Source organism: Nocardiopsis ansamitocini (genome assembly GCF_030268225.1).
GTDB lineage: Bacteria > Actinomycetota > Actinomycetes > Streptosporangiales > Streptosporangiaceae > Nocardiopsis_D > Nocardiopsis_D ansamitocini.
Genome location: NZ_BSQG01000001.1, coordinates 1,054,961 through 1,285,646, shown reverse-complemented (window position 1 = coordinate 1,285,646; position 230,686 = coordinate 1,054,961). Strand labels below are relative to the sequence as shown.

The 230,686-nt window shown below is 67.8% G+C and carries 197 protein-coding genes, 6 tRNA genes and 1 riboswitch (1 of these 204 only partly in view); of the genes, 122 read left to right on the top strand and 81 right to left on the bottom strand.

Annotated elements, in window-relative coordinates; genetic code table 11:
• The 8 genes from QSJ59_RS05785 to QSJ59_RS05750 form a co-directional block, all read left to right on the top strand.
• Positions 1–1,233 carry the 3' portion of a TcpE family conjugal transfer membrane protein gene (locus QSJ59_RS05785; protein WP_285757630.1) on the top strand. The gene continues 2,091 nt to the left of window position 1, outside the view, so the window shows 1,233 of its 3,324 coding nt (coding positions 2,092–3,324); its start codon lies off the left edge, out of view; its stop codon occupies positions 1,231–1,233.
• Positions 1,234–1,333: 100 nt separating this feature from the next.
• Complete coding sequence (locus QSJ59_RS05780; RefSeq protein WP_285757629.1) at positions 1,334–3,817, top strand: ATP-binding protein; 2,484 nt, start codon at positions 1,334–1,336, stop codon at positions 3,815–3,817.
• Positions 3,814–6,171: a type IV secretion system protein gene (locus QSJ59_RS05775; RefSeq protein ID WP_285757628.1), complete on the top strand. Its 2,358-nt coding sequence runs from the start codon at positions 3,814–3,816 to the stop codon at positions 6,169–6,171. Before QSJ59_RS05780 ends, QSJ59_RS05775 begins: the two co-directional genes overlap by 4 nt.
• A 126-nt stretch (positions 6,172–6,297) precedes the next feature.
• Complete coding sequence (locus tag QSJ59_RS05770) at positions 6,298–6,927, top strand: hypothetical protein (RefSeq protein ID WP_285757627.1); 630 nt, start codon at positions 6,298–6,300, stop codon at positions 6,925–6,927.
• A 1-nt stretch (position 6,928) separates the two neighbouring features.
• On the top strand, positions 6,929–8,098 hold the full coding sequence (locus QSJ59_RS05765) for a C40 family peptidase (protein ID WP_285757626.1): 1,170 nt from the start codon (positions 6,929–6,931) through the stop codon (positions 8,096–8,098).
• 2 nt (positions 8,099–8,100) lie between these two features.
• The gene (locus tag QSJ59_RS05760; RefSeq protein WP_285757625.1) at positions 8,101–8,850 is read left to right on the top strand and encodes a hypothetical protein; all 750 of its coding nucleotides are present in this window, start codon (positions 8,101–8,103) and stop codon (positions 8,848–8,850) included.
• Positions 8,851–9,243: 393 nt separating this feature from the next.
• On the top strand, positions 9,244–9,432 hold the full coding sequence (locus QSJ59_RS05755; protein WP_285757624.1) for a CsbD family protein: 189 nt from the start codon (positions 9,244–9,246) through the stop codon (positions 9,430–9,432).
• A 126-nt stretch (positions 9,433–9,558) separates the two neighbouring features.
• A complete protein-coding gene (locus QSJ59_RS05750) occupies positions 9,559–9,774 on the top strand; it encodes a CsbD family protein (protein ID WP_285757623.1) in 216 nt (71 codons plus the stop codon).
• A gap of 63 nt (positions 9,775–9,837) precedes the next feature.
• Here the strand turns inward: QSJ59_RS05750 and QSJ59_RS05745 are convergent, their stop codons facing one another.
• From QSJ59_RS05745 to QSJ59_RS05730, 4 genes are all read right to left on the bottom strand, one after another.
• Complete coding sequence (locus tag QSJ59_RS05745; protein WP_285757622.1) at positions 9,838–10,203, bottom strand: DUF3054 domain-containing protein; 366 nt, start codon at positions 10,201–10,203, stop codon at positions 9,838–9,840.
• Positions 10,204–10,521: 318 nt separating this feature from the next.
• Positions 10,522–11,688 (bottom strand): S1 family peptidase, encoded by a 1,167-nt coding sequence (locus tag QSJ59_RS05740; RefSeq protein ID WP_285757621.1) that lies wholly within the window; start codon positions 11,686–11,688, stop codon positions 10,522–10,524.
• 535 nt (positions 11,689–12,223) lie between these two features.
• Positions 12,224–13,345 (bottom strand): S1 family peptidase, encoded by a 1,122-nt coding sequence (locus QSJ59_RS05735; protein WP_285757620.1) that lies wholly within the window; start codon positions 13,343–13,345, stop codon positions 12,224–12,226.
• Positions 13,346–13,827: 482 nt separating this feature from the next.
• Entirely contained in the window at positions 13,828–15,996 is a 2,169-nt protein-coding gene (locus tag QSJ59_RS05730) for a S9 family peptidase (protein ID WP_285757619.1), read from the bottom strand.
• 110 nt (positions 15,997–16,106) lie between these two features.
• Between QSJ59_RS05730 and mshB the strand changes: the two genes are divergently transcribed.
• Both mshB and QSJ59_RS05720 read left to right on the top strand, forming a co-directional pair.
• The gene (gene mshB, locus QSJ59_RS05725) at positions 16,107–16,967 is read left to right on the top strand and encodes an N-acetyl-1-D-myo-inositol-2-amino-2-deoxy-alpha-D-glucopyranoside deacetylase (protein WP_285757618.1); all 861 of its coding nucleotides are present in this window, start codon (positions 16,107–16,109) and stop codon (positions 16,965–16,967) included.
• A gap of 54 nt (positions 16,968–17,021) precedes the next feature.
• A complete protein-coding gene (locus QSJ59_RS05720) occupies positions 17,022–17,504 on the top strand; it encodes a hypothetical protein (RefSeq protein WP_285757617.1) in 483 nt (160 codons plus the stop codon).
• Here QSJ59_RS05720 and QSJ59_RS05715 read toward each other — a convergent pair.
• From QSJ59_RS05715 to QSJ59_RS05705, 3 genes are all read right to left on the bottom strand, one after another.
• A complete protein-coding gene (locus tag QSJ59_RS05715; protein ID WP_285757616.1) occupies positions 17,462–18,337 on the bottom strand; it encodes a site-2 protease family protein in 876 nt (291 codons plus the stop codon). The genes QSJ59_RS05720 and QSJ59_RS05715 overlap by 43 nt on opposite strands.
• A 110-nt stretch (positions 18,338–18,447) precedes the next feature.
• The gene (locus tag QSJ59_RS05710; RefSeq protein ID WP_285757615.1) at positions 18,448–19,782 is read right to left on the bottom strand and encodes a hypothetical protein; all 1,335 of its coding nucleotides are present in this window, start codon (positions 19,780–19,782) and stop codon (positions 18,448–18,450) included.
• Between the two features lie 101 nt (positions 19,783–19,883).
• Positions 19,884–20,105, bottom strand: coding sequence for a putative acetyltransferase (locus QSJ59_RS05705; protein WP_285757614.1), 222 nt, complete (start codon positions 20,103–20,105; stop codon positions 19,884–19,886).
• A gap of 272 nt (positions 20,106–20,377) precedes the next feature.
• Between QSJ59_RS05705 and fdxA the strand changes: the two genes are divergently transcribed.
• Positions 20,378–20,701 (top strand): ferredoxin, encoded by a 324-nt coding sequence (gene fdxA / locus QSJ59_RS05700; protein WP_285757926.1) that lies wholly within the window; start codon positions 20,378–20,380, stop codon positions 20,699–20,701.
• A 128-nt stretch (positions 20,702–20,829) separates the two neighbouring features.
• Positions 20,830–21,945 carry a succinyldiaminopimelate transaminase gene (dapC, locus tag QSJ59_RS05695; RefSeq protein WP_285757613.1) on the top strand — a complete coding sequence of 372 codons (1,116 nt, stop codon included), beginning with the start codon at positions 20,830–20,832 and terminating at the stop codon, positions 21,943–21,945.
• Between the two features lie 47 nt (positions 21,946–21,992).
• On the opposite strand, the gene QSJ59_RS05690 is transcribed toward dapC, so the two are convergent.
• Positions 21,993–22,847, bottom strand: a complete 855-nt coding sequence (locus tag QSJ59_RS05690) for a hypothetical protein (RefSeq protein ID WP_285757612.1) — start codon at positions 22,845–22,847, stop codon at positions 21,993–21,995.
• A gap of 300 nt (positions 22,848–23,147) precedes the next feature.
• On the opposite strand from QSJ59_RS05690, the gene QSJ59_RS05685 reads away from it, so the two are divergent.
• From QSJ59_RS05685 to QSJ59_RS05675, 3 genes are all read left to right on the top strand, one after another.
• Complete coding sequence (locus QSJ59_RS05685; RefSeq protein WP_285757611.1) at positions 23,148–23,984, top strand: 2,3,4,5-tetrahydropyridine-2,6-dicarboxylate N-succinyltransferase; 837 nt, start codon at positions 23,148–23,150, stop codon at positions 23,982–23,984.
• A gap of 151 nt (positions 23,985–24,135) precedes the next feature.
• Positions 24,136–25,200 carry a succinyl-diaminopimelate desuccinylase gene (dapE, locus tag QSJ59_RS05680; RefSeq protein ID WP_285757610.1) on the top strand — a complete coding sequence of 355 codons (1,065 nt, stop codon included), beginning with the start codon at positions 24,136–24,138 and terminating at the stop codon, positions 25,198–25,200.
• 83 nt (positions 25,201–25,283) lie between these two features.
• Entirely contained in the window at positions 25,284–26,102 is an 819-nt protein-coding gene (locus tag QSJ59_RS05675; RefSeq protein WP_285757609.1) for an LOG family protein, read from the top strand.
• A 33-nt stretch (positions 26,103–26,135) separates the two neighbouring features.
• Here the strand turns inward: QSJ59_RS05675 and QSJ59_RS05670 are convergent, their stop codons facing one another.
• The gene (locus QSJ59_RS05670; protein WP_285757608.1) at positions 26,136–26,453 is read right to left on the bottom strand and encodes a hypothetical protein; all 318 of its coding nucleotides are present in this window, start codon (positions 26,451–26,453) and stop codon (positions 26,136–26,138) included.
• Positions 26,454–26,531: 78 nt separating this feature from the next.
• On the opposite strand from QSJ59_RS05670, the gene QSJ59_RS05665 reads away from it, so the two are divergent.
• From QSJ59_RS05665 to QSJ59_RS05650, 4 genes are all read left to right on the top strand, one after another.
• A complete protein-coding gene (locus tag QSJ59_RS05665; protein ID WP_285757607.1) occupies positions 26,532–26,981 on the top strand; it encodes a DivIVA domain-containing protein in 450 nt (149 codons plus the stop codon).
• Positions 26,978–27,436 carry an SRPBCC family protein gene (locus QSJ59_RS05660; protein WP_285757606.1) on the top strand — a complete coding sequence of 153 codons (459 nt, stop codon included), beginning with the start codon at positions 26,978–26,980 and terminating at the stop codon, positions 27,434–27,436. The genes QSJ59_RS05665 and QSJ59_RS05660 overlap by 4 nt, the downstream gene beginning before the upstream one ends.
• Before the next feature lie 488 nt (positions 27,437–27,924).
• Entirely contained in the window at positions 27,925–28,431 is a 507-nt protein-coding gene (locus tag QSJ59_RS05655; protein WP_285757605.1) for a hypothetical protein, read from the top strand.
• A gap of 136 nt (positions 28,432–28,567) precedes the next feature.
• Positions 28,568–29,899, top strand: coding sequence for a serine/threonine-protein kinase (locus tag QSJ59_RS05650; RefSeq protein WP_285757604.1), 1,332 nt, complete (start codon positions 28,568–28,570; stop codon positions 29,897–29,899).
• A gap of 63 nt (positions 29,900–29,962) precedes the next feature.
• Here QSJ59_RS05650 and QSJ59_RS05645 read toward each other — a convergent pair whose 3' ends face one another.
• Positions 29,963–30,754 carry an enoyl-CoA hydratase-related protein gene (locus QSJ59_RS05645; protein ID WP_285757603.1) on the bottom strand — a complete coding sequence of 264 codons (792 nt, stop codon included), beginning with the start codon at positions 30,752–30,754 and terminating at the stop codon, positions 29,963–29,965.
• Positions 30,755–31,092: 338 nt separating this feature from the next.
• Here QSJ59_RS05645 and QSJ59_RS05640 point away from each other — a divergent pair, with 338 nt between their 5' ends.
• On the top strand, positions 31,093–31,260 hold the full coding sequence (locus QSJ59_RS05640; protein WP_285757602.1) for a DUF3117 domain-containing protein: 168 nt from the start codon (positions 31,093–31,095) through the stop codon (positions 31,258–31,260).
• A gap of 149 nt (positions 31,261–31,409) precedes the next feature.
• Positions 31,410–32,906: a leucyl aminopeptidase gene (locus tag QSJ59_RS05635; RefSeq protein ID WP_285757601.1), complete on the top strand. Its 1,497-nt coding sequence runs from the start codon at positions 31,410–31,412 to the stop codon at positions 32,904–32,906.
• A gap of 100 nt (positions 32,907–33,006) precedes the next feature.
• On the opposite strand, the gene QSJ59_RS05630 is transcribed toward QSJ59_RS05635, so the two are convergent.
• Positions 33,007–33,615, bottom strand: coding sequence for an O-methyltransferase (locus QSJ59_RS05630; RefSeq protein WP_285757924.1), 609 nt, complete (start codon positions 33,613–33,615; stop codon positions 33,007–33,009).
• A gap of 293 nt (positions 33,616–33,908) precedes the next feature.
• Between QSJ59_RS05630 and sigE the strand changes: the two genes are divergently transcribed.
• From sigE to QSJ59_RS05610, 4 genes are all read left to right on the top strand, one after another.
• The gene (gene sigE / locus QSJ59_RS05625) at positions 33,909–34,481 is read left to right on the top strand and encodes an RNA polymerase sigma factor SigE (RefSeq protein ID WP_285757600.1); all 573 of its coding nucleotides are present in this window, start codon (positions 33,909–33,911) and stop codon (positions 34,479–34,481) included.
• Positions 34,478–35,131: an anti-sigma factor family protein gene (locus tag QSJ59_RS05620; protein ID WP_285757599.1), complete on the top strand. Its 654-nt coding sequence runs from the start codon at positions 34,478–34,480 to the stop codon at positions 35,129–35,131. Before sigE ends, QSJ59_RS05620 begins: the two co-directional genes overlap by 4 nt.
• Before the next feature lie 197 nt (positions 35,132–35,328).
• Entirely contained in the window at positions 35,329–36,183 is an 855-nt protein-coding gene (locus QSJ59_RS05615; protein ID WP_285757598.1) for a sigma-E factor regulatory protein RseB domain-containing protein, read from the top strand.
• Between the two features lie 570 nt (positions 36,184–36,753).
• Positions 36,754–37,899: a S1C family serine protease gene (locus QSJ59_RS05610; protein ID WP_285757597.1), complete on the top strand. Its 1,146-nt coding sequence runs from the start codon at positions 36,754–36,756 to the stop codon at positions 37,897–37,899.
• Between the two features lie 37 nt (positions 37,900–37,936).
• On the opposite strand, the gene QSJ59_RS05605 is transcribed toward QSJ59_RS05610, so the two are convergent.
• Positions 37,937–38,398, bottom strand: coding sequence for a nucleoside deaminase (locus QSJ59_RS05605; RefSeq protein WP_285757596.1), 462 nt, complete (start codon positions 38,396–38,398; stop codon positions 37,937–37,939).
• A gap of 2 nt (positions 38,399–38,400) precedes the next feature.
• Positions 38,401–39,540 (bottom strand): Mrp/NBP35 family ATP-binding protein, encoded by a 1,140-nt coding sequence (locus QSJ59_RS05600; protein ID WP_285757595.1) that lies wholly within the window; start codon positions 39,538–39,540, stop codon positions 38,401–38,403.
• A 281-nt stretch (positions 39,541–39,821) separates the two neighbouring features.
• Here QSJ59_RS05600 and QSJ59_RS05595 point away from each other — a divergent pair, with 281 nt between their 5' ends.
• The 4 genes from QSJ59_RS05595 to QSJ59_RS05580 all read left to right on the top strand — a co-directional run bounded on the left by QSJ59_RS05595 (position 39,822) and on the right by QSJ59_RS05580 (position 43,687).
• Positions 39,822–40,946: a CPBP family intramembrane glutamic endopeptidase gene (locus QSJ59_RS05595; protein WP_285757594.1), complete on the top strand. Its 1,125-nt coding sequence runs from the start codon at positions 39,822–39,824 to the stop codon at positions 40,944–40,946.
• A gap of 50 nt (positions 40,947–40,996) precedes the next feature.
• On the top strand, positions 40,997–41,662 hold the full coding sequence (locus QSJ59_RS05590) for a DUF6758 family protein (RefSeq protein ID WP_285757593.1): 666 nt from the start codon (positions 40,997–40,999) through the stop codon (positions 41,660–41,662).
• Positions 41,663–41,764: 102 nt separating this feature from the next.
• Positions 41,765–42,628: a PHP domain-containing protein gene (locus QSJ59_RS05585; protein ID WP_285757592.1), complete on the top strand. Its 864-nt coding sequence runs from the start codon at positions 41,765–41,767 to the stop codon at positions 42,626–42,628.
• Between the two features lie 261 nt (positions 42,629–42,889).
• Positions 42,890–43,687, top strand: a complete 798-nt coding sequence (locus QSJ59_RS05580; protein WP_285757591.1) for an MBL fold metallo-hydrolase — start codon at positions 42,890–42,892, stop codon at positions 43,685–43,687.
• Between the two features lie 45 nt (positions 43,688–43,732).
• Here QSJ59_RS05580 and QSJ59_RS05575 read toward each other — a convergent pair whose 3' ends face one another.
• Both QSJ59_RS05575 and QSJ59_RS05570 read right to left on the bottom strand, forming a co-directional pair.
• Positions 43,733–44,614 carry an alpha/beta fold hydrolase gene (locus QSJ59_RS05575; protein ID WP_285757590.1) on the bottom strand — a complete coding sequence of 294 codons (882 nt, stop codon included), beginning with the start codon at positions 44,612–44,614 and terminating at the stop codon, positions 43,733–43,735.
• Between the two features lie 259 nt (positions 44,615–44,873).
• Positions 44,874–46,322 carry a DEAD/DEAH box helicase gene (locus QSJ59_RS05570; protein ID WP_285757923.1) on the bottom strand — a complete coding sequence of 483 codons (1,449 nt, stop codon included), beginning with the start codon at positions 46,320–46,322 and terminating at the stop codon, positions 44,874–44,876.
• Between the two features lie 665 nt (positions 46,323–46,987).
• On the opposite strand from QSJ59_RS05570, the gene QSJ59_RS05565 reads away from it, so the two are divergent.
• The 3 genes from QSJ59_RS05565 (at position 46,988) to QSJ59_RS05555 (ending at position 48,650) form a co-directional block, all read left to right on the top strand.
• The gene (locus QSJ59_RS05565) at positions 46,988–47,698 is read left to right on the top strand and encodes a ferritin-like fold-containing protein (RefSeq protein ID WP_285757589.1); all 711 of its coding nucleotides are present in this window, start codon (positions 46,988–46,990) and stop codon (positions 47,696–47,698) included.
• Positions 47,699–47,839: 141 nt separating this feature from the next.
• Positions 47,840–48,151, top strand: coding sequence for a DUF6401 family natural product biosynthesis protein (locus QSJ59_RS05560; protein ID WP_285757588.1), 312 nt, complete (start codon positions 47,840–47,842; stop codon positions 48,149–48,151).
• Positions 48,152–48,407: 256 nt separating this feature from the next.
• A complete protein-coding gene (locus QSJ59_RS05555) occupies positions 48,408–48,650 on the top strand; it encodes a hypothetical protein (protein ID WP_285757587.1) in 243 nt (80 codons plus the stop codon).
• A 66-nt stretch (positions 48,651–48,716) separates the two neighbouring features.
• Here the strand turns inward: QSJ59_RS05555 and QSJ59_RS05550 are convergent, their stop codons facing one another.
• The 3 genes from QSJ59_RS05550 to QSJ59_RS05540 all read right to left on the bottom strand — a co-directional run bounded on the left by QSJ59_RS05550 (position 48,717) and on the right by QSJ59_RS05540 (position 50,842).
• Entirely contained in the window at positions 48,717–49,532 is an 816-nt protein-coding gene (locus QSJ59_RS05550) for a mechanosensitive ion channel family protein (RefSeq protein ID WP_285757586.1), read from the bottom strand.
• Positions 49,533–49,823: 291 nt separating this feature from the next.
• A complete protein-coding gene (locus QSJ59_RS05545; RefSeq protein WP_285757585.1) occupies positions 49,824–50,447 on the bottom strand; it encodes a TetR/AcrR family transcriptional regulator in 624 nt (207 codons plus the stop codon).
• Positions 50,448–50,605: 158 nt separating this feature from the next.
• Positions 50,606–50,842, bottom strand: coding sequence for an Rv3202a family protein (locus tag QSJ59_RS05540; protein WP_285757584.1), 237 nt, complete (start codon positions 50,840–50,842; stop codon positions 50,606–50,608).
• Positions 50,843–51,127: 285 nt separating this feature from the next.
• Between QSJ59_RS05540 and moeZ the strand changes: the two genes are divergently transcribed.
• From moeZ to nudC, 6 genes are all read left to right on the top strand, one after another.
• On the top strand, positions 51,128–52,288 hold the full coding sequence (gene moeZ, locus QSJ59_RS05535; protein ID WP_285757583.1) for an adenylyltransferase/sulfurtransferase MoeZ: 1,161 nt from the start codon (positions 51,128–51,130) through the stop codon (positions 52,286–52,288).
• A gap of 95 nt (positions 52,289–52,383) precedes the next feature.
• Positions 52,384–52,704: an MGMT family protein gene (locus QSJ59_RS05530; RefSeq protein ID WP_285757582.1), complete on the top strand. Its 321-nt coding sequence runs from the start codon at positions 52,384–52,386 to the stop codon at positions 52,702–52,704.
• A 153-nt stretch (positions 52,705–52,857) separates the two neighbouring features.
• The gene (locus QSJ59_RS05525; RefSeq protein ID WP_285757581.1) at positions 52,858–55,992 is read left to right on the top strand and encodes an ATP-dependent helicase; all 3,135 of its coding nucleotides are present in this window, start codon (positions 52,858–52,860) and stop codon (positions 55,990–55,992) included.
• 131 nt (positions 55,993–56,123) lie between these two features.
• Entirely contained in the window at positions 56,124–59,447 is a 3,324-nt protein-coding gene (locus QSJ59_RS05520) for an ATP-dependent helicase (protein ID WP_285757580.1), read from the top strand.
• 148 nt (positions 59,448–59,595) lie between these two features.
• Entirely contained in the window at positions 59,596–60,978 is a 1,383-nt protein-coding gene (locus QSJ59_RS05515; RefSeq protein ID WP_285757579.1) for a dipeptidase, read from the top strand.
• An 82-nt stretch (positions 60,979–61,060) separates the two neighbouring features.
• Entirely contained in the window at positions 61,061–62,032 is a 972-nt protein-coding gene (nudC, locus tag QSJ59_RS05510) for an NAD(+) diphosphatase (RefSeq protein WP_285757578.1), read from the top strand.
• Between the two features lie 8 nt (positions 62,033–62,040).
• Here nudC and QSJ59_RS05505 read toward each other — a convergent pair whose 3' ends face one another.
• Together QSJ59_RS05505 and QSJ59_RS05500 are read right to left on the bottom strand one after the other, a co-directional pair.
• The gene (locus tag QSJ59_RS05505; RefSeq protein WP_285757577.1) at positions 62,041–62,538 is read right to left on the bottom strand and encodes an ANTAR domain-containing protein; all 498 of its coding nucleotides are present in this window, start codon (positions 62,536–62,538) and stop codon (positions 62,041–62,043) included.
• A gap of 62 nt (positions 62,539–62,600) precedes the next feature.
• Positions 62,601–62,861 carry a mycoredoxin gene (locus tag QSJ59_RS05500; RefSeq protein WP_285757576.1) on the bottom strand — a complete coding sequence of 87 codons (261 nt, stop codon included), beginning with the start codon at positions 62,859–62,861 and terminating at the stop codon, positions 62,601–62,603.
• 382 nt (positions 62,862–63,243) lie between these two features.
• Between QSJ59_RS05500 and QSJ59_RS05495 the strand changes: the two genes are divergently transcribed.
• The 4 genes from QSJ59_RS05495 (at position 63,244) to QSJ59_RS05480 (ending at position 67,358) form a co-directional block, all read left to right on the top strand.
• On the top strand, positions 63,244–65,355 hold the full coding sequence (locus QSJ59_RS05495; RefSeq protein ID WP_285757922.1) for an ATP-dependent DNA helicase UvrD2: 2,112 nt from the start codon (positions 63,244–63,246) through the stop codon (positions 65,353–65,355).
• Positions 65,352–66,260, top strand: coding sequence for an acyl-CoA thioesterase II (gene tesB, locus QSJ59_RS05490; RefSeq protein ID WP_285757575.1), 909 nt, complete (start codon positions 65,352–65,354; stop codon positions 66,258–66,260). Before QSJ59_RS05495 ends, tesB begins: the two co-directional genes overlap by 4 nt.
• A 582-nt stretch (positions 66,261–66,842) precedes the next feature.
• A complete protein-coding gene (locus tag QSJ59_RS05485) occupies positions 66,843–67,121 on the top strand; it encodes a WhiB family transcriptional regulator (RefSeq protein ID WP_285757574.1) in 279 nt (92 codons plus the stop codon).
• Between the two features lie 75 nt (positions 67,122–67,196).
• Positions 67,197–67,358, top strand: coding sequence for a hypothetical protein (locus QSJ59_RS05480; RefSeq protein WP_285757944.1), 162 nt, complete (start codon positions 67,197–67,199; stop codon positions 67,356–67,358).
• Between the two features lie 74 nt (positions 67,359–67,432).
• Here QSJ59_RS05480 and QSJ59_RS05475 read toward each other — a convergent pair whose 3' ends face one another.
• Positions 67,433–68,734 carry an ABC1 kinase family protein gene (locus tag QSJ59_RS05475; RefSeq protein WP_285757573.1) on the bottom strand — a complete coding sequence of 434 codons (1,302 nt, stop codon included), beginning with the start codon at positions 68,732–68,734 and terminating at the stop codon, positions 67,433–67,435.
• 252 nt (positions 68,735–68,986) lie between these two features.
• Here QSJ59_RS05475 and QSJ59_RS05470 point away from each other — a divergent pair, with 252 nt between their 5' ends.
• Complete coding sequence (locus tag QSJ59_RS05470; protein WP_285757572.1) at positions 68,987–69,529, top strand: M48 metallopeptidase family protein; 543 nt, start codon at positions 68,987–68,989, stop codon at positions 69,527–69,529.
• A 70-nt stretch (positions 69,530–69,599) separates the two neighbouring features.
• On the opposite strand, the gene QSJ59_RS05465 is transcribed toward QSJ59_RS05470, so the two are convergent.
• Positions 69,600–70,913: a cryptochrome/photolyase family protein gene (locus QSJ59_RS05465; RefSeq protein WP_285757571.1), complete on the bottom strand. Its 1,314-nt coding sequence runs from the start codon at positions 70,911–70,913 to the stop codon at positions 69,600–69,602.
• Positions 70,914–71,076: 163 nt separating this feature from the next.
• On the opposite strand from QSJ59_RS05465, the gene QSJ59_RS05460 reads away from it, so the two are divergent.
• The gene (locus QSJ59_RS05460) at positions 71,077–72,057 is read left to right on the top strand and encodes a YbgA family protein (RefSeq protein WP_285757570.1); all 981 of its coding nucleotides are present in this window, start codon (positions 71,077–71,079) and stop codon (positions 72,055–72,057) included.
• Here QSJ59_RS05460 and QSJ59_RS05455 read toward each other — a convergent pair.
• The gene (locus QSJ59_RS05455; RefSeq protein ID WP_285757569.1) at positions 72,054–72,617 is read right to left on the bottom strand and encodes an NUDIX hydrolase; all 564 of its coding nucleotides are present in this window, start codon (positions 72,615–72,617) and stop codon (positions 72,054–72,056) included. The two genes, QSJ59_RS05460 and QSJ59_RS05455, sit on opposite strands and share 4 nt — an antisense overlap.
• Positions 72,614–74,020 carry a zinc-dependent metalloprotease gene (locus QSJ59_RS05450; protein ID WP_285757568.1) on the bottom strand — a complete coding sequence of 469 codons (1,407 nt, stop codon included), beginning with the start codon at positions 74,018–74,020 and terminating at the stop codon, positions 72,614–72,616. The genes QSJ59_RS05455 and QSJ59_RS05450 overlap by 4 nt, the downstream gene beginning before the upstream one ends.
• 61 nt (positions 74,021–74,081) lie before the next feature.
• Here QSJ59_RS05450 and QSJ59_RS05445 point away from each other — a divergent pair, with 61 nt between their 5' ends.
• From QSJ59_RS05445 to QSJ59_RS05435, 3 genes are read left to right on the top strand one after another with little or no spacing between them, the layout of a single operon-like run.
• A complete protein-coding gene (locus QSJ59_RS05445) occupies positions 74,082–75,206 on the top strand; it encodes an NAD-dependent epimerase/dehydratase family protein (RefSeq protein ID WP_285757567.1) in 1,125 nt (374 codons plus the stop codon).
• Positions 75,207–75,231: 25 nt separating this feature from the next.
• Positions 75,232–75,669, top strand: coding sequence for a molybdenum cofactor biosynthesis protein MoaE (locus tag QSJ59_RS05440; protein ID WP_285757566.1), 438 nt, complete (start codon positions 75,232–75,234; stop codon positions 75,667–75,669).
• Positions 75,670–75,720: 51 nt separating this feature from the next.
• A complete protein-coding gene (locus tag QSJ59_RS05435) occupies positions 75,721–76,767 on the top strand; it encodes a YlbL family protein (RefSeq protein ID WP_285757565.1) in 1,047 nt (348 codons plus the stop codon).
• A 75-nt stretch (positions 76,768–76,842) separates the two neighbouring features.
• On the opposite strand, the gene QSJ59_RS05430 is transcribed toward QSJ59_RS05435, so the two are convergent.
• Positions 76,843–77,364 carry a PPA1309 family protein gene (locus QSJ59_RS05430; protein ID WP_285757564.1) on the bottom strand — a complete coding sequence of 174 codons (522 nt, stop codon included), beginning with the start codon at positions 77,362–77,364 and terminating at the stop codon, positions 76,843–76,845.
• Between the two features lie 399 nt (positions 77,365–77,763).
• Here QSJ59_RS05430 and QSJ59_RS05425 point away from each other — a divergent pair, with 399 nt between their 5' ends.
• From QSJ59_RS05425 to QSJ59_RS05410, 4 genes are all read left to right on the top strand, one after another.
• On the top strand, positions 77,764–80,799 hold the full coding sequence (locus tag QSJ59_RS05425; RefSeq protein WP_285757563.1) for a UPF0182 family membrane protein: 3,036 nt from the start codon (positions 77,764–77,766) through the stop codon (positions 80,797–80,799).
• A gap of 97 nt (positions 80,800–80,896) precedes the next feature.
• A tRNA-Met gene (locus QSJ59_RS05420) sits at positions 80,897–80,973 on the top strand.
• A 169-nt stretch (positions 80,974–81,142) separates the two neighbouring features.
• Positions 81,143–81,219: transfer RNA gene (locus QSJ59_RS05415), tRNA-Met, on the top strand.
• A gap of 169 nt (positions 81,220–81,388) precedes the next feature.
• Positions 81,389–81,465, top strand: a tRNA-Met gene (locus QSJ59_RS05410).
• Between the two features lie 37 nt (positions 81,466–81,502).
• Here the strand turns inward: QSJ59_RS05410 and QSJ59_RS05405 are convergent.
• From QSJ59_RS05405 to aroA, 5 genes are all read right to left on the bottom strand, one after another.
• Positions 81,503–81,742 (bottom strand): hypothetical protein, encoded by a 240-nt coding sequence (locus tag QSJ59_RS05405; RefSeq protein WP_285757562.1) that lies wholly within the window; start codon positions 81,740–81,742, stop codon positions 81,503–81,505.
• A 380-nt stretch (positions 81,743–82,122) separates the two neighbouring features.
• The gene (locus QSJ59_RS05400; RefSeq protein ID WP_285757561.1) at positions 82,123–82,665 is read right to left on the bottom strand and encodes a hypothetical protein; all 543 of its coding nucleotides are present in this window, start codon (positions 82,663–82,665) and stop codon (positions 82,123–82,125) included.
• Positions 82,666–82,711: 46 nt separating this feature from the next.
• On the bottom strand, positions 82,712–83,518 hold the full coding sequence (hisN, locus tag QSJ59_RS05395) for a histidinol-phosphatase (protein WP_285757560.1): 807 nt from the start codon (positions 83,516–83,518) through the stop codon (positions 82,712–82,714).
• Between the two features lie 202 nt (positions 83,519–83,720).
• A complete protein-coding gene (rsgA, locus tag QSJ59_RS05390) occupies positions 83,721–84,812 on the bottom strand; it encodes a ribosome small subunit-dependent GTPase A (protein ID WP_285757559.1) in 1,092 nt (363 codons plus the stop codon).
• On the bottom strand, positions 84,809–86,086 hold the full coding sequence (aroA, locus tag QSJ59_RS05385; protein WP_285757558.1) for a 3-phosphoshikimate 1-carboxyvinyltransferase: 1,278 nt from the start codon (positions 86,084–86,086) through the stop codon (positions 84,809–84,811). The genes rsgA and aroA overlap by 4 nt, the downstream gene beginning before the upstream one ends.
• A gap of 55 nt (positions 86,087–86,141) precedes the next feature.
• Between aroA and QSJ59_RS05380 the strand changes: the two genes are divergently transcribed.
• Complete coding sequence (locus QSJ59_RS05380) at positions 86,142–86,660, top strand: OsmC family protein (protein WP_285757557.1); 519 nt, start codon at positions 86,142–86,144, stop codon at positions 86,658–86,660.
• 127 nt (positions 86,661–86,787) lie between these two features.
• On the opposite strand, the gene QSJ59_RS05375 is transcribed toward QSJ59_RS05380, so the two are convergent.
• Together QSJ59_RS05375 and QSJ59_RS05370 are read right to left on the bottom strand one after the other, a co-directional pair.
• Complete coding sequence (locus QSJ59_RS05375; RefSeq protein ID WP_285757556.1) at positions 86,788–87,495, bottom strand: TetR/AcrR family transcriptional regulator; 708 nt, start codon at positions 87,493–87,495, stop codon at positions 86,788–86,790.
• A 175-nt stretch (positions 87,496–87,670) separates the two neighbouring features.
• Positions 87,671–88,186: a DoxX family membrane protein gene (locus QSJ59_RS05370; protein ID WP_285757555.1), complete on the bottom strand. Its 516-nt coding sequence runs from the start codon at positions 88,184–88,186 to the stop codon at positions 87,671–87,673.
• 90 nt (positions 88,187–88,276) lie between these two features.
• Here QSJ59_RS05370 and QSJ59_RS05365 point away from each other — a divergent pair, with 90 nt between their 5' ends.
• Complete coding sequence (locus QSJ59_RS05365; RefSeq protein WP_285757554.1) at positions 88,277–89,137, top strand: SOS response-associated peptidase; 861 nt, start codon at positions 88,277–88,279, stop codon at positions 89,135–89,137.
• 79 nt (positions 89,138–89,216) lie between these two features.
• On the opposite strand, the gene QSJ59_RS05360 is transcribed toward QSJ59_RS05365, so the two are convergent.
• Positions 89,217–90,047, bottom strand: coding sequence for a methyltransferase domain-containing protein (locus QSJ59_RS05360; RefSeq protein WP_285757920.1), 831 nt, complete (start codon positions 90,045–90,047; stop codon positions 89,217–89,219).
• 520 nt (positions 90,048–90,567) lie between these two features.
• Between QSJ59_RS05360 and QSJ59_RS05355 the strand changes: the two genes are divergently transcribed.
• The 5 genes from QSJ59_RS05355 (at position 90,568) to QSJ59_RS05335 (ending at position 95,138) form a co-directional block, all read left to right on the top strand.
• Positions 90,568–91,206 carry a sigma-70 family RNA polymerase sigma factor gene (locus QSJ59_RS05355; RefSeq protein ID WP_285757553.1) on the top strand — a complete coding sequence of 213 codons (639 nt, stop codon included), beginning with the start codon at positions 90,568–90,570 and terminating at the stop codon, positions 91,204–91,206.
• Complete coding sequence (gene rsrA / locus QSJ59_RS05350) at positions 91,203–91,487, top strand: mycothiol system anti-sigma-R factor (RefSeq protein WP_285757552.1); 285 nt, start codon at positions 91,203–91,205, stop codon at positions 91,485–91,487. Before QSJ59_RS05355 ends, rsrA begins: the two co-directional genes overlap by 4 nt.
• 791 nt (positions 91,488–92,278) lie before the next feature.
• A complete protein-coding gene (locus QSJ59_RS05345) occupies positions 92,279–93,559 on the top strand; it encodes an HD-GYP domain-containing protein (RefSeq protein ID WP_349497184.1) in 1,281 nt (426 codons plus the stop codon).
• On the top strand, positions 93,556–94,854 hold the full coding sequence (locus QSJ59_RS05340; RefSeq protein ID WP_285757550.1) for an HD-GYP domain-containing protein: 1,299 nt from the start codon (positions 93,556–93,558) through the stop codon (positions 94,852–94,854). Before QSJ59_RS05345 ends, QSJ59_RS05340 begins: the two co-directional genes overlap by 4 nt.
• A 71-nt stretch (positions 94,855–94,925) precedes the next feature.
• Positions 94,926–95,138, top strand: coding sequence for a biotin/lipoyl-binding carrier protein (locus QSJ59_RS05335; RefSeq protein ID WP_285757919.1), 213 nt, complete (start codon positions 94,926–94,928; stop codon positions 95,136–95,138).
• Positions 95,139–95,235: 97 nt separating this feature from the next.
• Here QSJ59_RS05335 and QSJ59_RS05330 read toward each other — a convergent pair whose 3' ends face one another.
• Entirely contained in the window at positions 95,236–95,976 is a 741-nt protein-coding gene (locus QSJ59_RS05330; RefSeq protein ID WP_285757549.1) for a GntR family transcriptional regulator, read from the bottom strand.
• A gap of 164 nt (positions 95,977–96,140) precedes the next feature.
• Here QSJ59_RS05330 and QSJ59_RS05325 point away from each other — a divergent pair, with 164 nt between their 5' ends.
• A complete protein-coding gene (locus QSJ59_RS05325; RefSeq protein WP_285757548.1) occupies positions 96,141–97,700 on the top strand; it encodes a sensor histidine kinase in 1,560 nt (519 codons plus the stop codon).
• A 145-nt stretch (positions 97,701–97,845) separates the two neighbouring features.
• Here the strand turns inward: QSJ59_RS05325 and QSJ59_RS05320 are convergent, their stop codons facing one another.
• The gene (locus QSJ59_RS05320; RefSeq protein WP_285757547.1) at positions 97,846–98,109 is read right to left on the bottom strand and encodes a WhiB family transcriptional regulator; all 264 of its coding nucleotides are present in this window, start codon (positions 98,107–98,109) and stop codon (positions 97,846–97,848) included.
• 345 nt (positions 98,110–98,454) lie between these two features.
• Positions 98,455–99,393 (bottom strand): diacylglycerol/lipid kinase family protein, encoded by a 939-nt coding sequence (locus QSJ59_RS05315; protein WP_285757546.1) that lies wholly within the window; start codon positions 99,391–99,393, stop codon positions 98,455–98,457.
• A 68-nt stretch (positions 99,394–99,461) separates the two neighbouring features.
• Between QSJ59_RS05315 and QSJ59_RS05310 the strand changes: the two genes are divergently transcribed.
• Entirely contained in the window at positions 99,462–99,875 is a 414-nt protein-coding gene (locus tag QSJ59_RS05310; RefSeq protein ID WP_285757545.1) for a hypothetical protein, read from the top strand.
• A 66-nt stretch (positions 99,876–99,941) separates the two neighbouring features.
• Here QSJ59_RS05310 and QSJ59_RS05305 read toward each other — a convergent pair whose 3' ends face one another.
• From QSJ59_RS05305 to QSJ59_RS05280, 6 genes are all read right to left on the bottom strand, one after another.
• The gene (locus QSJ59_RS05305; RefSeq protein WP_285757544.1) at positions 99,942–100,745 is read right to left on the bottom strand and encodes an RNA polymerase sigma factor SigF; all 804 of its coding nucleotides are present in this window, start codon (positions 100,743–100,745) and stop codon (positions 99,942–99,944) included.
• Positions 100,742–101,167, bottom strand: coding sequence for an ATP-binding protein (locus tag QSJ59_RS05300; protein WP_285757543.1), 426 nt, complete (start codon positions 101,165–101,167; stop codon positions 100,742–100,744). Before QSJ59_RS05300 ends, QSJ59_RS05305 begins: the two co-directional genes overlap by 4 nt.
• A 338-nt stretch (positions 101,168–101,505) precedes the next feature.
• Positions 101,506–101,997, bottom strand: a complete 492-nt coding sequence (locus QSJ59_RS05295; RefSeq protein WP_285757542.1) for a GNAT family N-acetyltransferase — start codon at positions 101,995–101,997, stop codon at positions 101,506–101,508.
• Between the two features lie 158 nt (positions 101,998–102,155).
• Positions 102,156–102,908 carry an amino acid ABC transporter ATP-binding protein gene (locus tag QSJ59_RS05290; protein WP_285757918.1) on the bottom strand — a complete coding sequence of 251 codons (753 nt, stop codon included), beginning with the start codon at positions 102,906–102,908 and terminating at the stop codon, positions 102,156–102,158.
• 51 nt (positions 102,909–102,959) lie between these two features.
• Complete coding sequence (locus QSJ59_RS05285) at positions 102,960–103,871, bottom strand: amino acid ABC transporter permease (protein ID WP_285757541.1); 912 nt, start codon at positions 103,869–103,871, stop codon at positions 102,960–102,962.
• A gap of 60 nt (positions 103,872–103,931) precedes the next feature.
• A complete protein-coding gene (locus QSJ59_RS05280; RefSeq protein WP_285757917.1) occupies positions 103,932–104,774 on the bottom strand; it encodes an ABC transporter substrate-binding protein in 843 nt (280 codons plus the stop codon).
• 468 nt (positions 104,775–105,242) lie between these two features.
• On the opposite strand from QSJ59_RS05280, the gene QSJ59_RS05275 reads away from it, so the two are divergent.
• The gene (locus QSJ59_RS05275; RefSeq protein WP_285757540.1) at positions 105,243–106,421 is read left to right on the top strand and encodes an NAD(P)-dependent malic enzyme; all 1,179 of its coding nucleotides are present in this window, start codon (positions 105,243–105,245) and stop codon (positions 106,419–106,421) included.
• Positions 106,422–106,571: 150 nt separating this feature from the next.
• Here the strand turns inward: QSJ59_RS05275 and QSJ59_RS05270 are convergent, their stop codons facing one another.
• Together QSJ59_RS05270 and QSJ59_RS05265 are read right to left on the bottom strand one after the other, a co-directional pair.
• Positions 106,572–106,772, bottom strand: coding sequence for a DUF397 domain-containing protein (locus QSJ59_RS05270; protein WP_285757539.1), 201 nt, complete (start codon positions 106,770–106,772; stop codon positions 106,572–106,574).
• 15 nt (positions 106,773–106,787) lie between these two features.
• Positions 106,788–107,687, bottom strand: coding sequence for a helix-turn-helix domain-containing protein (locus QSJ59_RS05265; protein WP_285757538.1), 900 nt, complete (start codon positions 107,685–107,687; stop codon positions 106,788–106,790).
• A gap of 197 nt (positions 107,688–107,884) precedes the next feature.
• Here QSJ59_RS05265 and QSJ59_RS05260 point away from each other — a divergent pair, with 197 nt between their 5' ends.
• Entirely contained in the window at positions 107,885–108,337 is a 453-nt protein-coding gene (locus QSJ59_RS05260) for an ATP-binding protein (RefSeq protein WP_285757537.1), read from the top strand.
• A gap of 238 nt (positions 108,338–108,575) precedes the next feature.
• Here the strand turns inward: QSJ59_RS05260 and QSJ59_RS05255 are convergent, their stop codons facing one another.
• From QSJ59_RS05255 to QSJ59_RS05240, 4 genes are all read right to left on the bottom strand, one after another.
• Positions 108,576–109,661: a PadR family transcriptional regulator gene (locus QSJ59_RS05255; protein WP_285757536.1), complete on the bottom strand. Its 1,086-nt coding sequence runs from the start codon at positions 109,659–109,661 to the stop codon at positions 108,576–108,578.
• Positions 109,658–110,515, bottom strand: coding sequence for a DUF4097 family beta strand repeat-containing protein (locus tag QSJ59_RS05250; protein ID WP_285757535.1), 858 nt, complete (start codon positions 110,513–110,515; stop codon positions 109,658–109,660). The genes QSJ59_RS05255 and QSJ59_RS05250 overlap by 4 nt, the downstream gene beginning before the upstream one ends.
• 323 nt (positions 110,516–110,838) lie before the next feature.
• Positions 110,839–114,540, bottom strand: a complete 3,702-nt coding sequence (locus tag QSJ59_RS05245; protein ID WP_285757534.1) for a multifunctional oxoglutarate decarboxylase/oxoglutarate dehydrogenase thiamine pyrophosphate-binding subunit/dihydrolipoyllysine-residue succinyltransferase subunit — start codon at positions 114,538–114,540, stop codon at positions 110,839–110,841.
• A 549-nt stretch (positions 114,541–115,089) separates the two neighbouring features.
• On the bottom strand, positions 115,090–116,136 hold the full coding sequence (locus tag QSJ59_RS05240; protein ID WP_285757533.1) for an NAD(P)H-dependent amine dehydrogenase family protein: 1,047 nt from the start codon (positions 116,134–116,136) through the stop codon (positions 115,090–115,092).
• 287 nt (positions 116,137–116,423) lie between these two features.
• On the opposite strand from QSJ59_RS05240, the gene QSJ59_RS05235 reads away from it, so the two are divergent.
• The 5 genes from QSJ59_RS05235 to QSJ59_RS05215 all read left to right on the top strand — a co-directional run bounded on the left by QSJ59_RS05235 (position 116,424) and on the right by QSJ59_RS05215 (position 123,826).
• Positions 116,424–117,329 carry an SDR family oxidoreductase gene (locus QSJ59_RS05235; protein ID WP_285757532.1) on the top strand — a complete coding sequence of 302 codons (906 nt, stop codon included), beginning with the start codon at positions 116,424–116,426 and terminating at the stop codon, positions 117,327–117,329.
• A 192-nt stretch (positions 117,330–117,521) separates the two neighbouring features.
• Entirely contained in the window at positions 117,522–117,902 is a 381-nt protein-coding gene (locus QSJ59_RS05230) for a BlaI/MecI/CopY family transcriptional regulator (protein ID WP_285757531.1), read from the top strand.
• Between the two features lie 88 nt (positions 117,903–117,990).
• Positions 117,991–119,181, top strand: coding sequence for a pyridoxal phosphate-dependent aminotransferase (locus tag QSJ59_RS05225; protein WP_285757530.1), 1,191 nt, complete (start codon positions 117,991–117,993; stop codon positions 119,179–119,181).
• A 142-nt stretch (positions 119,182–119,323) separates the two neighbouring features.
• Complete coding sequence (locus tag QSJ59_RS05220; protein ID WP_432707437.1) at positions 119,324–119,944, top strand: class I SAM-dependent methyltransferase; 621 nt, start codon at positions 119,324–119,326, stop codon at positions 119,942–119,944.
• A gap of 378 nt (positions 119,945–120,322) precedes the next feature.
• The gene (locus QSJ59_RS05215; protein ID WP_285757528.1) at positions 120,323–123,826 is read left to right on the top strand and encodes a transglycosylase domain-containing protein; all 3,504 of its coding nucleotides are present in this window, start codon (positions 120,323–120,325) and stop codon (positions 123,824–123,826) included.
• Positions 123,827–123,894: 68 nt separating this feature from the next.
• On the opposite strand, the gene QSJ59_RS05210 is transcribed toward QSJ59_RS05215, so the two are convergent.
• The 3 genes from QSJ59_RS05210 to QSJ59_RS05200 are packed head-to-tail and all read right to left on the bottom strand — an operon-like array spanning position 123,895 to position 127,032.
• Entirely contained in the window at positions 123,895–124,971 is a 1,077-nt protein-coding gene (locus tag QSJ59_RS05210) for a glucosidase family protein (protein ID WP_285757527.1), read from the bottom strand.
• Positions 124,968–125,696, bottom strand: coding sequence for a class I SAM-dependent methyltransferase (locus QSJ59_RS05205; protein WP_285757915.1), 729 nt, complete (start codon positions 125,694–125,696; stop codon positions 124,968–124,970). Before QSJ59_RS05205 ends, QSJ59_RS05210 begins: the two co-directional genes overlap by 4 nt.
• 58 nt (positions 125,697–125,754) lie before the next feature.
• Entirely contained in the window at positions 125,755–127,032 is a 1,278-nt protein-coding gene (locus tag QSJ59_RS05200; protein ID WP_285757526.1) for a glycosyltransferase family 4 protein, read from the bottom strand.
• A gap of 487 nt (positions 127,033–127,519) precedes the next feature.
• Between QSJ59_RS05200 and QSJ59_RS05195 the strand changes: the two genes are divergently transcribed.
• The gene (locus QSJ59_RS05195; RefSeq protein ID WP_285757525.1) at positions 127,520–128,374 is read left to right on the top strand and encodes a hypothetical protein; all 855 of its coding nucleotides are present in this window, start codon (positions 127,520–127,522) and stop codon (positions 128,372–128,374) included.
• Positions 128,375–128,398: 24 nt separating this feature from the next.
• On the opposite strand, the gene QSJ59_RS05190 is transcribed toward QSJ59_RS05195, so the two are convergent.
• On the bottom strand, positions 128,399–129,844 hold the full coding sequence (locus tag QSJ59_RS05190) for an RNA polymerase sigma factor (protein WP_285757524.1): 1,446 nt from the start codon (positions 129,842–129,844) through the stop codon (positions 128,399–128,401).
• A gap of 192 nt (positions 129,845–130,036) precedes the next feature.
• Complete coding sequence (gene nadA / locus QSJ59_RS05185) at positions 130,037–131,035, bottom strand: quinolinate synthase NadA (RefSeq protein ID WP_285757523.1); 999 nt, start codon at positions 131,033–131,035, stop codon at positions 130,037–130,039.
• Between the two features lie 146 nt (positions 131,036–131,181).
• On the opposite strand from nadA, the gene QSJ59_RS05180 reads away from it, so the two are divergent.
• The 6 genes from QSJ59_RS05180 to QSJ59_RS05155 all read left to right on the top strand — a co-directional run bounded on the left by QSJ59_RS05180 (position 131,182) and on the right by QSJ59_RS05155 (position 136,379).
• Positions 131,182–131,919 (top strand): NUDIX hydrolase, encoded by a 738-nt coding sequence (locus QSJ59_RS05180; protein ID WP_285757522.1) that lies wholly within the window; start codon positions 131,182–131,184, stop codon positions 131,917–131,919.
• A gap of 55 nt (positions 131,920–131,974) precedes the next feature.
• Positions 131,975–132,652: an HAD family hydrolase gene (locus QSJ59_RS05175; RefSeq protein WP_285757914.1), complete on the top strand. Its 678-nt coding sequence runs from the start codon at positions 131,975–131,977 to the stop codon at positions 132,650–132,652.
• A gap of 204 nt (positions 132,653–132,856) precedes the next feature.
• On the top strand, positions 132,857–134,011 hold the full coding sequence (locus QSJ59_RS05170; RefSeq protein ID WP_285757521.1) for an ATP-binding cassette domain-containing protein: 1,155 nt from the start codon (positions 132,857–132,859) through the stop codon (positions 134,009–134,011).
• Positions 134,004–134,759, top strand: coding sequence for an ABC transporter permease (locus QSJ59_RS05165; protein ID WP_285757520.1), 756 nt, complete (start codon positions 134,004–134,006; stop codon positions 134,757–134,759). Before QSJ59_RS05170 ends, QSJ59_RS05165 begins: the two co-directional genes overlap by 8 nt.
• Positions 134,756–135,430 (top strand): ABC transporter permease, encoded by a 675-nt coding sequence (locus tag QSJ59_RS05160; protein WP_285757519.1) that lies wholly within the window; start codon positions 134,756–134,758, stop codon positions 135,428–135,430. Before QSJ59_RS05165 ends, QSJ59_RS05160 begins: the two co-directional genes overlap by 4 nt.
• 40 nt (positions 135,431–135,470) lie before the next feature.
• Positions 135,471–136,379 carry an ABC transporter substrate-binding protein gene (locus QSJ59_RS05155; protein WP_285757518.1) on the top strand — a complete coding sequence of 303 codons (909 nt, stop codon included), beginning with the start codon at positions 135,471–135,473 and terminating at the stop codon, positions 136,377–136,379.
• 281 nt (positions 136,380–136,660) lie between these two features.
• Here QSJ59_RS05155 and QSJ59_RS05150 read toward each other — a convergent pair whose 3' ends face one another.
• The 3 genes from QSJ59_RS05150 to QSJ59_RS05140 all read right to left on the bottom strand — a co-directional run bounded on the left by QSJ59_RS05150 (position 136,661) and on the right by QSJ59_RS05140 (position 140,175).
• Positions 136,661–137,128 (bottom strand): flavin reductase family protein, encoded by a 468-nt coding sequence (locus QSJ59_RS05150; RefSeq protein WP_285757913.1) that lies wholly within the window; start codon positions 137,126–137,128, stop codon positions 136,661–136,663.
• Positions 137,129–137,172: 44 nt separating this feature from the next.
• Positions 137,173–138,885: a signal peptide peptidase SppA gene (gene sppA, locus QSJ59_RS05145; RefSeq protein WP_285757517.1), complete on the bottom strand. Its 1,713-nt coding sequence runs from the start codon at positions 138,883–138,885 to the stop codon at positions 137,173–137,175.
• 90 nt (positions 138,886–138,975) lie between these two features.
• A complete protein-coding gene (locus QSJ59_RS05140; protein WP_285757516.1) occupies positions 138,976–140,175 on the bottom strand; it encodes a glycoside hydrolase family 18 protein in 1,200 nt (399 codons plus the stop codon).
• Positions 140,176–140,288: 113 nt separating this feature from the next.
• Here QSJ59_RS05140 and QSJ59_RS05135 point away from each other — a divergent pair, with 113 nt between their 5' ends.
• Positions 140,289–140,996, top strand: a complete 708-nt coding sequence (locus tag QSJ59_RS05135; protein ID WP_285757515.1) for a hypothetical protein — start codon at positions 140,289–140,291, stop codon at positions 140,994–140,996.
• A 6-nt stretch (positions 140,997–141,002) separates the two neighbouring features.
• Here QSJ59_RS05135 and QSJ59_RS05130 read toward each other — a convergent pair whose 3' ends face one another.
• The 7 genes from QSJ59_RS05130 to QSJ59_RS05100 form a co-directional block, all read right to left on the bottom strand.
• A complete protein-coding gene (locus QSJ59_RS05130) occupies positions 141,003–141,212 on the bottom strand; it encodes a DUF397 domain-containing protein (RefSeq protein ID WP_285757514.1) in 210 nt (69 codons plus the stop codon).
• Between the two features lie 13 nt (positions 141,213–141,225).
• Positions 141,226–142,077, bottom strand: coding sequence for a helix-turn-helix domain-containing protein (locus QSJ59_RS05125; protein ID WP_285757513.1), 852 nt, complete (start codon positions 142,075–142,077; stop codon positions 141,226–141,228).
• 285 nt (positions 142,078–142,362) lie between these two features.
• Entirely contained in the window at positions 142,363–143,421 is a 1,059-nt protein-coding gene (locus tag QSJ59_RS05120) for a DUF418 domain-containing protein (RefSeq protein ID WP_285757512.1), read from the bottom strand.
• Positions 143,422–143,522: 101 nt separating this feature from the next.
• The gene (glgB, locus tag QSJ59_RS05115) at positions 143,523–145,694 is read right to left on the bottom strand and encodes a 1,4-alpha-glucan branching protein GlgB (protein ID WP_285757511.1); all 2,172 of its coding nucleotides are present in this window, start codon (positions 145,692–145,694) and stop codon (positions 143,523–143,525) included.
• A 223-nt stretch (positions 145,695–145,917) separates the two neighbouring features.
• Positions 145,918–147,333, bottom strand: a complete 1,416-nt coding sequence (locus tag QSJ59_RS05110) for a maltokinase N-terminal cap-like domain-containing protein (protein WP_285757510.1) — start codon at positions 147,331–147,333, stop codon at positions 145,918–145,920.
• Positions 147,334–147,354: 21 nt separating this feature from the next.
• Complete coding sequence (gene treS / locus QSJ59_RS05105) at positions 147,355–149,169, bottom strand: maltose alpha-D-glucosyltransferase (RefSeq protein ID WP_285757911.1); 1,815 nt, start codon at positions 149,167–149,169, stop codon at positions 147,355–147,357.
• Positions 149,170–149,276: 107 nt separating this feature from the next.
• A complete protein-coding gene (locus tag QSJ59_RS05100; protein WP_285757509.1) occupies positions 149,277–151,259 on the bottom strand; it encodes an alpha-1,4-glucan--maltose-1-phosphate maltosyltransferase in 1,983 nt (660 codons plus the stop codon).
• A 538-nt stretch (positions 151,260–151,797) separates the two neighbouring features.
• Here QSJ59_RS05100 and glgP point away from each other — a divergent pair.
• From glgP to QSJ59_RS05045, 11 genes are all read left to right on the top strand, one after another.
• On the top strand, positions 151,798–154,419 hold the full coding sequence (gene glgP, locus QSJ59_RS05095) for an alpha-glucan family phosphorylase (RefSeq protein ID WP_285757508.1): 2,622 nt from the start codon (positions 151,798–151,800) through the stop codon (positions 154,417–154,419).
• 121 nt (positions 154,420–154,540) lie between these two features.
• Positions 154,541–154,649: riboswitch (TPP riboswitch) on the top strand.
• A 109-nt stretch (positions 154,650–154,758) separates the two neighbouring features.
• On the top strand, positions 154,759–155,358 hold the full coding sequence (locus tag QSJ59_RS05090) for an ECF transporter S component (protein WP_285757507.1): 600 nt from the start codon (positions 154,759–154,761) through the stop codon (positions 155,356–155,358).
• Between the two features lie 61 nt (positions 155,359–155,419).
• A complete protein-coding gene (locus QSJ59_RS05085) occupies positions 155,420–156,913 on the top strand; it encodes an ABC transporter ATP-binding protein (protein ID WP_285757909.1) in 1,494 nt (497 codons plus the stop codon).
• Entirely contained in the window at positions 156,910–157,713 is an 804-nt protein-coding gene (locus QSJ59_RS05080; RefSeq protein ID WP_285757506.1) for an energy-coupling factor transporter transmembrane component T family protein, read from the top strand. Before QSJ59_RS05085 ends, QSJ59_RS05080 begins: the two co-directional genes overlap by 4 nt.
• A gap of 223 nt (positions 157,714–157,936) precedes the next feature.
• On the top strand, positions 157,937–159,760 hold the full coding sequence (locus tag QSJ59_RS05075; RefSeq protein WP_285757505.1) for a hypothetical protein: 1,824 nt from the start codon (positions 157,937–157,939) through the stop codon (positions 159,758–159,760).
• A gap of 122 nt (positions 159,761–159,882) precedes the next feature.
• Positions 159,883–160,671, top strand: a complete 789-nt coding sequence (locus QSJ59_RS05070; protein ID WP_285757504.1) for an enoyl-CoA hydratase/isomerase family protein — start codon at positions 159,883–159,885, stop codon at positions 160,669–160,671.
• Positions 160,672–160,683: 12 nt separating this feature from the next.
• Positions 160,684–161,226, top strand: a complete 543-nt coding sequence (locus QSJ59_RS05065; RefSeq protein WP_285757503.1) for a YbaK/EbsC family protein — start codon at positions 160,684–160,686, stop codon at positions 161,224–161,226.
• A 342-nt stretch (positions 161,227–161,568) separates the two neighbouring features.
• A complete protein-coding gene (locus tag QSJ59_RS05060; protein WP_285757502.1) occupies positions 161,569–163,380 on the top strand; it encodes a serine/threonine-protein kinase in 1,812 nt (603 codons plus the stop codon).
• A gap of 250 nt (positions 163,381–163,630) precedes the next feature.
• Positions 163,631–164,410 carry an electron transfer flavoprotein subunit beta/FixA family protein gene (locus QSJ59_RS05055; protein WP_285757501.1) on the top strand — a complete coding sequence of 260 codons (780 nt, stop codon included), beginning with the start codon at positions 163,631–163,633 and terminating at the stop codon, positions 164,408–164,410.
• A gap of 29 nt (positions 164,411–164,439) precedes the next feature.
• The gene (locus QSJ59_RS05050) at positions 164,440–165,384 is read left to right on the top strand and encodes an electron transfer flavoprotein subunit alpha/FixB family protein (protein WP_285757500.1); all 945 of its coding nucleotides are present in this window, start codon (positions 164,440–164,442) and stop codon (positions 165,382–165,384) included.
• A 124-nt stretch (positions 165,385–165,508) separates the two neighbouring features.
• Positions 165,509–166,678, top strand: coding sequence for a cysteine desulfurase family protein (locus QSJ59_RS05045; protein ID WP_285757499.1), 1,170 nt, complete (start codon positions 165,509–165,511; stop codon positions 166,676–166,678).
• Between the two features lie 127 nt (positions 166,679–166,805).
• Here the strand turns inward: QSJ59_RS05045 and QSJ59_RS05040 are convergent, their stop codons facing one another.
• The gene (locus QSJ59_RS05040; protein ID WP_285757498.1) at positions 166,806–167,960 is read right to left on the bottom strand and encodes a DUF695 domain-containing protein; all 1,155 of its coding nucleotides are present in this window, start codon (positions 167,958–167,960) and stop codon (positions 166,806–166,808) included.
• A gap of 106 nt (positions 167,961–168,066) precedes the next feature.
• On the opposite strand from QSJ59_RS05040, the gene mnmA reads away from it, so the two are divergent.
• The 7 genes from mnmA (at position 168,067) to gatA (ending at position 177,561) form a co-directional block, all read left to right on the top strand.
• Positions 168,067–169,152: a tRNA 2-thiouridine(34) synthase MnmA gene (gene mnmA / locus QSJ59_RS05035; protein WP_285757497.1), complete on the top strand. Its 1,086-nt coding sequence runs from the start codon at positions 168,067–168,069 to the stop codon at positions 169,150–169,152.
• Between the two features lie 133 nt (positions 169,153–169,285).
• Positions 169,286–169,804, top strand: a complete 519-nt coding sequence (locus tag QSJ59_RS05030) for a DedA family protein (RefSeq protein WP_285757496.1) — start codon at positions 169,286–169,288, stop codon at positions 169,802–169,804.
• 39 nt (positions 169,805–169,843) lie between these two features.
• Complete coding sequence (locus QSJ59_RS05025; protein ID WP_285757495.1) at positions 169,844–170,866, top strand: methionine synthase; 1,023 nt, start codon at positions 169,844–169,846, stop codon at positions 170,864–170,866.
• A gap of 23 nt (positions 170,867–170,889) precedes the next feature.
• Positions 170,890–173,085: an NAD-dependent DNA ligase LigA gene (gene ligA, locus QSJ59_RS05020; RefSeq protein WP_285757494.1), complete on the top strand. Its 2,196-nt coding sequence runs from the start codon at positions 170,890–170,892 to the stop codon at positions 173,083–173,085.
• Positions 173,086–173,427: 342 nt separating this feature from the next.
• A complete protein-coding gene (locus QSJ59_RS05015) occupies positions 173,428–175,488 on the top strand; it encodes a putative bifunctional diguanylate cyclase/phosphodiesterase (RefSeq protein ID WP_285757907.1) in 2,061 nt (686 codons plus the stop codon).
• A 280-nt stretch (positions 175,489–175,768) separates the two neighbouring features.
• Positions 175,769–176,068, top strand: a complete 300-nt coding sequence (gene gatC, locus QSJ59_RS05010; protein ID WP_285757493.1) for an Asp-tRNA(Asn)/Glu-tRNA(Gln) amidotransferase subunit GatC — start codon at positions 175,769–175,771, stop codon at positions 176,066–176,068.
• Positions 176,065–177,561: an Asp-tRNA(Asn)/Glu-tRNA(Gln) amidotransferase subunit GatA gene (gatA, locus tag QSJ59_RS05005; protein ID WP_285757492.1), complete on the top strand. Its 1,497-nt coding sequence runs from the start codon at positions 176,065–176,067 to the stop codon at positions 177,559–177,561. Before gatC ends, gatA begins: the two co-directional genes overlap by 4 nt.
• 227 nt (positions 177,562–177,788) lie before the next feature.
• Here gatA and QSJ59_RS05000 read toward each other — a convergent pair whose 3' ends face one another.
• Both QSJ59_RS05000 and QSJ59_RS04995 read right to left on the bottom strand, forming a co-directional pair.
• Positions 177,789–179,045 carry a thioester domain-containing protein gene (locus QSJ59_RS05000; RefSeq protein ID WP_285757491.1) on the bottom strand — a complete coding sequence of 419 codons (1,257 nt, stop codon included), beginning with the start codon at positions 179,043–179,045 and terminating at the stop codon, positions 177,789–177,791.
• Between the two features lie 612 nt (positions 179,046–179,657).
• Positions 179,658–180,071: a hypothetical protein gene (locus QSJ59_RS04995; RefSeq protein WP_285757490.1), complete on the bottom strand. Its 414-nt coding sequence runs from the start codon at positions 180,069–180,071 to the stop codon at positions 179,658–179,660.
• Between the two features lie 398 nt (positions 180,072–180,469).
• Between QSJ59_RS04995 and gatB the strand changes: the two genes are divergently transcribed.
• The 10 genes from gatB to cimA all read left to right on the top strand — a co-directional run bounded on the left by gatB (position 180,470) and on the right by cimA (position 197,079).
• A complete protein-coding gene (gene gatB / locus QSJ59_RS04990; RefSeq protein WP_285757489.1) occupies positions 180,470–182,020 on the top strand; it encodes an Asp-tRNA(Asn)/Glu-tRNA(Gln) amidotransferase subunit GatB in 1,551 nt (516 codons plus the stop codon).
• 436 nt (positions 182,021–182,456) lie between these two features.
• Positions 182,457–185,168: a putative bifunctional diguanylate cyclase/phosphodiesterase gene (locus tag QSJ59_RS04985; protein ID WP_285757488.1), complete on the top strand. Its 2,712-nt coding sequence runs from the start codon at positions 182,457–182,459 to the stop codon at positions 185,166–185,168.
• 579 nt (positions 185,169–185,747) lie between these two features.
• The gene (locus QSJ59_RS04980) at positions 185,748–187,520 is read left to right on the top strand and encodes an acetolactate synthase large subunit (protein ID WP_285757487.1); all 1,773 of its coding nucleotides are present in this window, start codon (positions 185,748–185,750) and stop codon (positions 187,518–187,520) included.
• A gap of 11 nt (positions 187,521–187,531) precedes the next feature.
• Positions 187,532–188,056, top strand: a complete 525-nt coding sequence (gene ilvN, locus QSJ59_RS04975; RefSeq protein WP_285757486.1) for an acetolactate synthase small subunit — start codon at positions 187,532–187,534, stop codon at positions 188,054–188,056.
• 71 nt (positions 188,057–188,127) lie between these two features.
• Positions 188,128–189,123 carry a ketol-acid reductoisomerase gene (gene ilvC / locus QSJ59_RS04970; protein ID WP_285757485.1) on the top strand — a complete coding sequence of 332 codons (996 nt, stop codon included), beginning with the start codon at positions 188,128–188,130 and terminating at the stop codon, positions 189,121–189,123.
• Between the two features lie 256 nt (positions 189,124–189,379).
• On the top strand, positions 189,380–190,966 hold the full coding sequence (gene serA, locus QSJ59_RS04965; protein WP_285757484.1) for a phosphoglycerate dehydrogenase: 1,587 nt from the start codon (positions 189,380–189,382) through the stop codon (positions 190,964–190,966).
• A 699-nt stretch (positions 190,967–191,665) separates the two neighbouring features.
• Positions 191,666–192,730: a 3-isopropylmalate dehydrogenase gene (locus QSJ59_RS04960; RefSeq protein WP_285757483.1), complete on the top strand. Its 1,065-nt coding sequence runs from the start codon at positions 191,666–191,668 to the stop codon at positions 192,728–192,730.
• A 212-nt stretch (positions 192,731–192,942) separates the two neighbouring features.
• Complete coding sequence (locus QSJ59_RS04955; RefSeq protein ID WP_285757482.1) at positions 192,943–194,061, top strand: branched-chain amino acid aminotransferase; 1,119 nt, start codon at positions 192,943–192,945, stop codon at positions 194,059–194,061.
• A 161-nt stretch (positions 194,062–194,222) separates the two neighbouring features.
• Positions 194,223–195,095 carry a hypothetical protein gene (locus QSJ59_RS04950; protein WP_285757481.1) on the top strand — a complete coding sequence of 291 codons (873 nt, stop codon included), beginning with the start codon at positions 194,223–194,225 and terminating at the stop codon, positions 195,093–195,095.
• 394 nt (positions 195,096–195,489) lie between these two features.
• Positions 195,490–197,079, top strand: a complete 1,590-nt coding sequence (gene cimA, locus QSJ59_RS04945; protein ID WP_285757480.1) for a citramalate synthase — start codon at positions 195,490–195,492, stop codon at positions 197,077–197,079.
• Positions 197,080–197,160: 81 nt separating this feature from the next.
• On the opposite strand, the gene QSJ59_RS04940 is transcribed toward cimA, so the two are convergent.
• The 4 genes from QSJ59_RS04940 to QSJ59_RS04925 form a co-directional block, all read right to left on the bottom strand.
• Positions 197,161–197,619, bottom strand: a complete 459-nt coding sequence (locus QSJ59_RS04940; RefSeq protein ID WP_285757479.1) for a Rieske (2Fe-2S) protein — start codon at positions 197,617–197,619, stop codon at positions 197,161–197,163.
• Between the two features lie 213 nt (positions 197,620–197,832).
• A complete protein-coding gene (locus QSJ59_RS04935; RefSeq protein ID WP_432707436.1) occupies positions 197,833–198,555 on the bottom strand; it encodes a DUF3152 domain-containing protein in 723 nt (240 codons plus the stop codon).
• A gap of 181 nt (positions 198,556–198,736) precedes the next feature.
• The gene (locus QSJ59_RS04930) at positions 198,737–199,075 is read right to left on the bottom strand and encodes an antibiotic biosynthesis monooxygenase family protein (protein WP_285757477.1); all 339 of its coding nucleotides are present in this window, start codon (positions 199,073–199,075) and stop codon (positions 198,737–198,739) included.
• Between the two features lie 133 nt (positions 199,076–199,208).
• Positions 199,209–201,008 (bottom strand): glycoside hydrolase family 6 protein, encoded by a 1,800-nt coding sequence (locus QSJ59_RS04925; protein ID WP_285757476.1) that lies wholly within the window; start codon positions 201,006–201,008, stop codon positions 199,209–199,211.
• 515 nt (positions 201,009–201,523) lie between these two features.
• On the opposite strand from QSJ59_RS04925, the gene QSJ59_RS04920 reads away from it, so the two are divergent.
• From QSJ59_RS04920 to QSJ59_RS04895, 6 genes are all read left to right on the top strand, one after another.
• Positions 201,524–202,330 carry a fumarylacetoacetate hydrolase family protein gene (locus tag QSJ59_RS04920; RefSeq protein ID WP_285757475.1) on the top strand — a complete coding sequence of 269 codons (807 nt, stop codon included), beginning with the start codon at positions 201,524–201,526 and terminating at the stop codon, positions 202,328–202,330.
• Between the two features lie 1,222 nt (positions 202,331–203,552).
• On the top strand, positions 203,553–204,932 hold the full coding sequence (gene gltX / locus QSJ59_RS04915) for a glutamate--tRNA ligase (RefSeq protein ID WP_432707435.1): 1,380 nt from the start codon (positions 203,553–203,555) through the stop codon (positions 204,930–204,932).
• A 144-nt stretch (positions 204,933–205,076) separates the two neighbouring features.
• A tRNA-Gln gene (locus QSJ59_RS04910) sits at positions 205,077–205,148 on the top strand.
• 68 nt (positions 205,149–205,216) lie between these two features.
• Positions 205,217–205,292: transfer RNA gene (locus QSJ59_RS04905), tRNA-Glu, on the top strand.
• Positions 205,293–205,412: 120 nt separating this feature from the next.
• A tRNA-Glu gene (locus tag QSJ59_RS04900) sits at positions 205,413–205,488 on the top strand.
• 212 nt (positions 205,489–205,700) lie between these two features.
• The gene (locus QSJ59_RS04895; RefSeq protein ID WP_285757473.1) at positions 205,701–206,801 is read left to right on the top strand and encodes a PQQ-dependent sugar dehydrogenase; all 1,101 of its coding nucleotides are present in this window, start codon (positions 205,701–205,703) and stop codon (positions 206,799–206,801) included.
• Positions 206,802–206,844: 43 nt separating this feature from the next.
• Here QSJ59_RS04895 and QSJ59_RS04890 read toward each other — a convergent pair whose 3' ends face one another.
• Positions 206,845–207,531: an IclR family transcriptional regulator gene (locus QSJ59_RS04890; protein WP_285757905.1), complete on the bottom strand. Its 687-nt coding sequence runs from the start codon at positions 207,529–207,531 to the stop codon at positions 206,845–206,847.
• Between the two features lie 200 nt (positions 207,532–207,731).
• Here QSJ59_RS04890 and leuC point away from each other — a divergent pair, with 200 nt between their 5' ends.
• The 4 genes from leuC (at position 207,732) to QSJ59_RS04875 (ending at position 210,353) form a co-directional block, all read left to right on the top strand.
• Positions 207,732–209,129: a 3-isopropylmalate dehydratase large subunit gene (gene leuC, locus QSJ59_RS04885; RefSeq protein ID WP_285757472.1), complete on the top strand. Its 1,398-nt coding sequence runs from the start codon at positions 207,732–207,734 to the stop codon at positions 209,127–209,129.
• A gap of 29 nt (positions 209,130–209,158) precedes the next feature.
• The gene (gene leuD / locus QSJ59_RS04880) at positions 209,159–209,749 is read left to right on the top strand and encodes a 3-isopropylmalate dehydratase small subunit (protein ID WP_285757471.1); all 591 of its coding nucleotides are present in this window, start codon (positions 209,159–209,161) and stop codon (positions 209,747–209,749) included.
• On the top strand, positions 209,728–209,997 hold the full coding sequence (locus QSJ59_RS24420) for an SCO5555 family protein (protein ID WP_475471090.1): 270 nt from the start codon (positions 209,728–209,730) through the stop codon (positions 209,995–209,997). Before leuD ends, QSJ59_RS24420 begins: the two co-directional genes overlap by 22 nt.
• 77 nt (positions 209,998–210,074) lie before the next feature.
• Complete coding sequence (locus tag QSJ59_RS04875; RefSeq protein WP_285757470.1) at positions 210,075–210,353, top strand: HU family DNA-binding protein; 279 nt, start codon at positions 210,075–210,077, stop codon at positions 210,351–210,353.
• Positions 210,354–210,434: 81 nt separating this feature from the next.
• Here QSJ59_RS04875 and cofC read toward each other — a convergent pair whose 3' ends face one another.
• Positions 210,435–211,049 carry a 2-phospho-L-lactate guanylyltransferase gene (cofC, locus tag QSJ59_RS04870; RefSeq protein ID WP_285757904.1) on the bottom strand — a complete coding sequence of 205 codons (615 nt, stop codon included), beginning with the start codon at positions 211,047–211,049 and terminating at the stop codon, positions 210,435–210,437.
• A gap of 229 nt (positions 211,050–211,278) precedes the next feature.
• Between cofC and QSJ59_RS04865 the strand changes: the two genes are divergently transcribed.
• From QSJ59_RS04865 to QSJ59_RS04850, 4 genes are all read left to right on the top strand, one after another.
• A complete protein-coding gene (locus QSJ59_RS04865) occupies positions 211,279–212,043 on the top strand; it encodes a lysophospholipid acyltransferase family protein (RefSeq protein WP_285757469.1) in 765 nt (254 codons plus the stop codon).
• The gene (locus tag QSJ59_RS04860; RefSeq protein ID WP_285757468.1) at positions 212,040–213,050 is read left to right on the top strand and encodes an NAD(P)H-dependent glycerol-3-phosphate dehydrogenase; all 1,011 of its coding nucleotides are present in this window, start codon (positions 212,040–212,042) and stop codon (positions 213,048–213,050) included. Before QSJ59_RS04865 ends, QSJ59_RS04860 begins: the two co-directional genes overlap by 4 nt.
• 46 nt (positions 213,051–213,096) lie before the next feature.
• Positions 213,097–214,314, top strand: coding sequence for a trans-sulfuration enzyme family protein (locus tag QSJ59_RS04855; RefSeq protein WP_285757467.1), 1,218 nt, complete (start codon positions 213,097–213,099; stop codon positions 214,312–214,314).
• A 103-nt stretch (positions 214,315–214,417) separates the two neighbouring features.
• Entirely contained in the window at positions 214,418–215,533 is a 1,116-nt protein-coding gene (locus QSJ59_RS04850) for a D-alanine--D-alanine ligase family protein (RefSeq protein WP_285757466.1), read from the top strand.
• A gap of 46 nt (positions 215,534–215,579) precedes the next feature.
• Here the strand turns inward: QSJ59_RS04850 and QSJ59_RS04845 are convergent, their stop codons facing one another.
• From QSJ59_RS04845 to QSJ59_RS04820, 6 genes are all read right to left on the bottom strand, one after another.
• Entirely contained in the window at positions 215,580–216,365 is a 786-nt protein-coding gene (locus QSJ59_RS04845; RefSeq protein WP_285757465.1) for an EI24 domain-containing protein, read from the bottom strand.
• Positions 216,366–216,534: 169 nt separating this feature from the next.
• Positions 216,535–218,268, bottom strand: coding sequence for a thiol reductant ABC exporter subunit CydC (cydC, locus tag QSJ59_RS04840; protein ID WP_285757464.1), 1,734 nt, complete (start codon positions 218,266–218,268; stop codon positions 216,535–216,537).
• Complete coding sequence (gene cydD / locus QSJ59_RS04835; RefSeq protein ID WP_285757463.1) at positions 218,265–220,037, bottom strand: thiol reductant ABC exporter subunit CydD; 1,773 nt, start codon at positions 220,035–220,037, stop codon at positions 218,265–218,267. Before cydD ends, cydC begins: the two co-directional genes overlap by 4 nt.
• Before the next feature lie 15 nt (positions 220,038–220,052).
• Positions 220,053–221,084 carry a cytochrome d ubiquinol oxidase subunit II gene (gene cydB / locus QSJ59_RS04830; RefSeq protein WP_285757462.1) on the bottom strand — a complete coding sequence of 344 codons (1,032 nt, stop codon included), beginning with the start codon at positions 221,082–221,084 and terminating at the stop codon, positions 220,053–220,055.
• Positions 221,085–221,094: 10 nt separating this feature from the next.
• Entirely contained in the window at positions 221,095–222,525 is a 1,431-nt protein-coding gene (locus QSJ59_RS04825; protein ID WP_285757461.1) for a cytochrome ubiquinol oxidase subunit I, read from the bottom strand.
• 246 nt (positions 222,526–222,771) lie between these two features.
• Positions 222,772–223,443 carry a DUF305 domain-containing protein gene (locus QSJ59_RS04820; protein WP_432707421.1) on the bottom strand — a complete coding sequence of 224 codons (672 nt, stop codon included), beginning with the start codon at positions 223,441–223,443 and terminating at the stop codon, positions 222,772–222,774.
• A gap of 86 nt (positions 223,444–223,529) precedes the next feature.
• Between QSJ59_RS04820 and QSJ59_RS04815 the strand changes: the two genes are divergently transcribed.
• On the top strand, positions 223,530–224,240 hold the full coding sequence (locus QSJ59_RS04815; protein WP_285757459.1) for a thioredoxin-like domain-containing protein: 711 nt from the start codon (positions 223,530–223,532) through the stop codon (positions 224,238–224,240).
• Between the two features lie 30 nt (positions 224,241–224,270).
• Here the strand turns inward: QSJ59_RS04815 and QSJ59_RS04810 are convergent, their stop codons facing one another.
• Positions 224,271–224,753 (bottom strand): DUF3515 domain-containing protein, encoded by a 483-nt coding sequence (locus tag QSJ59_RS04810; protein ID WP_285757458.1) that lies wholly within the window; start codon positions 224,751–224,753, stop codon positions 224,271–224,273.
• Positions 224,754–224,771: 18 nt separating this feature from the next.
• A complete protein-coding gene (locus tag QSJ59_RS04805) occupies positions 224,772–225,005 on the bottom strand; it encodes an Lrp/AsnC family transcriptional regulator (protein ID WP_285757457.1) in 234 nt (77 codons plus the stop codon).
• 148 nt (positions 225,006–225,153) lie between these two features.
• On the opposite strand from QSJ59_RS04805, the gene QSJ59_RS04800 reads away from it, so the two are divergent.
• Both QSJ59_RS04800 and QSJ59_RS04795 read left to right on the top strand, forming a co-directional pair.
• Entirely contained in the window at positions 225,154–226,125 is a 972-nt protein-coding gene (locus QSJ59_RS04800; RefSeq protein WP_285757456.1) for a thiamine-phosphate kinase, read from the top strand.
• A 151-nt stretch (positions 226,126–226,276) separates the two neighbouring features.
• Positions 226,277–227,026 (top strand): cellulose binding domain-containing protein, encoded by a 750-nt coding sequence (locus QSJ59_RS04795; protein ID WP_285757455.1) that lies wholly within the window; start codon positions 226,277–226,279, stop codon positions 227,024–227,026.
• A gap of 195 nt (positions 227,027–227,221) precedes the next feature.
• On the opposite strand, the gene rpmB is transcribed toward QSJ59_RS04795, so the two are convergent.
• On the bottom strand, positions 227,222–227,407 hold the full coding sequence (gene rpmB / locus QSJ59_RS04790) for a 50S ribosomal protein L28 (protein ID WP_285757454.1): 186 nt from the start codon (positions 227,405–227,407) through the stop codon (positions 227,222–227,224).
• 391 nt (positions 227,408–227,798) lie between these two features.
• Here rpmB and recG point away from each other — a divergent pair, with 391 nt between their 5' ends.
• Positions 227,799–229,988 carry an ATP-dependent DNA helicase RecG gene (recG, locus tag QSJ59_RS04785; protein ID WP_285757453.1) on the top strand — a complete coding sequence of 730 codons (2,190 nt, stop codon included), beginning with the start codon at positions 227,799–227,801 and terminating at the stop codon, positions 229,986–229,988.
• A gap of 116 nt (positions 229,989–230,104) precedes the next feature.
• Complete coding sequence (gene rsmD, locus QSJ59_RS04780) at positions 230,105–230,686, top strand: 16S rRNA (guanine(966)-N(2))-methyltransferase RsmD (protein ID WP_285757452.1); 582 nt, start codon at positions 230,105–230,107, stop codon at positions 230,684–230,686.

The window sequence follows — 230,686 nt, the reverse complement described above, 5'->3', positions numbered from 1 at the left end:
CAGGGCGATCAGGCGGAACCAGCCGACGACAAAGGCGTTTTCACCCGGATCGCTTACAACGCGCGCAAGGTCGGTGAACTCCTCACCCCTGCCCGGGGCACGCAGGCATCCCGGGAAACCTCTCCTGACAACGCTGCGGAAAAGCCCGACCTGCAGCTCGATCACGGGACCGGGGAGCAGCAGCTGCTCTCGGGAACACCCAACATGCGCATCCTCGGAGGGGCGGACGACAGCGGTGTGCAGGGCGACGCCTCCACCGGGTCCGCCACTCGCGCTCCCGCCGTTCCGACCGAACATCACGAGGCGGGCCCACAGGTGTCCCTCGTGCGTGCCGACGACTCCTCGTCCAGCGGCGGGACCCGAGGGTGGCGCAGACTCGCCCGCGTGGTCACGGGAGGCAACACCCCCGTCCCCAAGACCGACCTTCCCACAGCCGACGTCAACCGGTTGCGCACACCGCTCGACAGTCCGCGCCGGATCGTCGTCCTGGGCTGTACCGGAGGGGCGGGGCAGACCATCACCACGCTGATGCTCGGGCACACCCTCGCTGCTCATCGCGACGACCGGGTGGTCGCCGTGGACGTCAACCCCGGGCCCAACGGCCTTTCCCGCCGTATCCGCACCGAAAGCCCCGAGACCGTCACTTCGTTGCTGGCCAACGCCGACAGCATCCACGGTTACCTCGGGCTGCGCGACTACACGTCGCAGTCACCCAGCGGGCTGGAGGTCGTCTGCACCCTCGACGACCCCTACGTACAGACCCTCGACGACCGCGACTACGCCAACCTGGCCGGAATGCTGGAGCGCTACTACCCGCTCACCCTCCTCGACCCGGCCGCCACCGGTGTCGCCCGCGCGCTGCCCATCGTGGACGGTCTGGTGCTGGTGGCCCCGGCCAGCTCCGACGCGGCCAGGGCGGTCGCGCTCACCTTCGAATGGCTCGACGGGCACGGCTACGCCGACCTGCGCGCCAAAGCAGTGGTCGTCATCAACGGTGTCAGCAAGCGCAGCCTCGCCGACGTCGACGCGGCCGAGCAGGTGGCCAGGGGCGGATGCCGCGCGATCGTGCGCATCCCCTGGGACGACCACGTCGCCTCGGCCCGCGGCACCATCGACGTCGAAGCGCTGCGCGCTACCACCCGCCGCGCCCACGCCGCGCTCGGCGGTGTCGTCATGGCCGGACTCGGCACTGCCACGGGCAGCCCCCGGCCCAGGACCGAGGCGAACCGGTGAGCGACGCACAGCACCGGCCCGATATCCGGCCCGATCTCCGGCCGGACAGGTCCTGGACGACGCACCCGAACCACCACCGCACTCCGCAGGAGGACACCCGATGAACGGCAGCAGGGGCTCCAGCCGGCTGGCGGTCCGTTACTTCGACGATCGTGTACTGCTCAGCGACACCGAAGCGTGGGCCTACTTCCGGCTGCCTACGGTGTCGTACGAGTTCTCCACGCCGGAGGAGCGCGAGGCCCTCGCCATCAACATCACGATCGCGCTCGCCGCGATCCGGATGAACGACGCCGAGGTCCACCTGAGGGTCGCCCACCGCACCTACCCGGCAGCTGACTGGGCCACCAAACTCGACCGCACCTCCGACTCCGGGCCCGGCTGGTACGACTACCTCGACGAGATGTACCGGCACGTGTGGGCCAAGGACTTCTGGAGCAAGGAGGTCTACCTCGGCGTCCGGCTGGGACAGCGCGGTGTGCGCGCCCAGCTGTCCCAGGGGATGTTCTCCCAGCTCTTCGGGGTCTACCAGCGGACCGAGCAGGTGCTGGGACTGGAGGACGACTCGATCGACGCGCGCGAGATCGCCCGTTGGACCGAGCAGGCCGAACGGTTGGGGCGGGCCCTTGCGGCGAGCTCGCTGCACGCCCGCCACGCCCGATCCACCGAACTCGCATGGCTGATCCGGCACGCCGTCACCAGCACCATCGAGGAGCCGCGCCCGTCCGCGGCCGCGCGGCGGCGATGGGGGCAGGGCGAGATCGAGGCGCTCGTGGACGGGACCCTGCACAACGGGCGCTCATTCCTGCGGTTGGAGCAGCCCGTCGGCGAAGCGTACGTCTCCTACCTTTCCTTCTCCCGTTTCCCCGACCTGATGGCTTTCCCCGACGGTGAGCCGTGGCTGCACTACTCCGACGCGCTGCCCTTCCCCGTCGAGGTGTCTCTGCGGATGAAGCTGGTGCCGCCGGCCAAGGCCAGCAAGGACGTCTCCCGCAAGCTCGCCCACGCCCGGGACATGGACGCCCACATGCGCGAGGCCGGCGCGGAGCCCTCCCTGGCCCTCGCCGAGCAGATCGACGCCGCACGCATGCTGGAGCACGGCATCACCAAGGAGCGGCTGCCCTTCGTCTACGGCTGGCACCGGCTGATGGTGTCCGCTCCCACCGAGGACCTGCTGGTGCAGCGCGTCGAAGCGGTGGTGGAGCACTACCGCGACATGGGCATCGACATCACGCAGTCCACCGGGGACCAGTTCTCGCTGTTCTGCGAGTCGCTGCCGGGGGACCGCCTGCGACTCAACGCCTACGCGCAGCGCCAGCCGCTGCGCACTGTTGCCGGAGGAATGCCCACCGCGACGGTCGACCTGGGCGACCGGACCGACGCGGGCGGTGCGGGATGGGTCGGCCCCTACATCGGCGAGACGTTGGGACGGGCCCGCGCCATCGTGCATTTCGACCCGATGGTCGCCGCGGCCCGAAACCGGCCCACCGCAATCGCCATCACCGGGGAGCCCGGCGGAGGAAAGACCACGCTCGCGCTGCTGCTCATCTACCAGCTCGCACTGCGCGGGGTCACGGTCGCGGCCATCGACCCGAAGGGTGACGCGGAGTCACTGGTGCGGCTGCTCCAGCGGAGGGGGCGCAAAGCCCGGATCATGTCGCTGGAATCAGCCGAGTCCGGACTGCTCGACCCGTTCGGGTTCGGTGACGACCTTCCTGCTAAGAAGACGATGGCCACCGAGACACTGCGTCTCCTGCTGCCCCGGATGAGCGAGGAACGCGAATCCGCGATGATCCAGGCGGTGGCGGCGGTGGCCAACCAGCCCCGTCCCAGCCTGGACAAGGTCGTCGCCTACCTCGAGGCGTCGCACGACCCTGCCTCCCGCAACCTCGGCGCGGTGCTGCGCTCCATGTCGGAGATGCGGTTGGCCAGCCTGTGCTTCGACCCCCAGGGCGACCACCAGATCGACTCCGAGGGATGGACCACCGTCTTCACCCTCGGTGGACTCACCCTGCCCGACTCCACCATCCAGCGCGACGACTACAGCTACGAGCAGCGGCTGAGCGTTGCGCTGCTGTACCTGGTCAGCCAGTTCGCCCGCCGTCTCATGAACGGGCTCGACCGTCGCCTGCCCAAGGCGATCTTCCTCGACGAGGCATGGGCGGTGACCTCCACGCCGGAGGGCGCCAAGCTCGTCCCTGAGGTGTCGAGAATGGGGCGCTCCCGCAACACCGCTCTGATCCTGGTCAGCCAGAACGCCGGTGACCTGCTCAACGAACAGGTCACCAACTGCCTGTCCAGCGTGTTCGCCTTCCGCTCCACTGAGCGGGTCGAGGTCGGTGACGTTATGGCACTCCTCGGGGTCGAATCCTCCGAGGAACACATGGCCGCACTCCGCAACCTCGGCAACGGCGAGTGCATCTTTCGAGACCTCGACGGCCGTGCCGGACGCATCGCCGTTGATCTCGTGTCGGACGAGCTGCTGAGGTGGCTCGACACCAACCCGACACGACAAAGGCCCGACGTTGAGGAGGACGGCGCTTTGGTCGGTACCACTGGGTTGGACGCGCGGGAGCCGCTGCGATGATTTCGACCCCACCCGCACGGCGGACCGGATGGCGTCGCATCGCCTTCCTCGCCGTCCTCATGTGCGCGTTCTTCCTCGTCCCTGTGGGGTCGGTGCAGGCGGCCGTCCCCGGCTGCGAGGGAGAGCCCGCCCCACAGCCGGAAGCGGCCGGTTCGGGCGCTGACGGTCTCCTGGTGCCGCCGCAGTCACAGGCGGCCATCGATCGTTCGCCGGACGGGCTACCGCCGGACGCCAGTCTCTACGGCCAGTACGGAACCTCCGGACAGCAGTGGCACGTCATTCGCGAGTCCTGTGTCGACAAGCTCGGTTCGAGCGCCGTGGCCACGCTCAGCAACACGGCGTGGGACCTCTCCAAGACCATCAACCAGTCCACGATCACCGTCTACCAGGCCGCCACCTCCGACGGTCTGCTCGCCAGTTTCAACCAGCTGGTCGAGAGCGTCGTGGTCGAACTCCGTGAGGGGATCTGGCGTCCCCTCCTGCCAACGGTCGTGATCCTCGGTGCGGTCTGGCTCGGCTGGTACGGACTCATCCGTAAACGGGTCACATTGACCATCGAGAGCGCGGTGTGGATGGTCCTTGCGACCGCGCTTGGCATCTGGATCCTGGTGAACCCCGCGCAGATCATGGGCTATGCAAGCACTTTGGTCAACTCCGGTGGGCAATTGGTCAACTCTGCGGTTTCCCGCGTGTCCATCTCAGGTAGCGCCAGTTCGTGCCCCACCGGCGCACCGGAAATCGAGAAGGCTGCCTGGGAGAGTGAAAATGATTTTGCTGTCAGAAGTAATTCTCAAATGCTCTGGTCCGGCCTGGTGTGCAGGCCGTGGATTGCTGGAGAATTTGGCACCGGCCCTACTGCTGATATTGCTGCGGAGCAACATGGGGTCGCGCTTCTGCAGGCGCAGGGAATTAGTAAGATTGAGCAGCAGCAAATCAATCGGGGCGAAGTCGATGCCAATGAATTGATTGAGGAGAAGCAGGGGCAGTACCAGGAGATTGCGGAGAGCGTTCAGTCGACCTATCCTGGAATCTACCCTCTCTTCGAGGGTAATCAACAGGGCGGTAGGCTTGGCGTCTCCACGCTGGCCTTGTTTGCTTCTATATTCGCTGGCGGTTTGATACTTGCGGGCTCTGTTGCGCTTATCGTCTTGAAGATCGGCTTCCTTCTTCTTCTGCTTCTTTCTCCGATATTTCTGTTGATTGGCATTCACCCCGGTTATGGGAGAATGGTTCTCATCAGGTGGATGGAGATGCTTCTCGGTATGCTTTTGAAGCAGATATTTGTTGTTCTTCTGATTTCCCTCCTGGTCATGTCCTACGGTCTGGTGATGTCCTCCACGCTTGGATGGGGGCTTCAGATGATCCTGCTGGCGCTCTTTACTCTGGCCTTGTTCATCTACCGAAAGCCGTTCGCCCACCTTTTCGCCTCGGTGAACGCCAACACCTTCACATCGAGGATGGTCAGCGACGCGATGAACAGCAGGGTGCTCGCCAACAGCGCCAACGTCCTCCCGCCGGTCGCCTACATGCGCGCCCAGAAGTGGGGGCTCAGGAACGCTCCCCAGTTGGCCGCGGCTGCGTCGGCGGTCCCGGCAGGCGGAGCTCCGCCCGTAGGAGGGATCCCCGGGGACGGGACCGAGCAGACCCGTGGAGCAGCGGCCGGCGCAGACGCCGGAGCCGGAGACGGTTCGCCCGTTCGCGGTGAGCAGACCCGGGCGCGCGGTGCTGCCGCCTACGGACGTGCCCACAACGCGGGGGCCGCTCCACCGTTGCACCTGGGGGAGCAGCCGGCCGGCGGCGCCGACGGGGGCAAGTCGACCACAGCCGCGCCCAGACGCACCTCCGACCAGGCGCCGCGACTCAGCGGTACCGCAGCGGCCGGCGGTTCCGCGGAGCCGCGCGGACCGATCCCGCCCCGGCCCTCCGGCGGGTACACCGGAACCGGTGACACGGGGTGGGGTTCGGTCTTCGGCACCGGTGGATCGTCCGGGAACGCCCAGAGGGCGCCCTCCGCCGCAGCGTCGAACGCCGCTGACGCCCCCCGCGCGGCAGCCCCCGACTCCGGGACCGGCCAAGGGGTCTTCGGCAGGCGGGCCGATGCGCCCCATCAGGACGGTGCTGCGCCGAGGGCCTCACGCTGGGCGGGCCTGGGCGCACGTGACCCGAAACGGACTCCGCCGCCCCGGCCGACCGGTCCCGCGCCGCTTCCCCGTGACAGCGGAAAGAGCGACAACTGGCTGAAAGGCTCGGGAAAGGACAAGGACGCTCCCACCAGTCCGTTCTGGACGGGGGACGCCGCCCGCCGCCGAGATGCCAAGCGCGACATCCCCTTCTGGCTGGACAACGATGACTAGCCAGCGCTTCCCGAGTGGTGGTGCGGCCCTTGAAAAAGGCGCGCACCACCACCGTGAACAGCACGTCCTCGAGACATAACCGACCGCTCCTTCGGCCAACCCGTTCCACGAGTCAGAAAGCCCCCCATGCCCAAGCCTCTCTCCGACGGTGCGCAGCGTCTGGTGTTCGGCCTTCTCGTCGTGGTCCTGGTGGCCTTCGGCATCTACTGGAGTGTGGGCGGCTTCTCCGACGGGGGCGAGAACGCCCCGTCCCAGGAGCAGGCGGAGGCCCCCGACAGCTCGCAGCAGCCTGTCGCCCCGATCCCCACGACGGCTGCCGAGGAGGTCGAGCTGTTCGACCTGTTCCCCTTCACCGAAGAGGAGCTCACGGCGGCGGCCGTCTCCGCGCAGAGCTTCGCCGAGGCATACGGAACCATCGACTACTCCGAGTCCCCTGAGACCTATTACGGCCGTATGGAGCAACTCGCCACCGAGGAGTACGCCGAGACCCTCGCGCAGAGCTCCGGAGCCGGCGCCATGTGGGGCGAGCGCGCAGAGAGCGAGGCCGTCTCCCAAGGACTGGCCGACCTGCGCTCCATCCGCGGTTTCGACAACAAGTCCATCGTCTTCGTCCTCAAGGTGCAGTCGATCACCGAGGACAACGACGGGGCGACCCAGAACCTCGGTGATTTCGCAGTGACGGTCGTCCGGGAGGGAGGCGCCTGGCAGGTGTTCGACTTCCAGCCGGCCGACCTGGGAAACCTCGGTGAGGGTTGAGATGCTCAAACCATTCGTCCGCACGGTTCCGTCCGACAGCGGGAGCTGCGCCACCCAGCTCGCGATCGGCCTCGGAATAGTCCTGACCGGGGTCGTCGTCCTCGCGATCCTCGTCATTCCCATGGCGTCCATCAACACGGGGCTCGGTGCGCTGACCGCGGGCGGTTTGAGCTGCACGAGCCAGACCGAGCAGGTGGAGGCGTCGGGTTACGCCGAGGACTCCATTCCGGAGAACTATCTGGCCATCTACAAGAGGGTCGGCAAGGAGAAAGGTGTTCCGTGGAACGTTCTCGCCGGCATCGGCCAGGTCGAGAGCCATCACGGACGTTGGGAGGGGCCGGGGATCACCGAGGGCCACAACGATTGGGGGGCCGCGGGACCCATGCAGTTCGGTTCCCTGGATGGATCCGCCGCCGGGAACAGCTGGGGCGGAGAGCCCGTCATGCCGGCCGATGACCGCCCTGAGCAGGGATACGGTCAGGACGGCAACGACGACGGGGTGGTCAGCGTCTACGACCCGGAGGACGCGATCCCGGCCTCTGCCGACTACCTGATCGCGCACGGAGCCGAGACCGACCTGCGCAAGGCGATCTTCGGATACAACCACGCCTGGTGGTACGTGGACGATGTCCTCGGGTGGGCGGACCAGTACGCCGACGGCGACTACTCGACCGGCGCCTCGATCCAGACCGCCGTGGACTGCACGCTCACCGCGGAGGGCGGCCCTATCGGCGTCGCCCCGGACGAGCTGTCCCAGGCAGTCGTGGATTGGGCGATGGCCAAACGCGGCCTTCCCTACGTGTGGGGAGGTACGGGGCCCGGCGGTTTCGACTGCTCGGGTCTGGTGATGCGGGCCTACGAGGACGTCGGGGTGACCATTCCCCGTGTCTCCCAAGACCAGTGGAACTACGGGCCGCGCATCGAGAAGGGGGACGAGCAGCCAGGCGACCTCGTGTTCTTCGACGTGCAGCGGGCAGGTGAACCGCCCGGTCCCGGTCACGTCGGAATGGTCATCGGCGACGGACTGATGGTCGAGGCGTGGTGCACCAACTGCGGACCGATTGCCACCCGGGAGTACGACAGCCCCAACCGTTCAGCCATCCTGGGCTTCACCCGGCCGCTGGAGGCGCCAGAGGCCAAGGCCCAACTGGAAAGGCTGGGGAAGCTTTGAGCTTGGAAGAACGTCCGGTGAGGAAGCAGGGAGTTCGTGGCTGGCGAGCACTTCTGATCGTGTTGAGCTCAGGGACCCTTGCAGGGTTGCTGGTTGTCGCTGTGCTCGCTGGTGTAGTGCGTACTTTTACATCCGTAGTAAGTGGCGGAGCTTCGGAGGCGGGAGAGCCCCAAAAACCCGTGGTGACATCTGCCCCCCCCGTTGAGGGGCTCGACCTGTGTAAGTCCGTTGAAAGCGAAGCTCTCGGAAGTGACTCGCCCAGTAGGTTGGATAATGCTGAAGGAGTTCTCGACACTTTCAGTGAAAATCCTGATGGTCCCACTCGGATGCTTTCCGATGAATGTTCCTGGAGTCTTTTTCCTGCAGGGAAAGAAGGTGAATGGAGACTTCTCGTAGAATATGAAGCCATGGTTTCTGCGCCTGATGATGTCTCAAAGACTGAATGGGCTTCGGTTGAATTCAAGCGACTAAAGGAAAAGACCGGTGGTCGGCTCGCTTCGGTTGTTGAAGAAGGTCAAGCCGGTTATGTCGACTATGATTCGTATTTCTTCTACGGGGAGTCGAAAGAAAATCCAGGGAGGCCAGAGTATAGGCTGGTCGGTGTTGCAAAAAGCGGTGTGGCCACTGTGAGCATAGTGGATCTTGGGGGAGGGGAAGTCGGTGATCCGCGGCTTGAGGGGGACTTTCGAGAGAAAATAAGTCAGATCGCCCCTCGAATTTTTGGTCGCTTCGTATTGAGGATACCTGACTGACTCGGATTATTGCTTTCTTTTTCGCAGCCAGTGGCTCATTTGGATCATTTTCCGGTTGTGGGAATCCTCTGGCCGGCTCAAAGTGCAATGGCTGCGGTCTGTGATGTGCCCCAATCGTAGATTTTTTGACGCGGTACCGTTTGTGGTCGATGACTTTTACTGCGCGGATTTCTGTGCGGAGAGTCAGCGTGGCCGAGTCGATCCTCCAGTAGGCGTTCGACGGTTGGTGGAGCACGGCTATTTCCGTCCCGACCCTCTTCTGGCCCTCGGCTGCTTCCTGGCCTTGACCAGGCGAATGCTTGAAGCGTTCAGAATCGGTTATTGAGGGAGCACCGGAGTCGCGCGGGACGAATCCCCGGGCCTGCGTGCGGACTCCTACCAACGGAGGTTCGGATGAGCGTCGCCAAGAAGGCTGCTGCCAAGGGTCAGCAGGTCAAGGGCAAGATTGAGCAGGCGGTCGGTGATGCCGTGGGTAACGAGGACCTCAAGGGCAAGGGGCACCGGGACGTTCTGGAGGGTCGGCTCCGCGAGACCGGGGCCGAGATCGGCATCGAGGTCGCCAAGGCGCGCAAGAAGCTCTGAGCACCTCCTGACGACTTCATCCGCATCTTCATGCATGAACGTCTTCTGTCGAGGCAGTAGGAGCGTATGGCGCTGATCCGATGAAGTGAAGCGTCACACGTTCTCGACACGGATATGGAGACTGACATGGCTGCCGGTGAAAAGGGTCAGAGCAAGGGCGAGCAGATCAAGGGCAAGCTCAAGGAAGGTGCCGGCAAGGTCACCGGAAACGAGCGGCTCAAGGCCGAAGGCCGTGCGGAACAGGCCAAGGGCAACGCGCGCGAAGCCAAGGAAGACCTCAAGGACGGTGTCCGCGGGACCGTTGACGGCCTCGGTGGTGACAAGCACCGCCCCACCCGCTAGTCGAGTGGGATCAGCATCGTTTCGTGGCCCGGGGGAGACCCCGGGCCACTGCTGTGTGCGGGGCTAAGGAGTGGTTGCGTTCCGGCGCCGCAACCAGGTCGCGATCCCTCGCCACCCCAGTAGGGTCGCGCCGAGGAACAGTGAGGTCACGACGATGAACGCCGGTTCTGTGCCCTCCCCGCTGAGAGTGCGCAACAGCATCGCACCGGCAACGGTCACCGCCCACACCCCCAGTCCGGTTCGGAGCGGGGCGGCAGGCGCGCGCCACGCCAGGGTCACCAGCCATCCTGCCGAGAGGGCTGCCGCGAATGGCCAAAATGTTGTTCCCAGGCCCGACAGGTCGGTGAGAGAACCGTGACTGGCCCGCCCGACCACGGTGAACGCCAGGACGGAAGCGGTGTCGAGGGCTGCGGCCCGGAGAAAGCGCATGGTCGAAGCCTAGGCCGTCACTGCTCCCGCGGCCGAACGGTTTGCCCGGCGCCCGGTCGCGACCGGCCGGGAAAGAAGAGGCGATCCCCCTGCCGGCGATGGACCTTCGTGGCGCCCGCATGTGGTTCGAGAGCTTCGTCCTCGGCGGAGCGCCGGCGGGCCCTGTGGCGCACCTCCGGGCGGTGAAGGTTCGGGTGGCGACGGCGAACCGGCCGACACCGGGGACGGAGTGGGTGCCGACCGGTTCCCACCACCGGATTGCCTGACAAGAAGGTTGCCCCGACCCTGGTGCGGGCCGGGGCAACCGTCGTGAGGGAGTTAGCCGGTGATGAGGGTGAGGTTGTTGTCGGAGAGGATCTCGTTGACCGGCTGGAAGTAGGTGGTGCCTCCGGTGGTGCAGTTACCGGAACCGCCGGAGGTCACACCCTGGGCCTCGGTGCCCGCCACCCAGGAGCCGCCGGAATCCCCGCCCTCGGCGCAGGCCGTGGTGCGGGTCAGGCCGGAAACGGAGCCTTCGGGGTAGTTGACGGTGGAGTTCTTGGACTCGATGGTCCCGCAGTGCCATCCGGTGGTCTGACCGGAGCGGCACACCGACGCGCCGATCCCGGCCTCGTCGGAACCGGTGACGGTGATGTCAGCGTTGTCGTAGCCGTTGACCGTGCCGGTCGGGGTGTGCTCGGAGCCAGTGGACACCCAGGCCTTGTCGCTGCCGGGGAACGTGGACGACTCGACGGTGCCCAGTGTCTGGGACAGGCCGGAGTTGAGGTAGGTGGTCGAGCCGGTCTCGCCGCAGTGGCCGGCCGTTACGTACCCTCCGACCACGCCGAAGCCGACGGAGCAGACGTAGGCCTGTCCGCCCTGGGAGAAGTAGTAGGGGTTGCCGCCGACGACGTCGGCCAGCGTGGTGGGCTGTTCGGCGCTCTCCCGCACGGTGACGGCCTCGGCCTCCACCCCGGCCTCGGCCACCAGCTCCTCGGCGGCCTTTTCCTGGCCTTCGAGAACGGTGATGACGACGGAATCGTCGGCGGCGTCCACGTACCACCCGGTCACGCCGTCCTCGGCGTCGCTGCCGGCGGTGTTGAGGTCGGAGACGACGTTGTCCAGCGCCTGCTCGCCGTAGGTGACGACCTCGGCCCGAGCGCCGGCCTCCTCCACGGTGGGCACGGCCGCCTCGTCGGTCACGGACACGGTGAGGGTGCCGTCGGCGACGTCGAAGACCGCGCCGCCGAAGTCGCTGCCAAGGGTGTCGCGCAGCTCGGCCTCCAGGGTGCGGGCCTTGCCTTCCTTCGCCATGAGATCGGTCGCGTCGGCCGAACTAAGACCCAGGTCGCGCTTGAGGGCCTCGAACTGACCGGGGGAGCTGACCAGGGGGTCGGGGGTGTCCGCTGCGGTGGCATCGGCCCAGGCCACTGGTGCGGCCGACGCTGCGAGGCCCAGTGCCAGGACCGTGCCGCCGAACGCGCGTGCCACGGATGCTCTCTTCATACCCTGCCCTTCGGGTTCGTGTGCCTGTGTGGAGGGGCGCGTTCAGGAACGGGGGCTCAACGCGCCTCTCCCGGCCGGCGACATCTTTACCTAGATGACCGCAGACCGCTGCTTACCGCACATTCGGTAAACAGTTGGCAACCATAAGTCATATCTGACTATTCGCGACAGGGTAGTTACTCAGCGGTAGGGATGGAGGGCACTGCTCGATGGCGCGCTTTCCCGGGTGTCGCGTGGGGGCGATCGGGCGAATTGCGACGTGGCAGAGCTGTCGCCATGGGCCTCTAACGTGCCGAAATCATGCAAGTGGCAAAAAGCAAGTAATCGATGTGGCCGGATTGGGCCATTTTGCGGAACGTAGTACTACTCTGTGTGATTGCTTGAATCGAATCCGCTGCTGGGTTGTGACCTGCCTTCCGGCAGCAAAAAACCGGTCGGAGCCCGGGGGATCGGGCGCCGACCGGCCGGCATCGGGAGGGGTGTCCTTCCCGTCCCCGGCGGGGAGGGGAGGACACCGTTGATCGGTCCTGGGTTTTTAGGTCAGGAGGCTGAGGCCGTACTGGCTGAGGATGGGGTTGATCGGCTGGAAGAAGGTGGTTCCGCCGATGGTGCAGTTGCCGGAGCCACCGGAGGTGACACCCTGGGCCTGCGTGCCGGAGAGCCAGCTGCCGCCGGAGTCACCGGGCTGGGCGCAGGCGCTGGTGCGGGTCATGTAGTAGACCGGGCCCTGGGCGTAGTTCACGGTCTGGTTCTTGGCCTGGATGGTTCCGCAGCGCCAGCCGGTGGTGGAGCCGGAGCGGCAGACCGACGCGCCGATGGCGGCTTCGGTCGAGCCGGTGACGGTGATGTTGGTGCCGTTGTAGCGGTTCACCCACGGGCGCGGGGTGTGGCTCGGGGTGCGGACCCATCCCATGTCACGATTCGGGAAGATCGAGCCCTGGATCGTGCCGTAGGTGGTGGACTGCCCGGCGCTGCCGCAGTGGCCGGCGGTGACGAAGCCGCCCACGACGCTGAACCCGATGGAGCAGCGGCCGCTGCCGATGTAGTAGGCGTTGCCGCCGATGATGTCGGCGAAGGTCTCGGGAACCTGCGTGGTCTCCTCGATGCGCACCGCCTTCTCGTTCACCGACGCGTCGGCGATCAGTGCCTCGGCGGTGGCCGTCTGGCCTTCCAGGACCGTGACGACCACGGAGTCGTCGGCGCTGTCGACGTACCATCCGGTGACGCTGGGCGCGGCACCGGTGTCGTTGAGGTCCTCGACGATTGCGTCCAGGGTGGACTCGCCGTAGGTCACGACCTCTGCGGTCGCGCCGGCGGCCTCCACGGCAGGGACGGCTGACGCGTCGGTGACCTTGACCGCCAGGTTCAGGGTCTCTGCGTCGAAGACGGCTCCCCCGAAGTCGTCGCCCAGGGTCTCTCGCAGTTCTGCTTCAAGCGTGCTGGCTTCGGCCTCGGCGAGTTGAAGCTCGGCGATCTCGGCCTTGCTCAGCCCGAGGTCGCGCTCCAGGGCACTGGACTGGGTTGCTGCGGCCGTAGTGGCCGTGCCGGAAGACGTCGTCTCGGCGGGAGCCGCCACGGCGTAGGGTGCCGCTGCGACCACCAGGCCGAAAGCGAGCGCAGTGCCGGTGAAGGCACGGAAGACGGGGGATTTCTGCATTGACCCTGCCCTTTCTGGGTGAGTGAACCAGGGCGGGACCGCGCGCTAACGAGCGGGGACTCAGCGCGTTCCCAGAGGCGGCGGCCACCCTTGTGAGAATTGGTCGCCGGCTCGCGTTTACCGGAGTTCAGTAAACGATTTGAAACGATAAGTCATCGGCCACAGTTCGCAATAGGGCGATTACGGAGTGATAAACCGTCGTCCCTGAATTTGATCTTGAAATGCGTCGAGTCTGGGTGTCGGCCGTTTGTTGCGATCGGGATAAACCGCAAAGTGGCGGCCCTGTCGAACCCCCTCTTGTCCGGCGCGGAACATGCTCACGATGGGAAAACAATGTTTTCCGGTGGCCGGATCAGGCCATGTTCGTGGGGAATTTAACTACGTTGCGTGTTCACTTGGCTGGGTCCGGTAGTCGACCTGGTTTCGAATAGCGAACGGGCGGCCTCCCCAGGAGGCCGCCCGTTCGTCTTCGGTAATCGTCGCTATTCGGCGTCGAGGTCAAGGGATTCGCGTAGGAAACGCACCTGAAGCAGGAGCAAATTCTCCGAAACTACTTCATCGGTTGGCATATGTGTGGCTCCTGACAAAGGCAGCACGGTGTGGGGTCGGCCAGCTGCCAGTAGGGCGGAGGAAAGCCGCTGTGAATGCGCGAAGACGACGTTGTCGTCGGCGAGTCCGTGGACCAACATCAGCGGCCGCCGGAGCCCGGAGGCGTCGCCCAGCAGTGAAGCCCGTTCGTAGGCCAACGGGTCGCTGTCGGGGAATCCCAGGTACCGCTCCGTGTAGTGGGTGTCGTACAGGCGCCAGTCGGTGACCGGCGCCCCCGCGATCGCGGCGTGGAACACGTCGGGCCGGCGCAGGACCGCCAGCGCCGCCAGGTATCCGCCGAACGACCAGCCGCGAATCGCGACCCGGTCCAGGTCCAGCTCGACCCCGAACTCCTCGGAGGCGCCGCGCAGCGCCTCCGCCTGATCGGCGAGGACCACCTCCGACACGTCCTTGTGGATGGCGTGCTCCCACTCCAGGCCGACACCCGGAGTGCCTCTCCCGTCGGCGATGAGTACGGCGAATCCCTGGTCGGCGAACCACTGCGAGGTCAGGTAGGCGCCCTGGGCACCGAGCACCCGCTGGGCGTGCGGGCCTCCGTAGGGGTCCATCAGCACGGGAAGAGGCTCCGATCCGACCTCGTACCAGCACGGAAGCACCAGTGCTGCGGGGATTCGGCGTTCACCCACCGAGGCGATTCGTACGTTCACCCCGGGAAGGTCCGGGCGCTCCGCGAAACTTGCGATCTCCGCCACCCGCTGTCGGGTCTCGGTGCTCGCCTCCCGGACCACAGCCGTGCGCACTCCCGGAGCGGACAGGTCACGCCGCTGCACCACCAGGGTGTCGCCCCTCAGACGTCCACTGTGGACTCCCGGGCCCTGCGCCCCAGGGAACTCCACCTCGGTGCACGATCCCTGCTTCAGATCGTGCAGCCACAACCCCACATGGTGGGGTACACCCGGCTCCGAAGCCGAATAGAGCACCCGCTCACCGTCGACGTCGGCCAGCGCCCGCACGTACTGCCCAGGCATGCTGATCGGCTCCTCCCCGGCGTAGAGCACGCGTTCGGTCGCCCCGGAGCGGACCCCGAGCCACAGCAGCCGACCGCTTCCGGTGAACGCCGGAATCCCCGGCATGTTCTCCACCCACGTCTTCGAACGCTCGGTCAGCAATTCGAAGGACAGCCCGGTGACCGGGTCGGCACTGAACACCGTTAGCACGTCCTGGGCGCGGCTCTGCGCGCTGAACACCGCAGTGGGGTTGCCTTCGGGGCCGGTGGTCCATCCGGCGGACACCAGGTAGGGAAGCGCCTCGCGGTCCCAGTCCAGCCAGGCGGGGCGCGGCGGCGCGCTCGCCTCGGAGCCCGATACCGCCAGCACGGCGAGGCGCACCTCGGCGTTGTCGGTGCCCGCGGCGGGATAGGCCATCACCTGCGGTGCCGCCTCGGGGTTTCCGGGGTCGGAGATGTGCCACCGCCGCACCGCTGAGTCGTCGACCCGGGCGGCCAACAAGGAAGCACCGTCGGGGGACCACCACATACCGCGGTAGCGGCTCATCTCCTCGGCGGCCAGGAACTCGGCCAGCCCCCAGGTGACGTCGGGGCCGTCGGGCTCGGCGATCACCCGGTCGGATCCGTCACCGATTCCGATCACGTGGATCGCCCCACCGCTGACGTAGGCCACCGACTCGCCCTTGGGATCGAGAACCGGGTCGATGACCGGCCCCACCGCGGGGAGCTCCAGTGGCGTGGCGTTGTCGCCGACCAGTTCCACGTAGTAGAGCCGACCCGAGAGCGTGAAAGCGGCCCGGGTGAAGGAGGCGTCGACACTGTAGGAGACGATCCCGCCGCCGGACTCGCGTAGCCGCTCCCGGCGGGCACGCTCCTCGGGCGGCAGGTCCTCATCGGCCGACCCGATCGCGCGCGGGTCGGCCACGACCCACTCGTCTCCGCTCACGCACTCCAGTACCCACAGACAGGCGGCCGGATCGGTCCCGTGTCGGCCGCGCAAAAACGCGACACGTCGTCCGTCCGGGGAGATCGAGAACGATCGTGGAACGCCGAGCATGAATCGCCTGGTGCGGGCGTATTGACGTGCAAAAGTCATGCGTTGATTGTGGCAGCCCGAGCGGCTTTCGGGAGGGCGGCACCCGGCACCGGCGAGGCGCAGAGGGTCCATCGGCGCGCCTTCGATTCCGCCAGGTATCGTCCCCGAGTATGAGAGAGCGTCACTTGCTGCTGGTTCACGCCCATCCCGATGACGAGTCCATCGTGACGGGGGCGACAATGGCCGCTTATGCGGCCCAGGGCGTCGAGGTGACTCTGGTGACCTGCACCCTCGGTGAGGAGGGGGAGGTCATCCCGGCCGACCTCGCCCACCTGGCCGCAGACCGCGAGGGCGGCCTCGGCGAGTATCGGGCCGGGGAGCTTGCCAAGGCGTGCGTCGCGCTGGGCGTGCGCGACCACCGCTTCCTCGGCGGGCGCGGCCACTACCGCGACTCCGGGATGATGGGCGCGGACACCAATGATCATCCGGCTTCTTTCTGGCGTGCTGACGTGGAGGAAGCCGCGCACCGGCTCGCCGCGATCATCCGCGAGGTGCGTCCGGATGTCGTCGTCAGCTACGACGAAAACGGCGGTTACGGCCATCCCGACCACATCCAGGCGCACCGTGTCACCAAGCGCGCCTTCAGCAAGGCGGCGGAACGCACGCTGCCGGGCCCGCCGTGGCAGACCCGCAAGCTCTATGCGATCGCCCATCCCCGCTCGGTACTGGAGAAGTCCGTTGCACGGTTGCAGGGAGAACCGGGATCGTTCACGCCGCCGTCCTCCATCGAGGACATCGCCCCCGGTACCTCCGACGAGCTGGTCACCACCAGGGTCGACGGCTCCCGGTACTGGGCGGCCAAGGCGCTGGCGATGCGTGCGCACAGCACCCAGATCACCGTTGAAGGCGAGCGGTTCGCGCTGTCCAACGACATCGCCCAGGAGATCAGCGCGACCGAGTACTTCACGCTCCTGCGCGGTCCGGCGCCCCGCCGCGTCACCGACGGATACGAGACGGACCTGTTCGCCTGATCAGTGCACGACTCGCCGCTCCCGCAGCCGGGGGCTGGCGCTACGCTGCTGAACGTGAGCACTTCCTCGTCGCACACCCCGCAGAGCGGTTACGCCCACAAGGACGTATCCGCACTGGAGAACACCCTGAACACCGCCTTGGGTGTGCTGTGCCCGGTCTTCCTCGCGGCGCTCGGTCTGGTCGGCGGAATCGTGACGGGGTTCTCGGTCAGTTGGCTGTCCTGGCTCTGGCTCACTGGTGCGGCGGGCCAGGCGCTGGCCGCTCTCACCGTGGTACTTCTCCTCGTCGCGGTGTTTTTGGCCTGCCGGGTCGCGGGCTGGGCGGTCGGATCCGTGGTCGGTGGTGCGTCCTTGGCCCTTGGCTGGGTGCTCGCCAGCCTCGCCCTGATCGCGCCGTCGGGCTCGGGTGACGTCCTGATGACGTCCACCCCGGTCAACTACGTGTTCCTCTACGGTGGGGTCCTCGCTGCGGTGCTGGGCACGCTGATGAACACTCAGCCCCAGATGAAGAAGAGCGTGGCACCGCCGAGGACGTAGTTCCCGGAGAGCCCGGTCACCACCTCGAAGACCGCCCCCATCAGCTCCAGAATCCCTGCTCGCAGCGGGGGCAGCGACAGCACCGCGAAGATCGCCACCGAGCCGAAGATGCCCAGGGCCCTGGCGTTGTCCCTGACCCACGTTCCGGGGATGTGGGGAGCGATCGCCGCGAAGACGTCGGTTCCCGGCACCGGTAGCAGGTTCAGCACCAGCGCGGTGATGTTGAGGAAGCACAGGAACACCAGGGCGTCGAGCACCCAGTTGTTGGTGATGGCTCCACCGGGGACCAGCGTTTTGAGTACCACCGTCAGCACCAGTACCAACACCGCGTTGGCTGCCGGACCGCTCAGCGCGATCACCGTCCTCTTGGCGCGGCCGGGAACCGCGTCGGGGTCGAGGTAGACCGGTGGGCCGGTCATTCCCACCCGCGCCAGGAACAGGAAGACCAGGGGCAGGATCAGGCCGGCGAACAATTCCTTGAACTTCAGCGGGTTGAGCCGGAGGTAGGCGCTGGAGCGCAGTGACCGGTCGCCGAGCAGGTAGGCGGCCAGTCCGTGCGCGAACTCGTGCAGTGCCAGGCAGATCACCCAGCCGATCAGGATCAGTGCGAAAGCCGCGTAGCTGGTCTGGCCGTCCAGGTACTCCCCCTCCAACCGTGTCCAGGACAGCCATCCGGCGGCTGCGGCCAGCAACAGCAGGGAAGCGAAGACCGGACTCGGGACGAAGTCGAACCGGGACGGAGGCGAGAGGGAGACCGTCCCGGCTCGCGCGGGCTGGCCCGCGGGGCCCTGCTCGTCGGGCTCCCGCGGCTGGTCCGGTTCCGGCGTGGACATGGTGCTCCCGCTGTTGGCGATCCTGGTGGGCTGTTGCCGCGGACGTGGAGGCAACCGCGGTACCAGCCAGGTTATGGGGTGCCGACACGACACCCGATCGGGGGAGCGGTCTAGAGCGAAGCCCGTGGAGTCGTCGCGGACAGGTGGATGGCGGTCAGTGCGAACGCCCGTCCGACCTTGGTGAGCCGTTTGGAGCGCCCCTCGCCCAGAAGGTCACGGCCCACGATGCATCCAAGCGTCTCCAGTAGCCAGGTCACGGTGATCAGTACCGAGCGCACCTGCTGGGTCTCCGGGCTGTCGCCGGTGTTGTCGTGCTCCCACCCGGCCTTGGCCAGCACCAGGCGGGCCTCTTCAGCGATGTCCACGTTCTCGTCACGACTGGGACTGCCGGCCGAACGCGGCGAACGCAGCAGGAGCAGGCCCAGCAGCGTCTCCGTGGCGGCCTGTTCGAAACCGTCGGTGACGAGAACGCTCTCGGTCACCGCCCGCCACAGTTCGTCGGTGTTGTCGTGCAACTGCCGCCCACGCCGGGTCAGGATCAGCCGTCGGCCCGAGCGGCGTACCGCGCGCATGTTGCGCAGCAGTTTGTGAAGGGCGATCAACTGCATGGCGTCGGTCTCGCTGCGCGGGGGCGCGGGAGTGGTGGTCCAGTCGAACTCGGTACACAGTTCCCGCACGACGGTCGGTGAGATGTAACCGATCTGGGTCAGTCCGATGCCCTCGTCGGCGTAGTCCAGCAGACGCTGTACCGGTGCCAGTGCCTTGGGCGCGTCGTGTGGGATCTCCGCGCCCGAAGCGATCTGCCCGCCCAGTGGGAGCAGGTGTTTGCGGTGCGGATGAAAGGGCGACGAGAGCCATTCCTGGACGCGTTCACGGCGGATCTTGTCGAGCCTGCTGCGTCCCTGGGCGTCGGGCTGGATGAGGAACGCGCGTGCCCGCTCCTCCTGCGCCGTGCGCCAACCGCGCGCTCCCGGGCGCACGTCGCCCGCCGCTATCGCCAGTTCCAGGGCGGCCGAAGTGGCGTGCTGGGCCTCGATCTCGGCGCTGCCGAGGGCCGTTCCCCAGGTCAGTTCGGACAGATCCGGGGGCAGGATCCCGGAGGAGCGCATGTGCTTCTCGTACGCCGCTACCCCGTTCTCGTGCGACACCGAGTAGGCGGTCAGGATCTCGTGGGTGCGGTCGCAGGCGCAGATCTCGGCGTAGCGGGGAAGGTCTAGGAGATGGAACAGGGAGCCCAGCGAGTCGGTGATGAAACGCCATTCGGCAGGGTCGGAGGCGAACCGGGCCGGTAGCACGTGCCAGCAGAACTCCTGCACAGCCCGCTGGCTGAGGCCCTCCAAGCCGCGCCCGGCAATCAGAGTGTCAAGGGCGCTCTCGGCGGTCGTGGCCGCGGCAGGGTCGATACGCGCGAGTTGGGCGAGAGCGGACGCGACGGTCTCCTGCATGGCGTGACTTCGCCACCTCCTGTCGAACCGCGATCGCTTGAGGCGCCACGGATCTGGTCTCGTTGAACGCCCTGGCCTGAAGTACTTCCCCGGTGGAGCGACTATGAACCCGGCGCGGCCCTGCGCCGCGGCGGTGGCTGTTGGGGCACGATCCGGCTCGCGACCACGTCGGCCTCGTCGACCCGTGCCGCGGAACCGTCGCGCCGCCGCACGCCGATCACGCCGGCGTCCCACCACTCCAGTACCCCGACGATATCCCGGAACCGTCCGTCAGGGAGCTTGATGCGCAGAGTAGCGCGCCGACCGAGGTCTGCGGACGACACCGAATGTTCCAAACGTCCGCCGTAGGCCACCCCGACACACCCCCGATTGCGTTTCACGGTCCCGACAACGCAATACTAGGTACAGCGAAACGTATGTCACCTGGACGCTCGAACCCACCACCGCGACGATGCTGATCCTTAACCGCGCGCAACCGTCGTCTGATGGCGGGGTCAGGGCACCGTTTCCGGCTCGGGTGCCGACTCGGTCAGACTGGTGGCATAGCGGAACCACATACGCGGTCAACGTGGCGAAGACCGAAGAGGAGTACGACGTGACCTACGTCATCGCGCAGCCGTGCGTCGATGTGCTCGACAAGGCATGCATCGAGGAGTGCCCCGTCGACTGCATCTACGAGGGCGAGCGCATGCTCTACATCCACCCGGACGAGTGCGTCGACTGCGGCGCCTGCGAGCCGGTGTGCCCCGTAGAGGCCATCTACTACGAGGACGACCTGCCCGGCGAATGGTCCGGCTACTACAAGGCGAACGTCGACTTCTTCGACGACCTCGGCTCGCCCGGTGGCGCCTCCAAACTCGGCAAGGTCGAGAAGGACCACCCGCTGATCGCGGCGCTACCGCCGCAGGGCGAGGGATAGCAAGGACGTCCGGTCGCGTCAGCGCGGCCGGTGTCCCAGCCCGCACCATCCCGCCGCGCCGCCCCACCGGGCGGCGCGGCGGCTTTCACCACGCCCGAGTAAACCGCGACGAGGGGATGCGATCACCGATGGCCCAGCGACGTCCTGTGGTCGACCGCCTGCCGATTTTCCCGTGGGATCGGCTGCTCCCGTACAAGGAGACCGCGGCGCGTCACTTTGACGGCATCGTCGACCTGTCCGTGGGGACCCCGGTCGACCCGGTGCCCGAGTCCCTGCGTGCTGCCCTGGCCGCGGCCGCCGATTCGCCGGGTTACCCGACCACTCATGGCAAAGCCGCTCTGCGTGCGTCGGCCGCCGGCTGGCTGGCCCGTCGACACGGTGTGACCGTCGATCCCTCCGCGATTCTGCCGACCGTCGGTTCCAAGGAACTCGTTGCCTGGCTGCCGACGTTGCTGGGCCTGGGCGCCGAGCACACGGTCGTGCATCCGGAGCTCGCCTATCCGACCTATGACGTCGGAAGCCGGATCGCCGGAGCACGGCCGGTAGCCTCCGACGGATTCACCCGTCTGGGGCCCGAGACCCCGGGCCTGGTCTGGATCAACTCCCCGGCCAACCCCACCGGTCGGATCCTCGGCCGCGACCACCTGCGCAAAGTCGTGTCCTGGGCGCGCGAGCGCGGTGTGGTCGTGGCTTCGGACGAGTGCTATCTGGACCTGGGCTGGGACGGCGCCACCCCGCTGTCGATCCTGCACCCCGACATTTGCGGCGGTTCGCACGAGGGACTGCTGGCCGTCCACTCGCTCTCCAAGCGTTCCAACCTCGCCGGGTACCGTGCGGCGTTCGTGACCGGGGACCCGGCACTGGTCGCGGAGTTGCTGGCGGTACGCAAGCACGCGGGAATGATCGTGCCCGCTCCTGTGCAGGCGGCCATGACGGCCGCGCTGGACGATGACGCCCACGCGGCCGTGCAGAAGGAGCGCTACGGAGCGCGTCGCGCGCTGCTGCGCGGGGCGCTGGAGCGCGCCGGCTGGGTCATCACGCACTCGGAGGCCGGACTCTACCTGTGGGCCGCCCATCCCGAACACGATGGCTGGGGGGCGGTGCGGCTCCTCGCCGAACAGGGGATCCTGGTGGCCCCCGGAGAGTTCTACGGCGCAGCCGGTTCCGGGCACGTCAGGGTGGCGTTCACCGCGACCGACGAACGTGTAGCAGCAGCGGTCAAGCGTCTCGACGGTTTGGCCTGACGCCTGCCGGGGCCGCCCGCGGGCGGCCCCGGCAGGATCCGATCCGATCAGCCCAGGACGACCTCGTTCTCGGGTGTGGGGTCGGCGGACTCCCCCCACCCCTGGGCCCCGGAGGCCATCGTCCAGCGCCGGTCGGCGTAACTCACCGAGTTCAGCCCATAGGTATGGGCGTGGGCCACCGCCCATTGGGCCATCGCCCAGCCCATCTCGCCGGTCTGGCGGTCCTTCGCCTTGTCGAGCTGGTCGGGTCGGATGCCAAACACCCGCTCCATCTCCGTGGCAGCCCCTTCCACGTCGGTGACGACCGCGTTGTCGGTGTCGAACCAGCAGTGCACGGCCGGCCCCTCGGCGCCGGTGAAGGCATTGGTCATCGCCTGCGACCGCGGTTCGTGCTGGTCGTAGGCGAAACCGTCGGCGCTGCGCTGCACGGCCTGTGCGGCCTCGTGCACCGGCATGTCGGTGTACCCGTCGATCGTGACCAGTTCGTCGTAGAACGCCGCACTGGAGTAGACGGGGTCGGTGATCTGTTCAGGAGTGCCCCAGGCCATGGAGGGCCGCTGCTGGAACAGGCCCTGCGAGTCCCGGTCCCCGTGCCGGATGTTGTAGAACTTCGACTCCTGCCACACGGTCGCGTAGGCGATGACGACGGCTTGCGGAGGAAGCGTTCTGGAGAAGGCCACTCCCGCTACCGTCGATGCGTTGGCAGCCTGTTCGACCTCCAGGTTGTTGGTGTCCTCCTCGGTCGTCGCGACACAGCCCTCCGACGGCGGCGGGGGAGAGATATCGATGGGTTGGACCGACCGCATCACGTAGAACCCGACGGCGACGAGAACGCCGCAGGACAGGGTCAACGCGATGAGGATCTTGAAGAACGCGGAAATTCTTCGACGCTTCTTGGGCACGGGCAGACCATATAGATATTGGGGGAAATCGCGCTATGGCGCGATAAACCGCCTCGTCTGACAGGGTGGACCGGACGGTGCGACCCGAAAGGGCGAACACCGGACGGGACAGCGGGAGAACGAGGTGGGGGACGCCCTCCCCATGCATAGTAAAGGGTTGTCGCACGGACCTCTCGGGTACGCGATGGAGACCGACCATGCAAGCAGCCCCGCGCCGTGCGTCCCAAGGGCGGGCAGACCGTCCCGCACAGGGGATTGCGTTTCGGTCGCCCCCCGTCGGGACCGGTAGGCTCCACAGCCATGACCACCTCGTTCACCAGTCCGCTTCCTGCCACCATCGACCAACTCTGGGAGCGCCGCGCCGAGCTGACCCCCGATGACACCGAAGCCCGCGACGCCATTGTCGGCGCCGTCGACGAACTCGACGCCGGAAAGGCCCGCGTCGCGTTCGTGGACCCCGCCACCGACGAGGTCGTCGTGGACGAACGCGCCAAGCGCTCCATCCTGCTCAGCTTCAAGGTCCTGGGGATGGAGGAGTCCAAGGTGGGGGACTTCTACCACCACGACCGGATCCCCCTCAAGACCCGGTTCGACGGCGTGCGTGTCGTGCCCGGCGCGATCGCCCGCTGGGGTGCCTATCTCGCGCCCGGTGTGGTCCTGATGCCTTCCTTCACCAATTTCGGCGCCTACGTGGGCTCGGGCACGATGGTTGACACCTGGGCCACTGTGGGTTCCTGCGCGCAGGTCGGTGAGAACGTGCACCTGTCGGGCGGGGTCGGCATCGGCGGTGTCCTGGAGCCCCCGCAGGCCGCACCGGTCATCGTCGAGGACGACGCCTTCCTCGGTTCGCGCAGCATGGTGGTCGAAGGGGCCCGGGTGCGCCGAGGCGCCAAGCTCGGCGCGGGAACCCTCCTGACCTCCTCCACCCGGGTCTTCGACGCCCAGACCGGTGAAGAGCTCAAGCGCGGGGAGGCGCCCGCGTGGTCGGTGTGCGTCACCGCCAACCGGGTCAAGAGCTTCCCCGGTGGTGACTTCGGCATGCCGTGCCTGCTCGTGCTCAAGCGGTTGGAAGAAGGCCAGGAGCACGACAAGCTCGCCCTGAACGAGCTGCTGCGCGAGCACGGCGTCAACGCCTGACCAATGGCCGCCCGCATGCAATCGCGGGCGGGGCAAGTCCGGGCGGATGCCACCGTGCCCGGCTTGCCGGTCGTTTCCCGCTGTGCCGCCCGGACCCGGGCGGCACAGCGCCCTGTCCGATCATCCGGATCACCACGAAAGCGCCTTCTCCATGTTGGACCTCAGTTCCGATGTCCGTGATCTCACCGCAGCCATCGTCGATATCGAGTCGGTCAGCGGGGACGAACGGACGCTCGCCGACGCCGTCGAGGCGGCACTGCGCGGCTGCTCGCACCTCACCGTCGAGCGCGACGGGGATTCGGTCGTGGCGCGCACCGACCTCGGCCGTTCCCGGCGCGTCGTCATCGCCGGACACCTGGACACCGTCCCCGTCGCCGGGAACCTCCCCTCGCGGATCGAACAGGGACGGTTGTACGGCTGTGGGACCTCCGACATGAAGAGCGGTGTCGCTGTCCAGCTCAAGCTCGCCGCCACTGTCACCGAGCCGGTGCACGACGTCACGTATGTCTTCTACGACTGCGAGGAGATCGACGCCGAGCGCAACGGTCTTCGGCGCCTGGCCGCACACAACCCCCAGTGGTTGACCGGCGACTTCGCGGTGCTAATGGAGCCCACGGGCGGCCAGATCGAGGGTGGCTGCCAAGGCACCATGCGCGTTGAGGTGACCGTCCGCGGCGAACGTGCGCACAGTGCACGCTCGTGGATGGGACGCAACGCCATCCACGATGCCGGTCGGGTCCTCGACGTCCTCCGCTCCTATGAGCCCCGCCGCCCCGTGGTCGAAGGACTTGAGTACCACGAAGGGCTCAACGCCGTGTTCGTGCGTGGAGGGGTCGCCGGCAACGTCATCCCCGACGAGTGCGTGGTCACCGTCAACTACCGGTTCGCCCCCGACCGTTCGGTCGCCGCAGCGGAGGCCCACCTCCGAGAGGTCTTTGCGGGCTTCGAGGTCCAGGTCACCGATGCCGCCGCCCCGGCACGCCCCGGCCTCGACCATCCGGCGGCCGAGGCGTTCGTACGCGCGGTCGGCGAAGGACACGCGCGCGCCAAACTCGGTTGGACCGATGTGGCACGGATGTCGGAGCTGGGGGTGCCCGCCGTCAACTACGGCCCGGGGGACCCCACCCTGGCCCACACCAAGGACGAGTACGTCACCCTGACGGAGATCGTGCGTGCTGAGCAGCGGATGACCGTATGGCTGACCGGCAACGGGTAGCATCCCCATCCCGACAACTAACGGTCCCCGCCACGTTCGCAGCCCTTCAACGGTTGGGCATGATGACTGGGTAGCGTTGCGCTATGACGCGATCTGAATCTGACGTGCGACGGGCGGGCCCCCTGACCTATCGAGGTAAGGCCATTCCCGACACCACCACTGACCAGCGCCTGCTCGACCGCCGTGGCCCTGCCGACTGGGTGCACACCGACCCCTGGCGGGTCCTTCGCATCCAGTCGGAATTCGTCGAGGGCTTCGGCCTTCTCGCCGACACGGGCAAGGCGGTCTGTGTTTTCGGCTCGGCCAGGATCAAGCCGGAGAGTCCCTACTACGCGCTAGGCGAGACGATCGGTTCCAAGATCGTCAAGGAGGGCTACAGCGTCATCACCGGCGGTGGCCCCGGAATGATGGAAGCCGCGAACAAGGGTGCCCAGGAGGGCGGCGGCACGTCGATCGGACTGGGGATCGAGCTGCCCTTCGAGCAGTCGCTCAACCCCCATGTCGACGTCGGCGTGACCTTCCGGTACTTCTTCGTCCGCAAGACGATGTTCTTGAAGTACTCGCAGGCGTTCGTGGTGCTCCCAGGTGGCTTCGGCACCCTGGACGAACTGTTCGAGGCCATCACCCTGGTGCAGACCGGCAAGGTGACCCGGTTCCCGGTGATCCTGGTCGGTACCCGGTTCTGGGGCGGCCTGGTGGACTGGATCCGCGACACCCTGCTCTCCGAGGGCGTCATCTCACCGGACGACCCCGACCTCATCCATCTCACCGACGACCCCGACGAGGTCGTGGACATCATCCGCACCGCACACGCCGAGATCATCGGACACCGCACCGCGACCGAGCAGGCGTCGGTGGACGAGGGAGCCGAGGCCGTACAGCAGGCAGCGGACGCCGGCTGAACCGACTGCCCCGCGGCTGCGGGACAGGGGGAGTCAGGCCAGCCCTCTGCGCGCTGCCGCAGGGGGCCGGGCACCCTGGACGGACGCGACCAGGTCCAGGGCCTGGCGCACCTCAAGCGGATGCCCCGTGGCGAAGAACCGCACTCCGAGCCACGCGTAAACCGAGACCAGGGCCAGGGTCTGGGCAAGGTCCTCTGGCGCGTCGGGTCCGGGGCGGCAGCGCACCAGTACCGGGCGGGAGCCTGCGGTAAGGGTACGAACCAGGTCCACCGTCGGCCGGTACCCCGCATCGCAGGCGTCCGTTGCGCCTACGTCGGGCGGAAACACGCTGAAAACCTCGTCGGTCGGCACGTGATCGAGTCTCCCACGCCACCTCGCCGGGCAGCGGACAGCCTGAGGGACCGGAATCGGTATGGCACGATCGAATGCGTGATTCCCATCCTGATCCTGACCGCGCTCGCAGCCCTCGCCGTTCTCGCCGCCGTGGCCGTCGTGGTCATGGGGCACGGTGGCCAGTTGGCACGTTTCGAGGCCGACCACCCCCCGCTCGAACTGCCGCTGGACCGTCCTGTGGCCGGCGAGGACGTCGCCAGAGTCCGCCTGCCGCTCGCCCTGTGGGGCTATCACGTGCGTGCCGTCGACGAGGTGCTCGACCGGGTGGCCTCCGCACTCAGTACCCGGGACGCCCGCATTGCCGAGTTGGAGTCCCGCTTGGGAGAGCAGAGCACCGTCGCGCAGCGTGTCTGGTACCCACGGCCCCCCGAGGAGGTCGAGGCCGGTGCCGTGGGGCAGGAGATCACGGAGCGGGCCGGGGGAGAGGTCCCTGCTCTGGCCAGCCGCACCGAGCAGGGCTCCGTCGAGGAAGGTCGTGAGGCATGAGCGACCCCCAGAAGGAGATCCGCGTCCAGGTCGTCCATGAGTGTCCTGCTCCGGCCGAGCGCGTCTGGGCGACCCTGGTCGACTGGGAACAACACGACCGCTGGATGACGTTGACCCGTGCCCACGGCGGAGCAGGCACGGGTGCGCGCGTACTCGCCTTCACCGGTGTCGGCCCCGTCGGCTTCCACGACCCGATGGAGATCACCGGTTGGCAGCCGCCGGCCGACGGCGAACCCGGGTACTGCGAAGTCGCGCACCACGGCCGTATCGTCCGCGGTCGCGGACGCTTCGACATCGTCCCGCTGACCGATGGAAGGTCGAAGATCACCTGGACGGAGTGGGTGCTCCCGCCGTTGGGGGGACTGGGCCGGGCGGGGTGGCCGCTGGCCGAGCCGGCTCTCACCTTTTTCTTCGCCCGCTCCCTGCGCGCGCTCGGCGAGCGCGCGCGCGGCTAGTGCGGCGGTCGCGAAGCGCGTGCGGTGCGGGACCGGAGTGGCGCAAGGGCCGGCCTCGGTTTCAGGGCGTTCGGGATTGCCTGCCCGAACGGTCCCATTCGCCTGGCGATGCACGAAGGCACGGCTTCCGTTTTGTGGGCAAAGGTGCTGTCGAGGCGGCGTTTTCAATGAAAGAAGCGGCTTCCAGTCGTTTCAACGACTGCCGGCCCGCCGAAGTCGCCGACTATTCGGCCTTTTGATTGCGCCTCGATCTCGTTTTGCTGTGTCGTTCGTCACGTAGCAGGTATTCATGGGCAGGGTTCGGGTGGCTTATTCTCATTCGCTGTACCCGCGAACGAGCCCATGCGCTCGCTCGCATTGGAGGAAGCGATGATCTACGCGCACCATCTCGCCCCGCGCCTGCCCATAAGCGAGGGCCCGCGGTGAACGAGGTTCCCACCCGCCCAGCCCCTAACCGGGAGCCGGGTTCTGCATCGCCGGTCACGCAGATGTCCCTGTGGCCGCCGCCCAGGTCCACCCGGCACAGCAACCGCCGGCCCAAGATCCTTCTCGGTGCGGCCGCGGGCCTCGTCGTGCTGCTCGCCGCGGCCGGCGTCACCACCTGGGCGCTGCTGCCAGGGGAGGAAGCGGCGGCTCCGCTCCGGGAAGCCATTCCCGATCCCTACACCGGGAGCTGGAGCGGGGAGATGTCCCAGCGTGACGCGGAGGGGGCGCTCGTCATCGACTGGGGGGCCAAGCTCAAGCTCGATGCCGGCACCAACCGGGGAAGCGCCGACTGGTTCACCCTCGGTTGTCGGGGCAGCGTCACCCTTACCGAGAACACGGGGGACTCCCTGGTCTTCGACTATGTCGAGACCTACGATCCCGACAACCGCTGTGTCGACGAAAGTGTCCTGACCCTCACCCTCGGGTCCGCGCCCGACACCCTGGAAGCCCAGTGGGTCGCGGTCTCGCACGGAGGGACCCAGATGACCTCCGAGGGAACCCTCAAGTAGTCGCAGCGCTGTTCACAGCGGGCTAGGGTCCTTCTTGCAGGGAGGCCAACGCGTGGCGTCCGATCCGCTTCCACGTGCGCAGACCCCCGTATCCACGCCGCGATCCGCGCCGGCAGGCCATGCACCGGGAGCCCCAATGACGGTCCAACTGAGCCCCCTGACCGCCACCGATCCCACCCAGGTCGGTGAATACGCTCTGACCGCGAGGCTGGGCAAGGGCGGTCAGGGAGTCGTCTACCTCGGTCGAAGCCATGACGGTGGCCAGGTGGCGGTCAAGATGCTGCATGCCGACGCCCTCGACGTCGCCGGCCTGCGGGCCCAGCTCGCAGAAGAGGTGGAACTGGCACGTCGTGTCGCGCGCTTCTGCACCGCCCAGGTGTTGGCGGCCGACATCGACGCCGATCCGCCCTACGTCGTCAGCGAGTACGTGGACGGCCCTTCCCTGCAGGCGGTGCTCCGAGGGGACGGGCCACTACGCGGTGCTGCCCTGGAGCGGCTCGCCGTCGGCACGATCACTGCGTTGGCAGCCATCCACCAGGCCGGAATCGTGCACCGGGACTTCAAGCCCGGCAATGTTCTGATGGCGCCGGGAGGCCCGCGGGTCATCGATTTCGGTATCGCCCGCGCGCTTGAGGGCACCGCGATCCTCACCAGCCGCATCGCGGGGACTCCCGCCTACATGGCACCCGAGCAGATCACCGGAGGCCCGTTGGGTCCGGCCGTCGACCTGTTCGCCTGGGCTGCAACCCTCGTCTACGCGGCCACCGGGTCAGGGCCTTTCGGGCATGATTCGCTGCGGGCAGTGGTGCATCGGGTCGTCAACGAGGAACCCGACCTCGGCGAGCTGAGCGGCCCCCTGCGCGGCCTCGCACTGCGCTGCCTCGACAAGGACCCGGCCGCCCGGCCGACAGCGGCCCAGGCCCTGTTGAGCGTCCTGGGGGTCGAGGCCGACACGGGGTCGGCGGAGAAAGAGCAGCCGTTGCCGCAGCAGACCCTTGTCGCGGGCGCGATCGCGGCCGCCGACACCGGCGCCCAGGAAAGCGCCACCGCTGAGATCTACCGCTCCTATCCGCCGCTGGCACCGGCTGCCGAGACGCCCCGACCGCGGTCATGGCAGCCTCCCCACCCGCCGCCCCCCACGGGGCCACAGCCGTACCCCAGCCCTTTCGGTTACCACTACCCCACCGGGCCCTATCCGGCCCAGCAGAATCGTCCTTCCGTTTTCCCGTCGCAACAGCCGATGCCCAACTGGGCGCAGCAGATCCCACCGGCCAACCCGGCGCCGTTCGCACGACCGGGGCCGCAGCCGATCTCGTACCCGCCGCAGTACCCCGCCCAAGAGGCACCTCCGGCCACGGGCGGGGTCAACGTCGGCCTGCTCGTCGGCGTGCTCGTGGTCGTGGGTGTTCTCGGACTGGTACTGCTGTGGATCGTGATCGCGTTTCTTCGCAGCGTCAACGTCGTCTGAACCAGCCGGGTCCAGACGACTCGTGGACCTCGGCGCACGGGGGCGCGGTGCGGCCGGCGCTCGTCAGCGGCCTTCGAAGGTGGGTTCCTGCTTCTCCAGGAAAGCCAAGGTCGCGTTGAGGTGGTCGGCGGTGTCGGCGCACTGGTCCTGCAACGCGGCCTCCATCTCCAGTGCCCGCTTCAGGTCCAGCGCCGAGCCGAAGGCGACCTCCGCTTTGATCGCGGAGTAGGCGATCGTGGGCCCCGCAGCCAACCGAACGGCCAACTCGTGGGTTGCCTCCACCAACCGGTCGTGTTCCACGACCCGGTTGACGAGCCCGATCTCCAGCGCCCGCTCGGCCTTCACCGGTTCGGCCAGCAACAGCATCTCCAAGGCGCGGGACTGTCCGATCAGCCGCGGCAGCGTCCACGACGCGCCCGAATCGGAGCCCAGTCCAACTTTGGCGAAGGCCATCATGAAAGACGCCCGATCCGAGGCGATGCGCAGGTCGCAGGCGAGGGCCAACGACGCCCCCGCTCCGGCTGCCGCGCCGTTGACCGAGGCCAGAACAGGTTTGGGCAGCTGGGTGAGTGCCAGCACGATCGGGTTGTAGTGCTTGCGCACGGTGTCGTTGAGACCCTCGTTGTTGCCCAGCGCCGCCGCGTGCTCACCCAGGTCCTGTCCCGCGCAAAACGCCTTGCCGGACCCGGTCAGCACCACTGCACGGGCTGCGGTGTCGGTGCGGGCCTGCTCCAAAGCGCTCAGCAGCGACTCCTTCGCCTCCGTCGTCAGCGAGTTCATCGTCTCGGGGCGGTTCAGTGTGATGGTGGCGACGCCGTCGGTCAGGTCGTAGCGAACACTGTCTGTCTCGGGCACGAAAACCCCTATTCAAGTCGGCCGGAACAAGGTGTGAGCAGCCTCTGGGCGAATCGCTCGTCCACCGGCGAAGGCACTGGTGCGGGCGCGGCCGGGGGCACCCTGAGGCCATGCGGCTATAACCTTAACTGTTCGCATTCTTGGGATCCGGTGTCTCCAAGGGCGTTCGATCGTTCCCAACCGGCTCTCGAAACCGAGATAATGACAGAACAGTGATTCGTTCGCCGAGTCACGCGGATCCGAATCAATCCTCGCTCCGGATTCGCTCCGGCGGTCCGGCGAGCCGGTGGACCGAACCATCGAACGAAGCGAGAGTTTCCCAGGAAAGGGGATACGGCATGGCGGCGATGAAGCCGAGGACCGGAGATGGACCTATGGAGGTCACCAAGGAGGGTCGCGGCATCATCATGCGGGTCCCGCTCGAAGGCGGCGGCCGACTCGTGGTCGAGCTGACGCCGGCTGAGGCTGGCGAGCTCGCCGATGCCCTCAACGGAGTGGTCGGCTGACGCCGGCTCCTCACATTCCGTTCCATTTGCTGTACGGACGCGCCACCGGGTGTTTGAACCTGACCTCGAACACAACTCCCCACACCGTCGAGTCAGCGCAGCCCCACTCTGGTACGCACCGAATACGCACGTAAAGATTGTGAGCATCCGTGCCTTTCGCTACGGAGATTCACCCGGTCGCGGGAACCCTTGTCGACTCCTCCGCCGACCTCGTCTGCATCGTCGTCCGGGCCGGAGGGGAGGGGCCGGAGGCAATCATTCCGGGTGTCGGTCTGTCCTCTTTTGACCTCGACGAGAGACTTCCGGCCCCGCTGGGACGGCTGCTCGACGCCTACGATTTCACCGGAAAGTCCGGCCAGACCCTCGAATTCCCGGTCGACCTCGGCCGGGGCCTGGTCCGGCTGCTGCTGCTCGGCGCGGGCACAGCCGGGGCAAAGGATCTGCGGCTGGCGGGCGCGGCATTGGCAAGGGCGGTCAGAGGCCGTTCGCACGTGGCGGTCACCGTCGCTTCCCTGGAGGAGGACCCCGCCGCGCTGACCGCCTTCACCGAGGGGGCGCTGCTGGCTTCCTACACCTTCACCCTTGCCAGCGAACCCAAGGGGGCCAAGCCTGTCCCGGTCATCGATCTCGTCGGTGTCGATCCGGCGGCAGCCGATGAGCAGGTCCGGCGCGGGACCGTGCTGGCCCGTGCCACGCTGTTGGCCCGTGACCTCATCAATACGCCCTCGGCCGAGAAAGATCCGGCCTGGTTGGCTGCGCGGGCCGAGGAGGTTGCGGCCCAGGCGGGTCTCGGGGTCAGGATCTGGGACCAGGACGACCTCAGGCGGGACGGGTTCGGTGCCATTCTCGCGGTGGGCCAGGGATCGGCGAGGCCGCCCCGCCTGGTCGAGTTGAGCTACACACCGGAGGAGCCCACCGCACACGTCGTGCTCGTGGGCAAGGGCATCACCTTCGACACCGGTGGACTGTCGTTGAAGTCGACCGACACCATGAAGCTCATGAAGACCGACATGAGCGGTGCAGGCATCGTGCTGGCCGTTCTCTCGGCACTGGCCGAACTCGGTTCCCGAGTACGGGTCACCGGACTGCTGGCCCTCGCCGAGAACGCGTTCTCCGGTTCGGCCACCCGGCCCAGCGACGTCTTGACCACCTACAGCGGCCGTACGGTCGAAGTCCTCAACACCGACGCGGAGGGACGCCTGGTCCTGGCCGACGCCATGGGCTACGCCGTGGCCGAACTCGCTCCCGACACGCTGGTGGACGTGGCAACTCTGACCGGTGCCGCCAAAGTGGCACTGGGGACCGGAACGGGTGCGCTCTACGCCACCGACGACGCCCTTGCCACGGCACTCATCGGTTCGGGGGACGACTCCGGCGAGCCGCTGTGGCGGATGCCGTTGCAGGAGGAGTACCGCGACGCGTTGGACTCGCGCGTCGCCGACCTCGCCAACATCAGCACCAAACGCGATTACGGCAGTCCTGGCGCAACCGAGGCGGCCCTGTTCCTCCGGGAATTCGCCGGAGACGTCCCCTGGGCACACGTGGACATCGCCGGCCCGGGGCGTTCGATGTCGGAGGACGGTGTGCTGAGCAAGGGGGGGACCGCTTTCGGTACCCGTCTGCTGTTGCGCTGGTTGAGCGCCTGATCCAGGGGCGGGGCCGTGCAACCGGTGGCGGCCCCGCGATCCGGCCGAAGGCTGACCGGACCCAGGGGCGGCCCGCAGGACGGGCCCGGCGTGCACCCCGTCAACCGTTGGCGATGGCGGCCAGCAGCCCGTCCCCGATGGGAAGCAGTAACGGCACCAGCCGTTCGTCTTCACGGACGAGCCGTCCCACCTCGCGGATCGCCATCGCGTTGGCATCGGGTACCCGCAGTGGGCCGTCGTCGGTGTTCCCGGCCTCCAACGCGTTGTTGAAGACCACGATTCCGCCACGCCGCAACAGCCGCAGCGCCTCGGCGAGGTAGGCCGGGTACTCGGCTCTCACCGCGTCGATGAACACCATGTCGTAGGCGGTGTCGCGCAGCCGTGGCAGGACCTCCAGCGCTCGCCCCGAGATGAGACGTGCCCGATTGGCGGTGAAGCCGGCCTGGTGATAGGCATCGCGGGCGAATTCCTGGTACTCGGGTTCCAGGTCGACACTGGTCAAAATGCCGTCGGAGCGCATCCCGCGCAGCAGCCAGATCCCGGAGCTACCGCACCCCGTCCCGATCTCCACGACCGAGCGCGCGTCGATCGCTGCTGCGAGGAAGCGCAGCGCCGCACCGCTCGCAGCGCTCACCGGATGGGTCTCCGTACGTTGTCCCAGTGCGCGGGTGGACACCAGGGCGTCGTCCTCGGTGACGTACTGCTCTATGTAGGCCAAAGTGTCGTCTCGGCTGGCGATGACGGCCTCCCCGCACGTGTGCCGGATCCAAGCGTGATGTTCGCGGTACAGGCGACCGCGGAGCGTCACACACGGTGTCGTCTCCATCACGGTTGGGCCATGTCCCCTGCCACAGACTAACCCGCATGGAGCTCAACCGCGCCGTTCGGGAACTTAATGGGCCGTCCCGTGTGTTACTTCCTTTTACAAGGGTCCATGAGTTCTACCGGCCGCCGGCCTCCGAGAACCGGCGAGCGCGCATGCCAGACGTGAGGAGAGCGCCAGTGGCAGGCACCGATGCCGCCGTTGACTTCGACCAGTGGGAGCCGCCCAGCTGGGACGAGGTCGTGCGCAACCACTCGGCCCGTGTCTATCGCCTCGCCTATCGGCTGACCGGCAACCAGCACGACGCGGAGGACCTCACCCAGGAGGTCTTCATCCGGGTGTTTCGCTCGCTGGCGAATTACACCCCGGGAACCTTCGAGGGCTGGCTGCACCGCATCACCACCAACCTCTTCCTCGATCTTGCGCGCCGCCGCGCCCGGATCCGCTTCGAGGGGCTTCCCGACACCGCCGACGACCGGTTGGAGGGCCGCGAGCCGTCCCCGGCCCAGGCGTACGACGACCGTCACTTCGACGCAGACGTACAGGCGGCGCTGGACGCGCTGGCACCCGAGTTCCGTGCCCCCGTCGTACTGTGCGACATCGAGGGCCTGTCCTATGAGGAGATCGCCGCCACCCTCGGGGTGAAGCTCGGTACGGTGCGCAGCCGTATCCACCGTGGCCGTGCCCAACTGCGCGCAGCCCTCGACCACCGACGTCGCGTTGCGGCCGAGCAGACCAGGGAGGGCGCATGAGTCATCTGGGAGAGCGGCTGTCCGCGCTCGTCGACGGTGAGCTCGGCAACGCCGACCGTGAGCGGGTACTCGGTCACCTGGCCCGCTGCCAGAACTGTCGCTTCGAGGCCGACATGTTGCGCGCGGTCAAGCGCCGGCTGCGCGACCTCGGCCCTGCTGAGCCCTCCGCGGACTTCCTGGGGCGACTCAGCGCCATGACCGCCCCCGGGACCGGACCCATCGACCCACCCGCTTCGGGTGGGTTCGGTTCCTCTCCGCCCTTGGGCTCCAGCCGTCCGGTCGGCAGCCAGTGGCCGGGGTCCTTCGGCAGGGGTGCTCGTCCGTCCCTGGCCGTCGACACCACCGTTCCCGCTGAGGTCGATACCGCGCGGCAGCGCTCGGTGCGTGCCTGGCCGCGCTGGAACCGCACCCGGTTCGCCGTAGCCGGGGCCTCTTTCGTCGCGGTCGCCCTGAGCACAGCTTTCATGGCGGGTGAGGAAGGGGCGAGTGCTCCCGCAGTCTCCCCGCCCCTGTCGGACTTCGCCGTCGAACATGCCGTCGTTTCCAAGAACGCCTCCCTGCCCGGGCCCATGACGGTCCCGGTCCCCGCACCCCCGGCGATCCCCACCGATGACGCCTCCGGGCGGCCCGGTGCCGCCGACCCCCGGTGAGCGCTGAGCGCCCTTGGAGAACAAGCCCCCTGCGTCACCCCCTGGTGTCGGGTGCCCTCCTATGTGCGCTGCTGTGTCTCGTTTCGCTCACCGCCGCGAGCGACGTCCCCGGACGTCCGCCCGCCCCCCGTGGCGGTGACGGCGTCGATGTCCTTCGCCGTGCCGCTCACGCCGGCCAGGACGTCCCCTATGAGGGGATGCAGTCGGTCACGTGGTGGCAGAGCACTCCGCCCAGGACCGAACTCGTCGAGGTGGTGCACCAACCAGAGACAGGCACGCTGTTCAGTCCTGGACGGGAGGGGGCCGGCGCTCCCGGTTTTCTGATGGGCCCGGCGCCTCTCGACGCACCCCACGACGATTTGTTCGCCCTGTTGGATGCCAATTTCCAGGTGAGGCGGGTGGCGACCGAGGTCGTCGGAGGACGTGCGGCCGTGCTTGTCCAGGCGACCAGGGACGGGAGCGCACCCGCCGCCCGGTTCTGGGTCGACGCCGATACCGGACTGCTGTTGCGGCGCGAGGTTTATGATCTCGACGGAGAATTGGCCTATTCCAGTGCCTTCCTGTCCATCGACCTCGCCCCGCGGAGCCCCGATGTCGCAGAGCCCGCCCGTAGGGGACAGCCGTGGGGGAACCAACTCGACTCCGCCGAGCTGTCGAGGCTGCGCGAAGACGGGTGGCGGTTGCCCGAGGGGCTAGGAGCGGGATTCGCCCTGGTGGAGGCCCGATCCACCGGCAGCGGACAGGATCGGGTGGTGCATCTGTCCTACTCGGAGGGAATCTGCCTCGTCTCCGTCTTCGTGCAGCGAGGCAGCCTCAACGGGGGGGAGGTCGCCGGCCTGGAACCTGTTGAGAAGGACGGTGCGATCGTCTACGCCGGGGGCGAGGCCGGTCCACAGCGCATGTGGCAGGCCGACGGGTTCGTGTACACGGTCATGGCCGATGCCCCCGAACAGATCACGGGATCGCTGACCCACGCGCTTCCCTCGCCCGACGGGAGCGGTTTCTGGTCCAGGGTCGAGCGCGGCGCAGACCGCCTCGGTTCGTGGTGGTGACCCGTCGCCCGGCTGCGAACAAGGCGGCACGAGTGTCCGCACTGGTCCACACGTGCGGCCGATATCCCGTTAACCGGCGGTTTATCTTGGGTGGGAGAAGATGCGAGCGCCCCGACACACGGAGACTTGATGACCGACGAGACCGGACACCGCGCCTCTGACGCGAGTGAAAAGGGCTCGGGCCCCGGTCCCGCAGCGGGCTCTGAGCCCGCCGGCCCCTCGGGCCGGCAGCCCGGCCTCGACGCCGGACGGCCTCCCCAGAGACCAGCCGAGACGGACCGTCCTACCGGAACCCAGCAGTGGCCAGGCGCCTCTACGGCAGCTCCTGGGGCGGCTCAGCCCGCAGGCGAGCCCCGGCAGCCCCCCGTATCCCCCGTATCCCAGACGTCCACGTGGAGCGGACCGGCGCAGCCTGGACATCCCCAACAGCATTGGCAGCAGCCTTCGCAGCCGGCACCCACCGGTCAGGGATGGACCGCGGCGCCACCCTCCGGACACGAGGCCGCACCGGCCGTCTCCCCCTTGTACGGCGGCGCACGCCAAGGCCCCGGTGGCCCGCCGGGAGGGTGGGTGCCAGGGGGGCGGCCACCAGGCGCACCCGGTCCTGCGGCGCGGCGACGGGGCATCCCGGTCTGGGCGGTCGTCAGCATCGTCGCGGTCGTCGCGTTCGCTTCGGCCGGGGCCGGCGGGGTGGTCGGGGCGCTGTTCACCGAAGACGGGGCAGACGCTCCGGAACGGTCCCGAACCCTCGACAACGAGGTGCCCAGTGGTGCCCCCAGCCGTGCGCCCGACACCATCGCCGGAGTGGCCCAACGGGTCAGCCCGAGCGTCGTGCTGATCCAGGGGGCGGGCCCGGAGCCCGGCGGCAACGGTTCCGGGTTCGTCATCGACGACAACCACGTCGTCACCAACAACCACGTGGCGGCAGCAATCGAGCAGCGCGGTATCGAAGTGGTCTACAGCGACGGACACGTGAGTGAGGCCACGGTGGTGGGTGCCGCGCCCAGTTCCGACCTCGCGGTCCTGCAACTGCTCGACCCGATCGACGTCGAGCCGCTGGAGTTCGGCGACTCCGACCAGGTCACCGTCGGCGACACCGTAATCGCCATCGGCGCTCCCCTGGGACTGGAGGGAACGGTCACCTCCGGGATCATCAGTTCCCTCAACCGTCCCGTCACCGTGGGGGAGGGGCGCGACGAAGCGTACTTGAACGCGCTGCAGACCGACGCCGCGATCAACCCCGGTAATTCCGGTGGACCACTTGTCAACGAGCAGGGGATGGTCATCGGGGTCAACTCCGCGATCGCCACCATGGGCGCCGCACCCGGTGAGCAGACCGGCAGCATCGGCCTCGGATTCGCCATTCCCTCCAACAAGGTGTCGAGGATGACGGACGAGCTCATCGCCACGGGCGAGGCACCGCACGCGGTCATCGGTGCGGTTCTGGATGTTCACTACCAGGAACGCGGCGCACGGATTCCGGAGGAGGGGGGTTCGGGCACCAGGGGGAGCATCCTGCGCGACGGCCCCGCCGACCGTGCGGGCCTTCGGCCGGGCGATGTGATCATTGAGTTCGGTGGTGCCTCGGTGCGCGACGCCAACCAGCTCATCACTCTCATCCAGAGCAAGGAACCGGGGGAGCAGGTCGACGTCGTCTTCGAGCGTGACGGGGAGCCGCAGGACACCACGCTCACCCTGGGATCGTCCACCGAGTAGGCCGACCGCAGCCGTGTGGTCGGCTCTCCCGCCGGGCTTACTCCTCGCCGATGTCCTCGTGCCACAGCGCGGGTTCGGTGGCGATGAAGTCCGTCATCATCGCCACGCAACCCGGGTCGTCGAGCAGGACGACGTCGACGCCGTGCCGGGCGAGCCAGTCGTGCCCGCCGTGAAACGTCCGCGCTTCGCCGATTACGACCCGGGAGATCCCGAACTGGCGGACCAAGCCGCTGCAATACCAGCAGGGCGACAGGGTCGTGACCATCGTGGTTCCCGTGTAGGTGCGCTGTCGCCCCGCCGCGCGAAATGCTGCTGTCTCACCGTGCGCAGACGGGTCGCCGTCCTGGACCCTGCGATTGTGGCCTCGGCCGAGCACCGTGCCGCCGGCGTCGAACAGTGCGGCGCCGACGGGGATACCACCGCTGCCGCGACCGGCCTCCGCCTCCTCGACCGCTATCCGGAGCCAGTCCGTGTAGGCCGCGAGTCCCGGCCCGCTCATCACTAGCGCCGTGCCGGGCTGATGCCCAACATCATTCCCGACAGGCCGCGGGGCTTGCCGGCGAGTTCCTCGGCGATGCCGCGCAGGACCTTGCCGGCCTCGCTGTCCGGGGCGCTCAGCACGAACGGGACGCCCTCGTCGCCGCCCTCGCGCAGGCCGATCTCCAGAGGGACCTGGCCGAGCAGCGGGATCGTGGTGCCCAGCGCCTGGGTGAGGCCGTCACAGACGGCCTGGCCGCCGCCCTCGCCGAACAGGTGGGTGCGTTCGTTGCTGCCGGGCGCCTGGTAGTAGGACATGTTCTCGATCACGCCGGCGACCCGCTGGTGCGTCTGGGCCGAGATCGCCCCGGCCCGCTCGGCGACCTCCGCTGCAGCCTGCTGCGGGGTGGTGACCACGAGGATCTCCGCACCGGGAAGCATCTGGGCGACCGAGATGGCGATGTCGCCGGTTCCAGGGGGCAGGTCCATCAGCAAGACGTCGAGATCGCCCCAGAACACGTCGGCCAGGAACTGCTGGAGAGCGCGGTGCAGCATCGGTCCGCGCCACACCACGGGCTGGTTGCCCTGGGTGAACATGCCCACCGAGATCACCTTGATCCCGTGTGCGGTGGGCGGCAGGATCATGTCCTCGACCTTGGTGGGACGGTCGTCGGCACCCAGCATCCGGGGCACCGAGTGTCCGTAGATGTCGGCGTCCACGACACCCACCTTGTGCCCCTGCTCCGCCATGGCGGCGGCCAGGTTCACCGTGATCGAGGACTTGCCGACACCGCCCTTGCCGGAGGCGACCGCGAAGACCTTGGTCAGCGAGTTCGGCTTGGCGAACGGGATTTCCTTGTCGGCCTGTCCGCCGCGCAGTTTGGTCTGCAGCGCCTTGCGCTGCTCCTCACTCATCACGTCGAGGGTGACCACGACGCCGGTGACCCCGGAGACCTTGGAAACAGCCTCGGTGACGTCCTTCTCGATCCGCCCGCGCATCGGACAGCCGGCCACCGTGAGGTAGATGTCGACGTTGACCACGCCGTCCTCACCGATCGCGACGTTCTTGACCATGTCGAGTTCGGTCAGGGGACGGTGGATCTCCGGGTCCTGGACGGTGGCCAGGGCCGCGTTCACCTGCTCGGTGGTGGGTGTGGAGGACATAGCTCAATGGTACGAAAGCCCAGGGGTGAAAAGCACAGACGTTCTTCTTTCGGGCCTCCGTGTCCCTGGTCCGGCCCCCTTGGGGGATTTCGCCCGACCCTTAACACCCTCGCTACATGACCGGCTAGTAATGTCGGCCAACGATGGGAAACGTGCCACCTCCACCCGGATCGCCCTGGCCCTCCGACCCCCAGCAGAGGGACCGGTCGGACGCCTCACCGCCCTCCCAACCCTGGGCATGGCCAACAGCCCCGCCCCCGGGCCGAGGTGGTGAAGCCGCCATGTGGGCCTGGCCACCGCCGCCGGTGGCCCGTCCCGTCACGCCACAGACCTGCGAGCCGCCGCCGGGCACGTCCTATCACCGGATCGCCCGGACCGAACGACACCGCTGGTGGCGTCCATTGCTGGCGCTGCTCGTCGCGGTCTCGTCGATCCTGCTGCTCAGCGTCTTCGTCATCCTTGTCGTCGAGCTCCTCGCGATCATCCGCAAAATTCCCAACAACGCCGAACTGCTCGGCGGGGACCCGCTGTTCGACCTCGTCCTCAACCTGCTGCTGATCATCCTGATGATCCCGGTGGTCGCCTTTGCCGTGAGGTTCGTCCAAAAGCGCAGGTTCGGCTCTTTGTCGTCGGTGGAGGGCCGACTGCGCTGGTCCTGGCTGTGGGTATGCGCCCTGGTGTCCCTGGTGTGCGTGGCACTCTCCTTCGGCTACCTCATCACCCTGCTGACCGTCACCGACGCCGGTGAGCCGCTCTTCGGTGAACCCGTCGGACTGCGCCCGTTCCTGATCTCCATGGCCTTCATCATCGCGCTGGTGCCCTTCCAAGCGGCTGCCGAGGAGTACGCGACCCGCGGTTTCCTCATGCAACTCGTGGGTTCCTACGGATCGACGCCTGCCGAGCGTGCCGCGCGCCGCGCACGCAAGGCCGAGCAGCGAGCCGCGCGAACCGGCGCCGCCTTGGAGAACCCGCCCGCCGAGTCCCGCCTGGTGGCGTCCTGGAACCGGTTCCTCGCCGCCCCCTTACTCGGCATCCTCGTCAGCGGCCTCGTCTTCACCGTCATGCACGACTACCTCGACTGGGCACTGGCCGACGTCGCGCTCTTCGGTCTGGCCATGGCCTGGTTGACCTGGTACACCGGCGGCCTGGAGGCCGCCATCACGCTGCACGTGGTGCACAACCTGGGGGCGTTCGGCTTCTCCGCCTATGAAGGGCTGCCCGATCCGTCGGGCAGCACCGGGAGCTGGGAGGGCCTGTCGGCCACTGCTATCGAGATCGTGCTGTACTGCCTGATCGTGGTCTGGTTGGCCCGTAGGCGAGGACTGCGTCGCACCACTCCGGGACGTAACGACAGCGGCTCGCTGCAGACGCCGGCACGCCACGCGGGACGTTCTCTCCAGGGATAACTGGCGTCCCAGGTTTTCCACCAGGCCCAACGGGTATCACCCGGGCAGCTATGAAGACCGATCCGTCGTGTCCCCGCTGCGGACGCGCCGTCCACGAACCCAGCCTGTGGTCGAGCGCGTGGCAGTGCGACGCGCACGGACCCGTCGCCCCGCTCCAGGCCGTTCGACTGCCGCGGCCTCCGGCGCTCGACCTTCTCATCGACGCCGCCCGTGTCCCCGTGTGGATCCCCTGGCCCCTCCCGGCCGGCTGGGTGGTCACCGGGCTCGCCGATGCCGGTGACGACCGCAGCGGAGCGCTCGCCACGGCTGTGGCGCTCTCGGGCCCGGCGCCACTCGGTGGCGTTGGGGAGATGGTGGTCATCGCCGAAGATCCCGGGATCGGTCTCGGTGCCAGAATCGCCGGTCTGGACGGTACCGACCCAGGAGAGGGATTCGACAAGGGACCGCCCGACGCCAAGGTTCGATATGACGGTCACGAGGTCCACCTGTGGAGTGTGGACGCGGGGGAGACCCGAGCGGTCTACGTCGGCGAAGCGCTCGCGAGCTGGCTCTGGTTCGTCCTCAGCCCCGCCGACGCCGGTATGGCCATGTGCGAGCTGAACGCATTGCGCGACCTTCGTGACCTGCATGACGGTGGTGCCGGTCTGGAACCGCCCTTCGGTGCGCCCTCGCCCTTCCTGGCGGCCGCTCTGAGCCCGGCCCCCGGCCCGCTCTGACCGCGGTCCGACACCGGTGCGGGGCGACGCGTTCCACCCGGTTCCCCAACGACGGACGCGACCGGCCGTTTCAGCTGTGACACCGGCCTCTAGGATCGACAGATGCGTATCGACCTGCACTCGCACAGCTCTGTCTCCGACGGCACCGACTCGCCCGCAGACGTGATCGGTTACGCCGTCGCGGCCGGGCTCGACGTGCTGGCCCTCACCGATCACGACACCACTGCCGGCCACGCCTCCGCCGCGGCCGTTCTCCCGCGCGGATTCACGCTGGTTCCGGGCATGGAACTCTCCTGCGCATACGAAGGTGCCAGCGTGCATTTGCTCGGCTACCTCTTCGATCCACGAGATCGTGAACTCGAGGCAGAACTCGTCCGCATCCGGGAGGACCGCGTCCTGCGCGCCCAGACCATGGTCGACCTCCTGCAGGCGGAGGGGGTGGCCGTCACATGGGAACGCGTGAAGGAGATCGCCGGTGACGTGGGAGGCGATGACGTGGTTGGCCGTCCGCACATCGCGCGTGCCATCGTCGAGGCAGGCGCCGCCGCTGACGTCTCGGACGCCTTCGACCGATGGATCGGCTCGGGCCGCCCCGGGTACGTGACGCGTTACGCGCTGGACCCGGTGCACGCCGTCCAACTGGTCCGTGCTGCCGGAGGGGTGTGCGTACTCGCGCACCCGGCCCGGGGAGAGGGGGCGTCGACCGGTGCTGTTCCCCACGACCTGGTGCGGCGCATGGCCGGGGCCGGGCTCGGCGGGATCGAGGCGGACCACCCCGCCCACGACGACGCCGAGCGGGACCGGTGGCGCGGGCACGCCGCGGACCTCGGGCTGGTGGTCACCGGTTCCAGCGATGACCACGGGGAGCTCACCGGCCACCGACTGGGCTGCCGGACCACCGACCCCGATGCCTACGCCGCGCTGATCGCACCGGCGACCGGCGCGCTTCCCATCGTCGGGGACTGAGCCCGGACGTCCGGCTCGGTATTTCGAATACGTCCGCCCTGAGCTGCTTTGATGGTTTTACTGAGGCCTTACCGGCGAGCCGGAACGCTTGCGCCCGAAAGCGCCGGGTACCCATTGGCAGCATCGGCCCGACACAATGGGCGCGCAGCAGTCTCTGAGTCGGAAGCGAATCGAGGGGTCGGCACCGTGTTCTGGAAGCGGAAGGCCAAGAAGACAGACGAAGCCGGGGCGGATGGTGCGTCGACGGTCGCGGATGAGTCGGTGACGGAGGGGACCGAACAGAAGTCCTCCTCCGTCGAACCGGCCGCCGAGGGAGGCGTCGACGCGGTCGAGAAGGACGTCCCGACGTCGGAGGGGGCCGAGGAAACCGCGCCCGGAACCGGTGCGGATGAGGAAGCCGCTGTCCAGCCGGCGGCGGAACACGCCGACGGCAAGGGCGTCCAGCGGTTGCAGACCGCTGGGATCTTGGACGTGGACGGAGAGGAACACTCCGTCGTCACCAATACCTGGATCCTCCAGGCGGACGACGAGGGCGTCATCGTCATCGACCCGGCCGAAGACGCGAAAGCGATCCTGGAAGCAGTCGGTGACCGCGAGATCTATCTCGTGGCCTGCACCAACGGCTATCGGCCACACATCGGCGGGGCCATCGAGGTCGCGGAGCGCGACGATGCACCCATCGCCCTGCACCCGCGCGAACTGCGCAACTGGCGCAGGATGCACGGTGCGGAGCACCGCCCCGATATCGAAGCCGAAGGCGGTGGCCGGCTGGCCATCGGCGACTTCGAGATGGAGATCCTGGCGACGCCCGGAACATCCCCCGGTTCGCTGTCCTACTACTTCCCTGAACTGGGTGTGGTGTGCAGCGGTGACAGCCTGCTCAAGGGAGAGCTCGGTACGGTCGGCGAGGGCTACATCGACTACACGACCCAGCTCGCCTCCGTGGGGGAGGAGCTGCTCGCTCTCCCCTCCGACACCAGGGTTCTTCCCGCTCGTGGCGAGGAGACAACGGTGGCCGCGGAGAGCAAGAACTTCGACTCCTGGGTCACCGGGGAGTGACTTTCGCTTGCGGGGCCCGGGTGATCGGGCCCCGCAGCGTGTTTTTCAGCGCCGGTACGGTGCCTCGGCGGCGTTCCAGAATGCGGTGAGGGCGCTCGCTGTGGTCTCGGGCGCCTCGACATTGGGGGAATGCGCCGCACCTGGGATGACCACGCGTTGGGCGTGCAGCCGTTTGGCCATGTCCGCCTGGGCCTCCGGCGTCCAGGCGTCGTCATCCTCGCCGTAGAGGACCAGTTTGGGCAGATCGACAGCTGCCAGCTCGTCGGTGCGGTCTGCGGCGGAGGTCACTTCCTCGGCCATTCGGATCAAGCCCAGCGGGTGGTTGCCCAGCATCCGTTCACGCAGGAAAAGATGGATCTCCTCGGGCAGCCCGCTCGCTTTCTGCGGCTCCTCGAAGTACGCCCACCACAGCTGCGCCATCAGCTCCGTGGTCGGTTCCGCCCCCAGCAGCGCCATCAGTTGTCGGGCATTGGTCTCCGACCGGCCGGTGACTCCGCCCGGCCCTGAGCTCATGAGGGTGTGCGACAACAGCGGAACCTCGGCGGCGAGCACTGTTTCCCGGGTAACCAGCCCGCCGAAGGAATGTCCGAGCAGGTGAACCGGCCCCTCGTCCACGGAGTCGATGAAGTTCGCCACGGCCTCGCCCAGCGCGCCGCACGAGTACGCGCTCGGGTCGTTGGAGCCGGGGGACTGGTATTGGCCGGGAAGGTCGATCGCGTAGACCCGCCGACCGGCCTGGGCCAGGGTCTGCAGGACACCGATGAAGTCTTCTTTGCTGCCGGTGAATCCGGGGACCAGGACGGCCGCGTAGAGTTCGCAGCCGCCGGCGGCGGGGCTGGCTGCCAAAGCGGCGATCGGTTCGGACGAGGTGGCGACGTCGATGCGCTCCACACCGGGCGGGAGGGTCAGAAACCGAGGAGTACTCACGTCGGTTCACCATAGTCCTAGCCGGGGCTCCGGCTCGCGTGTTGTGTGCGGGGGTCTCCCCGCGCTACCGGACCGGCACCGCGGGTGCCTGTTCTCCCTGAACGGGTAGCCGCACCCACGAGGCGGTCTGAGCCGGGCGGTTCTCGGTCCACCCGCCCGGCGGTCATTCTGCGACCGGCCGGGGAGAACCGGCCGATCGGGATGATTCCCGCCGCGTTCGTGACAACTGCGCTCTCGCGTGTCGTCGCGGCGGGTTTCGCTACTCCTGTTCCTTCTTCACCTCGACGCCGCTGCGGGTGCGGCGGCGTCGAACCCGTTTGCGGGCGGGGGCGGAAGGTGTTTCGGTCACGGCATCGGCGGAAGGGGCGTCGGCAGCCGCGGCGGGTGCCGCGGAACCCGACCCACCACGGGTGCGCCGGCGGTTGCGCGAACGCCCGTGGCCGGAGCGCTCCTCAGGGCCGGATTCGCGTCCCGAACGGCCGGTCTCGCCGATGTCCTCGACCTCCTCGGCCTCGAGTCCGGCTCGGCCGCGCTGCTCCTTGGCCAGCATTCCCTTCGTACCGGTGGGAATGTCCAACGCCTCGAAGAAGTGCGGTGAGGTCGAGTAGGTCTCTTCCGGGTCGGGGAAGGACAGGCCGAGCGCACCGTTGATCAGCTTCCAGCGGGCGATCTCGCGCCAGTCGACGAACGTCACCGCGCTTCCCGAGCGTCCGGCTCGGCCGGTGCGACCGATCCGGTGGGTGTAGGTCTTCTCGTCGTCGGGGCATTCGTAGTTGACCACGTGTGTGACGTCGTCGACGTCGAGACCGCGTGCCGCTACGTCAGTGGCCACCAGGACGTCGATCTTGCCGTTGCGGAAGGCGCGCAACGCCCGCTCGCGCTGGCTCTGGCCGAGGTCGCCGTGAACGGCCGCAGCCGCGAAACCGCGCTCCTTGAGTGCGGTCGACACCTGGTCGCAGACCCGTTTCGTCTGGCAGAACACCATGGTCAGCCCGCGGCCGTTGGACTGCAGCAGCCGCGCCAGCATTTCCTGCTTGTCCATCGGGTGGGTGCGGAACACGTGTTGGGCGACCTGGCTGGGCAGCGTGTGTCCGGAGTCGTCGTCACTGGCGCGCACGTGGGTCGGCTGGCGCAGGTAATTGCGTGACAGGCTCACGATCTCGCTCGGCATCGTCGCGGAGAACAGCATGATCTGCCGCTTGGCCGGGATCTTGTTGAGAATGCGTTCGATGTCGGGCAGGAAACCGAGGTCGAGCATTTTGTCGGCCTCGTCGAGGACGAGCGCGCTCACCTCGGACAGGTCCAGGTGCCGCTGCCCTTCGAGGTCGAGCAGCCGCCCGGGCGTACCCACGACGATGTCCACGCCGTTTTGCAGGCCGGTGATCTGGGGCTCATAGGCACGTCCGCCGTAGACGGTGACGATGCGAGCCCCGGTGCGCTTGCTGGCGGTGGCCAGGTCAGCCGCCACCTGGATCGCGAGCTCCCGGGTGGGAACCACAACGAGCGCGCGAGGCCGCTTTGCGCTGCCCGGGGAGGCCTGGGCCCGCTGGAGCAGGGGAAGGCCGAACGCGAACGTCTTGCCGGTGCCGGTCCGGGCCTGGCCGATGATGTCGGTCCCGGTCAGAGCCAGGGGCAGAGCAAGGGTCTGAATCGGGAAAGGGGAGACGATTCCTTCGGCCTCAAGTGCGTCGGCGATGTCCTCGCCGATGCCGAGGTCGCGAAAGGTCGACTTCGGATCATTGGTTGTGTCGGTGCTTGTCAGGGCATGCCTCCATCTGGGCGGGCCGCGTATCGGGTGGCCTATGGGTGTGGCGGACGGGCTCGGCGTGCGAGCTGCGGGGCCGTCGCGCGGGTTGTTCCGGCGCGGCTCACCGGCAGATCGGGAGGTGGAGCCCTCGCGTGCCTGCCGTGCGGCGCGTCTTCGACCGTGGTCGGCATCGAGGCCGACTGGTCACGGATCCGCGATCGGCTCAGGGCCGTCCGCTGTAGTTGTCATGGTGCGCGGCGGGTGGGTACGCGAACCGTTCCGCCTTGTTGGACGGCCGACCGTAGGGTGCGGTGACCGTGCCTTCATCCGTGGACGCTCGCGAACTCGTGCCGGGTTGCGGGGGGTCGTGGCCGCGGTGCTCGCGGACCCGAAGGCGTAACCGTCGCCGTTCGGGGCTCGCGACCGGCCGCAACAGGGCACTCCGCGCGGTGGCCTGCAGGTGCCGACCACGGACAGGAGTCTATCCTGCGCGCCTACCCCTGGATAGGGCGCGACGTGCAGCCCTTACCACACAACCGATGGCGCTAAGGCATAACGTCGTGGCCCCGCGGAAATAGTCCTTCTGCCTCACGAGCTCTTACCCGCATGGCGCTACGCTGAGCCGCATGACGACTGGATCAGGCCCGGCAGCCAACGTGTCCCCGGACAGCGGAGTCATCCCCAGCGGTGTGATCGACCTCTTGGGACTGCTGGCGTACGCCGAGCTCGTCTCGTTCTTCCACCTCGCCGATGACGCCGAGCTCGCGCCCTCCCTCGCGGACAAGGGGGAGATCGCCGGGTTTGCGGCCACCGAGCAGGGCCACTACAGGCTGTTGCGCGACCGGTTGGTGGAACTGGGAGCCGATCCCGAAGAAGCGATGCGGCCCTTCGTGGCCTCGGTCGACGGCTGGCATGCCCAAACCCGTCCGCAGAGCTGGCTGGAGAGCCTGGTCAAGGCGTACGTCGGTGATGGGATCGCCGGCGATTTCTATCGCCAGGTCGCCGCGTTGGCCGATCCCGAGACCGCGGAACTGGTCGAAGGCGTGCTCTCCGAGAGCGGTCGGGCCGAGTTCATCGCACGGAAGGTTCGGGAAGCGGTTACGGATGACCCCAAATTGGCAGGTCGGCTTGCGCTCTGGGCGCGCCGTCTTGTAGGAGAGGCGCTCAGTCAGGCCCAACAGGTCGCCACCCAACGCCCTCGCCTGGCCGGACTCCTGGCGGCCGAGAACGCCGGCGGCGTCGCCGACGCGGCCGACCTCGCCGCGGTGAGTCGGATGTTCGCCCAGCTGACCGACTCCCACACCAGTCGACTCCAGGCCATGGGGCTGATCAACTAGCGCGTGGTGCGGCCGGGGAGGGGACGCTCGCCCCGGCCTTAGGGCGAATGTCTGCTTCGCCACATGAAACACCCTTGTATTGCAAAGCCCTATATAGTCTGTCCCGTTCCCTTCTGATGTTCTGCTCTAAGGTATTCATTCATGCGCCGTGGGTTTTTCGCAGACTGCCCGCTGGCTCGGCTCTCTAGCGACTTTGGCCAGTTCGGCCTGGGCGAGGAGCCGTTCGCGCCAGGGCTGACCGCTGAGATCGACCAACACACCGCTGGTGTTCGCGACTCGATCACCCGTGACGGCATGGTGCTGTCGCGCCGCAGTCTCGTGTCCTACTTGCACGGTTTCCTCGACGGCTGCCGAGAGCGTGGCTGGCACTCCGACTCGGTCGAGTACGACTGGGAAACTCTCCGGCTCTTGGCGATCTGCCGCCTGGCCAAGGAATACGGATTCGTCCGCTAAGTTGGTTGCGCCTCCAGCATGACTTTCGGTCGCCATAATTGTGGCGATCCGCAAACTGCCTACGGACTACTGGTCACTGGGCGTACTCTGAGCCGTACTTGCAGTTCAACCGTGTTCGTTCGCGTCTCGCCGATCGTTCGAGGCTGATGCCGAGCGGTGGTGCGGACTCCACGCGGGCCGTGCTCCGACGCACGGGCAAGCCCAGCCCTATGACCGAAGACGCGGACGCCGTCGTGCCGCGAGAAAGGAAAAGCGCATGAGGAGCGGCCGGCATGGGGCGGCGCGTCCACCGATCGGGGTCTTGATCCATCGAGACCGTTTCGACTTCTCGCTCTACGCCCTGCAGGCGTTGATCGCGGTCGTCGTCATGACGCTGACCGGCCCCGCCAATCTGGCTTTCTGGCTTTCAACCCTGGTGATCATCGCCGGGATCGTGCTGTCGTTTCGTCGGATCGAGCGGCTGTCGCGTGAGGAGGTCGCCGGCGAGGAGCTCCTCTGAGGCGCTTTCGCGGGCAAGAAAAGGGCGAGACCGTGTCGGCCTCGCCCTTCGCGCCGTCTGCCCGTGTCAGGGCTTGGGGTGCCCGCGGTACTCCCCGCCCGTGTGCGACGCTGCCGTGCGCGTCTCCTGAGTACCGGCGCGCTGTTCGGGTGCGCCCATCGCGTCGGTGCGCCCCTGCTGGTAGCCACCTTCCTGGCGCATGCGGCCCGTTTCGCGCTCCGCTGCGTCGAGCCACCCGGACCAGCGCTGTTGCATCGGCCGGATCAGACCGCCGCCCACGCCCACGATCAGGATGCCGCCGACGGTTGCCAGCGCCGCGATCAGCACCGGCTGCGTGACGGTGGTGGCCACACCGATCTGGTTCAGCGCCGCGATCACACCCAGCGCCATGATGAAGACGCCGGCGATGTTGGCCAGCAGCCGGCCATAGCTCAGCCCGCTCAGCGCGCTGGAGACGATGTCGCGAACCGCGCGGGCGATCATTGCGGCCACCACGATGATCACCAGTGCGACCACCGCCTGCGGGATCCAGCTGACCACGCTGTTGAGCAGCTGGGTGATCGGGTTGGTCGGCCCGAACACGCTGAAGGCCAGCTGCAGAACGATCAACAGACCGATGTAGTAGATCACCCTGCCTGAGAGCTCGCTGGCACTGTAACGGCTGCGCTCCAGGTAGTGGCCCACGCCGCCGCGCTCCAAGGCGCGGTCGAGCCCGACCTTGTTCAGGCCTTTACCGACCAGTTTGCCGATGAGCTTGGCGATGAGCCAGCCGACCACCAGAATGACGACGAAGGCGGCGAGTCTGGGCAAGAATGACAGCCCCGTGCTCCATGCCTGGGTGAGTCCCTGCCCGAAATCGACAGCGGCGTATGGCGTGAACATGTCGTTCCTCCCCCGAGGAGGTCGAGCCGAGGAGGACCACGGCACGGCCCCCGCCTAGGCCGTGGTCCCTTTCGGCTCAACCGAAGATGAGTCGCTTATAACCCGCCGCTTACCCGTTAAGGGCTGGGCCGAATCATCGGAGAGTGACAAAATGCTACTTAAAGTAAAAACTGGGGCGCGCTGGACCAAAACGTTGCATATGAGGCATGTGGCCCGGGTTTGCCCCGTGGTTGAGCCAGGTAGCCAGCGGCCCCGACGTGCCCGAGACGCGGCCCGCGCGACAAGGACCGGTTAGTCGCGAGTCAGGTCCCAGCCGCTTATGCCCCGCCAGGCGAGTCGGGCGATGAGCTGCTCGGCGGCGTCCTTGGGGATGTTGCCGTAGCTGCTGAGCCAGTACCGTGCACTGGTCTCGGCCATGCCCACCAGTCCGATGCTCAGCAGATGCGCCTCCTCGTCGGAGATGCTCGTGTCCTGGCGGATCACACCGCCGATGACCTCTGCACACTGCAGCAAGGTCAGTTCCGTCTTCTCCCGGACGGCGGGGAGGTTGCGTAGGTCGGACTCGAACACCAGGCGAAACGCCTCGCCCTCACCGGCCACGAAGTCGAAGTAGGCCTGGAAACTCGCGGCGACGCGCTGGCGGTTGTCGTCGGTCGACTCCAGCGCCTCCCGCTGCTTCTCCACCAGAGCCTCTGAGTGCTGCTCCAGCAGAGCCAGGTACAGCTCCAGTTTTCCAGGAAAGTGCTGGTAGAGAACGGGCTTGGAGACGCCGGCCCGATCGGCGATCTCGTCCATCGCAGCGGCGTGGTAGCCCTGCGCCACGAAGACCTCCTGGGCCGCGGCAAGCAATTGTCGCCGACGTGCCAGCCGGGGGAGCCGGGTCCCTCGCGGGCGGGCGTCCGAAGAAGCGGTCACAGCCACACCCTCTCAAACTATGTGCGGCGCTGATGCGCCGCTTGGGCCAGTGCTCGGCGCGCCGACCCCGCAAACAGGGCCGCGCCCGACGCGTACCGCATTATCTTACTTGTCCGTAGGTTGGCCGGGCTCATCGCACGAAACACGCCGGCCGGCGGTCAGCGGTACTCGTCGTCGCCGTCCTCCACGACCCTGGCCTGCTCCGCCGCATCGGCCTCGGGCACCGCAGCGTCGGCATCGAGTGATTCGGGGGAAGGCCAGCCGTCGTCGTCACTGTCCCCTGCCGCTGCGAGCTGCTCTGCGGCATCGGCCTCCGGTGTCTCCAGGAGGGCGCCCTCGTCCGTGTCGGCCCCACTGTCCGGTCGGACCCGCGGACCGCCTGCCTCTTCTACCATTCCGTCCTCCTGTACGACCGATGTCCTACTCGTCGGCACCCCCGCAGGTGCTGCTTCCCTTTCCTCCCTGCCCACGAGGGTGCGGTAGGCAACACGCCACACCGCGGAAACCGGAAAACGCCCTTCGGTCGGTCCCGAGCCACGTCCCGGAGCGGGAATGCCAAACCCCACCCCGTAGGTTGGGATATTGAGAAAGCTCGCCCGCGTGCTCGATCCGGACCGACCGATCTGTCCGAACGGCCAGGCCGGGGCCACGCCGCGTTACCGATTGTTTGAGGAGCTGTTGTGTCGCTGCCGCCGCTGGTGGAACCAGCCGACGAGCTGACCGTTGACGAGGTCCGCCGGTACTCCCGCCACCTGATCATCCCCGACGTTGGCATGGACGGCCAGAAGCGTTTGAAGAACGCGAAGGTGCTGGTCGTCGGTGCCGGCGGCCTCGGCTCGCCTGCCCTGCTGTACCTCGCCGCAGCCGGTGTGGGAACCCTGGGCATCATCGACTTCGACGTCGTGGACGAGTCCAACCTGCAACGCCAGGTCATCCACGGTCAGAGCGATGTGGGGAAGCCCAAGGCGGAGTCGGCCCGCGAGAGCATCGAGGAGATCAACCCCTATGTCTCGGTGGTCCTGCACAAGGAGCGCCTGGAGTCCGACAACGCGCTGGAGATCTTCGCCGGTTACGACCTCATCCTCGACGGCACCGACAACTTCGCCACCCGTTACCTGGTGAACGACGCTGCCGTGCTGTTGAACAAGCCCTATGTCTGGGGCTCCATCTACCGGTTCGACGGTCAGGTCAGCGTTTTCTGGAACGAGCACGGCCCCAACTACCGTGACCTCTACCCCGAACCCCCGCCCCCCGGCATGGTTCCTTCCTGCGCCGAGGGCGGCGTACTCGGCGTGCTGTGCGCCGCGATCGGCTCCATCATGGTCAACGAGGCGATCAAGCTGATCACCGGTATCGGTGAGACCTTGGTCGGGCGCCTGATGATCTACGACGCCCTGGAGATGACCTGGAAGACGGTCAAGGTTCGCAAGGATCCCGAGGGCGAGCCGATCACCGAGCTCATCGACTACGAGACCTTCTGCGGCACCGTCTCCGAGGAGGCACAGGAAGCCGCTTCGGGTTCCACGATCACCGCGCGCGAGCTGAAGGCCAAGATCGACGCCGGGGACGACTTCTATCTCGTGGACGTACGCGAGAAGAACGAGTACGAGATCGTCAACATCCCCGGCGCGGTCCTCATCCCCAAGGGCGAGTTCCTCAGCGGTGAGGCGTTCGCCAAGCTGCCCCAGGACAAGCAGATCGTCCTGCACTGCAAGTCCGGAGCCCGGTCCGCGGAGGCACTCGCCGCGCTCAAGGGGGCGGGTTTCGCCGATGCCGTCCACGTCGGCGGCGGCGTGCTGGCCTGGGTCAGCAACGTGGATCCGAGCCTGCCGACCTACTAGGGGCCGTCGAATCTCGTTGCCGGGGCCGGAACGCGTACGCGTCCCGGCCCCGGCTCGTGCGCCGACACCCGGCGCAGCCGCCTTACGGTAGGGGAATGTCCCACCCCGATGCCCATCCCGGTGAATACGCCGAACGCGTACTCGATCTCGTCGAGCGCATCCCCACCGGTCGCGTCATGTCCTACGGCGACATCGCCGAGTACCTCGGGGAGGGAGGCCCCCGCCAGGTCGGCGCGGTCATGGCCGAGTGGGGCGGTGGTGTGCCCTGGTGGCGGGTGATTCGCGCTGACGGCTCACCGCCCCCGGGCCACGAGGTCCGCGCCCGCACCCATTACGCCGCGGAGGGGACTCCTCTGCGCCCCGGAGCCACCCGCGTCGATATGGCCCGGGCCCGGTGGTGCGCCCCGGACGAATGAGGCGGTGCCCACCGGTCGAAAACGTGGAACGCTCGACCGGCGGCACGGCGCGGGCCCGCGCAGGGCGACCCGATCGGCCTCGGCGGTGGTGCCGGCCCGTTGCGCGGGCGTCGGTGTCGTCGATGGTCACCGGTGTCTGGTGAACTAGGTGGGGTGAGTTCCTCCCCGTACCGTCTCGTGCGGCGCGCCCAGCGAATGGTGCCCCCTCCCGACCTGGACGACAACCAGCGCCGAGTCGTCGACCACTGGGGTGGGCCGTTGCTGGTCCTCGCCGGTCCGGGAACAGGCAAGACCACCACCATCGTCGAGGCGGTCGTCGATCGGATCGAGAACCGGGGGGTCGACCCCTCCCGCGTGCTGGTCCTGACCTTCAGTCGAAAAGCCGCCCAGGAACTACGGGAGCGCATCACCTCGCGGTTGCGCCGTACGACCAGGGAACCCCTGGCGCTGACGTTTCACAGTTACGCCTACGCGCTCATCCGCCGCGAGTTCCAGCGAGCCGGCGACCTGGAGCCGCGTCTGCTGTCCGGCCCCGAACAGCTGATGGAGGTCCGTGAACTCCTGGCAGGGGAGATCGGTGACGGCGCGGTCGGTTGGCCCGAGCGCCTCCGACCCGCGCTGGAGACCCGCGGGTTCGCCGAGGAATTGCGCGACCTCCTCATGCGCGCTCAGGAGCGTGGTCTGGACAGTCCCGACCTCAACGAACTGGGATCACGGCACGACCGCGACGACTGGACGGCCGCAGGGGGATTCCTCGACCGCTACATCGGCCGGTTCGACGTCGCGCCGGTCCCCACCTTCAACTACGCCGAATTGGTTCGGGTCGCCGCCAACCTGCTCACCGACCCGTTCGTCCAGGCACGCGAGCGTGCCGCACACGAGATCGTCTTCGTGGACGAGTACCAGGACACCGACCCCGCGCAGGAAAGACTGCTGCGTGCGCTTGCCGGCGACGGTCGGGACCTCGTCGCGGTGGGCGACCCCGACCAGTCCATCTACGGGTTCCGCGGCGCCGACGTGCGCGCGATCCTGGAGTTTCCCGACCGTTTTCGCGCTGTCACCGGTGGGGCCGCCCCGGTCGTCGCCCTCCAGGTCTGCCGTCGCAGCGGCCCGGTCCTGCTCGCGGCGTCACGGCACCTCGCCCAGCGCCTCCCCGTCGCTCCCAGCCCCGCCGGCGGGCCGGTCAACGCCCACCGCAGACTCAGTCCGCACCCCGACTCCGCGCAGGGCTCCATCCGCGTCCTGCTCGCAGAGAGCACCGCGCAGGAGGCCGCGGTCATCGCCGACACGTTGCGCCGCGCACATCTCATCGACGGTGTGCCCTGGTCGCGTATGGCGGTCCTGGTACGTTCGGCCACCCGGCAGGTCCCCGTGCTGCGTCGTGCCCTCATCAGCGCAGGCGTCCCGGTGGCAGTGGGCGGCGACGAGCTGCCGCTGGCCGCGGAGTCGTTGGTACGGCCGATGCTGTTGCTCATCCGCTGCGCGTTACGACCGAACAGCCTCGACGAGGCAACCGCCCACGAGCTGTTGACCAGTGCGTTCGGTGAGGCCGACAGCATTCGGCTGCGCCGGCTCGGCCGTGCGCTGCGCCAACTCGAACTGGACGCCGGTGGCAACCGCACATCGGCGGTCCTGCTTGCCGAGGCGCTCAAGGACCCGCGTGACCTCGCCACCGTCGACCCCGAAGTACGTGCTCCTGCCGAGCGCATCGCCGGACTGCTGGAGCTGGTCCGTGATTTCGCCGCCCGCGGCGCTTCTGCGGAGGAGGTCCTATGGGAGGTGTGGCGCCGGGCGGGCCTCACCGACCGGCTGCTCAGAGCCAGTCAGGCCGGCGGACGCAGGGGCGCCGTCGCCGACCGCGACCTCGACTCGGTGGTGGCGCTGTTCGAGAGTGCGGCCCGTTACTGTGACCGGTTGCCGCCGGGCGTGCCAGAAGGCTTTCTCGACGACCTGGAGGCGCAGGAGATCCCCGCCGACACCCTCGCCGAGCAGGCGCCGCACGGGGAGGCAGTGCGCATTCTCACGGCACACCGCTCCAAGGGGTTGGAATGGGATCTTGTCGTAGTCGCCGGAGCGCAGGAGGGCGACTGGCCCGACCTGCGGTTGCGCGGCTCACTACTCGGAGTGGAGCACCTCCTCGACACAGTTGCCGGATTCACCGAGACCTCCACCGCCGCTGTCGTCTCCAAGCTTTTGGACGAGGAACGGCGGCTGTTCTACGTCGCCGTCACCCGCGCCAGGCACACCCTTGTGGTGACGGCTGTCGGCGGCGACGACACCGAGGAACGCCCTTCCCGCTTCCTGGCCGAACTCGGTGCGGGCGAGCCGGAGCGGGTGGCCACCGGCCGCCGCTCCCTGTCGTTTCCCGCCCTGGTCGCCGACCTGCGCTCGGCCTTGGTGGACCCTCGAACCGATCCGCCGCTGCGTCGCGCGGCGGCAGCGCACTTGGCCCGTCTCGCAGAGGAAGGGATCCGTGGTGCCGACCCCTCGCAGTGGTACGGGATGACCGCGATCTCCGACGACGGCCCCCTGGTGGCCGACGACGAGCAGATCCGCGTCTCACCGTCACAGGTGGAGAAGTTCGGTGAGTGCGAGCTCCGCTGGCTGCTGGAGACCGCAGCAGGGGCGCAACGGCCGCAGGTGTCGTCCAACCTGGGCAGTATCGTGCACGCCATCGCAGTGCTGGTCGCCGAGGGCGCGGACCTGCCCGAAATCCAGCGCAGGATGGACGCGATCTGGTCGGAGCTGGACTTCGGTGGCCCTTGGTACGCGGACAAACAGCGCGAAAAGGCCGAGGCGATGATCGAAAGGTTCATCAGCTGGCAGGACGACAACGAGCGTCGCCTGGTCGTGACGGAGGAAGGGTTCAAGGTCGACATCGGCGGCGTCGAGATCGTCGGACGGATCGACCGCTTGGAGGCGGACGAGTCGGGACGCGGCGTGGTGATCGACGTCAAGACCGGCAAGGCCCCCGCGGACGGCGAGATCGCCCGCCATCCCCAGTTGGGCGTCTACCAGCTCGCGGTTCTCAAGGCCGCGTTCGACCACTACGGGTTGACCACTCCGGGAGGCGCCGCCCTGGTCCAGATCGGCGACCGGGCCAAGTACAAGGAGCAGGTACAGCCGGCCCTCACCGACGACCCCGACCCCGAGTGGTCCGAGCGCCTGGTCCGCAAGGTCGCCACCGGCATGGCCGGGGCGACCTTCGCGGCCTTCGTCGGTCCGAACTGCCGCCATTGCGCGGTCCGTTCCAGTTGTCCGGCCCAGAGCGACGGCGACCACGTCTGATCCGCGATCGACCACGCGGTGCCCGCGATGGGATAGAAAAGGTGTTCGACTCTTCGAGCCGTCACAGCACGACCGGCTTGCCCCGCCCCCGAGAAGACCAGGAGAGACGGCGCCGCAGCGCCCACGTGGCCATGACCCAGACCCCCATCCGCAGCGACTACGGTCCCGCCCAGCTGGCCAGGCTGCTCGGCCAGCCGGAACCGACCGTGGAGCAGTCCGCGGTCATCTCCGCGCCGCTGCTGCCGGGAGTCGTGGTCGCCGGAGCGGGCTCCGGCAAGAGCGAGACCATGGCCGGGCGGGTCGTGTGGCTGGTCGCCAACGGACACGTACGCCCCGAGAACGTCCTGGGACTCACCTTCACCCGCAAGGCTGCGGCCGAGCTCTCCGAGCGGGTCCGCAAGCGTCTGGACCAGCTGCGTGGGACGGGGGCGGTCTCCGAGGAGGTCCTCGACGGCGAGCCCGCGGTCTCCACCTACCACTCCTACGCGCAGCGCCTGGTGGGCGACCACGCGTTGCGCGAGGCCGTCGAACCCAGCACCCGGCTGATCTCCCAGGCGGTGGCCTGGCAGCTCGCCAACCGCGCCGTCACGGCCTACGGCGGGCCGATGGACGCCGTGAACTCGGCTCCCGCCACGGTCGTCAAGGACGTCCTGGCCCTGGCCGGAGAGCTCGCCGAACACCTGCGCACCCCCGGCGACGTCCGTGAGTTCGGGGACTGGCTGAGGGGGCGGGCCGAGCCGCTCAAGAAACTCACCGCGGCCACCAGGGACCTTCTCGCCACCCAGCGCCACCGCGAGCAACTGCTGCCGCTCCTGGAGGAGTTCGCCCGCCTCAAGAGCGGTCGGGAGGTCATGGACTTCGGCGATCAGGTCGCACTCGCAGCCCGGATCGCCCAGCGCCACCCGGAGGTGTCGCTGATCGAAAAGAGCCGCTACCACGTCGTACTGCTCGACGAGTACCAGGACACCAGCCACGCCCAGCTCGTCCTGCTGCAAGCGCTGTTCGGTGACGGCCACCCGGTCACAGCGGTTGGCGACCCCTGCCAGTCCATTTACGGCTGGCGCGGCGCCAGCGCCGGCAACCTCACCGCCTTTCCGACGCACTTCCCCCAACGCCCGGGACGAGCGGCCCCCGTACGACAGCTCGCCACCAGTTTTCGCAACGGCGAAAACGTCCTGGCCGTGGCCAAGCGTGTCGCCGAACCTCTGCGCGAAGAGGCCGAGTACGTCCCCGTGCTCTATCCCGGCCCGGCCCGCCGCGCCCGCGGCCAGGTCAGCTGTGCGCTGTTCGCCACCGAGACCCAGGAGGCCGAGTGGATCGCCGCCCAGATCGACCTGGCCATGGAGGAGTCCCGCGCCACCCTGAAGGCCCCCGATGGGATCTCATGGCCCGAACAGGAGGAACGCGGTCGGCTCGGTTACGGCGACGTCGCCGTCCTGTGCCGCAAACGCGCTCAGTTCTCCCTCCTCCGCAAAGCGCTGGAAGCCCGCGACATCCCCGTTGAGGTCGTGGGGCTCGGCGGACTCATCAGCGTTCCGGAGGTGCGCGACATCATCGCCACCCTGCGCGTCCTGCACGATCCCACCGCAGGAGACGAACTCGCCCGACTGCTCACCGGACCCCGTTGGTGCCTCGGCCCTCGCGACCTCGTCGCGCTGAACAAGCGTGCCGTGGAGCTGGCGGGCGAGGCCCGCCGCGACCTGCGCGGAGAGCGGGCCGTGGACCCAGGTATCGCAAGCGATCCATTGCGCCAGACCGTTTTGGACCTCACCGCCGAGACCGGCAGCCTCGTGGACGCGCTCGACGACCTCGGTCCCGAGGAACGCTACTCCGCGACCGGTCACGCCCGACTGAACGCACTGGCCGCCGAACTGCGCTCCCTGCGCGCCCAGGCCGCCCAGCCGCTGCCCGACCTCATCACCGATGTGGAACGGACCCTGGTCCTGGACATCGAGGTGGGCGCGCGTCCGGGACGCGACCAGGTGGCTGCCCGCGCCGACCTCGACGCCTTCATCGACACCGCTGCGCGTTTCGTCGGGACCAGTGACACACCGACACTGAGCGCGTTCCTGGCCTTCCTGCACTCCGCCGAGGACACCGAACGCGGTCTCGCCCCCGGGGAGAGAGTCGGATCCACCGACACCGTCAAGCTCATGACCGTGCACGCCGCAAAAGGACTCCAGTGGCCGATGGTCGTCGTTCCCGGCTTGAGCGCCGGAGTGTTCCCCACCAACCCGGGAACAGGGAAGAGCTGGACCGGGCGTGCCGCTGAGCTGCCGTTCCCGCTGCGCGGAGACCGCGCCGGACTCCCCGCCCTCACCGACGTCGCGGGCCCGGACCTCAAACGGTTCCAGGACGCGGAGAAGCGCCGCGACACCATGGAGGAGCGACGCCTCGCCTACGTCGCCGTGACACGGGCCTCCTTCGCCCTGGTGTGCACCGGTTACCACTGGGCGCTCGGATCCAGGAACCGGCGCGCACCATCGGTCTTCCTGGAAGAGATCCGTGAGGTCTGCGAGGCCGGACACGGTCGCGTCGTTCATTGGGAGCCCACGCCCGGTGACGACGAGGCCAACCCCCAACTGGCCGACCAGGAACCCGTCTCTTGGCCGCGCCGCCCCGAGGATTACCGCGACGCCCAAGCCGCCCAACACGAGCGGATGATGGCAGCGGCCGACCTGGTCGAGCGTGCCAAAGGCGAGTCCGGCCAGGACTACCTGGGGGTGCTGGACCGCGCGGCCATGAAGGATTCCTGGCGGCGCCGGCTGCACGGCTGGGAGCGCGACACCGAGCTGCTGTTGCGCCACCGCGACGCCGAGCAGCCCGGGGACGGGACGATCCCCGTGGAGCTGCCCGCCCACCTGACAGTGTCGTCCCTGGTCTCGCTGGCGCGCGATCCCGCGGGCCTGGCGCGTCAGATCCGTCGCCCGCTTCCGCGTCCCCCCGCGCCGCACACGCGTCGGGGTACCGCTTTCCACACCTGGATGGAGCGTCGCTTCGGTCAGCAGAGCGTCATCGACCCCGACGAGCTGCCGGGGGCCGCAGACGAGACGGCCGGGCGAGACGCCGGTCTCGACGAGCTCCAACGGCTCTTCGAGGCGAGCGAGTGGGGCGAGCGCACCCCGCTGGAGGTCGAGGTCCCTTTCGAGACCATCATCGGTGACCGGCTCATCCGCGGGCGGATGGACGCGGTCTTTCACGATGCCGAGAGCGGACGCTACGACGTCGTCGACTGGAAGACCGGCCATCCGCCCACCACCGCGCGCGAGCGCAGTGCCGTGGCCGTCCAGCTGGCCGCCTACCGGATCGCCTGGGCCCAACTCGTCGACACCGACCTCGACCAGGTCCGCGCCGCTTTCCATTACGTCCGCGCCGAGGAGACCGTCCGTCCGGCGGATCTGCTGGACGCCGACGGCCTGGCAGCGCTTATCGCCGGGGTCCCCGAGCGGGACTGATCCCACCACGGACGCTCCCTGGTGCCTGGTGCCTGGTGCCTGGTGCCTGGTGCCTGGTGCCCGGTGCCCGGTGCCCGGTGTACGCGAGCCGCCCGTAGGCTTTTACCCGACACCGCAGGTCAACAGCGAAGGGAACGGTCCACCACTGATGGACGCGCGCAGCTACATCGAGGACAATCGCGACGGGTTCATCGCCGCTTTGGGGGAGTGGCTGGCGATCCCCTCCGTCTCCGCGGACCCGGCCCACCACGGCGACGTTCGACGCTCGGCCGACTGGCTGGCCGACCATCTCCGCGCCACGGGCTTTCCGACGGTCGAGGTGTGGGAGACCGCCGGTATGCCCACCGTCTTCGCCGAGTGGCCTGCCGCAGACCCCACCGCGCCCACTGTCGTCGTCTACGGCCACCATGACGTGCAGCCGGTCGTTCCCGTGCAGGAATGGGACACCGATCCCTTCACCCCCACCGTGCGCGGTGACCAACTGCACGGCCGAGGCGCCTCGGACGACAAGGGCCAGGTGCTGTTCCACACCCTCGGACTGCGCGCCAACCTCGCGGTCTCCGGTGCCCAAGCGCCGCCTGTCACGATCAAGCTCCTGGTGGAAGGCGAAGAGGAGTCGGGGTCACCGCATTTCGCCGACCTCCTCATCCGCCACCGGGACCGATTGGCCTGCGACGTCGTGGTCATCTCCGACACGACGATGTGGGACTCCGACACGCCCTCGATGTGCGTCGGGATGCGCGGGCTCACCGACTGCCAGATCGACGTTTACGGACCGGAAAGCGATCTGCACAGCGGATCGTTCGGCGGTGCCGTGCCCAACCCCGCACGCGCGCTGGCCGAGTTGTTGGCCGGGCTGCACGACGAGCAGGGCCGGGTCGCCGTCCAGGGGTTCTACGACGAGGTCGTGGAGATCTCCGCAGCAGAACGGGGGTTGCTGGCCGAGCTGCCCTTCGACGAGGCCGCCTGGCTGAGGACGGCCAACAGCCCGGTCGCGGCCGGCGAGGCCGGCTACAGCACTCTCGAACGTGTCTGGGTACGCCCCACCGCCGAGGTCAACGGCATGTGGAGCGGACACACCGGTGCAGGCAGCAAGACGATCGTGCCGCGTTCGGCACACGCCAAGCTCAGTTTCCGGCTGGTTCCCGACCAGGATCCGCTGCGCATCCAGGAACGCGTTCGCGCCCATCTGCTCGCCGCGCTCCCGGAAGGACTGCGGGCCGAGATCGACTTCACCGGTCCCGGTGTGCGTCCTTGCGCCTCCGACCTGGAGTCGACAGCGGTGCAGGCGGCCCGCGAGGCCATGGCGAAGGCGTTCGGCACCCGGATCCGCTACACCCGTGAGGGCGGAAGCGGCCCCGAGGCCGATATCGCCGACATCCTGGACGCACCGCTCGTCTTCGTCGCCGTCGGACTCAACTCCGATCGCATCCACGCCCCGAACGAGAAGGTGGAGATCCCACTCCTGCTCAAGGGCGCCGAGAGCGTCGCCTACCTGTGGGACGCCTACGCCACCGCGCTGCGCGACTAGCGCGATCACCGTTTTCACCGGCACGCGCCGTCCGCCCCGTCCGTGGGCAGGGGCGCGCCGTCCGCACGATGAGGGGCCGAACATGACGAGTACATCACCGCTGGCGCCGGCTCTGTCCCGTGGAGTGCTGGACCTGATCGGGCATCGCCGCACGGACAGCGACTGGTTGGGACATGCGTGGGCCGACCCGCGTACCCGGGTCCTCGTATTGGAGGGCGGCGACGCCAAGGAGCACGGCTGGCCGGCCCTCATGGCCAAACAGTCCCAGGCACTGGTCACGACCGACGACGACCAGGTACGACTCGTACTGCGAAGTCCCGGGGACGCCCCCGACGGGGAGCGCTACCTCCTGGGACAGGACGCCGAGGACCGGGTGTACTTCGCCGTCCGCGCCGAGCCCGGTGCGCTGTCCGATGCCGAACCCGGCACCGAACTCAGCTCGCTGCGCACCATCGGAGCACTCCTGGACCCGCGCGACTCCGGGATGCTCACGCACGCCGTCGCCCTGGCCAACTGGCACGCCGCAAACGCCTTCTGCCCCCGCTGCGGGTCGACGACCCGGATCGGGGCGGGCGGGCACACCCGTATCTGCGAGACCGAGGGCACCGAGCAGTTTCCCCGGATGGATCCGGCGGTGATCATGCTGGTGCACCGGGTCGTCGACGGTGTCGAACAGTGCCTGCTCGCCCACAATCCGGTCTGGCCGGACCGGCGCTACTCGGTCCTGGCCGGGTTCGTGGAGCCGGGGGAATCCCTGGAACACGCCGTCGTGCGCGAGGTCGCCGAAGAGGTCGGGGTGGTCGTGGACGAGCCCGTCTACCTCGGTTCACAGCCCTGGCCGTTCCCGCGCAGCCTGATGTTCGGCTACTTCGCGCGCGCAACGGGGAGCACCCCGCGCACCGATCAGGACGAGATCGCCGACGTCCGCTGGTTCACCCGGGGCCAGCTGTTGGCCGCGGTGCAGAGCCAGGAAATCCTCCTGCCCAGCCAGGTCTCCATCGCGCGTCAACTCATCGAGTCCTGGTACGGCGGGACGCTCCCCGGTAGCTGGTGATCCGGGTGCTATCCGGTGGGCCGCGGCGGCTCCACCGCTGCGGGCGCGCCCTCGCGGACCAGTTCCGCGGGCAGCGCGCCCGCCGGAGCATGGGCGCTGTCGACCACGTCCCGGGCCAGCTCGGTGACCTTGCGGCCGCGGGAGCGCGCGGCGTGGCGCAGCCGTTCGAACGCTTGACGCGGTGCCGTTCCGTGCCGCTCGGAGAGCACCCCGATGGCCTGTTCGACCACTACGCGGGTGTGCAACGCGTGCTCCAGTTGTGCCACGGTCACCCGTAGGAGCTCTGTCTCCGACGCCCCCGATCCCGCACGCGGAGGGGGGCCGTCCAGCGATGCCGTTGCCTGCTCCTCCGCGGCCAGCAGGTCGGCGAGGACCATCGCGTTGATCAGGTCGGGGAACGTCTCGCCCCCGCCGTTCACCCTCCACCCCGCTGTAGTGCGGACCAGTCCGATCTCGGCGTCTCGCTCACCGCGAGCCGATCTGTGCGGCGTCACGTACTCCCCCATTTTTCCTACGGACGAGTGGCGGTGTCTTTCGGATCAGGAGACCGGGAGACACCGCCACCGCCTCACGACTGAGCCGCGAGTTTCTCCTTGACCTGTGCCAATGACGGGTTGGTCAGCGCTGTGCCGTCGGCGAAGACCAGCGTCGGGACGGTCTGGTTGCCGCCGTTGACCTTCATGACGAACTCCGCCGCCTCCGGGGTCTGTTCGATGTCGACCTCGGTGATGCTGATTCCGTCACGCGAGAGCTGGCTCTTCAGACGCTTGCAGAAGCCGCACCACGGCGTGCTGTACATGGTGATCTGCGCTGCTGCGGGGGTGGTCATAGGGTTTCTCGCTCCTTCTAACCGGATGGACAATCGCCGCCTACTCCAACGCAGAGAACCGTATCTGGCTTCCCAACCTCGTGATCAGTGCCTGCTCAGACGCTCTCCACAGCGTAAAAGTTCCGGTTTGTTCAGGAGAGAACTTCCGGACGGCGCCGTCCACAGATCTCCATGGGTGCCCGGGAGCCCACCGATACTTTGAGAGACTGGGGCGGGCAGGAGTTCTTGGTCCTGTTGGGGCCCAAGAGGAAACGCGGACAACGAGCCGCCCGAGCCAGGACACGCGGTGAGCCTGGGCGGATTGGAGACACGGCAGATGGGTCCAGACGAATCCCGCGCACCAGGCCGGAGCGGCTTTCCCGGAGCGGCAGCGCCCTCGCTGATGGAGGGGCCCTCCTCCCCGGAGGAGATCCTGCGCGGACTGGATCCCGAGCAGCTCGAGGCCGCCCGTTCGGTCCGCGGCCCGGTGTGCATCCTGGCCGGAGCCGGGACCGGTAAGACCAGGGCCATCACACACCGCATCGCCTATGCCGTGGCCAGCGGAGTGGTCCCTGAACAGCAGATCCTCGCAGTGACCTTCACCACTCGCGCAGCCGGTGAGATGCGCGGCCGACTGCGGGCCCTGGGTGCACCCAGGGTGCAGGCCCGGACCTTTCACGCCGCCGCACTGCGCCAGCTCTCCTATTTCTGGCCACAGGCCGTCGGAGGTCCCAAGCCCACCCTGCTGGACAGCAAGATCGGCCTCGTGGCCGACGCAGGACGCTCCTGCGGGCTCCAGCTCGACCGACCCGGCCTGCGCGACCTCGCAAGCGAGATCGAATGGTCCAAGGTCACCCAGATCCGTCCCGCCGACTACGAGGCGGCCGTCGTCAAGGCAGGGCGCACCCCGCCGATGCTCGCGCGTGACGTCGCCCGGGCCTACGACGCCTACGAAGAGCTGCGCCGCGAGCGCAACCTCCTCGACTTCGAGTCGATGCTCGAACTGACCGCGGCCGTCATCACCGACTCGCCGTCCATCGCCGAGCAGGTCCGCAAGCAGTACCGATACTTCGTGGTGGACGAGTTCCAGGACGTCAACCCGTTGCAGAAGCTGCTCCTGGACGCCTGGCTCGGCGACCGCGACGACATCTGCGTCGTGGGCGACCCCAATCAGACCATCTACTCCTTCGCAGGGGCGACCCCCGGCTACCTCACTGGTTTCTCCGTCGCCTATCCGCATGCCACCTTTGTCCGTCTGGTCCGTGACTACCGCTCCACGCCGCAGGTGGTGCGGGTCGCCAACACGGCACTCCAGGCTGCCGGGGCGGCAGCCGGAGTCGCCCGCGAACACCGCCTGGAACTCGTCGCCCAGCGTCCGGACGGTCCCGACCCGGTCTACGCCGAGTACGACGACGAACCGGCCGAGGCCACCGCGGTGGCGCGCCGTATCGCCGCACTGGTCGAATCGGGCACACCGGCCAGGGAAGTGGCCGTGCTGTTTCGTACCAACTCCCAGTCGGCGGCCTACGAGCAGGCCCTTGCCGATGCGGGGGTGTCCTACACGCTGCGCGGCGCCACCCAGTTCTTCGACCGTCCCGAGATCAAAAAGGCCCTGCACACACTGCGCGGAGCCTCCCAGGGTGAGGACGACGCACCCTTGGTGGCCACGGTGCGCCACATCCTGCAACAACCTCAGATCGGTCTGACCGAGACCGCACCCGAGGGCCGTCAGGCGCGCGAGCGGTGGGAGTCCCTTGCCGCACTCGCCCAACTCTCGGAAGACGTCGCCGCCGAGCGCTCCGGCGCGACCATGGCCGATTTCGTCGCCGAACTGGAGGCCCGCGCGGCCACCGAACACGCCCCCGGGCTCGAAGGCGTCACGCTGGCTTCACTGCATGCGGCCAAGGGGTTGGAGTGGGATGCGGTCTTCCTGGTGGGGCTCACCGAGGGGATGCTGCCCATCATCTACGCGGAGGAGCCGGAACAGGTCGAGGAGGAGCGCAGGCTCTTCTACGTCGGGGTAACCCGTGCGCGTGAACACCTGGGCATGTCCTGGGCGCTTGCCCGTTCGCCCGGCGGGCGCAAGACCCGCAAGCCCTCGCGCTTCCTGGACGGGCTGCGCCCGGCCTCCCCGTCCCTGGCCGCCCAACGCGGAGAGCGCCGGAAGCAGGCCAAAACCATCCAGTGCCGTGTCTGCGCCGCGACCCTCATCGAAGCTGCCGAGCGCAAGCTCGGCCGCTGTGCGGACTGCCCCTCCGACTACGACGAGGCGCTGCTGGAACGACTCCGCGACTGGCGGCGCGAGACCGCCACCGAACAGAAGGTTCCCGCCTACGTCGTTTTCACCGATGCGACCCTTCAGGCGATCGCCGAGCGCGAACCCTCCGGCGTCACCCAGTTGGCGGGCATCTCCGGTGTCGGAGCCGTCAAACTGGAACGCTACGGACAAGCGGTACTGGCGCTGTGCGCGGGGCAGCCCGCGCCCGTCAGTGGTGAACAGGGGGACACCGAATGAGCGAGCAGGAAGCACGGGCCGGGGACGAGCCCGGCCAGACACTTCAGGGGTTGTTGGACATCCTCAACCTCGAACAAATCGAGGTCAACATCTTCCGCGGGCGCAGCCCGGACGGGGGGCCGCAACGCATCTTCGGCGGGCAGGTCGCCGGACAGGCGCTGGTCGCCGCCGGACGCACCGTCCCCGTGGACCGGGCGGTGCACTCGCTGCACGCCTACTTCATACGCCCCGGAGATCCATCCGTACCGATCGTCTACCAGGTGGACCGGGTGCGCGACGGCCGTTCCTTCACCACTCGCCGGGTCACGGCCATCCAGCACGGCAAGGCGATCTTCACCCTGTCGGCCTCCTTCCATCATTCGGAGCCAGGGCTGACGCACCAGGGCGCGATGCCCGAGGTCCCCGCGCCCGACGAACTCCCCAGCATGCGTGAGCGGTTGTTCACCGCCTTCGGCAAGGTCCCCCGATTCGCCTCCTGGCACCCCATCGAGATCCGTCCGGTCGGCGCGCTCTCCTTCGAGGCCGAGCGCAACCCGTCGCTGAGCACCACCGACAACCTGGTCTGGCTCAAGGCCGACGGCAAACTGCCGGAGGACCCGCTGTTGCACGTGTGCCTGATGACCTATGCCTCTGACATGACTCTTCTGGACACCGTCCTGCTTGCGCACGGGCGTTCCTTCTCGGGTATCTCGATGGCCAGTCTCGACCACGCCATGTGGTTCCATCGTCCGTTCCGTGCCGACGAGTGGCTGCTCTACGCCCAGGAGACTCCGGTCTCCGGTGGGGCCCGTGGTCTGGCGCGGGGGTTGGTCTTCACCCAGTCCGGGGAACTGGTCTGCTCGGTCGTCCAGGAAGGGCTCATCCGCGTCGTGGACGAGAGCCCCGGAACGACTGGAACAGGGTGAGCCCCGCGGCCGGACTCGGCCAAAATCGCAGGTCAAAAATATGTTGCTGATTTTCCGTGAACCCGTTTAGTCTTATCGTCATCAAGTTCGCGCATGCCACGGGAGAAGATCCCGGCGGCCAAGCCACGACAGGAGGTGTCCCGATCCAATGAACACGTTGATCAACCAATTCGGCTCGTTCACGGATGCCTGGGGCTCTGTCGGTGGTAAGCGCACGGGCATGTCCTATGTCCTCGGCAATCCTGCCGGTTCCAGCGAGCCAGGCGGGCCGGCGTCGCTGTCACGCCACCGCCGTAGCGGAGCCCAGATCGCAGAAACCCAGCACCTTGACGGTGCGGTGGGGAAGAAGTGTCCACGGAGTAGTCCGGTCTAGTCCATAAAGGCCGGGTAGTCCTCCCGTGGCCGCGGATCCCCACTTGTGGGGCCGCGGCCATTTTGGTGTCTCATCCGATCTCTCCTGCCCTTGCAGGAGACCCCGGTCATGAGGCTTCTCGCAGGTCAAGGTCCCTGAAGTCGGATCGAGAGATTCGGCAGTCGTTGTCGCCTACCGCGTTGATCACCAAAGAATCAGGGAGGACACCGATGCTTGCGTCGGTCCTGGAGACCCCGTGGCTGGACGAGGCCGCGATCCCGTGTCGGCCCCAGCCCGACCTCTTCTTCGCCGAGGCTCCGGCGGACGTCGAGGCAGCCAAAGCTCTTTGCGCGGACTGCCCGGTCCGAGCCCGCTGCTTGGCGGACGCCCTCGACCGGCATGAGCCGTGGGGGGTCTGGGGAGGCGAATTGCTCGTCGCCGGCCAGGTCGTCGCGCGCAAGCGCCCACGTGGGCGTCCTCGAAAGAACGTCGAACCGGTCGCGGCGTAATCCAGCACGCTCGGCACCCGGGCCAAGCCGTCTGCTGGCCCGACAAGAACTTCTCAGCTGTGTAAGGAACCGGACATGATGCTCATTCAGGAACTCATCAACCTGCAGAAGACCGTTGACGTCAAGCGGGAGCGCCAGCAACATCGCCTCTCCGCGCGACAGCTCCGGGCGCAGCTGCGTGAGCAGCGCCGTGTCGAAAACGCACTCATGGAAATGCGAATATCCCGGATGTGTTGACGGTGCTAAGCCCTTCTCGCAGGCTGTTGCCGGCCCCTGGTGGTCACACCGGGGGCCGGCCCCGTTTTCAGTGCTCAGTCGGTGAAACCGGGAACCCAGGAGGCCACCTCCCCGCGGACGGGGACATCGGCCTCCAACTGGCACAGCACACCGGTAGCCGCCATGATCACCCGATGAATAAGCATGTAGGACGGCGGTAGGTTCAAGTCCTTGACGACCCCGCCCGAATGATCGAAGAGGCGTTGGGCCTCTTCTCTCAGCCAGTCCCGGTTGAAGGCGAAACGTTCGTGCCGCGCTGGTTCGGCGCTGGGAAGAAGAAAGTCCAGAAGCTGTTGTGGGTCCAGTTCGGAGTCGGGGCGCAGAAACCCTTCCTCCACCAGGCTCTGGCGCACGCTGTCGGCATCACCGCGCAGCCCGATCTGGATGAGCCGGCCGAAAGCCGTGGGGAAACCGTCGGGCAGTCGATTCACGGCACCGAAGTCCAGGATGGCCAAGCGTCCGTCGGGCAGGATTCGGAAATTTCCGGGATGGGGGTCGGCGTGGAGGAGCCCGGCGAGTTCAGGGCCCGACAACAGGAACCGGATATAGAGCAGCCCCGCGCGGTCACGCTCGGCCTGAGAACCCTCCGTGATGATTTCCGACAGGGGCCGTCCGGTCAGCCATTCGCTGATCAGCACCTGCTCGTGCCCGGCGACGACCCCCGGGATCGCGAAGTCGGGATGGTCGACGTAGGCATCGAAGAACCCCTGCTGCGCATCCGCTTCCAACCCGTAGTCCAGCTCTTCGATGATGCGGTCCTTGAGCTCGGCGAGCAGCGGTTTGAGCTCCAAGCCGGGCATGACGACCGTGAAGAGCCTGCTGATCCGGGCAAGCTGGTGAAAGTCGGTGAGCAGGGCCTTGCCCGCTCCGGGGTACTGCACTTTGACGGCTACGGGCCGCCCGTCCGACCACACCGCCCGATGGACCTGCCCGATGGAGGCCGCAGCGGCGGGGGAGTCGTCGAAGGACGTGAATAGGTTGCGCCAGTCACTGCCCAGATTTGTTGCCAGGACCTGGTGAACGGTCGCCGAGGGGATCGGCGGTGCGTCCTGCTGAAGCCTGGTGAGGGTGGCACGGTAGGGCTCGGCGAACTCTTCGGGCAGGGCAGCCTCGAACACCGAGAGGGCCTGTCCGAGTTTCATCGCACCGCCCTTGAGGTCGCCGAGCACCTCGAAAATGTGCTCGGCGGTGCGGCGCTGGATATCGCTGCTGACATCGTCGGCGGACTGACCGCTCATTCTGCGTCCCAGGCCCAACGTACTGCGGCCCGCGTACTTCAGAGGAAGAGAGGCCAGTTTGGCTGTGCGCGAGAACGCGCGTCGAGGCAGATCGCTCACGCTCATATTGTCGCCGCTGTGATAACGCGAGGCTGTGCGGGGGCGGCCCAACACCCGGTTTGCCGCTCGGCGCGGCGTTTGCGTGGCCGGATGTGGACTCGCGGACGTTTGTTTTCTCTGCTGGTCAGGGGCTATGTGAGCGCTGGATCGATTGAGCGGCAAGGGACGTAGGGCCGACATAGAGCTTTTTGCGCGACAAACACTCTCATCCACCCTCTTTGGCACTTGTCAACTCTGAGCTACCTTAAAATTGTGCCGCCCAATCCAAGAGTTGAGGTGCGCCGGAGTCCTCGTCGTCGGCGGACCGTCTCGGCCTATCGCGACGGGGACAAGACGGTTGTCCTCGTTCCCGCGAGTTTCTCCCGCGCAGAAGAGAAGCGCTGGGTGGACCGCATGCTGGAACGGCTTCAGGCCCGTGAGGAGCGTCGCCGCCCAAGCGACGACGCGCTCCAAGCCCGGGCGGTCGAACTTTCCGAGCGCTATCTCGGAGGGATCGTCGAGCCGGCCAGTGTCAAGTGGGTGGACAACCAGAACACCCGCTGGGGGTCCTGCACTCCTGAGGACGGATCGATTCGGCTCTCCCGACGCCTCTCCGGAATGCCTGGCTGGGTGGTGGACTACGTTCTGATCCATGAACTCGTCCACCTCATCGTGCCTGGCCACGGTCGGGAGTTCTGGGAACTCGCCAACCGGTACCCCCGTACCGAACGGGCCCGGGGCTACCTCGAAGGGGTCTCCGCCGCGCCCCGGTTGAGCGCGGGTGATCCCGACACCTTGGAGGCAGAGGAGGAGTAGGACGGGGAGCCGTCCCGATCGGAGCACCGGCGCGGGCGCGATGCGTGTGGTCAGCCCGGGCACCGGCCGCTCACAACTCCAGAAGCGGCAACTGATAACCCTCGGACTCCACCTCGGGCTTCCAGGGACTGTGCACCGCCGCACCGGCGACACCGGCGAGCTCGGGTACGTACCGGCGCACGTACTCGCCCTGCGGGTCGAAGCGCTTTGCCTGGCGCATGAGGTTGAACTGGCGGTTCGGGCGGGTGTCGTTGCCCGTCCCCGCCGACCACTGCCAGTTGCCGTAGTTGTTGGCGATGTCACCGTCGACCAGGAGCGAATGAAAGTGATCTGCTCCCGCCTTCCAGTGCACGAGCAGTTTTCGGGTCAAAAACACTGACGTGATCATCCGGGCCCGGTTGTGCATGAACCCCTCCTGGATCAGCTGCCGCATCCCCGCGTCCACCACCGGGATGCCGGTACGGCCCTCACACCAGGCGGCGAAACCGGTTGGGTCGTCACGCCATGGGGTGTCCCGGGGGCGGTAGTCGCGCCGGTTGAGGTCGGGGAAGGCCGCGGTGACCTGGTGGTGGAAGTCGCGCCACGCCAGCTGACGGACGAACTCGTCACCGCCTGGGCGGCCGCGGGCGACCCGCGCGAGTTCGAGAGGAGAGACACACCCGAACCGCAGGTGAGCGCTGAGACGCGAGGTCTTGTCGGCCGCGAGGTCGTCGTGCATCTGCGGATAACTCTCCAAACCGGAGGCAAGCCAGGCGCGGACCGCTTCGCGTGCGATCGTCTCCCCACCGCGGCCACGGTCGGGGGAGAGGGAACCGACCCCCCACCGGTCGGCGAGATCCGCTTCGGGGAGCCGGCCCACCGGGACCGTCTCCGCAATGGCGACTCGGGTGGGCGCCGGGTGGGCCTGTCGCCATTGCACCGCCTCCCAGGCCCGCCAGAACGGGGTGAACACCCGGTAGTGGTCACCGCCCGTGGGGCGCACCTCCCCTGGCGGTACCACGCACACCCCTGGAAACGACCGGGTGCGCACGCCGGCACCTCGGGCCGCGGCGTCCAACCGGCGCGAGCGCGCGGTCGCGAACGCGCTCACATCGTGGCTGTAATGCACCGAATCGGCCTGCGCCTCGGTGACCACCCGCATGGTCTCGGTGACGGTGTCGCCCTTGCGGACCACCAGGTCCCCGCCGCGTTCGCGCAGCGCCTCGCGCAGGTCGGCGAGGGCTTCCACCAGGTAGCCGATCCTGTTGCGCGCGGCACCGGCCAGCACGGCGGGGTCGAGGACGAACAACGGAACCACTCGGTGCCCCTCGGACAGGGCCGAATGCAGCGCTGGGTGGTCGTGCAACCGCAGGTCCCGGGTGAACAACACCACGATCGTGGACACACTGTCTCCTCGGTATCGATATCTGCGGCAAAGGACGTCCGCATCGTGCACATTCCAGTGAACAGGTCCCCGCGCCGCTTCGCCGCGAAAATCTCCCGCCTGTGGAAAACTGTCGTCGGCTTCCACGCGATTGGCCGTCACCGACACGGGTACCAGCCCCGATATGACCATCCTGCCGCTGGAACGCCCGCTGGACGCGCGCCCCCGGATCGGTGTGTCGAGCTGCCTCCTGGGCGCTCCTGTCCGCTACAACGGCGGGCACTCCCGACACCGTTTCCTCACCGACACCCTCGACCCCTTCGTCGACTGGAAGCCGGTCTGTCCCGAGGCCGAGATCGGACTGGGCACGCCCCGGGAGACCCTGCGACTGGAGAATTCCGACATCGGGCCCCGGGCCGTCGCAACCAAGAGCGGGACCGATCACACCGATGCCCTCGCCGCCGTCGCCGACCGCCACCTCCGCAGCCTCCGCGAACTCGACGGTTACGTCCTGAAGAACCGCTCGCCGAGCTGCGGACTCTTCGGGATGCCGGTGTTCGAGGACACCCGCCGTGTCGAAGGAAAGGGCCGCGGCGTCTTCGCCGCCCGTCTCACCGAACTGTGCCCCGAACTCCCCGTGGAGGAACAGGGCCGCCTCTCCGACCCCGGCCTGCGCGAGCATTTCGTGGAACGGGTCTTCGCCCGCGCCCGGTTGCGCGCCCTGTTCGCCGAGGGCTGGCGCCCCCGCGACCTGATCGCATTCCACTCGCGGCACAAGTTCCAGCTGATGGCGCACCAACCCGACGGCTATCGCCGTACGGGCCGTATCGTCGCCAAGGCAGGCACCGACGACCCCGAGCGCATCGAGGCCGACTACACCCAGGCGTTCGTCGCGGCAATGGAGCACAAGGCCAGCCCGGGAAAACACGTCAACGTCCTGCAGCACGTCCTCGGCATGGTGGGCCCACGGCTGGACGACGTGCGCCGTCACGACATCCTGGAGGCCATCAGGGGCTACCGGGCGGGTCACCTGCCGTTGAGTGTGCCCATCCATCTGCTGCGCCACCACTGCGCCGCAGAGCGCGTCGTATGGGCACGCGAGCAGACCTACCTGGCGCCCTACCCCGATGAGCTCTCACTGCGCAACACGGTCATCCCCGCCTAGCGGGGGGCGGCGGTTTCGGCGCGTACCCTCGCCGCAGCCGCCGCGACCAGGGCACGACAGGCGGAGTCCGCCGAATCGGGCAGTTCCCCGATGGGGAACCATCGCAGGTCGTCGGACTCGGCGGAGTCGATGACCAGGGGCGCGTCGGGCGGGGCCACCGCGGCGTACTGGACGTCCAGGTGCCAGGACCCGCCACCGCACGGCACCGCGTGCCGGTCCAGCCGCACGGGGACCGGCAGCAGCCGAACCCCCGCGACGCCGGACTCCTCCACGGCCTCGCGCAGCGCGGCCCCGGCCAGGGAGGAGTCGGCCTCCTCGCAGTGACCGCCCAGCTGCAGCCACATCTTGAGCTTGGCGTGCAGGGTCAGGGCCGTGCGCTCACCGTCGGCGTCCAACAGGGCGGCGCTCGCCGTGAGGTGGCCGGGCAGGCACGATCGCGACATCGCGTCGGGGTGGCGCTCCAGGTGGGCCAAGTACTCCACCCGCAGCTCCTCCTGGCGTGCGTCGGGCGCACGCCAGGAGTCCAGCACGGATCTGGCGTCCAGGAACAGCTGGTTCACCGGCCGCCCTCGTCGCCGCGTTCCTCGGACCCACCGTCGTCCGGCCTCTCCTGAGTGAACTGGGAGATGTCGAGGTCGTCAGCGGCACCCTGGCCGTTCACGAACCCGGCGGGGTCGTCCAGGTCGGAGCCCGAGGGCATCAGGTCGGGGTGCTCCCACACTGCGTCACGGCCGTCGATGCCGCGCGCCTCGACCAGCGCAGTCCACAGGGCTGCTGCCTCCCGGAGGCGCCGTGGCCGCAGTTCCAGACCCACCAGAGTGGCGAAGGTGTGCTCGGCCGGGCCACCCGACGCACGCTTGCGGCGCAGGGCCTCGCTCAGGGCCGAGGACTGTGGCAGCCGTTCGGTCACGGCTGCGTCCACCACCGTGGACACCCAGCCCTCGATCAGGGCCAACGCCGTCTCCAAACGAGCAAGCGAAGCCTTCTGCCGCGGTGTGTCCTGGGTCTGGAACAGCCCTTGGCCCTCGTCCCCCGACAGTGCCTCCTGGATCGCCTCCGGGTTGTTGATGTCGATCCGGCCGAGCTTCTCCTCCAGCCCGCTCATGTCGAAGGACATGCCGAGCGCATACTCCTCGACCAGGCTGAACACGTGCGACCGCAACCACGGGACGTGCCCGAACAGCCGGTGATGGGCGACCTCGCGCGCCGCGAGGTACAGGCGAACCTCCTCCAAGGGGATGTTCAGGCCCTCGCCGAAGTTGCGCACCCCTTCGGGGAGCAGCGCCGCACGCCCCTCGCCGGCGAGCGGCAGGCCCACATCGGTCGAGCCGATGACCTCGCGAGCGAGCTCACCGATCGCCTGCCCCGCCTGTTGGCCCACCAGCATGCCGCCCATCTGGCGGATCATGCCCAGCAGGGGGCCGGCCATCGCGCTCATCTCCTCGGGCAGGGTCTGCCCCATGGATTCGACGATGCGTCCGGTCAACGGCTCGCACAACTGCGACCAGGTCGGCATGGTCTTCTCGACCCACTCCGAGCGGCTCCAGCCCTCCATCGTGTGCACGCCCGAGGGCAGTGCCGTGGCCTCGTTCAGCCACAGGTCCGCCAGGCGCAGCGCCTCCTGCACCTGGGCGTAGTCGACGGCACCCACGCTGGGGTCACCGTGCTGGGAGACGGTGTGGCGCGCGATGTTCTTGGCGGAATCCCAGTTGATGCCGCTCCCCGAGCCGCCGGACTGGCCGGATCCCTGCGGGGGCTGTGCCGACATCATGTCGGCGAACTGGCGCAGCATCTGCGCCATCTGCTGCGGATCACCGAACGGGAATCCGCCGGGCGGCATGTTGGGAAGGTCACCGCCTGGGCCGCCGTGACCGCCGGCACCCGCGTCGGAGCCGCCCGACTGGCGCCCCGACTCGTCGTCCGGATCGTTCGGCATGCTGAAACCAAAAGGTAGGTCGCTCACGATTAGACCTCGGGCAGGATAGGAATGTCTCCACTGTCACGTTAGCTGGGAGCCGCCCGGAGTGAGTACTCAATCCAGCCAGGTTCGCCCACAGCACAGCCACCCCGCCCAACGCCTGGTCGTCGCGGTTACGGGAGCCGCAGCCGGAGTGGGTCGCATGCTGGTTGAACGTCTGCTGTCGGACGAGGGTTCCGACCGCGTCACCACAGTTGTCGCGATCGACGACCACCGGGGTGAAACCGTGGGACCGGACTGGCGTCTCACCGACGTCTGCGATCCCCGGCTGGCCGCAGAACTGGCCGGGGTGGACGTCTTGGTGCACGCCGATGACGACCGTTCCCCGGAAACCCAGCCACGGGAGCGCCGCGCCCGCAATATTCGTGCGGTGCAGACGGTCCTGACCGCCGCAGCCGCCCAGCGCGTCCCTCGCGTGGTCCTCATCACCAGCACCATGGTCTACGGCGCGGCCCCCGACAATCCCGTCCCCCTGCCCGAGGACTCTGCCATGGTCGGCGAGGCCGGGGCGAGCCTCGTCGGTGACTTCGTGGAGATCGAGGAGCTGGCGGCCCTGGCCAGGCGCGCCCACCCCGGATTGTCCGTCACCGTTGTGCGCCCGGCTCCCCTCGTCGGCCCCGGCATGGACACCCTGCTCAGCCGACATTTCTCCGCTCCGAGACTGCTGGCGGTCAAGGGCTGCGCACAGTCATGGCAGTTCTGCCACGTCGACGACCTCGTCAGCGCGCTGGACTTCGTGGTGCACAACAAGGGCGAGGACAGTGAGGACTCGCTCGCGGTCGGTTGCGACGGTTCCCTGAGTCAGGAGGAGGCCCAGGGGATCGCGCAGTTGCGCGGTTTCGAACTGCCCGCCAACCTCGCGTTCGGCGCCGTCCAGCGGCTGCATCGGGCCGGCATCACCCCGAGCCCCGTCAGCGAGCTCAAGTTCCTCGTCTATCCGTGCGTGGTGGACTGCGCGGGGCTGCGCGAGGCCGGGTGGCGTCCCGCATACGACAACAGCGAGGTCCTGAGAGCGCTCCTGGACCACCGGTCGGGCAGGCCGGCCCTGGTCGGACGGACCCTGGGCCGCAAGGAGGTCACCATCACCGCTGCCAGCGCGGCCGGGGCCGCGGTCGCCGCGATCGGCACCGCCGTGGCGGCACACCACATCCGCAAGCGACGAAAGGGCTGACCGGGCGAGTTGATACGGTCGGGGCGTGGAATCCATCATGCTCGCCGAGCTGCGCGACACCGCCCTGTCGGTCGACGAGGTCATCAGCGCCGTGGCAGACGACCGTGCCGGAGGGACCGCTTTCTTCGTCGGCACGGTGCGTGATCACGACCATGGCCGCGGGGTCACCACGTTGAGCTACTCGGCCCACCCCAGTGCTCCCGACCGGATGCGGGACGTGCTGCACCGAGTCGTCGCCCAGACGGGGAGCGAAGGCCGCGCAGTCTGGAAGGTCGCCGCACTGCACCGGGTCGGTGACCTCGCCGTCGGTGACCTCGCCGTCGTCGTGGCCGCCGCGGCCTCGCACCGGGAAGAGGCGTTCGACGCCTGTCGACGGCTGATCGACGACATCAAGGCCGAGGTCCCCATCTGGAAGAACCAGTTGTTCGCCGACGGAGAGGCCGAATGGGTCGGGGCCTGCTGACTGCTGCGGGGCGCGATACGGGTGGCCCCCGCGCGACATAGGCTTGCCGGCATGTTCCATCGCGCCATGACCCTGATCGTCGCAGCCGTGCTGCTGGCCGGCTTCGCGGTCGCCGGAGTCTTCCTCCATGTGCCCTACCTCGTTGCCTCGCCCGGACTCGCCCTGAACACCCTGGGCGAGCTCGACGGCGAGCAGGTCATCCAGGTCGAGGGTCGCGACAGTTTCGAGCATGACGGCGAGCTGTCCATGGTCACCGTCCAGTACGCCGGGGGGCCCGGGGCGCGCGTGGACCTCTTCACCGCACTGAGTGCCTGGCTCTCGCCCAGCCAGGCCGTACTCCCGGAAGAGGCGATCTTCCCCCCTGATCGCAGCGTCGAGGAGATCAGCCAGAATCAGACCCTCCAGATGGACGACTCCCAGAACGACGCCATCGCCGCGGCGCTCACCGAACTGGGGGAGGAGTATCGGACCATCCCGATCGTCGCGGGGATCACCGAGGGCCTTCCTGCCGAGGGCGTCCTCGAACTGAAGGACGTCATCGTCGCCGTGGACGGGCAGGAGGTCGCCGACAGTGAGGCGACCGTCTCCGCGGTGCGCGAGCGCTCTCCAGGCGACCCCGTCACCCTCACCGTCGAGCGGGACGGTGAACGCAAGGACATCGAACTGGTCACAGAGGAGTCCGACGACAAGGACCCCGTTATCGGTGCGACCATCGGCAACGACATCGTCTTTCCGTTCGAGGTGAACATCAGCGTCGGCGAGGTCGGAGGCCCCAGCGCCGGGATGATGTTCGCGCTCGGCATCATCGACCGGCTCAGCCCGGAGAGTCTCACCGGGGGGAGCAATGTCGCCGGAAGCGGAACCATCGACATCGAAGGCAACGTCGGTGGGGTCAGCGGCGTGGAGCAGAAGATGGTCAGCGCCAAGCGCGAAGGAGCGGAGTACTTCTTCGTAGCCGCCGACAGTTGCAGCCAGACCTTCGATTCCGCCGCGACCGGCGAGATCGAGGTCGTCAAGGTCTCCACCCTCGGCGAAGCGGTGGATTCCCTGGCGATCATCCGCAGCGGGGAGGGACTGAACGAGCTGCCTCGCTGCTAGGGGCGGAGGGGCCGTCCTGTGCGGGGACGCTTCTAAGCATCCCCGCACAGGACGGACGACAGCGAGCCCGGCGCCCTACTCCTCCTCGAAGGTGAGTGACAGCGCCGAGGTCAACGCAGGTACGAGGTCTTCGCCGTTGAGTACCTGGTCATCGATGTCGTAACTGCGGATCCGCAGGGCCGCGTGCCGTGCGCCGTCGCGTAGTACCGCCGCGACCATCCGCACCTCGTCACTGCCCGGCTGGCTCTTGGCCCATGCGCCCACGTCACCGCGCTCCGGCGGGTCGAGGGTCGCGTCGGAGCCTTGCACGACCAGCCGCTCCAGCACCAGCGCGCATCCGGTGACCGTCTCCGGCCAGGCGATGCGCCCCAACGACTCTTCCAGCGGCACGTCCGCGGCCAGCGGCTCCTGTTCGATCGGGGTCAGATCATCGGGGCTGACGTCCCCGCTCAACCCCAGCATCCGGGCGAGCTGCGGTTCGCGCTCGACAAGGTCGGTGGTCGGTACCAGCGCGTACACCCGCGCCGGCTGGTCCCAGCCCTGAGCGGAGGCGTGGCGTTCCAGCTCCAGGACGGCTTCGCGAATGTTGAAAGACACCGCACCAGTGTCCCCTGTTTCACCGATTCCCGCTCCACCGCGCCCCAGAGCCTGCCGCGGCGGCTGCGAGTAAGGTCGGGAGCGCGGCTGAGGCGGTCCGGTAATCGTGGCGCGCGGTGATTTCGGTGTCGAAGACATCTCGACCCGGTTTCGGCGCGGTGAAACGGGAACCCCACGCGGCCGCAATAAGTTGCCAGGATGAGGGCACCCCCGTGCCCGTGTCCACAAGCTCCCGACAGCCCTAAACGATTTACGACCAGTACGGCGGGTGATTTCGGGGCAGGCCGCCACACGGTCCCGCAAAGACCCGTGCCCTGCCCGAGCGCCCGCCCGACGACACCCATGTAGGAACGAGGGGGAGGCGTGAGCTTCCGATCGCCCGGCGCACCGTCTGCGCGTATGCCTCGACGATCTCGTTTGCTCGCGCCAGTCGCGGCAGCCGTGGTCGTCATCATCGCCGGCATCATGTTCGCCGCGAATTTCTGGACCGACTACAAGTGGTTTGACTCGGTTGGCTTCACCTCGGTCTTCTGGACCGAGCTGAGGACACGAGCACTGCTCTTCGCCGCCGGTGGCCTCATCATGGCCCTCGTCGTCGGCGCGAGCGTCTATTTCGCCTACCGCACCCGGCCCGCCTACCGGCCCTTCAGCCTCGAACAGCAGGGGCTCGACCGCTACCGCGCTTCCATCGACCCGCACCGCAGGCTCTTCTTCCTGGGTGTCGTCGGCGCGCTCGCCCTGCTCACCGGAGCGTCCGCCAGCGGTGACTGGCAGACCTATCTCCAATTCGTCAACGCCACCGACTTCGGGGTCAACGACCCGCAGTTCGGTATCGACGTCGGCTTCTTCACCTTCATCTACCCCTTCCTGCGGGTGATCCTCGGCTACCTGTTCGCCGCAGTGGTCATCGCCTTCATCGCCGCGGTCATCGTGCACTACCTGTACGGCGGCGTGCGGCTGCAGTCCCAGGGGCAGCGGGCCACCCCGGCCGCCCGGGTCCACCTGTCGATCCTTCTCGGCGCGTTCGTCCTGCTCAAGGCTGCCGCCTACTGGCTGGACCGCTACGGCCTGGTCTTCTCGGACCGCGGATACACCTTCGGCGCGTCCTACACGGACGTCAACGCGGTGCTCTACGCGAAGCTGATCCTGTTCATCATCTCGATCGTGTGCGCGGTTCTGTTCTTCGCCAACATCTACTTCAAGAACGCCATGGTGCCGATGGTCAGCCTCGGCCTCCTGGTGCTCTCGGCGGTCCTGATCGGTGGCGTCTACCCGGCGATCGTCCAGCAGATCACCGTCTCGCCCAACGAGCAGCGGCTGGAGAACCCCTACATCCAGCGCAACATCGACGCCACCCGTGCCGCCTACGGAGTGGACACCGCCGAGGTCACCAACTACGACGCCCGTTCCGAGCTCACCACCGCGGAACTCTCGGCCGAGGCCGAGACCATCCCCAGTGTGCGCCTGGTCGACCCCGCCGTGGTTTCCCAGACCTTCCAACAACTCCAGCAGGTCCGCGGCTTCTACCAGTTCCCCGAGGTCCTGGACGTCGACCGCTACACCACTCCTGAGGGCGACACGGTGGACACCATCATTGCCGCCCGTGAACTCAGCGGACCACCCACCGACCAGGACAACTGGTTCAACCGCCACCTGGTCTACACGCACGGCTTCGGCATGGTCGCGGCAACCGGCAACCAGGTGGACGCCGAGGGGCGCCCGGTCTTCACCGAGTACAACGTTCCGCCGACCGGTGACCTCTCCGAGATCGGCGACGGTTACGAGCCGCGGATCTACTTCGGCCGCGAAGGCGCCGAGTACGTGATCGTCAACGCCGAGAACGAGTACGACTACCCGTTGGACGGCCAGGAGGCCGACGTCCCCACTGTGGAGGACGCGGTCACCCCGACCCCCACCCCGAGCCCCACGCCCACCGCGGACGACGCACCTGCCCCTGGTGACGGCCAGCAGGCTGCCGCAGACACCGAGTCCCCGGCCCCGGAGGCACCGGCCGGCGGCGACGACCCCGCGGCAGAGGGAAGCACCTCGGAGAACGACAGTGGCCAGGCCACCAACCGCTACGACGGTGACGGCGGCGTCCGGCTCAGCAACTTCTTCGACAAACTGCTCTACGCGGTGAAGTACCAGGAGGTCGACATCCTCCTGAACAGTGAGATCAGCAGTAACTCGCAGATCCTCTACACCCGCGACCCCGCCGACCGCGTCGAGAAGGTCGCGCCGTTCCTGACCGTTGACGGCAAGCCCTACCCGACTGTGGTCGACGGCAAGATCCAGTGGGTCCTGGACGCCTACACCACGTCCAACGGCTACCCTTACGCGACTCAGATCGACCTGGCCAACGCCACCACCGACACCTTCACCCAAGGCACCACCGCGGTGAACGCACTGCCCGGCAACCGGGTCAACTACATCCGCAACTCGGTCAAGGCCACCGTGGACGCCTACGACGGTACGGTGACGCTCTACGGCTGGGACGAGAGCGACCCGGTGCTCAAGACCTGGGCCAAGGCGTTCCCCGAGGTCATCACCGAGAAGAAGGAGATCAGCGACGACCTCGGGTCGCACCTGCGCTACCCGGACGACCTGTTCAAGGTCCAGCGCGAGATCCTCAAGCGCTACCACATCACCGACGCCAACGCCTTCTACGGCGGTCAGGACTTCTGGAACGTCCCGGCCGACCCGACCAAGGACGGCGACAACCCGGAGCCGCCCTACCGTCAGACGCTGCGCTTCCCGGGCGACGAGGCGGGAACCTTCTCGCTCACCTCGACCTTCGTTCCGCGCGGTCGTGAGAACCTGGCCGCGTTCATGGCGGTGGACAGCGACGCGTCATCGGAGAACTACGGTCAGCTCAGGCTTCTCGAACTGCCCCGAAGCACTCCGATTCCGGGGCCGGGTCAGGTGCAGAACGCCTTCCAGGCGTCGGCCGACGTGCGCGAGGTGCTGCTCCCGTTGGAGCAGAGCTCGGCTCGGGTCACCTACGGGAACCTGCTCACCCTGCCCTTCGCGGGCGGCCTGCTCTACGTGGAGCCGCTCTACGTACAGGCCGGGGGCAGCGACCAGGCGTCCTACCCGCTGCTGCAGCAGGTGCTGGTGGGCTTCGGCAACGAGGTGGCCATCGGAAGCGACCTCCAGACGGCACTGAACAACCTCTTCGAGGGCGACACCGGGCCCCTGCCCTCTCCGGGAGAGGGCGGGGAAGAACCGCCCGCCGAGGGCTCCACCGGTGGAGGCGCAGCTCCCAGCGGGGATCTCGCAGATGCCCTGGACGACGCGGCCAAGGCCTACGACGAAGGCCAGGAGGCACTGCGTGAGGGTGACTTCGCGGCCTACGGCGAGGCCAACGAGCGGCTGAAGGATGCCCTGGACCGCGCCGACGCCGCGTCTCAAGACGCCGGCGGCGACGGTTCCTAGACGGGGCGGTACGACCTGAGGGGGGCGGGGTTTCCCGCCCCCCTCAGTAAACGATTTGGTGTTCCCCCCAGGTCGCGCTACTGTGAAGGCATACCGACGCGGGGTGGAGCAGTTCGGTAGCTCGCTGGGCTCATAACCCAGAGGTCGCAGGTTCAAATCCTGTCCCCGCTACCAAAGCGGTGAGGGCCGGTCTTCCAAGGGAGGCCGGCCCTTACGCGTTCCCGTGCCGGGGTCCGCCGTTGCGGTGGCTCGGTGTGGTGGTGCTTGAGGTGCAGGTCAAAGCGTTGTGGCGGGTTTGATTTGTGCTTTGTAGTAACCACCTCTAACGTAGTGATCACACCGACGCGGGGTGGAGCAGTTCGGTAGCTCGCTGGGCTCATAACCCAGAGGTCGCAGGTTCAAATCCTGTCCCCGCTACCAAAGCGGTAAGGGCCGGTCTCCTAAGGGAGGCCGGCCCTTACGCGTTCCCGTGCCGGGGTCCGCCGTTGCGGTGGCTCGGTGTGGTGGTGCTTGAGGTGCAGGTCAAAGCGTTGTGGCGGGTTTGATTTGTGCTTTGTAGTAACCACCTCTAACGTAGTGATCACACCGACGCGGGGTGGAGCAGTTCGGTAGCTCGCTGGGCTCATAACCCAGAGGTCGCAGGTTCAAATCCTGTCCCCGCTACCAAAGCGGTAAGGGCCGGTCTCCTAAGGGAGACCGGCCCTTACGCGTTCCCGTGCCGGGGCCTGCCGTTGCGCGCGTCGGCGGCGCCCATTTGCCCGGCCGGCGTCTGGTCGACCACCAGAACCGGTGCCGGAGGCTGTTGGCCCCTGTACCGAACCAGCGCCCCTCGGACGGCTTCCGTCTTGCGGATCGATCCCAACTCGGGGTCCACCACACGGATGGCCGGGTAGTCGAGGGTCTGGCCGTCGACTCGGATGCGGACCGCATCGACGTCGTTCACGACCGAGACGTGATCGGCGTCGGCCCTGCGCAGATCTGGCTCGAACGCCTTGAGATCATCGGGAACCTGAGTCGGCTCGACGCCGAAGGTGACCGGGGGCCGAAGTCGATTTCGGTATAGGACCTGGCGAACCGCTCGTCCACGTCACCGGCGGTCACCACGCTGATGAGCGCACCGATGCCGACGACGACCCCAGCGCGGGAAGGACGGCGGCGGTTCTCGCCAGAGCCGGCCGACGGAGCCGGGCGAAGACGTCGACGGGCGTGCACGATCGGTGTCCGCACGGGGGCGACGGGGCCCGGACGTGGTCAGGCCCTCCACGGTGTTCCACCGGTCTGAACGCGGGAAACGAACGACGTGGAGGGGCCGCGATCATCAGGTCAGCCGACGAAGCCGTCACACGAGAGGAAGTCGGCGCCGTCGAGTGACCACACCACCGTGTACGTGCCGTCGGAGAGACCGGGCGTTGCGGTCTCGAACCCGGTCGGGTAGACCACGTCGACCCAGTCCGTGCCGCTGGCGGTCGCCGTGGCCTCGTGCACCTCGTCACCTGGCGTGCGCACACTCACCGTTACGGGGACCTCCCCCGTCCCTTCGGTGTTGCGCAGCCCGAGTTCGGCGGAGTCCCCGCTGACCACGACCCGGGGCGCGGAGGTCTCCCAAGCACCCTCTGCGCCGCTGTTCTTCAGCGGTGCACACGCCATCGTCTCCTGGTTGAACCGAAGCTCATCGGACTCAGGGTCCGCCGAGTTCTCGGCGGACGCACTCCTCTCCGGAGCCAGCATCTCGGCGAGCTCCTCGGAGGTGGGGTTGTCACTGGCAGCACACCCGCACAACGCGAGAACAGCCGCGGCGACGAGAGCGAGCGGGCCGTTTCGGGCAGGGCGCGCAAGGGGGGAGGGAGAGCTGGGGAGGGGAGGCACGAGCGGCAGATTACTACGCTCGTGCCCCGATCGCATCGAATGCCGGTCAGGTCAGGCGCAGTGGTGTCGGTCCGCCGTTGAGCTGTGTCAGCACTGCGTCATGCAGCGCGCCGTTGGTGCATACCAGCGGGCCGCCGCTGGAGTAGTGCCCTCCACGCAGATTCGTGGCCCGCCCTCCGGCCTCCTCCAGGATGATCGGCAGAGGAGCCGCGTCCCACAGGGACAATTCCGGTTCTGCGGCGATGTCCACTGCGCCCTCGGCGACCATCACGTGCGACCAGAAGTCCCCGTAGGCACGGGTCCGCCACACCGACCTGGTGAGCCCGAGGAAGGAGTCAAGCCGCTGCTGTTCCTCCCAACCGGTCAATGAGGAGAACGACAGCGAGGCGTCCTCCAATTTGGAAACCTTCGACACCGTGCATCGCGTCGCCTTGTGCAGGCTGCGCCCCGTCCATGCTCCGCTGCCCTCAGCGGCCCACCAGCGCCGTTGCAGCGCCGGGGCTGACACCACGCCCACGACAGGCCGTTCGTTCTCCAGGAGGGCAATCAGCGTCGCCCAGACCGGGACGCCGCGGACGTAGTTCTTGGTTCCGTCGATCGGGTCCAGCACCCAGCAGCGAGAGCTGTTGCCGGTGTTGCCGTATTCTTCGCCGATCACCGCGTCCCGTGGGCGCGACCGGGACAGCACGTTGCGCAGCGTCTCCTCCACCAACCGGTCGGCTTCGGTCACCGGGGTCAGGTCGGGCTTGGTCTCGACCTTCAGGTCGAGCGAACGGAAGTGCTTGAGAGCGATGTCGTCCGCCGCGTCGGCTAGGACATGGGCAAAACGCAGGTCATCATCAAAGGCCGCCATGGCGCGTAACGCTACCCTTCCCGCTCAGAGGGCATGAAGACGACGCTCACCGATGAGGCCGCGGATCTTGCATCCAGGATGCCCGGTTGGGTGCCCAGCCGCCCGTCCTGGTCGGCGGACACGCTGCGCCGACACCGTCGCTGATCTCCTTGACCTGTGCGAACGCGGATCCGTGCCGACCGCCGGTTGCTACGTGGTCAGGTCAGTTGCCCCCGGGCTGCCGTTGCGGTGACGCGTCCGCGCCAGGATCGGCCTCGCGACTGGTCAGCAGCCGCCGCAGAGAGGCGACCCGAACGGGATCGATGCGTCCCAGGCCGAGCCAGGTGTCCAGGGCACAGTTGCCGCCTTCCAGGTGCGTGCAACCCGGCGGACACTCCGACACCGCGTCGGAGAGGTCGGAGAAACCCGCCACCACGTCGTCGGGATTGACGTGCGCCAGGCCGAAACTGCGCACACCCGGAGTGTCGATGATCCAGCCGTAGTCGAGCCGGGAATCCCCGTCCTCCGCGCCACGGGCGGCGCGCAGCCGGGCCAGACCCTCGGTACTGGCCACCGCCCCGATCGGCAGGGCCACGGCGGACGTAGAGGTGTGCCGCCCTCGCCCGGTCACCGCATTGACGTGGCCCACCGCTCGCTGGGCTTCCGGAACCAGAAGGTTGACCAGCGTGGACTTGCCGACCCCGGAAGAACCGACCATGACACTCACCCGGCCGAGGAGACGATCGCGCAACCCGGACACGTCCTCGTCCTTCCGCGTTACGACCCAGTCCAGCCCCAGAGCGGAGTAGGCCGTCACGAGCGGTTCCGGTTCGGCCAGGTCGGACTTGGTAAGGCACAACAGTGGTTCCAGGCCAGCGTCGTAGGCCGCCACCAGGCATCGATCGATGAACCGCGGCTGTGGCTCGGGGTCGGCCAGTGCCACGACAATCACCAACTGGTCGGCGTTGGCCACGATCACCCGCTCGACGGGGTCGGTGTCGTCGGCGGTGCGGCGCAGTATCGAGTCGCGTTCCTCCACCCGTACCACCCGGGCGAGCGTGTCGGGCGTTCCCGACAGGTCACCCACCAACGCCACCAGGTCGCCCACGACGATGCTGCCCTTGCCGAGTTCGCGCGCCTTCATCGCCACGACTGTGCGGTCCGCGACCAGGCACCGGTAGCGGCCGCGATCCACAGCGGTCACGAATCCCAGTTCGGCGTCTTCGTGCTTGGGACGGGTACGGGTACGGGGGCGCGATCCGCCCCTGGCACGAACCCGGATGTCGTCCTCGTCGAGGTGGCGGCCGCCTCTCACGAGACGATCCCCGCCCACAGGCCCGGGAAGTCGGGAAGGGTTTTGCCGGTGGTGGCGATGTCCTCGACCTCCACTCCCGGTACCACCAGGCCGATCACGGCGCCTGAGGTCGCCATCCGGTGGTCGTCGTACGAGGAGAAGACACCGCCGTGCAGTTTCCCGGGCCTGACCACCAGGCCGTCGGGCAGTTCTTCGGCGTCGCCGCCCAACCGGTTGATCTCGGTGACCAGCGCGGAGATGCGGTCGGTCTCGTGCTTGCGCAGGTGAGCGACACCGGTGATGCGCGACGGCGTGCTCGCCAGCGCGGCCACAGCCGCGATGGTCGGTGTCAGTTCACCGACTTCGCGCAGGTCCGCGGTGATGCCGCGGATCTCCCCGGTACCGCGCAGGGTCAGACCGTTGTCGGTGAACTCCACCGCGCCGCCCATCTCGGTGAAGAGGGTGCGCAGGGCGTCACCGGGCTGGGTGGTGTGCCGAGGCCAGTCGCGTACGGTCATCGTTCCGCCGGTGACCAGCGCGGCGGCCAGAAACGGCGCCGCGTTGGACAGATCCGGCTCCACCTCGATCTCCACGGCCTTGATCGGCCCGGGGGACACCCGCCAGACATCAGGGGTGCCGGTGTCCACCGACACGCCCGCGGCGCGCAGCATCTCCACCGTCATGTCCAGGTGAGGCTGCGAGGGTACCGGCGGGCCCTCGTGGCGCACCTCGACACCGGCCGAGAACCGGGCACCACTGAGCAGCAGCGCGGAGATGAACTGCGACGAACCCGACGCGTCCAGGGTGACCACACCGCCGGGGACCGTTCCGCGGCCGTGGATGACCAGCGGCAGTGCGCCCCGCCCGCCGTCGTCGATGTCGACCCCGAGGGCGCGCAGTGCCGTCAGCAACGGCCCGACCGGCCGCTCCCGGGCACGGGGGTCGCCGTCGAAGGCCACGTCCCCGCGCGCCAGTGCCGCCAGCGGGGGAACGAACCGCATCACTGTGCCTGCGTTCCCGACATCCAGGACGGCGGGCCCGGTGGGATGCGCAGGGGTGATCGACCAGTCGGCCCCGGTTTCCGTCACGTCGGCTCCCATGGCGCGCAGGGCGGCCGCCATCAGGTCGGTGTCGCGGCTTCGCAGAGGGCGGCGCACCACGCTGGGAGTCTCCGACAACGCGGCCAGGATCATCGCGCGATTGGTCATGGATTTGGAACCGGGCAGGCTGACCGTGGTGTCCACGGGGCCGGAAACGGTCGGCGCGGGCCAGAGCAGCGGTGCGGATTCAGGCATGACAGAAGGTTATCGGGCAGCGAGGTGTGACGACGGTAACCGGTGTCCTGCTGCGATGCTGGACACCGACAGGTCGGTGAGCGGAGGAACAGTGGGGATCAGGCCCAAGGAACACCACTACGAGGTGCGGGTGCGCTGGACCGGCAACACCGGTTCGGGAACGGCGAGCTACAGGGGATACGAGCGGTCCCACGAGGTCGAAGCCCAGGGCAAACCGGTGCTTCTCGGATCGGCCGACCCGTCGTTCCGCGGAGACGAGTCATGTTGGAATCCGGAGGAACTGCTGGTCGCAGCGCTCGCCCAGTGCCACATGCTGTCCTACTTCGCGGTCGCTGCGATGGCCGGTGTCAACGTGTTGGACTATCGCGACTCCGCAACCGCGGTCATGGTCACCAACCCAGGGGGTTCCGGGCAGTTCACCCGGGTGACGCTGCACCCGCAGGTGCTTGTCGCTGAAGAGTCGATGATCGAGACTGCTACGTCGCTGCATGTCAAGGCGGGGGAGCTGTGCTTCATCGCGCGCTCGGTGAACTTCCCGGTCGAGCACGAACCGGTGGTCCGGGCGCGTTCCTGAGCGGTTCCCGCACGTTCTTCGGGGCCAGGCCCGCCAGCGCCATTCGGTGGTGGGGCCGGTCCGCGGCGGCGCCGATTGCTGAAACGGTCGATCGGCGTGCCCTTTTCACTATGAGAGCCGGGCCGGTTCAGCCCGGTTCGCCGATGAGGGCAGCCGCTTCGGCGCAATAGAGCGCAGACGGATCCAGACCCAACGCCGAGAACTGGCCGGTCACCTCCAAGTCGACCAGTCCGTGGATCCGGGACCAGATCAACAGGGCACGTGCCGGCACGGGGCCGTCCACTCCTGCACACGAACCGGCGGTCGACCACTGCTCCTGTCGCTCCTGTTCCAGCGACACCCCGGGACCCTCCGGTGCGAACCGCGCCGGCGTGTCCGACTCGTGGGGGACCACCGCACACAGGATCGCCGCCACGACGCTGTTCGCATGACGTGTCGCCGCACGAGGGGGCACGGTTCCGGTCAGCGGTGTTTTGAAAGCGAGCAGGTATCGGTGCGGTTGGGTCAGGGCCCAACCGCGAAACGCCTCCATCAGTACGCGTAATCGGTTTCCGGCCTCGCCGGCCGGGACGCCGTCCACCGCTGTGCGCACCGTCTGGACGAGGTCCTGGTAGGCGTCGTCGGTCAGTGCCTCGATGAGCGCATCGCGACTGGCGTAGTAGCGGTAGAGAGCGGGACCGGTGATGCCCATCGCGCGGGCGATCGCGTTGAGGGAGAGCCCGTCGGGGCCGAGTTCGGCGAGCCGGCGGAGGGCGTGCTCCTTGATTTCCCGTATGGTCTGTGCCCGATAGCGCTCGCGTCGGGTCGGCTGGGAGCGCGGTGCGTCCTGGGCCATGGGTTCCCTTTCCGCGGGTTTCCGGGGCCGAGTCAGCGTAACAGGGCACGTTTTTGCTGATTTCCTTTAAATAAAGGGATCAATTGTTGTTCACGCTGCTGATCCGGTCCATGCTGGCCGAGGCATGCGTCCGACAGGCGCCGGACCCGTACTGCGCGCCTGTCGGACCCGTGATTTAGCGCGACCGCGCTGCGAGCGCCCGGGCCTGCCGTTCCGCTTTCGCCCGCACACGTGCCGAACCCCGGCGAGCGCGGTCGACCGCATGCTCGGTCTCCCGGCGCAGCGGAGACGGTCGCTTCTTGGGCTCGGTGGCGGCCAGGACAAGTGCGCCCAACAGGCTCAGGTCCTTGACCGCGGTGGCTCGCAGCCGACTGCGCTCCTGAGGGTCTCCGCCCCGCGCCGCGCGCAGATCGGCCAGCAGGGTCGGCACGCTCTGGGCCGCCAGCAGCACGCAGGCGGACCGGTTGGCCTTCCCCGCTATGAGCAGCGTCGCGCCCAGGACGCTGGCCGCTCCCTGGACACGGACCACGAGTTCGGGATCGTCGGGAAGCCAGGTGTAGCGGGCGGACAGCCGGTGCACGGTTGGTTCGAGCTCTTTGGCACGAGGGGCGGGGTCGCGCAGCGACGCCAACCCGTCCAGCAGAAATGGTGCGGCGAGCAGGCGCCGGGCCTGGTTGCGTATTACTCCCATACCTCATCGCTCTACCCTCCTGGGAGCCGAACATCCACCTCCCCGCCGGCGAGTCGGAACCGCCCTTGTCCCGCGACTTAAACTTGCGGTATGTGCGGTCGGTACGCGCTTTCGCGTGATGTCAGTCAGCTCCAGCTCGCGTTCGGATTCTCCGAGCCCCCGGACACGGCCGCGAGAACGGGGCCCAGTACATGGCCCCCGGTGGAGGAACTGGCCCCTGACTACAACATCTCGCCGGGCAAGCACGTCTACGCCGTGCTGGGCCACCCCCCGGCCGCGGCCGGGCCACGGCGCCTCGGGCCCCAGCACCTGGTCACGCTGCGCTGGGGGCTGGTCCCGTCGTGGGCCAAGGATCCCAACGTGGGTTATCGGATGATCAACGCCCGCAGCGAGACAGTCGCCGAGAAGCCGGCGTTTCGCGACGCGTTCGCCCGCCGTCGCTGCCTGATCCCCGCTGACGCCTACTACGAGTGGCAGTTGTTGACGGTGGACGGTCCGGGAGGGGCCCGCCCCGGCACCTCCCCGGCCACCGATCCCGACCACAAGGCACGCAAGGCCAAGGCCGGGAAACGTCCGTTCGCGGTCCACTACGGGGGAGGCCGCCCCCTCGCCCTGGCCGGGATCTTCGAGCGCTGGCGAAACCCCGAACTCCCCGGACAGGACCCTGCGGCCTGGCTGTGGAGCGTCGCGGTCATCACTGCCGAGGCCGAGGCCGGACTCGCGCGCATCCACGAGCGGATGCCGGTCGTCGTCGGGGAACACGACTGGGAGACGTGGCTGGATGCTGATGCCGGGCAGGCCGAACTCCAGGAGGTGTTGGCCGCCACCCCGGTCACCGATCTCACGGCCTACGAGGTCGATGACGCAGTCAACACCATTCGCAACAACGGGCCGGACCTGCTCGCCCCCAGGACGGCGGAGACGAGCACCGGACCCGACACGCTTTTCTGACCGAAACCCGCCCGAGGCCGGAAATGCTCACTGCCGGTTCGCCCAGCCATTGCCTGGCGGGGCGAACCGGCACGAATTCCTACCCGGGTTTTCTCGCACTGGCGAGCAGGTGCACCCCGACGTAGTCGTCGGAGTTGGCCGCCTTCAGTTCCATCTCGACAAGACGGTTCAGGGCGCGGGGGTCGCCGTCCATCATCATCTCCACGGTGGAGGCCGACAGCACGGTGCGCGGTTTGACCCATTCCAGTTCCAGGCCGGCATCGGTGAGGAGTTCGGCGAGCTGTTCGGCGGTGAAGCACCGGGTGATGGTTCCGTCGGGCCAGGGAACCAACAGCACGTCCGCGTTGGGCGCGTAACTGAGCTCGGGCCAGCAGTCCTGTTCGGCGAGCAACGCCATGCCCAGTACCACCGAGTCGACGCACAGCAGGGTGCGGCCGCCGGGACGCAGTACGCGGGCGATCTCCGCGAGGGACGCCTCGGTGACCAGGTGTTGGGAAAGGACCCGGTTGTCGGCGATCACCCCGTCGAAGACCTCGCTGGCAAATCCGGAGAGGAAGGTCGAATCGCCCACCACCGAGCGCAGCCGCCCGGGTTGACGGTGTCTCGGTGAGGGAGCGTGACCGTTGACCAGCTTGAGGGTTCGCCGGGGGGCCGTTTCAACGGACGGGAGCAGGGTGACGACGTCGTGCCCGGCGGCAACAGCGCGCGGTGCACTGCGAAAGTCCGGACCGGAGAGGTCGAGGATGCAGCCGGGTTCACGTGGAAGCCAGCGTGTGAGTTGGGCGGCGGCTACCGCCCAGTAGAAGCGCCAGTAAGCCGACAGGGAGTCGGTGGTGGCGAAATGCGCCGCCGTAGGGCGTGGGGCCGGGATGTCGGCCGCGGGTGCAGTGGATGTTGGTGATACCGCCAGCTGTGCTGCGGAACCGGAGGACGGACGCACGCACACTCCTCTCCCGTCACCGAGCATCGGCGCCCGGCTTTCCTGCGATGGCGGATGATCCGCGGAGGGGCCGGCGTCCCTCGGATAGGTCGAGGTCCGACCGCGCGCCGCCACTTTAGGAGTTCTACCCTCACTTTTGCACGCTGCACGCCTCGGATACAGCTCATGGTGGAAAGTTTCTCCACCAGCGGACACGCCGTCTGAGACCTTCCGCCTGCCTATGGGTACGGACAGGAATCACTGCCGTCCCGGTGTTGTTGGCATCGACGTCACCTTCGGTGGTCCGGTGCCCGGACCCCACCGGCGCCCTCTGCGGTGCCGGTACGCAAACGAGAGCAAAGGCAGGTCAATGTCGGCTTCTACCGGCGGCTTGGTCGCCGAATGCCCGGCCCCCGCCCCGCCCGTCGACAGTGTGCGGCGCGGCTCCCTCCCGACGTATGGTGTTGGTGCGATTGCCACACGGGAGCGCAGTTCAAGGAGGCCGGCGGGCTTGAGTCAGGGCCAGGAGACCATCGACGAGCGAGGGGCTCGGTTCGAACGGGATGTCATGCCGTTCCTGGACCAGCTCTACTCGGCTGCCTTGCGCATGACGCGCAACCCGGCCGACGCCGAGGACCTCGTCCAGGAGACGTTCGCCAAGGCGTTCGGTTCGTTCCACCAGTTCAAGGAAGGGACGAACCTCAAAGCCTGGCTGTACCGAATCCTCACGAACACCTTCATCAACTCTTACCGCAAGAAGCAGCGGGAGCCCAAACAGGCAGGAACCGAGGACGTCGAGGACTGGCAGCTCGCGCAGGCGGCTTCCCACTCCTCCTCCGGGCTCAAGTCCGCTGAGGCAGAGGCGCTGGAACACCTGCCCGACAGTGACGTCAAACGCGCACTCCAGGAGCTCCCCGAGGACTTCAGGATCGCGGTTTACCTCGCCGACGTCGAAGGCTTTGCCTACAAGGAAGTCGCCGAGATCATGGACACCCCCATCGGGACGGTGATGTCCCGGCTCCACCGAGGCAGGCGCCAGTTGCGTTCTATGCTGCAGGAATACGCTCGGGAGCGCGGTTTCGACGCCGCAGGCGCCCGCACGTCGATGGCTGCGGCGACCGGTGGGGCGACTCGGAAGGACCGGCGATGACCTGCGACGGACCGCACGCCACGCCGTGCAGTGAGGTACTCGGCAAGGTCTACGACTACATCGACGGCGAGTTGGGCGAAGAAGGATGCGCCGATATTCGCCAACACCTGAACGAGTGCAGCCCCTGCCTGCGCGAATACGGCCTCGAAGAGGCAGTCAAGAAGCTCGTTGCCAAGTGCTGCGGATGTGACCCCGCTCCTGAGGACCTGCGTGGCAAGGTCCTCGGTCGGCTCGCCGCCGCGCGCGCGGACATGGAGCTGAGGGAGACCCGGGTCGAGTAGTTCCTGTCGCGAATCATGCTCTGGCACGATATAAAAAGAACTCGCAGCACGGCGGCGACCGGTTCACCGGCCGTCGCCGCTGCTTTAATGGCTTAGTGTCCCATTCTGCCGCTAATGTCGGAAGGGTGGGGTTGCGGATTTCGACCCCGACTGCCGTGCGCCGCTGTCCTCCTGTGCAACCCGACACGCCCGGCGGTAGAGGTAAATTAGAGTTTGACGGTCTCCAAGCTCCAAGCAGACCGATATTTCACTCAAAAGTTATGGGCGACTACTCACAGTGATAGTTGCAGCTCTCGATGGTTGTGGTTCGACCGAATCGAGCCCTGTGTATCAGTGGTATTGCTGATTTCAGGAAAAATATCTGATTGCGGAGAGTGACTCCGGAAATTACGAATGGGATTCGTATTTCCGCATTTTGAAAGCGCTGGGACGTTCCTTTCTCGTGGTTGGCCTCCAGTTGGGGATGCTGGAATGTGGCGCCTGGCAACTGCCGTTAAGCTAGCCGCTATATCCACCGTATGGGGTAATTCGTGGCATCGTTCCCGGGGGCAATGTGCAGGGTCGGTGCTGGAAAGGCGGCAAAGATATGAGCTGGATCTTCGCGACACACGCGTTCTATGTGATCGTCACTGCCATCACCACAGTCAACGGCTGGTCCTGGTGGTAGGGCGCAATCTCTGAAACTATGACGGAACGGCTGGCATCAGGACGAGAAGGAGCGGGAATTGCGTGCCCTGCCAGTGGCTGCGCGGTTGTACGTCGGCCTTGTTGTGCTTGGTGCCACCGCCGTCATGGTGCTGGGGCCCTTTGACGGCATCGACCCCGGCACCCTCGTCCTCTTGGCGGTCCTCTTCGTCGTCGCCGAGTCGATCAGCACCCTGGTCCACAGAGGCAAAACCGGTATCTCGCCCAGTTCGTCGGCGTCGCTCGCCGCGGTTGTACTGGTGGGGCCGGTCGGAGCCGCGATCGTGGGCTTTGCCTCCTGCCTGATCTTTCGCCGGCAGGACCTGGTCAAGCGCCTTTTCAACGGCGGACAGTTTGCTTTTGCCGGTTACGCCGCAGGCCACGTGTTCCAGATGCTCGGCGGAGGTGTCGGAGTCCCCGACGAAGACGCCTTCCCGTGGATCGTGCTGCCCTTCGCTGTCGCGGTTCTGGCCTACTCACTGCTCAACAGCTTGCTCGTCGCCGGCCTGCTGTGGTGCTTGGGCGCTGTCCGTATCCAACGGCCGCGGCGGGTGATGTGGCGTCCTCTGGCCACACTGGAGCTTTCCTCGCTCGGTTACGGGATGCTCGGACTGTTCATCGCTGCCATCTGGGGTGCGGTGGGACCCTTTGCGGTGCTCCTGGTACTGATCCCTTTGTTCATCGCCCGGTGGGCTTTCGACCAGTACGTCTCCCAGCAACGGGCCCACGATTCCACCTTGGCCACACTGTGCCAGGCGGTGGAGACCAAGGACTACTACACCCGCGGCCACTGCATGCGGGTGGCCAAGGCCGCCGGGATGATCGCCGACGAGCTCGGAATGTCTGCCGAGCGGGTCCAGACGATGCGCTATGCGGGAATGTTGCACGACATCGGCAAGCTGGGCGTACCCACCAAGATTTTGCAGAAGGCCGGGAAACTCACCGAGGATGAGTTCGCCGCCATCCAGTTGCACCCCATGCGCGGCTACGAGATCGTTCGAGAGATCGACTTCCTGGACGAGGCGCTCGCCGGCATCATGCATCACCACGAGCGTATGGACGGCGGCGGTTACCCGATGGGCCTCGCCGGGGAGGAGATCCCCGAGGCGGCCCGGTTGGTCTCGGTCGCGGACGTCTTCGATTGCCTGACCTCCACCCGCTCCTACCGCACCGCCTGGTCCGCCGAAGACGCGATCATCGAGCTGCGTCGCTGCGCCGGAACCCAATTCGATCCCCGGATGGTCGAGGCACTGGTACGCGCCGTCGACCGTGAGGGTTGGGAAGTCCCCGACCTGGTCGAACCGGACGAGGACGAGTGCGTCACCCACCACGAGCCCGAAGCCCCGGCAGCATCCGTACGGGTCGCGGGGGAGACCACCAGATCATGACAGAGGCCGCCCCTATCGCTCCGGCACCCGCACGAACCAACCCCCCGCACCGCATCGGCCTGACCCGGCCGCTGATCATCGGACTGGCCGTGCTCGTGGCGGTGGGGACGCTGCTGGCCACTCTCGTCACCGGATTCGACCAGCCGCAGGTCGCTCTCGCCTTCGGCGTGCTGGTAGGGCTTGGCGAACTCGCCCGGATCACTCTCCCCGGCCACCGCGAGGTAGCCCCCATCGCCTCGGCTGCCGCCATCGCCTACGCGTTCCTGATCACGATCGGTACGGAGTCGGTCTCGCACACGGCCTGGCAGGTCATTGCCGTCGTCGCAGTCGGCCTGCTGCTGGGCGAGCTGCCGCACATCATGGTCGGTCAATCACCGCACTGGGGGGACCTCGCCAGACGGCTGTTGAGCCTCTCCGTCCTCGCCCTTGTCTTCCGGCCCATCGTCGGCTTCGTCGGACCCGAGGGCGAGCTGTGGTGGGTCTCGCTCGGGCTGATGGCCGGACTCGTGGTGATGGTCTGGGCCCTGGATTCGGTGGCCGCTGCCGCGATCCGTGCAGATCGGCTGCACACGCGTTTTCGGGTCACCCTGCGGGACGAGATGCGCGCCCAGCTCCCCATCGGGATGGCGATCGGCGCATCGGGCATCCTCATGGCGCTGTCGGCCTACGTGATGGGCCTGGCCGCTCTTCTGGTCTTCACCGCCCCTCTGCTGGTCACCCAGGTTGCGTTTCGACGGTTCGCTGAAATCCGGCTCACCTACCTGCAGACTGTGCGGGCGCTCTCCCGGGTCACGGAGGTGGGCGGTTACGTCGAGACCGGCCATTCCCGTCGGGTGAGCGAGCTCTCCCAAGCGGTGGGCTGCGAGCTCGGTATGCGTGAGTCCGATCTCCTGGAACTGGAGTACGCCGCCCTCATGCACGACATCGGTCAACTGTCGTTGCGCGACCCCATACCCAGTGGCGCCACCGTCCTGGCCGCGCCCCGGGAACAGCGGCGTATCGCCGAACTCGGTTCCGCCGTGATCCGCGAGACCGGTGTCCTGGACAGCGTCGCAGAGCTGGTCCGGCGCCAATGCGAGCCTTCGGCGGGCGACGGCGATGACGGGCCGCCTCCGCTGGGGAGCCGGATCATCAAGGTCACCAATGCCTTCGACGACCTGGTCGGAGAGTCCAAGGACGCCGATCGGACCGCAGCTGTCCTGCAGCGGCTGCGGATGGACACCGACCACGAGTACGACGGCTCTGTGGTCGATGCCCTCTCCGCAGTACTGAACCGACCTGCATCGCGGTGGTGAAGGCTGTCAGCGGGTACGTCTCCAAAAGCGTTCGCCGGGTGAACGCTCTTGGAGACAGTGAGGGGCGCACGATGGTCGAGATCCGTGCCGAGACGGTCGCCAACGTCTGGAAGGTCCTCGCAGCTGAGGGAGACGTCCTTGAGGAGGGAGCCGCGGTGGTGATCCTGGAGTCCATGAAGATGGAGATCCCCGTCCTGGTGGAAGACCCGGGAACGCTCGTTCAACTCGTCGTCTCCGAAGGCGACGTGGTTCGGGAAGGGGACCTGCTCGCCGTGGTGGACTAGCATCACCGTCCCGCGGCCGGCCACAACAGATCGTGTACGCCATGAGGCGCGGACGTCCTGGGTGTCCGGACCGGTCCGGACACCCAGGACACCCGGTCTAGTCCCGGGGCGGCCGCAACCGGGTGACGAACTTGTAGCGGTCACCCCGGTACAGCGAGCGAACCCATTCCACGGGGTGCCCCTCGGCATCGAAGCTGTGCTGGCAGTGCAGCACCAAGGGGAGGCCGACGTCCACGCCGAGCAGCCGTGCCTCGTTGGGGGTGGCGAGCACGGTTTCGATCGTGGCCTCGGCCTCGGCCAGGCGCACGTCGTAGGCACTGGCCAGCGCCTCGTAGAGCGAGGCGTAGCGGTCCAACTGCCGGCGTAAGCCGGGGAAGCGGCGGGCAGCCAGATGGGCGGTCTCCACCGCCATCGGTTCACCGTTGGCCAGCCGCAGCCGTTCGATGCGCAGGACCCGGCCACCTGAGCGGATCGCCAACAGTTCGGCCAGCTCGTCGTCGGCATTGATGTAACTCACATCCAGGATCCGGGTGGCCGGGTGCAGGCCGTGCGAGCGCATCTCCTGGGTGTAGCTCGTCAATTGCAAAACCTGGGCAACCTTTGGCTTCGCGACGAACGTGCCCTTGCCCTGAATCCGCAGCAGCCTGCCCTCCACCACCATCTCGGTCAGGGCCTGGCGCACCGTTGTCCGAGAGGTCCCGAACTGGGTGGCCAACGCCCGCTCCGGTGGCACCGGGTTCCCCGCCGGCATCGTCTCGATGAGAGCGAGTAGCTGCTTCTTGACCTGGTAATACTTCGGAACTCGGGGGCTGTCTTCGAGTGTTCGCTGACCCGTCACGTCGGTTTCCTCCACCGCTTCCCGCCCATCCGGCATTTGCCGCATCTTCGCAGTGCCAAAGGTCCGGCACATCCCTGGGCAACCACAATGACCAGAACTGGTCTAGGCCATTGGTAGAAAAACCCATCCAATGAGTATGCCTCTACTCGTGGGATGATTTGTGAGTGCCTCACCTCAGTGATCTCATCAGAAGGTATACGGCGCTCAAGACGGCCGACCTGGAGTGGTTGCACTCCTTGGTCTCCGACTGGCAGCTACTCGCCGACCTGTCTTTCGCCGACCTGGTGTTGTGGGTGCGTCTGCGCGACGACACCGGGTGGGTCGCGGTCGCCCAGATGCGCCCGACCACCGGCCCCACCGCTTTCCAGGACGACCTCGTGGAGAAGTTCCTCCACGACACCGACGGCGAGGGTACGACTGCTGGTCGCGCGAGCCCGCAGATGCAGGCGAAGAGAGTGCTCATCGACCGCGCCTGGAGCGAGGGCAGGATCTGTCGCGAAGGCGACCCCGACTGGTCGGGTGGGGTTCCGGTGCGCGAGGAGACCATCCCTGTGCGCAGGAAGGGGCAGCTGCTCGGTGTGATCCAGCGCAGCACCAACCTGAGCTCGGCCCGTACCCCGAGCCGGTTGGAACTCACCTATCTGCAAAGCGCCAGCGATCTCGCCCAGATGATCGCCGAGGGGGAGTTCCCGTTCAGCGACCAGGGACCGTTGATGGTGCGCTCCCCCCGGGTCGGAGACGGCCTGCTCCGTTTGGACCAGGAGGGGCGCGTCGTCTACGCCAGTCCCAACGCTCTTTCGGCCTACCGCAGGCTCGGTCTCGCCGCTGATCTGGTCGGTACCTCGCTCGCTCGCACCACCTCCGAGCTGTCAGCGGTCGCCGATCCCCGGGACGAGTCGTTGAACTGGACCGCGGGCGGCCGCATTCCTCAAGAGGCCGAGGTGGAGGCGCGCGGTTCCACGATCCAGCTGCGCGCCATCCCCTTGGTCGTCGCCCGGAACCGGATCGGTGCGCTGATCATGGTGCGCGACGTCACCGAACTGCGCCGCCGCGAGCGCGAGCTGATGACCAAGGACGCCACCATCCGCGAGATCCATCACCGGGTGAAGAACAACCTTCAAACGGTGGCCGCGCTGCTCCGGCTCCAGTCGCGCAGGCTGAGCAACCCGGAGGGCCGCGACGCGTTGGACGAGGCGGTCCGCCGGGTCGGGTCCATCGCCATCGTGCACGAGATGCTCTCGCACACGCCCGACGAGACCGTCGACTTCGACGACATCGCCGACCGGGTCATCGAGATGGCCGCGGAGGTCTCCTCCACCGGCGCTTTCGTAGTGCCGCGCAGGGTCGGGCACTTCGGCCTGCTGTCGGCACTCGTGGCGACCCCGCTGTCGATGGTGCTCACCGAGCTCGTCCAGAACGCCGTCGAGCACGGGCTCAAGCAGGGACCGGGCAAGATCGAGGTGCGGGTCCACCGGGAGGCGCCGCCCCCGGCTCCTGGGGAGGACAAGTCGCCGGCTCGGTTGCTGATCGAGATCATCGACGACGGGGTCGGTCTGCCCGAAGGCTTCGACCTGGAGACCACCAGCAGCCTGGGCCTGCAGATCGTGCGCACGCTCATCGCCGGCGAGCTTGCCGGGAGACTCGAAATCACCCCTGAGAAGGGCGGAGGGACCAAGGCGCTGCTGGATCTGCCGGTCGATCACGAAGTGCAGTCCTACACCTGATTGGCAGGCAGTCGTGTCCGGTGCGGCCTCGGCGGCTCCGAGGCCGGTCTGTCGCTCGATAGGGCGGGGGACCGGCGTGATCCCCCGGCCCACAGCGGCCAGTCGAAGGTGGCCGGTGAACGATCCCGGCCACCTCGCGTCGGAATCAGACGCTGCTGTGCACCCTGCTGGTCGCGGGCAGGCCGCGACGGCGTTTGAGGGCACGGCGCTCGTCCTCGCTCATACCGCCCCAGACGCCTCCGTCCTGGCCGCTGCTCAGCGCCCACTGCAGGCAGGCGTTCATCGCCGGACAGCGCCGACACACCTCTTTGGCTTCTTCGATCTGGGTCAGTGCCGGCCCGGAGTTTCCAATGGGGAAGAACAGTTCGGGGTCTTCGTCACGGCAGGCAGCGTGGTGGCGCCAGTCCATGCGGGTCCACTCCTCACAGTGAGGCGATCAGGGGCGTGCGCTTTGTGAACGAATTCACGAAGTCAAACGCTGTTTCGGGGCCGTCTTGTTGTCGATCCCGACTTCGCTTACGCGCCCTTGGAAACAGGCTGGTTATGGTTCGATCCGAATGGCTCTGTCGGGCGCGGAAGTCTTCCCTGTTGCAGCCATTGACCGCGGATCGAGGCGTTAACCTGCCTGTAACGTGCGGCGATACTTTGAGCGTGCCAGGGTTAACCTGAGCTTTCAAGTACGTCCGGTGTCTCAACCCGGCGTCGGGCGTGTCGCGTGTGTCACAAGCACTCACGATCTCCGGTTTGCCCGCTCTCAGCCCACTATTCGTAATGCCTTCGGAATGGATCGGAAATTGACCTGTTCCCGGTGTCCGAGGTACTCGCCGTCGATCTGGAACGCTCGCGGGCGCTGAGAGCGGATGGTGAACTTCTGCTTGTCATGCCAAGTGAGGTAGCCGCGTCCGCGCGGATCCACGCCCTTCGGGGAGAGCATCTTGCGCAGGATCTTGCCGGCCAGGACCGGGTTCACCTGGGTCATCGCGAACGCGTCCAGGCCCAGCTCCAGCCGGGAGCGCGGCGTCGGACGCAAGGCCACCGAACCCGCATAGGTCCAGGGCGACGTGTTGGTCACCAGCGCAAAGGACAGGTCGGAAACCGGTCTGCGGCCTGGCGTCTCCACGGTCAGTGACGGGTCGCGCAGGGCCCGACCCCTCACGAACATCTGGAAGGCGATTCCTACGTAGAGCACAGGAGAGGCGCGAAGGCCGCGCCGTCGCTGGCGTTCCACCTCGTGCACCACGTCGGCATCCCATCCGAATCCGGCGCAGAACGTGAAATAGCGACCGTCCTCGGGGTCGTCGATCTGACCGAGTCCCACCTCGCGGCGAGAGCCGCTGCGAAGCGCTTCCAGTACCGCGCCGGTTGCTTCGATCGGGTCGGTGGGCAGGCCCAGGGACCGGATGAACACGTTCGCGCTGCCGCCCGGGAGTGCGGCGTAGGCGGGGCGGGGCAAGTCGGCCGGTGCGCTGAGGATGCCGTTGACCACCTCGTTGACGGTCCCGTCTCCGCCAAGGCTGATGACCAGGTCATAGCCCTTTTCCACCGCTTCTCCCGCCAGCTCCTTGGCGTGATTGCGGTACTCCGTCTGCACGACTTCGAGTGAGACGTCGCTTGCGAGGGCCCGCACGATCACATCCCGGGAACGGGAGGTGGTCGTGGTGGCCTGCGGATTCGAGATGAACAGGGCGCGCACGCCGCCAGTGTAGTGATGATGGCGCACTGCCTGACCACAGGGCCGGTCGGCGCCGGTTACAGTGAAGCGTGTCCAGACGCCCATTCACCATTGTCATCGCGGCCGTCCTCGAAGGGCTGCTCGGTCTGGCCCTGTTGGGTTCAGGCGTCTTCATCCTGTTCAGCGCCCTGATGGGCAACAGCGCCGACATCACCTACGCCCTGCCCCTGGCGGTCTTCGCGCTGGGTGCGGCGGCTGCGCTGGGCTATGTGGCCTGGGGACTCTTCGAGCTGCACGAATGGGCGCGCAGCCCGGTGGTCCTCACCCAGTTGTTCGCGCTGATCGTCGCCTACTACCTGTGGACCAGCCAGCAGCCCGTGCTGAGCCTGGCACTGGGTGGTGTCGCCGCCGCCGCGCTCGCCGCGGTCCTGGCCCCGGCCACCACGGCCACGCTGTTTCCAGCCCAGGACCCACCGCCAAGGGGCGGTCGCAAGAACGACTGACCGGGGTATCCCGACCGTACGTGTGGCGGCCCGGTCCGAGTCGGACCGGGCCGCCACACGTAGTGGTCAGTCGTCGGTGGTCAGTGCCTGGCGCAACTGGGCGAGGGTCCTGGCCAGCAGCCTGGAGACGTGCATCTGCGAGATGCCCAGCTCCGTGGCGATCTGCGACTGGGTCATATTGCCGAAGAAGCGCAGTAGCAGGATGCGCTTTTCCCGCGGAGGAAGCTGTTCCAGCAGCGGCTTGAGGGACTCGCGGTACTCGACTCCTTCAAGGGACTCGTCCACGATCCCGAGCGAGTCGGCAACCGCGGGGGCGTCCTCGTCGCCACTGTCGGGAGCGTCCAGAGAGACCGTGGAGTAGGCGTTCGCCGACTCCAGGCCCTCCAGGACCTCTTCCTCGGTCATCCGCAGGTACTCGGCCAGCTCCGCGACCGTGGGTGCGCGCCCTTGACGCTGGGACAGCTCGCCCACTGCCTTGGTCAGCGACAGTTTGAGCTCCTGGAGGCGACGCGGGACCCGCACCGCCCAGCCCTTGTCGCGGAAGTGCCTCTTGATCTCACCGACGATCGTGGGGGTCGCGTAAGTGGAGAACTCCACGCCGCGCCCCAGATCGAAGCGGTCGATGGACTTGATCAGCCCGATCGTGGCCACTTGGGTGAGGTCGTCGAGCCACTCACCGCGATTGCGGAACCGCCGCGCGAGGTACTCCACCAACGGCAGGTGCAGCTCCACCAGCTCGTCGCGGATGCGTTGGCGCTCGGGCGCGTCGACGTCCAGCCCGTTCAGCTGCTCGAACAACGCACGCGCACGGGCCCGGTCAGGCGTTGAATGCTCTGCTTTCGCCGTCAGAGCGGGCCCCCTCTCGCTCACGCCGACTCCACCACGTCGCGGCGTTTGTGCAGGACGATGGAAACCCGGTCGTCAGGGCCGACCGCGGCGTCGACGTCGCCGGCCAGGGCGGAGAGAACCGTCCAGGCGAAGGTGTCACGGGCCGGGAGCCTGCCGTCCGCGGTCAGAACCGACACGCTGATGCGCATGCCGTCACCGGTGAGTTCGAATTCGGTGGTCAAGTCAGTGCCGGGCAGCGCCTGCGACAGCAACATCGCGCACGCCTCGTCCACTCCGATGCGGAGATCTTCGATCTCGTCGAGAGTGAAATCGAGCCTGGCCGCGAGACCAGCTGTTGCCGTGCGCAGTACGGACAGATAGGCGCTGTCTGCGGGCATGCGAACGGTTACCGCATCCCGTACACCCATCGCGTCTGCCGTCGGCACAGCGGTGTCTTCGGTCACGTCCCTCCTTAGGGAAGCGAGATTGGCGCTTGGGAGCAATCTATCCTGTTAACCCCTTGTCCCGCGCACCTGCGTCACAGCCGTGTCCCGCTTTGGTGGTCTCGCGGTGTTTGCCCAGGCCGGCTCACCGGACAGGTGCGGTGCTGCGCGACGATGCCGACACGCCGGTCCCGGTGCTCCGCTTCAGAGGCGCCGGCCGCGTCGAACCGCTGCCGGCCCCTCTCGGGTCCCGTTGGCGGCGAAACCGCCCGGAAGCCACACACCGGCTCCTCCCCGTGCAGCGCAACGACGGCCGCTTTCCCCTGCGGAGTTGGTGCCCGGGCCCGCAGGTGTGGAACTCAGCTGCCCCCGCGTCCCAGCCCGTCGAGCGCGGCACCGTGCAGCCGGTACACCGTCCACCCCTTCATCGGTACGGCGCCCAGGCTGTCGTAGAAGTCGATGGACGGTCGATTCCAGTCCAGCACCGACCACTCCAGACGCTGGTAGCCCCGCTCGACGCAGGTCCGGGCCAGTTCCGCAAGCAGGGCCTTGCCGTAGCCGTGGCCGCGCATTTCGGGACGCACGTACAGGTCCTCCAGGTAGATCCCGTGCTTGCCCGTCCAGGTGGAGAAGTTGCGGAACCACAGCGCGAAACCGGCCGCTACGACAGTGCCGTCGGCCTCGGTGTGTTCGGCGATGTGGGCGAAAGCCGCAGGATGCTCCCCGAAGAGGGCAGCCGTGAAGTCCGCCTCGGTGGCCACGGCGGCATCGGGCTCTTTCTCGTACTCCGCGAGATCGCGGACGAGCTGGTGGATAACGGGGACGTCATCGGGGCGGGCAAAGCGGATCACGGGTGCCTCACTACTGCGGACGAAAACGAATACTTCCGCCGGTCACGCTAGCCCAGTGGTCCTTCGCTTGCTCAGGAGCTCCGCACGGAGGAACGGCCGTGGTCCACCCATGGGGCGGGTGGTCCACGGCCGTTGAGAGGCCGAACGGCGAAGCCCGTTCAGAAGACCTTCGACAAAAACGCCTTGGTCCGTTCGTGCTGCGGGTTGGTGAGTACTTCCCGGGGCTCGCCCGACTCCACGACCACGCCGCCGTCCATGAACACCAGGGAGTCGCCCACCTCGCGGGCGAACCCCATCTCGTGGGTCACCACGACCATGGTCATGCCGTCGCGGGCGAGGTCCTTCATCACATCGAGGACCTCACCGACGAGTTCGGGGTCCAGCGCACTGGTGGGCTCGTCGAACAGCATCAGAGACGGGCTCATCGCCAGCGCCCGCGCGATCGCCACCCGTTGTTGCTGCCCGCCCGACAACTGCCCGGGGTAGGACTCCGCCTTGTCGGCCAGACCGACCCGGTCCAGCAGTTCAAGTGCCGTCGCCTTGGCCTCGGCCCGAGGTGTCCGCCTGACCTGGACGGGAGCCTCCATCACGTTGCCCACGACCGACATGTGCGGAAACAGGTTGAAGCGTTGGAAGACCATGCCGATCTCCCTCCGTTGCGCCGCGACCTCGGATTCGCGCAACTCGTAGAGCTTGGCGCCCTTCTGCCGGTACCCCATCAGTTCGCCGTTCACCCAGAGGCGTCCGGCGTTGATCTTCTCCAGGTGGTTGACACAGCGCAGGAACGTGGATTTGCCCGATCCGGAAGGGCCCACCACGCACATCACCTCCCCGCGCCGGACCTCCAAATCGATTCCGCGCAGGACCTCCAGCCGGCCGAAGGACTTGTGCACGTTCTCCGCCACGACCATGCGCTCATCGGCCGCGGGGGCGTTCTCTTCTGTCACTGCTCGCGCCTCCCGCTAGTTCCCGGTCTTGGCCTGCAACATCTTCAGCCCCGCCTGTGCCTGCCGGTCGCCCTTGGTGAATGAGCGTTCCAGGAAGTACTGACCGAACATGAAGACACTGGTGATGGCCAGGTACCAGATGCAGGCGGCGACGAGCATCGGGAACGGGTCGAAGACCCGGTTGCCGACCGTCTGCAACTGGAACCACAACTCGGTGGTCAGCGGAACATAGGCCACCAGTGACGTGTCCTTGAGCATTGCCGTCGTCTCGTTGCCGGTGGGCGGCACGATCACTCGCAGCGCCTGGGGCAGGGTGATCCGGCGCAGGACCTTGGTCCGCGACATGCCCAACGCCTGAGCGGCTTCGGTCTGACCCTTGTCCACCGACTGCAGGCCGGCCCGCACGATCTCGGCCATGTAGGCGCCCTCGGACAAGGCAAGAGCCAGAAGCGCCGCGACGAAAGCGGTGAGGATGTCGCGTGTCTCGAAGCTGAGGAAGCGGGCGTCGCCGCTCATGCCCAGCAGCGGCATCCAGTAATTGTCGAAGGGCAGTCCCAGGTCGATCGTGCTGTAGAGCACGCCGAGGTTGCCGAAGAGAACACACAGCACCAGACGGGGGACAGCCCGGAAGAACCAGGTGTAGACCCAGCCCACACCGGCCAGTACCGGATTGCCCGACAGGCGCATCACAGCGACGATGATGCCGATCAGCACGCCGATGACCATGGCCAGCACGGTCAGGACGAGAGTCGTTCGCACGCCGATCAGGACCGGTTCGATGAACATGTTCTCGAACATGAACGGCCAGTTGAACACCTCGTTGGTGATCAACATGTGCACGAACATCGCGCTCAGGAGCAGGATGAACGCGGACGCCACCCAGCGTCCCGGATAACGGACGGGAATCGCCCTGATCGGTTCTGGCATTGATGACCCGGCCGACGGGGTCTCCGCCGGCCGGGGGTGGTCGTTGCTCACGGGGGTCTACTATCCAACGCTCGGGTTGACTTCGGGGGTTTCGATGGCGCCGTTGGCGATGTCCCACTTGTCGAGGATCTCGGCGTAAGTACCGTCCTCGATGATCGACGCGTAGGCGGCTCGCACCGCCTCGGCCAGCTCGGTCTCGTCCTTCGGTACGACCACGCCGTAGGGGGCGGCCTCGTACTGCTCGCCGTAGGTCTCCAGCTTGTCGCCGGTCTGGCTGATGGCGTAACCCGAGACGGGGAGGTCGGCCAGGCTGGCGTCGTTCTGGCCCGACACCACCGAGTTGGTGGCCAGCGTCTGGTCCTCGTACTGCTGGATCGAGATCGGGTCCTTGCCGTCCTCCTCACACGCTTCGGAACGCGCTTCGATGTCCTCGACCTGCACCGTGCCCGACTGCACAGCGACACTCTTGCCGCAGGCGTCGTCGGGGTCGACGTCGTTGGGGTTGCCTGCCAGGCCGAACCACTGGGTGCCCACGTTGAAGTAGCTCACCATGTTCACCTGCTCAAGCCGTTCGGCGTTGATGGTGAAGGAAGAGACGCCGACGTCGTACTTGTTTGAGGTGACACCCGTGATGATGGCGTCGAACGGTGCCGATTGCCAGTCGGTGGTCAGCCCGAGCTTGGCCATGGCGGCGTCGTACAGCTCCACGTTGAAGCCGATAACGGTCGTACCGTCGGTGTCCAGGAACTCGCCGGGCGGGTAGGCGCTCTCCACGCCGATCGTGACGACGCCCTTCTCGGCGAGGTCGTCCGGCACGAGAGCGGCCAGTTCGTCGTCGGCCTCGACCTGCTCGGCGGGCGTCTGCTCCTCATCGCTGCCACCGCAGGCGCTCAACGTGAGCATCAACGCCAATGGCGCGGCGGCCAGCGCGGGGAGACGGAGCCGGGAAGCAGCGGCTGTCGGGCGGTGGCCCGGGAGGGCCTCGGGGTCCGGTGCGTTCCAGAGGTCCTTCACGTCTGTCTCCTCTTTTTCCAGCGTATAAGGCTGCCATCCGCGTGCGGCGAGTTGACCGGTGTTCTCGGTTCGGCGCACAACGAACGACTGAGCGCGGATAGCGCGGTGGACCATCGTTGCGGACTCGGCATGTGCCTGCGGTCACCGTTATGAGATGATTGTGTAACGGGTCAACCCCGTGACACCAGCAGCGCCACGCTTGTACGAGCACCGCGGAGACAGGCCGCCGGCACCGATTCGTATCGACCCGGATGCGGCTGGCCTCCCCTAGCACCCTTCTCCGCCCGCTGCTTCTCCAACGCAGGCCGTTCAGGTCATGGCCGACGTGAACGCGCATGACAATCGAGGGGTTTTCAGTTGACCAGCGACCGCTATTCCCATCTCGACGAGGATCCGGCATTCGCCCTGCACAGGGGTGGAAAGCTTGAGGTCCACTCCTCCGTCGAGATCACCGACCACGAGGGCCTCGCCCTCGCCTACACGCCCGGAGTGGCCCGCGTCTGCTCCGCCATCGCCGAGACTCCGGAGCTCGTCGACACCTACACCTGGAAGAGCAAGGTCGTCGCCGTTGTCACCGACGGCACCGCGGTCCTCGGTCTGGGCGACATCGGTCCGGAGGCATCCCTGCCGGTCATGGAGGGCAAGTCTCTGCTTTTCAAGCAGTTCTCCGGTCTCGACTCCGTCCCCGTCGCCCTCGCCTGCACCGACGTCGACCAGATCGTCGAGACAGTGGCGCGGATGGCACCGTCCTTCGGCGGGATCAACCTGGAGGACATCTCCGCTCCGCGCTGCTTCGAGGTCGAGCGGCGGCTGCGGGAGCTGCTGGACATCCCGGTTTTCCACGACGACCAGCACGGCACAGCCATCGTGGCCCTGGCCGCCATGCGCAATGCGGCTCGGGTGACAGGGCGTGAACTCGGCGACCTGCGGGCGGTTGTTTCCGGCGCGGGTGCCTCCGGTCTGGCCGTATCGCGGATGCTGATCCAGGCAGGGATCGGAGATCTCGCCGTCGCGGACAGCAAGGGCCTCATCTACGCCGGTCGCGACGGGCTGAACGAGCAGAAGGCCGAGCTCGCGGCGATCAGCAACAAGGCGGGGCTTCAGGGCTCCATCGAGACCGCGTTGGCCGGAGCGGACGTCTTCATCGGCCTCTCTTCCGGGGAGGTGCCCGAGTCGGTCGTGGCGACCATGGCCAAGAACGCCATCATCTGCGCCATGGCCAACCCCAACCCCGAAGTGCATCCCGACGTCGCGCGCCGGTATGCGGCCGTCGTGGCGACCGGGCGCAGCGACTTCCCCAACCAGATCAACAACGTGTTGGCCTTTCCCGGGGTGTTCCGGGGGGCGCTGGACGTCCGGGCAACCGACATCACCGAGGCGATGAAGCTGGCCGCGGCCAACGCGCTGGCCGACCTCGTGGGTGACGACCTCAGCCCCGAGTACATCATTCCGAGCCCGTTCGACCCCCGTGTCGTCCCGGCTGTTGCCAAGGCTGTTGCCGAGCAGGCACGCAAGGACGGTGTTGTCCGGCTGTAGTCATTCGGTTCTTCACCGTAACCGATCCGGAGCAGGGGTCGCCCGCTCCGGATCGGTTTACGTCAGGGGGTCGGCCGCGTTGCGGTCGCATCGGAAGGGGGCGTCCCCCGTTCTGATGCCGCGGTCCACCCGTTCGTCGCGCGACAGAACCTAAAGCGCGCCGTGGGCGGCGGCCTCGGTGAAGACTGCCCATGCCCCAGCGGGGAAGCTCAGGGTGACGCCTTCAGGGATTTTCGAGTCGCGGACGCCCATGGCGTCACCTGTGTCCGCGACTTCCACGCACTGCCCCCCTCCGGTGCCGCTGTAGGTGCTCGTGCGCCATTGGGCGCCTTCCGTTTCAAACGCGGGCATCCCGCGCTCCCTTCCTCATTCATCTTCGTATGTCTGCTCCTTTGCCATGGACCTCATGCGTTCTTCGCACTCGGCCAGGAGCACCCGAGTCTCCTCGGGGCGCAGTGCGGCGGTACGCAGGTGCTCGAAGGCAACCGTGTAGAACCGCACTTCTTTAGCCTTTTCGATGTAGAGGCTGCTGGTCAAGTTTTCCAAATGAACCAGCCTCGGCGCATAAACTTCCGGTTCGCTGAATTCGAGGATGTCGAATGCGCCGTTTAGTCCAGCGTGTGCTCCCCGATCGAATGGCAAGACTTGTAGAGTTATGTGTTGCATTCGGCTCAAGGTCGCCAAATGTCGGAGTTGTTCGGCCATGGTGTTCGGTCCGCCTATTACGCGGTGAATCGCCGCTTCGTCCAGAACGATCCACAGGTCTGGCGGATCCTCGTGGGTGAGGATCTCCTGTCGGCGGATTCGGAGCTCGGTGCGGCGGCTGATCTCGCGTGGTTCAACCGGTGAGGGGTGCGCTTCGAGCAGAGCCCGTGTGTACGCTTCGATCTGAAGCAGTCCGGGGACCAGTTGTGCATGGTAGAACCGTAGTGCGCACGCCTCCGGTTCCAGGCCCAAATAGACATCGAACCGTTCAGGCATCACATCGCCGTAGACGTGCCACCACCCGCGTCGGCGTGATTCGCGGGCCAGTAGCACAAGAGCCTGGCGGATCCCGGGGTCGGCTACTTCATAGAGTTCCAGCAGGTCCCGTACGTCGTCGGAGTTGGTGGATACCTGGCCCCGCTCGATTCGGGAGAGTTTGCTGCCCGACCACGACATCCGTTCGGCGGCCTCTTCCCCGGTCATTGCGACGTGCTCTCGCAGACGGCGCAATTCAACTCCCAGGCGCCGCCTTCTCGCGCTCGGGTTATAGCGTCCAGCCACCGATCCTCCTTATTGGTCGAGGGGGTGCGACTCCAGGATCGAGAGAAGGCTACTTCACGCCGCGGTTGGCAAAGAACGTTCGAGGGAATTCGTGAAAGCAATTGCACGCGAAGTTCTCGACGGGGATGATGGCGACCAGGTGCCACAAACCCTGCGGCGTTATATCCATGAAGGGCCGCATGACCGAGGGTGGTTGAATGATCACGTTTTCTCCGGAAGCGCTGGACGGCCTGGACGGGCATTCGGCCGTGCGAGAGTTCCCCGGTACCGAGGAGAACGTCAGCCGGATCAGGGGCTTCGTCGACCAGGCCTTGGGGCAGAGTCCCGGCACTCCGCTCAGCGCGGACCTCATCGACACGGCGCTGCTCCTGGTCAGTGAAGTCGCAGCGAACGCCATCCAGCACACTCTCAGCGGTGAACCCGGAGGATTCCTCAAGGTTCGCGTGTACCGCGGGGCGGACACCGTCACCATCCACGTCCACGATCAGGGCGGTCGACACGCCGCCCAGTGCCCTACGGTGCGCGAACTCGACCCCGACACTGAGTTCGGTCGTGGAATGGCCCTGGTTCAAACGCTTGCGACCTGCTGGGGTACCGGCCCGTCCCGATCGTTCGGGCGCCAGGTCTGGTTCGAGATGACAATCGCCTGACCGTGCGCATCCAGGTCACGTCCCGATTGCGCGGCCGCACCACCTCGGTCTCCATTGCGGCCTCTTCGCGCGCGTCGCCGGGCTCCGTCGAGTCGTCGGCGGAATCTGCACCGATGTCCGGGACGGTGGCCGTTGCGGCCGACCCAATAACGAGCCGGCCACTACCGGGATCGGCCGTTCCTCGCACGACAGGGGCCGGGAACGGGTCCCGGCCCCTGCCATCGGTTCGATCCGTGGATCAGAGGTTGCGTTTGTCCGGCCCGGGCGCGTCGCCCGTGTCGGCTGGAGGCTGGGCGAAAGGCCCTGGTCCGTTCTCGTCCACCGTGGGCTTCTCGGCGGGCTGCCCTTCAACGGGTGCGCCACTCGGAGGCTGGGCAAAAGGCGCGTTTTCCGCCTGGTCGGTGGTGGCCGCAGGCTCCTCTGCCGCGACCCTCTCCCAGACGTCCCCCTTCTCCGACTGCTTGTTCGCCGACCGCTCCTCGGGGGCGGGCACCGTCTCAGGTTCCTCCCCATCGGTTCCGGTGGCCTCGCCGGTCGTCTTCGCCGGGTCCTTGGGACCCCACGAGGCCGCGTCGCGCCGAATGACCTCGATCGTCTCGTCGAGGATGCGGCGCAGATCGGTGGTTGCGGCCTCGCCGACATGCCCTGCGTCACGGACGACCTCGCGGACGCGGTCGCCGAAGTCGTGCAGCGTCCGTTCGAAGTCGGGACGGTCGCCCGTCCCGCCCCCTTTGGGCCAGGCATTGCCCCAACCCAATCCCTGGGTGAGCTTCTCCCAGTCGCGGTTCCACCAGGAGCCCCGGTTCTTGTCGGTCGGCTCCTCCCGGGGAGCGTCGGCCGGCTTCGCCTGTTCCTCCCCGGCCGCCTGCCCCCAGACGTCCTCGCCGGCAGGGGAAGAGCCCCGTTCCTTCTCCTCGGCCTTGGCCTTGGTGGTGCGTCTCGTCCCACCGGCCGCGAACTTGAGCTCCTCGCGCAGGTGACTGATGGTGTCCCGGACGTCTCGCTGTACGGTACGGGCCACATCGCGCACCGACTCGGTGATCTCGCGTTCAAGCTCGTCGAGGTCCACGGTGCGCTTGTTCAGTTCCTCGCGTCCCTTGTCGGTGAGGCTGTAGACCTTGCGTCCGTTCACCTCCTCGTGCGTGACCAGACCCTCCTCCTCCAACCGGGCGAGCCGGGGGTAGATGGTGCCGGGAGAAGGGGAGTAGACGCCCAAGAACCGGTCCCGCAGCAGGCTGATGATCTCGTAGCCGTGCTTGGGGCTCTCGTCCAGCAGCTTCAACAGGTAGAGCCGGAGCCTGCCGTGGCCGAATATGGTGCTCATGCGTCATCCCCCCTAGGGATCGCGGCCGGGGCGTCACTTGCGCGCCTCAACAAGTTCACCGCGCCCGACACGGTCGTGGTCTGGATGTTCGCCGGGTCGACTCCGCCGCCGATCTTCCCGCTGAGGTGGTTGCGGCCGCGCATGCTTCGCCGGTCCAGGCCGAACTCGGAGTCCAGCTCGCCGGTCGCCGAACGCAGATCCACGTCGGCGCTCGTTCCCGCCGGGATGCGCAGTGCCACGGAACCGGAGATCGAGCCGAGGCGGACGCGTGCGGCCGGCCCCAGATCCACGTCAGCGAGCAGCCGGCCCGAGGCGGTCTTTCCCGCGAAGTGGGCGAACCGCCCCCCCGCTACTTCCAGGTGACCGCTCACACTGTTGAAGGTGAGCTTGCCGTTGAGGTCTCTGGCCTCCAGGTTGCCGGAGACCGTGTTGACGTCGATCGAGCCGCCCAGACCGTCCAGGGTGACGTCGCCCGACGCACTGCGCAGTTGGGTCCTGGCGGTGAGTCCGGCGGCCACGATCGATGCCGAAGCAGTGGTGATCTCCACCGGACAGTCGCGGGGCACCCGGAGGCTGACGGTCGCGGACCTCTTCCCCATTCCGCGGTACCCCGACAGCTGGACCGGACGCAACCGGTCCATCAGCCCGCTGCGGGTGAGGTCGTCGTAGGTGACCGTGAGGATCCCCGCTTCCTGAGTGACCAGTACCGGCTCACCCTGGATGTCGGAGACCTCGAAGGTCACCGGGTCGTCTGTGGGCAGGACATTCACATGACCGCCGATGATGCGTATCCGCAGCGCCACGATTCCTTCGAGCGTGCGGGTGGTCGGCTGGTCGATGGTCCATCGTGCCATCGCGGTTCCCTTCGAATTTGACTCCGTGAGAACACGTTATGTCGCGATCGGTCAAGACTCAAGATATGTCGCGAAATACCGGGGGTGTTGCGCGCAGTTTTCCGGTCTTCCCCTAGGGGAGCCCCCGCCACCACTCCGGGACCAGCCGGTCCGGGCCGGCTGGGGAGGGCCTCTCCTTATCCGTACCCAGCCGATTCCGCAGTCACGTCCTTGGACGCGAAAAGGCCCCGGCCAAACGGCCGGGGCCCGATCAGAGGTCGCTCGTGCTGCCCGGGTGGACCGTCCATGCGGTCCGCCCACTCATCGACCCCGTGTGCCTGTCCCTAGTCTGCCGGCGGAAAAACCGTGTTGACCAGGGCTTGCTGCTCTACTTCGTGCCGCTTGGCCGAGCCTGCCGCGGGCGAGGAACTCGCCGACCGCGACACCCGGGTGAACGGCCGGTCCAACTGCTCGGAGAAGACCAGCGCGACGAAGGGCCACGGACCCATGTTCGCCGGTTCCTCCTGCACCCACAGGACCTCGCCCGCGTTGGGGAAGGCCCGGAGTTGCTGGCGGATCTCCTCGATCGGCAGCGGGTAGAGCCGCTCCACGCGCACGATCGCGGTGTGCTTGTCCCCGGTACGCTTACGCGCGCCGTCGAGGTCGTAGTAGACCTTGCCCGAGCACAGCACCACACGGCGCACGTCCTCGGGGGAGATCCCGCTGTTGTCGGGGATCAGCGGTTGGAACGAGCCGGATGTGAAGTCCGACGCGGCCGAAACCGCTGCCTTCAGCCGCAGCATCGACTTGGGTGTGAAGACCACCAGCGGACGCTGATACGGCGACTTCACTTGCCAGCGCAGCAGGTGGAAGTAGTTCGCCGGGGTGCTCGGCATCGAGACCGTCATGTTCTCCTGCGCACACATCTGCAGGAAGCGCTCAATGCGTGCGGAGGAGTGGTCGGGCCCCTGCCCCTCGTAGCCGTGCGGCAGCAGCAGCGTGACGCTGGAGCGCTGGCCCCACTTCTGTTCACCCGAGCTGATGTACTCGTCGATGATCGTCTGTGCGCCGTCGACGAAGTCGCCGAACTGCGCCTCCCACGCCACCAGGGCGTTGGGACGGATCACCGAGTAGCCGTACTCGAAGCCCAGTGCCGCGTACTCGCTCAGCAGCGAGTCGTGCACGTAGAACTTCGAGGTCCCCTTGTCGAATGCCTTCAGCGGGGTGTGCACGTCGCCGGTCTCCCGGTCGACGAGGGCCGCGTGGCGCTGACCGAAGGTGCCTCGCCGGCTGTCCTGACCGACAAGGCGGACCGGGTGGTCGTCGATGAGGAGCGAACCGAATGCCAGCGTTTCGCCGAACGCCCAGTCGATCTTGTCCTCTTCGACCATTTGCGCGCGTCGCTGCAACTGGGGTAGCAGGCGCGGGTGCGGAGTGAAGCCCTCGGGCAGCGAGGTCTGCGTCTCCACCACGCGCTTGACGGTCTCCTCGGAGATGGCCGTCTCGACCGTCGAGTGGTCGACCCGACCCTCGTTGAACACCTCGGGCTTGATCACCGCGCCCGGCTCGACCGGCTTGCGGCCGGCCTCGCGGGTCTCGGTGAAGGCGCGCTCCAGCTGCTGCTGGTAGTCGCGCAGCGCCTGCTCGGCCTCCTCGACCGAGATGTCGCCCCGGCCGATCAGCGACTCCGTGTAGAGCTTGCGGGTCGAGCGCTTGGCGTCGATCACGTCGTACATCAGCGGCTGGGTGAACGAGGGGTTGTCGGCCTCGTTGTGGCCACGGCGCCGGTAGCAGACGAGGTCGATCACCACGTCCTTGTTGAACGTCTGCCGGTAGGCGAACGCCAGTTGTGCGACTCGGACCACGGCCTCGGGGTCGTCCCCGTTCACGTGGAAGATCGGCGCCTGCACCATGCGGGCGACGTCGGTGGCGTAGACGCTGGAACGGCTGTCGGTGGGCGAGGTGGTGAACCCGACCTGGTTGTTCACGATGACGTGCACCGTGCCACCGGTGCGGTAGCCCCGCAGCTGCGACAGGTTCAGGGTCTCGGCGACCACCCCCTGGCCGGCGAACGCCGCGTCGCCGTGGATCAGGACCGGCAGGACGGTGAAGCCGTTGGGCCCCTTGTCCAGCACGTCCTGCTTGGCGCGGACGATGCCCTCTGCGACCGGGTTGACGGTCTCCAGGTGGCTGGGGTTGGCAGCCAGCGAGATCGCGATCTTCTCGCCCTCGGCGGTTGTGAAGGTGCCCTCGGTACCGAGGTGGTACTTCACGTCGCCCGAGCCGTGCGCGCTGCGCGGGTCGAGGTTGCCCTCGAACTCACCGAAAATCTGCCCGTAGGACTTGCCGCAGATGTTGGCGAGCACGTTCAGCCGGCCGCGGTGGGCCATGCCGATGACGACCTCGTCCAGCTCGGCCTTCGCCGCCTTGCTGATCACGCCGTCGAGGAGCGGGATCAGCGACTCTCCGCCTTCGAGGGAGAAGCGCTTCTGTCCCACGAACTTGGTCTGCAGGAACGTCTCGAACGCCTCGGCGCTGTTCAGGCGGCGCAGCGTGTGCAGCTGCTCGTCGCGGTTGACCTTCTCGTGGTCACGCTCGACGTGCGCCTGGATCCACTCGCGCTCCTCGGGGCTCTGGATGTGCATGTACTCGATGCCTACCGTCCTGCAGTAGGTATCGCGCAGCACGCCCAGGATGTCCCGGAGCTTCATGACCTGCTTGCCGCCGAAACCACCGGTGGGGAACTCGCGGTCCAGGTCCCACAGCGTGAGGCCGTGTTCGAGGACGTCGAGGTCGGGGTGGCGGCGCTGGGTGTACTCCAGCGGGTCGGTGTCGGCCATCAGATGCCCGCGCACGCGGTAAGCGTGGATGAGCTCCTGGACCCGGCTGGCCTTGTCCACCTGGTTGCTGTGGCTGATCGAGATGTCCTGCACCCACCGCACGGGCTCGTACGGGATGCGCAGCGACTCGAAGATCTCGTCGAAGAAACCTTCCTCGCCCAGCAGCAGACGGTGGATGGTCCGCAGGAACTCCCCCGACTGCGCACCCTGGATGATGCGGTGGTCATAGGTCGAGGTGAGCGTCATGACCTTGCTGACGGCCAGCTTGTTCAGGGTCTCCGGGGAGGCGCCCTGGAACTCCGCCGGGTACTCCATCGCGCCCACGCCCAGGATGGCGCCCTGTCCGGGCATCAGGCGCGGAACCGAGTGCACGGTGCCGATACCGCCTGGGTTGGTGAGGCTGATGGTCGTGCCCTGGAAGTCGGGCACCCCCAGCTTGTTGTTGCGGGCCTTGCGGACGATGTCCTCGTAGCCGGTCCAGAACTCCTTGAAGTCCATCGACTCGGCGCTCTTGATGCTGGGCACCACGAGCTGACGGGTCCCGTCGGGCTTCGCCAGGTCGATCGCCAGACCGAAGTTGACGTGCAGGGGCCTGGCGATGCCGGGCTTGCCGCCGATCTCGGTGTAGGAGTAGTTCATCTCCGGCATCGACTTGAGCGCCTTGATCATGGCGTAGCCGATGAGGTGCGTGAAGGAGATCTTTCCGCCGCGGCCGCGGCGGAGATGGTTGTTGATGACCGTGCGGTTGTCGAACAGCAGCTTCACCGGAACCGCGCGCACGCTCGTGGCCGTGGGAAGGGTGAGACTGCTCTCCATGTTGGTGGCTGTGCGCGCGGACGCGCCGCGCAGCCGCTCCTCGCTGACGGCGAGGGGGTTGTCCGGGTCCAGCTCTGCGCTGGAGTCGTCGGACGCGTTCGCCGTGCTCTTGGGGGAAGCCGACGCGGCCTTGGCCGGGTCGGGTGCCGGGGACACCGGCTTGGTGGATGCCTCGGTGGCGCTGCGGGCAGCGCTCTCACCGGACTTTCCACCCGTTGACGGAGCACTGGCTCCGTTGGCGGCGGCGGATCCGGACTTGTAGTCCGCGAAGAAATTCCACCATGCCTTGTCAACCGAGTTCGGGTCGCGAAGGTACTTCTGGTAAAGCTCGTCGACCAGCCACTCGTTCGGGCCGAAATCTGTCAGGGGTTGAGACGCCTCAGACGACACGGCGGAGATCGCCCTCTTCCGCTGCTCGCTTGTGAATGTGATGGTGAGACAGCCACGCACAGGGCACAACGGGTCCACTTGGCCGCTATTGAGAACACGCCCGGCCAGCCATCTCGTGGTAACAGGCTACTTGTCCAGGCGTTCGGATGTGGACCCCGGCCCCGTACTGGACTGGGATATACCTAACATTTATTCACAAAAAAGTGCGGTAGTTGTATCGGATGCGCCGTCGTGACCTCGGGATTCGATCATTCTCGACGGCTTGTGCGGCCCACCATGCCCAGTTCTGGGCAGGATCAATCCTGGTGTGCGCCACAAAAATCCTCGCTGCGGCCCGGGCGCGTCGTCCCATGCTTCCACCAAGAACCTAGAGCTTGCTGTGATCCCAGCTCACGACCCGTTCGACGGTCATGAGCACGTCCACCCGCTTACGGCTGCTCGCCGCGAGGCATTTCTGCGCCTCAGGTGTGTCCAAGGACTCCCTCGGTGCGCCCGTCATCGAGGCGGCCACGACCGCGCCAACCCGGAGGACCGTCCAGGGAGCGGCCGTCACCCCAACCGGACCGCGCCCCGCCCGGTGATGAGCGGTAGGTCCAGACAGGTGCGGATCCCCGGTGCCGCCGCACAGACGGCTGGGATGGCATTGACGGTATAGGCAGCCGCGCCGACCAGCCCGTTGCTGAACTCCTCGACCCGCACCACGTATTCGGGGTGTCCCTGGACGCGCAGAACCACCCCTGGGTCCCCCCATGGCAGGAGCTGGGCGGAGTCGCTTTTGTAGACGCACTCCATGTCGATCACCGGGCGGCCCTCGATGGTGGCGCTGAAGGTCCAGCGCGAGGCCGCAACAGCACCGGCAGGGATCGAACCGGCGGCGACGTCGAACGCGGACGTGGCAGCGGCGATCTCGTCGCGGGCCTCCACATCGTCCAGGCGCAGCCCCAGGCCCTCGGCCACCAGGTGGATGCTCTCGGCGAAGGACTGCTCCTGGAAGGCGCGAAACGGCCGGATCATCTGGCGGTAGTCACCCGGTGAGCGGCCCAGCCCCATGGTCCCGGTGACCACGGCACGAGAGGGATTGCCGGCGAAATCCGAGCACTCGCGCAGGTAGACGTGGTCGATTCGTGCTCCCAGACCGGTGAGGGCCAGCGGCAGCACCTGGGACATGAAACCGGGGTTGATCCCGGCGCCGTACAGCGACGTCTTTCCGCGGGCGCACGCCTCCTCCAACCGCTGGACCAGCTCAGGGCTCTGCGTGCGGGGGTGGCTGAACCCTGTTGTGGTCACGACGTTCTTGCCCGACGCCAGCAGCGCGCAGATGACGCGCGTATCGCGGTCGGGGTCGTCGGTGAAGTAGGCGGAGGGCAGCGGCATGTGCGTGACGCAGTCGGCGTCCAACGCCAGGATTTCTTCAGGATCGTCGGTGGCACGGATCCCCGTGTCGGGAAGCCCGGCGATCTCCCCTGCGTCACGTCCTGCCTTCGCCGGGGAATGGACGTACACACCGGCCAGTTCGAATTCCGTCCGGCTGAGCAGGGTACGCAGAGCCGCGCCCCCGACGGAGCCCGTGGCCCACTGAATGACACGGATCGGCACGTCCGGCCTCCGTCCAGGTTGGCGTGCTGCCAGAGCGGTCCGGCAGCATCACTGTGCGGTCTGAGCGGCGACTATCGGGCGGGTTGGTCGACAGTTGTCGAATCTACCAATGGCTGCTCCGAGAACACAGGAGGTGGCCGCGTGTAATCGCAGTTGGTGTCGATTCGGGGGCAGTCGGCACGGCCGATTGGCGCATGTGCGTCCAGATGGGGTAGGTAGTTCTGGACCGTCGCGTCCGGTACACCCCCCGGGCGGGCGGGTCAGTCCGGTCGTTGAGGAGGAAAAACATGGTTGATCTGCGGTTCGACGGGCGGGTTGTCGTCGTCACCGGGGCCGGGCAGGGACTGGGCCGGTCGCACGCCCTCGGATTCGCAGCGCGCGGCGCGAAGGTGGTGGTCAACGACGCGGGTGGCAGGGTGGACGGCAGAGCCGAGGGCGCCGGCGCGGGCAACCCTGCGTCAGCGGTCGCCGAGCAGATCCGGGAGAACGGGGGAGTCGCCCACGCCCACGTCGGTGACATCTCCACCGAGGAAGGCGCGCAGTCGCTCATCGACGCCGCCAATGAGGCGTTCGGCCGGGTAGACGTCGTGGTCAACAACGCGGGCATCCTGAGGGACAAGTCCTTCAAGAACATCTCGGCCGAGGACTGGGATGCCGTCATCGGCGTCCATCTGCGCGGTTCTTTCCTGGTGTCGAGGGCGGCCTTCGCCGACCTGCGCGAGCACGGTTACGGCCGTATCATCAACACCACCTCGCCTTCGGGGCTGTTCGGCAACTTCGGGCAGAGCAATTACGCGGCGGCGAAGATGGGCGTGGTCGGGCTGACCAAGACCCTGGCCATCGAGGGCGCCAAATACGACATCAACGTCAACGCCATCGCCCCGGTGGCCTACACCCGCATGACCGAGGACCTCTTCCCGGCCGACGCCGCCGCGAAGCTCAGCCCGGAACAGGTCACGCCACTCGTCCTGTGGTTGGCGCACGAGGACTGCGACACCACCGGAGAGGTGTACTCGGTGGGCGGCGGCAGGGTTGCCAGGGTGTTCGTGGCCGAAGGGCCCGGTGTGGTCCTGCGCGACGCGACGCCCGAGGACGTCCATGACAACTGGCCCGACATCAACGCCGAGCGCCCGTACGTCATCCCGCGCAACCTCGCCGAGCAGACCGAGGTGCACTTCCGGGATCTGCTCTAGCCCCGAGCCTCCTGGCTGCTGTCCATAGGCCGTGGAAACGGCTTTATTTCTACCGAAAAAACCGCCCTGTCCCTGTTTTTGGTGGCGAATCGGTTAGCCCCGCGGGTTGGTGACTGCGGATCGGTTCGGCTGGTCGCATTTCGCCCCGAAGCCCCACCTCCGTTCCTAGCATTGGGGACCGGAGGTGGGAGGGTGAAGGTTAGGGAGTTCGGCGAACTGGAGGCCGCCATCATGGACGCCCTGTGGGCAGCCGACCGGGCGTTGGTGGTCCGCGAGGTCCGGGAGACCATGACCTATGACCGCGACATCGCCTACACGACAGTCATGACCGTCACCAATATCTTGTTCCACAAGGGGCTGCTGCACCGGGAGAAGTCCGGTCGTGCCTGGTGCTACTGGCCCCGGGAGAGCCGGGAGGAGCACACAGCGCGGGTGATGGGCCAGATACTGGACCAAGGCGGGGACCGCGGGGCGACGATGCTCCGCTTCATCGAACAGTTCAGCGACGAGGAGGTTGCGCGCCTGCATGATGTACTCGCGGAGGCGCGTACCCGCCGCGGCATCGCATCGTGACCGGGTCTTCTCCTCCCTCTTCCCGTAAGTGAGGAGAAGACCCGGTTGTTCTTCGCCCGGTCGGGGCGAGCGGTCTAGGGTGTGCGGTGTGGATGAACCTCTGGTATCGCGAATGGGTGGCTTCGGGGAGACGATCTTCGCGGAGATGACCCGCCTGGCAAATGAGACCGACGCCATCAACCTAGGGCAGGGCTTTCCCGACACGGACGGACCGCCGTCACTGCTCGCGGGGGCGGCCCACTGGATCGGCCAAGGGGTGAACCAGTATCCTCCGGGGCCCGGCCGGATCGAGTTGCGCACCGCTGTCGCCGAGGATCGCAAGGCCCGCTACGGCATCGACCTCGACCCCGAGACCGAGGTCTACATCACCGTGGGCGCGACAGCAGGGATAGCCGCGGGGGTGCTGAGCCTGGTCGAACCGGGCGACGAGGTCGTACTGTTCGAGCCTATGTACGATTCCTATTCGGGGGTCATCGCCCTTGCCCAGGGGGTACGCCGCCCGGTCACACTGCGTCCCAGCGGTTCCGGGCCGAACGCCCGGTTCACCTTCGACCCGGACGAGTTGCGCGCCGCGGTGACCCCGCGTACCCGGATGATCATCGTCAACACCCCGCACAACCCCACCGGCACGGTGTTCACCCCCGACGAACTCGCGATCATCGCGGAGGTCTGCCGGGACAACGACGTCATCGCACTGGCCGACGAGGTCTACGAACACCTCGTCTTCGACGGGACCGTGCACGTACCGTTGGCCGCTCAGCCCGGTATGGCCGAGCGCACCCTGACCGTGTCCTCCGCGGGCAAGACCTTCTCCGTCACCGCATGGAAGACCGGTTGGGTGATGGGGCCCCGCCCACTCGTGCGGGCGGTCCAGACCGTCAACCAGTTCCTCACCTTCAGCGCCAACGGCGCGCTCCAACTCGCGTTGGCCGATGCGCTGCGTGACGAGCAGGGCTGGGTGCGCACGCAACGGGACGCGCTCCAGGACAAGCGCGACCGCTTGGCAGCAGGGCTCACCGAAGCGGGTTTCCAGGTGTCGAACCCGCAAGGCACCTACTTCCTGATGGCCGACATCCGCCCACTGGGGCACAGCGACGGTGTCGACCTCGCTCGTGCTCTGCCCCGGCTGACCGGGGTGGCGGCAGTGCCCGCGCAGGTTTTCTACGCCAACGAGGACGAGGGTCGTCACCTGGTCCGATTCGCATTCTGCAAGCGCGACGAGATTCTCGACGAGGCAGCCCGTCGGCTCCGTGCTTTCGGGGACCGCAGCCAGGGCTGACCACACGCCGGGCCGGTGCGCCGCCCTTCGCGTCGTGAAGCGCCGGGCGGTCCGCGCCGGGGCTGGTGCGGCCGTCCACGGTCCGGTCGGCGATGATGTGCGGCGACAACCGTTTGACGAAAGGCCCCACGTGAGCGTTTCCATGCCTCCTGAGCTGCTGCGTGTCGCAGAGAGCGCCAAGGGTTTCATGCCTGCCGACGAGGGCCTCGCCCTTTACCGCGCGGCACTGGACCATGCCCCCCTCGGTCCGGTCCTGGAGATCGGCAGCTACTGCGGCAAGTCCACCGTGTACCTGGGCGCCGCCGCGCGGGCCACCGGATCGACGGTGATCACGGTGGACCACCACCGCGGATCCGAGGAGCACCAGCCCGGCTGGGAGTACCACGACACCAGCATGGTCGATCCGGCCACCGGAAGACTCGACACCCTGGGAACCTTTCGGGCGACCATGGCGGACGCCGGGCTCGACGACGAGGTGCTGGCGGTGGTGGGGCGCTCCGCAGCCGTCGCCCGGCTGTGGCGAGCACCTTTGGGGATGCTCTTCATCGACGGCGGGCACACCGAGGAGGCCGCCCAGGCCGACTACGAAGGCTGGAGCCCGCACGTGTGCGTCGGAGGGGCGCTGGTGATCCATGACGTGTTCCCCGATCCGGCCGACGGCGGACGGCCGCCCTACAACGTCTATCGGCGTGCGCTGGACTCCGGGGAGTTCGCTGAGATTGCTGTGAAGGGATCACTGCGGGTACTGCGCCGCCAACGCTGACCGTCTTCACGCCTCTGCCCTGCTAGGGGTGGCGAAACCAGTGATCGGAGCCGCCCCGAGAACACGGGGCCGAATATAAGAGTCCTGTTAGAGCCAGGTCATAGCCGGTGCCGGGCCGACAGGATCGTCGGCCAGGCCGGGTATCGTGGTGCGACAGGGATCAGGCGGACCCCCGCTGGCGCCATCCCGAATCTCACACTTTTTCGTGAACCGAATGGGTGTATCTGCGCGTCCTACGCGTTAGCGCCCGATGGTGGGGAGCGAAGACTTCAGGGGGCGGAAGAACTGAGCGACAGTAGCAAAGGCGTTGGCGGGAGCGAGCCGCACCCCGAGGCCCAGACACCAGACACCGGTACACCTTCTTCGACGACGAGTGACGTGGATCCCAAGCACCCCGACCCCGATGACCGTCCTGCTGACGGTTTCGATCAGCGACCCAGCCCAGCCGACACCGATGATGCCGACCACGGCACCGTGTCGGACGAGACGGAGGCCGCCGACCGCGATGCCCCGGGTGCGAACGACGCAGAGCCGCAGTCGACGACCCGGTCGGACGCACCTGACGGCGACGGCGACTTCGGCTGGTTCGCCGGCTCGGACGGCGCGCAGGAGGGTGAGGAGTCGCCCTATCTTGCGGCCAGCGCCTTCAAGGACAGCGGAAGTTTCTTCCGGGACACGGTGGCCCGCAACCTGGCCGACCAGTACGGGCTCAGCCTGAACGAGGACGGCTCCGTCGACAGGACCGGTACGCCCGGGGCTGTGGAGGGCGACGAACAGTCGGCCGCGGAAACCGACGCCGTTGTCGAGCGGACCGACGAGGCTTCCTCCGCGAAGACCGACGGTGGGGAAGCGACTCCTGCCACGGCCGCCGAGCGTTCCGATGACGAGAACTGGGACCCGGAAGGCACCGCCGAGTTCCGGCCGGTCTTCGACGACGATGACGACGATGATTCACCGTCCGCCGCGTCCGCGGAACCGGCACAGGAGTGGGACCCGGAGGGCACGGCCGAGTTCACCCCTGTCTTCGACGACGCCGACGACCCCGAGCACTCCGCCCGTTCCGAGAGCCCGCGCGCAACCGACGACGACGCCGACGCAACAGCGGAATCCGCTGCCGCGGGCTCCGCCGCCGCGGACACCGCTGCGACCGGTGCCGCGATAGCCGGTGTCGGACTCGCCGCGGGAGCCATGACCTCCGCGGATCGGGCCTCCGCGAACCAGGCTCCTGAGACCGAGGACGCCTCCGACGGCGCTGACGAGCAGCGGCCCCCGGCGCGCTACCACTACAACTTGGGCAAGGCGGCTCCCGCCCCGACAACGAACGTCGAGTCCACTCCCGCCGGCGCAGAGGCGGGCACTTCCGTTCGCGCGGGTTCGGGCGAGACCGACGAGGGCGCTGCGACCCGCGATCCCGCAGGGCAGCCCACGGCCGGAGATCCCGCCGGGACGGACGAGGCCGCGGCTTCCGAGCCGCCCCCCGAACGGACAGCCGACACGCCACCGGCCAAGAAGACCGGACTCGCTGCCGCGGTCTACTCCACCAGACAGCCCGAGACGGCCCGTGCAAACGGGGACGACGCCGCTGCCCAGCCCACGGCTGACGTCGCGGCGACCCGCGGGTTCGAAACGGTGGGCGCGCAGACGTCAGCCGCTGTCGATCGCGAGCCCGAACAGACGGCTGCCGCCGATGGCACGGGCGGAGCGGGCAACGGCCCCGAAGGCCGCGAAGACGCGACCGGTCCCAAGGGAGCGCCGGGCAAGGACCCGAAGAACAAGAAGGACAAGAAGAAAAAACCGCTGTGGTGGCGGATCACTCGTGTCGGACTGATCGCCGCGCTGTTTATCTGCCTGCTGGTCGCGGGCGGTTTCGCCTACGCCTTCACCACGATCGACGTACCCGACGCCACCCAGGCCGACGCGGTCGCCGAGGGGTCCACCATCACCTACGCCGACGGTTCGGTGATCGCCAAACGTGGGGTCAACCGCGACCCGGTGGAACTGGACGAGGTGCCCGAGCACGTCCAGAACGCCATCCTCTCCGCCGAGGACCGCGGATTCTGGACCGAGCCCGGAGTCTCCTTCACCGGGACCGCCCGTGCCGTGTGGTCAACGGTCAGCGGAAACCAGGTCCAGGGCGGTTCCACCATCACCCAGCAGATGGTGCGCAACTACTACGAGGGCCTCAGCCAGGAGCAGTCCATCGATCGCAAGCTCAAGGAGATCGTCATCTCCTTGAAGGTGGACAAGTCCAAGAGCAAGGCGTGGGTGCTGGAGCAGTACCTCAACACCATCTACTTCGGTCGCAACGCCTACGGCATCCAAGCGGCGGCGGAGGCGTACTACCACAAGGACGTCGGCGACCTCACTCCCGACGAGGCCGCGTTCCTGGCCGCTGCCATCCAGCAGCCCACCAGGTTCGGCTTCGCCGACTCCGACACCACTCCGGACATGGAGAACCGCTGGCAGTACGTCGTCAACGGCCTCGTGACGATGGAGTCCATCACCCCGGCCGAAGCCGCCGGCTACGAGTTCCCCAAGCCCGAGAAGGAACGGCCCATGACGGGTATGGACCTCAGCGGCTACAACGGCTACATGTTCCAGCAGGCCATGAAGGAACTCGAGGCCCTCGGTTACACCGAGGACAACATCAACCGCGGTGGTTTCACGATCACCACGACCTTCGACAAGGACCTGATGGCCGCCGCCAAAGAGGCGGTCGAGGACAACGTCAACGTCGACGACCTCCCCGAGGAGGTCCGGATCGGACTGAGCGCGGTCGACCCCGCAACCGGTGAAGTCGTCGCCTTCTACGGCGGTTCCGACTACGAGAAGAACCAGTACGACAGCGCCTTCCTGGGCACCGCCCAGGCCGGATCCTCCTTCAAGCCGTTCGTACTTGCAGCGGCCCTGAAGAACGGGATGGGCATCAACACCGTCGTGGACGGCAGCGGTCCCCAGATGATCGCCGGTTCGCGTGTGCAGAACGCCGGCAACGCCCCCGGCGGGCCGATGAACCTCGTCCAGGCCACCACGGTCTCCAACAACCTGGGGTTCATCGATCTCGCCGACCGGGTCGGCCTGCAGAAGGTCGCCGACACCGCCTACGAGATGGGCCTGCCCGAGGGGAGCCTGGACGACCACCTGGTCCCGGTCATGCCTCTGGGGGTGAACAGCGTCAGCCCCACCGACCAGGCCGGTGCCTATGCGACCTTCGCTAACGGCGGCGAGCACATCGAGACGCACGTCATCCGCTCGATCACCAACCGCGAGGGAGAGGAAGAGCGCCCGGAGATCGAAAGCAACCGGGTCCTCACCGAGGGCGAGGCCGCCGATGCCACGTACGCGATGCGCAACGTGGTCACGTCGGGCACCGGGACCAACGCCGCCATCTCGCGTCCCGCGGCGGGCAAGACCGGTACCACCAGCGACAGTGTCGCAGCCTGGTTCGTCGGGTACACGCCCAATCTCGCGGCGGCCTCCGGTGTCTACAACGGCAACAACCAAACCGCTGTGGTGCCTGGCTGGGGCGAGATGTCCAGTGGCGGCCTGCCTTCGATCATCTGGCGTGACTTCATGGAGAAGGCCGCAGCCAGCGCCTATGGCGAGTACGCGGACTTCCCCCAGCCCGTCTACGGCGGGAGTTCGGAGAACTACGCGCCGGCGCCGCCTCCCCAGGAGGAGGTCCCCGCCGACGACCCCTCGACGGATCAGCCGCCCGTCGATCCGGCCCCGAGCGATCCCGACGCCGACGCTCCGCCGACCGATGAGCCACCGGTCGACGACCCCTCGACGGATCAGCCGCCCGTCGATCCGGCCCCGAGCGATCCCGACCCGAACGGGCCTCCGGGCGAGGACACCGGAGGCGGCTTCCCCATCGGGTGAGGTCCTGACGGCGAAGGCCGGTTTCCCCTCCGAGAGGGGAAACCGGCCTTCGCCGTCACTACGGGGCCTCAACCCACGAGAGAGGTGCACCCGCAGTGTGCCGGATCGACGGGGGCGGTCTCCACGGGCAGGTCGGTGAACACCCGGGAACCCGGGGTCGCCCCGCACAGCGCATCCGCGGCCAGGATCACCGCAGCCGCCGTCCAGGTGCTGCGTTCCACCGGCCAGCGCACCTGTTCGGCGAACTGGTAGCCGGTCCAGTAGGCACCGTCGTCGGGGTCGCGCAGGTGCTGGATCCACGACAGCACCTCCACGCCCCGGTCCGTCTCACCGATTGCAGCCAGGGACAACACCAGCTCGGAGGATTCGGCCCCGGTCACCCAGGGCTGGTCGCTCACGCAGCGGATGCCCAGTTCCGGGACGACGAAGGTGTCCCAGCGCTCTGCCACGCGGTCCCGTGCCCGTTCGCCGCGCATCGCGCCGCCGAGGATCGGGTAGTACCAGTCCATCGAATAACGGGACCGATCGGCGAACACCGACTCGTGCTCGCACACCAGGTGGCCCAGTTGGGCGGCGGCCAGTTCCCAGTCGGGCTGGGGCCGCCCCAGATGTTCGGCCAGTGCCACCGCGCAGCGTAGTCCTTGGTGAATGCTTGCGCACCCGGTGAGCAGGGCATGGTCACCCGCGGAACCGTCCGGGTCGCGTGCCCAACGGATCTCGCCGCGCTCGGTGCGCAGTCCGAGCACGAAATCGACGGCGCGGCGCACCGCCGGCCACAGCCGTCGGGCGAACGCGTCGTCGCCCGTGACCAGGACATGGTGCCAGACCCCCACCGCCAGATAGGCAGCGTGGTTCGGTTCGCGGATCGGGTCGGCGACCCGTCCCTGGCGCATTCTGGCCGGCCACGCGCCGTCCGCGTCCTGGACGTCGGCCAACCAGTCGTAGGCGCGTGCGGCCGCATCCCGGTGGCCGGTCGCCGAGAGGGCCATCGCGCACTCCACGTGGTCCCAGGCGTCGAGATGCCCGCCGCGAAACCACGGGATCGCGCCCGAGTGCTCCTGGCAGTCGAGGAGGTAGCGGGCACTCTGCGCAATCTCGTCGCCCGACAGGACGCCGGGGAGTTCGGGAAGGTCGCTTCGGATCATCCGGCGCCCTCGCCACGGGGCTTTCGCAGGTAGACGACAACGCTCTTACCGATCAAGGGGTTGAGCAGGCGCTCGGCGATCCGGGTGACCCGGGGGGACGTGAACATGTCCCACACCAGCATCCGGTGGTAGGCGCTGGCCAGCGGATGCGTGTCGTTGTCGGTGCCCACCGCGCACTTGATCCACCAGTACGGCGCGTGCAGAGCGTGGGCGTGGTGGTGCGGACCGATCTCGAATCCGGTGGCCTTGAGTTTGGCCTCCAGCTCGGCGCGGGTGTAGATCCGAATGTGACCGCCTTCGTTGGTGTGGTACTCCTCCGAGAGCGCCCAGCAGATTCGCTCGGGCAGCCAGCTCGGAACCGTGACCGCGGCGATCCCGCCGGGCTTGAGCACCCGGTACAGCTCGGCCATGGCTGCCGTGTCATGCGGGATGTGCTCCATGATCTCGGCGGCTACCACCCGATCGAAAGACGCGTCGTCGAAGGGCATGTCCAGGGCGTCGCCCTTGACCGTCTCGGCCTCGGCCCCTCCGGGAGCCTCCCCTTCGGAGCGCATCGCGGTGAACATGGTGGCGACGTCGGCGAGATCGTTCTCGTTTTGGTCGAAGGCCACCACGTCGGCGCCCCGCCGGTAGATCTCGAACGCGTGTCTGCCACCGCCGCAGCCCAGGTCCAGCACGCGGTTGCCGGGCCCGACGGGGAACAGGGTGAAGTCGACGGTGATCAGTGCAGGCTCCTTAGCGGTCTGTGCTCGCACCGGTGTGCGGGAGAGCGGGCGGTGCGAGTCAGGGAGGGCCGGGCCGGCCGGGACGTGACTGCGCGGCGTCGATGGCTTCGATGTAGCGCAGAGCGGTCGCTTCGGCGACCGCCCGCCAGGTGAACCGTTCCTGGACGCGTTGCCAGGCGGCGGCGCCCATCCGGGCGCGTGCGGCATCGTCGTCGAGAAGGTCGGCGATCGCTGCGGCCATTTCCTCGGGATCGCCCGGAGCGATCAGCCGGCCGGCGTCGCCGTCCTCACCCACTACCTCGGGCAGAGCGCCGGCCCGGCTGGCCAGCAATGGGGTGCCTGCAGCCATGGCCTCCACCGCGGGCAGGGAGAATCCCTCGTAGAGGGAAGGAATCACCACGATCTGGGCGCTGGACAACAGTCGGGCCAGTTCGGTGTCGTCGATGCCGCTGACGAAGGTGACGCGGTCGCGCAGGGTCAACTCGTCCACGAGCCGGTCGGTCGGGCCGCCCGGTTTGGGGCGGCTGACGATCGTCAGGGACACGTCGCGTTCGGTGGCCAGCTTGGCCGCGGCACGCAGTAGCGTGGGGACCCCTTTGAGCGGGCTGTCGGCACTGGCCACACAGACGATCCGTCCGGGAACCCGGGCAACATCGGGGCGGGGATGGAAGAAACGGGTGTCGACCCCCAAAGGCACTACGTCGATCACGCTGCGACGCACACCGAACTCGCGCACGATGTCATCGGCAGAGGACTGTGAGGGCACCAGAATGGTGCGAAGCCGCCGGGCGACCCTGCCCTGCATCCCCACGAAGCTGTACCAACGGCGCTTGGACAGTCGCTGCCAGCCGGTGGCGTCCTCGACCTCGATGCGGCGATCGACGGTGATCGGGTGGTGGATGGTCGTGACCAGCGGGAAACCGTGCGCCTGGATGCCGAGTTGGCCATATCCCAGGGTCTGGTTGTCGTGCACCACATCGAACTCGCCGCGTCGGGAGCGAAGTTCACGCAGCGCCCTGAGGGAGAAGGTCAGCGGCTCGGGAAAGCCCGCAGTCCACATGGTCGAGACTTCGAGGGCGTCGATCCAGCCGCGCCATTGCCTCAGCGGCGGGGCTTTGAACGGGTCGGCATCGTTGTAGAGGTCCAGACTGGGGATTTTTTCCAGCGTGACGCCGTCGTCGAGTTCGGGGTAGGGCTGTCCGGACAGCACCCGTACATCGTGTCCCAGAGCGGTGAGTTCCCGCGAGAGGTGCCGGACGTAGACGCCCTGGCCGCCGCAGTGCGGTTTGCTGCGGTAGGAGAGCAGGGCGATACGCAGGGGACGGTCAAGAGACATGTCGTTGACAACCCATCACAGGCGAGGCCGCGGCGGCCGACGCGTCGGCACGGTGGCGATAGCGGAGTAGAACGGGGTGGTGAGGGCGACCGGAAGGGTCTCAGGGCGGTGGGAAGGCAGAGCCGGATGGGACACCACTCTTTCCGGCAGAGTCAACGGATCACCTCGTTTGTCACACGCCCCAGACGTTACCAGCCAGTTTAGTACCCGCCTTTCTGCGGCGAACGGGCGGTGAACGAACAACGTCCGGTCGTCGATGAGGCGACGCCTGCCCGGGCGGCAGCAGCCCGACGTTCAGGGCGGGCCCCGTCATGACGACCGCGCGTTCGGGCCGAGGTTCTCCGGCGGACGCGGTTTCCTGTTGGGATTCCCGTTCCGGATGGTTAACGTGTTCCTGCCGCGGGTTGCTCGCCCGGGCCGCTCCCCGGTGAACCGTGTCGCCCTGCTGCCCGGTCACGACCGCACTGTTTGCAGAGGAAGCTCCGCCATGACGCTGTTCACCGCCCCTGTCACCCCGGGGCGTACCGCTTTCGCCATGGTCGCCACCTCTTTGGCCTTCACCGTCCCCGGGTGCACGGCGTTGGACCCGCTGACCTTTCTCGTTCGGGAACAGGGCCCCGAATACGCGATCGATCCGGCAGACCCTTTCGGGGATTCACCCGCCGCGGACTATCCGCTCGCGGCCGAGGCGATCAGCAGGGGCCCCGTCGACGCCGTCCTGCACGGAGTCGAGCAGTCCCGGGTCGACGCGGCCCTCACGGCCACCGAGGAACTGCTCACAGCGGTCTATCTCACCCCGGAAGCAGTCTTCGACGGTGACAACTCGGCCTTCCAGGAAATACTCGAACCGGAACTCCTTTCCTGGTTCGAGGACGGACTCGACGCAGAAGGCGAGAACAGCACCCGGGCCGTCGTGCTCAACCTCGCCCCCGGAAGCGCCGAACTCATCGGAACACAGGTCCGGGCCCTGGGGGAGACGACGGTGCGGAAGTCGGACAGTCGCGTCGACGACCTCATCGAGGTCGCCGTTCGTTACAACTTCGTCTATCCGATCGCCAAGCCGGATGAGTCTGCCTCCACCCGGTTGGTCATCGGAGCCGAGGGGACCTTTGTCTTCTCCGTTGACCCGGTGGCCGAGCCGGACGTTCGGCTGCGGACCTTCAGCCTCGCCAACAGCGCGACCCCCGTGCACTGCGACCTCGATGACGACAGCTATCTCGTCCCGCTCTTCCCGACGGATCTAAAAACGGACGGCCCCGGCAGGGGCGGGGCAGTGGTCGACCCCTATGACCTGGGGAGTGAGTTCCCTCAGGGGGAGTGCTCGGTCGCCTACCCCACCTGATGCGGGGCATCGGGGTCGCACCGCCTACGCGCCGAGGCCGAGAAGGCCGAGAACGCCGCCGACCAGTTCGGTGACCACGTTGGTGCGCCCCGGCGGCTGCTCGTCGGGAATCTCCACCGGCGGTATCACCACGGGCTGCTCCGGTTGTTCGGGTGCCGGCTCCGGCTCCGGGCCCGGTTGCTCGACGGGTGGTGCGGGCTGCTCGGGAGAGCCGGGGGACTGCTCCCCAGGGGCTTCCACGGCCTCGGTTTCCTGCACGAGGGAGCCGGGGGAGGCCGTCTCCGGCACAGCGGTCCCGACCTGCGCGGGATCGAGCTGTTCGTCAGTGGCCGGCGCAGGGCCGGGGTTGTGGTCGGACGGGGGTTCTGCGGTGGTGTCGCTCGGATCGACCGGTGCCTCGATCCGTTCCCCCGGAAAGAGGCCGTCGGCGACCGTGCTGCTGGGACGGTTCTGTAGGAACGCTCCCATACCCCACAGCGAGCATGCGACAACGGCGGTTGCCACTCCCGCCGCCGCGGGAACCAGCCAGCGGGAGCGCCGATCGTCCTCGCCCTGGGGGCCGGGCAGCTCCTTGCCAGTGGCCGCGACGAGTTCGGCCACGGGCTCGGCCGTCCGGCGCGCAGGAACATCGGCTGTCGTCGTCCGGTCGCTTCGGACCGAGGTGAGGTCTTCCTCCTGCTCCAGGTCTTCGACGAAGTCGTCGGTTATGTCGAGGGTGCCGACCGGGCCGCGCGGTCGATGCAGCGGAAATCCGTCGGGCCTCAGCGGTCGAACGATCGCGGCGGCTTCCAGCCGCGCTGCGGCTGCCTCCTGTGCGGTGCACTCTTCGAGCACACGTGCGCGAAGAGCCGCGGGCGGTCCGGGCAGAGCGACTCCGATGAGTGTCCCGGCGATGTCGGTCAGGGGTTGCGGACCCGCCGCCCGGTGCGCGGACACGACCGGCTCCTGCTCGGAGAGCAGGTCGGTGACGCGCCTGAGCGCTGAGCGGCACAGTTCGCTGACCGTCTCGGGGTCCAGCCCCAGGACCGTCGCGATCTCTGTGGAGGTGAGCCCGTGCCGCAGGTTCAGTTCGAGTAGTTCGCGATGGCTGGGCGGGACCTGGGACATGGCCTCCACCATGGGTCGCTCCGCGGGGACCACCGCCAGCGCGGCATAGGGTGAGCGCCGGGTGAACCCACGTCGCTGACACGCGGTGCGCGCCAACGCGAACAACCAGGATTTGAACGCTTCTCGGTCGCGGAGCTGCGGGCGTAGCTCCACTGCTGCGAGGAACGCCTCCCGAACAGCCTCACCCGGGGCATCACCACTCTCGTCACCGCATGGGCCGAGCATGATCCAGCAGTAGCGGTAGAGAGCGGGGGCGAACGTGTCGTAACACTGTTCGTGTCCTCTGCCCTCGCGCAGGAGTATGACGAACTCGCCGTCATCGGTGATGTCGTGCCGGTGTCCCGGTCTTCGCTGCGTAGTCACGCCCCCCCCAACCCATTCGTTTCCACGCTGCCGCCGACTCGCTTCAGAAAAGTCGGAGTTGTCCGAGACGCTAGCGATTATGGCTATCGCTGTCCTTTGGGTTCTCCAATCTGTGTCCAAACGGCAAGCTTTCCCTTACCGGGTGGGTTGCCTTCTTCCAAGGCTCTCCACCCGTCATGAAGGGGCCCGTGTCTATTCGCCGCCGCGCGAGGGCGAGCCGATCGCCACCATTCGTTCCACGGACTGGCGAGCCCTGGCCGCGATCTCTTTGGGCACGTGGATCTCGGTGGTGCCGTTGCGCAGTGCCCACAACAGCTTGTCCGCGGTGATCATCTTCATGTAGTGGCATTCCGCCCGTGCGTTCACCGGCTCGAAGACCGTCGTGTGATTGGCGGCGCGCAACTGGTGCAGCATCCCGGTCTCGGTGGCGACCAGCACCTTGTTCGCGGTCGTCTGCTCGGCCGCGCTCAGCATGCCGCCTGTGGACAGCACCTTCACCCGCTCCTCGGGAACCGCACCCGAGGTCGCCAGGTACAGCGCCGATGTCGCACAGCCGCATTCGGGGTGCACGTAAAGCTCGGCGTCGGGTTCTGCCTCGGCCCGTGCGCGCAGTGTGTGACCGTCGATCCCGGCGTGCACGTGGCACTCGCCCATCCAGATCCGGATGTTGTCGCGTCCGGTCACCCGTTTGACGTGCGCACCCAGGAATTGGTCGGGCAGGAACAGGATCTCCCTGTCCTCGGGGATGGAGCGGATGACGTCGGCCGCGTTGGAGGAGGTGCAGCACACGTCGGTCTCCGCTTTCACCGCGGCGGTGGTGTTGACGTAGGCCACGACCACTGCGTCGGGATGCTCGCCGCGCCAGGCACGCACGTCGTCGGCCGTGACGGTGTCGGCCAGCGAGCACCCTGCCTTGGGTTCGGGCAGCAGGATCGTCTTCTCCGGCGACAGGATCTTGGCGGTCTCGGCCATGAAGTGCACGCCGCAGAAGACGATCGTGCTCGCTTCGACCTCGGCTGCCAGGCGGGACAGGGCCAGGGAGTCGCCGGTGAAGTGGGCGACGTCCTGAATCTCGGGGCGCTGGTAGTTGTGCGCGAGGATGACGGCGTCCCGCTCGGCCGCGAGGCGTCGAACCTCCGCGGCCCATTCCTGCCTGGTCTGCGCGTCTTCAGCGACGGTGACCGTTGCCATAGTGGGTGCTTCTTCCTTTGACCGGGGGCGTTTCCGCTGCGGGGCGGTGGGGATTCCCGGATGTGCCGATGTGGTCACATCTAGTTTTTGTCTTTCAGGCTAAAACTCGATTCAGCCTAACATGGTGACTGATGGAGGGAACAGGGGTGGATATCAACGGAACCGGAGAGCGGTTCGCGGACGGGTTCGGCCCAGCGGCGCACACCGGGGCGCCCCGGGTGGGCCACGAAGTGCTCGCGGTCGTCTTCCAGGTTCGGGAAGGGCGCTTGTGCGTCCTGGTGTGGAGGCGCGGACGTCCTCCGTGCGAGGGCCTGTGGGCGCTGCCCGGTGGAAGTCTGGGGATGCTCGAAGGACTGGGGGAGTCCATTCGCCGACAGCTCGCCCAGAAGGTCGACGTGCGCGACCTCTCCCACCTGGAACAGTTGGAGACCCGGGGCGACCCCGACCGCGATCCTTTCGCGCGCACGCTGGCCACCGCCTACCTGGGGCTCGTGCCCGCAGGAATTGATCCGGTGGTCCCCCCGGACACCGAATGGTGCTTCGCGTCCGAACTGCTGCCGATGGCCTTCGACCACACCGCCATGGTCGACTCCGCCCGACGCCGGCTACGCGCCAAGCTCTCCTACACCAACATCGGGTTCGCTCTCGCTCCGCCGGAGTTCACCATGTCGCAGCTCTCGCGCTACTACCGCGCCGCGCTCGGCCATGATGTGGCCGCCACGAACCTGCGACGGGTCCTGCTGCGCAGGGGGCAGATCGAGGAGACCGGCCGGAGCGTCCCCTCGGGCCGCTCAGGGGGGCGCCCTGCCGCGCTGTTCAGATTTCGTGCGCGGACGCTGGAGATCACCGACGCCTTCGCGGTCCTGCGGCCACCCGCTGATTAGCCTCGACTGCCGAGAAGGGCGCCACGAGCACTGTGTTAGCGTCCGGTTGGTGACGATCCGCAGCGTAGTTTTCGACGTCGGCGAGACCCTGATCGACGAGACCAGGATCTTCGGCCGCTGGGCAGACCGCCTCGAAGTCCCCCACCTGACCTTCTTCGGGATCCTCGGCGGGGTCCTCACCGAGGGGCGTCCGATGATCGACGCCTTTCGGCTGGTCAAGCCCGGTTTCGACCTGGACGCGGAGAGCGAGGCCTGGCGGCGCGCCGAGCCCGGCTCCCTGCGCGAGGACTTCGATGCGGATGACCTCTACCCTGATGTCCGCACCTCCCTCGCGGCCCTGCGCGCCGCGGGCCTCCAGATCCTCATCGCCGGAAACCAGCCCGTACAGGCCGGTCCCGCACTTGAAGCGATGGGATTGCCGGTGGACGCCGTTCACGTCTCCGACGCCTGGGGAATCGCCAAGCCCGACCCGGCGTTCTTCGCGCGGGTCGCGGCCGAGTCCGGGTACGCCCCGGAGGAGATTCTCTACGTGGGCGATCGCCTCGACAACGATGTGCTTCCCGCCAAGGCGGCCGGATTCCGGGCAGCCCTCCTGCGCCGCGGGATGTGGGGTTATCTGCATGCCGAGCGCCTTGGCGCAGAACAGGCCGACGTGGTCGTTTCCGACCTGACCCAGTTGGCCGAATGGGTCGCGGGCGAGCCGAGCGGGAGCGGGCGCGCCCCACGCGGGTGAGGACCCTTCGTGCCGATGGTGTTCCAACGGGTGGCCGGGGTCCCGAACCCACCGTGACGGGGCGGGAGGACGAATCTCCAGGTGAGTCATTCTCGAGTGGTCCGGTAGGTTTTTGGTAGGTTGGCGTTGTTTGAGTCGTCTAACAGCGGGAACGAGCGAGCCCATGACAAAACGGCTGCTTACCGAAGGACCCGTACAAGCGTCATGATCACCTTCACGGGCATCACTAAGCGCTACCCCGACGGCACCATCGCCGTCGACGACCTCGATATCGAGATCCCGGCCGGGCGCACCACCGTCTTCGTCGGCCCGTCAGGGTGCGGCAAGACCACTTCCTTGCGGATGATCAACCGGATGGTCGAGCCGACCACCGGTCTGATCACCGTTGAGGGCCAAGACATCCGGGACCGAGATCCAGCTGTTCTACGGCGTTCCATCGGCTACGTCATCCAGCAGGCGGGCCTCTTCCCGCACCGCACCATCGTGGACAACATCGCGACGGTGCCCTTCCTGCTCGGCTGGGGAAAGCCGCGCGCGCGTGCGCGCGCCCGCGAGCTGATGGAGCTCGTCGGCCTGCAACCGGAGCAGGCCAAGCGCTACCCGCACCAGCTTTCCGGCGGACAGCAGCAGCGGGTCGGCGTGGCAAGGGCGCTCGCAGCCGATCCGCCCGTCCTGCTCATGGACGAGCCCTTCAGCGCGGTCGACCCGGTCGTGCGGACCAGCCTTCAGGACGAACTGATCCGCCTCCAGGCAGAACTCCACAAGACCATCGTCTTCGTCACCCACGACATCGACGAAGCCGTCAAGCTGGGCGACTCCATTGCTGTCTTCCGCCCGGGCGGCAAGCTGGCCCAGCTGGATACCCCGGAGCGTCTGCTCGCCAACCCCGTCGACTCCTTCGTCGAAGGTTTTATCGGTTACGACCGAGGCGTTCGGCGTCTGTCGTTCTTCCCGGCCAGGCTGCTCACCCCCCGCACCGACACGGTCGTGGGCGACGACGTCCAGGCCGGTCGGGCCAGGGAACTGGCCCTGCGCAGTGGGGAACCGTGGCTGTTGGTCGTCGACGGCGAGCGCGGTCCGCGTGGCTGGGTCTCGACCGAGACCCTGGGGGCCGCGGACCCCGGCACCGTGGTGGGTTCACTCGACCTGGTCGACTACGGGCACGTCTTCACCGTCGAGACCGACTCCCTGCGGGCCGCTCTGGACGCAGCAGTGCTCTCTCCTGCGGGGCGCGCAGTCGGTGTCGACGCCGACGGCCGCGTGGTCGGCGTGGTCGCCCAGTCGGAGTTGGGCTCCGCGATCTGGTCGGTGGGCGCCGAGGAGGCCCCCACCGCCGAGCCGGTGCGTTCCGATGGGTGACCAGCCGCTGATCCGCTGGGACTGGATCGCACGCAACTGGGACGACCCCGTCGGCACCCGCCTCCTGGAGCACATCCAGCTGGCACTGGTGCCGATCCTCATCGGCCTCCTCATCGCCGTTCCGCTCGGGGTTGTCTGCGCCCGCTGGCGCTGGCTCTACCCCTCGGTGTTCACCGGTGTGAACATCCTCTACGCGGTGCCCTCGATCGCGCTGTTCTTCCTGCTGCTTCCCTATACCGGTTTCACCCAGTGGACCGCGATCATTCCGCTTTCGCTCTACACGTTGGCGATCCTGGTCCCCAACGTCGTGGACGGCCTCTACCAGGTGCCCCAACACGTGCGCCAGGCCGCCATCGCCATGGGCTTCTCACCGCTGCGCCGCCTCATCCAGGTCGAACTGCCCATCGCACTTCCCGTGGCGATCGCCGGACTGCGGGTTGCGGCCGTGGCCACCATCAGCATGGTGAGTGTTGCCTCGCTGGTGGGCCTCGGCGGTCTCGGGCAGCTCATCCTCACCGACGGTTTCCGACGGCAGTTCCCCACTCCCATCATCGTGGGAATCGTTCTGTCGGTGCTGCTCGCCTTCCTGGTCGACGGACTGCTGGTGCTGATGCAGCGTCTGCTCACGCCGTGGACCAGAGGCAGTGAACGCGCTGCCCGGCGCACGTCCGCGGCCCGTAGGGAAGCAGGCGCCGGAACCACCGCTCCCGCTACCGACACCGGTTCCCGGCGAGCGGAGGCCACATGAACCTTTTCCTTGAGTTCTGGCTCTGGATCAGCGACCCGGCCCAATGGAGCGGCGGAGCGGGAATTCCCACGCGACTCGGACAGCACGTCCTGTACTCCGCGCAGGCGCTCGCCCTCGCTACCCTCATCGGAGTGCCGGTCGGACTGGTGACCGGCCACACCGGACGCGGCGGGTTCCTTACCGCCAGCATCGCCAACTTCGCGCGCGCACTGCCCACCATCGGTGTGCTCATGCTCGTGGTGATCGCGGTGGGAATCGGCGTCGCCCCTGTCATGGTCGCGCTCGTGGCGCTGGCCGTGCCCCCCATCCTCGTCAACACCTATGAAGGGGTGCGCGGCGTCGATCCCCAGCTCAAAGACGCGGCCCAGGGAATGGGTATGCGCGGCCACGAGGTGTTGCTCAAGCTGGAGCTGCCGGTCGCGCTCCCGCTCATCCTGCTCGGAATGCGTACTGCCGCCATCCAAGTGGTGTCCACCGCAACCATTGCCGCGTACGTGGGAATCGGTGGCCTGGGCCGGTTCATCGTGGACGGACAGGCCCGACGCGAATTCGACATGGTGGTCGGCGGTTCCCTGCTCGTCGTTGCGCTGGCCGTGCTCGTCACCCTGATGTTCTATCTGCTGCGCCGCTTCCTGGTCGCTCCAGGACTACGCCAGGCCGCGGCCAAATAAGTTTCGCCACCACCATCCCCGCTTGAGGAGACACCACCACATGCCTACTTTCACCCGCCTGGCTGCCGCAGGCGTTCCGCTCCTGATGCTCATGACCGCCTGCGGTGGCGGAAGCGACCCCTTCGAAGAGGGGGACGGTGACACTCCCGAAGCCGGTACGGTCGTCGTGGGCTCCGCGGACTTCCCGGAGAGCACGCTTCTCGGCAACATCTACGCCCAGGCCCTTGAAGCCAAGGACATCGAGGTGGAGACCAAGTTCGGCATCGGCAGCCGCGAGGTCTACTACGACCAGATCGCCTCGGGAAACCTGTCGGTCTTCCCCGAATACAACGGGGCGATCCAGTTCTACCTCGACCCCGGGGCGACCTCCGGTGACACCGACGCCACCAACGCCGCCGTCACCGAGGAGCTCCCCGACGGCCTGGAGATCCTCGACTCCTCCGAGGCGGAGAACAAGGACTCCCTCTCGGTCAGCCGCGCGACTGCTGACGAGTACGAGCTCACCAGCATCGCCGACCTCGAACCCGTCGCCGGCGAGCTCGTCCTCGGCGGTCCGCCCGAGTTCGAGACCCGGACCCAGGGGGTTCCGGGGCTGCAGGACCGTTACGGCCTGGAATTCAAGGAGTTCCGTTCGCTGGACATCGGTATCGTCTGGCAGGCGCTCAAGGACGACGAGATCCAGGTGGCGAACCTGTTCACCACCGACCCGGTCATCGTGGCCAACGACTTCGTGGTCCTGGAAGACACCGAGAACCTCTTCGGCTCCCAGAACGTCACCCCGCTGATCCACAGCGCCAGCGTCGACGAGACCGCCCGGGAAGCGCTCAACGCGGTTTCCGCGCAGCTCACCACCGAGACGCTTCTGGAGCTCAACCAGCGTGTGAGCATCGACCAGGAGGACCCCGACGAGGTCGCCGCCGAGTGGCTCGAGTCGGCGGGCCTTCTCTAGCCGAAGGCCATGACCAGAGGTCGTCGCCGCCCGCACGTGGAACGTGCGGGCGGCGACGGCGTGCTCGGCTACAGGATCGCGGCGAGGATCAGTCCCACGGCCAGAACTCCGAGGACGGTGAAGGCTGTTTCCATGCCTCCATTGGATCGCTGATCCGGGGCGGCGTGAACTAGCCGCCCCGGGGGCAAGACCCTGGCGCCGAGGCGCTAGCAGGCGGACCCTCCCGCAAGTACTGACCCCGTGGCACCGTCGATAATCTGGCCGCACACTGGTATGCCTGTTTATCCGAGATGGTGATACCGGCTCTTGTACCTGATCAGCGGCTTGGACTCCGAACCGGTCCGACCGACCTCGGGCAGGGACCGCACCCGGGCCAGATAGACGATGTGGTCGCCGGCTTCCACCCGCTGATGCACCGAGCACTCCACGGCTGCGATCGCCGCGTCGAGGATGAGCGCGTTGGTGAGCGTGCCGCGGTGGTGGGGTTCCCCTGCCAGGAGCAGTCGGGCACTGGGCCGGCCCTCCGCAGAGAAACGCCCCGCGATCGCCCGGTGCGCAGAACCGAGCACGTTCACCGCGAAACCACCCTGCCGGTCGATGACCTCGGTGAGGTAGCTGTCCGTGGAGACACTCACCAGTACCATCGGCGGATCGGCCGAGACCGAGGCGAACGCGTTGACGGTGCTGCCGATGTCGTCTCGCCCGTCGGCCACGGTCACCACCGTGACTCCGGTGGCGAACCGCCCCATCGCGTCGGTGAACTCCGTGGTTGCGAAGGCGGGAGCTGCCCCGGTCAACGAACCTCCCACGTACCCGGCATGACCAGGGGACCGGCGGCGGGCAGCCCCAGCCGCGCGGACACCTCGGCCAGCGGGCCCCAAGCGTTCAGGCGCACACCAGCCACGGCCGTCCTGTCCTCGCTGGATTCGGCCGGGATCAGCCGCTCCAGCGGGTTGGGTCGAGGATAGTGCCGGACCGGCGCGAGGCGGGCTAGCCCGCCCTTGTCCCGGGCCAGCCGCACCGCGGTCTCCAGGCCGCCCAATCGGTCCACCAGTCCGTTGGCCAATGCGTCCTTTCCGGTCCAGACCCGCCCGCGGGCCACCTCGTGGACCTGCTCACGGGTCATCCCGCGCCCCTCGGCGACCTTGGCGGTGAAATCGTCGTAGATCTGGTCGAGAATCGCGTTGACGCGCTCCCACTCCGACTCGCTGAACCGACGGTCCGCGCTGAACATGCCCGCGTGCGCGCTGCCGTCGATGGAGTCGCTGGCCACCCCGATCCGGTCGAGCAGCCCCGAAAGTACCGCCTTTCCGACGAACACACCGATCGATCCGGTGATGGTGCCCGGCTGCGCCACGATGGCGTCGGCACTGGCCGCCACGTAGTAACCGCCCGACCCCGCGACATCGCCCATCGACACCACGACCGGGGTTCCCGACTCACGGGTCAGCTTCACCTCACGCCAGATCACGTCCGAGGCCGTAGCCGAGCCTCCCGGACTGTCCACACGGAACACCACCGCCCCGACCTGAGGGTCCTGTCGAGCCGCGCGCAGCGCGGCCGCCACGGTGTCGGAGCCCATGGCAGAGCCGCCGCCCAGCGGGGAGCGCCGGCTGCGTCCCGAAACGATCTGACCGACCCCGGAGACCATCGCGACGTACCGTTCGCGCTGCACCGAGGGGACCCGGTCGGGCAGGGAGCGTGCCCGCTGATAGCGCCATACGTACTGCAGGTGCGCAGGCGTCTTCGCGGTGGACCAGCGTCCCAACAGGTCGGCGTAGATCTCGTCCCGATAGGCCAAGCGGTCGACCAGCCCGGCGTCCAATGCCTCGGCGGCCAGGAACGGTCCACGATCGATGAGGCCTCGGGCCTGTTCGGGGGACAAACCGCGTCCGGTACTGATCCCCTCCACGATCTGCTCGGTGAACGATTCGACGATCCGTCCGCTGGCCTCGCGGTGCGCCTCGGTGAACCCTCGCTCCTTGAAAGTGTTGACGGCGGTCTTGTACTCGTGGCGCGCGCCGATCTCGTACTCCACGCCGAGCTTCTCGATGGCGTCCCGGAAGAACTTGCTGGTGACGCTCAGGCCGGTCAGGCCGACGGTGCCGGACGGAAGAAGCGCGACCTCTTCGAAGGCCGTCGCCAGGTAGTAGGGGACCGAACCGGGGCCGAACTCGCCGAACGACTCGCTCCAGGCGACCGTGGCCTTGCCCGAACGACGAAACACCTCGACTGCCTGGCGCAGCTCCTGAACCTTCGCCATGCCGATGGGGTAGCCGCCGATCTTCACCACAAGCGCCTTGACCCGACGGTCGCGTGCGCCGCGTCTGATCCCCTCGATGACGTCGGACATCCGCTGCCGGCGCATCGCAAGGAGTTGGCCGACGGGGTCGCCGGGCGTCTCGTCGGAGATCCCCTCCGTCAGGTCGAGTTCCAGGACCAGCGGGGCGTTGCGCCGCTGGTGGAGCTTGGACACGGGTTCGAGCAGTTTCACGACATCCACCATGCGTCCCAGGCTAGTTGCTGCGACAACCGGCCGACCGGGTTCGTCCACACCCGGCCCCGCTGCCGGACACCCGTGGTCTGTCGGTAACGGTCACCCGTGCATGGCCCGAACAAGGGAACCCTGTGCGTCATCACCGTCCAGGGACCACAGGCTCAGACCGCCCAGCCCGAGCTCGCGGACGTAGGCGGCCTTGGCGCGGATCAGGTCGGGATCGTCGTAGCTCCAGAACTCGGTGCCGTCGTAGAGCCACACCGCCCCGTTCTCGGAGTCGCGGAACCGGGGGCCGGGACGGCGGCTCAGGACCTTGTAGTCCTCGTCTCCCGGATCCCATGTTCCGGGGGCCACGTTCGCGGCGCGCTGGTAGAGGCCGTTGTCCACCCTCGGGACCCCGCTCCAGCCCCGACCGAAACCTGGAACGCCCACGAGAAGTCGTTCCGGGGGGACCCCCAACTCCAAGTAGTTCACTACGCCGGAGTCCACACTCAGCCGGCCGGGGGAAGGGTCGGCACGGGGTGTGTAGAGCTGGGAGGCGTGGTTGGTGGTGAGGTCCCAGTCGCCGCTGAAGTCGTATCCCTGCACGATCGCGAAGTCCAGGTAGCGAAACACCTCGGCATCGATCCCGGCTTCGATTCGGGAGGCATCGGCCGGCAGGTAGGCGCTGATCTCCACCAGTCGTCCGGTGCGCTGGCTGAAGGCGTCGAGCTGACGGCGGGTCTCGGCCAACAACAGCGTGAAGTTGCGCCGGTCCTCGGGGCGCACGATGTTGTGGTCGTTGCCGTCAGAGGCCGGCCACTCCCAGTCGAAGTCCACGTAGTCGAAGACGCCTGCGGCGGCTCCGGGCCCGCCTTGCGGCTCGCCCGGCAACACAGGAAGGTTGCCGTCCAGGTAGGTCGAGACCACCGAAGCGGCGAAGGCCGCTCGTGACTCGGCGGTAAGCGCCGCATTGGACAGGTGCTTGGAGGCGTTCCACCCTCCGAAGGAGATGCCCACCCTGAGCTGGCGGTGGCGCTTCTTCAGCTTGCGCAACTGATAGAAATTGCCTGCGAGGGGCTGTTCGTAGGAGTCCCCCTTGCCGTCCACGCTCTCGCTCGCGTCGAAACGGCACTGATAGTCCGCCCACGCGTCACCGGTGGCCTCGTCGGTCATGACGCACACACCGCTCGGGTCCAGTTCACCGAACGCATAGGTGAGGTGGGTCAGTTTGGCCGCCTGCCCGCTGGAGTGGACATCGCGGAGAAAGTAGTGACGGTCGTAGATACCCCACTGGGGGAAGTAACCGACGATGCGCACCGGATGTCCTCTCGCGGATGAGCGGCTGGCGTCACAGGATGTGCTGTGGCGCAGAACGTCAGATTCGCCCGCTATCGTCGTTGAGGTCAAGCTTTCCGGAGGAAGGGAATCGTATGCTCGGCACGCCTCGCCGATCGCGGTTCAGGCCCCAGGGTCGTCGCACGGGTACCCACAGCACGGTTGCCGCGGCAGCCGCGGCTGCGACCGTGCTGCTCGTAGCGGGTTGCGGCGGGGGAGGCGACGTTCCGACCGGAGCGGTTCCCGAGCCTGACGCCACCTATGGCGGCCTGTTGCCCGCCGCGCAGGCGCCGGCGCCGGAGGGATTCAGTTCCCAGAACATCGAGGGAGTCGTGATCGACGCCCCCGAGGGGTGGGAGGTGGACCAAGGAGACGGGCAGCTGTGCATGCGTCCTCCGGGGCAGTCCGACTGCGGCTACGGTGCGATCCAGGTGCGGCCCAAGGCAGCCGAGCGCGACTCCGCCAATTGGCCCAAGAAGGGCGACGCGTTCAACAAGGACGACGGGTGGGCGGCCGACACCTCCGCGTGCCGCAGCCCCAATACCGCTGCTGCCGGCGAGGTCGGGATCAAGGAGGCCAGACACCAGGTGGTGGGCAACGGCCTCACCACGCACGCCGACGGGCTCAAGTCCCACTATTCGGTCTGGTCGGTCACCTGCGACAACGATGAGACCTTCGAGGTCCGAATGTGGTTCCTGCCCACCAGTGACGTGTTGGTCTACGCGTGGTCGATCGACCAGCGCTACGAACCCGTCTATCTCCAGGTCGCGGAGTCCATGGACGTGACCGAGTACAACCGGTAGGCGGGGCTAGAGGGCTTCGTGCTTGACCGAGTTGACGAAGGCGGTCCACTCGGTCGTCGCGAAACCCAGCGTGGCACCGTCCCGGTCCTGGGTGTCACGTACTCCGTGGCTGCGGGGAAGGGAGACGACTTCTACGCAGTTGCCCATGTCGCCGCTGTAGCTGGATGTGTGCCACACCCCGCGTGCACTCGTCCGCTTCCCGATCCCCGCCGTCATCTAGGGCCTCCCTCTATAGCGCGACCTCGCGTAATGCGCTGCTCAGCAACGAGCGCACTATGTCGCCGCCCGCTCCGGCGAGGCGGAGCTGATTGAAGATCTCCCGGTGTTCCAGGATGTCTTCGTCACTCTCGAGGAAGAGGTTACTGCCGTGCCCCTCGACATAGACGGTGGTCAAGCCAAAATCTGCGAGCTCCAATAGCAGGAAGCTCTGCATCCGCAGTCCGACGTGCACTCCTGCGGTGTAAGGGATTACCTGGATGGTGAGACGAGGGTGGTCCATCAGGTCCAGCAGGTGCTCAAGTTGAGCATGCATCACCTTGGCGCCGCCGATGAGCTGGCGTACGGCTGCCTCGCCCATGATCACCCAGACCTGCGGACCGGAGTCGGACAGGACCCGCTTCTGCCGATTGAGTCGCGCTTCTACCTGCTGCTCGATACTCTCCGGAGCGCCTCGGGAGAGGGTGCCTTTGATAGCTTCCCGTGCGTAGTCCTCCGTCTGGAGGAGGCCGGTGATCCAGCTGCTCTCGTAGATCTCGATACTGGTCGCGTCGGCTTCCAGGCCGATGAAGGTGCCGTATTGGCGGTCAAGGGAGTAGGGCTGCCACCATCCTCGCTTGCCGGCCTGGCGGCGCAGCTGCACGAGGTCGACGATTTCGTCCTCGGAGAGTTCGTATTCCGTGAGTAGGTGCTTGAGGTCTTTTTCCCTGGGGACGCGCTCGGCGCTCTCCCAGCGTCCCACCGCCGCCCCGCTGATCTCGACCAGCCGCGCCGCTTCTGCCCTGGTCAGCCCGCGCTCTTCCCGCAGCCGTACCAGTTCCCGAGCGAGCTGCCAGAGTGCGACGGTGGGGCTTTCGCTCTCCATGGGGCCATCCTACGGACTCTTTTGGTTAGTAACCGAAGTTACTTGCCAACATTACTGTGTAACGGTCATACTATTAACCATTGCGGTATTGGAACGGCTACGCACGGTTTTGGGAGAAGTCGTTGCGATCCGCACTCGATCGTCGGCCGCCCGACGTCCCACGGGAGGGGAAGCACCCGCGCCGTCTTTGAGGAGGGACGACGAGGGCCTTGGGTTCGGGCGGTCGACTCCGGTGGACACGCGACCTGGTGTGGGAGGAGCACCAGGACTCGCGGCCGCCGGGAATCAGGCCCCGGCGTCGAGCCGCGCGCTTTTGTTTGCCGCGGACTCGGCGGGCCTGAGGTTGTCGACGAGTTCCCACCAGGTGAGACACCGCCATACCCATTCCGCCGGTCCGTAACGGAAACGGCGCAGCCAGAGCGTGCTCCATCCCCACTGCACCATCAGCACGACGCCGGCCAGGACGAACAGCGCCCCCCACTGCATGGAGCTCTCGAAGTCCAGCAGCCATCCGGCCACGACCACCATGACCGTGGCGCTCAGGTAGTTCGTGAGGGCCATTCGCCCCAGCGGTGCGAACACCGCATGCAGCAGCCCCGACAGTCGAGTGCGCATCAACAGGCACAGCCCCGTGACGTAGACCCCCGCCATCAGCAGGCCGGCCACAGCACTCGAATGACTGAAACCGCTCATCGAAAGCTCGGTGAACTGCCAGTACGCGGCAGGGACCGCCGTGGCGACGAACACGACAAAAGTGATGGCCAAGGCAGTGCCCTGTTGCGGGAGGGAGCGCCAGACGCCGTATCGGGTCACCGCCAGCCCCAGCAGGAACAGTCCCGGGATCAGGCTGATTCCGCCGTTCACGACCGTCACGCCCAATACGCAGGCGATCGTTCCGCCGGCCAGGACCAGCCAGCGGGGAAGGTAGGAGGCGGGCAGGAGGACCACCAGGCCCGCCACCGCATAGGGCAGCAGCGCCTCACCGGGGTGCAGGTACCCGTGGGCGAATCCGAGCACTCCCAGCACGGTCAGGCGCCGGGCCAGCACCCATCGGGGCGAGGCGGTACGCGCGGACGCGGAGTCCAGGAAAAGCGCGAAGCCCACCCCGAAAAGGAACGCGAAGACGGGCATGAACCGTCCGGCCACCAGAAGGTTCAGGACCTGGGGGGCCAGGTGCTGGCCGCTCGTCTGCAAATCGGCCGACGACATTCCGTAGCCCATGTGCGTGACGGGTTGGATGTTCACCAGCAGGATTCCGCACAGCGCGAACCCGCGCAGGACGTCCAGTACATCGATCCGTCGTCGCGGGGCGGGCGCTTCCTGTAATTCGTCTCGTGAAGTCATCTACTAGACGCTACGGTCGGGCCGTACCGGTCACATCGGCCGAGTGGCCGAGATCCGGGGGCGGCCTCGGCAGAACGGCCGAGACCGCCCCCGGAAGTTGCTTATTCTTCGCGCACCAACCAGGACACGCCGAGCGGCGGGAAGGTCACCGTCGCCGAGGCCGGCTGGCCGTTCCAAGGAGTCTCCGTGGCCTCGATGACCCCGGGCTGGCAGACACCGCTACCGCCGAAGTCGCGGTCGTCGGTGTTGACCACCTCGCGCCAGCGGCCGGCAGAGGGCAGGCCCACACGGCGCTGCGTGTGCGGGGACCCGCTGAAGTTCGCCAGGCAGGCCAGGACCGACCCGTCCTCCCCCCAGCGCAAAAAGGACAACGTGTTCCCGGCCGCGTCCCCACCGTCCAACCAGGTGAAACCGGCGGGCTCGGTGTCCAGCGACCACAGTGCCGGGGTCGCACGATAGACCTGGTTCAACCGGGCCACCAACTGCTGCACGCCTCGGTGGTGGGCATGCTCCAGCAGCCACCACTGCACGCCCGCCTCGTGCGACCACTCGGTGCCCTGGCCGATCTCGTCGCCCATGAACAGCAGCTGCTTGCCCGGGTGGGCCCACATGTAGCCCAGCAACGCACGCAGATTGGCGCAGCGCTGCCACTCGTCACCGGGCATCTTGTTCAGCAGTGAGCCCTTGCCGTGTACGACCTCGTCGTGCGACAGCGGAAGCACGTAGTTCTCGCTGAACGCGTACACCATCGAGAAGGTGACCTCGTTGTGGTGGTACTGCCGGTGAACCGGTTCGTGCTGCAAATAGGAAAGGGTGTCGTGCATCCACCCCATGTTCCATTTGAAGCCGAACCCCAGGCCGCCGGCGTCGGTCGGTCGGGTGACCCCCGGCCAGGCCGTGGACTCCTCGGCGATCATCGTGATCCCGGGGTTGCGCCGGTATGCGGTGGCGGTGAGTTCCTTCAGGAACTCGATCGCCTCCAGGTTCTCCCGGCCGCCGTAGGTGTTGGGCGTCCACTGACCGGACTCGCGGGAGTAGTCGAGGTAGAGCATGGAGGCCACGGCGTCCACCCGCAGGCCGTCGATGTGGAATTCCTCCAGCCAGTAGAGCGCGTTGGCGACCAGGAAGTTGCGCACCTCGGTGCGGCCGTAGTCGAAGATCATCGTGCCCCAGTCGGGGTGTTCGCCCCGGTTGGGATCACCGTGCTCGTACAGCGCAGTGCCGTCGAACCGGGCCAGCGCCCACTCGTCCTTGGGGAAGTGCGCGGGGACCCAGTCCAGCAGGACTCCGACGCCGGCGCCGTGCAGGGCGTCGACCAGGTGCCGGAACTCGTCGGGGGAGCCGAACCGCGACGTGGGAGCGTAGTAGGAGGTGACCTGGTATCCCCACGATCCTCCGAAGGGGTGCTCGGAGACCGGGAGGAATTCCACGTGCGTGAAACCGAGCTCCTGTACATAGGACACCAGCTGGTCGGCGAGCTCGGAGTAGGACAACCCCGGTCGCCACGAGGCCAGGTGGACCTCGTAGACGCTCATCGGACGCCTGGTCCAGTCCTCGGTCTTGCGGTCGGTCAGCCAGCCGTGGTCATCCCATGAGTAATCGGAGGTGTAAACGACCGAAGCGGTCTGGGGCGGTTCCTGTGCGGCGAACGCCATCGGGTCGGCCTTCTCCCGCCAGACCCCGTCCGCGCCCAGGACCGCGAACTTGTAACGGGTTCCGTCGCCCACGCCCGGTACGAACAGTTCCCACACACCGGTCGAGCCGAGTGAGCGCATCGGGTGCGCGGTTCCGTCCCAGTGGTTGAAGTCGCCGATCACCCGTACCCCCTGAGCGCTTGGGGCCCACACCGCGAAAGAGGTCCCGTGCACCTCTCCCATCCGTGAGGGGTAGCGCCTGGTGTGTGCGCCCAGCGCGCGCCACAGTTCCTCGTGTCGGCCCTCCCCGATCAGGTGCATGTCCATCGCGCCCAGCGTGGGCCAGAAGCGGTAGGGGTCGTCGGTGACGGTCTCGCCGCTTTCCGCCGAGTAGCGCACCACGAGGCGGTAGTCGGGCACCTCCGTGCCCGGAACCGTCCCGGCGAACACGCCGCGGTGCAGATGGGAGAGTTCGATCCGGCTGTCGTCGGCAAGCAGCAGGTGGACCGACCAGGCCATCGGCCGCAACACGCGCACCGTGATCCCGTCAGTGCCGGGATGCGCGCCGAGCAGGTCGTGCGGTGCGTGGTGATGGCCGGAGACCAGTTGGTCGATCTCGGACAGCAGAGCGTCGTTCATGAGATTCCTGGTTGCGTCGAGGGGGCCGAGTGCATAGTTACCCAACGTAGGGCGTACAACCCATTCGGTCCGATTGATACGCCAGGGGTTTCGGATGTCCGACACTGCGTGTGCCGTGTCCGAACCGTCCCGGCGCGGTAGCTTCTGGCGGGTGGGGCGATTCGGACGGCCGCGTCGAAACTGCGGCCCCGTTGGTCTGTCGTCGACCCCGAGACGACGCCGACTACCCCGAGAGCGGGATGGTCTGGCCGGTCAGTGCGGCGATCGAATCCAGTGGGATTCCGACCCAGCCGGGACGGTGCCGCGTTTCGTACATCACCTCGTAGACGGCCTTGTCGTATTCAAAGGCGCGGAGGACGACCTGGTGTTTCTCCGGGTCCGTGCCGCCCCCCGATGCGTAGCCCTCGCAGAACGCCTCACGGTTGCGCTGGGCCCAGGCCCTTGCCGCCTCGGTGAGATCGGTGGTGTCACCGGTATGCCCGATGAGCTGGTGACGTGCTGCGTAGTCGAAGGAGCGCAACATTCCGGCCACGTCGCGTAGCGGACTCGACAGTTTCTGGCGCTCGTGCACCGGGACGGCAGGTTCTCCCTCGAAATCCAGGAGCACCCACCCGGTGTCGGTACGCACCACCTGCCCCAGGTGGAAGTCGCCGTGTACCCGCTGGACAGGCAGCTCTGCGTCCAGGGCGGCGAACGCCTCGAAAGCCGCCCGCAGCGCCACCGCATACGGGGCCAGGTCCGGGACCTCGGCCACGGCCGTATGCAGACGCGCGACCATACCGTCAGCCATCTCAGCGCGTGTCCGAGGGGTGAGCACGTCCGTTGGCAGTGCCCGGGCCAGGTCTCGGTGCACTGCAGCGGTCGCGGCCCCCAGGCGCTGCGCCTCGCCCGCGAAGTCGCCGCCGGCATCGGAGGGCGTGGTCTCAGGAGACGCGTAGAGATCGCGCACGCTGGTCGCTGCCAGGACCCAGCCATCGGTTGCGCTGCGCAGATACTCCTGCAGCATCGCCAGCGTCGTTGAGACCGCCGTGCCGTCGGCCGATGTGCGCAGATCCGTCTCGATCCACCCGTGCGGGCGGGCCGCGTACACCGAGTCCGCCAGGGCCGAGGTGAGTTCCAGGTCCGGGTTGGGGCCGGGCCACAACCGGCGAAATACCTTGAGGATGTACTCCTCGCCGTAGACGAGCGTCGTGTTGGACTGTTCGCCGGTGAGAACCAGACTGCGCAGCCCGGTGCGTACCCGGCTCCCCGGCATCGACCGGAAGCGCACCGGACCGTCGCCGGCCCCGGCCGAGATCTGATCGAGCAGGTGTGCAGTCAGTTCCGGATCGTGAACGGCGTCGTAGACCACCGCGGCGGAGGTGAGGCCCGCGCCGTCCGGCGCAGGCTCGCACACCCCGATTACGGCGTGTGCGAGCTCGTCGCCGAGCGATCCCTCCGGTCTCAGCCCGAGGAGCACCTGGTAGCGGTCGGTTGTCCCGCGTTGGTCGACGGCTACCACCAGAACCCGAAGTCCCGGTTCTCCGGCTATCAGGACGTGCTCGGTCTCGACGCGCAACGCGTCGATGGGCACTCCCTTGCCGGCGAACCAGCGTTGTAGCGGGAACCAGTCGGTCAGCAGCTCCTCAAGCCGAGTCATGATGAAGAGATCCGTTTCTCCTTAGGGCTGCGGGTCGGGCCGCCGGCCCGCGCCGGGCGTGGTCCTCGCTGTGGTGGAGCTGGTGGCTCGGGCGACCGGGGCCGCTGTCACCACCGCAGGTTGGGGCGTCTCCTGTTCCTTGGCGCTCTGCCCCTCGTCGGCGACGGGTGGCAGCTGGAACCAGTAGAAGCCGTGTCCGGGCAGGGTCAGCAAATAGGGGAGTTCCCCGATCGGGGGGAACTGCACCCCGCCCATGCACTCGATCGGTGTGGTTCCCTCGAAGCGGCGCAGATCCAGTTCCACCGGCTGGGGAAAGCGCGACAAGTTGTTGACGCACAGCATCCGGTCGTCGCCGTACTCGCGCACGAACGCCAGGACACTGGGATTGCTGGCGTGCAGCTCGGTGAAGGCCCCGGTCCCGAACACCGCGTGCTGCTTGCGGATCTGGATCATCTTGCGGGTCCAGTTCAGCAGCGAACTGGGATTCCCGCGCTGGGCCTCGACGTTGATCCCCTGGTAGCCGTAGATCGGGTCCATGATCAACGGCAGGTACAGTCGGGCCGGATCGGCTCGGGAGAATCCGGCGTTGCGATCGGACGTCCACTGCATGGGGGTCCGCACGCCGTCGCGGTCCCCCAGCCAGATGTTGTCCCCCATACCGATCTCGTCGCCGTAGTAGAGGACGGGCGATCCCGGAAGCGACAGCAGCAGCGCGGTGAACAGCTCCATCTGGTTCTGGTCGTTGTCCAGGAGCGGTGCCAACCGCCGTCGGATACCGACGTTCGCCCGCATACGCGGGTCCTTTGCGTACTCGGAGTACATGTAGTCGCGCTCTTCGTCGTTGACCATTTCAAGCGTCAGCTCGTCGTGGTTACGCAGGAAGATCGCCCATTGGCAGTTCTCCGGAATCGCCGGAGTCTGCGCCAGGATCTCCGAGATCGGGTAGCGCTGCTCGCGGCGCACCGCCATGAACATCCGCGGCATCAGCGGGAAATGGAAGTTCATGTGGCACTCGTCGCCGCCGGACTCGTAGTCGCCGAAGTAGTCGACGACGTCGGAGGGCCACTGGTTGGCCTCGCTGAGCAGCACCCGGTCGGGATAGAGCCGGTCGACCTCGGAGCGCACACGCTTGAGGAACTCGTGCGTCTCCTTGAGGTTCTCGCAGTTGGTCCCCTCGCGCTCGTACAGATAGGGCACCGCGTCCAGGCGGAACCCGTCGATGCCCAGGTCCAGCCAGAACCGCAGCACCTCCAGGATCGCTTCCTGTACCGCCGGGTTCTCGAAGTTGAGGTCGGGCTGGTGCGAGAAGAAACGGTGCCAGTAGTACTGGCCGCGCACCTCGTCGTAGGACCAGTTGGACTGTTCGGTGTCCACGAAGATGATCCGCGCGTCGGAGTAGCGCTCCGTGGTGTCGGACCAGACATAGAAGTCGCCGTAGGGGCCGTCGGGGTCCTCGCGTGAGGCCTTGAACCACGGGTGCTGGTCGCTGGTGTGGTTCATGACCAGGTCGGCGATGACCCGGATGCCGCGTTCGTGGGCCCTCTCCACCAGTTCCACGAAGTCCGCGATCTGGCCGAACTCGGGGAGGATCTTCATGTAGTCGGAGATGTCATAGCCGCCGTCGCGCAACGGTGACTCGTACAGCGGAAGCAACCAGATGCAGTCGATTCCCAGCCATTCGAGATAGTCGAGCTTCTCGATCAGGCCGCGCAGGTCGCCGGTTCCATCGCCGTTGGAGTCGTAGAACCCTCGGGCGAGGACTTCGTAGAAGACCGCGTGCTTGTACCAGTAGGGATCGCGGGGCTTCTCGTGTGTGAACGTGTTCGGCACGGACACGAGGGGTGTGAGACTGGTGCCGGGCACCTGCTCGGGTGTGGTCACGATGTACTTCTCCACCAGTTGGCTGTCCAGTGTGTTCCCCGAAGCGCTTCGGTATGAGCTGGTCAGCTCGGAGCGATTACGGCGGAACTGACTGTGAATACGTGAGCGGTCTGAACGTGTGGGTCGAGGCGGACATAATTGGCGTCTACCCAGGAATACGTGCGACCCGACAATTGATCCGTGACCGTGATCCGGTCACCGGGAGAGAAGCCGAGAGCGGGCATGTCCAGCCACACTGTCGCTTCGCGGACGTTGTGCGGGTCGAGGTTGGCGACGACCAGGACGACGTCCGGTGATTTCTGGTCGGCGACCGCCAGCCGTTTCGAGTAGCAGATGATCTCGGGCTGATCGGCACGGTGGAACCGCAGGTTACGCAGTTCTTGCAGTGCAGGATGGCTCCGCCGCAGGTAGTTTAACCTGCTGATCAGGGGCGTGATCGTCATTTCGGCTGCTTCGGCGGCGTCCCAGTCACGAGGTCGGTACTGGTACTTCTCGGAGTCGAGGTACTCCTCGCTTCCAGGGCGAACCGCCTCGTTCTCGCACAGCTCGTAGCCGGAGTAGATTCCCCAGGTCGGTGAGAGGGTCGCGGCCAGGATCGCCCTGAGCTCGAATGCAGGCCGCCCTCCGTGCTGGAGGAAGGCATGCAGGATGTCGGGCGTGTTGGGGAAGAAGTTGGGACGCATGTAGGCGGCGGCGTCGCCGCTGAGCTCGTTGAGGTAGTCCTCGAGTTCCTCCTTGGTGTTGCGCCAGGTGTAGTACGTGTAGGACTGGTGGAACCCAGCTTTCGCCAGGGTGTGCATCATGGCCGGGCGGGTGAACGCCTCGGCGAGGAACAGCACGTCCGGATCGGTCGAGGCGATGTCGGCCAGCAGCCGCTCCCAGAAGGCCACCGGCTTGGTGTGCGGGTTGTCCACTCGGAAGACGCGCACGCCGTGCGCCATCCAGTAGCGCACGATCCGGCGCACCTCGACGAAGATCCCTTCGGGGTCCCGGTCGAAGTTGATCGGGTAGATGTCCTGGTACTTCTTCGGGGGGTTCTCGGCGTAGGCGATCGATCCGTCGGCGCGTACGGTGAACCACTCGGGGTGCTCCTTGACCCATGGGTGGTCGGGGGATGCCTGGAGCGCGAGGTCCAGTGCGATCTCCAGGCCGTGCTCGCCCGCCTTGGCCACGAACGCGTCGAAATCCTCGATGGTGCCGAGGTCGGGGTGAACGGCGTCGTGTCCGCCCTCGTGCGAGCCGATCGCCCACACCGAGCCGGGGTCGTCCAACTGGGCGGTGACCGAGTTGTTGTGGCCCTTTCGGTAGGAGTACCCGACGGGGTGGATCGGGGGCAGGTAGACGATGTCGAAGCCCATCGCCGCGATAGCGGGCAGGCGCTGGGCCGCCGAGGCGAAAGTGCCCGACCGCTGTTCGCCGTCCGTCCCGCCGGACACCGCGCCTTCGGAGCGGGGGAAGAACTCGTACCAGGAGCCGAACAGCGCCCGTTTGCGGCTGACGGTCACCGGGAATCGCCTGGACCTGGTGACCAGTTCGCGGAGCGGACGTGCGGCCAGTTCCTCGCGCACCGTTGCGGAGGAGGCCAGCGCCAGCCGTTCGGCCGTCGAATGAGAGTCGTCGCGCATGCGCGCGGCGATCTCGGCGATCGCGGGCCGGCGGGGTACGCGTCGGGCTACGCGGTCCAGTAGACGGGCGCCCTCTTCAAGGACGAGTTCGACGTCCTGACCGATCGGCACCTTGATTTCGGCGTTGTGGAGCCAGGTCGCGTAAGGGTCGCTCCACGCCTCGATGGAGAAGGACCAGCGGCCCTCGGAAGTGACGGTGACCTCTGCTCCGAAGCGGTCGGTACCGGGGGTGAGTTCATGGAGCGGTACAAGTGGCTGCCTGCGTCCCGCGGGGTCGTAGAGGACCACCCCCGAGCTGAGCGCGTCGTGCCCCTCGCGAAACACGGTCGCGCTCACCGGGAAGGTCTCACCGACGACGGCTTTTGCCGTTCCGGGTTCGACCACGGGTGAGACGTCGAGAATGGGAAATCGTCCGATCACAAGTGCACCGTAGAGGTAGAGGTTGCTGCGGGGGCGGTCTGGTGGGACTGGATAGGGCCGAATCGGATTCGGGCAGCAGTAAGTGCCCGAAAAGCCCGGCGTGTTGGGGTTTTCGCGCTAGAACGGTCGGTCGTTCCAATGTCTATCGTCAGGCCCGATTCGCCGCTCTCCGACAGTCTGAGGGTTCCTATTTTTGTGAGAGTAGTCACAGATGGCAAAAGGTGTATGGGAAGCCCTCCGGTCCGTGACCAGGGAAGACGTACATGGACAAAACGGACTTGCTTCACAGTGGTCACAAGGGGCACGTTGGCTTAAGCTCCGCGTTGCCCTTTGAGGGCCGCATGAAACCTAATTGCATTAAAGCCTTGATAAACCATTGCTTCTTGTGAGTGTGTTTCGGCGGCAAAAGTGGCGCTCTTATTTCCGGCAGATCTCGTACACTGGAAAGTCGGGCCGAAAAACCCTATTTCATGACATGTAGGGCGAGATGGCGTGGAGTACTCGCATAGAGCGAGCACATTGACTAGCCTCACGCTCCGTGAAGGCCATTCGTAGGTTCACCGTCCGTACCGTCCTACCTGACGAGCTGGCTCCCCTGGGCCGGCTCGCGGCCAACCTGCGCTGGGCGTGGCATGCCCCGACCCGCGCCGTGTTCGCCGCCGTCGACCCCGACATGTGGCAGGCAGTCGACCGCGATCCCGTCCGGCTCCTCGGCGAAGTCGGCTCCGAACGACTCGCCGAGCTCGCAGCCGACGCAGACTTCAAGACCCGCCTCAACGAGGCCGCAGCCGACCTGGACCGCTACCTCGGAGCAGAGCTCTGGTACCAGCGGCTGCCCAGCGATCCCGGTGCCGAACCCCCCTCGGCGATCGCCTACTTCTCCGCCGAGTTCGGCATCGACGCGGCGCTGCCCCAGTACTCCGGCGGCTTGGGCATCCTGGCCGGCGACCATCTCAAGAGCGCCAGCGACCTCGGTGTCCCCATCATCGGCGTCGGGCTGCTCTATCGGCACGGCTACTTCTCCCAGTCCCTGTCGCCGGAAGGGTGGCAGCTGGAGCAGTACCCCGAAATCGATCCCCGCGGTCTGCCGATGACCCAATTGACCGACGACGGCGTCCCGATCCGGATCGTCATCGACCTGCCGGACGCGCGTTCCCTCGTGGCACACGTCTGGGTCGTGCGCGTCGGCCGGGTGCCGCTGCTGCTCCTGGACGCCTGTCAGGAAACCAACGACCCCGAACTGCGGGGCGTCACCGACCGTCTCTACGGCGGCGGCAACGAGCAACGGCTGCGCCAGGAACTGCTCCTGGGCGTCGGTGGGGTCAGGGCCGTCCGTGCCTACTGCGCCAGCACGGGCCACCCCGAGCCCGAGGTCTTCCACATGAACGAGGGCCACGCCGGATTCCTCGGTCTGGAACGGGTGCGCGAGTACATCGCGACCAGCGGACTCACCTTCGAACAGGCACTGGAGGCCACCCGCTCCGGCACGGTGTTCACCACGCATACGCCCGTGCCGGCCGGGATCGACCGGTTCCCCCGCGATCTGGTGGAGCGCCACTTCAGCGGCGACGTCGCGCTGGAGGGCCTGCCCGTCGAGCGGGTCATGGCGCTGGGCGCGGAGAGCTACGAGGGCGGTGACCCCCACCTGTTCAACATGGCCGTCATGGGCATGCGCCTGGCCCAGAGGGTCAACGGCGTGAGCAAACTGCACGGCGCGGTCAGCCGCGGGATGTTCCAGGGCCTGTGGCCCGGCTTCGACCGCTCAGAGGTGCCGATCACCTCGATCACCAACGGCGTGCACGCCCCCACCTGGGTGGCCGACGAGGCATTCGAGATGGCCAGGCGGCTGGTCCCCGACTCGGCCGACTTCGACACCGCCGAAGGGTGGGAGAAGGTTGTCGAGGTGGGGGAGCGCGAGCTCTGCGATATGCGTCGTGCGCTCCGCGAACGGCTCGTACACGACGTTCGGCGTCGGTTGCGGGCCTCCTGGCACCAGCGCGGCGCCAGCGACGCCGAGCTCGGCTGGATCGACGACGTCCTCGACCCCGACGTGCTCACGATCGGTTTCGCCCGTCGAGTGCCCTCCTACAAGCGCCTCACCCTGATGCTGCGGGACAAGAACCGGCTCAAGGCCCTGCTCCTGGACCCTCAGCGCCCCATCCAGATCGTCATCGCGGGCAAGGCCCACCCGGCGGACGAAGGCGGCAAGCGGCTCATCCAGGAGATCGTCCGCTTCGCCGACGACCCCGCGGTCCGCCACCGCATCGTCTTCCTCCCTGACTACGACATGGCCTTGGGGGCTGCCCTGACCCAGGGGAGCGACGTGTGGTTGAACAACCCGCTGCGCCCGTTGGAGGCGTGCGGCACCTCGGGGATGAAGGTCGCGCTCAACGGTGGCCTCAACCTCTCCATCCGCGACGGATGGTGGGACGAGTGGTTCGACGGTTCCAACGGCTGGGCCATTCCTACGGCGGACGGGGTGGAGGAGCCGGACCGGCGCGACGACATCGAGGCGGCCGCGCTCTACCAGCTCTTCCAGGAGCAGGTCGCACCGCTGTTCTACGACCACGATGACGACGGCCTGCCGAAGCGCTGGCTGGAGATGGTCAAGCACACTCTGGTCTCGTTGGGGCCCAAGGTCCTGGCCACCAGGATGGTGCGCGATTACGTCGAACGGCTCTACCAGCCCGCGGCCCGCTCCTCGCGGCAGCTCGCAGCCGACGACCTGCGCGGCGTGCACGCCCTCGCGGCCTGGAAGCAGCGGGTCGCGCGGGCCTGGCCGGGCGTGCGCATCGAGCACGTCGAGGTCACCGGAATGGACGAGCCTCCCCAGGTCGGGGGAGAGCTGATGGTGAGGGCCACCCTCGTCCTGGGTGAGGCCGACCCCGGCGACCTGTGCGTCGAGGTGGCACTGGGGCGGGTCGACTCCTTCGACGAGCTGGTGGACCCGTCCTTCGCCGAACTGTCGGTGGTTCCCGGCCAGGAGGGGGAGGGGCCGCTGGTCCGCTACGCCGGCTCGGTGCCGCTGGAGCGCTCAGGGGTCTCCGGGTACACGGTCAGGGTGCTGCCCAAGCATCCGTTGCTGGCCACCCCCGCCGAGATGGGCCTGGTGGTCGTCCCCGAGCCTGCTCAGGGGATCGGCGCGCTCGTGCTGCGCTGAGCGCGGCGAGGCGGGCCGGCGAGACGTCTCGCCGGCCCGCTGCGCGGTCGGGCGCAGGCGGCCACCCCGTCGGCGGGCCCCCTCCTTGACCGGAGGCGATGCCATACGGCCATAATGGGGGGAATACCGACAGGGGAGCGCTTCGGCGCTGAGAGTGCGGCCAGCGAGCCGCAGACCCTTACACACCTGATCTGGGTAATGCCAGCGAAGGAAGTCGTGGGAACCGTCGCCGATGGCGTGTTCCGCGTGCCGTCCCGTCATTGGGGCGGTGCGCGTCATGTCCGCGGCGGCCACTCTTGGCCGTAAGCCCTCTCGTCATTGACGAAGGGACGTCCTGCAATGAGCACCGAACCCGTGGAGAAGTCCACCGCACCCAGCACGACCTGGCGCACCGTCGATATCGTGGTCGCCTCGGTCATCGGAGTCGCACTCGGCTTCGTCTTCTGGATCTGGAACCTTCTCTACTCGGTGGCCGCCACACTCACCGCTCCGATCTTTCCCCCCGCATGGGCGGTGATCTACGGAATGTGGCTGGTCACGGGGGTCCTGTCCGGACTGATCATCCGTAAACGCGGCGCCGCAGTCCTCACCTCCATCGCAGCGGCGTCGGTCTCGGCGATCCTGGGGGTCCAATGGGGCTGGGAGGTCGTGGTCTCGGGCGCGTTGCAGGGACTGGGAGCCGAACTGGTCTTCCTGGCCTTCGGATACCGGCGCTGGGGAATGGGCGTGGCCGTCCTGGCAGCCGTGGCCTCGGCGCTCTACCCGGCCGTGCGCGACAACATCGTCAGCAACGTGACCTGGCCGTTGTCCTACCAGCTCTCCTATGCCGCGATCGTGATCGCCAGCTCCGCGGTCATCGCCGGGGTCGGCTCCCGGCTGCTCACCACCTCCCTCGCCAAGGCCGGTGCCCTGGCCCCTTTCCCCTCGGCCAAGGGCTGATCCGGTGACTCGACCCGACGCCGGCCCTGCTGGGAAGAACGGACCCGGCACGCACGTCCGCATGCGCGACTGGGGGTGGAAACACGCAGGCCGCGAGGACTACTCGCTGCGCGGTGTCACCCTGGAGATCCAGCCGGGGGAGCGCGTCCTGCTGCTGGGCGCCTCCGGCGCCGGAAAGTCCACGCTCCTGCACTCCCTGGCCGGTCTCACCGGGCCGGACAGTGCCATCAACGGGGAGGCGGAAGGCGTCCTGCTGCTGGACGGCCACAGCGCCCAGCAGCGTCGCCGCGGAGTCGGACTGGTCAGCCAGGACCCCGAGACCCAGCTCGTCATGGCCCAGGCAGGCGACGACGTGGCCTTCGGGCTGGAGAACCTCGCCGTCGACCCCGCCGAGATCTGGGATCGGGTCGACGCAGGTCTCGCCGAGGTCGGCTTCCCCTACGGGCGCCACCGCTCCACCGCTTCCCTCTCCGGAGGGGAGAAGCAGCGGCTGGTCATCGCAGGGGCTCTGGCGATGCGGCCGCGGCTGCTTCTGCTGGACGAGCCCACCGCCAACCTCGACCCCGCGGGAGCCGAACTCGTCAGATCCCTGATAGCGGAGTTGCTCAGCGCGACCCAGGCCACCATGGTCATCGTCGAGCACCGTGTCGCCCAGGTCATGGACCTGGTCGACCGGGTCGTCGTCGTGGAGGCAGGAGGGGGTGTCCTGGCGGACGGGGTCCCGAGTGAGATATTCGCCCGACACGGCGCTGCTCTTGCCCGGAAAGGCGTCTGGGTACCCGGTTACGAGCCGAGCCCCGCCCTCCCGCCCGCTCCGGGAGGCCCCGTCCTCTTGGAGGCCGTGGGCGTGCACGCTCGCACCCCCCGTGAACTGGGGATCAGAGGAGCCGCTCCGAGGACCGTCCTGGAGGGAGTGGACGCAGACCTGCTCGCCGGTACCACCACCGCCCTCACCGGGCCCAACGGAGCCGGTAAGTCCACCCTGCTCATGATGCTCGCCGGGCTGGCCGCCCCGTACGACGGCACGATCGCGCCGCGCGGAGTGCTCGCCGAGGTCGACGCCCGTCCGCTCGCCCGATGGCCCGCCCGGCGTCTCGCCCGCCATGTCGGGACGGTGTTCCAGCATGCGGAGGACCAGTTCGTCACGGCCACGGTCCGTGACGAACTGCGCTTCGCCCCGCTCAAGGCAGGAACCCCCGAACACGAGGCCGACGCCTGGGTGGATGAGCTCCTGGACCGTCTGCGCCTGACAGAGCTGGCCGACGTGCATCCCTTCACCCTCTCGGGAGGAGAGAAGCGTCGGCTCTCGGTGGCCACCGCCCTGAGCTCAGGCCCCGCCCACGCTCCCGATCTGCTCGTCCTGGACGAGCCCACGTTCGGTCAGGACACCATCACCTGGACCGAGTTGGTGGAACTCCTGGCCGAGCTGCGTGCTCAGGGACGTGCCGTCCTGGCCGCCACCCACGACGACCTGTTTATGGACCGCTGCGTCGACGCGCGGCTCCGGGTGGCAGAGGGAACGGTTCGCCCTGTCCAGCAGGGGGACGGTCGATGACCATCCGATCGCCTGAGGAATCCGGCCCGCGCAGCGAGCTGCTGATCATCGCCCGTCCCGACGGGGGAGGTGCCCGCTACTGGCTGCTCGGCCTCAACCCCGCAGCCAAGGTGATCGCCGCGCTGGTGCTCTCCTTCGGTCTCATCCCCGCGATCGATCCCGTCACCGGCGGCATCGTCCTGGCCGCCGCGCTGCTCCTGGTTCCGTTCAGCGGGCTCGACCGCCGGACGACCTTGATCCTGGGCGTTCCGTTCGTCCTGATGGGGTGCTCGAACTTCCTGGTCAACTACCTCTACGGGGAGTACGGGGCGTGGGGCGCGCTCGGGTCGATGCTGCGCCTCCTGGCCATTGCGCTGCCCGGCCTCCTGGCCGCCATCAGCAGCGATCCGACCAAGTTGACCGACGCTCTGATCCAAAAGCTCAAAGTGCCCGAACGCCCGGCCCTGAGCGTGCTGGCCGCCCTGCGGCTGCTTCCCCTCCTCGCAGGGCAGTGGAACACCATCTCGCTGGCCCGCCGGGCCCGGGGGATCGATGCCGGCCGCAACCCGTTCGCTGCGACGAGGGTCTTCGTCGGCAAAACGTTCGCGCTGCTGGTGCGGGCCATCCGGACCGGGACACTGCTGTCCACCGCGATGGAGGCGCGCGCCTTCGGCACCGGTCCGCGCAGTCACGCGCGGGCCAGCCACTGGCGCGCGGCCGACACGCTCGTCATCGTCGGGGCTTTCCTGCTCCTCGCCGCCGCCTACACCGTCTCGGCCCGGCTCGGCACGCTCACCTTCCTGTTCGGCGGTGTCGCCTAGGGCGTGCCGGGATCCCCGACCGCGACCGCCGGTACACGACGAAAACCTACTTAAGCCACTTAGTCGATCTTCGTCTCTTATGGGGCGGATATCGCTGTTCTCCGACGGCTGGTCGCCCTCCGTCCCTACGCTCCTTCTACTGGGGCGCGACGCATGGGATCCGAGTGACTACGCACGGTCGTCGCGCTCGCAATCGGAGCCGCTGCCGAGCAGGAGAACCATCGTGTCCACAGGTAGGAACATCCCCCCGGGGCAGATGCGTGCTTATCGTGACCTGGCCCGCATCGCCTACCTGGTCCTGCCGGGGCGCAGCCCGGATCAGGGACGCCTCTACCAGGCGCATCGAATCGTCACCGCGGTGCTCGCAGGACGCGGCGACCTCGATCCCGGCGACTACGACGTGTTCCGGGTCCGGGTACTGCGCCGTGCACTGCGTCCCAAACGATGGTGGCAGCGCCGCACCGCCTGGTTGCGGATGTTTCCCGCGACCGGGTTCAGCGACGACATCGCCCTGTTCGCAGCCCTCGACGAACTCACGCCTCAGGGGCGCGCCGCTTATGTGCTGAGCCGGATCGAGCAGATCCCGCCCGACGAGGTGCGCGACGTTTTGCAACGCTCCGGAGCCGTCGCCCCCGACGCCGCCATCACCGAGGCCGCCGGCGTCGGCGGCCGGTTGGCGGCCTCGGAAACAGAGCAGGACCGCCTCCTGGAGCGTCCGCCCTTCGACCCGACCATCGTCCGCGTATACGGCCGCCGGTCCTCCGCACGGCCTACTGCGGCTGCGGCAACGGTCGGGGTCGCCCTGATCCTGGTCGCCATCGTGGCGATCCCCCAGGTTCGGGGAGGGACCGTCCTGCGGCACGAGACCGGAGCCGCTCCGGCCGCGGCCCACTCCACCCAGGTGCGCGTCCTGGCCGCCCAGACATGGCGGGAGCGTTTCGAACTCGACCTCAGCGCCTGGGACGCCCGCGGTGACCTTCTCGACGACGACCGGCTTGTGCAGCGCGCGCTCGCGGCCTGGTACGGGATCGAGGAACCGGGCTCGGCCGGGCGCGGCAGGGAGGGGGCGGAGGCCCTGGCCCCGAGTGCTGCTCCGCTCCTGCTCTTCGCGGGGGAGGTCGACGGCCATCGCGTCGTCCTGCTGCACGACGCTCCTCGGCTGGCCCGTTACGTGGAGGGCGCAGACCGGGCCGCGGTGGAGGTCTTCCCCGAGCCGGGCAACGGGGTCGCCAACTGGCCGGCAGTGCGGCTCCTCGCCACCGACGAAGGTGTGCGTTTCCTCCTGCCGCCCTGGGTCGTCCAGGCCGAAACCGCGCCACTCGCCGAAGACGGTCCCCAGTGGAGCTCGTTGCGGATCGATGACGGCGTCACCGATCACGTTCCCACTGTGCGGGAGCCGGGTTGCGCCCGCGGCCAGATTCTTCGGCTCCGGGCCCCTGACGTCGCTCACGGCCAGCCCTACACGGTCATGGACGGTGGCTGGAGCAGTACCTCCCACATCGGCTACATGCCGCCCCCGCCGGCCGAGATCCGCCGTCTGGGCCCACATGAACTCACCGGAGACCCGACGGGATTCAAGCTGTGGGGTGAACTCGACTGCGTACTCCCGCCATTGGATCGGCCGGCACGAACCTCGACCGTGTGGGAGTTCGCCGTCACCGACCTCCCAGGCGGAGGGAGCGGTCGTTGGACATGCACCCGTTTCGGTTTCGCGGACGGCACCGGGAGTGCCGTCGTGACCCTCCTCGCCTCTCAAGGACGCACACGTCAGGTCGAGGTCGCGACGCACGAGAACGGTTGGGACTGCAGCAATCTCAGCCGACAGGTCGCCGCCGGCGCCTGGTGGCAGGACGACGACGGAGCGTGGCACTACCTTGCGGGAGCCTCCAGGGACGCCGTCTCCATCCGTGTCGAGGGGGCGGTCACCGGTACCGGCGAGGGGCCGCAACTCGCGGTCACGGGGCCGCCGGCCGGAGAGAAGCCGGCGGGGGCGGTCACCGTCACCGCGGTGAACGCCGAAGGACAGAAGATGACCGTCTTCGAGTGATCCCACGGCTCGGCGTCGGCGCGTCCGTACCGCAGAGCGGGGGCGGTGCGCGCATCAAAAGGGCAAGGGGTGATAGGCAGGAGCCCCCGAAGTTCCGAGCCGAATGGAAGAGGTTGTGGACCGTGGCCGAGTTCGTGCGTGTGGAGACCGATCCCGACAACCCCGCCGTTGCCGTCATCCGGTTGGACCGACCGAAGATGAACGCGCTCAACGCCCAGGTACAGGTCGAGATCGCCGAGGCCGCGGTCCGGGTCGGCACCGACGACACGATCGCGTCCGTCGTGGTCTACGGGGGCGAGCGGGTGTTCGCGGCCGGAGCCGACATCAAGGAAATGGCCGATCTGGACTACGCGCGGATGGCCGAGCACTCCCGCGTCCTCCAGGACTGTTTCACCGCGGTGGCCAAGGTCCCCAAGCCGGTCATCGCAGCCGTGACCGGGTACGCCTTGGGGGGTGGATGCGAGTTGGCGCTGTGCGCGGACTTCCGGGTCGCTGCCGACAACGCCGTCCTCGGCCAGCCCGAGATCCAACTGGGGGTCATCCCCGGCGCCGGTGGCACCCAGCGGCTGCCTCGGCTCATCGGCCCCTCCCGGGCGAAGGACCTCATCTACACCGGCCGCCACGTCGGAGCCGAAGAGGCGCTGGCCATAGGGCTCGTTGACGCGGTCGTACCGGCAGGCGAGGTGTACGCCGCCGCAGTGGCGATGGCCGCGCGCTACGTCGGTGGACCGGCGGTCGCCCTGCGCGCGGCCAAACAGGCCATCGACGCGGGTCTGGAGACCGATCTCACCACCGGTCTGGAGATCGAGCGGCTGCAGTTCTCCGCGCTGTTCGCCACCGAGGACCAGAAGACCGGGATGCGCAGCTTCGTCGAGCAGGGCCCCGGCAAGGCCGAATTCTCCGGAAAGTAAGGGCGCCAGACCATGTGGGGACTCGACACCCGTCCTGCTGTCGAACGGACCGATCTGCTGGCTCGGCCGGTCGCGGCGGCGGTGGCCGCCTGGAAACACACGACCCCGGTCGAGCGGCTACTGGTGGCCGCCATCGATGCGGACCTGGCCGATACCGCCAATTTCTGCGCCGCCTACGAGGTTCCCGTGGAGGCGTCCGCCAACTGCGTCGTCATCGCTGCCAAGCGCGGTGGCGAGGTGCGGTACGCGGCGTGTGTGGTCCTGGCCACCACCCGCGCCGATGTCAACGGGACGGTGCGCCGACACCTGGAGGCCCGCAAGGCCAGTTTCGCTCCCCAGGACGACACCGTGCAGGCCACCGGAATGGAGTACGGCGGGATCACTCCGCTGGGGCTGCCCGCCGACTGGCCGATTCTGGTCGACGCCGCAGCTGCGGCCCAGCCCTATGTCGTCGTGGGCAGCGGGCTTCGCCGTTCCAAGCTCGCTGTTCCGGGAGCGGTGCTGGCCGAGTTGCCCGGCGCCCAGGTCATCGAGGGGCTGGCCCGCCAGGTCTGACGCCGGCCCGTCCGCGGCGGGACGCACACGTCTCCCGCCCCGGACGGGCCTGCGTTCGCACGAGCCCTTGAGCGGAACCGAAGTCCCGGTTTTTCCGTCATACTCATGTGGTCACTCGACGGGGGCGCGTGTTCGCGCGACCCGGGTGCCCGACCTTTCGGGGTGGGGGCGGTCCCGTCGGCTTTTGTAGCCTGGCCGGGACCGACCGGGTGACTGTAGGTGCTGTGGTTCATGACGAGCAGCGCGGCACGTGGCACCGACCGGTACTGATTCGGAGCCCGATCGCTTCTGGCCGATAGGCTGCACGAGGTGGTACGTGGGGTTTGAGGAGATGGGTTCACTATGGCAATGACGGCAGGTTTCTCCGATGGTGAGGGGCTGCCGGAACACATCGGCCCATACAAGATCCGCAGGCGAATCGGCCAAGGCGGAATGGGCGTTGTGTACCAAGCCGTAGACCCTCAGGATCGGCTGGTCGCAGTCAAAGTGCTGCGTTCGGAGGTCGCCGGCGACGACATCGCCCGCGCCAGGCTGGCCCGCGAGGTCACCACGATGCGCAGGGTGCAGAGCCGCAACGTCGCGGCCGTCATCGACGCCGACACCAATGCCCGGCTGCCCTGGGTCGTCACCGAGTACATTCCCGGCCCCACCCTGGACGCCACCGTCACCGACCACGGCCCGTTGCGGGGCCGTGCGCTGACCAGGCTGGTCACCGGTCTGGCCAGGGCCATCGGCGACATCCACGCAGCCGAGGTCATCCACCGCGACCTCAAGCCCGGAAACGTCATCATCTCCAATGGTGAGCCGATCGTCATCGACTTCGGTATCGCCCATGCGGTGGACGGTGCCAAGCTCACCCAGACCGGTACCTTCGTGGGGACCCCGAGCTATCTGTCGCCCGAGGTGATCGAAGGCTCCGACCTCAGCCCGGCTACCGATATCCACGCCTGGGGGGCAACGGTCGCTTTCGCGTCCACCGGCAACCCGCCCTACGGTGCGGGTGCGTTCGAGGTCATCTTCTTCCGCATCCTCAACGGGGAGATCAACCTCGACGGAATGCCCGACGCGCTTCGTCCGCTGGTCGGCTCCGCTGTGGCACGCGACGTACGCTCCCGGCCCGACGCGGCGCGCCTGCTCGCAGCAGCCGAGCGCCTCAATCTCGACCTCCCCTGGGCGGAGGAGGGCTACCAGCCGAGCGGCTTGACCGGATCGCACACGGTTGCCGCCAGTGTTCCCGAGCCGATCGAGTCGCCGCGCCCCGACGCGACCCAGGTCGCAGGGCCCACCGACACCGCCATGGCCCCTGCGGAGGACGAGTACGAGGACGACCGTGCGGAAGAAGGGGCGCCGCCGCACACCCAGTTCTTCAACTCGACGCTGCGCCCGGACGAGTTCCGCGACATCTTGACCCCGGTCGACTACGACAAGGGCAGGGCCAAGCAGACCTCGACCTTCTCGGGCGACGAGTACGAGGACGACGAACCCCGCGGTCTGGTGGACCGTTTCCGCTCCCGCCGCAAGGGCGAGGACCGGATCAGCGACTACCTCGGTTCCGACGACGAGGACGACTACTACGACGACCGCGAGGTCAAGACGCTGCCCTGGCTGCTCGTGGTCCCGGCCGCGCTGGCCGTCGTCGGGATCACCCTCATGCTTCCCGTGTTCGGTCTGTTCCTGGGACTGCTCGGGGTCACGGTGCTGGGCGGCCTGGACATCGCCAAGCGTGAGCACGCTCGGCGCCTCCACGAGCGGGGGCCCCGCGGTTCCGACAACATGGTCGTGGCACTGAGCCTGCCGTGGGCGTTCCTGCGCACCCTCGGATCGGCAGCGATGTACGGGCTGGGCTATCTGCTCGGCGGCATCGTGGTCGGACTCGGGGTCGGGATGGTCACCGGCAACGGCTCGGCCAACTACGTCGGCTCCTGGGCGCTTGCCATCGTGGTGCTGTTGAACTTCCTGTTCGGTCCGCACGCCCGCGGCGCGCACCGGCAGTCGCGCTGGCTGATGGGCAAGGCCGCCATCCGCAACCCCTACATCTACTGGGGGATCATCGTCGCGGTCAGCCTGTTCTCGCTCTTCCTGATCGTCTTCGGGGTCCAGATCGGCGGGGCCGTGTGGAGCCCTCTCCCCGCGCCGTCGACCTGGTTCAACTAGAGTCGAACAAAGATTAGGCGAGCCTTTCCTCAGGAAAAAATTCGAGGGCGGCGTTCGCCTTCTTGCTACCAGTCAGTAACATTGAAGGAAGAGCAGACGAGACACCACGGGACGGCGGGTCCAGAACGCCAGCCCGTTGCCGGACCTCATCCGAGTGTTTGGCACTCTTGACAAAGAACCACGGACGCGCCCGCGTCCACGGCGTCCACCCGGGCGGCGCAGGTAAGTGCAGGGAGGTCGGCCACCGGCCATGAATATTGTCGTTTTGGTCAAGCAGGTCCCGGACACCGCGACCGAGCGTAAGTTGAACCCGGCGGACAGCACGGTGGACCGTGCCTCCTCCGACGGCGTCATCAACGAGCTGTGCGAGTACGCCATCGAAGAGGCACTCCTGCTCAAGGAGAAGCACGGCGGCGAGGTCACCATCCTCAGCGCCGGGCCCGACCAGGCCACGGATTCCATCCGCAAGGCCCTGTCGATGGGGGCCGACAAGGCGGTGCACCTGAACGACGAGGCGCTGCACGGCTCCGACTCGCTCCAGACCGCCTATGCGCTCGCCAAGGCATTGGGCACCATCGAGTTCGACCTGGTCATCCTTGGGTCGGAGTCCACCGACGCGCGTACCGGCGTGGTCGCCGCCGCGCTCGCAGAGTATCTCGGCCTGCCGCAGCTCACCCTGGCCAACAAGGTCGACATCGACGGCTCGTCCGTGCGCGTCCAGCGCCAGACCGACGACGGCTACGACGTGGTCGAGGCGACGCTGCCGGCCGTTGTGTCGGTGGTCGAGAAGATCAACGAACCGCGTTACCCGTCGTTCAAGTTGATCATGGCGGCCAAGAAGAAGCCGGTCACCAAGCTCGGCGCGGCCGACGCCGCGATCGACACCGCCCTGGTCGGCGTCGCCAACGCCACCACTGCGGTCGTCGACTTCGCAGAGGCCCCGCCGCGTGCCGCAGGCACCGTTGTCAAGGACGAGGGCAACGGCGGCGTCCAGATCGCCGATTTCCTCGCCGCCAAGAAGTTCGTGTAAGCGACGGACGAGAGAGGAAAAACACGATCATGGCTGAAGTTCTCGTTCTCGTCGATCACGCCGACGGAGAGGTCAAGAAGGTCACCCTGGAGCTGCTGACCGCGGCCCGCCGCGTCGGTGAGCCCTCGGCGGTCGTCGTCGGGGAAGCGACCGGAGACATCACCGCCAAGCTCGGCGAGTACGGAGCGGAGAAGGTCTACACCGCTCCGGCCGAACTCAACGACTACGTCGTCGCACCCAAGGCCGAACTGCTGGCCACCCTTGCCGCGGACAAGTCCGCCGTCGCCGTCCTCGTCTCGGCCACCGCCGAGAACAAGGAAATCGCCGGACGCACCGCTGTGAAGCTCGGTTCGGGCGTACTCACCGATGTGGTCGACCTCACCGCCGACCTCGTCGCCGAGCATTCCATCTTCGGTGGCGGCGTGGTCGCCCACGCCCGCGTCACCACCGGCGTCCCCGTCGTCGCCGTGCGCCCCAACGCCATCCCGGCCGAGGCAGCGCAGGGGGCGGCGGTCCAGGAGGCAGTCACCGTCGAGCTGTCCGAGGGTGCCAAGGCCGCCAGGATCACCGACCGGGTCAAGGAGAGCAAGGGCTCGCGCCCGGAGCTTGCCGAGGCCGCCATCGTGGTCTCCGGTGGCCGCGGTGTGGGCAGCGACGACTTCTCCGTCGTCGAAGGACTGGCGGACTCCCTGGGAGCCGCGGTGGGCGCCTCCCGTGCCGCGGTCGACTCCGGCTGGTACCCCAATGCCTTCCAGGTCGGCCAGACCGGTAAGACCGTCGCCCCGAACCTCTACATCGCCCTGGGAATCTCCGGTGCCATCCAGCACCGGGCGGGCATGCAGACGTCCAAGACGATCGTCGCCGTCAACAAGGACCCCGAGGCTCCGCTGCTGGAGATCGCGGACTTCGCGGTCGTCGGCGACCTGCACAAGGTCACCCCGCAGTTGACCGAGGAGATCAACAAGCGCAAGTAGGCGCCTGCGCCTCGACGACGGCCCGGACCGACCATCCGGGCCGTCGTCGTTGCCGGAGCGGACACCGCTCGAAGGGACTTCCCTGATCGGTGTCGGCGCGGGCCGTCTACAATCGGTGATCGCCATGGTGTACTTCGATCACGCCGCCACGACCACTGTCCGCCCCGAGGCCATCGCCGCTATGACGGACCAGTTCGGTGTCCTCGGCAACGCCTCCTCATTGCACGGCGCAGGACGTCGAGCCCGCAGAGTGGTGGAGGAGTCCCGCGAGGAGATCGCCGACGCCCTGCGCTGCACCCCCAACGAGGTGGTTTTCACCAGCGGGGGTACCGAGGCCGACAACCTCGCGATCAAGGGACTGTACTGGGCCAGGAATGCCGCCGACCGGGCACGCCGGCGTGTTCTCGTCAGTGCTGTCGAACACCACGCGGTACTCGACCCCGCCCGCTGGATCGCCGACCACCAGGGCGCGGTCTGCGAAGAGCTGCCGGTCGACGGCTACGGCCGGGTCGCCCCCGAGACGCTGCGCGCGGCCATCGAGCAGGAACCCGCCGACGTCGCCCTGGTCTCGGTGATGTGGGCCAACAACGAGGTGGGGACCATCCAGCCGGTGGCAGAGCTCGCCGCTGTGGCCGCCGAATACGGGATTCCCTTCCACACCGATGCCGTGCAGGCAGTGGGGGTGCTGCCCGTGGACTTCGCGGCCAGTGGAGTGTCCGCCCTGACCTTGAGCGGGCACAAGCTCGGTGGGCCGACGGGGGCGGGGGCGCTGCTGCTTGCCCGCGGTGTGGATCCGGTCCCGGTCCTGCACGGCGGCGGCCAGGAGAGAGAGGTGCGTTCGGGCACCTTGACGACTCCTCTGCTGCGCGGCCTGGCCACGGCCGTCGGCCTGGCCGTGGCCGAACGCGACCACCACGCCGCGGAGCTCGCCGCACTACGCGACGAACTGATCGGGGCGGTCCGTGAAGCGGTGCCCGACAGCACGCTCAACGGTCACCCCACCGACCGGCTGGCCGGTAACGCCCATATCGCCTTCCCGGGCTGCGAGGGGGACGCCCTCCTGATGCTGCTGGACGCCCAGGGCATCGAGTGCTCCACCGGTTCGGCCTGCTCCGCAGGAGTCTCCCAGCCCAGCCATGTACTGCTTGCAATGGGCGCCGATCCCGACACCGCCCGGGGCTCATTGCGCCTCTCGTTGGGACGAGGATCGACCAGAGCCGACATCGCCGCCCTCGCCCGAGCCCTGGGACCGATCGTGGAACGCGCCCGAAAGGCCCGGGCCAAACGTCACTAGGCGGTCCCACGGTGGCCGGATGCGCCCCGGCGAATGCTGCCGCCCACTGTCGTGGGCGAGCGGCGCACTGCGAGTGCCGGTCCGTCCGTGTCCTGGGGCGGCTGCGTCGCCCCAGGACGATGGACATTCAGCGACCCAGCTGGCGCCTGATCGGTTTCAGGATCTGATTGATGGTGTCCCACTCGGGCTCCAGGGCGCTCTGCAACTGGGTCTTGCCCTCAGGCCACTCCGCCACGGCCTTCTGCAGTTCCGGCAGTACGCCGGACTCGGGGTCGAGGTAGAAGTGGAAGATTCGCTGTCCACCGATGGTCTGGTGGGCCAGGAGCGCCCCGTTGTTGCCAAGCAGGCCGCGCAACCCCAGCGCGAAGGCGTCCAGAGCGGCCGCCGACGACTGCGCAGGCAGTTTGTCGTCGTCGGTATCGGCGTAACCCACGACCACCTGTACGTACAGAGAGAAAGCCGGGTAATCACGGCGGTGTAGCGGATGGCGCACCGCGATCTGCACCGGTCCGCGCAGCGGTACCCTGCCCTGCAGCGTCACCCAGCCCCCGCTGCTGCCTATACCCGAGAGCTGTTCCACCACCGAGGGCATCGAGGTCGGGGGAAGCGGATCGAGCGGCTTCTCCACGAGAGGGCGAACGGTGGAGATCCAGCGCACGACGTGGTCCTCGCCCAGCGCGAGCATCGTCACCTGCTCGGCCACCTCCAGTTGGACCTCCTCGGGCAGGAACATGAAGTCGGGATGGTAGACGCCCACCTCGATCCGGCCGCTGGCGTGGTCCACCCGCAGGCTCACCGACGTGTGCGACAGGTCGAGCTCGTGGTCGCTGACGACCGTGCTCTTCGTGAGCCTGCCGTGGTCGGCCGGTACGGAGGGGAAGAACGCCCACGCGGCGTCCTCCGGAGCTGCGCGGTACCAGCGCTCGGCCAGCACCCGTGCGTCGTCGTCCTCGCCCGCGCGAAGGGTCAGTGCATAGGCGGGGGTGGGAGCCGATGCGTCCGAGGGGGACTCAAGGCTCGCGAACAGTGCGGCGGGGTCGTCGAAGGAGACGGCGAGGTCGGCGGGGTCCGGTGCCGGAGCGGGTGACACCTCCCAGCCGAGCCCTTGGTGGATGCGCTGCACGCGTTCGTCGAGGCGTTGGGCCTCCTCGGCGGGAACGGCGGTTCGGGCATCGATGGATGCGGCCAGCGCCTCGCGGACGTCGGCCCATGAGGACCAGAAGTCGTCGATGGCGACGGCGGACAGGGAATCGGCGGAGCGACGGCGACGGAACAGAGCCATGACATCGATTTTCGCAGAGTCGGACGGTGCTCCCGGCAGTGACGTCGACTGGTCACGGGAAAATAGGGCGGATGCAGCCTTCTGCACCGCTTAGTCTGGTAGGGCTATGACTTTGCGAGTACTGGCCGCCATGTCGGGCGGCGTTGATTCCGCGGTGGCCGCGGCCCGCGCGGCTGAGGCCGGCCATGACGTCACCGGTGTCCATCTTGCCCTGGCCAAGAACCCCCAGTCCTACCGCACGGGGGCCCGCGGCTGTTGCACGGTGGAAGACTCCCGGGACGCCCGGCGAGCTGCCGACGTCATCGGTATCCCCTTCTACATCTGGGACATGGCCGAAGAGTTCGACCGGGAAGTGGTGCAGGACTTCGTCGCCGAGTACGCGGCGGGCCGCACCCCCAACCCCTGTCTGCGCTGCAACGAGAAGATCAAGTTCGAGGCGGTTCTGGACCGCGCCATCGCGCTGGGCTTCGACGCGGTGTGCACCGGTCACCACGTCCGGATGCTCGACGGCCGCTTGCGCCGAAGCGTCGACTACGCCAAGGACCAGTCCTACGTCCTCGCGGTTCTCAACCGGGAGCAGCTCGCGCACTCCATGTTCCCCCTGGGGGACTGCACCAAGGCCGAAGTCCGGGCCGAGGCCGATCGCAGGGGACTGTCGGTGGCCGACAAGCCCGACAGCCACGACATCTGCTTCATCGCCGACGGTGACACCGCCGGGTTCCTCAACCGCACGCTCGGCAGTGAACCGGGGCCGATCGTGGACGAGTCCGGTGCGGTCCTGGGAACCCATGAAGGAGCACACGCCTTCACCGTGGGGCAGCGCAAGGGGCTCAACCTGGGAGGAGCCGTCAATCGGCGCTACGTCCTCTCCATCGAGCCGGTGAACAACACCGTCACGGTGGGCCCACGGGCCTCGCTCGCAGTCGACGGCATCATCGCCCAGCGCCCGGTGTGGTCGGGGTGCGCCGCACCGACCGAGCCCACCCCCTTCACCGTGCAGTTGCGCGCACACGGAGAGGTGCACGACTGCCACGCGCACGAGCGCGACGGCGAACTCGTGATCACCCTGGTCGAACCTGCCACGGGTGTGGCCGCGGGGCAGGCCGCAGTGCTCTACGACGGCGACGTCGTCATGGGTTCGGCCACGATCGCCACGACCTCGCGCACGGGAGAGGCCGCCTCCGCAGGCTGAACCGCCGTCGGAAACAGGCGCGGACAGTTCATGGTGAAAATTCCATTTTGTCGGATTGATCGCACCCGGTCCCGCGTGAAGTTAGGCAAGGCATAGCATTGTTGTTCCGCGGTGCCGCGCTGGGAGGATCGGGATGCCGTACGCGTTCTTGGACGGGCAACCCTATTGGGTCGTCTACTTCTCGCTGCTCGGCATCGTTCTCGCCAGAGCACAGATGACCTATTGGATCGGCCGGGGCGTCGGTGCCGGCCTGCACCGGTCGCGCCTTGCCGAGCGGATCGGCGCCAAGCTCGCCAAGGCCGAGCACCTCATCAACCGGTTCGGGCCGCCGGCGGTCACCTTCTCCTTCCTGACCGTCGGCATCCAGACAGCGGTCAACCTGGCCGCCGGTGCCATGCGGATGGCCTTTCCCCGCTACCTCGTCGCCATGTTCGTCGGCTGCCTGATCTGGGCGGGCATCTACAGCGTCGGCGTCGTCGTCGTTCTCAACGCCCTGCGCGGTCTCTTCCTGCACTCACCGTCTCTCGCGGTGGCAGCGGTCCTGCTGCTCCTCGGAGGTCTCGCCCTCGTCCTGTGGTGGCGTCGTTCCCGCAGGGGCCCTGCCGAGTCCGAGTCCGAGCCAACGGGGGACCTGGTCGGGCCGAGCGCCTGAGGCCACGGCGAACGGCTCCTTGCCCTACCCTGTTGCAACGTGACTGAGCAGCAGCGCTACCCCTGGGCCCCGGCCTCTTCCAGCGGAGTCGGGTCCTATCCCGGCGACGATCCGACAGAGGCCGTCCGCACCGTTCTCGGTGAGCTCCCCGACCTTCCGCACCTGCCAGAGCTCCCCGACAGGGGGGCGGGGGCCGACGTCATCGGACGTACCGGCGCGTTGTTGGTGGAATTTCCCATAGAGGTCCAGCCCACAGCATGGCGGGTGGTCCAGCGGCCGGGGAGGGACCTAGCCCGCGGTCGGGACTTCTTGTCCTGGGATCTCGACGCGGTGCAGAGTCAGGCCGATGGGTACGCGGGGCCGTTCAAGATCCAGCTGGCCGGCCCCTGGACGATGGCGGCCTCTGTCGAACTGCGCGGCGGGGAGAAACTGCTCGCAGACCCGGGGGCTGTCGCCGACCTCACCGAATCCCTGATCGAGGGCCTGCGCGTCCACCTCGCCGATGTGCGCGCCCGACTGCCCCACGCCCAGATCCTGGTCCAGGTCGACGAGCCCTCGCTGCCCGCGGCACTCCTGGGCTCGGTGCCCACTGCCAGCGGATACGGGCGGTTGTCCGCCGTCGACCGTGTGGTGGTGGAGGAGCGCCTGCGTGCGGTGTTCGCCGCGGTCGCCGATGCCGGGGGCTATCCGGTCGCGCACTGCTGCGCGCCCCAGGTGCCCATCGGCCTGCTGCGCCGTTCCGGGGCACGTGCGATCAGCCTCGACGCAACCCGGCTCCCCCGGGACGCGGACGACCGGGTCGGAGAGGCGGTGGAAGCCGGAACCGGTTTCCTGCTCGGCGTGGTGCCGGCTGTCGAGCGGACTTTGTCAGCCCCCGACGCTACCGTCGATCCTGTACGTGATCTGTGGAACCGGATCGGTCTCGCACCAGAGCTGGCGACCCGAGCAGTGGTCGTCACACCCACCTGCGGGCTGGCCGGAGCCTCTCCCCGGCATGCTCGGGCCGCACTCAAACTGTGCCGCGAGGCCGCGCGGGTGCTGCACGAGGAACCACGGCGTTAGTTCGTTCTCGAAAGGACATGTGCGTGAGCGCGCAAGACTCGACCTCCGTCGACGGGGTTCCCGCCAAGGTGCGCGAGCGCCATGCCGAGTTGGGCCAGGACCTCGACGACCACAGTTACCGCTACTACCTGGGCTCGCCGGTCATCACCGACGACGAGTACGACCGGCTCATGCTGGAGCTGCGTGCGCTGGAGGACGACCACCCGTCACTGATCACCCCCGACTCGCCCACCCAGAAGGTCGGGGCGCCGATCAGCAACGAGTTCGCCGCGGTCGAGCACCTGGAGCGGATGCAGAGCCTGGACAACGCCTTCGACGACGAGCAACTGGCGGCCTGGGGCCAGCGGGTCACCGCAGAGGTCCCGGTCGAGGCGTACCTGTGCGAGCTCAAGATCGACGGTCTCGCCGTGGACCTGGTCTACGAACGCGGGCGCCTGGTCCGTGCCGCGACCCGTGGTGACGGTCGTGTCGGTGAGGAGATCACTCTTAACGTGCGCACCATCGAGACGATTCCGGTGCAGCTCGACGAGTCAGTGCATCCGGCCCCGGAACTGCTCGAGGTACGGGGCGAGGTCTTCCTTCCGGTCCAGGCGTTCGAGGAGCTCAACGCGCGCCTCGTTGAAGAGGGCAAGGCCGCGTTTCGCAACCCGCGCAATGCCGCTGCGGGGTCGTTGCGTCAAAAGGACCCCCGCATCACCGCCACCCGTCCGTTGCGCATGCTCGTGCACGGTGTCGGAGCGCATCGGGGCGCCACCTTCACCCACCAGTCGCAGTCCTATGAGTTGCTGGCGTCCTGGGGGCTCCCGGTCAGCGACCGTACCTCCGTCGTGAACTCGTTGGACGAGGTCCGCGCCTACATCGCCCACTATGCGGAGCACCGGCACGACCCCGCCTACGAGATCGACGGGGTGGTCGTGAAGTTGGACGACGTCTCCCTGCAGCGCCGTCTCGGCTCCACCAGTCGTGCCCCGCGCTGGGCCATCGCCTACAAGTACCCGCCGGAAGAAGTCACCACCACGCTGTTGGACATCAAGGTCGGTGTCGGCCGCACCGGCCGGGTCACGCCCTACGCCGTCATGGAGCCGGTCCAGGTCGCCGGGTCCGAGGTCGAGTTCGCCACCCTGCACAACGCTTCCGAGGTCGCCCGCAAAGGGGTGCTGATCGGGGACACCGTCGTCCTGCGCAAGGCAGGTGACGTCATCCCCGAGGTGGTCGCACCGGTCGTGCACAAACGCACCGGAGCGGAGCACCCGTTCGTCATGCCCGAGAAGTGCCCCGAGTGCGGCGCGACCCTGGGGCAGCAGAAGGAGGGCGACGTCGATCTGCGCTGTCCCAACACCCGCTACTGCAAGGGGCAGTTGCGCGAGCGCCTCGCTTTCATCGCCGGACGTAAGGCCCTGGACATCGAGGCGCTGGGCTACGTCGCGGCCACCGCGCTGACCCAGCCTCTGGAGCCAGTCGATCCCCCGATGCGCGACGAGGGAGACCTCTTCGGTTTCACGGTCGAGCAGTTGCTGCCCATCCGCACGCTGGTCCTGGACCCCGACACCACCGAGCCCAAGACCGATCCCAAGACCGGTGAACCGAAGGTCGTCACTTTCTTCGCCAACCAGAAAGGGGAGGCCAAGAAGACCGTCCAGAAGCTCTTCGACCAGCTCGAAGAGGTGAAGCAGCGGCCATTGTGGCGGGTGCTGGTCGCCCTGTCGATCCGTCACGTGGGCCCCCGCGCGGCCGAGGACCTCGCCCGTCACTTCCGTTCCATGGACGCGATCGCGGCGGCGAGCGAGGAGGAGCTGGTGGCGGTGGACGGCGTCGGTCCGACCATCGCGCACTCCATCACGGAGTGGTTCGCCGTGGAGTGGCATCGCGAGATCGTCGAGAAGTGGCGAGCCGCCGGTGTCCGGATGGAGGAGGAGGGAGCCGACGACGGCCCGCGCCTCCTCGACGGGCTCACCCTGGTGGTCACCGGTTCCCTGGAGGCGTACAGCCGGGACGGCGCCAAAGAGGCCGTGCAGAACCTGGGCGGGAAAGTCACCGGTTCGGTCTCGAAGAAGACCGACTTCGTGGTGGCCGGCGCAAGCCCTGGCTCCAAGTACGACAAGGCTGCCAAACTGGGGATCCCGATCCTGGACGAGGGCGGGTTCACGGTACTGCTGCGCCAAGGGCCGGAAGCGGCCAGCCTGTTGCGGGTCAATCCCGCTGTTCCCGAGGCGGAGTGATCCCGACGCGCCCGGGAGAGCCAGGGGCCGGAACTCCCGGGCGCCTCGGGATCACCAGGTCGAATGCCTAACACGATACGCAGTCACCGGGCTACCTCGCGCAGTATTCTGGACCGAAACGGGTGATTGTTTCAGGTAGACGGTAGTTCACCTAAAGTCGGCAATCGGCGACACGTGGTGACGAAGCAACGTAAGCTGACCAGTAACGGCTGAAGCCGTTTTACGGCCGTTTCGGTCATGGGGGTGACCGAAATCGTCGACACAGAGCCCATGAGGGGCGCTACAGCAGGAGAGGGCGCCCGGCCCGCCGGGGTGCGCCCCATGAACCACCCCGAGGACCTTATGAAGGATCCCAACAACACCCGGGACGTCGGCCCCCGGGTGGGGACACCACTGTGGCTGTATCTGGTCAGCACCACCGTGGCCGGTTGTGTCCTCCTGGGTGCCTCTGTGTTCTGGCTCGGCCTCGACCGACTACAGACATTCGCGGGCGAGCCGTTGGTGTGGGTCCTGCTGGGCATGGTCATCGCCGGTGAACTGCGTCCCATCGCAGCGCAGAGCGCCGACGGCGACAACGGCAACCCCACCTCGCTGCCCTTCTCCTTCGCCCTCGTCATCTACTTCGGCCTGCCCGTCGCGGGACTGGTACAGGCCCTGGCCACGGTCGTCGCCGGTGGAGTACGCGGCCACGCCCCGCATCGCACCGCCTTCAACATCGCGCAGTACACATTGAGTTTCGGGGTCGCCGACGCCATCATCCAGTTCGCCTACCCGCGATCCGCTGAGACTGCCTGGGTGCCCCAGGGCTGGGGACTGCTGCTGGTGGCCCTGGCCGGTGCGGCCTACTTCATCACCAATCTGACCCTGGTCGAGTGCGCGGTCGCCATGCACGAGCGCGCACCGCTGCACAAGGTCCTGATGAAGAACATCGGCCAGCGCCTGTTCGTCGCCGGCGTGTTGTTGAGCCTGGCCCCACTCGTCGTCGTCGCAATGGCGCACTCGGTCTGGCTGGTCCCGCTCTTCTTCTTTCCGCTCGCAGCCCTCTACAGCAGCGCCTCGTTGTCGGTGAAACGCGAGCACCAGGCCAATCACGACGAACTCACCGGTCTGGCCAACCGCAAACTGCTTATCCTGCGAACCCAGGAGGCACTCGGCGAGGCCCAGGTCCACCGAGGCAGGGTGGGGCTGCTGCTGCTCGACCTCGACCGCTTCAAGGAGGTCAACGACACGCTTGGGCACCCCACCGGCGACCGTCTGCTGCAGACGGTCGCCCACCGTCTCACCCACAGCGTTCGCCCCGGCGACCTGGTCGCCAGACTGGGCGGCGACGAGTTCGCGGTGCTGCTGCCGCAGGTTCGCGACGCGGTCTCGGCCCGCGAGGTAGCCACCCGTTTGCGTGTGGCGCTCGCCGAGCCGATGCGTCTGGACGGCATGGACTTCGACCTGGAGGCCAGTGTCGGTATCGCCCTCTACCCCAATCACGCCCCCGACTTCGAGCTCCTGCTCCAGCGAGCGGACGTGGCGATGTACGTGGCCAAGGAACGCCGCACGGGCGTCGAGCTCTACGCGCCCCACAAGGACCGCAACTCCACGGCCAGGTTGAGCCTGTTCAGCGAACTGCGCAGGGCCCTCATCGAGAACGAGCTGGAGATGTTCTACCAGCCGGTCGTCTCGTTGACCGACCATCGTGCCGTCGCGCTGGAGGCACTGGTCCGTTGGCGGCATCGTCACCGCGGAATCCTCCCCCCGGAGGAATTCGTCCCGCTGGTCGAGCAGTCCTACCTGATGCGTAGTTTCACCCATGAGGTCATCGAGCAGACGCTGCCCCAGATCGCCCGTTGGTGGGACGAGGGTATTCGGCTGCCGGTGTCGGTCAACCTCTCCGCGCGCGAACTCCTTGACCCCACCCTGCCCGAGATCGTGGCAGCAGGACTGCGCCGTCACGGAGTCCGCCCCGGCTCGCTGCGCCTGGAGATCAGCGAGCGCGTGATGGTCTCGGACGCCGAGGCGATCACCCCCACCATCCTGGCCTTGGCGGACCTCGGGGTTTCGCTTGCCCTGGACGACTTCGGCACCGGGTACTTCACCCTCGCCCGGCTCAACGGGCTCCCGGTCGAGGAGGTCAAGGTGGATGAGTCCTTCGTCCGGCGCATCTCCGACACCTCCGACGGTCGGGTCATCGTGGGCTCGGCCGTGGACCTCATGAGCACGCTCGGTCTGCGCGCCGTCGCGGAGGGGGTGGAGAGCGACTCGGACGCCGAGAGCGTACGCGCCTTGGGTTGCTACGCCGCCCAAGGCCAGTACTTCACCCCGCCGCTGGACGTCGCCGCCACCACCCGCTGGCTCTACGAGCACGGGGGACTGGCCGAGCAGCCCTCAGAGCGGACCGGCTCCGCCGGTTGAAGCGGGCGCCGGCAAGGCGCACACGGCCGGTCCTCCGACGGGCCGTCCACGACGTTCGCCACCGTCGTAGGCGACCCGTGAAACACGTGCCGTGTCCGGTCGCAGAAAGGCGCACGCCCCTCTGAGCTGCCGGGTGTGCCGTTTTCGTCCCGGACCGGATGAAGACGTGAGCGCACGGGCGGTCTGCATCCGCCTCGGACGCTCGACCGCACCCCCGAGTGCCTTCGCGCAGCAATAGGATTGACCTGTCCGAATCCGCCGAAGAAACGGTTTGCCATTCATGTCCGCCATCACCCGCGATGAGGTCGCGCACCTCGCCCGGTTGTCGCGGTTGGCGCTGCGCGAGGACGAGCTCGACCAGCTCGCCGCCCAGCTCGGAGAGATCATCTCCGCTGTGGCGAAGGTCCAGGAAGTCGCCAAGGGCGATATCCCGCCGACCTCGCACGCCCTGCCGCTGACCAACGTCTACCGCCCCGACGAGTCCCAGCCGGGCCTCACCCCCGACCAGGCGCTGGCGGGAGCCCCCGCGGTGGAGGACGGCCGGTTCCGCGTGCCGCAGATCCTGGGAGAGCAGGAATGAGCGAGCTGATCCGACTGAGCGCCGCCGAACTCGGTGCCGCCATCGCCTCCGGCGAGACCTCATCGGTCGAAGCCACCCAGGCCTACCTCGACCGCATCAGCGCCGTCGACGGTGAAGTCAACGCGTTCCTGCACGTCGCCGATGAAGCGGCCCTGGAGCAGGCCCGCGCGGTGGACGCCCGCCGCGCAGCGGGTGAGGAGCTCGGACCGCTGGCCGGTGTGCCCATCGCCCACAAGGACGTGTTCACCACCAAGGACATGCCCACCACCGCCGCCTCCAAGATCCTCGAAGGGTGGCAGCCGCCCTACGACGCGACGGTGACCGCGCGACTGCGCGAAGCCGGACTGGTGATCCTCGGCAAGACCAACATGGACGAGTTCGCCATGGGGTCCTCCACCGAGAACTCCGCTTACGGAGTCACCCGCAACCCCTGGGACCTCACCCGCATCCCGGGCGGTTCCTCCGGTGGTTCCTCGGCGGCCGTCGCCGCGTTCGAGGCGCCCCTGGCCACCGGTACCGACACCGGCGGTTCCATCCGGCAGCCGGCCGCCGTGTGCGGTCTGGTCGGTGCCAAGCCCACTTACGGTGGAGCGTCGCGATACGGCATGATCGCCTTCGCGTCCTCCCTGGACACCCCGGGGCCCTTCGCGCGCAACGTAACTGACGCAGCCCTGCTGCACGAGGCGTTCTCCGGGCACGACCCACGCGATTCCACCTCCATCGACGCTCCCGTCCCCCCGGTGGTCGAGGCGGCGCGCCGCGCCGACGTCGAGGGGCTGCGCGTCGGCATCGTCCGCGAGCTCTCCGGGGAGGGCTACCAGGCGGGTGTCCTGGAACGCTTCAACGAGTCGGTCGCACTGCTGGAGTCTCTGGGCGCCAAGGTCGTCGAGGTGTCCTGCCCGAGCTTCGCCACCGCGCTTTCGGCCTACTACCTGATCGCGCCGAGCGAGTGCTCCTCGAACCTTGCCCGCTTCGACGCCATGCGCTACGGCCTCCGTGTCGGTGACGACGGCACCCGCAGCGCCGAGGAGGTGATGTCGCTGACCCGTGCCCAGGGGTTCGGGCCCGAGGTCAAGCGCCGCATCATCCTGGGAACCTATGCGTTGTCCAGCGGCTACTACGACGCCTACTACGGGTCCGCCCAGCAGGTGCGCACCCTCATCAAGCGCGACTACGACGCCGCCTTCGAGCACGTCGACGTGCTGTTGTCGCCGACCACGCCGACCACGGCATTCCCCATCGGTGAGCGCAGCGACGACCCGATGGCGATGTACTTGGCCGACCTCTGCACGATCCCCACGAACCTGGCCGGCAACGCCGCGCTGTCGGTGCCGTGCGGGCTCGCCGCAGAGGACGGCCTCCCGGTGGGCCTGCAGATCATGGCCCCGGCGCTCGCCGACGACCGCACCTACCTGGTGGGCGCGGCCGTCGAGGCGGCGCTTCGGGAGAAATGGGGCGGCGACCTGTTGTCCAAGAACGCCTTCGCCGTCTGAGTCAGGCGCTCCGGGGCCGCTACGGCAACGTGCTTCGGGGGCGCCCCTGAGAGATCCCACCCGTCGTTCGGGTGATGATTTCCCAGGGGCGCCCCGCGCTGTTTCCGGGGTGCTGGTTTGCGGACTCCGTCCGAACGACGAAGCGCCCCCGTCGCAGGTGACTGCGACGGGGGCGCTCGCGCTATCGCCCTGTCTGCTCCTCAAGCCGTGGAACAGGCGTTCTGTGACTAGGCGCTGTGACCGCTCTTGCGCTTGCGCGAGAGGTACATCGCGGCACCGCCACCACCGATGGCCACGACCGCGGCGGCGATGAGGCCGCCCAGAGCGGCACCGGTCACGGGCAGACCGGGCTTGTCGTCAGGGGTGGGGGTGGGGGTCGGCTTCGGCGACTCCGAGGGGGTCTCCACCGGGGTGGACGGGGTCGGGGTCGGGGTCGGCTCCGGGCTGGGCTCCGGGGAGGGCTCGGGGCTGGGCTCCGGGGAGGGCTCGGGGCTGGGCTCCTCGCCCTTGACCCAGGTGACCTTCACACCGGCGTCGACCTTGGTGCTGTCCTTCTCGGCGGTGATCAGCGTCTGGCTCTGCTTGCCGTCCTTGTTGCCCTTGAACAGGCGGCCGACGTTCACGTGCGCCTCGACGGAGGCCGAGACGGTGGCCTCGCCGGGCTCGGTGCCCTCGGGGACCAGCACGGCGAACTTGTCGCCGTTGGACACGTTCTCGACCGGGTTGCCCTCGAGGTCGACCGCGATGACACCCTCGGGGCCGTTGACGGTCAGCGGCAGCGGGTTCGTGGCGCTGGTCTCGACGGTGAACTCGCCGATGGCCTTGCCGGCCTCGCCCGAGGCCTCGTGCGGGGTGAACGCAAGGGAGGCGTCCGGCTCGGCGGTCTGCGGGAGGTCCTCGGCGTTGGCCAGCAGGTACTCGTAGACCTTGACGACGTTGGCGTTGTTCTTCTTGTTGCCGCTCTCCTTGAGCTCAACGCCGTTGCTGAAGTGCCAGATGGCGGCCTGGGTGCCGGCCATGGCCTGCTTCTCGTTGAGCCCCTCGGCACCGGATGCCGCGCCGAGCGCCGCGACGTCGACGGTGGGGTAGGAGTTCTGCAGGATCCAGTGCACCTTGGCGGGCTGGGTGTTGAAGTTGCCCTTGCCCGGGTAGTTGGCCCAGGAGTCTTCGGTGTAGTTGGCCTTGTCCAGGATGCTGGTCTTGGAGTCGATGCAGTACGTCTTCAGGACGGTGCCGTCTTCGAGCTTCAGCTTGAAGAGGCTGGTGCCGAAGCTGCCGCCGCTGGTGTGCACGGTGGGGCCGCTGAACCAGTTGCCGACGTAGGTGCCCTTGGCGCCGCCGTTGAGGACCTCGGGCTCGGCCGATGCCGGGCCGGCGAAGCCCAGGACCAGCAGGCCGGCGGCCGTGGTCGCGGCCAGGGAGGTCAGCGTGCGCTTGACGCCCTTGCCGGCCTTGGGGGATGCGGGAGGAGCAGTAATGGTCAAGTTGTGTCCCGATGAAGGTAGGAACCGGATGCCGTTCGCCAGCGGTTGGGTGACAGCCGTCAAGGGGCGGGCGAACAGCCCCGCGAGGGTGGGTCGGGCCTTGGCCGAGACCTCGATACGGGGTCCGGTCGGATGGGGAGCAAAAGCGGATCGCTCATGGTCGAACGTTGGAATCGCTCGTCGAGACCTGATCGATGCCGGGTCGACGGGGGGTTGATCACCGCACCGCCAGATACTAGCGAGCCTGATCGGTCCTTCCAATAGGTATCGCCCGGGTAGTGCCGAAATTAGTCGATTATGATGATGGCTGTCCCAATGACCTGCTCTTCGTCATGCTCCGCTGCCGCGGAGCGACTGTCAGTTCAGGGGTTTCGGCCATCGGGCCCAGTCCTCGTGTCCGTAAGTGCCGCATAAGAGAGGGCCCTGCTCCGGGGGATGGGCGACCGTTGTTTCTGTGCTCGGCGGCGGTTCCGTGCCGCCTTCCGGAGAACTCCTGGGAAATTCGCATCGTTGCCCAAGCGTTATCCAATTAGTTGAATAAAAACGTTTTTGTTCCGGGGGTGATCAGGCATCCCGCCGCTCCTCGGGGCAAGGGAAGTGTGTCGGCCCGGACTACTCTTCGTCCCGGCCGCCGCCACGGGTCAGCAGCATCACTGCTGCACCCAGGACCAGCAGTCCCGCCCCGGCGGCCAGCACCGTCCCCAACCAGGTCCCGGCGACCGACCGCGGAGAGGCCGCCGATCGCACCGTTGACCGTGGGGCGGAAGTAGCGCCTGGGGGTTTCCCGGAGAAAACCGGATGCCCCGCTCGTGTCCCGGTTCCGGTCGGCCGGTCCGTTTCGCCGTCGGCAGCCGGATCCACCGCGCTGACGGCGGTCCGGCCACGCGCGTCGGCGGTCGTCTCGGCCCGGTTGTCGGCCATGGCCGGTCCGAGCGCCGCAGCCCAGATCGCCATCGCCATCGCCATCGCGATCTGGGCTGCGGCGCCGGCGGGGCCGCGTCGTGCGCGGCTGATGGATCGGGACACGGCGAGGCCTCACCTGATGATCCGGATGACAGGTCAAAGAAGGTCCGGGCCGAAAGGTCGCTTCCGAAACCGCGTTCCCGCGATGGCCCGGAACCGCCAGGGTAACCGGCTGGTTCCGCCTGGGACCATCGGCCGCGCCAGGGTGATACGCCCCTGTCCGCGCCCTCGGCCCCCGTCCTGGTCCGGGCGGACCGAGGGGCGCGGTGCGCACACCCGCCCACCTGCTGCGCGGGAGGTCCGCCCGGGGCCTGGGCATCGGTAGGCTCAAGACGATGACGCCGCGTATGCACAGCACCGCCCGCGCGGGGCGTCCACCATGACCAATCAGGGATGTCCCCTCCGGCGGGGGCGGTGCCGGGCCGGACTCTCCACGGAATACGGAAACGGGTTGTGCGGCGATGGCTAGCGCGGTAACGAGTAGCCCTGCCACGGGCGGCGCTTCGGCGCTGATGGCCTACGACGAGGCCCTGCGCGGGTACGAGCCCGTGCTCGGTCTGGAGACCCACATCGAGCTGGGCACCAGGTCGAAGATGTTCTGCTCCTGCGCCACCGCGTTCGGGGCGGAGCCCAACACCCAGGTCTGCCCGGTATGCCTCGCGCTGCCCGGATCGTTGCCGGTGGTCAACGAGGTCGCCGTGGAGAGCGCGATTCTGCTCGGGCTCGCCCTGGACTGCTCCATCGCTCCTTGGGGCCGGTTCGCCCGGAAGAACTACTTCTATCCGGACATGCCGAAGAACTACCAGATCTCGCAGTACGACGAGCCGATCTGCGTCGACGGCCACCTCGATGTCACCGTCGACACCCCCGAGGGGCCCCGCGAGTTCCGGGTCGAGATCGAACGCGTGCACATGGAAGAAGACACCGGGAAGACCTCGCACGTCGGAGGGGCCACCGGGCGCATCCACGGCGCGCAGTACTCCATCGTCGACTACAACCGGGCGGGTATCCCGCTGCTGGAGATCGTCACCAAGCCGATCGAGCACACCGGTGACCTGGCGCCGCTGGTGGCCCGTGCCTACGCCGCGGAGTTGCGCGAACTCGTCCGTTCGCTGGGAATCTCCGACGTCCGCATGGAAGAGGGGTCGATGCGCTGCGACGTCAACGTCTCCCTGATGCCGCGCGGTGCAACAGAGTGGGGCACCCGCAGCGAGACCAAGAACGTCAACTCGCTGCGCTCGGTCGAGCGTTCGGTCCGTTACGAGATCCAGCGCCAGGCCGCCCTCCTGGCGGCGGGCGGGCGCGTGGTGCAGGAGACCCGGCACTTCCAGGAGAACACCGGGAGCACCCTGGAGGGCCGCAGCAAGGAAGAGGCGCAGGACTACCGTTACTTCCCCGACCCCGACCTCGTTCCGGTCGCCCCGAGCGCAGAGTGGGTCGAGCAGTTGCGCGCCACGCTCCCGGAGCTTCCGGCGGCCAAGCGCCGCCGGATCAAGGCGGAGTGGAGCCTTTCCGACGAGGAACTGCGCGACCTCATCAACGCCGACGCCGTGGACCTGGTCGCCGAGACCGTAGAGGCGGGCGCCCCCTCGGCGGACGCACGCAAGTGGTGGCTCAACGAGCTGTCACGCCGTGCCACCGAGACCGAGGTCGAGCTGTCCGCGCTGCCCATCACCCCGGTGGCCGTCGCCCGAGTCGTCGCTCTCGTCAAAGAGGGGGCGCTCACCAACAAGCTCGCCCGCCAGGTGATCGAGGGCGTGCTCGCGGGGGAGGGCGGCCCGGACGCGGTCGTCGAGGCACGCGGACTCAAGGTCGTCAACGACGACTCCGCGCTCGGTGCCGCAGTCGACCAGGCGATCGTCGCCAATGCCGACGCCGCGGACAAGGTGCGCAGCGGCAAGGTCGCCGCCGTGGGTGCGCTGGTGGGTGCGGTCATGAAGGCCACGCGTGGTCAGGCTGACGCAGGACGGGCCCGGCAGCTGATTCTGCAGAAACTCGGCGTGGAGGGCTGACCCGGGGGTGGGCCGCACCGCGGCCCACCCAATCCCGTCGAAGAGGTGAGAAAACAGTGACTTTCCGTGATCCCGTCGTCACCACCTCTCAGCTTCCTCTCAATCGGAACGTGACCTTGACCCAATAGCCTCATACGGAGTAAGCAGCGGCGGCCCTCTCGTAACAGCACGCGACACCGCGCCTGGAGCGCCGCCCGAGTGCTCCTTCGCCACAGTCGCCGGAAACAACGGGCGACGTGCGCCCCGGCACGATCACCCAAGCCCTGACTCCACTCCGGGGCATCAGTGCGCCTGCGGGATCCGCGGTCGCCCGAGCGGCCCAAGCGCCACCGACCGGAAGGGTGCTCATGTCCACGGTCCACACCGCGAGGGGGCGCTGTCGCACGAGTGCGCGAGCACTGTCGAAGGCCTGCCCCTCGGGGCAAGGAGGGATGCCGTGAAGAGCGATTCGCGCGTCTGGTTCGCTGCCATCCTGATCGTCACCGCTGTTTATGCCCTCGGCACGCTGTTCCCCGTCCAGGGGATCTCGTTGACCGTCTGGGCGGGGACCTGGCCCACCGCGATCGCGGCAGGGCTCGCGGGCATCTCGATGCTCTACGCCGCCCGGCTGCATTCGATCGCCGATGACGGCCAGGCCAGCGCCGATGGTGCCGACAGTGCCGCTGGACTGCGCTTTTTCGGGTTTTCCGCCCTGGCCTGGTGTGCGGGGGCGATTACCAACGGCGTCACCGGCCTGTTCGGTCCCGCAGCGGCTTTCTCGCTCACCTTCGGCGATCTGTTCTCGTTGATCGCGCTTCCGCTCTTCTTCCTCGGTTTCTTGAAGTTCGCGCCACTGCCCCACGGGGCGCGGACAGTGGTGCGCCACCTGACCGACAGCTACGTCTGTGCCGCAGCGGTCTTCGCCGTGGTGTGGCTGGTGCTGTTCCAGCCCCTTTACCGCGACCTCGGGGAGGGGTCGGGCTTCGTGGCGTTCGCCCTGGTCTACCCGGTGGCCGACATCGCGGTCCTGTGCTTCCTGGCGCCGCTGGTGTTCACCTCGCCGCACAGCACCCGGCGCGCGGTCCTGCTGGCAATGGGCGCCTTCATCGTGATCTGCGGCGCGGACCTGATCGGCACCATCACCCGGTTGACCGGGGAGGCTCCGGCAGGGGGGATCGAGTACCCGGTGCGCCTGTTCGGTTTCGCGCTGTTGGCGGGACTGCCCTGGCTCATCCTGGGCAGGACCGGAGCCGCGCCGCGCCGCATCACCGGACGGGGCCTCTACCGGTTCGCCCCCGAGATCGCCGCCTCGCTCGCATTGGCGATCGCCACGGTGGCGTTGACGGTGGGCGGTTTGTGGGTGAACGGGGTTGCCCCGGTCCTGCCCCTCGTGGCGGGGTCCGCGGTCCTGGTCCTTCTGGTGCGCCTGCTGGGACTTCTCGAAGAGAACTCCACCCTCAGCCGGATGGTGCACAGCAGGGAGCGGCACTTCCACGAATTGGCCAAGCACAGTGGCGACGTCATTCTGATCCTGGACGACGACGGCAGGATCTTCTCCCTCAGTCCCGGCACCGCGGAGGCGTTCGGCTACCGTCTCGACGACATCCTTGCCGACCCTGTCACGGCGTTGATCCACCCAGAGGACCTCCCGCAGGTGAAACGGGCCATGGCGACCTTCCGCAGGGACTCCGGAGACGGCATCCACCTCAGGGTCCGGGTCCGTGCGGCCGACGGGACCTGGCGCCACACCACCTCCACGGCCTCGGTCTACGAGCGTCCGGGTGAGCCCAAGCGACTGCTCTTCACCACCCGGGACATCAGCGCCCAGGTGGAGCTGCAGAAGCAGGTGGACCACCTCACCTTCCACGACGGTGTCACCGGTCTGCCCAACCGTGCCTACCTGGAAGAGCGGACCAGGGAGGTCCTGAGCCGGCGCACCGAGCCCGAGGAAGGCCAACCCAAGACCGAGATCGCCGCGATCTTCCTGGATCTCGACGGGTTCACCGCCGTCAACGACTCCGCCGGGCACACCTTCGGTGACTATCTCCTGGCCCAGGCCGGCCGGAGGCTGCGCGCCACGATGGGTGCGGGAGACACACTTGCCCGCTGGGGGGGTGACGAGTTCGCGGTCCTCATCGAGGACAGTCCGCGCGCGGACAACGTGGTCGACCTCGCGGAGCGGTTGATCCGGGTCATCGGGGGAGAGCCGTTCCAGGTGGCCGACCGCGAGGTGGTGCTGACGGCGAGTGCGGGGGTCGCCTTCGCCGCTCCCGAGACCGGCAGCGGGGAACTGCTGCGCAACGCCGACATGGCAATGGCCCGCGCAAAGGAGGAGGGCGGAGGGGGACGCCTGGAGCTCTACGCCGCTCACATGCACGCCAAGGTCGTGGGGCGGTTGGAGTTGCAGACCGAGTTGCGTCAGGCCCTCGCCGACAACGCCTTCACGCTGGAGTACCAGCCGGTGGTGAACCTGGAGACCTCGCGGGTCACCGCAGTGGAGGCGCTGGTGCGCTGGCGCAAGAACGGCCAACTCGTCCCGCCCGACGACTTCATCGCGCCTGCGGAGGAGTCAGGACTGATCGTGCCTCTGGGGGAGTGGATCCTGCGCGAGGCGTGCCAGAAGGTAGCGGTCTGGCGCGGGACCACCGGGTTGGACATCCGCCTCTCGGTGAACATCTCGGTCAAGCAGGTGCTGTCGCCGCGGTTCGTCGAGACCGTGGCCGGTGTGCTCGCCGAGTGCGCGCTCAACGCGGATGTCCTGACGATGGAGGTCGACGAGGAGGTCCTGCTGGAGAACCCCGGCCAGGCGGTGGACCGCCTCGCCGAGTTGCGCGACCTCGGGGTGCGTCTGGCCATCGACGATTTCGGCATGGGCTACGCCTCATTGGCACATCTGCGTCAGCTCCGCGTGGACGAGATCAAGATCGACCGTTCGTTCATCCGCGATCTGGGCGGGGACGGCACCGTGACGCTGTTGACCCAGACGATCATCCGGCTCGGCCAGGACCTGGGGATGCAGGTGACGGCCGAAGGGATCGAACACCCGCGTCAACTGGACCGGCTGCGCGCGATGGGGTGCGCCTACGGTCAGGGTTTTCTCGTCGCCCGGCCCATGCCCGCTGACGGAGTCGAGGCCCTTGTCGGGGGAGAGACCGCGACCGCTCTTTGAGCGGGTGTCCGTTCCGGGGCCCGCCGCTTTGCAACGGACGGGTACGTCCACGGAGTTGCGGCCGGAAAGGGCGCTCCGGTGTCTGCCGGAGGGAAGCCTCCGCACCGATCCGGCCGCGGTGTGCAGCCCAGACCGTCCCGCCCCGGCGTCTGCCGGACGATTTGGGAGCCCCGGATCGAGGGCGTCGGTCGGCGCACGGTCCGCGCCGGATCGCCTGCCGGGACGGGGCCCCTCCTGCTTTCCCGCTTCCGGATCGACGGTCGGAGGCCCCTGACCGGACCGATCCACGGATTTTGCACTTCTTGTCCTTTCAGGTATGCGTCCATGCCGTCCGCCACCTGGGCAAAATTCGCATGGTGGTCCTAGTATCTCAAATGTTGAGACAAAATGCCGTTTCGGTTGACGTACCGCCGTGCCTCGGCCAAGGTGGACAGCGTGCAGAACAACTCCCTGATTCTCGTACTTGGTCGGCGCGCAGCCAGCTGACCCAGTCAATGCTGCGCGCTCCCCTCAACCGCTTCGCGGTGAGGGGTTTTTTGTTGCCAGACCCGCTTAACCTGCCTCTCGCCAAAGGATCTAGTGATGACCGAGCAGATGACCGGAGCCCAATCGCTCATCAGGTCGTTGGAGCAAGTCGGCGTCGACGTCGTGTTCGGGATCCCTGGTGGAGCGATCCTCCCGGCCTATGACCCGCTCTACGATTCCGAGAAGGTCCGCCACATCCTGATGCGCCATGAGCAGGGGGCGGGCCATGCGGCCCAGGGCTACGCCTACGCCACCGGCCGTCCGGGCGTCTGCATGGCGACCAGCGGCCCCGGTGCGACCAACCTGGTCACCCCACTGGCCGACGCGCACATGGACTCCGTCCCGATGGTCGCGATCACCGGCCAGGTGGCCGCTCCCTCGATCGGCACCGACGCATTCCAAGAAGCCGACATCTGCGGTATCACGATGCCGATCACCAAGCACAACTTCCTGGTCCGCGATGCCGCAGACATCTCGCGCACCATTGCCGAGGCGTTCCACATCGCCTCCACCGGTCGCCCCGGTCCGGTCCTGGTGGACATCGCCAAGAACGCACTCCAGGCCGACACCCGTTTCGAATGGCCCCAGCGCCTGGACCTCCCCGGGTACCGTCCGGTCACCAAGCCGCACGGCAAGCAGGTCCGCGAGGCGGCTCGCATGATCGCCGAGGCCAAGCGCCCGGTGCTCTACGTCGGCGGCGGCGTCCTCAAGGCCCGCGCGGCCCAGGAACTGCGGGTGCTGGCGGAAATCACCGGGCTTCCGGTCGTCACCACCCTCATGGCGCTGGGCGCGTTCCCCGCGACCCACCCGCAGAACGTCGGTATGCCCGGCATGCACGGCAAGGTCTCCGCGGTCGGCGCCCTCCAGCGCGCGGACCTGATCATCGCGCTGGGCGCTCGGTTCGACGACCGGGTCACCGGCAAGCTCGACTCCTTCGCGCCCGGCGCCAAGATCGTGCACGCCGACATCGACCCCGCCGAGATCTCCAAGAACCGGCACGCCGACGTCCCCATCGTGGGCGACTGCCGCGAGGTCATCGCCGACCTGGTCGTCGCGGTCCGCAACGACCAGGCGGCCGGACGCCAGGGCGATTACGCCGCCTGGTGGGACCAGCTCAACCGGCTCCGCGAGTCCTACCCCCTGGGGTACGAGGACCCGGGAGACGGCTCGCTGGCGCCCCAGCACGTCATCAAGCGGCTGGGGGAGATCGTCGGTCCCGATGCCGCCTACGCGGCGGGTGTGGGCCAGCACCAGATGTGGGCCGCGCAGTTCATCAACTACGAGAAGCCCGGTTCCTTCCTGAATTCCGGTGGGGCGGGAACGATGGGCTTCGGGGTTCCGGCGGCGCTGGGCGCGAAGGTCGGCAACCCCGGCCAGACCGTCTGGGCCATCGACGGCGACGGCTGCTTCCAGATGACCAACCAGGAGTTGGCCACCTGTGCGGTCGAGAACATCCCGATCAAGGTCGCGGTCATCAACAACGGCAACCTCGGGATGGTCCGGCAGTGGCAGACTCTCTTCTACGAGGGGCGCTACTCCAATACCAACCTGCAGACCTCGCCCAGCGCGGAGAGCAAGAAGGTCCGGATCCCCGACTTCGTCCGCCTGGCCGAGGCGTACGGTTGTGTCGGGCTCCGCTGCGAGCGGGTCGAAGATGTGGACGCAACCATCGAGAAGGCCATGGCGATCGACGACGCACCCGTCGTCGTCGACTTCACGGTCAACCACGACTCGATGGTCTGGCCGATGGTCGCGGCCGGCGTCAGCAACGACAGCATCCAGTACGCGCGCGACATGGCGCCCGACTGGGACGACGACGAGGAATAGGAACAGTTTCGATGAGTATGCACACGCTGTCCGTCCTCGTCGAGGACACGCCGGGCGTGCTCGCGCGGGCATCCGCGCTGTTCTCCCGTCGTGGTTTCAACATCAACTCCCTCACGGTGGGACCCACCGAGTACGAGGGGTTGTCCCGAATGACGATCGTGGTCAACTGCGACCGCCACCCTTTGGAGCAGGTGACCAAGCAGCTCAACAAGCTGGTCAACGTCATCAAGATCGTCGAGATGGACTCCGATGCCTCCGTGCGTCGGGAACTGCTGCTGGTGAAGGTTAAGGCCGACGCCGCCAGCCGGACCCACGTCCTGGAGACGGCCGAGCTCTTCCGCGCCAATGTCGTGGATGTCAGCCCGGACGTGGTCGTCCTTGAGGCAACCGGAAAACCCGAGAAGCTCGAAGCGCTGATCCGCAACCTGGAGCCCTTCGGTATCAAGGAGCTGGTGAAATCCGGGCTGGTCGCTCTCGGCCGCGGTCCCCGGTCCATCACGGACCGGTCCCTGCGCGCCGTCGAACGCAGCGCCTGACCCGTTCTCACCCCAACACCACCGAGTGCTCCCGCGCGACGGGGCACATTTTCACCAAGGAGTAAGCCGAAGTGGCAGCACAGATGTACTACGACGACGCCGCCGACCTCAGCATCATCCAGGGGCGCAAGGTCGCCGTGATCGGTTACGGCAGTCAGGGGCACGCGCACGCGCTCTCCCTGCGCGACTCGGGCGTCGACGTGCGGGTGGGCCTCGCGGAGGGCTCGTCCAGCAAGGCCAAGGCCGAAGAAGCCGGTCTGAAGGTCGTCACCCCGGCCGAGGCGGCCCAGGAGGCCGACCTCATCATGATCCTGGTCCCCGACCACATCCACCGGGACCTCTACGCAAACGAGATCGCCCCGCACCTCAACCCGGGTGACGCGCTGTTCTTCGGCCACGGTTTCAGCATCCGCTTCGACCTGGTCCAGCCGCCGGAGGGTGTGGACGTGGCCATGGTCGCCCCGAAGGGGCCGGGACACCTGGTCCGCCGCCAGTTCGAGGCCGGCCGCGGCGTCCCGGTGCTCGTGGCGGTCGAGAAGGACGCGTCCGGCAGCGCCTGGGACCTCGCGCTCTCCTACGCCAAGGGCATCGGCGGTACCCGTGCGGGTGCGCTGAAGACCACCTTCACCGAGGAGACCGAGACCGACCTGTTCGGCGAGCAGGCCGTGCTGTGCGGTGGCGCCGAGGAGCTGGTCAAGGCCGGTTTCGCCACCCTGGTCGAGGCGGGCTACCAGCCCGAGGTCGCCTACTTCGAGTGCCTTCACGAGCTGAAGCTGATCGTCGACCTCATGTACGAGGGCGGCATCTCCAAGATGAACTGGTCGGTCTCCGACAACGCCGAGTTCGGCGGCTACACCCGCGGCCCGCGCGTCATCACCGAGTCCACCCGCGAGGAGATGCGCAAGATCCTGGGCGAGATCCAGGACGGCACCTACGCGCGTGAGCTGATCGAGGAGTTCGACAACGGGCGCCCCAACTTCGCGAAGCGCCGCGAGGCCGAGCAGAACGAGCAGATCGAGAAGGTCGGCAGCCAGCTCCGTCCGCTGATGAGCTGGCTCAAGGCGTAGGGCCTTCGAGTCGAGTGTGACCGGGCCCCGGGACGCCGTGGCGTTCCGGGGCCCGGCTCGTGCCCGGCCGCAGCACCTTAAGGTCCGAGACGATCGTCAACCGGATCAGTGGATCAATCCGGGGCTTCTCGAAACGCAGCCGTAACCGAGCACTAGACTTCTGGTGCGGTCGGGCGTCCTGGCCGGCCCCGGCGCCGTCCCTGTCAAGACTGCGGTTCCGCCGCAGTTCACACGCACTCCCCATAAGGAACTCGCTGTGCCCAAGCCAGTCGTCCTGGTCGCGGAAGAACTCTCGCCCGCTGGAATCGCGCTGCTGGAGGAGGACTTCGACGTCCGCTCCGTCAACGGCGCCGACCGCTCACAGCTACTCCCGGCGCTCGCCGGTGTCGACGCCCTGATCGTGCGCAGCGCGACCAAGGTCGACGCCGAGGCATTGGCAGCCGCGACCGCATTGAAGGTCGTGGCCCGTGCAGGCGTGGGGTTGGACAACGTTGACGTCGAGGCCGCCACCAAGGCTGGCGTACTCGTCGTGAACGCGCCCACCTCCAACATCATCAGTGCTGCCGAGCAGGCCATCAACCTTCTGCTCGCCTCCGCCCGCAACACGGCGCCGGCACACGCAGCCCTCGTCAACGGGGAGTGGAAGCGCTCCAAGTACACCGGCGTCGAGCTTTACGACAAGACCGTCGGCGTCGTGGGCCTGGGCCGTATCGGTGTGCTCGTCGCCCAGCGCCTCTCCGCTTTCGGTACCAAGCTGATCGCCTACGACCCCTTCGTGCAGCCGGCACGCGCCGCGCAGATCGGCGTCGAGGTGGTGTCGCTGGACGAGCTGTTGGAGCGCAGCGACTTCATCACGGTTCACCTGCCCAAGAACAAGGACACCCTCGGCCTCATCGGTGACGAGGCGCTGCGCAAGGTCAAGCCGAGCGTGCGCATCATCAATGCCGCCCGGGGCGGGATCGTGGACGAGACCGCGCTGTACCACGCGGTGAAGGAAGGCCGGGTCGCCGGCGCGGGCATCGACGTGTTCGCCAAGGAGCCCTGCACGGACAGTCCGCTGTTCGAGTTGGAGAACGTCGTCGTGGCCCCGCACCTGGGGGCCAGCACGCACGAGGCGCAGGAGAAGGCGGGCACCCAGGTGGCCCGTTCGGTCAAGCTCGCGCTGTCGGGCGAGTTCGTGCCCGACGCCGTGAACATCCAGGGCGGTGGGCTCTCGGAGGAGATCAAGCCCGGCCTGCCTCTGACGGAGAAGCTCGGTCGGATCTTCACCGCGCTTGCCGGTGGTGTGGCCGCCCGGGTGGACGTCGAGGTACGCGGCGAGATCGCCGCCCACGACGTCAAGATCATCGAGCTCGCCGCACTGAAGGGGATCTTCGGCGACATCGTCGAAGAGGCCGTCACCTATGTCAACGCGCCGCTGTTGGCCAAGGACCGGGGCGTCGAGGTCAACCTGACCACCGATGAGGAGAGCCCCGACTGGCGCAACCTCATCACCGTGCGCGGTGTCATGGCCGACGGCCAGCGGGTGTCGGTGTCGGGAACCCTGTCGGGACACCGGCAGAACGAGAAGATCGTCGAGCTCAACGGCTACGGCATGGAGCTCGCACCCAGCGAGCACATGGCCTTCTTCTTCTACGACGACCGTCCCGGCATCGTGGGAACGGTCGGTCACCTCCTTGGTGAGGCGGGCATCAACATCGCCGGGATGCAGGTCAGCCGGGACGAAGAGGGCGGCAGGGCGTTGATCACGCTCACGGTTGACTCCGCGATCCCCGACGACACTCTGAACGCCATCTCCGTGGAGATCGGCGCCGAGAGCACGCGCAGCGTCGACCTGGACTAGCGTCAAGCTGCTTTTCAGGGCCCGTACGGCAAGCGCTGTGCGGGCCCTTTCCGACGGTGCCGGCGGTGTGTCCTGAACGGTGCGAGGCGTGTGCGTGCTTTCCTCGTGCCCCCGGATCGCCACGTCCCATGAAACGCGCAGTGGGTTGTGGCCATTTAGTTGGGCATCCGATATTCTGTCGTCCTAGAAGATGGTTCATGGTGTTCCGCGATCGCGGGCCCGGGCCGTCCTCGCACGAATCGCCGCCGCCCACATTCGGGACCGTGCGGCGTTCTCCCGGTCAGGCGATCCCCACCGGAAACAGCGCGGCCATCGGCTTGAGTCGTGCCCCGAAACCCTGGGCACCGGCAGCCACGTCGGCCGATCTCCCGCATGTGCCGTCAGTCGGCCAGTCATCCGGATCGCGAAACGAGGATCGCCATGTATGAGACCACTCCCGTCGAAACCGACGACGAGGCCACCCGTGCGCTGCAAGCCGCTCTGGACCGCCGGGATAACGGCGGCCCCACCGGCCATTGATGGCAAAGCGGGTTCGACCTGCCCGGGCAGCCGCGGACACTCTCCCGCTTCGGTACTCTTGTCTCATTCCCGCCATCTTTCGTCTCGCTATTTGAGACGACGGTGGTGGTGTCCGGCGTCCGAGCCGTCAGCGGGCGCCGCAGTCATGGGACACCGTCGAATTCAAAGGCAAGGCTTCTTATGTCCGCTCGTACCGTGAAGTTGGCCGTCATCCCCGGTGACGGAATCGGGCCCGAGGTCGTCGCCGAAGGGCTCAAGGTCCTCTCCACCGTCGCCCCCGCCCACGGGCTCGCCCTGGACACCACCGAGTACGAGCTGGGCGCCAAGCGCTGGCACGCCACCGGCGAGACCCTCCCTGATGCGGTCGAGGAGGAGCTGCGCGGCCAGGAGGCCATCCTCCTCGGCGCGGTCGGGGACCCCACCGTGCCCAGCGGAGTCCTGGAGCGCGGACTGCTGCTGCGTCTGCGGTTCAGCTTCGCGCACTACGTCAACCTGCGTCCGGTGCGGCTCTACCCCGGTGTGCGCACTCCGTTGGCCGGCGTCGCGCCCGAGGACATCGACATGCTGGTCGTGCGCGAGGGCACCGAAGGCCCCTACGCCGGAGCCGGTGGTGTGCTGCGCAAGGGCACGCCCGGCGAGATCGCCACCCAGGACAGCGTCAACACCCGGTTCGGGGTCGAGCGCGTCGTGCGCTACGCCTTCGCGAAGGCCGCCGAGCGTCCCCGCAAGAAGCTCACCCTGGTGCACAAGGACAACGTCCTCACTTTCGCCGGTGAGCTCTGGCAGCGCGTCGTGCGCGAGGTAGGCGCCGAGTATCCGCAGGTCACCACCGACTATCTGCACGTCGACGCCGCCACCATGTTCTTCGTGACCCAGCCGGAGCGCTTCGACGTCGTCGTCACCGACAATCTCTTCGGCGACATCATCACCGATCTCGGTGCGGCTGTGGCCGGAGGAATCGGCCTTGCCTCCAGCGGCAACGTGAACCCCGAGGCCGAATTCCCCAGCATGTTCGAGCCGGTGCACGGCTCGGCTCCCGATATCGCCGGCCAGGGCAAGGCCGACCCCACGGCGACCATCCTCTCTGTCGCGCTTCTCCTGGAGCACCTGGGGTACGCCAAGGCGGCAGCCCAGGTCGAGACGGCTGTCGCCGAGGACCTGCGGGCCCGGGCCGATAGCGGAGCGGTCCGCTCCACCAGCCAGATCGGCGACGACATCGCTCGCCGAGTAGCCGAGCAGGGATAGCCGGACGACCGTGTCGCGGCCCCTGCTGACCCTGCGGCGCGGCTGAGGCACCAACCCCTGTTGATGCGACGGGCGCGCCATATGGCGCGCCCGTCGCCGTGTCCAGGCCCTGCCGCGTGCCTGTGCTGGCATCGGAAGCGTCGTTTCCGCCACACTAGTCCCCGGAGCGGCTGCGCTGCCGACTCCGATGTACCGAGAGGACCCACACGCACATGAGCAACGCCACCACCACAAGCGGGTTGACGTTCGACATCCAGCTCTCGACCCAGCGGAAGACCCCGCAGGAGCGAGCTGAGATCCTGCAGAGCCCCGGGTTCGGCAATGTCTTCACCGACCACATGGTCACCATCCGCTACAGCGCGGAAAAAGGCTGGTACGACGCTCGGCTCGAGCCCTACGGTCCCCTTTCCCTCGACCCGGCGACTTCCGTCCTGCACTACGCCCAGGAAATCTTCGAGGGGTTGAAGGCGTACCGGCACCCCAGCGGCGCCATCGCCACCTTTCGTCCCGACGCCAACGCCGCGCGCTTCAACCGCAGCGCCGCGCGGATGGCGATGCCCGCGCTTCCCGAGGATCTCTTCCTCGGTGCCATCACGACCCTGTTGGAGCACGACGGCGACTGGGTTCCCACCCAGGCGGACGCAAGCCTCTACCTACGCCCTTTCATGATCTCCACTGATGTGGGCATGGGGGTCAATCGTCCGTCGCAGACCTACCTGTTCATCCTGATCGCTTCGCCGTCCGGCCCCTACTTCTCCGGCGGGATCAAGCCGGTGACGGTCTGGCTGAGCGAAGACTTCACCCGCGCGGCCCCCGGCGGCACCGGTGCCGCCAAGGCGGGCGGCAACTACGCGGCCAGTTTCCTCGCCCAGGCCCAGGCCGTCGAGAAGGGATGCGACCAGGTCGTCTGGCTCGACGCGCTCGAACACAGGTGGGTCGAGGAGATGGGCGGGATGAACCTGTTCTTCGTCTTCGGCTCCGGGGCCGAGGCCCGCCTGCTCACGCCCGAGCTGACCGGTACCCTTCTTCCCGGCATCACCCGCGACTCGCTGCTGAAGCTGGCACCGGAATTGGGGATTCCCGTCGAGGAAGGCCGGTTGTCCACCGAAGAGTGGCGTGCCGCGGCGCTCAGCGGTGAACTGACCGAGGTCTTCGCCTGTGGGACCGCCGCCGTGATCACCCCTGTCGCCCACGTCAAGAGCGCCCAGGGCGAGTTCCGGATCGGCGACGGAGAACCCGGCCCCGTCACCATGCGCCTGCGCGAGGAACTCGTGGGGCGTCAATACGGGACCGTCGCCGACGAGCACGGTTGGGTGCACGTCTTCGGGTAGACGCAACAGCCCCGGGGCCGCGAGAGTATCGGCCCCGGGGCCGGCCGGTACGGACCTTCGCCCATCGGGCTTTGCATTCGGCTCGCCTCTCCACGACCAAGCCGTTAGAGTTACCAGATAATTACTCTGGGTATTGACAATGGTTGTGTCGGGGGGAGTGCGTGAACCATCAGGACGGCTCGGGGGCGTGCGGCGGGCCGGACGCCGACGGACTCAGCGCTTTCTCCAGAAGGCCGCTCGTCGAGCGCGAAGTCGGCGCGTTCGCGCCGGGATGGTCATCCATCTACCAGGGGCAAGACGCCCACGATTCCACTGCCGCGGCACCGGCCGAAGCGTCTGGACCCGATCCGCTTCTCTCGGAGCCGTCCGGCCGGCGCAGGGTGCGCGTCGCGGCCCTCGTGCTTGCCGGCGGGCTGCTGCTGGGCGCTGCAGTGTTAGCGGCTCCGCGAGTGCCGCAGTGGTGGGCCTCCATCGGGGAGACGATGGGGGCGGTCGAGTCCGACGACGGGCCCAACCGCCTCGCGGCGGTGCTTCCTCCTCCGCTGAGCAGCGAGTTCATGGGATTCGCCCCTGGTGAACGCGCTGCCCTTCCGGCCTCGTGCTCGGCTGCGAGCGACGCCACCACCACCTGTCTCGGAGGAGTGGGCGCCCGGCAGGGCGACGGCGACAACGTCGCGGACAAGAGCACCTGTGTCTGGAGCCGGGGCCCCGGGCAACGCACCTTCACCGTTACCTATTTGCTCGCCGGACCGGATGCGGCCAGTGCAACCACGGCGACCGAGGCCGCGCGCTCCTGGTTCGTCCAGGCGCGCCGTGACTCCGGGGGAGAGGATCTGGGCGCCCCCGATGTCGCCGACGAGACGTTTTTGACCGGTACCGCCGACGGTGCGATAACCGGCGGCATTCGGGCGGCCAACGTGGTCGCTGTCCTCTCCTACACCGAAGGAGAGCCCGGTGGGTACGCGCCGGTGGCCCCTGTCGCTCGGCACTCCGCACGCCAGGCGGTCCAGGAGATCGCCGCTGCCCTGGGCTGAGTCGGCCCGTTTCTTCAGGGCGGCGGATGGTTGCGACCAGGGCGTGGAAAGTGAATCCGATGCCTCCCTGCCCGGGCGGACCGGGCACGGGGGAGAAGCTGCCCCGCGGCCAGGAACCGTTTGCGAAAAAGCGTGCAATTCGGCTTTTTGCTCTGTCGTCCTAGGGTCATTCCACCTGGTGAGACGAGTTGCGCCAATGTTGAGGCCCCCGCCTGCGATTCAAGCGGGGTGTGGCACACTTATTCGTGTGCCGTCTCAGGTGATCATTATCGTGAGGCGCGCCGGCTAATCGGACCATACCGGCGCGCTGACCTCTCGTGTCCACGAGGGGTCTTTTTTATTGGCACGTACCGGATCGGTCACCAGGCGATATCCACTGCTGGGAGTTCCACTCATGCTCGACGACGGTTTTCACGTATTCGACACGACCCTGCGTGACGGAGCGCAGCGGGAAGGCGTCAACCTCACGGTCGCCGACAAACTCGCCATCGCCGCGTTGCTCGACGATTTCGGAGTGGGCTTTATCGAAGGCGGGTGGCCCGGAGCCAACCCCAAGGACACGGAGTTCTTTCAACGGGCCCGCACCGAGCTGACGCTGAAACACGCACAACTCACCGCTTTCGGTGCCACCCGCCGAGCCGGTGTCCAGGCCGCGGACGATCCCCAGGTAGCCGCCCTGCGCGACTCGGGTGCGCCGGTCGTCACCCTTGTCGCCAAGAGCGATGACCGCCACGTCGAGCTGGCCCTGCGCACAACCCTCGACGAGAACCTTGCGATGATCGCCGACACCGTCTCCTATCTGCGCGACAACGGTCAGCGGGTCTTCCTCGACTGCGAGCACTTCTTCGACGGCTACCGCCACAACCCCGACTACGCCCTGGGCGTTGTCCGCACGGCTGCGGAGGCAGGGGCGTCCGTGGTCGTGCTCTGCGACACGAACGGGGGAATGCTTCCTGCGGACATCACCCGCGTCGTCACCGAAGTCCACGCGGCGACGGGCGCACGCCTGGGAATCCACGCCCAGGACGACAGCGGTTGTGCGGTGGCCAACACCGTGGCCGCGGTGGACGCGGGTGCCACCCACGTGCAATGCACAGCCAACGGTTACGGCGAGCGCGTCGGCAACGCCAACCTGTTCTCGGTAGTGGCCGCTCTCGTCCTCAAGCACCACCGCACGGTCCTGCCCGAGGGGTGCTTGCGTGAGGCGACCCGGGTTTCCCAGGCGATCGCGGAGATCGTCAACATCGCCCCGGCCACTCACCAGCCCTATGTCGGGATCTCGGCGTTCGCGCACAAAGCCGGGCTGCACGCCTCCGCGATCAAGGTGGATCCCGACCTCTACCAGCACATCGATCCGGTACTCGTCGGCAACGACATGCGCATGCTGGTCTCCGACATGGCCGGGCGAGCCTCCATCGAACTCAAGTCCAGGGAGCTGGGTTTCGACCTTGAGGGGAACCGCGAGACGCTCGGACGCATCGTCGACCGGGTCAAGGCGATGGAACTCGCCGGGTACAGCTTCGAGGCTGCCGACGCCTCCTTCGAGCTGCTGTTGCGCGAAGAGCTGGGCCAACCGGTCCGCTACTTCGAGGCGGAGTCCTGGCGGGCGATCTCCGAACGCCGCCACGACGGCTCCAACGTCAGCGAGGCGACGGTGAAACTGCACGTGAAGGGAGAACGGGTGATCGCCACCGGCGAGGGAAACGGTCCCGTCAACGCCCTCGACCGCGCTCTTCGCTCCGCGCTGGAGGGCGTCTACCCAGAGCTTGCCGGCCTGGAACTCTCCGACTACAAGGTCCGCATCCTGGAAGGCAGTTCCGGGACCGACGCCATCACCCGCGTACTGCTGGGCTCCACCGACGGCCGTTCCGAATGGACGACGGTCGGGGTGGGGGAGAACGTCATCGACGCCTCCTGGACGGCGTTGGAGTCGGCCGTCAACTACGGCCTCATGCGCCAAGGGCACGCATCGGACCCGGGGTAGGGAAACGGAGCCGGTTCGACAGTCGTGGGGGTGCCCCGGCACGAGGCGCCCCCACGACGGTGCTGCGACGGTTCGCCCTGGTCAGGCGAGGGTGATCGTGTCACCCTCGACGGTTATTTCCACCTCCGGCAGCGGGCTCGGCGCGGGGCCGGAGGTCACGGAGCCATCGGCGATGCTGAACTTGCTGTCGTGACACGGACAGATGATCGTGCCATCGGCGACCTCGGAGACCGGGCACTGCTGGTGCGTGCACAGCGCGGAGAAGGCCAGAATCGTCCCGGCCTCCGGTTGGGTGATCACGACCTTCTCGTCGGTGAACACGGTTCCCCCGCCCACCGGGATGTCGTCGACCTGGGCCAGGGGGGTGCCGCCGGCCCCGCCGTCGCCTTCGGGACTCGGGGAGTCCTGCCGACCGGACTCCTGTTCCGGGGTCTCCTCGGTCCCGCAGCCGGCCAGTACTCCGGCCACCACGGTCCCGCCGGCCACGGCGAACGCGGTCCGGCGGGAGGAGCAGGTCCACGTATAGCGGTCGTCGGTCATTGGCGATCTCCTCGTCGTGAACGGTGCCGGGGGTCGTCGGTCCTCCCGGCGCTCACCCATGAATACGTATGGCGGGCGGCAAAGGTTCAGTTCAGGGAGCTGCTCCTGCTCACCGCAATCGGATTCGACCGCGGACGGGATTCCGGAAAGGTCGCGGTGTCTCTCCACGGCCGCTCCTCCGAGGCCAAGCGGGAGGGCGCTCGACCACCCTGGTCAGGGGTGGACCCAGCCATTGCGCTCGCACCCCTGGAGCCCGAATGTCTGCTGCTGCATGACGGGTGCGTTCACGCCGTCCTTGGGGCAGTCCACATGGCCGTGCCCCAGTGCATGGCCGACTTCGTGGTTGATGACGTAGACCCGATAGCTCTCCAGGTCCCCGTCGAAGTGCGGTACCGCCGACACCCAGCGGTTCTGGTTGATCACCGCGCGGTCGCCCTGCTGGCAGGAGACGTATCCGTTGGTCCTGAGCGGAGCGCAGTGCTCGTCCACGGTGGTCGGGGCGGCGAGGGACACGCGAAAGTCCACGCTGCCCGAGTCCACCCGTTGGAAGGACATCGCCCCCTCATGACCCCAGCTGCGTTCGTCGCCGAGAATCCTCTCGACCGCCGCGGCGAAGTCGTCGGCCTCTCCGGGAAGTCCGTCCTCGACCTCGACGATGAAACGCTTGAGCGGCCCCGAACCGTAGACCTCACTCTTTCCCTTGACCACCTTCAGGTCACCGCTGCCTTCGGTGACCTCGTCGACCACCGAGCGGGAGAGCACCGGAGTGGGCGACGGCGCGGGTATGGGCGGCCGAAACACCGATCCGGGCACACGCTCCGACGGGGAGGAGGCCGCAACCGGTGAGTGCGGGGCGAACCGCTCCGGATCCAGTCCACCGCTGATCAGTACACCGAGGCCTCCGGTGGCCAGCGCCAGACCCGACAACATGGCCAAAGGGGCTGCGCGGCGACGTCTGCGCCGCCCACGCGCACGCAAGCGGGCTGCTTTGGGCGCGGGCGTGGACACAGTGCGGCCTTTCTGCGTGGTCGGGGACCGCTCTAGCATCGCAGATCGGGCGCCGCCGCGCGCACGCCCGATCCTGTGGTCGGCGGTGGAGCGGTTCCGCCAACCGGTGCTACTCCTTGCCGGTGACCCGCTGGACGACTTCGAACCCCCAGATCTCGCTGCCTGTCGCCGCGGGCGTGCCGTGGCCGGCCTGGCCGGCGTCCTTCGCCGTGCCGGCATGGCCCTGCTGGAACGATCGGCTCTTCAGCCAGTTCTGGAAGTCCTCCTCCGAGCGCCAGCGCGTGTACACGAGGTACTTGTCGATGCCTTCCACCGGCCGCAGGAGCTGGAACTCTTCGAAACCGGGCTGGTCCTCCACCAGCCCGGCCCGCTTGGCGAACCGCTCCTCCAGGGTCCTTCCCGCGTCTTCGGGAACGGTCAGGACGTTGAACTTGACCACGCCGGCCATACGGTCACCTCTCAGAGCTCACAGGTAGGACACCGGCCAACCTAGACCACGGCAAGGGGTCCTCTCTGGAGGGAGGGGGCCGCGCGCGGCGGCGCCCGCCCACCGTGAAGGTGGGCGGGCGCCGGCCGATCTGCTAGGAGACGGGCGGGTAGGCGTTGCGCAGCAGTTCCTGGAACTGCGCCGGGAACCAGTGACCGGAGACCGGCGCGTTGGCCAGGGCGCCGCTCATGTGGTTGTTGTTGCGCGGGTTGCCGGTGTAGGTGGGGTCGCACATCCGGTCGAAGCCCTTGCCCTCGTCGTTGTCGATGAGGGAGCTGGAACCGTCGGACTCGCCCGGGGGCTTCATCCACACGTAGGCGTCGATACCGGGCTCGGGAGCCGCGGTGGGACGCTCGCCCAGGCCGGCGCCGGCCTGGTTGCACCAGTTGCCGGGGTGGATGCGGCGGTCGTAGCGCCCACCTTCGACGTAGGCGTCGACGCTGGTCGTCGGGCCGGGACCGGTGGGCCGGGCGGCGCCGCCCCAGCCGTTGCGGGAGGTGTCGATCAGCATGCCGATGCCGGAGTCGAAGCCGGTGGAGACCAGCTCCTGGCGCAGGGCCTGGGCGAAGGACAGCTCGTCGACGTAGTTGTTCCAGTCGACCCAGCTCGACTGGCGCACCTGCTGGCCGTTGACGGTCTGCCCGATGGCGAAGTGGTCTTCCTTCAGCGCCGAGTAGTTGGCCGTGTTGGCGATGAAGCCGTGCACGTCGTCGGGGGAGGCCCCGTTGGCGTTGGCGGCCTCGTAGAAGATGTCGGCGGAGGGACCGAAGTTGTCCTCCCAGCCGATCCAGCCGTGGTGGCCGGCGTCGATGTAGTTGTAGACGTTGGGGATGGCGCCCAGTTGGGCCAGGGCGTAGCCCACACCGTTGACGTAGTTGCCGTTGGCCAGCATCGTGTCGCACTCGTCGACCGCGGTCGGGCGGCCGCTGACATTGGTCACCAGGTTCGGCAGGGAGTCGATCTCGATCGTCGTGACGATCCGCAGGTCGGCGTATGCCGGGTCCGCCATGATCTCGGCGATCGGATCGATGTATTCGCTCTCGTAGCGGTCCAGTTCCTCCGGGCCGAGTTCGCCGTTGGAGGCAAGCGCGGAGCAGTCGCGGCCGGGGAGGTTGTAGATGACGACCTGGAACACCAGGGGATCGTCACCGGCCTGCTCGACCGCCTCGTCGAGGTGGTCGCGCAACCCCATGTTGCCGGTCGTGGGACTGTTGTTGCCCTCGATGGCGCTGATGCGGTCCAGCCAGACGCCCGTCGGCTCGTTTGCGACGGCAGCGCCCCCCGGCTCGCCGGCTGCGTTGGCCGACCAGACCGGGTTCACGTAGACGTCCGCGCCCACGTAGGGGTTGTCCACGCGGTCGCCGTTTCCCGGATTCCCGGGGTTGCCCGGCTCGCCCGGCTCGCCCGGCTCGCCCGGCTCGCCCGGCTCGCCCGGTTCACCGGGCTCACCCGGGTCGGTGCTCCCGTTGCAGACCACGCCGTTCAGCGAGAACGTGGTCGGTTTGGCGTTGGTGCCCGAGTAGGACCCGTTGAACCCGAAGGTGACGGTGCCGTTCGAGGCGATGGATGCGTTGTGGCCGGCGTTGGAGACGCTGACGTTCCCGCCGGACTGGGTGTGTGAACCGTTCCACAGGTTCGTCACCTGCTGGTTGCCCGCGAAGCTCCAGCCCAGGGTCCAGTTGTTCACCGGGTCGCCCAGGTTCTTGATGGAGACGTTCGCCGTGAAGCCCGAGCCCCAGTCGTTGACCTGGTAGTCGACCGCACAACCGGTCGCGGCCGCGGCGGGAGCCGAGGTGACGGCCACCATGGTGCCGCCGAGTGCCAGAGCGGAAGCGGCTGCTGTGCAGCGTCGCACCCATGAACGTCTGTCCACGGTACGGGGGTTTTTGCTCATCTCGATTTCTTCCTTGTGTTCGGGGGGTCAGTCGGAAGGAGAGAACAGAGGGCCGAACGGTTTGCCGTGCGACCGGTGTGCGGATTTGTGAGTGGGCGGACTGCTGTAGAGGGACGGAGCGTGCGGAGCACTGGCCGTCTCCGTGGTGGAGGGTCGGGGTCAGGTTCGGACGGCCCGCATTTGGGAGCGCTCCCAAATGCGGGGGGCTTTGGTGAACCGGTTCAGTTTTGCGGACAGCGAGGCCCCTGACCGAAACCCTCGTGGTCCTACCACTGTGACGAGGGTCACGGGAGCGCTCCCAATGAGAGTAACTATTTTGGGATCTGGTGTAAACGTTCTGTGAAATCGAGATTTCCGGGTCAACCGCGCAGACGGTGATCGCCGCAGGGCAGGGCTGCCCGCGTCCGCCGAATCGGCCCCGGCACGGCCTCATCGGAGCCGTGGGCCCGGTGGCGGTCACCCGGATCGATAGCCTGGACGGCGCAAGTTCCCAGCTGGACAAAGGTGAGGCAGCCGTGCGCATCGCAAGATTCTCAACCGTCGACGACCAAGGCGAGGTCGCCTTCGGCCTGGTCGACACGGACGCGGACGGGAACCGGCTCGTCTCCCGGATCGCCGGCCATCCGCTCCTCGGGCCGATCAAGCTCACCGGTGAGCCCCTGAAGCTGGAGGACGTCCGGCTGTTGTCGCCGATCCTGCCGAGCAAGGTCGTGTGCATCGGCAAGAACTACGCCGACCATGTCGCAGAGATGAAGGACGTCACCGGTGAGACCACCGACGAGCCGGTGGTCTTCCTCAAGCCGTCGACGGCGGTTGCCGGTCCCGGCGACCCGGTCTTCTACCCCGCCGTTGCCAAACGCGTCGACTACGAGGGCGAACTCGCCATCGTCATCGGCCGGGTCTGCCGGGAGGTTCCCCGGGAGCGGGCCAAGGACGTCGTTTTCGGCTACACCATCGGTAATGACATCACCGCCCGTGACCTGCAGAAGACCGACAAGCAGTGGACCCGCGCCAAGGGGTTCGACTCTTTCTGCCCGCTCGGGCCGTGGATCGAGACGGGCCTGAGCGTGGAGGAGGCGGGCAACCTTCGGATCACCACAACCGTGGACGGCGAGGTCCGCCAGGACGGCAGCACCACTCAGCTGATCCACGACATTCCCGCGATCATCGCCTACGTCAGTTCGTTCATGACCCTGCTTCCCGGCGACGTGATCCTCACGGGCACCCCGGCCGGGGTCGGCCCGGTCGAAGCCGGGCAGCGCATGACCGTCGCGGTCGAGCGGATCGGTGAGCTGACTAACCCCGTCGTCACCCGGGACTGAGGCGGGGACCGGGACCGATGAGGCCCCGCTCGTGCGTCCTCCGCCAGGACCAGCGGGTGGTGCCGGGGTCGGCGGTCGGCGGGGGAGCTTCTCCCGCCGACCGGCTGTGGGCCGCCCCGCCGACGGCGGCCGTGCCGGTGGGCGTGCGAGAAGGCGCCCCACCCGGGAACGCGGACGCAGGTTGTGCACGTGCCGGGTGTTCGGGGGACTGCCCCTCTTTCCCCTCGTCCTGTGCCTGGGTTCCGTTCTGCGGCCGTGCGGTGGAGGACTTCGGCGCTCCGGCGTATTCGCAGGGGCGACGTCGTCGATGAACGGTGCGTCGAACCCCTTTCCACGTGACCGTGCGACAGCGAGGCCGCCAGTCGGACAGCGCCCGGAGTCCGGCCGTTCGTGTTTTCGTGAGCCGCACAACCTGTTTTTCCTGTTGTTCTTCGTGGTCGAAACGGTAATTGCCCGACCGCCTTCTTCTTGAGCCTGGAACAAGGCTTTGGATTTCTTTGCCGATTCCACGGCGAATTTCTTCTCCTTGGTTATCCTCGGGGCGCCGATCCGCAGGATCTCCGCATTGGTCCGAGATGCTTCCCCTTGCGTTCGCACAGTTCGAGGGGGTTGTCTGAGGCAGACGGGCCGCTGAGGTCCTTTTGAGAATCCATTTCCGTTCGCGCTGTAGATCCGGAAGAGCCTCGATGGTCCGGATGGTGCCGGCAGTGCTTTCCCCGTCGACGGATTGCCCGTGGGCCCATGGGTTTTTCTTTCCTGCCCGGCGGTGCCGCGCCGACGAGCCGGGACGAACTCCTCTGTCGTCCATGCGTTCTCGGCCCGGCAAGGAGGTCGCGTATTCATCCTCTTTCGCGTGGCGGGGGATGTGAAATCCCCACCGGCCGGTACTGGCCGGAGCCTCGCGCCGAGCGGGAGGGGCCGCCATGCGGAAGCCGCCCAGCCCGGTCGGACGACACGGCCGGCGTGTCCCTCGTGGCGACGGGGACGGCCTTCCCGGAACCCCTGTTCGAGGGCGATTCGCAGTCTGCCCGTCGTGACCGGTCGAGTGCGGGGAACCCGGTGGCCCCGGGTCGTTTCCCCTCGCCGGGCCGCCCGCCGAAGGGGCCGTCGCCTCGACCGATACGGCCCGACCGGCTCACCCCCCTGCCCCGCGCACCCCCGATAGGCTGGCCGGGTGTCTGATAATCCGATCCGTGTACGCTTCGCGCCCTCGCCCACCGGCATGTTCCACGTCGGCGGGGCGCGCTCAGCGCTGTTCAACTGGGCGATCGCCCGCCAGCAGCCCGACGGCAAGTTCGTCCTGCGCATCGAGGACACCGACGCCGCGCGCAACAAACCGGAGTGGACCGAGGGCATCCTGCGCGCCCTGTCCGCGCTGGGGATCAACGAGGAGGACCCGCACTTCGAAGGGCCCTACTACCAGTCGCAGCTGGCCGACGCCCACCGTGAGCTGTGCGAGCGGCTCTTCAAGGGCGGGAACGCCTACTACGAGGAGGCCAAGGGGGTCGAAGGCGACGACGCGCCCACCGGGGCGCGTTACGACCGGCGTCACCGTGACGCCGGCCTCGACTGGGCCCCCGGCCGGGCACTGCGGTTCCGTGCCCCTGACGACGGCGTGACGGTGGTGCGCGACACGATCCGCGGTGACGTGGAGTTCCCCAACTCCGCGATCGAGGACTTCGTGATCGCGCGCGGAGACGGCTCCCCGCTGTTCGTCCTCGCCAACGTGGCCGATGACATCACCCAGGGCGTCACCCACGTGATCCGGGGTGAGGAGCACCTGTCCAACACCCCCAAGCAGCAACTGCTGTGGGAGGCGCTGGGGCACACGCCACCGGTGTGGGCCCACCTGCCGGTCATCGTCAACGAGAAGCGGCAGAAGCTGTCCAAGCGTCGGGACAAGGTCTCGCTGGAGATGTACCTGGAGGAGGGCTACCTGCCCGAGGCCATGGTCAATTACCTGATGCTGCTGGGCTGGGCGCCGGGCGACGACCGCGAGATCATGCCGTTCGACCAGATGCAGCCGCTGTTCCGGCTGGAGGATGTCAACAGCTCCAGTGCCTTCTTCGACGAGAAGAAGCTGCGGGCGTTCAACGGCGAATACATCCGCGCCCTCGAACCGGAGGAGTTCGTCGCGCGCTGCGCGCCGTGGCTGGGCCCGGACAAGGCCCCGTGGCCGGCGGCCAACTTCGATGCCGCTGCCTTTGACGCCATCGCGCCGTTGGCTCAGAGCCGGATCGCGGTGCTCGGGGAGATTGTGGCCAACGTCGACTTCCTCTTCCTGGACGCTCCGGTCGAGGACGAGCAGAGCTGGAACAAGGCGATGAAACCCGGCGTGGGCAAGGAGATGCTGGCTGCGGCGATCGAGCGCTTCTCCGACGACGGCCTCGTCTGGGAGCCCGAAGCGCTCAAGGCCGCGCTGGAAGAGGTCGGGACCGGCCTCGGACTCAAGCTCGGAAAGGCGCAGGCCCCGATCCGGGTGGCGGTCACCGGCCGCACCGTTGGACTTCCGCTGTTCGAGTCGCTGCAGCTACTGGGCCGTGCCCGTGTTCAGGAGCGGTTGCGCGCAGCCCTGGCCAAGGCGGAGAGTATCGGCGCTTAAACGGCTCGGGAGTGGGGCGCGGACTCGTTCGGCGCCCCACTCCCGGCCGCCGGTCAACCCGTTCGCGAGCACTCCGGATGTCCGCTAGAGTTATTCCTGCGCCGAGGGGAACAGAGCCAAAGGGCAACGTCCCCCTAAGAGCACTGGGGTATGGTGTAATCGGCAGCACGACTGATTCTGGTTCAGTTAGTCTAGGTTCGAGTCCTGGTACCCCAGCGTCGGGTTTCTCTCACGAAAACCCGCACCGAGTTGGTCTCCAACTCTACTGCGAATAGCAGTCCAAGGCCCCCGTCGTCTAGCGGCCTAGGACGCCGCCCTCTCAAGGCGGTAACGCCGGTTCAAATCCGGTCGGGGGTACCAAGAAAACAGCTTCCACTTCGGTGGGAGCTTTTTTCTCGGAGTCGAGCCGTGGGGTTCGCCTTCACAATGGGACAAGTCGCCTTCCCGATTCGGGTAGCATAAGTCCCGAAGCAGTCCAAGGCCCCCGTCGTCTAGCGGCCTAGGACGCCGCCCTCTCAAGGCGGTAACGCCGGTTCAAATCCGGTCGGGGGTACCACAAAGAGGAGCGTCGCACCTGCACAGGTGCGGCGCTCCTCTTGTTTTCCCCGCTCCTGCCCACCCGTCGTTTCGACAGCGGTCCCGTGTACCGAGCCCGATGTGCTTCCCGGTCGTCCTTGCCGGCGGTGCATCCCGTCCCAGGTGTGAAAGCCGATGGGCGGGGGAGGCCGAGGGCGAACCGAGTGACCGACACGGAGGGTGCGCATGCGGATGAGATCGACGGTCGCCGGAGCAGCCGCGTTGGTGCTGGCGGCCTCCGGGTGTGCCGGAGGACCGGCCGAGGTCGGCGATCCGGCTCGGCAGCCGGAAGGTGCCGAGGGCCGTTCGCTGCCGCCAGGGGAACCCGAGAACGTGGCCACGGGATTGCGTACCCCCTGGGATATCGCGTTCCTGCCCGATGGCGCCGCCCTGGTCTCCGAGCGCGACTCCGGGCGGGTCGTCCGGGTCGAGCCCGGCAAAGACACCGAGGAGGCCGGTGTTGTCGAGGGGGTTGCTTCCGGTGGCGAGGGAGGGCTGCTGGGGCTGGCGATCTCCCCGGATTTCGCCTCCGACTCCGCGGTCTACGCCTACTTCACGACCGACGACGACAACCGCATCGTGCGCATGGACTACGACCGGGCCGAAGGACTGGGAGCCGCGGAGGTGGTCGTCGACAAAATCCCCAAGGCCAGTACGCACAATGGCGGCCGGATCGCTTTCGGCCCGGACGGGATGCTCTACGCGGGTACCGGCGACGCCGGGAGCCCGGAACGCTCGCAGGACATCGATTCCCCCGCGGGAAAGATCCTGCGCATGACCCCGGAGGGCGAGCCGGCCGAGGGCAACCCGTTCGACAATCTGGTCTACAGCTACGGTCACCGCAATGTGCAGGGGCTGGCCTGGGACGAGGACGGACAGCTGTTCGGGGTCGAATTCGGCCAGAACACCTTCGACGAAGTCAACATGATCCAGCCCGGCGCCAACTACGGCTGGCCCGAGGTCGAAGGGACGGGCGGGGGCGACGACTACGTCGACCCCATCGTCACCTGGAGTACGGAGGAGGCGTCCCCCAGCGGAGTGGCGGTGGCGGACGGATCGCTGTGGGTCGCGGCCCTGCGAGGCGAGCGACTGTGGCGGGTGCCGTTGACCGGGGACGAGGACGCCCCGGTACTGGAGCCCGAGGCGCTGTACGTGGGGGAGTACGGGCGTCTGCGCGCAGTTGCCGCCGAGCCCGGTGGCGCGGCCGTCTGGGTCAGCACCAGCAACCACGACGGCCGGGGTGTCGCCGCGGAGGACGACGACCGCCTATTGCGCGTTCCGCTGGAGGACTGACCGAGGCCGGGCCCGCTCCGCGTCCAAAAGGTGCGGGCCCGGCTCAGCGATCGGCCTCCTGGCCGTGCAGCGCCTCACTGATGCGCTCGGCCGCGGCGATGACGGCCTGGGCGTGCAATCGTCCCGGTGAGCGGGTCAGCCGTTCCAGCGGTCCCGAAACCGAGACCGCGGCGATGACGCGTCCTCCCGGACCGGCGATCGGGGCCGACACCGAGGCCACCCCCTGCTCCCGCTCACCGACGCTCTGGGACCAGCGGCGGCGCCGCACCTGCGACAGGGTGGCGGTGGTGAAGTGCGCCCCGCGCAGCGCCCGACGGATTCGTTCGGAGTCCTCCCAGGCCACCAGGACCTGCGCGGCCGAGCCCGCGTTCATCGGGAGCTCAGAGCCCACCGGAACGGTGTCGCGCAGTCCGCTCGTGCGCTCGGCCGCGGCCACGCACACCCTGGTGTCGCCCTGTCGGCGGTAGAGCTGGGCGCTCTCGCCGGTGAGGTCGCGCAACTGCACCAGAACGGGGTTGGCCACAGCCAGCAGCCGGTCCTCGCCGGTGGCGATGGAGAGCTCGCCGAGGCGAGGGCCGAGCACGAACCTGCCCTGGCTGTCACGGGTGACCATGCGGTGGCGCTCAAGGGCGACCGCCAGTCGGTGCGCTGTGGGTCTTGCCAAGCCGGTGATCTGCACCAACTGGGCCAATGACGCGGGCCCGGATTCCAGTGCGTCGAGCACCGTCATCGTCTTGTCCAGCACACCTACGCCACTGGATGGGCTAGAGTTGTCCATGGCTTGATATTGCCGTCTCGCTATTTGGAATGCAAATTCGCTCGCCCGCACGGGCGGATCTGCGTGGGGGACTTCCACGCCGCCCCGTCGGGGTCGTGTGTGGTGGCGAGAAGCTTCCGACAACACCGTCGAGACGCGAGGAGGCGTCGCACATGGCTCGCACGATGGCCGAGAAGGTCTGGGAAGAGCACGTCGTCAGGCGTGCCGACGGAGAACCCGATCTGCTCTACATCGACCTGCACCTGGTCCACGAAGTGACCAGCCCGCAGGCATTCGAAGGGCTGCGCATCGCCGACCGGCCGCTGCGTCGCGCCGACCTCACCATCGCCACCGAGGACCACAACGTCCCGACCGAGAACATCTTTCTGCCGATCGCCGATCCGGTGTCGCGCACCCAGATCGAGACGCTGCGCAAGAACGCCTCCGACTTCGGTGTGCGCCTGCATCCGATGGGCGACATCGAACAGGGCGTCGTCCACGTCATCGGCCCGCAGTTGGGGATCACCCAGCCGGGAATGACCATCGTTTGCGGTGACAGCCACACCAGCACGCACGGTGCGTTCGGTGCGCTGGCATTCGGTATCGGAACCAGCCAGGTCGAGCACGTGATGGCCACCCAGACGCTGCCGCTGGCACCGTTCAAGACGATGGCGGTCAACGTCAAGGGCAGCCTCAAGCCCGGCGTGACATCGAAGGACATCATTCTCGCCGTCATCGCCAAGATCGGCACCGGCGGCGGGCAGGGATACGTCATCGAGTATCGGGGCGAGGCCGTGCGGGCCCTGTCCATGGAAGCCCGGATGACCGTGTGCAACATGTCGATCGAGGCCGGAGCCCGTGCCGGCATGATCGCCCCCGACCAGACCACGTTCGACTACCTGAAGGGCCGTCCGCACGCGCCCGAGGGCGAGCTGTGGGACCAGGCCGTCGCGCACTGGCAGACGCTGGCCACCGACGAGGGCGCGGTCTTCGACCGCGAGGTCGAGCTGGACGCCGACGAGCTCAGCCCGTTCGTCACCTGGGGCACCAACCCCGGCCAGGGAGCACCTCTGGACACCTCCGTGCCCGACCCGGCGTCCTTCGCCGACGCCAGTGAGCGCGCCGCGGCGGAGAAGGCACTGGCCTACATGGACCTGACCCCGGGGACCCCGCTGCGCGAGGTCGCCGTGGACACCGTCTTCGTCGGCTCCTGCACCAACGGCCGCATCGAAGACCTGCGCGCAGCGGCCGAGGTCATCAAGGGGCGCAGGGTCGCCGAGGGGGTGCGCATGATGATCGTCCCGGGCTCCATGCGTGTCAAGGAACAGGCGGCGGCCGAAGGCCTGGACCAGGTCTTCACGGCGGCAGGGGCGGAGTGGCGCGAGGCCGGCTGCTCGATGTGCCTGGGGATGAACCCCGACACCCTCAAGCCCGGCGAGCGCTGCGCCTCCACCTCCAACCGCAACTTCGAGGGCCGTCAGGGCAAGGGGGGCCGTACCCACCTGGTCTCGCCCCTCGTCGCAGCCGCCACCGCGGTGCGGGGCACGCTGTCCTCGCCCGCCGACCTGTAGCCAGCCCTCGACCCTTTAGGAACGCCGACATGGAGAAGTTCACCGTCCACACCGGCCGCGCCGTGCCGCTGCGCTACAGCAACGTGGACACCGACCAGATCATCCCCGCCGTCTACCTCAAGCGGGTCAGCCGCAGCGGGTTCGAGGACGGCCTGTTCGCCGCCTGGCGAGCCGGCGATCCGGACTTCGTGCTCAACAAGCCCGAGTACAAGGACGGAACCGTTCTGATCGCGGGCTCGGACTTCGGTACGGGATCCTCGCGCGAACACGCGGTCTGGGCGCTGCAGAACTACGGTTTCAAGACCGTGCTCGCGCCCCGCTTCGCCGACATCTTCCGCGGGAACTCGCTCAAGGGTGGCCTGCTGACCGTTGTCCTGCCGCAGGAGAGCATCGAATACCTGTGGAACCTCGTGGAGGGCGACCCCACGGCAGAGGTCACGGTGGACCTGGAGGCCCGCGAGGTGCGCGCCCAGGGCCTCACCGAGCCCTTCGAGCTCGACGACTACACCCGCTGGCGGTTGCTGGAGGGGCTCGACGACATCGGCCTGACCCTGCGCCATGTCGACGCCATCACCGAGTTCGAGAAGCAGCGCAAGCCGTGGCTGCCGGTCACCCAGTAGTGCCGGAGGGTGCTGACGGCGGACCGAAAGCCTTTCAGGGACAGGAATTTTACCTTCGCTTGGCACAGCGGCTCAAAGAAGCCCACCGCAGAGCGGACTCGCTGCCGGAGCCTGTCCGGATTCCGCTTATACGTAGGCTTTTGACGGTCACGGAAGGGGTCAAAAGGGATCCGCTGAAAGCCTCGGAACGCCTCGATCGGATGCTCGCAGAGCTGTCAGAACAGGCCCCTGACCCCCCGACACGCTGATTTTCCAGGCGTTTGTATTTGTGTAAGGCCCCTGGTGTCCCCTAATTTCGAGCGAGCAAGGGGGAACCGGAGGAACCATGAACAAGCGTGACCTGATTGACGCGATCTCGGATCGGCTGGGGGACAAGAAGACCGCCACCGAAGCCGTCAACGCTGTACTGGAGACCATCCAGCAGACCGTGGCCAAGGGCGACAAGGTTGCCATCACGGGATTCGGGGTCTTCGAGAAGTCCGAGCGTGCGGCTCGCACCGCACGCAACCCCGCGACCGGGGCCAGCATCGACGTTCCTGCGAGCTTCGTTCCGAAGTTCCGTGCGGGCGCCGACTTCAAGGCCCTGGTCAACGGCGACAAGTAGTAGCGATACCCAGAAGCACGGACTGCCCGGGACACCCTTACCAAGGGCCCCGGGCAGCCGTGTGTCTGCAGAACGAGGACGTCACCCGTCCAGTTCGGCCAGTACCTTGGCCGTGTGCGGCCCCAGACCCAGTGCTGTGGCGGCGCGCAGGTCGTCAGGGGTATCCACGTCGCGGCGGACCGTTTCCACGTCGCTCAGAGCGATCTCCGCGGCTCCGCCGGCCAGATGGCGCAGTCGGGACTCCCCCTCGAACGCGGGCGCGAAGTCGACAGCACCGCGTGCCGCGTACAGGGTGGTCCCCACCCCGGGCGCATCTGCCAGGAAGGACCTCGGATGTGCGGCCGCCGCAGCCAACACCCGATCGAGCTCCTGCGGGCGCAGCGCAGGCAGATCAGCCGACAGGGCGCACACGCCTGATCCTGGACGTATCGCGTCGGCGTGCCGGGCGCCATGACACAGCGCCGCGTTGAGCCCCGGACCGGGCTCGCCGCCCACGATCCTCGCGCCTGGTCCGGCAAGCACGGCGGCGGCCCGGGCATCGTCGGTGACAACGAACACCGCCCCCACGCCGGGGGTGGCCAGGACGGCCAGGACGGTGTCGGTGGCCACCGCGAGGGCCAGATCGTGCCGGTGCCGTCCGGCGAAGCCGGCGAGCCGGCTCTTGGCCGCGGTCAGCCGTTTGACGGGCACCACCATCGACCAACCCGTTCGTGACTGCTCGCCGTTCACCGGCCCCCCTCCGTCTCGCCCAGGCCGACAGAAGAGAGTATGTCCCAGTCCACCCCTGCGCACCCGCCCCGACCTCGTGCCCGACGATGGAGGGCACCCGGACACGACCTAGACTGAAGCGGTTGCGCGGCACGAGACGCACCGCCGGGCCGTGGACGGCGCGGTCGCTGGTGCGCCGAACATGAAGGAGACCACCATGAAACGCCGGGAATCGCCGTTGGTAAAGGTGGTCGTGGCCTCCATAGTCCGCCCGATCATGACCCTCGTCACCAAGGTGAGCTGGCGCGGTCAGGAGAACATCCCGCGTTCGGGGGGCGTGATCATCGCGGCGAACCACATCTCGATGTCGGACCCGCTGACGATCGCGCACTACCTCTACGTGGCTGGTCGGCGGTGGCCGACCTTCACCGCGAAGGAGAGCGTGTTCCGCATTCCCCTCGTCGGCGCGGTCGCCCGAGCCACCGGGCAGATCCCGGTCAGCCGGGGAAGCAGCGACGCGGTCAAGGCCCTGCGGGAGGCGGAGAAGGCCCTCACCCAGGACGGTTCCTCGGTGATCTTCTACCCGGAGGGCACCTGCACCCGGGACCCCCAGCTGTGGCCGATGGTCGCCAAGACCGGTGTCGCACGGCTCGCACTGCAGACCGGGGCCCCGGTCATCCCCGTCTCCCACTGGGGAGAACAGCACCTGCTGCCCTACGGAACCGCCAGGTTCCGTCCCTTCCCCCGCAAGAAGATCCAGTTCACGGCCGGTCCGCCGGTGGACCTGTCCAAGTACCGGGACGAGCCCATGACGGCGACGACGCTGCGCGCCGCGACCGCCGAGATCATGGCCGCCATCGTGGCGCTTCAGGCGCAGCAGCGGGGCGAGGAGCCGCCCGCTGAACTGTTCGATCCCAAGAGGGCCCGGCAGGAGAGCCTTGGGCAGGGCGAGGGCGGAACCACTGCCGAGGAGGCGAAATGACCAAGGTCGCCGTACTCGGCAGCGGTTCCTGGGGGACGGCCTTCGCCAACGTGGTGGCCGACGCCGGGGCCGCCGAGGTCGTGGTGCAGGGAAGACGGGCCTCGGTCGTGGAAGCGATCGATGCCCGGAACGAGAACCCCGACTACTTCCCCGGGATCGCGCTCAACCCGGCGCTGCGTGCCACCACCGATCCGGCGGAAGCGCTCTTTGGAGCCGACGTCGTCGTCATCGCCGTGCCGTCCCAGACGCTGCGCGCCAACCTCACCGCGTGGGCGCCGCTGGTCCCGCGGCACGCCATCGTCGTCAGCCTGATGAAGGGCATCGAAGTCGGCACGTCGTGCCGGATGAGCGAGGTCATCGCCCAGGTCCTGCAACTGCCCGAGGGGCAGATCGCGGTGGTCTCCGGGCCCAACCTGGCCCGGGAGATCGCCGAGCGCGAACCGGCGACCGCCGTGGTGGCCTGCGTCGACGAGGACGCCGCCACCCGTCTCCAGCACATCTGCAAGTCGGCGTACTTTCGCCCCTACACCAACACCGACGTCGTCGGCGCGGAAGTAGGGGGCGCGGTGAAGAACGTGATCGCACTCGCAGTGGGAGTGGCGGTCGGGATGGGATTCGGCGACAACGCCAAGGCGTCCCTGATCACCCGTGGCCTGGCCGAGACGGTGCGCCTGGCGGTCTCCCTGGGGGCGGACGAGCACACTCTGGCCGGGCTGGCCGGCCTGGGCGACCTCGTGGCCACGTGCAGTTCGCCGCTCTCGCGCAACCGCACCTTCGGGGAGAAGCTGGGGACCGGAATGACCCTGGCCGAGGTCATCGCCGAGACCCGACAGACCGCAGAAGGCGTCAAGTCCTCGGAGTCGATCCTCGCCCTGGCGCGCGCGAACGGCGTGGACATGCCGATCACGGAGGCGGTCGTGGGGATGATGCACCACGAACTCCCCCCGGCCGAGGCGCTGCTGGCATTCATGTCGCGCAGTTCCAAGCCCGAGCGTTATGGGGTCTGACCCCCAACCGGCGGATCCACACCGAGCAGGACACTGGAAGGTCCACATGTCGCACGAACACGGTGAGAACACCCGAGCCCTCCGTCTCCCTGCGCCTCCCGCCCCGGTGGGCGATCCCCTGCGGATCCCGGTCCATCGCAGCACCACCTATGCCTTCGCCACCTCCCAGGAGTACGCCGACGTCCTCGACAGCGGCGACGGCTATTCCTACGCCCGTATCGACACCCCGACCGCCGAGGCGTTCGCCCATGCGGTCGCGGCACTCGAAGGACACGGGGTCGACCACGACGTGCGCGGCCAGGCGTTCGCCTCCGGGATGGCCGCCATCAGCACCACCCTGCTGGCGTTGACCGGAGCTGGGGCGCACGTGGTCGCGGCCGTCTCGATCTACGGAAACACCTACTCGCTCCTGGACGGGCTGCTGCGCAGGTTCGGTGTGCACACCGACTTCGTCGACATCACCGACCTGGATGCGGTGCGCGCGACGGTGCGCCCGGACACCGCGCTCATCTTCACCGAGACGCTCTCCAACCCCACCATGGTGGTCTCCGACCTGCCCGCGCTGGCCGGGATCGCCCACGACGCCGGCGCGCTGCTCGTGGTGGACTCCACGTTCGCCTCGCCGGCGGTGTGCCGTCCTCTCGCGCTGGGTGCGGACCTCGTTCTGCACTCGGCCACCAAGTACCTGGGCGGTCACTCCGACGCCACCGGGGGGGTGGTCGTCGGACGCCCCGAACTGGTGGGGCGGGTCCGCTCGGCCCGTGTGGACCTGGGCCCCTGCCTCTCCCCGGATGAGGCATTCCTCCTGCACCGCGGTTTGGAGACGCTTCCGCTCCGGGTGGCCCGCCAGTGCGCCTCGGCCTCGGAGTTCGCAGCGGCTGTACGCGACCACCCTGCTGTTGCCCGGGTGGATCATCCGAGCCTGCCCGACCATCAAGGGCACGCGCTCGCGGGCAAGCTCTTCGATGCCGACGGGCACGGCACCCGTTATGGTGCGGTCGTCACCGTCACACCGCACGGTGGGCGCTCCGCGGGCATGGCCCTGGCCGACCATCTGCACGTGGCCACCATCGCCGCCTCGTTGGGGGGGACCCACACCCTGGTCGGCCACGTGGGATCGACCACGCACCGCCAGATGCCGGACGCCGCGCTGTCCGAGGCCGGGATCGACCCCGCCGCGGTGCGTTTCTCCATCGGCCTGGAAGACCCGGCGGATCTCATCGCCGACACCCTGGCCGCACTCGACCAGTGCGGCACGGCCTGACCCCGGTGTGCACCACCGAGCCGTTCGATTGTGTCGAACTCCCCGTTTCGGAACGCTTCCAGTGTTTCCGGATGCGGGGATGAGCGAGATAGGGTCATGCACCATGGCCGAGCAGCAAAAGATTCGGGTCGCCGTCGTCTTCGGCGGGCGCAGCTCCGAACACGAGATCTCCTGCGTGACAGCGGGAAGCGTCCTGTCCGTCATCGACACCGACCGCTACGAGGTCGTCCCGATCGGGATCACCCGGGCGGGGGGCTGGGTGCTCAGTGCGGGCGACCCCCGGTCGTTGGCGATCACCGACAAAGAGTTGCCCACCGTGTCTGGTGACGGCACCGCGCTGGCGCTGCCTTTCGACGCCGACTCCACGTTTTTGGAGGTGTCCCCGGGACAGGCGCCGCGTGCCCTGGAGCGTGTGGACGTCGTCCTGCCCCTGCTGCACGGGCCGTTCGGCGAGGACGGCACCATCCAGGGCCTGTTCGAAATGGTGGGCGCGCGCTACGCGGGCGCCGGGGTGTTCGCCAGCGCCGCGTCGATGGACAAGGTCTTCATGAAGGCCATGCTCACCGGTCAGGGGATCAAAACCGGCCCCTATGTAGCGGTCACCGACCGTGCGTGGACCCGGGAGCGCAAGCGTGTCCTGGACGACGTCGCCGCGCTCGGCGGCACGGTCTTCGTCAAGCCTGCTCGCGCGGGATCCAGCATCGGCATCAGCAAGGTCGCCGACGCCTCTGACACCGAGGCCGTCTCGGCCGCGATCGAGACGGCTCGTGCTCACGACCCCAAGGTCATCGTCGAGGCGGGCATCAGCGGTCGTGAGATCGAGTGCGGGGTGCTGGAGTCCCTGGACGGTGGGGCCCCCGACGTATCGCTGCCTGCCGAGATCCACGTGGCCGAAGGCTTCGACTTCTACGACTTCGAAGCCAAGTACCTCTCGACCAGTAGCCTGACGATCCCGGCTGGACTGCCCGTGGGCGTCACCGAGCGGTTGCGCACGTTGGCCGCGGAGACCTTCGAGGCCATGGGGTGCGAGGGGCTGGCCCGCGTCGACTTCTTCTACGGCGACGACGGTGAGATCTACGTCAACGAGATCAACACCATGCCCGGTTTCACTCCCAGTTCGGCCTTCCCGCAGATGTGGGCGGCCACCGGTGTCGACTACGCAGCCTTGGTGGACCGGCTGATCCAGACGGCGCTGCGCAGGGACACCGGACTGCGCTAGGCCCTACGGGCCGCACCCCGGTGCGGCCCCGCCGCGGGTCCGCTCCTCAGGCGGCCGCGGGAGGCTGCGGGGCCACGGGCCCCGCCGGGGTCAGGGAGCGGGCCAGGATGGTTCCCCCCGCGGTGGCCGCGGGGAACACCACCACCGCAACGAACGGGATCGACAGCAGCAGGAACGTCGGAACCGCGAACCCCAGCACCCGCAGCCGCCGCCTCCGCATACCCACGCGCCTGTCGCGCAGGCGGCGCAGTCCCCGCCGGTCGAAGGCCGCGCCCACCAGTTCGATGCACAACATCCAGCCGCCGAACACCGCAGAGACGACCGGGACCACGGTCTGCCCGACGGCCGGGACGAAGCCGAATGCGAACAGCAGGATCGCCACGCTCACCGAGATCAGGATGAGTGCAGCGGACTGCCGTATGCTGCGCACCACTGAACCCACCAGCGGCTCGTCCACCGGTTCAGGGGCATCCCCGAGCTCGTCCTCGACGGCCTCGGCGATCTTGTCGTACAGCGGGAAGCCCAGCGCCAGCGTGATCGTGGTGAACGAGATCACCATCACCAGCACGGATGCGGCCACCAGGGCGGCGCCCGCCGCCACCCGCAGCAGGGTCGCCCAGGCCGGGTCCCACCCCTGGGCGAACGGCGTCATCCACACGGCTATGTCGTCGATCTGGGACAACAGGGTGATCAGCGCGCCCAGGAACACCACCGATGTGATCAGGGGCGGGATCGCGCCGAGCAGGAACAGTCGGGGACGACGCACAATCATGCCGAATCCGCGCAACAGTACGCCGACACCAGTGAAGATCTCACGCAGGGGATTGCTCACGAGGCGACAATAGCGCCGTATCGGGGTTCCGGCTCGCGCGGGAGGTGTGGCCGAGTCGGATACGCGCCTCGGGGTGGGCCGAGCGGGCCGGACCGCAGGCGTGCCGTATGCGCCCCCACGGCCCAGGACGCCGTGACCGTCGACCGAACCGGCGACCGGTTCGAAGACGTCATCGGGACGCCAGGCCGTGCGCGCGGCGGTACCAGCCCTCGGTGCCCAGCAGTTCGGCGTGCGACCCCTGTTGGACCACCCTGCCCGCCACGATCACGTAGATCCTGTCCATCTCCGAGAGCCCTGTCAGGTCGTGGGTGATGAGCAGGGTCGCGCAGCCGCGTGCGGCGTCCAGCAGGTCGGCCAGCACCACGTCCCGGGTCTCGGGGTCCAGGTGAGTCGTGGGCTCGTCCAGTACCAGGATGCGCGGCGCGGACAACAGCGCGCGGGCCAGCGCCAGACGGTGCCGCATGCCACCGCTCAACCGGGTGCCGTGCGAGCCCACCTCCGTATCCAGGCCACTGGGCATCGCGCGCACGTCCTCGGCCAGCCGGACCCGTTCCAGTACCGACCACAGTTCCTCGTCCGTGCAGCCGGGCCGGGCCAGGCGCAGGTTCTCGCGCAGCGTGCTGGCGAAGACGTGTGGATCCTGGGGGACCCCGCTGATCGCACGGCGGATCTCGTCCGCCGGATAGGCGGTTATGGCGGTCCCACCCAGCTCGACCGTGCCACCGTCAGGGTCGCGGAACCGCAGCAGTACCGATGCGAGAGTGCTCTTGCCCGCGCCGCTGGGGCCGAGGACCGCGATCCGTCGCCCCGGTTCCAGGTCCAGGTCGATCCCGTCCAGGGCCCAGGGCTCGTCGGTGCCGTAGCGCATGCGCAGGTCCCGTACCTTCAGGGCGAGGTCGCCCTCGGGCAGTATCTCGGCGGAGTCGGTGCCGCCGATCGCTGATTCGGTGTCCAAGACGTCGAACAGCCGTGCGCCACTGGCTCGTACCGATCCCAGTCGCGCCGCCACCGCGGGCAGGGGCGCGACCACTTCGAAGGCCGCCAGTGCCGTCAGCACCAGGACCGCCATCGGGATCGGGCCCAGCGTGCCGTCCTCGACGGCGGCTACTCCCAGCAGCAGTGTCGCCCACACGGTGAGGCCGGCGACCAGCGCGCTGGCTCCCGCGCCGAAACCCAACAGTGCCGCGTCGCGGCGCGCGATCCGGGTCAACTCGCCGTCGGCGCGCTTTACACGCCGTACGGCCTGATCCATTGCGCCGTAGGCCACCAGATCCGGTGCACCGTAGAGGGTGTCCACCAAGGACGAGGAGAGCTCGCCGCGCGCCGCTGCCTGGCGTGCACCGGGACCCTTGCCAAGGGCAGCCGCGACCAGAGGCACGGCGAGCCCGGCCAGCAACAGGCCGGTCGCCAGGAGCAGGCCGCCCGGGACGAGCAGGGCGGTGCTCAGCCCCACCACCGCAGCCCCCACCAGAAAGGAGACCAGGGGCGGAGTGAGTCCGCGGACCAGAAGGTCCTGAGTGGCATCGGTATCGTTGACCAGTCGCGACACCAGGTCCCCGGAGCGGAACCGGCGAATCGGTTCGGTGCGGGCCAACCGCTCGTACACCCGAACGCGCACGTCTGCCAGAGTGCGGAAGGCCGCGTCGTGGGTGACCAGGCGTTCCAGGTAGCGGGTTACCCCCCGGCTCACGCCGAGCGCCCGGGTTGCCACGACCGCGACGCTCAGTGCGGTGATCGGCGGGTGGGTGGCTGCGGTGGCCAGTAGCCAGGCCGCGGTGGCCAGCAGTCCGACCCCTGAAGCGGTGGCCAGTGCGCCCAGGAGCACGCCGAGCGCGAATCGGGCGCCCCGCGGGCGGGCCAGCGCGACCATTCGCCACAGCGGTTCGGTAGTGAGGCGGCTCATGCGACGGCTCCGGTCCGGCCGGCATCGATGTGGAGGGTTTCGTCCACCAGATCGGCCCATCCGTGGTCGTGGGCGACGATGATCCCGGCTCTGCCCTGAAGAAGCCGGGCGACTCCTGTCCGCACCGCTGCGGCGTTGTCGGGATCCAGGTGCGCGGTCGGTTCGTCCAGCAGCACGAGGGGGGCATCGCGCAGGAAGGCGCGGGCCAGCGCGATGCGCTGGCGCTGCCCGGCCGACAGCCGGGCACCCCGTTCGCCCAGCCGGGTGCCGTAGCCCTCGGGAAGTGCGGTGATGAAGTCGTGGGCCTCGGCGAGCTCGGCGGCACGGCGCACCCTGGCCGTGTTCGCAGCTGGTGCGCCCAGCCGGATGTTGTCCAGCACGGTGTCGTCGAAGAGGTAGGGGTGTTGGGGGACCCAGGCGATCCGTTCGCGCCAGCGCTGTACGTCCACCTCGGAAAGGAGGGCCGGGTGGCTGCCGTCAGGACGCTCCACCCAGATCGCCCCCTGTGTGGGTTCGGCAAAACGCAGCAGCAGTGTCAGCAACGAGCTCTTGCCCGATCCGCTGGGCCCGTTCAGCAGCAGACGGTGCTGCGGTCCGACCACCAACGAGATTCCCGACAGTGCAGGGAACTCGCGGTCGGGGTAGGTCAGCCCCACGTCCTCCAAACGGACCTGGAGCGGCCCGTCCGGCAGTGAGGCGACACGCTGTGCTTCGGTCGATGCGGTGGACGGGACCCCGGTGTCGGCCTGCTCCTCCAGGACCGTGAACACCTGCTCGGCTGCGGCCACACCCTCCATGCTGGCGTGGAAACGCGCTCCGACCTCGCGTAGCGGCAGGTAGGCCTCAGGGGCGAGGATCAGGACCAGCAGTGCGGTCTCGAAGTCCAATTGTCCGTACATCAGACGCAGCCCCACCTCGACCGCCACCAGCGCAACGGCGAGCGTGGCCAGAAGTTCGAGAACGAACGCGGACAGGAACGCCACGCGCAGGGTTCCCATGGTGGCGGCGCGGTGTTCGTCGGTGATGCGTCGGATGATTGCTGCCTGGGCCTTGGCCCGACGAAACACCGCGAGCGTCGGCAGGCCTTCCACCACGTCGAGGAAATGGCCGCCCAGACGGTTCAACAACCCCCATTGGCGCTGGGTCCTGGCCTGGGTGTGCCAGCCGACCAGCGCCATGAAGACCGGGATGAGTGGCAGGGTGAGCCCGATGACGACGGCCGAGATCCAGTCGGCCCGGACCACCACCACGAGGACGGCGATGGGAACGAGCACCGCGAGCACCAGTTGCGGGAGATACCGGGCGAAGTAGTCATCCAGCGCGTCCAGGCCGCGGGTGGTGAGCGTGGCCAGTTCGCCGGCGCGCGGGGTACTCGTTCCCGTTTCGTCGGGTCTGGTCTGACCGGACAGCCAGACCGGACCCGGTCCGCCCGCTCCGTGGGAGCGGGCGGGGGCTTCGGTCGTGCCGGTCACGTGTGCGATGAGCCGGCGGCGCAACTGCGATTTGGCGTTGGCGGCCGAGCGGAGAGCCGCGGCCTCCGACCCGTAGGCCAGTGCGGCTCGCGCAACGGCTACGGCCGCCACTGCCGTGACCGCCCAGGACAGGTCCGCCAGCCCCGACCCCGCGGTGGCCCCGGCGATGACGTGAGCGAGCAGCCATGCCTGGGCCAGGACCAGGGCGGTGACGCCCACACCGCACACCGCCGTCACCGCCAGGTGCAGGCGTACCGCGCTGGCTGCGCGGACCAGCCGGGGGTCGAGGGGCTTCATCGCGGTCGTCCTTGTCTAACCGGCGGACGGTGCGCTGCCACCGTAAGCGGGGGTCGGTTCGATGTGCTCGCGGGTGACCCGTTTGCGAAACACCCAGTAGCTCCAACTCTGGTAGCCGATCACGACGGGCAGCGCCACCAGGGCGACCCACGACATCAGGGTCAGCGTGTAGTCGGCCGAGGAGGCGTTGGCGATGGTCAGGCTGTACGCGGGGTCCGTCGTGGAGGGAAGTACATCGGGGAAGACCGAGCCGAACAACAGCACGGTCGCCGCGGCGATGGCCACCGCGGTCGAGGTGAACGACCACCCCTCGCGTCCCCGGACGGCCAGCCACACCCCGGCCGCCAGCGCCAGAGCAGCCCCGAGCGCCAGTGGCAGGGTCCACGGTTTCCCGTAGGCCGCCTGGGTCCAGGCCAGGAAGACGATTGCCGCGGGCAGCGCCACCAGGGCGACCCGTCCGACCGCGCGTCGGGCCAGTACGCGCACCTCGCCGTCGGTCTTGAGGGTCAAAAACACCGCGCCGTGCAGGGTGAACATCGACAACGTGGTCAGTCCGCCGAGCAGTGCGTAGGGGTTGAGCAGGTCGAGCAGACTGGCCGTGACGATCTGGTCGGGGCCCATCTCCACGCCCCGCACGATGTTGGCGAACGCGACTCCCCACAGCAGCGCCGGCACGGCGCTTCCCCAGAAGATCGCCTGGTCCCAGCGGGCCCGCCAACGGTCGTCGTCGACCTTGGCGCGGTACTCGAAGGCCACACCGCGCACGATCAGCGCCACGAGAATGAGCAGGAGCGGGAGGTAGAAGCCGCTGAACAGGGACGCGTACCACGCCGGAAACGCCGCGAGCATCGCGCCGCCCGCCGTGATGACCCACACCTCGTTGCCGTCCCAGACCGGTCCGATCGAATTGATCATGACGCGCCGGTCCGTATTGGTGCGTCCGAGGAAGGGGAGGAGGGTGCCCACCCCGAAGTCGAAGCCTTCGAGGATGAAGTACCCGGTCCACAACACCGCGATGGCGAGGAACCAGATGAGTGCGAGATCCATGGCCGCTCTCCTAGTAGACGAACGCGGGGACGTTGGCGGAGTGGTCGGGGTCGTCGTCCTGGGGAGGTGTGACGTGCGTGGGACCCGCCTTGACGTAACGCCACAGCAGGCCCGCCTCCACCACGGCCAGCGTTCCGTAGAGCAGGGTGAAGACCGTCAGGGAGAAGGCGACCTCGGTCAGGCTCACCCCCGGTGAGACGCTGTCCGCGGTGAGCAGGACGCCGTGCACCGTCCAGGGCTGACGGCCCATCTCGGTCAGGATCCAACCGAACGTGTTGGCCAGCAGTGCGGCGGGCAGTCCGAGGATCGCTGCGCGGTAGAACCAGCCGCTGCGCGGGAGCCGGCCCTTGCGGGTGAGCCACAGTCCCAGGACGGCGATCCCGATCCCGAAGAACCCGAACCCCATCATCAGGCGGAACGACCAGTAGAGGATGAAGATGTTGGGCGTGTAGTCACCGGGGCCGTAGGCGGCCTCGTACGTGGCCTGGATGTCGTTGATGCCCTCGACCGTGCCGCCGAACTCCCCGGTCGCCAGGAAGCTGAGCACGTAGGGCACCCCCAGGTCCACGATGTTGTTCCCGGCCTCCGTGTCACCGACGGCGAACATCGAGAAGTGCGCGGCGTCTTCGGTGTTCCACAGTGCCTCGGCGCCGGCGAGCTTCATGGGTTCGTACTCGGCCGCGAGCTTGGCCTGGTTGTCACCGGAGTAGATGGAGAGCACGCCGGCGATCATCGTCACGATCAGACCGGTTCGCAGAGCTTTGCGGAACAGTTCGTGCTCACCGGTGGTCGCGCCGCCGTCGCCGCCCGAGCGTGCCCGCCAGAGCTTGAACGCGCTGACCGCGACCACGAACAGGCCGGCGGTGATGAAGGAGCCGGCGAGGACGTGGACGAAGGTCGACGAGGACTGGGGGCTGCTGAGGACCGCCCAGATGTCGGTGAGCTCGGCGCGGCCGGTGTCGGGGTTCACGGTGTAGCCCACCGGGTTCCGCATCCACGAGTTGGCGGCCAGGATGAAGTAGGCCGAGAGGTTGGAACCGATCGCGGCGGCCCAGATGCATGCCAGGTGAACTCCGCGGGGCAGCTTGTCCCAGCCGAAGATCCACAGTCCGATGAAGGTGGACTCCAGGAAGAAGGCCAGCAGCGCTTCCATTGCCAGTGGCGCCCCGAAGATGTCGCCGACGAAACGCGAGTACTCGCTCCAGTTCATTCCGAACTGGAACTCCTGCACGATCCCGGTGACCACTCCCATCGCGAAGTTGATCAGGAAGAGCTTGCCGAAGAACTTCGTCGCCTGGAGGTACTCGTGCTTGCCGGTTCGGTACCAGGCGGTCTGCAGGCTCGCCACGATCACGGACAGCCCGATCGTCAGCGGAACGAACAGGAAGTGGTAGACGGTGGTGATTCCGAACTGCCACCGTGCGAGATCTAGTGCTTCCATGCGGCCTCTCCAGACGCCCCGACCCGACGGCCGGTAGTACTACGAAGTGTAGTTCTACGGCTTGTAGTAATCCAGCGCAGCTGTGCCCGCTATGGGTTCCCGGTAGCCGAAAACGCCTATGGGAAAAGGAGTGCGGTGCGGTCTCGTAGGCAGTGTGAGCTGCGCCAAAGCCAGAAAAGGCGACGGGGGGCGATGCGTGGGGGGAGGCGGGCGGAGGCGGTGTGAGTCCGGCCACGCCCTGGTCGATCAGTCGTCGACCGGTTCGGCTCCGCGCTCGACGAGCATGTCGTTCATCAGGTCGATCTCGCTCTGTTGAGCGGTTCCCATGCCGCCGGCCAGGGTGACGACCATTTGGTCCCCGGCGAGATCGGCTCCGGCCTCGGCCATCTCGATGCCGCCCTTGTGGTGGGCGATCATCAGTTCGAGGAACAAGATCTCGGCGTCGGTCCCGGAGGCGTCGGCGAGGGAGCGCATCTGCTCGTCGGTCGCGAGTCCGGGCATTCGGTCGGGGGCCCCACCTGAGGGGCCTCCGTGGTCGTGACCGGCCATCCAGGTCATCGGCGGCTGCGAACCCCGAGCGGTCAGCCCCCACTGCACCAGCCAACCTTGCATGCGGCCGATCTGGGCCTGCTGGGTGCGGGCGATGTCGTAGGAGACCGCCTTGAGCCGGGGCTCGTCGGTCTCGTCATAGATGATCATCGCCATGTCGACGGCCTGGGCGTGATGAGTACTCATGTCGCGGAGGAAGCCCGCGTCGGCCGATGTGTCCAGGGGATGGCCGGGACGGCCCAGTACGAAACCGGCGACGAGCGCAGCCACGACGAAGAAGACCGTGAGGGGGAGCGGAACCGTGCGTCGGGTCTTCTCCGCCGTCAACGGTGCGTCCCTCTCGGCGCCTTCGTTATCCACGGGAACCATCCTGGTCAATTCAACGTTTTCTGGGCGAATATCATCCCTGGAACATAACCAATCACATCTGTACCACGGTCGAGGAGGAAACCCGGGTGAGCAAGAGCTCAGCGCAGAGACGGCGTGAGAAAGCCGCGGAAATCCGTGCCCAGCGGCAGCGCGAGGCCCGGAGGAACAAGATCCTCAAGACAGCGGGTGCCGTCACCGCCGCCGTTGTCGTCGTCGGCGGGGTTGGCTTCGCAGGCTACATGGAGTACAAGCGCCGCAACATCGACGGCGTCCAGGAGTTCTCCGGCCTGACCAACAACCACGTCACCGAGTCGGTCGACTACGACCAGAGCCCCCCGGTCGGCGGCGACCACAACTCCCTCTGGCAGAACTGCGGTGTCTACGCCGCGCCCCTGGAGCCCACGCACGCGGTCCACTCCCTGGAGCACGGGGCGGTCTGGATCAACTACGATCCCGACCTGCCCGCCGACCAGGTCGAGCAGTTGGACGCCTTCTACACCCCTGGAAGCTACGTCATCGTCTCCCCCTACGAGGGCGAACTCGAATCGCCCGTCGTCGCCACCGCCTGGGGCAAGATGCTCGCGGTGGACGGCCCCGACGACGACCGGCTGAAGAACTTCGTCCAGCTCTACGAGCGCAACCCCAACGTGCCTGAGCCCGGTGCCGCGTGCTCGGGCCAGGTGGACCTCACCGCCGCCGAGATCGACGACTTGCGTGCCCAGCAGGAAGGGGCCGCTGACGACCCCGCCGCTGAGGAGGAGGGCGCCCCAGCCGAAGAGGAGACCCCCGCGGGGTGAGCAAGGCCCCGGACTCCCCGCGCAGACCGGCTACAGCTCACCGGCAGGCAGCGCGGGGACGTCCTGGGCGACGAGTTCGCTGAGCGCGACCAGGCCGAGGGCCGGCGGCTGGTACGCCTGGGGGATCGACACCTCCACATAGGCCTCCCGGCCCACCGCGGTGAAAAGGGTCGGCCGTTCGGCCGGCTCGCCCAGCCACGTGATGTCGTTGACCACGAACAGCTCCGAGTCGGGGCGCAGGCCCTCGGGGCGCGGAACCCCGCAGCGCAGCGCAATCGTCGGTGAGCCCCAGGCCGCCACGAACTCCGAGTCCGGCTCGACCTCCACCCGCTCCTGCTCGTAGAGGGTGCCCGGCAGCCCCGGCATAAGCGTCCGGCACGCCGCGGCGGCGGGGCCCTCGGGCTCGGTCGCGGGTACACGGACGGCGCCACAGCCGCTCAGTGCCAGAACCACGGTCGCCAACACCACCGCCGGTACACGCCCAGCTGCGCGTTCGAGCACCCAGGCGCGCATGTTCCACTCCAGACGGACTCAGATGTTGACGATCGGGCAGGTGAGGGTGCGGGCGATGCCTTCGAGCCGTTGGATCCGGGCGACCACGAGGCGACCGAGAGCGTCCACGTCGTCGGCTTGGGCTCGCACCACTACATCGTAGGGGCCCGTGACGTCCTCGGCTTCGGTCACGCCTTCGATCCCGGCGATCTCCCGGGCGACCTGAGCGGCCCGGCCGACCTCTGTCTGGATCAAAATGTAGGCACGCACCATGGAAAACCCCTCTGCGACATTGCGTTCGATCCTGCGTGGGCCTCCCACCGGGCTCCGCCCGCAGCCGCGAGGCAGGGCCTCATCGGACGGGGTGATGCCGCGTGGGTCTAGACCACTGCGCCAGAAGCGTCACCGTACCCTGAGGTCTGTGTTGAGCACCATCGGGGACCTCGGTGAATTCGGGCTGATCGCCCGAATGACCGCGAGATTCCCTCATACAGACGACGTAATCCTCGGCCCGGGCGACGATGCCGCGATCGTGCGGGCCCCCGATCGCAGAGTGGTGGCCACCACCGACATGCTGGTGGAGGGACGGCACTTTCGGCGGGACTGGTCCGGTCCGCGCGACATCGGTCACAAAGCAGCCGCGCAGAACTTCGCCGATATCGCAGCCATGGGCGCCCGCCCCACCGCACTGCTGCTCGGTTTCGCGGCCCCGGCCGGCCTTCCGGTCTCCTGGGCCGAGGAGTTCGCCGAAGGGCTACGTGCGGAGTGCGCCCTTGTCGGTGCCACCGTGGCCGGTGGGGACACCGTGCGCTCCGACAGCATCACCTTGGCCATCACGGCCCTGGGCGACCTGCAAGGTGTTTCCGCGGTGAGGCGAGACGGGGCCCGCCCCGGTGACGTCGTCGCTGTCATCGGCGACCTCGGTCTTTCCGCAGCGGGGCTCGCGCTGTTCCTCGCCGACAGCACCGTCGGTCACCCCGAGTGCCGTGCGGCCCACCGCAGGCCCGCGCCGCCCTACGCCGCGGGACCTGCTGCCGCGGAACTCGGTGCCACGGCCATGCTCGATGTCAGCGACGGCTTGGTCCAGGATCTCGGACACATCGCCGCGGCCTCCCGCGTCCGGGTGGAACTGCAAAGTTCCGCGCTGCTCGTCCCCGCGGTCCTGAGCGATGCGGTCCGGACCCTGACCCGGCTCGGTGCCATCGAGTGCGCCCCGGTGGATCTGATGCTCGCCGGCGGTGAGGACCACGCCCTTGCCGCGACCTTCCCTGAGGGGACGGTACTGCCTCCCGGCTGGACGGTGATCGGGCGGGTGGCCGAAGGAGAGGGGGTCGTCGTGGATGGTGCCCCGTCCGACGCGAGGGGGTGGGACCACTTCTCCGTCACGTCTTGATTCGACACGTTCGGTCATGACACGGTCACCTGAAGACAATATGCCGGTTTTGCCGCGTGTGGCACGCTAAGCTCTGCCCTCGTCTCCCTGCTTTTGCGGTGGGGCTGCGACGGCGACTCGCGATGGCGCGCGAACCGGGAAAGGTACGGCTATGGGGCGGCACGGGGTTGAACGGCCACAGCGTGGAGCGCACCGTGCGGAACAGCCCGACGGCGGCGCGCTGACCACGGTCGGACAGGTTCTGGGGAGTACCGTTCCCAAGCGGGTCCCCCCGCCCCGCCCGTTTCGGGTACTCCTGCTCTCCGGTGTCACGGTTACCCTGATCCTCTTCGCCTACAGCACCACCCAGATCTACCTCCGTTTCACGGAGTCTCCTTCCGGGCCGGGGGCGCCTGCCCCCGAATCGGGGGCGGTCGGGGGCTCTCCGGGATCGGAGGCGCTGCCCTCGCGCGGTCCGGAGCCCGGGTCCTCCCTGCAGGCCGAGATCTCGGCCGAGGTGTCGCAGAGCCCCGAAGCCGAAGAGCGGGAAACCGAGGAAGAGGGTGCCGACGAGCCCGAGCGGCAGGACGCACCCGAGCCGCCCGTCGCGGTCGGTGGCACCCAGGTCTCCTACGACATGGTCCCGCACTCCAGCAACAACTTCACGGGCTCGGTCACCATCGTCAACAACGGCACCAGTGCCATCGACGGCTGGGAACTGCGTCTCGGTTTCTCCGGAGCCAACATCACCGCGGCCTGGAACGGCGACTGGGAGAGCACTGGGGAGGGGATCGTCGTACGTCAGCCCTCCTGGACGGGAGGGATCGCTCCCGGAGAGTCGGCGGTGGTCAACTTCAGCGCCGAAGGCAGCGCCCAGGCCCCGAGTTCCTGCTCCCTGAACGGACGCTCCTGCGGCCTCTAGCCCGGACCGCTCCCAACAGCAGAGCCCGGACCGCTCCCAACAGCAGAGCCCGGACCGGAGCTGCCGTGCACCGGGCATTCACCGGCGCGCGACAGGGGAGGGCGTGCACGGGAAACAGCGATGAGCGCCGCGACGGATCGTCACGGCGCTCAACGCGCTGATTCACTGAATCGTGGACCTTGCCACCCCTGAGGGCTAGCGGTCGACCTTGCCCGCTTTGAGGCAGGAGGTGCACACGTTCAGGCGCTTGGGGGTACCACCAACGCGGGTGCGCACGGTCTGGATGTTGGGATTCCAGCGGCGACGGGTCCGGCGGTGCGAGTGGGAAACATTGTTCCCGAACCCTGGTCCCTTGCTGCAAACGTCACAGACGGAAGCCACGGTAACTCCATTCAAGCGCTCGGGCCGGTGTGCTCGCGCGCACGTCAATGACCCGAGAGAGGTCTGGTGAGCAGGCAGGTCGGCGCGGATCGCCAACCGTCGAAGCGTACATGAAGAAAGGACCAGGCCACGACGAGCCGATGGTTCCGAGGATCACGGACGCAGGGTGTGAAACCGAAGAAGTTCCGGTTCCACCGGAGTTCCGCCGATTCTTGCGAGAGCGGACCCGCGATGATTGCTCCGCCCAGTATAGCCCGGCCCGACTCCGTAAGATGCCACAGTGAGCCGCGGGAGCAGCCAGCACTCCCCAGGAGCAGTTGCCGGAACCGCTCCGCGCCCCTCAGAACACGGCGGCTCGCACCCGCCTGCTAGGAAGAGTTGAGGAAGCCCCGTGACCAGCCTGGACGAGCCGCTGACCAAGACGCTCGGCAAGACTGCGAAGGTCCTGGCAACGGCACTCGACCTGCACACAGCCGGCGATCTGCTGCGCCATTACCCGCGGCGGTACAGCACCCGGGGAGACCTCACCGACCTCGAAGGGCTGGTCGAAGGGGAGCAGGTCACCGTCCTCGCGGAGGTGCGCAGAACCGCCAAGCGTCGGATGCGCAACGGTCGCGGGTCAATGTTCGAGGTCACGGTCACCGACGGCCGTGGCGACCTTACGCTGACCTTTTTCCACAAGGTCGGCTGGCACGAGCAGCGCCTCACCTACGGGCGACGCGGCCTCTTCGCCGGCAAGGTCTCGGCCTACCGGGGCAAGCGCCAGCTTGCCCATCCCGATTACGAGCTCTTCCCTGAGGCAGAAGGTGCCGAGCAGGAACGCGCCAAGGCGTTCGCCGAAGAACTGATCCCCATCTATCCGGCCTCGGAGAAGATGCCCTCATGGCGGATCGGTCAGGCCGTGGCCACGGTTCTCGGGCCTTTGGACGAGGTACCCGATCCGCTCCCACCGGCCTTGCGCGCGGGCCGTCGTCTCATCGGCCTCGAGCAGGCCTACCGCCTCGTACACCGTCCCGCGGACTCGGCCGACATCGCCAAGGCCCGTCACCGTCTCAAATGGGACGAGGCGTTCGTGCTCCAGGTCGCCCTGGCCCAGCGCCGCCGTGCCGCTCAGGGCCATCCTGCACGGTCGCGCCCGCGTTCCGCAGGAGGGCTGTTGGACGCCTTCGATGCGGCGCTGCCGTTCACCCTCACAGAGGGCCAACGCGAGGTCGGTGACGTCATCGCCGGCGGACTGGCCTCCACCCACCCCATGCACCGGCTGCTCCAGGGCGACGTCGGGGCGGGAAAGACCCTCGTCGCCCTGCGCGCCATGCTCCAGGTGGTGGACGCGGGCGGCCAGGCGGTCCTTCTCGCCCCCACCGAGGTGCTCGCCCAGCAGCACCACCGCTCCATTGGGGCCATGCTCGGGGGGCTCGCCCGTGCGGGGCAGCTCGACGGGGCGGAGCATGCGACCCGCCTCGCCCTGCTCACCGGGTCGCTCGGGGCGGCGGCCAAACGCGAGGCGTTGCTCGACGCGGCGTCGGGCGCCGCTGGAATCGTCATCGGTACGCACGCCCTGCTCCAGGAACAGGTCTCCTTCGCCGACCTCGGTCTGGTCGTGGTGGACGAGCAGCACCGCTTCGGAGTCGAGCAGCGCGACGCGTTGCGGGAGAAGTCGGTCGAGGGCCGTCCGCACGTCCTGGTCATGACCGCCACGCCCATTCCCCGCACGGTCGCTATGACCGTCTACGGCGACCTCGACGTCGTGGCGCTCACCCAGCTGCCCGAAGGCCGCGCACCTGTGGCCACCCATGTCGTCCCCGCCCAGGACAAGCCGCACTTCCTGTCCCGGGCCTGGGACCGTATCGCCGAAGAGGTCGGCCAAGGACGTCAGGCGTACGTCGTGTGCCCGCGCATCGGCGACGGTGACAACGATGCCGAGGACGCCGCCGTCGAGCCCGAAGCGGAGGATGCCGTCCCCCGCCGTCCGCCGCTGGCCGTACTGGACGTGGCCGCCCGCTTGGCGGAGGGGCCGCTCGCCGGTCTCCGGGTGGCAGCCCTGCACGGCAGGCTCGCCCCCGATGACAAGGACGCCGTCATGCGCCGCTTCGCCGCCGGCGAGCTCGACGTCCTCGTGGCGACCACTGTCATCGAAGTGGGCGTCGACGTCCCCAACGCCACGGTGATGGCCATCATGGACGCAGACCGGTTCGGTGTCTCCCAGCTCCACCAGTTGCGCGGGAGGGTCGGCCGGGGAAAGCTTCCCGGTCTGTGCCTGCTCATCACCGACGCCGCGCAGGAGAGCCCGGCGAGGGAGCGGCTGGCAGCGGTAGCGGCCACCACCGACGGATTCGAGCTGTCACGGGTGGACCTGGAACAGCGTCGTGAGGGCGATGTCCTGGGGGACGCGCAGTCGGGCCGCCGTTCCTCGTTGCGGATGCTCACCCTCCTCCGCGACGAGGCTCTCATCCGTCAGGCCCGCGACGAGGCGGTGGCCTTCGTCGACGCCGACCCCGACCTGTCGGGACATCCGCCGTTGGCCCAGGCGCTAGCCAACCTGCTCAGCGGCGAGCGCGCGGATTACCTGGAGAAAACCTGACCTTCCCGGCCCGCTTCAGCCTCGCGCGAGAAAGCAGCTTTCCCGTCCGCGGGGGACGGGGGCAATACAGTTGTGGACGCCCGACACCCCCGCTTGGCAGGAGCGCACGACCCGTCATGACCCGCATCATCGCCGGTACCGCAGGAGGGCGCAGGCTCGCTGTTCCCGATGGACGCACCACCCGTCCCACGAGCGACCGGGCCCGGGAGGCGTTGTTCGCCTCGGCACTGTCGGATTTGGGATCGCTTGCCGGTCTGAGGGTTCTCGACCTCTATGCCGGGTCCGGTGCGATCGGTCTGGAGGCCCTCTCCCGCGGCGCGGAGCATGTGCTGCTCGTCGAAGCCGACCGTCGCGCGGCAGACGTGATCCGGCGCAACATCTCGACGGTCGACATGCCCGGCGCGCACCTCGTCGCCGACCGGGTCGAGCGGTTGGTGGACAAGGGGCCGGGGGGCGTCGGTTACGACTTCGTGGTCGCAGACCCGCCCTACCCTGTCACCGACGATCAGGTCACCGCACTGCTGATCGCCCTGCACGAGCGGGGGTGGCTCGCGTCCGATGCGCTGGTCGTGGTCGAACGTCCCGCGCGTGGGGCCGCCCTGTTGTGGCCCGATGGGTATGAAGGGGACAGGGTGCGTAAATACGGCGAAGCCGCCCTTTGGTACGGTCACGCCGCGAGTCTGCGCGATCAGGTCTGA

Excerpts from the sequence above, each read along its gene's own strand:
- rsrA (WP_285757552.1), top strand. The coding sequence starts at position 91,203 with ATGACCTGCGACGGACCGCACGCCACGCCGTGCAGTGAGGTACTCGGC.
- QSJ59_RS05740 (WP_285757621.1), bottom strand. The coding sequence starts at position 11,688 with ATGAAGAGAGCATCCGTGGCACGCGCGTTCGGCGGCACGGTCCTGGCA.
- QSJ59_RS05055 (WP_285757501.1), top strand. The coding sequence starts at position 163,631 with ATGAATATTGTCGTTTTGGTCAAGCAGGTCCCGGACACCGCGACCGAG.
- QSJ59_RS05345 (WP_349497184.1), top strand. The coding sequence starts at position 92,279 with ATGGTGCTGGGGCCCTTTGACGGCATCGACCCCGGCACCCTCGTCCTC.
- QSJ59_RS05595 (WP_285757594.1), top strand. The coding sequence starts at position 39,822 with ATGTGGGCCTGGCCACCGCCGCCGGTGGCCCGTCCCGTCACGCCACAG.
- cimA (WP_285757480.1), top strand. The coding sequence starts at position 195,490 with ATGCTCGACGACGGTTTTCACGTATTCGACACGACCCTGCGTGACGGA.
- nadA (WP_285757523.1), bottom strand. The coding sequence starts at position 131,035 with ATGGCAACGGTCACCGTCGCTGAAGACGCGCAGACCAGGCAGGAATGG.
- QSJ59_RS05605 (WP_285757596.1), bottom strand. The coding sequence starts at position 38,398 with ATGAGCGGGCCGGGACTCGCGGCCTACACGGACTGGCTCCGGATAGCG.
- gltX (WP_432707435.1), top strand. The coding sequence starts at position 203,553 with ATGTTCCACGTCGGCGGGGCGCGCTCAGCGCTGTTCAACTGGGCGATC.
- QSJ59_RS05460 (WP_285757570.1), top strand. The coding sequence starts at position 71,077 with ATGACCATCCTGCCGCTGGAACGCCCGCTGGACGCGCGCCCCCGGATC.
- aroA (WP_285757558.1), bottom strand. The coding sequence starts at position 86,086 with ATGCCTGAATCCGCACCGCTGCTCTGGCCCGCGCCGACCGTTTCCGGC.
- QSJ59_RS05155 (WP_285757518.1), top strand. The coding sequence starts at position 135,471 with ATGCCTACTTTCACCCGCCTGGCTGCCGCAGGCGTTCCGCTCCTGATG.
- ilvN (WP_285757486.1), top strand. The coding sequence starts at position 187,532 with ATGAGTATGCACACGCTGTCCGTCCTCGTCGAGGACACGCCGGGCGTG.
- QSJ59_RS05210 (WP_285757527.1), bottom strand. The coding sequence starts at position 124,971 with ATGATCCGAAGCGACCTTCCCGAACTCCCCGGCGTCCTGTCGGGCGAC.
- QSJ59_RS04925 (WP_285757476.1), bottom strand. The coding sequence starts at position 201,008 with ATGAGCAAAAACCCCCGTACCGTGGACAGACGTTCATGGGTGCGACGC.
- QSJ59_RS05290 (WP_285757918.1), bottom strand. The coding sequence starts at position 102,908 with ATGGTCGTGGCGGAGAACGTGCACAAGTCCTTCGGCCGGCTGGAGGTC.
- QSJ59_RS05150 (WP_285757913.1), bottom strand. The coding sequence starts at position 137,128 with ATGGGGCGGTTCGCCACCGGAGTCACGGTGGTGACCGTGGCCGACGGG.
- QSJ59_RS05085 (WP_285757909.1), top strand. The coding sequence starts at position 155,420 with ATGCGCGACTGGGGGTGGAAACACGCAGGCCGCGAGGACTACTCGCTG.
- QSJ59_RS05060 (WP_285757502.1), top strand. The coding sequence starts at position 161,569 with ATGGCAATGACGGCAGGTTTCTCCGATGGTGAGGGGCTGCCGGAACAC.
- QSJ59_RS04955 (WP_285757482.1), top strand. The coding sequence starts at position 192,943 with ATGAGCAACGCCACCACCACAAGCGGGTTGACGTTCGACATCCAGCTC.
- QSJ59_RS04860 (WP_285757468.1), top strand. The coding sequence starts at position 212,040 with ATGACCAAGGTCGCCGTACTCGGCAGCGGTTCCTGGGGGACGGCCTTC.
- sppA (WP_285757517.1), bottom strand. The coding sequence starts at position 138,885 with ATGGTGGATGTCGTGAAACTGCTCGAACCCGTGTCCAAGCTCCACCAG.
- QSJ59_RS04930 (WP_285757477.1), bottom strand. The coding sequence starts at position 199,075 with ATGGCCGGCGTGGTCAAGTTCAACGTCCTGACCGTTCCCGAAGACGCG.
- QSJ59_RS05500 (WP_285757576.1), bottom strand. The coding sequence starts at position 62,861 with ATGACCACCCCCGCAGCAGCGCAGATCACCATGTACAGCACGCCGTGG.
- QSJ59_RS05685 (WP_285757611.1), top strand. The coding sequence starts at position 23,148 with ATGACCACCTCGTTCACCAGTCCGCTTCCTGCCACCATCGACCAACTC.
- QSJ59_RS05280 (WP_285757917.1), bottom strand. The coding sequence starts at position 104,774 with ATGCTCACGTTGAGCGCCTGCGGTGGCAGCGATGAGGAGCAGACGCCC.
- QSJ59_RS05090 (WP_285757507.1), top strand. The coding sequence starts at position 154,759 with ATGAGCACCGAACCCGTGGAGAAGTCCACCGCACCCAGCACGACCTGG.
- QSJ59_RS05620 (WP_285757599.1), top strand. The coding sequence starts at position 34,478 with ATGAGTCATCTGGGAGAGCGGCTGTCCGCGCTCGTCGACGGTGAGCTC.
- QSJ59_RS05775 (WP_285757628.1), top strand. The coding sequence starts at position 3,814 with ATGATTTCGACCCCACCCGCACGGCGGACCGGATGGCGTCGCATCGCC.
- QSJ59_RS05735 (WP_285757620.1), bottom strand. The coding sequence starts at position 13,345 with ATGCAGAAATCCCCCGTCTTCCGTGCCTTCACCGGCACTGCGCTCGCT.
- QSJ59_RS05370 (WP_285757555.1), bottom strand. The coding sequence starts at position 88,186 with ATGGGAGTAATACGCAACCAGGCCCGGCGCCTGCTCGCCGCACCATTT.
- QSJ59_RS05565 (WP_285757589.1), top strand. The coding sequence starts at position 46,988 with ATGACGACTGGATCAGGCCCGGCAGCCAACGTGTCCCCGGACAGCGGA.
- QSJ59_RS05255 (WP_285757536.1), bottom strand. The coding sequence starts at position 109,661 with ATGAGCACCATATTCGGCCACGGCAGGCTCCGGCTCTACCTGTTGAAG.
- gatC (WP_285757493.1), top strand. The coding sequence starts at position 175,769 with ATGTCCGCCATCACCCGCGATGAGGTCGCGCACCTCGCCCGGTTGTCG.
- gatA (WP_285757492.1), top strand. The coding sequence starts at position 176,065 with ATGAGCGAGCTGATCCGACTGAGCGCCGCCGAACTCGGTGCCGCCATC.
- QSJ59_RS04940 (WP_285757479.1), bottom strand. The coding sequence starts at position 197,619 with ATGACCGACGACCGCTATACGTGGACCTGCTCCTCCCGCCGGACCGCG.
- QSJ59_RS05640 (WP_285757602.1), top strand. The coding sequence starts at position 31,093 with ATGGCGGCGATGAAGCCGAGGACCGGAGATGGACCTATGGAGGTCACC.
- leuC (WP_285757472.1), top strand. The coding sequence starts at position 207,732 with ATGGCTCGCACGATGGCCGAGAAGGTCTGGGAAGAGCACGTCGTCAGG.
- QSJ59_RS05780 (WP_285757629.1), top strand. The coding sequence starts at position 1,334 with ATGAACGGCAGCAGGGGCTCCAGCCGGCTGGCGGTCCGTTACTTCGAC.
- QSJ59_RS04805 (WP_285757457.1), bottom strand. The coding sequence starts at position 225,005 with ATGGTGCGTGCCTACATTTTGATCCAGACAGAGGTCGGCCGGGCCGCT.
- QSJ59_RS05425 (WP_285757563.1), top strand. The coding sequence starts at position 77,764 with ATGCCTCGACGATCTCGTTTGCTCGCGCCAGTCGCGGCAGCCGTGGTC.
- QSJ59_RS05765 (WP_285757626.1), top strand. The coding sequence starts at position 6,929 with ATGCTCAAACCATTCGTCCGCACGGTTCCGTCCGACAGCGGGAGCTGC.
- QSJ59_RS05660 (WP_285757606.1), top strand. The coding sequence starts at position 26,978 with ATGAGCGACCCCCAGAAGGAGATCCGCGTCCAGGTCGTCCATGAGTGT.
- QSJ59_RS05655 (WP_285757605.1), top strand. The coding sequence starts at position 27,925 with ATGTCCCTGTGGCCGCCGCCCAGGTCCACCCGGCACAGCAACCGCCGG.
- QSJ59_RS04855 (WP_285757467.1), top strand. The coding sequence starts at position 213,097 with ATGTCGCACGAACACGGTGAGAACACCCGAGCCCTCCGTCTCCCTGCG.
- QSJ59_RS05160 (WP_285757519.1), top strand. The coding sequence starts at position 134,756 with ATGAACCTTTTCCTTGAGTTCTGGCTCTGGATCAGCGACCCGGCCCAA.
- QSJ59_RS05505 (WP_285757577.1), bottom strand. The coding sequence starts at position 62,538 with ATGGGGGAGTACGTGACGCCGCACAGATCGGCTCGCGGTGAGCGAGAC.
- QSJ59_RS04795 (WP_285757455.1), top strand. The coding sequence starts at position 226,277 with ATGGGGCGGCACGGGGTTGAACGGCCACAGCGTGGAGCGCACCGTGCG.
- QSJ59_RS04820 (WP_432707421.1), bottom strand. The coding sequence starts at position 223,443 with ATGGTTCCCGTGGATAACGAAGGCGCCGAGAGGGACGCACCGTTGACG.
- QSJ59_RS05755 (WP_285757624.1), top strand. The coding sequence starts at position 9,244 with ATGAGCGTCGCCAAGAAGGCTGCTGCCAAGGGTCAGCAGGTCAAGGGC.
- QSJ59_RS05520 (WP_285757580.1), top strand. The coding sequence starts at position 56,124 with ATGACCCAGACCCCCATCCGCAGCGACTACGGTCCCGCCCAGCTGGCC.
- dapE (WP_285757610.1), top strand. The coding sequence starts at position 24,136 with ATGTTGGACCTCAGTTCCGATGTCCGTGATCTCACCGCAGCCATCGTC.
- rsmD (WP_285757452.1), top strand. The coding sequence starts at position 230,105 with ATGACCCGCATCATCGCCGGTACCGCAGGAGGGCGCAGGCTCGCTGTT.
- QSJ59_RS05485 (WP_285757574.1), top strand. The coding sequence starts at position 66,843 with ATGCTTGCGTCGGTCCTGGAGACCCCGTGGCTGGACGAGGCCGCGATC.
- QSJ59_RS05380 (WP_285757557.1), top strand. The coding sequence starts at position 86,142 with ATGCTGGACACCGACAGGTCGGTGAGCGGAGGAACAGTGGGGATCAGG.
- QSJ59_RS05560 (WP_285757588.1), top strand. The coding sequence starts at position 47,840 with ATGCGCCGTGGGTTTTTCGCAGACTGCCCGCTGGCTCGGCTCTCTAGC.
- gatB (WP_285757489.1), top strand. The coding sequence starts at position 180,470 with ATGGCTAGCGCGGTAACGAGTAGCCCTGCCACGGGCGGCGCTTCGGCG.
- QSJ59_RS05515 (WP_285757579.1), top strand. The coding sequence starts at position 59,596 with ATGGACGCGCGCAGCTACATCGAGGACAATCGCGACGGGTTCATCGCC.
- QSJ59_RS05200 (WP_285757526.1), bottom strand. The coding sequence starts at position 127,032 with ATGTCTCTTGACCGTCCCCTGCGTATCGCCCTGCTCTCCTACCGCAGC.
- glgB (WP_285757511.1), bottom strand. The coding sequence starts at position 145,694 with ATGAACGACGCTCTGCTGTCCGAGATCGACCAACTGGTCTCCGGCCAT.
- QSJ59_RS05195 (WP_285757525.1), top strand. The coding sequence starts at position 127,520 with ATGACGCTGTTCACCGCCCCTGTCACCCCGGGGCGTACCGCTTTCGCC.
- QSJ59_RS05130 (WP_285757514.1), bottom strand. The coding sequence starts at position 141,212 with ATGACGGCGGGGATCGGGAAGCGGACGAGTGCACGCGGGGTGTGGCAC.
- mshB (WP_285757618.1), top strand. The coding sequence starts at position 16,107 with ATGAGAGAGCGTCACTTGCTGCTGGTTCACGCCCATCCCGATGACGAG.
- cydC (WP_285757464.1), bottom strand. The coding sequence starts at position 218,268 with ATGAGCCGCCTCACTACCGAACCGCTGTGGCGAATGGTCGCGCTGGCC.
- QSJ59_RS05730 (WP_285757619.1), bottom strand. The coding sequence starts at position 15,996 with ATGACTTTTGCACGTCAATACGCCCGCACCAGGCGATTCATGCTCGGC.
- QSJ59_RS04850 (WP_285757466.1), top strand. The coding sequence starts at position 214,418 with ATGGCCGAGCAGCAAAAGATTCGGGTCGCCGTCGTCTTCGGCGGGCGC.
- leuD (WP_285757471.1), top strand. The coding sequence starts at position 209,159 with ATGGAGAAGTTCACCGTCCACACCGGCCGCGCCGTGCCGCTGCGCTAC.
- QSJ59_RS05040 (WP_285757498.1), bottom strand. The coding sequence starts at position 167,960 with ATGGCTCTGTTCCGTCGCCGTCGCTCCGCCGATTCCCTGTCCGCCGTC.
- QSJ59_RS04875 (WP_285757470.1), top strand. The coding sequence starts at position 210,075 with ATGAACAAGCGTGACCTGATTGACGCGATCTCGGATCGGCTGGGGGAC.
- QSJ59_RS05030 (WP_285757496.1), top strand. The coding sequence starts at position 169,286 with ATGCCGTACGCGTTCTTGGACGGGCAACCCTATTGGGTCGTCTACTTC.
- QSJ59_RS05650 (WP_285757604.1), top strand. The coding sequence starts at position 28,568 with ATGACGGTCCAACTGAGCCCCCTGACCGCCACCGATCCCACCCAGGTC.
- QSJ59_RS05220 (WP_432707437.1), top strand. The coding sequence starts at position 119,324 with ATGCCTCCTGAGCTGCTGCGTGTCGCAGAGAGCGCCAAGGGTTTCATG.
- cofC (WP_285757904.1), bottom strand. The coding sequence starts at position 211,049 with ATGGTGGTGCCCGTCAAACGGCTGACCGCGGCCAAGAGCCGGCTCGCC.
- QSJ59_RS05495 (WP_285757922.1), top strand. The coding sequence starts at position 63,244 with ATGGAGGGGCCCTCCTCCCCGGAGGAGATCCTGCGCGGACTGGATCCC.
- QSJ59_RS05710 (WP_285757615.1), bottom strand. The coding sequence starts at position 19,782 with ATGCAGGAGACCGTCGCGTCCGCTCTCGCCCAACTCGCGCGTATCGAC.
- QSJ59_RS05335 (WP_285757919.1), top strand. The coding sequence starts at position 94,926 with ATGGTCGAGATCCGTGCCGAGACGGTCGCCAACGTCTGGAAGGTCCTC.
- dapC (WP_285757613.1), top strand. The coding sequence starts at position 20,830 with ATGGCCCAGCGACGTCCTGTGGTCGACCGCCTGCCGATTTTCCCGTGG.
- QSJ59_RS05165 (WP_285757520.1), top strand. The coding sequence starts at position 134,004 with ATGGGTGACCAGCCGCTGATCCGCTGGGACTGGATCGCACGCAACTGG.
- QSJ59_RS04890 (WP_285757905.1), bottom strand. The coding sequence starts at position 207,531 with ATGACGGTGCTCGACGCACTGGAATCCGGGCCCGCGTCATTGGCCCAG.
- QSJ59_RS05125 (WP_285757513.1), bottom strand. The coding sequence starts at position 142,077 with ATGGAGAGCGAAAGCCCCACCGTCGCACTCTGGCAGCTCGCTCGGGAA.
- QSJ59_RS05530 (WP_285757582.1), top strand. The coding sequence starts at position 52,384 with ATGTCCCACCCCGATGCCCATCCCGGTGAATACGCCGAACGCGTACTC.
- QSJ59_RS05555 (WP_285757587.1), top strand. The coding sequence starts at position 48,408 with ATGAGGAGCGGCCGGCATGGGGCGGCGCGTCCACCGATCGGGGTCTTG.
- hisN (WP_285757560.1), bottom strand. The coding sequence starts at position 83,518 with ATGGCGGCCTTTGATGATGACCTGCGTTTTGCCCATGTCCTAGCCGAC.
- QSJ59_RS05045 (WP_285757499.1), top strand. The coding sequence starts at position 165,509 with ATGGTGTACTTCGATCACGCCGCCACGACCACTGTCCGCCCCGAGGCC.
- QSJ59_RS05320 (WP_285757547.1), bottom strand. The coding sequence starts at position 98,109 with ATGGACTGGCGCCACCACGCTGCCTGCCGTGACGAAGACCCCGAACTG.
- QSJ59_RS05365 (WP_285757554.1), top strand. The coding sequence starts at position 88,277 with ATGTGCGGTCGGTACGCGCTTTCGCGTGATGTCAGTCAGCTCCAGCTC.
- QSJ59_RS05750 (WP_285757623.1), top strand. The coding sequence starts at position 9,559 with ATGGCTGCCGGTGAAAAGGGTCAGAGCAAGGGCGAGCAGATCAAGGGC.
- QSJ59_RS05590 (WP_285757593.1), top strand. The coding sequence starts at position 40,997 with ATGAAGACCGATCCGTCGTGTCCCCGCTGCGGACGCGCCGTCCACGAA.
- QSJ59_RS05745 (WP_285757622.1), bottom strand. The coding sequence starts at position 10,203 with ATGCGCTTTCTCCGGGCCGCAGCCCTCGACACCGCTTCCGTCCTGGCG.
- QSJ59_RS05480 (WP_285757944.1), top strand. The coding sequence starts at position 67,197 with ATGATGCTCATTCAGGAACTCATCAACCTGCAGAAGACCGTTGACGTC.
- QSJ59_RS05585 (WP_285757592.1), top strand. The coding sequence starts at position 41,765 with ATGCGTATCGACCTGCACTCGCACAGCTCTGTCTCCGACGGCACCGAC.
- QSJ59_RS05065 (WP_285757503.1), top strand. The coding sequence starts at position 160,684 with ATGTGGGGACTCGACACCCGTCCTGCTGTCGAACGGACCGATCTGCTG.
- QSJ59_RS05080 (WP_285757506.1), top strand. The coding sequence starts at position 156,910 with ATGACCATCCGATCGCCTGAGGAATCCGGCCCGCGCAGCGAGCTGCTG.
- cydB (WP_285757462.1), bottom strand. The coding sequence starts at position 221,084 with ATGGATCTCGCACTCATCTGGTTCCTCGCCATCGCGGTGTTGTGGACC.
- QSJ59_RS04960 (WP_285757483.1), top strand. The coding sequence starts at position 191,666 with ATGTCCGCTCGTACCGTGAAGTTGGCCGTCATCCCCGGTGACGGAATC.
- QSJ59_RS05285 (WP_285757541.1), bottom strand. The coding sequence starts at position 103,871 with ATGCCAGAACCGATCAGGGCGATTCCCGTCCGTTATCCGGGACGCTGG.
- QSJ59_RS05110 (WP_285757510.1), bottom strand. The coding sequence starts at position 147,333 with ATGACTCGGCTTGAGGAGCTGCTGACCGACTGGTTCCCGCTACAACGC.
- QSJ59_RS05050 (WP_285757500.1), top strand. The coding sequence starts at position 164,440 with ATGGCTGAAGTTCTCGTTCTCGTCGATCACGCCGACGGAGAGGTCAAG.
- QSJ59_RS05270 (WP_285757539.1), bottom strand. The coding sequence starts at position 106,772 with ATGCCCGCGTTTGAAACGGAAGGCGCCCAATGGCGCACGAGCACCTAC.
- QSJ59_RS05675 (WP_285757609.1), top strand. The coding sequence starts at position 25,284 with ATGACGCGATCTGAATCTGACGTGCGACGGGCGGGCCCCCTGACCTAT.
- QSJ59_RS05540 (WP_285757584.1), bottom strand. The coding sequence starts at position 50,842 with ATGGTAGAAGAGGCAGGCGGTCCGCGGGTCCGACCGGACAGTGGGGCC.
- mnmA (WP_285757497.1), top strand. The coding sequence starts at position 168,067 with ATGACTTTGCGAGTACTGGCCGCCATGTCGGGCGGCGTTGATTCCGCG.
- tesB (WP_285757575.1), top strand. The coding sequence starts at position 65,352 with ATGAGCGAGCAGGAAGCACGGGCCGGGGACGAGCCCGGCCAGACACTT.
- QSJ59_RS05600 (WP_285757595.1), bottom strand. The coding sequence starts at position 39,540 with ATGTCCTCCACACCCACCACCGAGCAGGTGAACGCGGCCCTGGCCACC.
- QSJ59_RS05435 (WP_285757565.1), top strand. The coding sequence starts at position 75,721 with ATGTTCCATCGCGCCATGACCCTGATCGTCGCAGCCGTGCTGCTGGCC.
- QSJ59_RS05615 (WP_285757598.1), top strand. The coding sequence starts at position 35,329 with ATGCAGTCGGTCACGTGGTGGCAGAGCACTCCGCCCAGGACCGAACTC.
- nudC (WP_285757578.1), top strand. The coding sequence starts at position 61,061 with ATGACGAGTACATCACCGCTGGCGCCGGCTCTGTCCCGTGGAGTGCTG.
- QSJ59_RS05135 (WP_285757515.1), top strand. The coding sequence starts at position 140,289 with ATGCTCGGCACGCCTCGCCGATCGCGGTTCAGGCCCCAGGGTCGTCGC.
- QSJ59_RS05550 (WP_285757586.1), bottom strand. The coding sequence starts at position 49,532 with ATGTTCACGCCATACGCCGCTGTCGATTTCGGGCAGGGACTCACCCAG.
- QSJ59_RS05340 (WP_285757550.1), top strand. The coding sequence starts at position 93,556 with ATGACAGAGGCCGCCCCTATCGCTCCGGCACCCGCACGAACCAACCCC.
- QSJ59_RS05260 (WP_285757537.1), top strand. The coding sequence starts at position 107,885 with ATGATCACGTTTTCTCCGGAAGCGCTGGACGGCCTGGACGGGCATTCG.
- cydD (WP_285757463.1), bottom strand. The coding sequence starts at position 220,037 with ATGAAGCCCCTCGACCCCCGGCTGGTCCGCGCAGCCAGCGCGGTACGC.
- QSJ59_RS04895 (WP_285757473.1), top strand. The coding sequence starts at position 205,701 with ATGAGATCGACGGTCGCCGGAGCAGCCGCGTTGGTGCTGGCGGCCTCC.
- QSJ59_RS05170 (WP_285757521.1), top strand. The coding sequence starts at position 132,857 with ATGATCACCTTCACGGGCATCACTAAGCGCTACCCCGACGGCACCATC.
- QSJ59_RS05770 (WP_285757627.1), top strand. The coding sequence starts at position 6,298 with ATGCCCAAGCCTCTCTCCGACGGTGCGCAGCGTCTGGTGTTCGGCCTT.
- QSJ59_RS05715 (WP_285757616.1), bottom strand. The coding sequence starts at position 18,337 with ATGTCCACGCCGGAACCGGACCAGCCGCGGGAGCCCGACGAGCAGGGC.
- QSJ59_RS05250 (WP_285757535.1), bottom strand. The coding sequence starts at position 110,515 with ATGGCACGATGGACCATCGACCAGCCGACCACCCGCACGCTCGAAGGA.
- QSJ59_RS04865 (WP_285757469.1), top strand. The coding sequence starts at position 211,279 with ATGAAACGCCGGGAATCGCCGTTGGTAAAGGTGGTCGTGGCCTCCATA.
- QSJ59_RS04810 (WP_285757458.1), bottom strand. The coding sequence starts at position 224,753 with ATGCGCGCCTGGGTGCTCGAACGCGCAGCTGGGCGTGTACCGGCGGTG.
- QSJ59_RS05120 (WP_285757512.1), bottom strand. The coding sequence starts at position 143,421 with ATGACTTCACGAGACGAATTACAGGAAGCGCCCGCCCCGCGACGACGG.
- QSJ59_RS04825 (WP_285757461.1), bottom strand. The coding sequence starts at position 222,525 with ATGGAAGCACTAGATCTCGCACGGTGGCAGTTCGGAATCACCACCGTC.
- QSJ59_RS05235 (WP_285757532.1), top strand. The coding sequence starts at position 116,424 with ATGGTTGATCTGCGGTTCGACGGGCGGGTTGTCGTCGTCACCGGGGCC.
- QSJ59_RS05015 (WP_285757907.1), top strand. The coding sequence starts at position 173,428 with ATGAAGGATCCCAACAACACCCGGGACGTCGGCCCCCGGGTGGGGACA.
- QSJ59_RS05375 (WP_285757556.1), bottom strand. The coding sequence starts at position 87,495 with ATGGCCCAGGACGCACCGCGCTCCCAGCCGACCCGACGCGAGCGCTAT.